We start from the raw sequence: 172,754 nt of genomic DNA on the forward strand, positions 1-172,754 counted from the left end.
GCCAGATCGTCCTCAGCCACCTTGCGCAGACAGAGCTCGTAGCCGAAGTTGGGCGCCAGGCTCAAGGTGCCGCCGAATTGGCTCAGTGCCCGCAGCCATCGCACCGGCCGGGCAACGAACGCCCCGGGCGTCATCAGGGTGGTGGTGCCACCGGTCCACAGGGAGTACAGCAGCCCGCCGACGAGGCCCATGTCGTGGTAGACGGGTAGCCACGACACGACCCGGGCAGCGTCCTGCTGCCAGGCGGCGTGCTGGGCGCGCAGATTGGCGGCAAGGTTGCCGTGCGTGACCACCACGCCCTTCGGCGTTCCGGTGGAGCCCGAGGTGTACTGCAGGAAAGCCACCTCTGCCGGCCCGGCCTCGGGCGCCCGGCCGGCCCCGGACGCCTCGCCGGCCCGGAGCCAGCGCAATGGGGCGAACGCCGGGTCCAGTTCCGTGGCGCGGCGGGCGAGGTCGTCGCCCTCGGGACCGGTGAGCACAGCGGTCGCATCGCAGTCCCGCACCACGGCGAGCGAACGCCGCAGTGCTCGTGGCCACTGCTGTTCGGCCTCCGGCAGGTACGCAGGTACCGCTACCATCCCGGCGCGCAGGCAGCCCAGGAAACCGGCGACGAAGTCCAGTCCAGGTGGGTACAGCAGCAGGCAGCGTGAGCCGGCCGGCAGCGACGAACTCAAGGTTTCGGCCACGCTGTCGACCTCGGCGCGCAGCCTTAGGTAGGTCCACTCCGTGACGGCGCCGTCCGCGTCGCCGGTATGCAGAAAACGGTAGGCCACCTGGTCCGGCCGATTCCGTGCGGCGAGATCCACCGCGTCCAGCACAGACTTCGCCCCCGCCATTCACGCCCCCGTGATCTCTTCAGCAGACGCAGTGTCTACATAAGAGGAGCGACCATACCAAGAGTGTCGGCGCTCACTCAACGGTTCGCGCCTACCCGATAGCCAGGCTGAGGAGGCCGATCGACGTGGTCTTATCAGCCACGTACATTGCCATGTCTGCCCTGGTCAGCGGGCGTGGGCGACGCCCGCACCGATCAGGTGAGCCGGTCGGCGAAATCGTTGGTGGCCGCGATCAGGCGGGCGGTGATGGCGGGCTCGAGTGAGGCGTGCCCGGCGGCCGGGACCATCTGGAAGTCGGCCTCCGGCCAGCGGGTCGCCAGGTCGTACGCCGTTATCGGTGGGCAGCACTGGTCGTAGCGGCCCTGGATGATGACGCCGGGGATGTGGCGGATGCGGTCGATGTCGTCCAGGAGCTGGGTCTCCGGGGTGAAGAACCCGCCGTTGACGGCGTAGTCGGCGAGGATCCGCGCAGCCGGCAGAACCGTCTCGTCGGCCGTCAAGGAGTCGATCAGGGCCGGGTCGGGGACCAGCGTGGACATGATGGCCTCCCAGCGCATCCAGGCGTCGGCGCACTTACGGGCCTCGTCGGGGTCGGGGCCGAGCAGCCGGCGGTGGTAGGCGGCCAGGATGTCGTCGCGCTCCGTGGGCGGGATGGGCTCGATGAAACGCTGCCACTCCTCGGGTTGCAGGCGATCGAGACCGCGCTGGTAGACCCACTCCCGCTCGGCCGCCCGCACCAGGCAGATGCCGCGCAGGATCAGGCCCGTCACCGCGGCCGGGTGGGTCTCGGCATAGGCCAGCGCGAGCGCCGACCCCCACGAACCGCCGAAGACCAGCCAGGCGGAGATGCCCAACCGGCGGCGGATCGTCTCGATGTCGGCGACCAGATGCCAGGTGGTGTTGTTGTGCAGGGAGCCCAGCGGGGTGCTGCGACCGGCGCCGCGCTGGTCGAACAGGACGATCCGGTAGCGGGCGGGATCGAAGAACCGCCGCATGAAAGGCGCGAGGCCACCGCCGGGGCCGCCGTGCAGGAAGACCGCCGGGATGCCCGCCGGGTTGCCCACCTCCTCGACATACAGCGTGTGGCCGTCGCCGACGTCGATGCTGTGGGTCGCATAGGGCTCGACTTCGGGAAGGAGCTGGGTTTCGGGTGGCAGCACCATGGGACGGTATCAAACCGGATCTCCGGAACTGACCTATTGGCGTTGGTAGTAGGTCTTGCGGCAGGGCCGACCTTGTGGTCCGGGCCGGCCGCTTCTACCGATTTCGGTGCGCCCGGCCGCACTCGCGACAAAGTATTTTTCGCCGCGCGTCAACCGTTTCGGATATGAACGGAATCCTAATTCCGCAATCCTGCATAGCGCATTTCGGATGCCGTTGGTGCGCGGCCGAGGACGGTCGATGTCATTCGTTGCGTCGCACCGACCCGCCATTGTGGGCAGGTCGCCGCCTTGACGGCTTGCCTTGTCCCCAAGATCAAGCATGTACGTCGGGGCGACGGTCGCTGGGTCAAGGTTGCCTCGTCGGGCCAGATCAGCGGCGGGACCGGCTCGGCCTCATCGTGCAAGCCCACCTCCCCGCACGTGCGGGAGCAGCCGTGCGGCCGGCATTGCTTGCGCGCGTGACGCCGCGCCAAACCCCATTGCCGATGACGCGCGTGTTCCCGCCGAAATTCCGCATTCGCTGGCGAATAGTTGCGCGCCCGAGTGCGATCACGCATCGCGGCCGTCGCCGGCCGGGTGAACAACTGGAGTTGCTGGTACCGCATAGGGATATTCTTCCGTGTTGCGCACCGTGGGCGCTAATAAGCGATCATGCCAACCTCGGAAGGAATTACGTGACCATTGAGCCTTTCCATCCTGTGAGCTATTTCCAACCTGATCTTGCAGTTCGGCGCCGGGCGGGCGGGGGCGGGGATGGAGGAGGGCGAGGCTCCGGTAGGACAGCAAATCGACCAAAACCCGATGCCCCGGTCGGGAGCCTCGCCTTGTGTCCAAATCAGACTCAGCCCGGCTGTGACCTGCATCGTCACGATGGAAATGGCTCATTGAACGGAACAATTGAAGCGAGGCCGGCCCCGGACGGGCCGGGGCCGGCTCGCTGGGGTCAGCCCAGCCGGAACTGCTGGGCGGCGGTCGTGTTGCAGTCGTAGATCGTCAGGGCGTCGCCCGGTTGCTGGCGGTTGCCCGGGTCGTCCAGGCAGCGGCCGGACTGCGGGTTCTGGAGCGTGCCGTCGGCGCGGCTCACCCACTGCTGTGAGCCGCTTCCGTTGCAGTCGAACAGCTGGACCGGTGTGCCGTTGGCGGTTCCGGCGTTGGCCACGTCGAGGCACTTGCCGAAGGTGCGGATGGTGCCGTCACCCGGGGTCGAGTACCGCTGCGCGTCGGTGCCGTTGCAGGTGTAGAGCTGGGCGGCGGTCACCGATGACGGATCGGCGCCGGCGATGTCGACGCACAGCGCGCCCGGCCCGCCGATCGGGCCGGGCGGGAGCCGCCAGACCTGGCCGTCGGTGCGCAGGCAGTCGTAGATCTGCAGTTGGACGGCGCCCGGGGCGGTGTTCGAGTCGGGCACGTCCAGGCATCGACCGGATGCCGGGTTGAGCAGGGTTCCGTCGGCCCGGCGGGTCCAGGTCTGGGTGGCGGCGGCCGGCGTGCAGGAGCCGATCGTCACCGGTGCCCGGTTCGCGGTGCCGCCGGCGGTGAGGCAGCGGCCGAGCGTCCGTACGGTGTTGTCGGCGCCGTAGGTCACCAGCTGGGCGGCCGAGTGGTTGCAGCCGTAGATCTGGACCGGCTGGCCGTCGGCGGCGACTCCGCCCCGTACGTCCAGGCAGAGGCCGCCGACACCGATGACCTCGCCGCCGGTGGGGTTGTCGGCGGCGGAGCCGGTCAGCGTGACGGTGTGCGCCGTGCCGGCGGCCAGCCGGTCGGTGGTGACGGTGACCGTGCGGCCGTCGCGGTTGTACGCCCACGCCGTCTCCGGCACCTGCACGCCGTCGACCAGGACCGCGGTCGGCGCCGCGCTGTTGGACAACCGCAGGGTCCAGGCGCGGGTGGCCGGGGCGCCGGGATAGCCGCCGGTCGTGGCGCCGACGGTGAAGGTGCGGGTTCCGTCGTTCCAGGACAGCGGTGTGGTGGTGAACTGGCCCGACTGGTAGCCGTTACCCTCGCCGGCATCGGCGTACAGCGAGAAGGAGCCGCTCGCGCCGGCCGCGACGTTCACGGTCAGCTGACTCGTACCGCTCTCTTTCTGGTTGTGCACGTAGTCGGTGCGGGTCGGTACCAGTCCGCCCGCCTTGACCAGCACCGGCATCCGGGACAGGGGCGCGGTGATGGTCACCGTCGCCGGACCGGTGTAGGCCGCGCCGGTGAAGTAGTCGGTCCAGGTGCCCGGCGGCACCCACACGGAGACCGCGTTGTCGGCACTCGTGATCGGTGCCACCAGCAGGTTGTCGCCGTACATGTACTGGCCGCCGGCCGTGTAGGCCGCGTCCTGGGTGGGATAGGCCAGGTACATCGGCCGTACGATCGGCATGCCGGTCTGGTTGGCCTGCCGGGCCGTCGTGTACGTGTACGGCACCAGCGCCTCCCGCAGCCGCAGGAACCGTTCGGCGCTCGCCTGCGCGGCGCCGGGGTAATCCCAGGGCAGCCGGTCACCGTGGTCGGAGTGCAACCGGTCGACCGGCTGGAAGGTGGCGAACTGCACCCACCGGGCGTACAGGTCGTCGGCGAGGTGGTTGCCGTGGAAGCCGCCGATGTCATGGCTGACGTTGGTGAGGCCGGCGGCGGCCTCGGCCGCGGTGAAGCGGACCTCGTAGGACAGGGTGTCCCAGGTCGAGTAGGTGTCGCCGGTGAACTGCAGGGTGTTGCGGCGTTCGGACCACGGGCCGGTGAGGAAGTTGGTGTGGTCGCCGCTGCCGTGCTCGGTGCCGCCGATCCGGCTGAACGCGAAGCCGCGCAGGCCGCGCGCCGTGTCGTGGCGGGCGTACGCCTGGTTGATCAGGTTGTCGGCGCCGACGTGCGGGTCGGACGAGATCGACGAGCCGCAGCCGCCGCAGTAGTCCAGCCACCACGCGCGTACGCCCTGCTGCTCGAACGGCACGTGCAGGTTCTGGTAGGCGGCCAGGTGGGCCGGGTTGGCCCAGTCGAAGTAGTGGGTGCGCCCGTCCGGTTGGGCCGGCAGGCCGCCGGCGGCCGAGTTGGTGGCCGCGAACTTCGGGTCGGTGTCGTCGATGGCCGGGTGGATGTTCAGGGAGACGTCCAGACCCATCTGCCTGGTCCAGTTCATGAAGCCCGGCGGGTCGGGGATCAGGTCGGTGTTCCAGTTCCAGCCGTTCCACTGCAGCGGCTTCTTCCAGTCGGTGTCGACCACCAGCCAGTCGATCGGGGTGAACCGGTTGCGGAACGCCGGCAGGAGGGTGTTCTGGTAGTCGGCGGTGCGGTAACCCCAGAATCGGGAGAACCAGACGCCGTACGCGGTCTGCGGCAGCAGGTTCGCCCCGCCGGTGAGCGCGTTCAGATCGTTGAGGGCCTGCGCGTAGTTCTGCCCGTACCCGAAGAAGTAGCCGTCCTGGTAGGGCTGGCTGCCGGTGCGGGCCCGGCTTCGCGAGTCGTCGAGCAGATACCAGCCGCCGCGGTTGAGGACTCCGGGGTGCAGGGTGCTCGGCAGCCCGTTCGGCAGGTTGTCCAGCGACCGGTACCACCCGCCCAGCTGGCTGGCCGGCCCGGCACCGTAGGCGGTGGTCTGGAGGCTGGTGGCCGGGGCCGGGTAGCCGGTCGCCGAGGCCGGGGTGACCGCGATGCTGTCGAGGTTGACGCGGCCCGAGTCGCCGGCGTCCTGGTTGAGGGCGATGGTGTTGCTGCCGGCCCGGAGGGTGACGGTGACCGCCGCCGTGGACCAGGTGTCCCAGGAGCCGGTGGGCGGCAGGCTGAGACGGGGGCCGGTGGCGCCGTTGACGTGCGCGGTGAGGGTGCGGGTCACGGACTGGTTGTCGCTGCCGACGGCGTTGGCATAGCGGACCGCCAGCCGCCAGGAGCCGGCCGTCGGCACGGTGACGTCGTACTGCAGGCCGCTGCCGGTGCCCTCGTAGCCGGAGGCGAAGCCGGTGCCGGTGTGCCCGGTGTGGTCGTAGGCGGGGGTCACGTTGCCGGTGAACAGGCCGTTCTCGCCCTCGCAGGCGGCGTTGGCCGGGCAGAAGGAGGGGAAGGCCGGCTGGGCGGTGGCGCCGGTGGAGTTGATCACGACGGAAAGGTTCGCCGCGGTGAACGGCCCGCTGTTCTGCCGGTAGCGCAGGGTCAGTGCGCTGGTCCGGATCTCTCGGTAGCCGTCGGAGGTCACGCTCGTCGTGTAGGCGGCGGCCGGGAACGAGCGGTTGATGGCGGTGAAGGTGGCGGCATCGGTGAAGACGCCGTCGCCGGCGTACTCCGTGCGGATCAGGGTCGGGGTGAGCACCTGGAAACGGGCGTTGCCGTCGGTGACGGCGGCGGCCGCGGCGGCCGCCGCGGCCGGAGGCGGGGAGGAGGCAAGGGGAGCGATGGCGGCCGCCGCGATGAGTACGGCCATGCAGGTAAGACGCATGAGCACCTCACATCAGAATCGGTGTGCTCTGATGTAAACACTCTTTATCGATGTTCTTGGATTTCATGGCCGACCGTGCGGTCACCGGTGTCAAATCGGGCAGGCGGCGAGGGTGCAGCGCACCTGCTGGTGCAGATGGATCCGGCCGTCGGTGCCGCGGGCCTGTTCGAGCCGGTCACCGGCGATGGTCTTGACGGTGTCGTGGTCGGTGCTCGCGATGGCGTCCCACATCGCTCGCTGACCGTGGGATCGGCTGAAGACGTACCACTGCTCGACGTCGGTGAAGGTCACCTCGATGTCGAAGTGGATGGTCCGCACATCCGTGTAACCGGCCGCCGCCACCAGCTCCTCGACGCCGGTGTCGCTGCTGAAGGGCCCGGCCGCGCCGGTGGTCCGGGCGTCGAGCAGGCCGGCCGGAAGGTACGGCCGGAAAGTCGCGTCGACCGCCTCCCACACCTGGTCACGGGCGGCGAAGGTGGAGATCGCCAGCCGGCCGCCCGGCACGAGGAGGCGCCGCCAGGCGGACAGCGCGGCGAGCGGATCAGGCAGGAAGAACACGACCAGGGACGAGACCACCAGCTCGTACGCGGCCGGCGGCAACGACGGCGACGAGGCATCCAGGACCTGAACGTCGACGTTCGGCAGACCGAGGCCGGCGATGTCGGCAGCGCACGCCTCGACCATCCGCGGCGACAGGTCGATCCCGGTCACATGGCCGCCGGGGCCTACCGCGCGCGCCAGGGCGACCGTGGCGGCACCGCGTCCGCATCCCACGTCGAGGGCCCGCTCACCGCCGACCGGTGCCGCAGCGCGCACCAGCTGCTCCGCGATGGGCGTGAACCACGGGACGCCCACGTTGTCGTACACATCGGCCACCCGATCGAAGACCGCCACCACCCGCGCGCTCTTGGCCGCCCGCTCGGTCAGATCCATACGGCAAGTCTTGTCCGCGCCGCCCTCGCGGGCCAGAGCCATCCCGGCAGCTCGAGCCGCCGAACGTCGGGCCCCTTTACGAGGGTGGGGCGGGCACCCGGAACGCCCGCAGCTGCAGGGCCAGGGTCGCGTAGTAGCCGACCAGCGTGGTCAGCTCGAACAGCACCGGCAGGCCGAGCCCGTCGGCGGCGCGGGTGTACTCCTCGTCGGTGAGGTCGCGGCGGACGGCGAGGGCCTCGGAGACCTGGAGGACGAGCTGCTCGCGCGGGTCGGGGAAGGCCGTCGGATCGCCGTCGCGCAACGCGGATACCTCGGCGGCACTCATCCCGGCGGTCCGGGCGACGGCCTCGTGGGCGTACCGCTCGAAGGCGCTGTCCCAGGCGCGCGCGACGGTCAGGACGGCGATCTCCCGGCAGCGGGTGTCGAGGAGGGCCTCGTATCGGATCGCGCTGCCGAGAGCCTGCAGCGCCGTCCCGACCGAGGGTTGCAGCAGCATCGCGTTGAACGGGCCCTGGAGGCCGCCGTCCGCGTCGACCAGGGGGAACGGTGACCCGTTGCGGGCCCGGGGCCCGCCCGCGATCGCGTCGTAGAGCTCCCGCTGGGTGGTGGAGAGCTCGGCGGGCGAAAGGGGTGCGAGGCGGCGGGTCATCGGGTGTATCCCAGCAGCGCCGAGATGTCGCTGCACGCCGCGGCTACGACCGGCCGCAGCTCGCGCACGATGCGCTGGCTGGACCAGTCGCGGGACTGCACGGCGAGGTTCGCCCCGGCGACCACGGTGCCGTCCGGGCCGTGGACGGGGGCGGCGACCGACCGCAGCCCGTACGCCAGTTCCTCGTCCTGCATGGCCCAGCCGTCGTTGCGGATCTTCGTGAGCTCGTCCTGCAACTCGTCGAGGGAGAGTTTGGCGTTCGGCCCGTGATTCGCGACGAAGGAGGAATCGGTCACCCGGGAGCGCAGAGAGGCAGCGTCCAGGAACGCGAGCAGCAGCTTGCCGATCGAGGTGTGCACCGCCGGGAGCGTCGAGCCGACCTGGATGTTCGCGGTGACCAGGTCGGAGTTGCGCAGCCGCACCAGGTAGAGCACCCGGTCGCCGGTGAGGACCGCGAGGTTGACCGTCTCGCCGGTCTGCTCGGCGAGCCGCTGCAGCCGGGGCGTGGCCGCCGAGACCAGGTCGAGGCCGCGCAGCGCCGCTCCGCCGAGGGTGAGGACCCGCACGGCCGGCCGGTAGTCGCCGTTCGGCAGGTGGTCGAGGTAGCCCTCCGCGGTCAGCGTCATCACGACGCGGTAGACCGTGGGCAGTGGCATCCCGACCGCGGGCGCGATGTCGCTGACCCGCCAGGTGGGCCGCTGCTCGGTGAACAGCGACAGGATGCGCAGGCCTTTCGCCAGGGCCTCGACGCGATATTCGGGCTTCGCGGCAACAGTCACGAGTGGAAGTTACTTTCGCACAGCGAGAAATACAAGTTCCCTGAAAGTCTCCTGGTGAGCATTGACACCCGGGGTAGTGAGCGGAAACACTCGGGAAACAACGAAGGAAAGCCACTCTCGCAGAGTGAAAGTAGGGGCTAAGATGGCGCGCACGGTCTTCACCAACGGGCTGGTCTTCGACGGCAGCGGCAGCGCCCCCGCGCCGGGCGAGGTCGTCGTCGACGGCGACCGGGTGGTCGAGGTGCGCGCCGGATGGCAGGACGAGCACGGCGACGACCAGGCCAACTATGACGTGCAGATTGTTGACGCCACCGGCTGCACGGTCATGCCGGGCATGGTGGAGTCGCACAGCCATCTCACCTTCCCGTCGGCCGTCGGGCATATCGACCCTTCGTTCAACCCTCCGCTGGACGTCTCGTTCTTCCACCACATCGAAGGGCTGCCGAGCGAGCTCGCCCGGGCCGAGCGCAACGCCGCGATCCTGCTCGACCACGGCTTCACCTCGGCCTACTCGGCCGGTTCGCTCCTGCCCATGCCGGTCGAGGTCATCCTCCGGGACAAGATCAAGGCGGGCGCGGTGCCCGGCCCGCGCATGCGCGCGGCGAGCATGGAACGAGACAACCATCCGGTACGCCCGGACGGCCACACCGAGCCGGACTGGCAGGGCCCCGAGGCATGTGCGCGCTGGGTGCGGGAGCAGGCCGCCCAGGGGTACGACAGTGTGAAGTTCCTGCTCAGCAACGACGACGTGTTCGTGCCGGGCGGCTCGCAGATCACCCAGTACACCCTCGAGGAGGCGATGGCGGCCGGCGCCCAGGCCCGTGAGTCGGGGGTCTGGCTCAACTGCCACGCCCAGTCCGCCGAGTCGGTGAAGATCGCGGTCAAGGCCGGCTTCCGGAGCATCTACCACTGCACCTACGCCGACGAGGAAGCCCTGGACCTGCTCGAATCGGTCAAGGACACGGTGTTCGTCTCGCCCGCCCCCGGCATCATCTACGCGAACGTGTACGAGGGTGAGGAGTACGGCATCACCCGCGAGGTCGCCCAGAAGATGGGCTCGGTCGACGCCCTCGAGGGGATGCGCGCCATCTACCCGGAGATCCGGCGCCGCGGCATCCGGGCGCTGCCCGGCGGCGACTACGGCTTCCCCAACAACCCGATCGGCCGCAACGCCCGCGACCTGCAGCTGTTCGTCGAGGAGCTGGGCTACACGCCGCTCGAGGCGCTGACCGCGGCCACCCAGCTGGGCGGGCAGCTGCTCGACCTCGGCGACATCGGCATGCTCAAGCCCGGCTGGATCGCCGACGTGCTGGTCGTCGAGGGCAACCCGGCCGAGGACGTCCGCATCCTGCAGGACAAGGAGAACCTGCGGGTGATCATGCAGGCCGGCCGGCTGCACAAAGCGCCCGCCGTCGCATGAAGACCTTCAAAGGCCTGAATCAAAACACGATTGATCTGTACGTCCCGGACGGCGCCACCACCCTCTGCGTCTACCTGCACGGGGGTGGCTGGCGGCTGGGCGACCGCACGCAGGGCCCCGGACCGGCGGCGAAGTGGCAGCCGAGCTTCTTCGAGACGGTCGCCGGCCTGGGCGTCGCGATCGCCACGGTCAGCTACCGGAAGAGCTTCGAGGCGGTCTACCCCGCGCAGTCCGAGGACGTGACGGCCGCTCTGCGCTTCCTGGCGACCGAGCGAACGACGTACGGAATGACCGGAAATCGGACCGTGACCTGGGGTGTCTCCGCCGGGGGACACCTGGCCGCCCTGGCGGCCCTGGCCGCCGCGAACGACGTGGCGGCGACCGTCTGCTGGTATCCACCGACCGACTTCGACGCGCTGTCGAAGGACATCGACGAGGCCGGCGGCACCGGTGACCGCAGCGCCGGCTCGCGCGAGGGCCAGCTGATCGGCGCCGGCCTCGACGAGCGCCCCGACCTGGCCGCCGCGGCCTCCCCGGTGCACCACGTGCACCCCGGCCCGCCACCGTTCCTGTTCCTGCACGGCACCGCCGACCTGGCCGTGCCGCCCCGGCAGAGCGAACGGCTGGCGGAGGCCCTGCGGGCGGCCGGCGGCGCGGCGACCGTCGAGCTGATCCCGGGCGCGACCCACATGTTCCCGGAGCTCGACGACGAGGCGACGATGGCGCTGGTGCGGCGCTCGGTGGCATTCCTCGAGGGGTGAGGTGGCGAGGGGTCTCTTCAGGGTGGGTGACGGAGATCTGACACGTGGTGACGCGGCGGTCGGGCAGATAATCCGCGAGTGCCCAGCACCGAGCCGCTCACCGCACGGCCTGCCGTCGCTGCCCAGAATCGCGGCCACCGGCCACGGGTCTATGTGTCGTCCGCGGCCCTCGACCTGGCGCCGGCGCGCGCCCGGGTGATCGAGGTGATCCGCGGCAGTGGCTGCGAGGCGGTCTCGATGGAGACCTACGGCGCGGACAGCCGCCCGCCGATCGAGCGGTGCCTGGCCGATGTGGGCACCTGCGAGGTGTACGTCGGGATCGTCGCCTGGCGGTACGGTTCGGCCCCGCCCGGTTCGCCGAAGAGCTTCACCCATCTGGAGTACGAGGAGGCGGTCCGCCTGCGCAAGCAGGTGCTCCTGTTCCACCTCGACGAGCAGGCGTCCTGGCCGACCGTCCACGTCGACCGGTCGCAGGGTGAGGTGCGCAAGCTGCGCAAGATCCAGGAGCGGGACCACATCGTCGACCACTTCGGTGACGTGGACCAGCTCGGCGAGGGCGTGCGGCGAGCGCTGCACCGGCTGCTCGGCGAGAGCACCCTGCCGGTGCCCAACCTGCTGCCGTACATCGCGAACCGGCACGCCCAGCAGGACGAACTGGCCCGCGCCGCGAGCGGCGAGCTGCTCTCCCGCTCGCCGTCGGTGGTCGTCGTGCACGGCGCGGCCGGGCAGGCCCACCACAAGTTCGCCGAGTTCATGCAGGAGCAACTGCTGGCGCGGTATGCGCGGACCACCGGCCCGGTGCACATGTTCCCGATCGCGTTGCGCGCCAAGGAACTCGACCAGCCCGACGTGATCACCCGCCGGATCGCCGGGAAGTGCTCGCTCGACGCGGACGCCGACATCGAGACGCTCGCCCGCCGGCTGCACGAGCTCGGCTCGGTGAGCATGCTGCGTTTCCCGGTCGAAGTGGAGATACGCCGCGGCCGGCCGCTGGTGACCCAGGTCGGCCGGCTGATCCGCTACTTCGAGGACTGGCCGCGCCGACGTCCGCTGCGCGTGCTGCCGGTCATCTCCGCGCAGTACCGGCCACCGTCCGGGTGGGCCGCCCGGCTGCCGTGGTGGCGGTCGGCCGCCGACCGGCTGGCCGATGCGATCGGCGAGGTCGCCGGGTCGGCCGTGGTGCTGCCGCAACTCGGCAACGTCGAGATGGTCGAGGTCGAGGTGTGGTCGGAACTGCCCGAGGTGCGCCGGTTCCTCGGCGGCACCGATCCGGTGCCGGCCATCCGGGAGATCTTCCAGAAGTACGAAGCATCCACGCGGGAACGAGGAATGCCGATGGAACGGCTTGCTGCCGAGTTGACCTACCTGATGCGGTCGGGGGCGTCCTGATGCTCGGTTTCTATACGCCGGGCGTGCCCCGGCAGGCCACCGCCCCACCGCTGCCGTCCGCGTCGGCGTCGGTGCGGCTGGCCGACCCGTCCGCCTATCTGACGGCGCCCGACCTGGTGGACGCGGTGAACGTGGCGCTGCTGCTCGGGCAGCCGCTGCTGCTGACCGGCGAACCGGGCTCCGGCAAGACCCACCTGGCCGGCCACCTGGCGTGGTCGCTCGGCCTGGGGGAGTTGCTGAAGTTCGAGACGAAGTCGGACTCGACCGCGCACGCGCTGTTCTACCAGTACGACTCGCTGCGGCGCTTCGAGGCGTCGTCGCGGGGCGAGGGCGGCGACCCGGCACGCTTCCTGACCTGGACGGCGCTGGGCCGGGCCATCCTGGCCACGCTGCCGCCCGAGCAACGCGCGCTCTTCCACGTCGAGGGGGAGGACGACAAGTCGCCGCCCCGGCGGTCGGTGGTCCTGATCGACGAGATCGACAAGGCGCCCCGGGACTTCCCCAACGACGTGCTGAACGAGCTCGAGCACCTGTACTTCCGGATCCCCGAGCTGGGTGACGTGGTGGTCCGCGCCGACGACAGCCACCGGCCGATCGTGATCATCACCAGCAACTCGGAGCGGGACCTGCCCGAGCCGTTCCTGCGCCGCTGCGTGTTCCACCACCTGACGTTCCCGGACGAGGAGTCGATGCGCCGCATCGCGCTCAGCCACCTCGGCGCCCACGTCCGCGGCCTCGATCCGTTGCTCGATCAGGCGATCTCGCTGTTCAGCCTGCTCCGCTCGGACACCGCCGGTCTGTCCCGCCGGCCCGGGCTGGCCGAGTTCCTGAACTGGCTGGTGGTGCTCGGCCACGGCGACCCGGCGCAGGCCATGACCGCCCGGACGTTGCGGGTCACGGTCGGCGTGCTGGTGAAGACGGCTGCTGACGTCGACCGGGCGAATGTCGTCGTGGACACCTGGCTCGCCGGCCGGGGCGGCTGACGGTGGAGACCGGCTCGGCAGCCGCGGCGACCCTCTGGGGTGTCGTCGCCCGCCTGCGCGCCCGAGGCTGGCACATCTCGCTCCGGGAGATCCAGCGGGCCCAGGACGTCACCGCCTATCTCGTCGCCCGGCTCGGCCGGCCGCCCACCGACGACGAACTGCGCCGCCACCTCCAGCCGATCTTCTGCGGCCGGGACCGCGATCTGGCCACGTTCGCCGAGGTGTTCCGGGACAGCCTGCCCGCGCCGGCCGCCGGTGCCGCATCGGCGGCCGCCCGCCGGTCCTGGTGGCGGCGGATTCCGCCGCCTCTGGCCGGGGTTGCGATCCTGCTGGCGGTGGTGCTGCTCGTCGCGGTGGCCGGCTGGTTCTGGAACCTGGTCCTGGCGCCCACCGTCCCGACCGGGGGCGGTGGTACGGGCAACTCCGCGGACCAGGCCGATCCCCGCTGGACCCGGCAGCTCTGGCTGAGCGTGGCCGTTCTCGCCGTGGTGATCGCGACGGCGTCGGTGCTCGCCCTCCGTAAACGGCTGCGGCGGCGACCGCCGTCGCCGTCCCTCCAGCCCGATCTGGACCTGGGCTGGGAGACCGCGCACCCACTCGACCCCGACGACGGCGTACGGGTGGCCCGCGCGTTGCGGGCCCGCACCCGCGAGCCCGGCCGGGGCACCCTGGACATCCGGCGGACGGTCGACGCCACGATCCGGGCCGGGATCCGGCTCACGCCCTGCTTCGTGGAATACAAGCGGGCCCCCGAATACCTCGCGGTGATCGAGCAGCGCAGCGCCGGTGACGTGCTGGCCGGCCACTACGCCCGGATGGTCGACCAGTTGGGCGCGCAGGGCGTCGGTATGCGGCGGACCGGCCTTCAGCCGCGCTCCTCGCTGGTCCTCGACCCGGTGCGGGGTCCGCGGCACCTGGAGTCGTTGCAGCCGGCCAGCGAGCGGGAACGGCTGCTGCTGTTCGCCCCGGACTGGTTGCTGCGCGATCCGCTCACCGGCGCGGACCGGGTCTGGCTGGACCGGTTCGGCCAGTGGGCCGAGACGATCCGGATCGACCCCGACGTGCACCGTGCCCGGCCGCTGCGGGTGGTCGATCGGGTGCTCGACGATGTGCGCGCGCTCGACCCGGCCTGGGCCCGGGCGCGGAACCGGCCATCGGCGGCCGCGTCGCCGCTGCCGTCGGTGTTCGAGACCGGCGACCTGGTGTGGATCGAGCCGCTTCCGCCGCCCCGCGAGGAACTGCTGCGGGTGCTGGAAATGCTGGTCACGACGCTCGGTTCGGCCGGGTGGTACTGGCTGAGCGCGAGTGCCGTCTACCCGGAGATCAGCTATGAGCTGACGGTCGCGCTCGGCCGGCTGCTGCACGCGGAGGACGGACGGCCGCTGTCGGAGCACCTGCCCCTCGAGGTGCTGGCCCGGCTGCCCTGGTTCCGGCACGCGTACATGCCGGACTGGCTGCGCGCCAGCCTGATCGGCACGCTGTCGAGGGGACAACTCGTCGAGGCCCGCGCGGCGCTCGACCGGGCACTGACCAGCGACTCGGTCGCCGGGCTGTCGGTCGCCGAGTCCGGCCCCGGCGCCCAGCCCGCCGAGCTGACCGACCGCGTCTACCTGGAGGGGACGTCGCTGCGCCGCCGCAAGCTCGCGGCGGCGGCCCCGAAGCCGCTGGTCGCGGCTATTCGCCGGCAGCGGCACCGGATCGCGATGCCGGGGCTGGCGGCGGACGCCCCGGCCCCGCGGGTACGGCGGGCGCTGGTCACCAGCAGCGCGCTGCTGGTGACACTGGTCCTGATGACCACCATCGGGATAGCCGTGCACGCCGGACTGTCCCTGGCCGGTGGTTCGTACGACCTGGTCGAGAACTGGACCAGCAGCTACCTCTGGCCGTCGGTGGCGGTCTACTCGTCCATGGCCGCGATGGGGGTGGCCGCGTTCACCGGGGCGATCGCGGCGGCGGCCGGTCGCCGCCGCGGAACCCTGCTCGGCGGCGGGTTGTCCGTCCTGGTGCTAGCCACGCTGCCGGTGCTCACCGCGTCCACGCCGAACGCCGCGTTCACCCCGGTGCTGGTGACCGAGCCGATTCTGGCGGTCGCCTGGACGGCGAGCGTGCTGACCCGGCGGTTCGCCGACGTCCCCGTGCCCTGGCCGGCGTTCCAACGCCGGAACCGGCGGGTCCTCACCACCGCTCTCCTGGTCACGCTGCTGGCCGGGGCGCTCGGCTTTCTCGGGACGCGCACCGAGTCCTGGCCGGCGGCGCTGCTCGACTCGGACTGGGGGCAGGCGATTGCCTTCTGCCTGGCGGTCGGCGGGTTCGCGATCGGCTTCGGCGGGGCGTACGTCGGCGGCGTGCGGATCGTGCCGCTGACGGCCGGCGTCGTCGTCGCGGTGACCCCGGTCTTCAACGACATCGGCGACTTCATTACGTTGCTCGCCCTGCCCGCCCTGCTCCTGCTTGTCGTTGTCGTCGTGCTGCTGCGCCGATACCGGGACCGGCCACCGCCGGAGTTCTGGGAGACCCGCTGGTACGAGTGGAAACGGCCGCTGCTGGTGGGCGTTCCGGGTGTTGCGGGCGTGCTGACCTGGATCCTGTCCGGCGGAGACCTGTGGCTGACCGCCTGGTTCGCCGGGATTCCGGCCGTCTTCGCCGCCCTGAACGCCACGGCCGACCGCATCGGCGCGTTCGTGGCCCGCAACCGCCTCGACGTCCGCTTCCCACTGCACCTCGACTGACGCCCGGGCTACAGCAACGACTCCACCGCGCCGATCACCTCGGCGTCGGCGCCCAGTTCGGCCGGGCGGACGGTCAGGGCGGATGCCGCGGCCGGGGCGCAGTGTCGTTGCAGGGACTCCCGGATGCCGTCGACGACATAGGGCCCAGCCTCGATGAACCGGCCGCCGACCACGACGATCTGCGGGTTCAGGGCGTTGCACAGCGGCGCCACGGTGCGCCCGATCAACCGGCCGGCGTCCAGCAGCGCCCGCTGGGCCGGCCGGTCGCCGGCGGACACCAGGTCGAGGAAGCGTTCCTCGGACGGCGGGCCGCCCAGCGGCAGGAAGTAGCGCGGCGACAGGTAGGTGGACAGGCAGCCGCGGCTGCCGCAGATGCACAGCGGGCCCACCTCGCGCACGTTGAGGTGCCCCACCTCGCCGGCGTAGCCGATCGCACCGCGGTACATCCGGCCGCCGGCCACGATGCCGGCCCCGGTGTACTGGTCGGCGCGCAGGTAGAGGACGTCGCGGGCGCCGCGGGCGGCGCCGCGCCGGGTCTCGCCGAGGGCGGCCAGGTGGGCGTTGTTGCCGGCCACCACGGGTACGCCGAGGATCTCGGTGATCTGTTCGGCGGGGGAGAAGCCGGCGAACATCGGCAGGACGCCGCGCGGACCGAAGCTGCCGGTCACCGGGTGCACCGGGGAGGGCACGCTGACGGCCGCGGCGACCAGCGAGTCGGGTGGGTGGCCGTGCTCGGCGAGCAGGGCCGCGGCCATCTCGCCGGCGGCGCGGACGCTCCCCTGGCCGTCGCGGGACATCGGCATCGGGCGGAACGTCTCGTGCAGCCGGGTGCCGGCCATGTCGGTGAGCACGGCGTGCACGCCGTCGGCGCGGACCGCCAGTCCGGCCAGCAGGCCGGGGGCGATCACGGCGCGGAAGTGCGGGGAGGGGCGGCCGGACCGGCCGGTGCCGGCCGGTGGGTCGCACGGTTCGGCCAGCTGGTCGGCGACCAGGCCGGCCAGCACGTCGGCGACGGCGGCGCGGGGGAGATGGGTGATCCGGGCGATGTCGCTGCGCGCCACCGGGGCACCGTGCTGCAGCAGCAGGTCGAGGATGGCGTCGCGGCGGTGGTCGCGCTCGCGGACCGCGGGCGGGCCGGGGACGGACGGGACGCTGCGGGCGACCGGAGTGCCGTGCAGGGCGGCGGTGACCGCGCCGATCAGGGCGGCCCGGTCGCCCAGCTCACCGGCCCGCACCTCGAGGGCGTCGGCCACCTCGGGCTGGGCGTAGCGGCGCACCGAGTCGGCGACCCCGGCGACCAGCGGGCCGTGCTCGGTGATCAGCGGGCCGTCCAGGACGACCAGGGCCGGGTTGACGGTGTTGGCGAGGTCGGCGACGACCCGGCCGATCATGCGGCCGGCGTCGGCGAGGACCCGTTCGGCGATCGCGTCGCCGGCGGCCAGCTGGACGGCGCGGACGGCGGTGACCTCCTCGCCGTACATCTGGGAGAGGGACGCCAGGACCTCGCGGGGCGACGCGATGGTCTCCAGGCAGCCGCGGTTGCCGCAGCGGCACAGCGTGCCGGTCTCGTCGACCTGCACGTGCCCGATCTCGCCGGCCACGCCGCTGGCGCCGTGCTGGACCACGCCGTCGAGCAGCAGGCCGCAGCCGATGCCGGTGGCGATGCGCAGGTAGCAGACGTCGCGGCGGCCGGCGGCGACGCCGTGCTTCAACTCGCCGATCAGGGCCAGGTCGGCGTCGTTGCGGATGCCGACCGGGTAGCCGAGGCGGTTGCGCAGCTCGGTGCCGGGGTGCAGGCCCGCCCAGCCGGGCAGCACGCTGCTGGCCTGCACGACTCCACCGGCGACCGGGGCCGACAAACCGACCATCACCGCCCAGACGCGGCGCCCGGCGACGGCCTCGGTGATCAGGGCGGCGGCGGTGTCGAGACCGGCCTGGCCGTCATCGGGGTCGGTGTCGGCGGCCCGCTCGGCGAGGATCTCGCCGGACAGGTCGGCGGCTGCCACCCGTACGCCCGCGGCTCCGACCACCGCACCCACCACGACGCCGGCCTGCGCGCCCAGGGTGAGCAACCGGGCCGGCCGGCCCGGCCGGCTGCCGTCGGCGGCGGCCTCCTCCTCGGCCAGGACGCCCTCCGCGAGGAGCTCGGCGACGAGCGCGTTGACGGTCGCCCGGGCCATGCCGGTGCGCCGGACGATCTCGGTGCGGCCGGCCCGGCCGGTTTCCCGCACGGTGGCCAGAATCAGGTCCCGATGCTGCATGTCAGCTCCCCGGTTTTGCTGGAACTAGACATTACTCCGGCATCTGCACAGAAACCTATGGAGCGAATCCGGCAAAACGTGCGTGATCAGCATTACGAGAGGCCGAATCAGGGCTCAATTGTGGGCCGACGGCCGCTGGTTTCGCGTTAATGCGCTCGATACCTTCGCTATATCAGGCGGTAACGAGCGACAGCCGGGAAGCCTGAAAGTTCTCCCCGCATCAGCCGAAGAGGTGTGCGATGACCGCTGTAGAAACCGGTCGGGTCCGGCAATTCGCTCCCGCCGCTGCCGAAGAACCCACCACCCCGCCCAACGCACCGGCCCGCCTCATCGCGGCGATGGCCCTGGCCCAGTTCGGCGCCTACCTGACGATCCTCACGCCGGTCGTGGTGACACTGTCCATCCGGGTCGCCCAGATCGCGCCGGACAGCAAGACCTCCGCGCTGAGTACGGTGCTCTCCGTCGGTGCGCTGCTCGCGCTGATCGGCAACCCGTTCTTCGGCGCGATGTCCGACCGCACCACCGCCCGGATGGGCCGGCGCCGCCCGTGGCTGATCGGCGGCATCACGGCCGGCTTCCTCGGCCTGCTCGTGGTCGCCACCGGCGGCAACATCGCGACGCTGACCTTCGGCTGGGCGCTCGCTCAGCTCGGCGTCAACGCCACCCTGTCGACGCTGACCGCCCTGATGCCCGACCAGATCCCGGCGCACCAGCGCGGCCGGGTCGGCGGCATCCTCGGCCTGATGACCTCGGTGGCCATCCTGGCCGGCACCGCCCTCGCCGCCCTGCTGGACGGCAGCACCCTGCTGATGTTCATGGTGCCGGCCGCGGTCGGCCTGCTCACCGTGCTGGTGCTGATCTTCGTGCTGAAGGACCGGCCGGCCGCGCCGGGGCACTTCGGGCGGTACACGGTCAAGGAGTTCGTGCGCACCTTCTACGTGAACCCGCGCCGGCACCCGGACTTCTCGTGGAACCTGCTCAGCCGCTTCCTGCTCTGGATGGGCCTGTCCTGCCTCACCACCTACCAGGCGTACCTGCTGATCGACCGGTTCGGGTACACCACCGACACCGTCGCCTCGGGCGTGCTGGTGGCCACCCTGATCACCACGGCCGGCCTGGTGCTCGGCTCGTCGGTCGGCGGCTGGCTCTCCGACCGCAGCGGCGCCCGCAAGCCGTTCGTGTTCGGCGCCGGCCTGGTCGTCGCGGTCGGCCTGGCGATCACCGCGTTCAGCACCAGCTTCGGCGTCTTCCTGGTGGCGGCGGCGATCTTCGGTCTCGGCGAGGGCGTCTACCTGGCCGTCGACCTGGCGCTGGCCACCGAGGTGCTGCCCGACCCGGACGACGCGGCCAAGGACATGGGCGTGCTGAACATCGCGAACGCCCTGCCGCAGTCGCTGGTGCCGATCCTGGCCGCCCCGATCCTCGCCGTCGGCGCCGGCACGGCCTCCAACTACAAGCTGCTCTTCCTGCTCGGAGCCATCGTGGCGGTGGCCGGTTCGGCCCTGGTCCGCATGGTCCGCGGCGCGCGCTGAGAAGGTCAAGATCATGAACCCGTACGAGAACGCCGCCCTCCCGATCGAGGAGCGCGTCACCGACCTGCTGTCCCGGATGACCGTGGCCGAGAAGGCCGCCCTGATGTTCCACACCATGGTGGCGGTCGACCCGGACGGCACCCTGCACGAGCCGGACACCGCGGGCGGGATGTTCCCCTCGACGAACTGGCTGGTCCGCGACAAGCTGATCACCCACGTCAACATCCTCACGATGGCACCGGTGCCGCCCGTGAAGATCGCCGAGTGGCACAACCGGATCCAGGAACTCGCCGCCGGCAACCGCCTCGGCATCCCGATGACGATCTCCACCGACCCCCGGCACGGCACCGTCGACAACCCGGCGACCTCGGCCGCGGCCGGCGGATTCTCCGCCTGGCCGGAGCCGATCGGCCTGGGCGCGACCAAGGACCCCGATCTGGTACGCGAGTTCGCCGACACGGTTCGCCAGGAGTACCTGGCCGCGGGCATCCGGGTCGCCCTGCACCCGATGGCCGACCTGGCCACCGAACCCCGCTGGGCCCGCACCAGCGGCACCCTCGGCTCCGACCCTGCGCTGGTTGCCGAGCTGGTCGCGGCGTACGTCAAGGGTCTGCAGGGTGACCGGCTCGGGCCGGACAGCGTCGTCGCGATGGTGAAACACTTCCCGGGCGCCGGACCCCAGAAAGACGGAGAAGACGCCCATTTTCCGTACGGGCGGGAGCAGGTCTACCCGGGTGGCCGCTGGGACGACCACCTCAAGCCGTTCGAGGCCGCCTTCGCCGCCGGGGTGGCCCAGGTGATGCCGTACTACGGCATGCCGGTCGGCACCCAGCACGAAGAGGTCGGCTTCGGCTTCAACCAGGGCATCATCCAGGGGCTGCTGCGCGGCCACTACGGCTTCGACGGGGTGGTCTGCACCGACTGGGGTCTGGTCACCGACGCCGAGATCATGGGCTCACCGATGCCGGCCCGCGCCTGGGGCGTGGAAAACCTCGACCGGCTCGCCCGCGTGCAGCGGATCATCGACGCCGGCGCCGATCAGCTCGGCGGCGAGTACGCCCCGGAGCTGGTGGTGGAGCTGGTCGAGCGGGGCCGGGTCACCGAGGCCCGGATCGACGAGTCGGCGCGGCGGATCCTGCGCGACAAGTTCCGCCTGGGCCTGTTCGACGACCGCCGCTACGTCGACGCGGCGGCCGCCCGGCACACCATCGGCACGCCGGCCTTCCTGACCGCCGGCCTCGAGGCCCAGCACCGCTCGGTGGTCGTGCTCGAGGCGCCGGCGCTGCCCCTGACCGAGGGCATCACCGTCTACCTGGACGGCCTCGACCCGGTGGTGGCCGGCCGGTACGCCAAGGTCGTCACCGACCCGGCCGAGGCCGACGTGGCGATCGTCCGGCGCGCCACCGCCTACGACAACTCCCGGTCCGCCGGGTTCGAGGCGTTCTTCCACGCCGGCCGGCTCGACTGGACCGCCGAGGAGATCGCGCCGGTGCTGGATCTGGCCGGCCGGCTGCCGACCGTGGTGGACGTGATGCTCGACCGCCCCGCCGTGCTCACCCGGCTGGCCGGGACGGTGGCCGGGCTGGTCGGCACGTTCGGTGCGAGCGACGAGGCGCTGCTGGACGTGCTGTTCGGGCGGGCCGCCGCGTCCGGGACGCTGCCGTTCGAACTGCCGTCGTCGATGGCCGAGGTCGAGGCGTCCCGCGAGGACGTGCCGAACGACACCGACCACCCGCTCTACCCGTACGGCCATGGGCTGACCTGGCCCGCTCGCTGATCGACCGGTTGCAATTGGGGGGCGCGTCAGCGCCCCCCTTCAGCTTGTGCGCCACCGAGCCGAAGCCACCTGGGAAGCACCCTCTGCTCCCGTCCGCTCGCGAAAGGCGCTGGTCTTGAGTACCGCTACCGAACTGTCCCCGCCGCCGTCCCCGGCGGCTGCCCAGGCGGCCGGCTCCGGCCGCTGGTGGTCGCTGGTCGTGCTGGCCATGGCCCAGCTCATGGTGGTGCTGGACGCCACGATCGTGAACATCGCGCTGCCCACCGCCCAGGCCGACCTCGGCTTCTCCGACGCCAGCCGGCAGTGGGTCGTCACCGGTTACGCCCTCGCCTTCGGCAGCCTGCTGCTGCTCGGTGGCCGGCTCAGTGACTTCTTCGGCCGCAAGCGGATGTTCCTCATCGGCCTGGTGGGCTTCGCGCTCGCGTCCGCCCTCGGCGGTGCCGCCAACGGCTTCGAGATGCTGATCGTCGCCCGCATCCTGCAGGGTGCCTTCGGTGCCGCGCTGGCCCCGGCCGCCCTGTCTCTGCTGTCCACCACATTCACCAACCCGACCGACCGGGGCAAGGCGTTCGGCATCTTCGGCGCCATCTCCGGCGCCGGCGGCGCCGTCGGCCTGCTGCTCGGCGGCGTGCTGACCGAGTACGCGTCGTGGCGTTGGTGCCTCTACGTCAACCTGGTCATCGCGGCCATCGCCGTGGTCGGCGCCCTGATGAAGCTGCAGGACGAGAAGATCACCGACCGCGCCAAGATCGACGTCCCGGGCGCGGTCACCGCGATCGTCGGCCTCGTCGGCCTGGTGTACGGCCTCGGCAAGGCGGAGACCGACGGCTGGAGCGCGGCCGCCACCCTCACCCCGATCATCGTCGGCGTGGTCGTGCTGGTCGCGTTCGTGCTGATCGAGCTGCGCGTGCCGCACCCGCTGCTGCCGCTGCGCGTCGTGCTCGACCGTAACCGCGGTGGCTCGTACGCCTCGATCGGCATCGCCGGCGCCGGCATGTTCGGCATCTTCCTGTTCCTGACCTACTACCTGGTCGGCTTCCTCGGATTCACCCCGATCCAGACCGGCCTGGCGTTCCTGCCGATGCTCGGCGCGATCATGCTGTCCGCCACCACGGCCGGCTCGATCCTCACCCCGAAGGTCGGCCCGCGGCCGCTGGTCCCGGTCGGTGCCCTGATCGCGGCGGTCGGCATGGCTTTCCTGACCCGCCTCGATTTGGACTCGACGTACGCGTCGGGTGTCCTGCCCGGTCTGCTGATCATCGGCCTCGGCCTCGGCATGGTCTTCGCCCCGACCCAGAACGCCGCCACCAGCGGCGTCGAGCACCGCGACGCGGGCGTCGCCTCCGCCATGGTCAACACGATGCAGCAGATCGGCGGCTCCATCGGCACCGCGCTGCTCAGCTCGTTCGCGGCCTCCGCGGCGACGAACTACGCCACGGGCAAGACGCCGTCGGCGCTGGTCGAGGCCCAGGCCCAGCTGTCCAGCTACCACACGGTGTTCTGGTGGTCGTGCGGCTTCTTCCTGCTGGCCGCGCTGGTCTCGGTGCTGATCTTCCGGAACGGCCCCCTCGACGTCGACCCGGACGCCCCGAAGGCGATGGCCCACTGACGAGAGTTCTACCCGGTTCCCCGGTCGTGCTCCGGCACGGCCGGGGATTACCGTTTCCGGATGTCTTCGGCTCCCGACCGGCACGCCCTGGTCATCGCCACATCGGTGTACGACGACCGGAGCCTGGCCCGGCTGCGGGCACCCGCCAACGACGCCCTGGACATGGCCGCGGTGCTCAGCGACCCGGAGTCCGGCGGATTCGCGGTCACCACCGTCGCCGATGCGCGGGAGAGTGTGATCCGCCGCGAGGTCGACCAGTTCCTGCACGGCCGCCGCACCGGCGACGTCGTCGGCCAGTTGGAGGGCAGCGGCCGGGTCGTGATGACCGCGTCCGGCGCCACCGAGTACTCCTGGGAGGGCGAGCCGCTCGACGGCGCCGCCAACCAGCGATCCGTCTTCACCGGCGCCCTGGTCAAGGGTCTGCGTGGGGACGCCGACCGGCAGGGCCGGGGTTTCATCACCGTCGACGATGCGTACGACTACGCCAGCGACGAGATGAAGAGGCTCGGTGCCAAGCAGCGGCCGGAGATCGCCACGGTGCGCGGCCGCGGCGAGATCGTGCTGACCCGGACCGCCCGCCGGCCGGCATCGTCCCGGGCAGTCCCGGCCGCGGTGATCGCGGGCCTGAGCAGCGCCGACGAGGAGACCCGGTTCGACGCGTACGTCGCGCTGTCCCCATGGCTGGGATCCCAGGATCCGGCCGAACAGCAGACGGGCCCGGCGCCTGCTGCGTGCGGCCGCCGATCGGCACGGGCCGGCGAAACCGTCACTGGTGAACAGCGCCGCAGCGCGCGACGCGGCCCCGGCCTTCCGGCGCCTGCTGGCCCGCCTGGCTGCTGAGCAGCGGTCCGGTCACGCTCGGCCTCGACCCGGAGCTCCCGCCGGGGCGATTCCGGATCACCGCTGAGGCCTGAGCCGCCCGGGTGGCGCGGCCGGCTCGCCGCGGGCCGAGTGCGGTCCACGATCGACCACCGCTTTGCGACGGTCGCGACCTGGATCGACCCGGCGGTGAAGCTCGACGCGGGCGAGGAACCCCGGGTCAGCGGCCGCATCACCTACGCGTCGGTGGTCGTCGACGGCCTGCGGACGCTGCGGGTGACCAGCAACTTCGTCTGGGTGTACGCGTTCGACCGGGCCGACCGGCCGCTCGCCGTGGCGCACGACGAGCTGCGGTGGGAGCTCCCGTCGACGGCCGGTCTGCGCGCCGGTGACCGCGGCCGGTGGCTCGGCGACCGGAAGTCCTACCCGGCGCTGGTCGACTGTGCTGCCTCCGATCGCGGCCCGCTCGCGCCGACCCGGGTCGGCGGCACCCCGCGACCAGCCTGCAACACCGGCACGTGCCGCGCCTCTCGCGTAACCACACACCCCCACGCGACCCCGCCCACCCCTACCCGCCGCGCTGCCCCGCCCACCCCTACCCGCCGCTCTGCCCGGAGGGATTCTGCGGGTATCCGGCCCGCCTTGACGCGATCCATGCCCCGCCCACGGCGCCCGGCATCGCAGATCTTGTGGAGTTGCCGCTCGGTCCGCACGGCAAGCCCACAAGATCGCGTCTGGCCGAGCTGTCGACATCGGGCATAAACGATATGTCATAGTCTTCTGGCCGGTGGATCGCTCAAGGTGTGGGAGGGCCGCTCATCAGGCGGGACATGCCCGGGATGCGGGACGACGACCCGGTGTCCGAGAGCGGCGACCATCATGCGGGCGGTCGTTGGCCGTCGCCCGGGACTGTTCGGTGGGCGGGTTGGGGTTGCGGGCTTGGGCCGGGCCCGCCCGCAGCGGGCGCGCGGAGGGTGCGTGGCACCTGCCGGGACCGCGTGCCACGGGAGTGGGTCGGCGCGTACGGCAAAGGTTTGATCTTCCGCGCGGAAGCGTCCCGCCCTCCGTTTCCAGGAGGTCCGGGCTCGGGTCTCGTCCTTGGAATTGGCGGGACCCCGACCCGAAAGATCTCTAGCCCCGCAGGATGCGGCGGCCCGCGGCCAGCAGGTGGTCGCGGAAGTCCTCGTCGTCGAGGCCGGCCACGGCCGGGTCGGCGCCGGCCATCATCAGGCCGCCGGCGATGACCGCCATCCGCACCCGGCTGCCCGGGTCGGGGGCGGTGCCGCCCAGCAGGCGGCGGATGCGCTGCAGGTCGCGCAGGGCCGGGTGGGCGCGGACCAGGCGGACCACCACCGGGTCGTAGCTTAGCGTCGCCGACACCCGGCGGAAGCCGACCACCAGGTCGACCACGCCGGCCAGCACCGCCTCGTGGCGGGCCGCGCTGCCGCGCCGGGACTCGGCGTGCTCGGCGATCTCGCCCAGCCGGCCGAGCGCCGGGCCGATCACGGCCAGGACGATGTCGTCCTTGCTCGGGAACTGGTGGTAGACCGCCGCCTTGGTGACGCCGAGGCGGTCGGCGATCATCTGCAGCGAGGTGCCGCTGACGCCGTGCTCGGCGAACAGGTCGAGCGCCGCCGCCAATAGTCGCTCCCGTGCCGGCATCCGGCCCCTTCCCCCGCGTCTGCCCGGATCCTAACCGCGTTCTTGACCTGGAGTGCGCTCCAGGAAATAGCGTCGAACTCATGCAGACGATCGAACTTGGCCGTACCGGAACCCAGGTGAGCCGGCTCGCTCTGGGCGCGATGCAGATGGGGAACGCGACCAGCGAGCCGGACTCGATCCGGATCCTCGACCGCTACACCGAGGTCGGCGGATCGTTCATCGACACCGCCGACTGCTACGAGTGGTGGGCGAAGCGGGACAGCCGCGGCGGGGAGAGCGAGGAACTCCTCGGCCGCTGGCTGCGCGCCGGCAACCGGCGCGAGCAGGTCTTCCTCGCGACCAAGGGCAGCGCGCTGCCGCATTACTCACCCGACCTGTGGGCCGCCGACGGCACGCCCGACTGGGAACTGGCCCGCCGCACGTTCGCGGGGGCGGGCGCCAAGACCCTGCGGGACGCGCTGGACGGCAGCCTGCGCCGGCTCGGCACCGACCACGTCGACCTCTACTACATCCACGTCGACGACAAGGGCACGCCGTTGGAGGAGACCCTGGAGGCTCTGGCCGGGCTGGTCGCGGCCGGCAAGATCCGCTATCTGGGCTGGTCCAACGTGCGCACCTGGCGGCTCGAGCGGATCCGCGGGCTGTGCGAGCGCAACGGCTGGCCGCTGCCGGTCGCGATCCAGCAGCAGCACAGCTACCTGCGCCCGAAGGCCGGCCTGGAATCGGCGTCCATCGTCGGCGCCGAGCAGCTCGACTACCTGCGCGACCACGACGACCAGACCCTGGTGGCCTACTCGCCGATCCTGAAGGGCGTCTACGCCTCGGCGGCCAAGCGGACCGGCCACTGGATGATGGCGAACTACGCCGGACCGGACGCGGGCGCCCGGATCGCCGCGGTCGAAGAGGTGGCCGCCGAGGCCGGCGTCACCCCGAACCAGCTGGTGCTGGCCTGGCTGATGCACCAGACCGGGCCGCGGGTGCTGCCGCTGATCGGCCCGCGCACGACGCAGCAGTTCGAGGAGGCGCTGCCGGCCCTCGACGTCAAGCTCACCGGCGAGCAGCTGGACCGGCTGGACGCGGCCGGCGCTTAGGAGGCCACCCGCACCACGAATGCGGTTCCCGCGCCCTGGTCCAGGTGGACGATGTCGTCGTCGCGCAGGTGCAGGGCGCGGTCCGGATAATTGATGGATTCCAGAAAGACCGCGCTGCCGTCGCCGGTGCGGGCCGGGCAGAAGGTGGCGTCGCGTTCGAACAATTCGCCGCCGCGGCGGTCGCGCTGCTCCAGACGAAGCACGAAGTTACGGTGCCGCAGGAAATAATTCGGATAATTAACTGATTCCAGCGAGACGCAGCTGTCCCGGGCCAGTCCCTTTCGGACGGTGAAGATGGAGTCCGCCTGGTCCAGGGACGTGGTGATCCGCTCGGCGCGGGCGACGAAGTTGCGGTGCCGCAGCCGCACGCCCGGCCGGCCGGCGATCTCCAGGCCGACCCGGCTGCCGGCGACCAGGTCGACGACCGGCGCCTTGGTCGTGGTGGCGGCGGACGGCGAGCGCGAGGGCGTCGGCCGGGTGGTGTGCTCGGCCACCGGCAGCGTCCTGGTCGGCAGGATCACCGGGGGCGCGGCGGAGCTGCTGGCCGGGGGCGGCAGCAGCGACACCGGGGTGAGCGGCTCGTAGGACGGGAAGACGATCGGCGCCGCGGCCGGGCCGAGCACGTCGCCGCCCTCACCGTCGCCGGTGAGGATCAGCGCCATGATGGCGGCCACCCCGGTGACCACCGCGACCCCGCAGGCGAGCAGCACCCGGCGGGCCCGCTCGGAGTCGGCGGGGGAGCGGGCCGGAACCCGTGGGCGGTACGGCATGAGTGCCGTGGACGGAGTCTCCTCCTGGAACCAACCGCCGACCCGGAAATCGTTGACCTGGTCGTCGTGGGGCATGCAGCATCCGCTCCTACGGCCGGCGGCCTAAGGCACTCTTAAAGTCTCGAAAAGGCATTGTTGCGGCGAAAGCCGTTAATGACAAGGGTGAGATTTAAGCCCATCTTTGGGACCGGTCGCGAACTTCTCCGAGGGAATCGAACCGTCGGCGGGTGTCGCTCCGTATTGACCATCGACGCCATACGCAGCCGGGCCCAGGGGGTGTCCGGCCGTACCAAGGAGACGATCGCGTGGACGGCTCCGCTTCGGGTGATCTCCACACCGATTCCCTGCCCAACATCTCGGACTACTGGCCGGACGCTCCGCATCGGATGAGCCCGGAGGCCGACTGGTACCCCGGCGACGACGAATCGGCGGCGGCCGCCCCGCCGTACGTTCCGGAACCGCCGGCGGACCACCTGATCAGCCCGCCGCCGCGACCGCCGCGCCGCGGCCTGCGTGTCTTTCTCGGCGCCCTCGCCGTTCTGGTCTTCCTCGGCGGCAGTGGGCTGGTGCTGGCCCGGATGGTGCTGCGCGACGATTCGCCGGCCGCGCGGGCGACCGCCGCGCCGGCTCCGCCGACCGGTGACCTGGGCGCCGACCCGGACAACCCGCCGGTGTCGGTGCAGCCGGCGCCGGCGGCGAGCGCGACGACGGCGCCGAGTTCCGCCGCGCCGAGCGAGGCGGCGCTGCCGTTCACGTCCGGCACCTTCGACCTGACCGGCGACGTGGTCCAGTTCAATGTGACCATCGCCGATCTGGGCAACGAGCCGGTGAAGTTCAGCACCCCCGGCGGCAGTGGCCTCGAGCCGCGGCTCAGCCGCGACGGCAGCGCCGTGAAACTGGACCCCCGGCCGAACGGCGACAAGGGCAACGGCCGTCTCGACGTGCGGCTCAACAGCCGGGTCACCTGGTCGATCCGGACGAGCGGCGGGGTGACCCGGGCCAACTTCGCGCTGAGCGACGCGAGGCTGCGCCGCATCGACCTGGACGGGGGCGCGACCCGGATCACGATGGTGCTGCCCACCCCGGGGGAGACGATACCGATCCGGATGACCGGTGGCGTCAACAGCTGGTCGATCACCACCGCGAAGAAGGTGCCGCTGAGCGCGCTGCTGCGCCAGGGCGCCGGCGAGGTGTCGCTCAACGGCACCCGGGTGCGCAACCTCAAGCGCGGTGCCGTGGTGCGCGCCGACGGCGGGCCGGGCGTCGAATCGGGCGGGTTCGGCATCGACGCGGTGGCCGGCATCGGCACGCTGACCGTCGCCCCGGCGTGATCCACTGGATCCGTGCCGCCGACGTCATCTGTCCGACTTTTCCGTCGTGACCCCGGCGGAAAGTAACCGGTTCAGCACTTTGGGGGTATGTGGCGGATCTCCCGCGACGGGTTGCCGACAGGGTGCTGGAAAGCCGGTGCGCAGGTGCTCACCCTATTGGCATGACGACAACGTTCGACCGGGAGCTCGTGCACGGTAGTGCCGACCTGCTCCGGGAGAAGCGGACACTTATCTCCGCGCTGGAGATCCCGAAAGGTCGCGGCTGGGATCCGATGCGGGAGCGGATGGGCGAGGTGCTGTCCACCCAGCCGCAGGGCATCACCGAGGTGATCAAGAAGCTGGTCATCACCCAGCTGATCCTCGACGACCTGCCGCCGAGCCCGACCAACAACCGGGTGTCGGCCTTCAACGCGCTCTATCTCAAGATCACCCAACGGGTCGCCGACGCGCTCAAGACCGGCGTCAACTCGCCCGACTTCCTCGAACTGCTCGACGTCGAGTTCGCGAAGCGCTACTTCGCCGCCCTCAACCTGTGGAACGACGACGACGAGGACACCCCCGACGTGTGGGAGGTGCTCTTCAAGCGCGGTCACGACCTGCGGATGAGCCGGCTCACGGCGGCCATGCTCGGCGTCAACGCGCACATCAACCACGACCTGGCCCTGGCGCTCATCGGCACCTGGAACGAGCTGGGTGCGCCCACCGACGACCAGATCCACCCCGACTACCTGCTGGTCAACGAGATCTTCTACCAGGAGATCCCGCCGCTGCGGCGCGGCTTCTCCACCCGCTGGCAGAACGAGATCGACGAGTTCGTCGGCCCGCTCGACGACTGGTCGCAGCGCATCCTGGTCCGGGTCACCCGGGCGCACGCGTGGGACCAGGGCCGGGAGATGTGGGACCTGCGCAACAACGAGAAGGACTTCGAGGCGGCTCGCCGGGCGATGGACCGGTCGGCGTCGCTGATCGCCGAGTGGGCGATCTTCGGTGACCGGGTGGTGACCGGTGCCGGCTGGGGGGTTACCGGAACCCTGGCCCTGATCCGTCGTGCGCTGGGCCAAGCCTGACGTTTCTTACCGAGTTCTTAGGCAGCTGAGCACCGGTTTTTACCGGGCGGACCGATCGTTGACGCCGTGACGACCACCGCGGCACCGCCCGCCATCTCCCTCGGCCTCCCGCGGTCCGTGCCGCGATGGTGGTCCGATCTGGCCGGCGTCGCGGCCGGGGCGACCCTGCTGGCCGTCACGGCGCTGTGGGTCGGCGACGGAGGGGTTCAGCAGGTCACCGCCGGCGGCGCGGATGCGGTCACCGCCGGCGGTCGGCTGACCGGGCTGTGGGCCTCCGACCTGATGCTGCTCCAGGTGCTGCTGATGGCGCGGATCCCGCTGGTGGAGAGGGCGTTCGGGCAGGACCGGCTGGCCCGCTGGCACCGGTGGGCCGGGTTCACGTCGTTCTGGCTTATGGTGGCGCACATCGTGCTGGTCACCGTCGGCTACGCGGGCACCGACGACCGCAACCCGTTCGCCGAGCTGTGGAACCTCACCTGGACGTACCCGGGGATGCTGCTGGCCGTGGCCGGGACGGCCGCCCTGATCATGGTGGTGGTCACCTCGGTGCGGGCCGCCCGGCGACGGTTGCGCTACGAGTCGTGGCACCTGCTGCATCTGTACGCGTACCTCGGCGCCGGCCTGGCGCTGCCGCATCAGCTGTGGACCGGCGCCGACTTCCTGACCTCGGCATGGGCCACCGCGTACTGGTGGACGTTCTACGGGCTCGCCGCCGGGGCGGTCATCGCGTACCGCATCGTGCTGCCCGCCTGGCGCAACTGGCGGCACCGCCTGGTGGTCTCCCACGTGGTCCCGGAGGGACCGGGCCTGACCTCGGTCTACCTGCGCGGTGAGCGTCTGGGCCGGCTGCCGGTGCGGGCCGGGCAGTTCTTCCAGTGGCGTTTCCTGGACGGGCCCGGTTGGTCGCGGGCCCATCCCTACTCGCTCTCCGCGACGCCGCACGGCGAGATGCTGCGCATCACGGTCAAGGATCTGGGCGACGGGAGCGCGCGGGTCGCCCGGCTGACACCGGGCACGCGAGCTCTCATCGAGGGCCCCTACGGCAAGCTCACCGCCGAGACGTACGCCGGTGGCCCGGTCACCCTCCTCGGGTGCGGCATCGGGGTGACGCCGCTGCTGTCCCTGCTCGGTGAGCTGCCCTATCGGCCGGGCGGGGCGACCCTGATCTACCGGGCCCGCTCCGAGGCCGAGGTGGCGTTCCGGCGCGAGTTGGAGTGGTTCGCCCGGCAGCGCGGTGTGCGGGTGATTTTCCTGCTCGGGCCGCGAGCCGGTGACTCCTGGCTACCGGTCCGGGAGGCCGGCCTCGACTTGGCGCAGATCGTGCCGGACGTCGCACGGTCCCAGGTCTACCTGTGCGGTCCGGATGCCTGGACCACCGCCGCGCGCACCGCGTGCCGTGACGCCGGCGTACCCGCCGATCGGGTGCACACCGAGCTGTTCTCCTGGTAACCGGAGGAAGGAAGAGATGCGACGCATCACGTTGTGGCTGTTCTCCACGGTGGCGGCGGTGGTCCTGCTGTTCAGCTACCGGACCAGCACGAACGGCGCCGGCGTGGCCGAGACGGCGGCGGTGGCCCCGGTGGCTCCGGCGGGCGGTGATCCGGCGCCGACCGCGTCGTCCGGCTCCTCCGGCTCGTCCGGCGGCAAGACCTACACCGGGTCGGTGGCGCAGACCCGGTGGGGTCCGGTCCAGGTCAGCATCACCGTGTCCGGGAAGAAGATCACCGATGTCGCGGTGCCGACCTACCCCAGCGAGAACGGCCGCGACATCGAGATCAACTCCAGGGCGCTGCCGACCCTGCGGCAGGAGACGCTCGACGCGCAGAGCGCCGACATCGACGCCGTGTCCGGGGCTACCGTCACCAGCGACGGCTACATCGAGTCGCTGCAGTCCGCGCTGGACGCCGCGCACCTGTCCTGAGGAGAACCGTGCGGATCCTGGTGGTGGACGACGACGCGGCGGTCCGCGACTCGCTGGCCCGCACCCTGCGCTTCGAGGGTCACCAGGTGGAGACCGCCGCCGATGGACAGGAGGCCCTCGACGCGGTCCGCGCCCCCGAACCGGACGCGATGATCCTCGACGTCAGCATGCCGCGGATGGACGGGCTGGAGGTCTGCCGGCGGTTGCGCTCGGCCGGGGTGGTGCTGCCGATCCTGATGCTCACCGCCCGCGACAGCGTCGGCGACCGGGTGGCCGGCCTCGACGCCGGTGCCGACGACTACCTGGTGAAGCCGTTCGCGCTGCAGGAACTGCTCGCCCGGCTGCGCGCCCTGCTGCGTCGTTCGGTCCTGACCGCGGCCGCCGGTGACTGGCTGACCTTCGCCGACGTGTGGCTCAATCCGAACACCCGGGAGGCGTCGCGGGGCGACCGGGCACTGCGGCTGACCCGCACCGAATTCGCCATCCTCGAGGCGTTTCTCCGCCACCCCCGGCAGGTGCTGACCCGGGCCGCGCTGTTCGAGCAGGTGTGGGGCTACGACTTCGGCGAGACCTCCAACAGCGCCCACGTCTACCTCGGCTACCTGCGGCGCAAGCTGGAGGCCGAGGGTGAGCCGCGGCTGCTGCACACCGTGCGGGGCGTCGGTTTCGTGCTCCGCGAGGACCCGTTGTGAAGCTGCGCCCGGCCGGGACCCTGCATTCCCGGCTCGCCCTGCTGGTGGCGGGCACGGTCGCGACGGCCCTGGTGCTGTTCGCGGCGGCCGCCTGGATCGCGGTCCGCGAACTGCAGGAGCACCGGATCTCGGCGCAGCTCGAGGCGGACGCGGTGGCGATCGCGGCGGCGCCCCAGCAGTGGGCCGCCACCCGCATGTCGCTGCCCGACCCGGGATATCCGGCCGGCCGGGGCGGGCACCGGCGAGAGCTCGGGCCGCGCTGGCAGCTCATCGACTCGTCCGGGACGCTGGTCAGCGCCCCGGACAGCCCGCTGCCGGTGACCGACTCGGCCCGCCGGGTTGCCGCCGGCGGCTACCGGCGCCACGGCACCTCCACCGGATCCCGGGAACAGGTCGAGATCGGTGACGACAGCTACCAGATGCTGACCGTGCCGGTCAGCGGTGGCGGTGCGGTCCAGGTGGCGATCAACGAGGAGGAGTCCCACCGCACGCTCACCGTGCTGGCGCTGCTGCTCGCGGCCGGCTGCGTGCTCGGCATCGGCGCCGCCGCGCTGGCCGGACGAGCCGTGGCCCGCACCGGGTTGCGGCCGGTCGAGCAGCTCACCGAGGCGGTCGAGCAGGTCGCGGCCACCACCGATCTGACCCGGCCGATCGAGGTGAGCGGGGATGACGAGATCGCCCGGCTGGGCCGCTCGGTCAACACCATGCTCGCCGCCATCGACACCGCGCGCCGGGCCCAGCGCACCCTGGTCGAGGACGCCGGCCACGAATTGCGCACCCCGCTCACCAGCATCCGCACCAACGTCGAGCTGCTGCTGACCGTCGAACGCCACCCCGAACGGGCCGACCGGCTGCCGCCCGAGGAACGGGCCCGGCTGCTCGCGGACCTGGACGCGCAGGTGCGCGAGCTCGCCACGCTGACCACCGAACTGGTCGAACTCGCCCGGGAGGAGACCAGCCGGGAGACGGCCGAACCGGTCGAGCTGGCCGACGTGGTCACGGCCGCGGTCAACCGGGTGCGGATCCGGGCCCCCGGCCTCACCTTCGCCACGGACCTCCATCCGGTCACCGTCACCGGGCGCCCGGGGGAGCTGGAACGCATGGTGGTGAACGTGCTCGACAACGCGGCCAAGTGGAGCCCGGCCGGCGGGCGGGTGCGGGTGGCGTTGCGCGCCGACGGCGAGCTCACCGTGCGCGACGAGGGGCCGGGCATCGCGGAGGACGACCGGCCGCACGTGTTCGACCGCTTCTACCGGGCGGCGGCGGCCCGCTCGATGCCCGGCTCGGGCCTGGGCCTGGCGATCGTCGCGCAGACCGTCGCCCAGCACGGCGGCACGGTCACCGCGGGGTCGGCCGCCTCGCCCGGAACGGTGATCACGATCCGCTTGCCGGTCGTCACGGATGGTCCGCTCGACCGATAACTCCGACTTTTTCCGGCGACTTTCCCGGCTGCTCGCCCTTATCGGAAGTCCCGGCAGGCAGCGCCGGATGCGGCGCGGTTGTAGGGTGAGGCGCCGCACGGGGAGGAGAGGTTTTTGTCCGCAGCACCACTGTCCCTGCCGTCCCCTCCACCCAAGGCTCCCGAGTTCGGCGCCGACGCGCTGATCGTGTGCGAGAGCCTCGTCCGGATCTACCAGTCCGGGCCGATCGAGGTGCAGGCACTGCAGGGCCTCGACCTGATCGTCGAGAGCGGCGAGATGGTCGCCGTCGTCGGCGCCTCCGGGTCGGGCAAGTCGACGCTGCTGTCCATCCTCGCCGGGATCGACGCGCCGACGGCCGGGCGGGCCCGGGTCGGCACCTGGAACCTGCTGTCGATGTCGCGCACCGACCGGGTGCGCTACCGGCGGCACACGGTGGGTTTCGTCCGCCAGCAGACCGCCAGCAACCTCGTTTCCTACCTGACCGCCCGGCAGATGGTCGACCTGCCGATGACCGCGGCCCGGGTGCCGGTGAAGGCCCGCCGGGACCGCAGCCTCGAGTTGCTCGGCATGCTCGGCGTCGCCGACTGCGCCGACCGCAAGCCGGGCCAGCTCTCCGGCGGCCAGCAGCAGCGGGTCGCCATCGCGGTGGCGCTGGCCAACGAGCCGCAGGTGCTGTTCGCCGACGAACCGACCGGTGAACTGGACACCGCCACCTCGGCCGAGGTGTTCGGGGCGATGCGCGACGTCAACCGGGAACTGGGCGTCACCGTCGTGGTAGTCACCCACGACCCTACGGTCAGCGGACAGGTCGAACGCACCGTGGCGATCCGCGACGGGCGCACCAGCAGCGAGGTGCTGCGCCGCACCGCCACCGCCGACAACGGCGACACCCACGTGATCGCCGAGGAGTACGCCGTGATGGACCGGGCCGGCCGTGTGCAGATCCCGGCCGACTTCCGCGAGGCACTCGCCCTGACCCGCCGCGTCCGGCTCGCCCTCGAGCCCGACCACGTCACGATCCGGCCCGACGCATGACCGCCCCGCTGCTGACGGTGTCCGGCGTGCACCGCAGCTTCGGCGCGGTGCGGGCCCTGCGGGACATCTCCTTCGAGGTCGAGCCGGGCACCATGGTCGCCCTGGTCGGGCGGTCCGGGTCGGGCAAGACCACCCTGCTCAACGTCATCGGCGGCCTCGACCGGCCGGACTCCGGCACGGTCACCGTGGACGGCGTCGACGTCACCGCCCTCGACGAGGACGGCCTGTCGCAGCTGCGCCGCGAGCGGGTCTCCTACGTGTTCCAGACCTTCGGTCTCATCCCGGTGCTGTCGGCCGCCGAGAACGTGGGCGTGCCGCTGCGCCTGGCCCGGGTCGACCGACCCGACCGGGAACGCCGGGTCGAACTCCTGCTCGACCTGGTCGGCCTGGCCGGGCACGCCCGGCAGCGGCCCGGCGAGCTCTCCGGCGGGCAGCAGCAGCGGGTCGCCATCGCCCGCGCCCTCGCCGCCTCGCCCCGGCTGCTCATCGCCGACGAACCGACCGGGCAGCTCGACGCCGAGACCGGGCTGGCCGTGATGGGCCTGATCCGCGGGGTGGTCGAGTCCGAGGGTGTGACCGCGCTGGTGTCCACCCACGACCCGGTGATGATGGCCCTCGCCGACCGGGTCATCCACATCGCGGACGGCCGGCTGACGACGTGATCGCGCTGCTCACGCGGCGCGCGCGGGCGCAGTGGCCGCTGCTTCTCAGCCTGCTCGCGGTCCTGACGCTCGGCGCCACCCTGCTCGGCACCTGTGCGCTGCTGGTGACCCACACCTCGGAGCGGGCCGTCGAGGTCGCCGCGTCCCGGGCCGACCCGGACGACGTGGAGGTCACCGCGTACACGGTGACCATCGCGGCGGCCGACGCGCGGTCGGTCGCGGCCGACACCCGGACCGTGCTGACCTCGGCGATCGCGCCGTTCAGCGCGACCACCTCGACCCGGGCGTCGTCGAACATGCGGACCCTGCCGTCGCACACCGACGAGGACCGGGGGCTGCTCAGCGAGGTCTACCTGTCCGGCGTCGACGGGCTGCGCGACCAGGCCCGGCTGATCGCCGGACGCTGGCCGGAGAAATCCGGGGACACCGTCCTCTTCGACAACACCGCCCGCCTCCTCGGGCTCAAGGTCGGCAGCCGCGTCCACCTCGGGGCCGAGCTGGGGCGCGACCCGGCGCCGCCGATGAACGTCACCGTCGTCGGGCTGGTGCATCCGCTGCCTGACGCCGGCTGGGACCGCGACCCGCTCGGCGGGACCGGCTACGACCCCGACCCCAAGGACGCCGTCTACGCCCAGGACGTCAACGCGTACGGGCCGTTCCTGGTCACCCTGGACGACCTGCTCGCCAGCGGCTCCGCCCTGGACCGGCTCGAGGTCACCGCCCGGCCCGACCTGTCCGCGCCGACCGGGCCCGCCCTGGACCGGCTCCGGGCCTCGGTGAACGGCGCCGACCGGCGGCTCGGTGGCGTGCTCGGCGACCGGGTCTCGATCGAACGGGTCGCGTCGCCGCTGCCCAAGACCCTGTTCGACGACCGCAGCCAGCAGGAGCTCACGGCCGGTTCGGTGCTCGCGCTCGCCCTGATCGGCATCCTGCTCACCGCTATCGCGCTGGCGCTGGCCGGCCGGCTCACCACCGGCGTACGCGCTGAGGAGAGTGCCCTGCTCACCGCGCTCGGCACCAGTCGCGGCCAGGCGGCCCTGGCCGCGGCCGTCGAGGCCGCCGCGCTGGCCGCGCTCGCCGCGGCCCTGGCCGTCCCGGCGTCGTCCGTCCTGCACAGCCTGCTCACCCACATGCAGCCGCTGGCCGGGGCCGGGCTCGCCGCCCGCCCGGCGGTCACCGGCGTGCAGGTGCTCGCGGTCGGCTGCGGCGCCGTCGCGCTCGCCCTGCTGCACGTGGGGCTCGCGGTGCGGCCCGTCGCGGCCGGCGGCGAACGGCGCGGACGGCGGGAGCTGCTCGCCCGCTCCGGTGCCGACCTGCTGCTGTTCGCCCTGGCCGCAGTCGGCTGGTGGCAACTGCGCGCCCAGCCCGCCGGCGCCGGGTCGCGGGCCGACGCCGTACGCGTCCTCGCCCCGGCCCTTCTCCTCACCGCCGGAACCGCCCTCACCCTGCGTCTCCTGCCGCCGCTGCTGCGCCGGGCCGAAGGCCTGGCCGGGCAGGCCCGCGGCCTCGTCCTGCCGCTGGCCGGCTTCCAGGCCGCGCGCCGCCCGCAGGCCTACGCGGCCGGCCTGCTGATCGGCCTGGCCTGCGCGGCCGCCACCTTCGGCACGGCGTTCGGCAGCACCTGGACGGTCTCCCAGCACGAGCAGGCCGACCTGTCCGTCGGCACCGACCTCGCCCTCACCCTCGACGCCCCACCGGTCACCGGACAGAGCGCCGAGGTCGCCGCCGCGACCGGCGGGGTGATCAGCCCGGTCGCCGACCGCAACGTCGCGGTCGGGCAGTGGCTCGGCGGCTCCGGCGCCTCGCCGCGCCTGGTCGCCATGGACACCCGGCACGCGGCGGACCTGCTGCGCGGCCGCGGCTCGGACTCGGTCGCGGACGGCCTCACGCCGGCCTCGGCGGTGACCGGCCCGCTGCTGCCGGCCGGCAGCACGCCGACGATCACCGGCACCGCCACCCGGGACACGCCCGTCCTGGTTACCCCGCGGCTGCTGCTCCAGGACGACGCCGGCCTGCGGACCGCGTGCAGCGGACCGCCCATCGTGCTCGACGGCCGGCCCCATCGAGTGCCGGGCTGCGTGACCGTGGCCGGGCTGCGCCTGGTCGCCGTCGCGCTGCCGTTCAGCGGCGGCTGGGAGGGACAGCCGAACAGCGGCATCGACATCACGATGACCCTGCCCGGCGCGGATTCTTCGCCCGGCTCGGCGGCGGAACCGGTGACCTGGTCCGCGCGGGCTGCCTCGGCCGAGGCCGGTCAGCTCACCGCACCGGCCGTCACCGCGGCCGGCAACCGGCTGCGGTTCCGGGCGGACGTGCAGTTCGCCGACCCGGCCGACCTGAGCCGGGTGCTGGTCGCCACGACGTTCCCGGATCCGGGGCCGATGCCCCTGGTCGTCGCCGAACGCTTCGCCACGGACGTCAGTGCCCGGGCCGGCACGAAACTCAGCCTGACCTTCGGCCTCACCCCGATCAACGCGGTGGTCAGCAGGATCGTGCCGGCCATCCCGTCCGCGCCCGGCTCGCCCGCCGCACTGGCCGATGTGGACACCCTGTCCCGGGTCCTGGTCGCGCACGGCGATTTCGACTCCCCGGTGACCGGGTGGTGGGCCGGGCACGCCCGGTCCGCCGACGGCCTGCATCTAGGCAAGATCACTACGCGTACGGGCGAGACCGCGCGACTGGTCGGCAGTCCGTTGCGGTCCTCGCTGCCGGCGGTGCTCAAGGTGCTCGTCGCCGCCGCGGTCGCGCTGCTGCTCGGCGGGGTCGTCCTGCACGTGGCCTACGACGTGCAGCTGCGGGCGCTCGAGGTGGCCCGGCTGCGCGGACTGGGCATGTCCCGCCGCGACATCCGGGCCGCGTTGCTCGGCGAGCACGCCGCCGTCCTGCTGCCGCTGATCGTCGCCGGCGCACTCGTCGGCGCGATCGCCACCTGGGCCGTCGCGCCGCTGCTGATCCGCTCCGACACCGGCGCCGCCCCGGTGCCGCCGGCCACCGCGCACTGGCCGTGGGGTGCGTTCGGCATCCTCGCCGCCGTGCTGATCCTCGGGGCCGGCCTGGCCGTCGCGATCGTCGTCACCGTGCAGGCGCGCCGCGCCGACGCCGCTCACCTGCGGGTGGCATCATGACCGCCCGGCACCGGCTTTCGCTTCACTGGCCCAGCGTTCGTGGCCGTGCCCGTGCCGACTTCGGTCCGCTTCTGCTGGTCGCCGCCGTCGTCCTGCTCATCACGCTGCTCGCCGCGGCCGTGCCGCCGCTGATGCGGTCCACCGCCGACGAGGCCGCCCGGGAGGCGATCCGCCGGGCCGGGCCGGACGCCGCCGTGCAGGCCGAAGCCCGCTGGGAGGACGACTACGGGCCGAACGGCGGACGGGTCCGCCGCCCCTTGCTCGCCGCCGACGTCAACGACCTCCGCACCCGCGCCGAGGCGGCTCTCGACCCCGACCTGCGGGCCATCCTGCGGCCCCCGGTCACCACCGCCACCAGCGTCACCCTCGCGGTCACCGACGGCAGCGTCCAGCGGCACTTCCAGGTCGACTACCTGCAGAACGCCGGCGGCGGCCCGGCCGTCACCTGGGTCGCCGGGCACGCCCCGGCCGGCACCGCGGACGGTCCCGTCGAGACTCCGCTCAACGGCCCGAAGTGGGAGGTGCAGGTCGGGCTCTCCGAGGCCGAGGCGGCCACCATGAAGCTGCGCCCCGGCGATCACGTCCCGGTCCAGGACGAGCTGCGGACCCCGTACAACGTGCTGGTCAGCGGCATCTTCCGGCCGGTCGACCCGAACGATCCGGCCTGGCGGACGATCCCGTGGCTGCTGCAGCCGTCGGCCGGACTGGACGGCGCCGGCACCACCCGGTTCGGCGGGCTCATGACCGCCGAGTCGCTGCCCGACGGCCGGCTCGCGTTCCTGCAGGACCAGCTGCGGCGTACGGTCTGGTTCGCCGCCGACCCCGACCGGATCACCTGGGAATCGGCCCAGCAGCTCGCCGCCACCGCCGCCGCGCTCAAGGCCACCTCGGCATCCTCCGGCGAACGCGACGACTCACTCAAGTGGGACACCGGGCTCGACCGGGTGCTGCGCGAGGTCCGCGACCAGGTCGACGCCGCCTACGCGCAGGCGTCCGTGCTGCTCATCGCCGTCCTGGCCGGAGCGGTGCTGGTGCTGCTGCTGGCGGCCGACCTGCTGGCCCGCCGGCGCGACGCGGCCCTCACCGCCGCCCGGCAGCGCGGCGCCGGCCTGCCCAGCCTCGCGGCCGAACTGCTGATCGAATCGGCCGCGGTGACGCTGCCCGCCGCCGCGCTCGGCCTGCTGCTGGCCTACCTGGTGGCCGGGGGAGCCGCGCTGCCCTGGGCCACGCCGGTGGTGGTGTGCGCGCTGCTCGCCGGCCCCGGGTTCGGCCTCGTCGCCGCGGCCCGCGCCACCCGCGACCGGCGGGCACCCGCCAACCGTGCCGCACGCCGCCGGCAGCAGCGCCTCGAACAGCTGCGCCGGGCCGCGATCGACGTGGCCGTCCTGGCCGCGGCCGCCGGCGCGATCGTCGCCCTCCGGCAGCGCGGCATCACCGCCGGATCGGACACCGCCCTGCCGGCCAGTGCACCCACGCTCGGCGCCGTCGCCGGCGCGCTCCTGCTGCTGCGGCTGATGCCGGCCGGCACCGGCCTCGCCCTGCGACAGTCGCTGCGCTCACGCCGCCCCCTGGCCGTCTTCGGGGCCGCCCGGGCCGCGGCGACGGCCGGCCGGGTGCTGCCACTGCTCGTGCTGACCGCCACCACCACGCTGGCCGGGTTCGCGGTCACCCTCGACGTCACCACGTCCCGCGGCATGGCCGACGGCGCCCGGCAGACGGTCGGCGCCGACGCCCGCCTCGACGTCGGCCCCGACGACCTCGACACCACCGCGCAGCTCGCCGCCCGGATCGCCGCCGCGCCCGGCGTCACCCACGCGGTCCCCGCGCAGGTGGTCGGCGCCGTGCGGGTGATCGCCGACAGCACCGCGTTCACCCCCACCCTGGTGATCGTCGACACCGCCGCGTTCCGCCAGCTCCAGCCGTCCGTCACGCCGGTATCCGGCCTGCGTGCCCTGGTCCGCTCGGCCGACGGCGGCCTCCGCCCCGGCCTGACCATGCGGTTGCGCCTCGGCGACGACACCCAGCCCGTCGAACTCACCGCCGTCGGCACCGCCCCCGCGATCGGCAGCGCCACCGACGTGATCGTGGTGGACGCCTCGGCCGGCCTGCCGTACACCCCCAACACCGTGTGGGCCACCGGCCCCGGCGCCGCCGCCGCGATCAACGCCGCCGCCACCGGCGGGCACGCCCTGATCCGCGCCGACGTGCTCACCGACCGCCGGTCCGCGCCCCTGAACGCCGGCCTGGCCGCCCTGAACTGGGCCGTCGCCGGGACGCTGCTGGCGCTGGGCCTGCTCGGGTTCGCGCTGAGCGCCGCGGCGAGCGCACCCGCCCGCTGGGAAACGCTGGCCCGGCTGCGCACCCTCGGCCTGCGCCCGCGCGACACCCACCGGGTCGCGGCCGGCGAACTGCTGCCGCCGGTGCTCGCGGCGGCGATCTGCGGCCCCTTGCTCGCGCTGCTCCTGGTCCGGCTGACGTTCGGGCCGCTGGCCCTGCACACGCTCACCGGCCAGACCGCCGACCCCGGCACGGTCGTGCCGTGGTGGCTGTTCGGCGTGACGGCGATAGTGCTGCTCGGCACGCTGGTCGCGGTCGTGGCCGCCGAGGCCGTCGTGCGCCGCCGCCAAGGCCTGGGCGAGGTGCTGCGAGCCGGCTCCTGACGCCCGCGCCGCGCCGTGCCGTCCGCGCCGCTGTGCCGTCCGCGCCGTGCCGTCCCCGCCGCGCCGCGCCGTCCGCATAGTGGTCCTGAGTCTCGGATCCTGGGCCGGCGTCCCGCAGTGCGGCACCTCGTCCTACCGCGTGGGCACTGCTTCCACATCTCGGGCGGCATCCGCGCCAAGCGCCATGACATGTCGTATATATCCGCCGCAGATGGCTCGGCACATCTCGATCTTGTCGAGTTTCCGTGCGGACAGGGCAGCAGATCCACAAGATCTGGGCTGGGCGGCGGGGCGGGTGCTGTGGTCGGCAGCGAAACCTGGATTGGTGACGGTGCGAGAGTCGGCGCTACGCCGATCAGCCCCAGGGCCGAACCGCTTGGCGGCTTATTCGGTAAATGTTCGACCCGGGGCGGTCGTTCGGTGGCGGCGCCTTGCGTTCGCTGCTGCGCGGGCGCGCGGGGAGCTACGCCGGGCCGCCCAGCTGGTCTATTGAGCGTAGGGCCTCTATGACGCTGGCGATGTGTTCGCGCATCGACTCCTCGGCCACCTTCGGGTCGCCGTCGCGGATTGCCGCGATTATTCGTTCGTGCTGGGGCAGTGATGTCTGCGGGCGGCCCGGCAGCAGTGACAGCACGAACTGGTGGCGCACCAACTGGCCGCGCAGCGTGCCGACGATGCGGTCGGCCGTGTGGTGCCCGGCGATCTCGCGGATCAGGGCGTGCAGCCGGGAGTTGAGGTCGCTGTAGCGGCGGTACTCGCCGGCTTCTACCGCTCGGCGCATCAGCAGGCCGATCTCGTCGAGCTCGGACGCCTGCTCGGGCTCGACCCGCTCGGCCGCCCTCGCCGCGATCAGGCCCTCGACCACCATGCGGACCTCGGTGATCTCGACCGCCTCGTCGAGGGACACCTTGCGGACCTGGGCGCCCCGGTTGCGTTGCACCTCGACCAGGCCGTCGGCGGACAGGTCGGTCAGCGCCGAGCGCACGTTGAACCGGCTCGCCCCGAACCTGGTCATCAGCTGCGCCTCGACCAGCCGCTCGCCGGGCAGGAACTCGCCCCGCAGAATCGCCTCGCGGAGCGCGTCACTCACATGCCGACGGTCACCGTCGCGCTCAGCCATCGATTTTCGTCGTCCCTGTGCTCGTTGGTCCGCACAGGATACTCAACCCTCGCGAGGGAGCGGCACTACCAGGGGCGTCCCGGTGGCCGGGTCGGGCACCACCAGAGCGGACAGCCCGAACACGTCGGCCAGCAGCTCCACCGTGAAGACCTCGGCGGGCCGGCCCTGCGCCACGATCTTCCCGTCCCGCATGGCCACGACGTGGTCGGCGTAGCGGGCGGCCAGGTTGAGGTCGTGCAGCACCATCACGATGGTTCGGCTGCGTTCCCGGTGCAGCCGGCGGATCAGCTCCAGGACGTCGATCTGGTGGGCCAGGTCCAGGTAGGTGGTGGGCTCGTCGAGCAGCAGCACCTCGGTGCCCTGGGCCAGGGCCATCGAGATCCAGGCGCGTTGCCGCTGGCCGCCGGAGAGTTCCTCGACCGCCCGGTCGGCGAGGTCGCGCATGTCGGTCCACTCGAGGGCTTCGCCGACGATCTCCTGGTCGGCCGGGGACCACTGCCGGAACCACGTCTGGTGCGGGTGCCGCCCCCGCATGACCAGGTCGGCGACGGTGAGCCCGTCCGGCGCGACCGGCGCCTGCGGCAGCATCCCGATGATCCGGGCGACCTCCCGGGTCGGCATCCGGTCGATCCGCTGCCCGTCCAGCAGCACCTCGCCGTCGCGCGGTTTGAGCAGTCGCCCGAGCGCCCGCAGCAGCGTCGACTTCCCGCACCCGTTGGGCCCGACCACGGCGGTGACGACCCCGTGCGGAATGTCCAGGTCGAGCCCGTCGACGACGATCGCCTCGCCGTAGCCGAGCCGAAGCCCACGCGCTTGCAGCCGGGTCCCGGTCGCGCCCTCAACCGCCGTCCCGGCCGCTGTGCCGGGCTCTGCGCTGGTGCCGGGGGACGGTGGGGTGCGGAGATCCTCGGATGAGGTCATGTCGTCCTCCGGTTGGTGCGGACCAGTAGCCAGAGCAGGTAGGGGGCGCCGACGATGGCGGTGACCAGGCCGACCGGCAGTTCGCGGCCGGGCAGGGCGGTGCGGGCCACCAGGTCGGCGCCGGAGACCAGCAGTGCGCCGAGGACGGCCGAGACCACCAGCGGCGGCCGGGAGCCGCCGCACAACCGCAGCGCGATCTGCGGGACTACGAACGCGACGAACTCGATCGGGCCGGCGGCGGAGACCGCCGCGGCCGCGAGGGCTACGGCGGTCAGGACGACCGCCGCTTGGGCCAATTGCAGCCGTACGCCGAGAGCCCGCGCCACGTCGTCCTCGAACTGCAGCGCCTGCAGGGTGAACGCGGTGGCCACGGCCAGGGGCAGCAGCACCACCAGAGCCGTCGACAGCGGTCGCACCTGGTCCCAGTCGGCGCCGGCCACCGAGCCGTTGAGCCAGATGGTGGCCCGGGTGGCGTCGATGATCTCGGCGCGGACCAGGAACCAGTTGACGCCGCCGATGGCGATCTCGCCGACGCCGATGCCGATGAGGACGAGCCGGTAGCCGTCCACGCCGCGCCGCCAGGCGAGCACGTAGACGATGGTGGCCGTGATCAGTCCGCCGGCTAGGGCGGCGAGCGGCACCCCGATGACCGAGCTGCCGCCGAGCACGATGACGGCGACGGCGCCGAGCGAGGCGCCGTTGGTGACCCCGAGGACGTCGGGGCTGGCGAGCGGGTTGCGGGCGAAGGTCTGGGTGAGCGCCCCGGAGACGGCCAGCGCCGCGCCGACCAGCAGGGCCGCGAGAATGCGGGGCAGCCGCAGGTCGAGCACGATCAGCTTCTGCGCCGCGGTGCCGCCGCCGAGCAGCGTGTCCACGACGTCGCCGGGCGGAATGGTGAAGCTGCCATGGCTGATGCTGAACACCGCGACCGCGGCGGTCGCGACCAGCCCGGCCAGTCCGACCACGACGGACCGCACGGAGACGGTCCCACCGATCGGCCCGGCGGCCACCGGCCGCCGGCCCGGCGGCCGGACAAGGGTCGCGGTCATGGCTGTGCCTCCGATCGCGGGGGCGGGGTGGGGGTCACAGCTTCACCACGCCGGCGCGGCGGCGGACCAGGAGGATGAAGAACGGGGCGCCGACCGCGGCCAGGACGATGCCGGTCTGCAGTTCGGCCGGGCGGACCACCAGTCGGCCGATGACGTCGGCCACCAGCAACGTGGCCGCGCCGGCCAGGGCCGAGCAGGGGATCAGCCAGCGGTGGTCGGGGCCGGTCAGGGCGCGGGCCGCGTGCGGGACGATCAGGCCGAGGAAGGCGATCGGGCCGCAGGCCGCGGTGGCGGCGCCGGCCAGCAGGACCACCGCGGTGACGCCGACCGTGCGGGCGGCCAGGACCCGTTGGCCCAGGGCTCGGGCCACGTCGTCACCCAGGCCGAGGGCGTTCAGGGCGGGGGCGTTGGCCAGGGCCAGGATCAGGCCGGCGGCGATGAACGGGGCCACCTCGACGGCCACCTCGGTGCCCCGGCCGGAGAGGGAGCCGACCACCCAGAAGCGGAAGACGTTGAGGCTGGCGTCGTCGGAGATCAGCATCGACTGGGTGAACGAGCTGAGCAGCGCGCTGATCGCCATGCCGGCCAGGGCCAGGGTGACCGGGGTGGGGCCGCCGCGGCGGCCGGCCGCGATGCTGAAGACGGCCAGGCTGGCCAGCAGCGCGCCGGCGAAGGCGAACCAGATGTAGCCGGTCAGCCCGGTCACGCCGAACTGGATGGCGATCACCACCGCGAACGACGCGCCGGCCGAGATGCCGAGCAGGCCGGGGTCGGCGAGCGGGTTGCGGGTGTGGCCCTGCATCAGGGCGCCGGCCGCGCCGAGCGCCAGTCCGATCAGGAGGCCCAGGACGGTGCGGGGGAGACGAAGATCTCGCACGATGGCGGTGGCCGGCGAGCCCGGGTCGGGGGCGATCACCGCGTGCCAGATTTCGGCCGGACTCAATGTCTGCGCGCCCAGCGCGAGGCTCAGCACGAAGGCCAGGAAAACCGCGACCACCAGGGCGATCAAGGCCCCCATGCGGTTGCGGGTGACCGGTGCCCGACGGGCCGGCCGGACGGTGGCCACCATCTTTTTCCTTCCGATCCATTGCCTGAGTCCTATGGAAGGTTAGCCTTACCAAAACTCGGACCCTGCCTTGCCTTCGAATCGCGGCGTCGCTTAGCTTAGCCTCACCTAACTTTGCGATCGTGAGGTCCTATATGTCCTTCCCCTTGTCCGCCACGCGCCGCGCTCTCGCGGCCGGACTCGCCCTCGCGGCCGGGCTCACCGCCCTCAGCGGCTGCGGCGGCGACGACAGTGACGACACGGCGGCGCCGGGCTCCTCGACGGCGGCCGCGGCCAGCTACCCGGTCACGCTGACCCACAAGCTCGGCACCGCCGAGGTCAAGGCCGCTCCGCAGCGGATCGTGGCTCTGTCCGACGCCGACCTCGACGCCCTGCTGATGCTCGGCGTGCAGCCGGTCGGCGTGGCCGAGTCGTCCGGCCCGGACGGCGTCACCGAGTGGGCCAAGCCGCTGCTGACCAGCAAGCCGACCGTGCTGACCGCGGGCGACACCGGCTTCGACGTGGAGAAGATCGCAGCCCTCGCGCCCGACCTGATCCTGGCCGGCGGTGACTACTACATCGACGACGAGTACGCCAAGCTGTCGAAGCTGGCGCCGACCACGGCGTACGAGACGACCGGGGCCTTTGAAGATCCTTGGCAGACGACGCTGAAGCAGGTCGCCAAGGCGGTCGGGCAGGACGCCAAGGCCACCGAGGTCATCGCCGACGTCGAAGGCAAGATCGCCAAGGCCAAGGCCGACTTCCCGGAGCTGGCCGGCAAGGAGTTCACGCTCAGCCAGATGTGGGAGGCCGGCTCGATCGGCGTGCTGCGCTCCGACAAGGACGCGGGCGTGAAGATGCTCAACGACTTCGGCATGAAGCTCGCGCCGGCCGTCGCCGGGCTGAAGGGCGACGAGTTCGCCGTGCAGCTGAGCCTGGAGAAGGTCGCCGTGCTCGACGCCAACGTGACGCTGATCTATTACGCCGAGCCGTCGCTGCAGCCCACCCTCGAGGGCAACGCGCTGTTCAAGGGCCTGGCGAGTGTCAAGCGTGGCTCCTACAAGGCGCTGACCGCCCCGCAGTTCTCGGCGCTGCGCACCCCGACCCCGCTGTCGGTGCAGTACATCATCGCCAACGTCCTTCCGGTGATCTCCACCGCGGCCAAGGCGGCCTCCTGAGTGTCCACGCGTGAGGTGACGGCAGGTCTCGCCGCGGCGGTCGTCGCGGCGGGGCCTCCGCCCGTGCCCAGGCTCGATCCGCCATGGGGCATCCGGGTGCTCGGCGAGCCGGACGCGCCGCTGGTGAGCCGATGGATGAACGAGCCGCACGTCGAGCTGTTCTGGGAGCAGGCGTGGCCGCCGGAACGGTGGGCGGAGGCCATCGCCGAGCAGCTCGCCGGGGACTACTCGCGGCCGTGCCTGGTGTCCTACGAGGGGTCACCGCTGGCCTACGTCGAGATCTACCGGACGCCGCGGGACGTGGTGGGCCTGCAGTACGACGCCGAACCGTTCGACCTCGGCATCCACCTGGCGATCGGGGCGCGCGAGAGCACCGGGCGCGGCCTGGGCCGGCGGCTCGTGCGGGCGGTCGCGGAGGGACTTTTCGCGGCGGATCACCGCGTACGCAAGGTGGTGGCTGATCCCGACGAGCGGCACCTGATCGCCCGGCGCATGTTCGCAGCGGCCGGTTTTGAATTTCGCGGCATACGCGATCTTGGTCACAAGCACGCTGCCCTGCATTTTTACGAAATTTCACCCGACAGGCGAGAAGCCGCCTTTACGGGCACGAAATAATCAGGTAAGCCTTACCTAACAAGAGCGAGCGACCGAAGGAATGCCCCACATGACCGCACCCCTGAGCCTCGAACGTCTGCGCAGCGACGTCGCCGAGGTGCTGGCCGAGGAGCCGGGCAGCTTCGCCGACGACGAAAACCTCATCGATCGTGGCCTCGACTCGATCCGGCTGATGACCCTCGCCACCCAATGGCGGGAGGCCGGTTTCGAGGCCGGCTACCTCGACCTGGCCCAGGAGCCGACGGTCGCCGCCTGGTGGAACCTGCTGGAGGGGAAGCGTTGAACGCCAACATCGAGACTGCCGACGTCGTGGTCGTGGGCGGCGGGCCGGGTGGATCCACCACGGCCACCCTGCTCGCCAAGCGTGGCCACCGGGTCGTGCTGCTGGAGAAGGAGACCTTCCCGCGCTACCAGATCGGTGAGTCGCTGCTGCCGTCCACGGTGCACGGCATCGGCCGGATGCTCGGGGTCACCGAGGAGCTGGAGAAGGCGTCCTTCATGGTCAAGCGGGGCGGAAGCTTCCGCTGGGGCACCAACCCGGTGCCGTGGAACTTCCTCTTCGCGGTCGCTCCCGAACTCTCCGGCCCCACCTCGTACGCGTACCAGGTCGAGCGGATGAAGTTCGACGAGATCCTGCTGCGCAACGCGGCCAGAAACGGCGTAGACGTCCGCGAGAACGTCGACGTCAAGGAGGTCATCGGCGACGACGAGCGGGTGCGCGGCATACGCCTGGCCGACGGTCACGAGATCCACGCCACCTTCGTGGTCGACGCGTCCGGCAACCGCAGCCGCATCCACCAGGGCGTGCGCGGCGAGCGGATCTACTCCGACTTCTTCCAGAACATCGCCCTGTTCGGCTACTTCGAGGGCGGCAAGCGGCTGCCCGCACCGGACTCCGGCAACATCCTCTGCGCCGCCTTCGACGAGGGCTGGATGTGGTACATCCCGCTGTCCGACACGCTCACCAGCGTCGGCGCGGTCATCTCCCGGGAGCACGCGGCCAAGCTGCAGGGCGACCAGGAGCAGTCACTGCTCGGCTTCGTCGACCGCTGCGAGATCGTCAAGGACTTCCTGTCCGACGCGACCCGGGTCACCGAGGGCACGTACGGCGAGATCCGCACCCGCAAGGACTACTCGTACACCAACTCGACGTTCCACCGGCCCGGCATGGTGCTGGTCGGCGACGCCGCCTGCTTCATCGACCCGGTCTTCTCCACCGGCGTGCACCTCGCGACGTACGCGGGCCTGCTCGCCGCCCGGTCGATCAACACCGTGCTGGCCGGCGACCTCGCCGAGGACCGCGTGTTCGAGGAGTTCGAGGGCCGCTACCGCCGCGAGTACCGCGTCTTCTACGAGTTCCTCTCGGCGTTCTACGACATGCAGAGCAACGAGGAGTCGTACTTCTGGAAGGCCCGCAAGGTCACCAACTTCAACGCCACCGACCTGGAGGCGTTCGTCAGCCTGGTCGGCGGCGTGCACTCCGGTGAGCAGGCCCTGGTGCAGAACTTCCGGGAGTCGTCCGGCGCGCTCGCCGACGCCGTCGAGCGCACCGGCACCATGCAGACCGAGTCCGGCGAGCGGATGCACCACCTGTTCGGCACGCCGGTGGTGCGCGAGGTCATGCAGGAGATGAACAACATCCAGGTACGGGGCGTTCAGGGCACCGCCGCCCGCGAGTTGCCCCTGCTGGAGGACGGCCTGGTTCCGGCCGCGGACGGGCTGTCCTGGGTTTCCGTCGGGGAGGCGAAATGACGAATCCGTTCGAGGACGAGGACGGCCGCTACCTAGTGCTGGTCAACGACGAGGGCCAGCACTCGCTGTGGCCGGCCTTCGCGGACGTGCCGGCCGGCTGGACCGTGGCGTTCGGCGAGGACAGCCGCGCGGCGTGCCTGGACTACGTCGAGAAGAACTGGACCGACATGCGGCCCAAGTCGCTGATCGCCCAGATGGACGCGGCCGCCGGCTGACCCGCCACCCCCGTGGAACCGCCCCGCCGAACCCGGCGCGGCGGCCTGCACCCTGCACAAACGGAGTTTTCAGTGTCCCTTGAGCTCACCGCGGCCCAGTCCGGTGTCTGGTTCGCCCAGCACCTGGACCCGGGACCGGCGTTCACCACGGCGGCCTGCGTCGACATCGACGGCGAGGTCGACCCGGTGGTGTTCGAGCGGGCACTGCGCCGGACGCTGTCCGACGCCGAGGCGCTGCGGGCGCGTTTCACCGGGACGACCGACGACCCGAGGCAGGAGATCGTCGAGCCGGCGTGGAGCCTGACGGTCCTGGCCGAGGAAGGCGACTGGATCCGTGACGACCTGGCCACGCCGATCGACCTCGCGGAAGGGCCGGTCTTCGCCGAGGCGCTGATCCGGCGCGGCCCCGGACGGTGGACCTGGTACCAGCGCTGCCACCACATCGTCATGGACGCGTACACGTCGGCGCTGGTCGCCCAGCGGCTCGCCGCCGTCTACACCGCCATGATGGCCGGGACCGACGTGCCGCCGAGCCCGTTCGGGCGGCTCGCGGACGTGGTGGCCGAGGACGCCGCCTACCGGGCCTCGGACCAGCATGCGGCCGACCGGGAGTTCTGGCGGTCGCACCTCGCCGGGGTGGAAGTGCCGGACCTCGGTTCCGGACCGGTCCGGCCCAGTTCCACCTTCCTGCGCCGCCGGGTGGCGCTGCCGGCCGAGGTCGGGCGTGGTCTCGGCGCGGTCGGCAAGGCGTCCGGCGCCACCCGGGTCGAGGCGGTGCTGGCCGCGACCGCGCTCTACGTGCACCGGCTCACCGGTGCGCCGGAGGCCGTGCTCGGGCTGCCGATGATGAGCCGGCTCGGCTCGGTGGCCGCCCGGGTGCCGGTCACCGCCGTCAATGTTCTTCCGCTGCGGATGCCGGTCGATCCGGGGGACACCGTGACGGAGCTGATCGGCCGGGTCGCCGCCGAGGTCAGGGCGATCCGGCCGCATCAGCGTTACCGGGGCGAGGACATCCGGCGCGATCTGGGGCTGGTCGGCGGTGGCCGGCGGCTGGTCGGGCCGTGGGTGAACATCAAGCCGTTCGGCACGACCCTGAACTTCGCCGGCCACCCGGGCACGCCGCGCTACCTCTCGCCCGGCCCGGTGGACGACCTGTCGATCACCCTGGACGACCGCGGCGGCGACGTCCTCGAGCTGGCCATCGACGCCAACCCGGCCCGCTGGACCGAGGCCGATCTGGACGGGCACACCGAGCGGCTGGCCGCCCTGATCGCCACCTTCGCCGAGACGGACGCGGCCACCCCGACCGGCCGCATCGGGCTGGTCGCGGCTCCCGTCATCGAGGACACGGTGCGGGAACTGCCGGCGGCGGGACTGATCGACCTCTGGCACGAGCAGGTCCGGCGTACGCCCGAAGCGGTTGCCCTGATCGAACCGGATGGCGCGGCAATCGGCTATGCCGACCTCCGGGCCCGCGTGGAAGACCTGGCCGCCGTGCTCGCCGCGCGCGGCGCCGCGCCGGGCGGGATCGTGGCCTGCGGCCTGCCGCGCACCGCCGACCTGCTGATCACACTGCTGGCCGTGCAGCGCACCGGCGCCGCCTACCTGCCGCTCGACCCCGACTTCCCGGCCGACCGGCTGGCCTGGATGCTCGCCGACAGTGCCCCGGCCCTGCTGGTGACCCGGGCCGGCCTGATCAACGCCGACGTGCCGACGCTCGACCTCGACGACGACGACGACGACCGGCCGGCTGCCACCCCCCTGGGGAGCACGACCTACCGGCCGGACGACGCCGCCTACGTGCTCTACACCTCCGGGTCGACCGGGCGGCCCAAGGGCGTCGTGGTCACCCGGGAGAACCTGGTCAACTTCCTGCTCGCGATGCGCGAGGAGGTGCCGCTCGCCGAGGACGACCGGCTCCTCGCGGTCACCACGGTCAGCTTCGACATCTCCGGGCTGGAGCTGTACCTGCCGCTGCTGTGCGGCGCGGCCGTCGTGCTCGCCCCCAAGGCGGCCGTGCAGGACCCGGCCGTGCTCGCGCCGCTCGTCCGGCGCACCGGGACGACCGTGGTGCAGGCGACCCCGACACTGTGGCGGGCGCTTATCGACGTGCCCGGCGGTGCGGCGGCGCTGGCCGGGCTGCGGGTGCTGGTCGGCGGCGAGGCGCTGCCGCCGGAGCTGGCCGCCGAGCTGCGCAAGCAGGCCGCGTCGGTGACCAATCTCTACGGGCCGACCGAGACCACGATCTGGTCCACCGCCTACCTCCTGCGGTGCGACACGGTGACGGTGGGCCATCCGATCGGGAACACCCGCGCCTACGTCCTGGACGCCGCGCTGCGGCCGGTCCCGGACGGTTTCCCGGGCGAGCTCTATCTGGCCGGCGCCGGCGTCGCCCGCGGCTACCTGAACCGTCCCGGTCTCACGGCGTCGCGTTTCGTGGCCGACCCGTGGGCACCGGGGGAGCGGATGTACCGCACCGGCGACCTGGCCCGCCGCCGGCCGGACGGCGCGTTCGAGGTGCTCGGCCGGGTCGACCACCAGGTGAAGCTGCGCGGTTTCCGGATCGAGCTGGGCGAGATCGAGGCCGTCCTCGAGTCCGACCCGGCCGTGCTCCGGGCCGTGGCGATCGTCCGCGAGGACCGGCCCGGCGACCGCCGCCTGGTCGCCTACGTGGTGGGAGCGGACCACGACCTGCGCCGCCGGGCCACCGAGGCACTGCCCGACTACATGGTGCCGTCCGCGATCGTGGTGCTCGACGCGCTGCCCACCACGCCGAACGGCAAGCTCGACCGCAACGCCCTGCCCGCCCCGGACTACGCCGCCGTCGCCCCCGAGGCCGCCCGCACCCCGCAGGAGGAGCTGCTGGCCGGGGTGTTCGCCGAGGTGCTCGGTGTTCCGGCGGTCGGCGTGCGGGACGACTTCTTCGCCCTCGGCGGCCACTCGCTGCTCGCCGCCCGGGTCGCCGCCCGGGTGCGTACCCTGCTCGGCACCGACCTCTCCCTGCGCGACGTCTTCGACGCGCCCACCGTGGCCGCCCTGGCGGCCCGTGTCGCCGCCGCCGCGGCCGGCGGCACCGCCCGCCCACCGCTGGTCCCCGGCGCCGCACCCGGCACCATGTCGGCCGCGCAGCGCCGCATGTGGTTCCTGTCCCAAGTGGACGGACCGAACCCGACCTACCACCTGCCGCTCGCCCTCGACGTGGACGGTCCCCTCGACCTGGGGGTTCTGGAAGAGGCGCTGACCGATCTGGTACTCCGCCACGAGCCGTTGCGCACCGTCTTCCCGTCCCAGGACGGATCACCGCGGCCGACCGTTCTGGAACCACACGTTCGAGTAACTGTCGGCGACGGCGACATCGACGACGCGGTCCGGGAACCGTTCGACATCACCGCCGAGGCGCCGCTGCGGGTCAGCTGGTTCCCCCGGCAGCGCGTGCTGCTGCTGGTCGTGCACCACATCGCCGGCGACGAGTGGTCGCTCACCCCGATGCTCGACGACCTGGCCACCGCCTACGCGGCCCGGCTCTACGGTGACGAACCCGGCTGGCCGCCGCTGCCGGTCCGCTACCCCGACTACGCGGCCTGGCAGGAAACCCTGCCGGTGGACGAGCAACTGGACTTCTGGCGGCAGAACCTGGCCGGCCTCCCCGAGGTCCTGCGTCTGCCCACCGACCGCCACCGCCCGGCCCGCGCCACCGGGACCGGTGGCATGCACACCGTCGGCATCGACCCCGACCTGGAGAACGACCTGCGCCGGCTGGCCCGCGAGCACGGCGTCACGCTGTTCATGACCGTCCAGGCGGCGGTGGCCGCCCTGCTCAGCCGGCTCGGCGCCGGCACCGACATCCCGCTCGGCACCCCGGTGGCCGGCCGCGGCGACGACGCCCTGGAACGCCTGGTCGGCTTCTTCGTCAACACCGTCGTGCTGCGCACCGACGTCTCCGGCGACCCCAGCTTCGCCGCGCTGCTGCAGCGGGTGCGCTCCGCCGACCTGGCCGCGCTCGCCCACCAGGACCTGCCGTTCGAGCGCCTGGTCGAGGACCTCAATCCGCGGCGCTCGCCGGCCCACCACCCGCTCTTCCAGGTGATGGTGTCCTACCAGGCCGCGCTGCCGGCCGTCGCCGGTTTCCCCGGCCTGCGGGTGACGCCGCGGCTGGTGCCGACCGGCACCGCGAAGTTCGACCTGACCTTCGACCTGGCCGAACGCCCGGACGGCCTGGACGCGAGCATCGAATACCGCGCCGACCTGTTCGACCCGGCAACGATCGCGGCGCTGGCCGACCGGCTGCTGCGCCTGCTGCGGGCCGTCGTGGCCCACCCCGAACACGCGATCTCCGCGGTGGACCTGCTGAGCGAGGCCGAACGGGCCGCCGCGGCGTCCGCTTGGCAGGGTGTACGCGACACGACCGACCCCCGAACGCTGGCCCAGCTCTTCGAAGCTCAGGTCGCGGCCGCGCCGTCCGCCGTCGCCGTCGAAGCCGGCGACCGGCTCATGACCTACGCCGAGCTGGACGAGCGCGCCAACCGTCTCGCGCACCGCCTGATCGGCGCCGGTGCCGCCCCCGAGCGCGTGGTGGCGGTGCTGCTGCCCCGCTCCGCCGATCTGCTGGTGGCGCTGCTGGCGGTGACCAAGTCCGGTGGCGCCTACCTGCCGCTGGACCCGAACCATCCGGCCGACCGCCACCGCCTGCAGATCGCCGACGCCGCCCCGGTCCTGCTGGTCACCGACGGACCGTCCGAGTTGGACATCACTCAGGTCGGTGTCGACGAACTCTCCGACGACAGTTCCGCGCCGGTGGTCCCGGCACTTCCGGAACATCCCGCCTACGTCATCTACACCTCCGGGTCGACCGGCCGGCCCAAGGGTGTCGTCGTCCCGCACACCGGCCTGGCCGGTCTGGTCGGCGCCGTCCGGTCGATCTTCGGTGCCGGGCCGGGTTCGCGGGTCGCGCAGTTCGTCTCGCCCGGCGTGGACGTGGCGTTCAGTGAACTGGCCGCCTCCCTACTGTCCGGCGGGACGCTGGTCGTCGTCCCCGAGGACGTGCGGCTGGGAGCCGGTCTGGGCGAGTTCGTCACCGACCGCGGGCTGACCCACGCGGACCTGCCGCCGGCCCTGCTGGCCGCCATGCCGACGTCGGCCATCCCCGAGTCGGTGACCATCACCATCGGCGGCGAGGCGATGGCGGCCGACGAGGTACGCCGCTGGCAGGCCGGCCGCCGCCTGATCAACGCGTACGGCCCGACCGAGGCCACGGTGACCGCGACGACCTGGCCGGCCACCCCCGGCTTCGACACGGTCCTGATCGGCCGCCCCGACCCGAACCGCACCGCTCACGTCCTGGACGAGCGCCTGCGCCCGGTGCCGCCCGGCGTGCCCGGCGAGCTCTACCTGGGCGGCGCCGGCCTCGCCCGGGGTTACCTGGGCCGCCCGGCCCTGACCGCGTCGCGGTTCGTGGCCGACCCGTTCGGCGCGCCCGGCACCCGCCTGTACCGCACCGGCGACCTGGCCCGCCGCACGGCCTCCGGTGACCTGGAGTTCCTCGGCCGCACCGACGACCAGGTGCAGATCCGCGGCTTCCGGGTGGAGCCCGGCGAGGTGGAGGCCGTTCTGGCCGCCCACCCCGGCGTGGCCCGGGCCGCGGTGATCGCCCGGTCCGGCCGCCTGCTCGCCTATGCCGTCCCGCGCACCACCTACGAGCCGTACTCGGCGGTCACGCCCGACGGCCTGCGGGACCACCTGGCCGCCGCGCTGCCCGCGCCCCTGGTGCCGGCCACCGTGCTGCTGCTGGACACCCTGCCGCTGACCGCGAGCGGCAAGGTGGACCGGGCCGCCCTGCCGGCGCCGGCCGTCGCCGCGACCGGCGAGCGACCTGCCTCCGCCGACGAGCGGGTCCTCGCCGGCCTGTTCGCCGGGCTGCTCGGCCTCGACGACGACGCGGTCGGCCGGGACGACGGGTTCTTCGCCCTCGGCGGCGACAGCATCCTCTCCATCCAGCTCGTCTCCCGGGCCCGGGCCGCCGGCCTGCACATCGCGCCACGCCAGGTCTTCGAGCACCAGACGGTCGCCGAGCTGGCCCGGGTCGCCGCAACGGTCGCCGCCGCCGGGCCCCGGGAGTCCGGCGTGGGCCGGATTCCGGAGACCCCGATCGTCGCCTGGCTGCGCGAGCTGGACGCCCCGATCGACCGTTACTCACAGGCACTGCTGCTGCACACCCCCGCCGGCGCCGACGCGGGCCGCATCCAGGCCGTCGTCCAGGCCGCGCTCGCGCCGCACGACCTGCTCCGCGCCCGGCTCGTCACCGAGGACGGCCGGTGGGCCCTCGATGTGCCCGCCGGTGAGCTCGCGCTCGATCTGCGCGTTGTTCAGGTCGGCGCGGAAGACCTTACCGAGCTGGTCGCGGCCGAGCGGGAAGCCGCCGCCGACCGGCTCGACCCGGCCGCCGGAACCATGGTGCAGGCGGTCTGGTTCGACCGGGGCGCCCGGCCGGGACGACTGCTACTCGTCGCCCACCACCTGGTCGTGGACGGCGTCTCGTGGCGCATCCTGGCCGAGGACCTGGCCGCGGCCGCGCGGGGCGAAACGCCGGCGGCGGCCGGCACCTCCTTCCGGGGATGGGCGCTCGGCCTGCACGCGGCCCTGCCGTCCCGGGACGCCGAGCGTCCGCTGTGGGAGCGGACCCTGGCCGGCGCGGGCGGTGCCGGCGCTGCGGGCGGTACCGACGCGGCGGGCGGCGCGGCTGAGCGCTATCCCGCCGGGACGCTGCGGCGGATCACCGTGACCGTCGACTCCGCGGTCACCGGGCCGCTGCTCACCACCGTGCCGGAGACGTTCCGGGCCGGCGTGCAGGACGTACTGCTGGCGGGTCTGGCCCTGGCCCTGTCCCGGCGGATCGGCAGCCACGCCGAACCGCTCATCGGGCTCGAGGGCCACGGCCGCGAGGAGCAGGTCGTGCCGGGCGCCGACCTGGTCCGGACCGTCGGCTGGTTCACCAGCGAATACCCGGTCCGGCTGCCGGCCGCGGCGGGCGGGTCGGCCGCGGTGGTGCGCGGGGTCAAGGAGCGGCTGCGGCAGGTGCCGGACGGCGGCCTCGGCTACGGTCTGCTGCACCACCTCGGTGATCTGGCCGGTGCCGCGCCCGAGGTGCTGTTCAACTACCTGGGCCGGTTCGGCGGGGCCGCGGCCGACACCGACTGGGGGATCGCGGGCGAACTCCCGGCCGTGCACGCCACCGCCGACCCGCGGATGCCGGTGCGGCACCGGCTCGCGGTCAACGCCTCCACGGTGGACGGTGCTGACGGGCCGGTGCTGCGGGCCGAGTTCAGCTACCCGGCCGGGGCGATCGGGGACGCCGAGGTGCGGCGCATCGCCGATGACTGGCTGGCCGCCCTGGTCGCGCTGCTGGCCGCCGCCACCGAGCCGGGTGCGGGGGCGCTCACCCCGTCGGACGTACCCCTCTCCGGTCTGGGATCCGAGGAGCTCGCCGCGCTCGACCCCGGCCTGGTCGACGTGCTGCCGCTGTCGCCGCTGCAGGAGGGCCTGTTCTACCTGGCCGGCCGGGACGAGGGCACCGACGTCTACACCGTGCAGCAGGTCTTCACGCTGACCGGTGACGTCGATGCCGGACGGCTGCGGGCCGCCGCCGCGGCGCTGCTCGACCGCTACCCGAACCTGCGGGGCGGCTTCGTGCGCACCGACTCGGGGACGGCCGTGCAGGTCATCCCGGCCAGCGCCGAGGTGCCGTTCGACGAGGTGACCGTCGCGCCGGGCGAGCTCGACGCGCTCGTCGCGGCCGAGCGGCACCGCCGATTCGACCTGGCCGCGCCGCCGCTGCTGCGGTTCGTGCTGGCCCGGGTCGGCGCGGGCGACTTCCGGCTCGTGCTCACCCAGCACCACCTGCTGATGGACGGCTGGTCCGGCCCGCTCGCCATGCGTGACCTGTTCGCCGCGTACGCGGGCGCCGACACCCCGGCGCCGCGGCCGTTCACCGACTATCTGGCCTGGCTCGCCGCGCAGGACGCCACCGCCGGTGAGACCGCGTGGCGCGACGCACTATCTGGAGTGGACGAACCGACCCTGGTAGCGCCGGGCGCGCCGGCCGTGGCCGCGCTGCCGAGGGTCGCCGAGATCGTGCTGTCCCCGGCCGGGACCGACCGGCTCACCGCCGCCGCCCGCCGGCACGGGCTCACCCTCAACACCGTCGTGCAGGGCGCCTGGGCGCTGCTGCTGTCCGCCATGACCGGCCGCGACGACGTCGTGTTCGGGGCGACCGTGTCCGGCCGACCGGCCGGGCTGCCCGGGGTCGAGGACATGGTCGGCCTGTTCATCAACACCGTGCCGGTCCGGGTGCGGCTGCGGCCGTCCGAGACCTGGACCGAGTTCCTGCGCCGGGTGCAGGGCGAGCAGGCCGCGCTGCTCGACCACCAGCACCTCGGCCTGGCCGCGATCCAGCGGCTCACCGGCGTCGGCGACCTGTTCGACACGCTCACCGTCTTCGAGAGCTACCCGGCCACGGCCGGCCTCCCGGCACTGCCCGGCCTGCAGGTCAGCGGCGGCATCCCGGTGGACGCCACGCACTATCCGCTGAGCCTCGTCGTGGTCCCGCACGCCGCGCTGCGGCTGCGCCTGGAACACCGGCCCGACCTGTACGACACGAGCGCCGCCACCGCCATCCTGGACCGATTCCGCGACCTGCTGGACGCGTTCGTGACCGCCCCGGACACCGCGATGGTGCGGGTTCGCCCGGCCGGCACGCCGGCGCCCGGCGAGTCGGCCATGGACGTTCCGCGGGGCACGCTGCTCGACGCGTTCGACGACACCGCGCGGCGGATGCCGTCCGCCGTGGCGGTGCGGTTCGGCGCCGACTCGCTCACCTACGCCGAGCTGTCGGCGCGGGTCGACGAGCTGGCCCGCGTGCTGGTGTCGGCCGGGGCCGGCCCGGAGAAGGTGGTCGCTGTCCTGCTGCCGCGCACCACCGACGCGATCGTGGCCTGGCTGGCCGCGTTGCGTTCCGGCGGCATCTACCTGCCGATCGACGTCGACTACCCGCCCGACCGCATCGAGTACCTGCTGACCGACGCCGCCCCCGCGATGGTGGTGACCCCGGAGCTGCTCCAGCGTCTTGCCGGCGCGGACCCCCGGGACGCCGCGCCCGTCCGGCCGCCGATCGCGCCGCGCTCCGGCGCCTACCTGATCTACACCTCGGGTTCGACCGGGCGGCCCAAGGGCGTGGTCGTCGAGCACGCCAGCCTGATGAACCTGTTCCACCACCACCGGGAGCGGCTCATCACGCCGGTCACCCGCGGTCGGCGGATCCGGGCCGCGCTGTCCGCCGCCCTGGTCTTCGACACCTCCTGGGAGGGCCTGCTCTGGCTCGTCGCCGGGCATGAGCTGCACCTGCTCGACGACGAGACCCGGCGTGACCCGGCGCTGTTCGCCGGCTACGTCGACCGGCACCGGATCGACTTCCTCGACGTCACGCCGTCGCTGGCCGGGCCGCTCGTGGACGCCGGACTGCTGACCGGCGCGCACCGGCCGGCCACGGTCGCGCTCGGCGGCGAGGCCGCGGATCCGCGGATCTGGCAGGCGCTGCGGGACGCCGACGGGGTCACCGGGGTGAACCTCTACGGGCCGACCGAGTGCACTGTGGACACCCTGATGGCGTGGGTCGCCGACAGTGAGTTGCCGTCGGTGGGGCGGCCGATCGGCAACACCCGCGCCTACGTTCTGGACGGCTGGCTGCGGCCGGTGCCGGACGGTGTCGCCGGCGAGCTCTATCTTTCCGGCGCCCAGCTCGGCCGCGGCTATCTCGACCGGGCCGGGCTGACCGCTACCCGGTTCGTCGCCGACCCGTTCCGGGCCGGGGAACGCATGTACCGCACCGGCGACGTCGCCCGGTGGACCGCCGACGGCACCCTCGAATTCGTCGGACGGGCCGACGACCAGGTCAAGATCCGTGGTTTCCGGGTCGAGCCCGGTGAGGTGGCCGCGGTCCTGGCCGAACACCCGGACGTGCGGCAGGTCGCGGTGGTGCCCCGCGAGGGACGCCTGGTGGCGTACGTCATCGGACGGACCGACCTGCGGGAGTGGGCCGCCGAGCGGCTTCCCGATCACCTCGTCCCCGCCGTTTTCGTCGGTCTCGACGCGCTGCCGATGACCGTGGCCGGGAAGCTGGACCGGCGTGCCCTGCCCGAACCGGACTTCGCCGGAATCGCCGGCGGGACCGCACCGCGCACCCCCACCGAGGAGATCCTCTGTGGACTGTTCGCCGAGGTCCTCGGCCTTCCGGCGGCCGGGGCGTCGGACGACTTCTTCGCGCTCGGCGGGCATTCGCTGACCGCCACCGCCCTCGCGGCCCGCGCCCGCGCCGTCTTCGGTGTCACGCTGCCGATCCGGGTCGTCTTCGACGCGCCCACCCCGGCCGCGCTCGGCGCCCACCTGGACCGGGCCGGCACCGAGGCGGCCGGGCCGTCGCTGGTGGTGGCCGAGCGGCCGGATCCGTTGCCGGTGGCGCCGGCGCAGCACCGGCTGTGGCTGCACCACCAGCTCAACGGGCCGGGCCCGACCTACAACGTGGCGTTCGCGCTGCGGCTGGACGGTCCGCTCGACGAGGCCGCGCTGACCGCCGCCCTCGACGACGTGGTGGAGCGGCACGAGAGCCTGCGCACGGTGTTCCCGGCCGTCGACGGCAACCCGGTGCAACACATCCTCGCGAGGCCGGAAATCGTCTGGCAGCGCGGCGAATTCAGCGAGCCGGCCCTGGTCGAGGCCGCCGGATACGGCTTCGACCTGGCGTCCGAACCGCTGCTGCGGCCGCACCTGTTCACCGCCGGGCCGGACCGGCATGTGCTGCTGCTTCTGCTGCACCACATCGTCACCGACGAGTGGTCCGAGGGGCGGCTCATCGCCGACCTCGGCGCCGCCTACGCCGCCCGCACGCGCGGCGCGGCGCCGGACTGGGAGCCGCTGCCGGTGCAGTACGCCGACTACGCGCTCTGGCAGCGCGAACTGCTCGACGGCGTGCAGGACGCGCAGCTGGAGTTCTGGCGCACCACCCTCGACGGCATCCCGGCCGAGCTCGCCCTGCCCGCCGACCGGCCACGGCCGGCGATGCCGTCGCACCGCGGCGGCATCGTGCCGTTCGAGATCGGCGCCGGCACCCACCGGCGGGTGCGGGAGCTGACCCGGCGGACCGGCAGCACCGCGTTCATGGTGGTGCAGGCGGCGCTGTCGGCGCTGCTGTCCCGGCTCGGGGCGGGCACCGACATCCCGCTCGGCAGCCCGGTCGCCGGCCGGGGCGACCAGCGGCTCGACGCGCTGGCCGGGTTCTTCGTCAACACCCTCGTGCTGCGCGCCGACCTCGGCGGGGACCCGTCGTTCGGCGACCTCGTCGGGCGGGTGCGGCGGGCCGACCTGGCCGCGTTCGGTCATGCCGACGTGCCGTTCGACCGGGTCGTGGAGGCGGTCAACCCGGAGCGGTCGTTCGGGCGGAACCCGCTCTTCCAGGTGATGGTCGCGTTCCAGCACGTTCCGGCATCCGTCCCCGGGTTGCCGGGGCTGGACACCGCGCCGCTGCCGATCGACACCGGGGTCGCGCAGTTCGACCTCGGCGTGGTCGTCACCGAGGAGGAGGGTGTCGACGGGATGCGCGGCGTCATCGAGTACAGCGCCGACCTGTTCGACCCGGCCTCCGCCGCGGAGATGGCCGCCCGTTTCGTTCGGCTGCTGGAGTCGGCCGTCACCGTCCCGGCGCGGCGGCTGTCCGAGCTGGAGATCCTCACCGACGGAGAACGGCGAGCGCTGGAGTCGGACTGGCAGGGGAAGCGTTCCGCAACCGAGCCGCGCACCCTTCCGGAACTCTTCGCCGCGCACTCCGCATCGCAGGCCGTGGCGATCCAGGACGGCCCGCACCGGATCACCTACGTCGACCTCGACCGGTGGACCAACCGGTTCGCCCGGCGCCTGATCCGGGCCGGCGTCGGCCCTGACCGGCTCGTCATGGTGCTGCTGCCCCGCTCGGCCGACCTGTTCGCCACCGAGCTGGCGATCAGCAAGGCCGGCGGCGCCTACCTGCCGGTCGACCCGTCCTACCCGGCCGAGCGGGTCGCCGCCCTGGCCGCCGACGCCCAACCGGTGCTGGTCGTCGCCCACCCGGGCACGGCCGGCCTCCCGCCCGGAATCCCGGTCCTGGCGCCCACCGACCTGGACGACGACGACAGCGCCGTCACCGTCCCGCTGCGCCCCGAGCACGCCGCCTACGTCATCTACACCTCCGGATCGACCGGCCGGCCCAAGGGTGTCGTCGTGCCGCACGCCGGCCTCGCCGACCTGGCCGACACGTTCGCCGAGACCTGGCGGGCCGGCCCCGGCGACCGGATCGCCCAGTTCGCCTCGCCCAGCTTCGACGTCACCGTCGCCGAGCTGGCCGTGAGCGTCCTGCGCGGTGCCACCATGGTGATCGCCCCGGAGGAGTCCCGGCTCGGCGACGCGTTCGCCGCGTTCGTGCGGGACGAGGCGGTCACCCACTTCGCCCTGCCGCCGGCCGCGCTCGGCGCCCTCCCGTCCGGTGTGGTGCCGGCCGGCGTGACCGTGGTGGTCGGCGCCGACCGCTGCCCGCCCGAGCTGGTCGACCGCTGGACCGCCACCAACCGCATGATCAACGCGTACGGCCCGACCGAGGCCACCGTCAACTCGACCTTCTGGGAGTGTGTCGGCGGCGGCCCGGTGCTGATCGGCGGCCCGGACCGGAACAAGACCGCGTACGTCCTGGACGGCTCGCTGCGCCCGGTGCCGCCCGGCGTGCCGGGCGAGCTGTACCTGGCCGGTTCCGGCCTCGCCCGCGGCTACCTGGGCCGCTCGGCGCTGACCGCGGAACGGTTCGTCGCCGACCCGTTCCAGGCCGGCCGACGCATGTACCGCACCGGCGACCTGGTCCGCTGGACCCGCGACGGCCAGATCGAGTTCCTCGGCCGGGCCGACGACCAGGTGAAGATCCGCGGCTTCCGGATCGAGCCCGGCGAGGTGGCCGCCGCCCTCGACGAGCACCCCGCCGTGCGCAACGCCTACGTCCTGGCCAAGGACAGCCGCCTGATCGGGTACGCCGAGGGCACCGCCGACCCGGCCGAGGTGCGCGCGTGGGTCGCCCGGCGCCTCCCCGAATATCTGGTACCGGCGGCCGTCGTCATGCTGGCCGAGCTGCCCCGCACGGTCGGCGGCAAGGTGGACCGCAACGCCCTGCCCGAGCCGGTCGTCGAGCGCGACGTCGAACGCCCGGCCACCGTCCTGCAGGAACTCCTCGCGACCCTGTTCGCCGAGGTCCTCGGCCTCGACGAGGTCGGCGTCGAGGAGGGGTTCTTCGCCCTCGGCGGCGACAGCATCGTCGCCCTGCAGCTGGTGTCGCGGGCCCGGGCGGCCGGTCTCGACCTCGGCGCCCGCCAGGTGTTCGAGCACCAGACGGTCGCCGCCCTGGCCCGGGTCGTGACCACAGCCGGCGGCGCGGTCCGCGAACCGGCCGGCGCCGGCCTCGGCGAGGTGCCGCTCACCCCGATCCAGGCGTGGCTGCGCGACCAGCACGCCCCGATCGACACGTTCGCCCAGTCGTTGCTGCTGCGCGTGCCCGCGACGCTGACCCGCGAGCGGCTGGCCACCCTGCTGCAGGCCGTGCTGGACCGGCACGACGCCCTGCGCGCCCGCTGGACGGCCGACGGCCTGGTGGTCCCCGCGCCGGGCGCGGTCATCGCGGCGGACATCGTCACGATCGGCGAGAAAGACCTGGATCAAGAACACCAGTCCGCCGTACGCCGTCTCGCGCCGACCGAGGGCCGCATGATCGAGGCCGTCCTGTTCGACGGCGGCCGCCTGCTGCTGGTCGGCCACCACCTGGCCGTCGACGGCGTCTCCTGGCGCATCATCGCCGGTGACCTGGCCACCGCCTGGCAGGGCACCGAGCTGCCACCGGTCGGCACGTCCCTGCGCACCTGGGCCCGCGGCCTGACCGCCACCGCCCGCGCCCGCGCGGCCGAGCTGCCGTTCTGGCAGTCGATCCTGACCGGTCCGTCGGCCGCGACCGGCGTGCCGCTCGGCTCCCGGCGGGTCGGCGGTGACACGGTCGCGGCGCTCCGGCAGCACACCGTGCGGCTGACGGTGGAGCAGACGCAGCCGCTGCTGACCGCGGTGCCCGAGGCGTTCCACGCGGGCGTGCAGGACGTACTCCTCACCGGTCTTGCCCTGGCCGTGCGGGCCTGGCGGCCGGCCGCGACCCGCGACGGCCTCCTGCTTCGCCTGGAGGGGCACGGCCGCGAGGAGCACCTCGTTCCGGGCAGCGACCTCACCCGGACGGTCGGCTGGTTCACCACCGAGTTCCCGGTGCGGATCGACTCGGGCGGCGACGACCCGGCCGCGGCCCTCAAACGAGTCAAGGAGCAACTGCGGGCGGTGCCGGACGCCGGCGCCGGCTACGGCCTGCTGCGCTACCTCAACCCCGAGACCGCCCCGGTCCTGGCCGCCGCCGCCCAGCCGGAGATCCTCTTCAACTACCTGGGCCGGCTGGCCGCGGCCGAGGCCGATGGCGCTGCGACGTGGGTTGCCGCCGCCGAGAACGACGGGCTCGGGGACGGGCTCGACCCGGCCTTCCCGGTCGCGCACGCCCTGGAGATCAACGCGGCGACCGCCGACCTGCCGGGCGGCCCGGAGCTGGACATTCGGCTCTCCTATGTGGACGGCGTTTTCACCGCGGCCGACATCACCGAGCTGGGCGAGCGCTGGGCCGAGGCCCTCGACCGGCTGCGCGCCGCCGCGACCGGCGGTGGCGGCCACACCCCATCCGACCTTCTGGTGTCGCTGAGCCAGGACGAGATCGACGAGTTCGAAGACGAGTGGAGGCTCTTGTGACCACGCCGGGCGGACTGCAGGACATCCTGCCCCTGTCGCCGCTGCAGGAGGGTCTCTACTTCCTGTCCGCCTACGCGGACAGCGGCCCCGACGTGTACGTCGTGCAGCAGATCCTCACCCTGGACGGCGACCTCGACCCGGCGCGGCTGCGCTCGGCCGCGCAGTCGCTGATGGACCGGCACGCCAACCTGCGGGCCGCGTTCCGGCCGCGCAAGGCCGGTCAGCCGGTGCAGCTGATCCCGGCGTCGCTGCCGGTGGACTGGACGTCGATCGACCTGACCGACCGCCCGCAGGACGCGGACGCGGTGGCCGACGAGGCCCGGCGCAAGCCGTTCGACCTGGCCCGCCCGCCGCTGCTGCGCTGGACCCTGATCCGGCTCGGCGCCGACCGGCACCGCCTGGTGCTGACCAGCCACCACATCCTGCTCGACGGCTGGTCGGCGCCGCTGCTGGTGCGCGACCTGCTGCTGTCCTACGCGGGCCGGCCGCTGCCGAAGGTGCGCCCCTACAAGGAGTACCTCGGCTGGGTGGCCCGGCAGGACCGGGACGCGAGCGAGAAGGCCTGGCGGGACGCCCTCGCCGGGATCGAGGAGCCGACCGTTCTGGGCTCCGGCGACCAGGCTTCGGCAACCCCGGCGGCCATCGAGCACATCGTCGACGCCGGAGTTCTGGCCGAGGCGGCCCGGGCGAAGGGCCTCACGCTCAACACCGTCGTGCAAGGGTGCTGGGCGCTGGTGCTCGGGGAGCTGACCGGCCGCGACGACATCGTCTTCGGCAGCACCGTCTCCGGCCGCCCCGCGACCCTGCCCGGCGCCGAGGACATGGTCGGCCTGTTCATCAACACGGTTCCGGTGCGGGTGCGCCCGCGGCGGGCCGACACCTGGGCCGGATACCTGACCCGCGTGCAGGCCGAGCAGGCCGCGCTCCTCGACCACCAGCACGTCGGGCTGGCCACCATCCAGCGGCTCGGCGGCATCGGCCCGCTCTTCGACACGCTGCTGGTCTTCGAGAGCTACCCGCTCGACGCCGACGGCCTGCGCGCCCTCGAGGACGCGGCCGGCCTGCGCCTGGCCGAGGTGACCGGCCACGACGCCACCCACTACCCGCTCACCCTGACGGTCGTGCCGGGGGAGAGGCTGACGCTGGGCGCCGAGTACCGCGCCGACGTCATCTCCCGCACCCGCGCCGAAAGCATCCTCCACCGCCTCGAACAGCTGCTTGCCGCGTTCGCCGCCGACCCGGACGGCTGCCTCGCGTCACTTCCGCCGGCCGGGCCTCGGCCGGAGCCCGACACAGCCCTGGTGGTGCCGCCCGGCACGCTCCTCGACGAATTCGACGCGACCGTGCGACGCCTGCCGCAGGCGGTCGCCCTGCGCTTCGGTTCGACGTTCTTGACGTACGCCGATCTGGCCGCCCGGGTCGACCGCCTGGCCCCCGTGCTCCGCGCCCACGGCGCCGGCCCGGAGAAGGTGGTGGCGGTCCTCCTGCCCCGCACCGCCGACGCCGTGGTGGCCTGGCTGGCCGCCCTGCGCTCGGGCGGCATCTACCTGCCGATCGACCCGGACTACCCGGCCGACCGCATCGACTACCTGCTGGCCGACGCCGCCCCCGCCGTGGTCGTGACGCCCGAGCTCGTCGCATCGTCGGTGGCCGCGGAGCCGGCACCGGTCGATCCGTCGCCCGGCCACGGCGCCTACCTGATCTACACCTCGGGGTCGACCGGGCGGCCCAAGGGCGTGGTCGTCGAGCACGCGAGCCTGATGAACCTGTTCCACCACCACCGCGAGCGGCTCATCGTGCCCACCGCGGCCGGGCGGCGGGTCCGGGTGGCGCTGTCCGCGGCCCTGGTCTTCGACACCTCGTGGGAGGGCATGCTCTGGCTCGTCGCCGGGCACGAGCTGCACCTGCTCGACGACGAGACGCGCCGCGACGCCGACCTGTTCGTCGCCTACGTGGCGGCACACGGCATCGACGTGCTCGACGTGGCGCCCTCGCTCGGTCAGGAACTCGTGCACGCGGGCCTGCTCGACAGCGCTCCCGCCCTCGTGATGCTGGGCGGCGAGGCGGCCGGTCCGGCGCTGTGGGAAGCCCTGCGGGCGGCCGGCGGGGTCACCGGGGTGAACCTCTACGGGCCGACCGAGTGCACTGTGGACACCCTGATGGCGTGGGTCGCCGACAGCGAGTTGCCGTCGGTGGGGCGGCCGATCGGCAACACCCGCGCCTACGTTCTGGACGGCTGGCTGCGGCCGGTGCCGGACGGTGTCGCGGGCGAGCTGTATCTGTCCGGCGCGCAGCTGGGCCGCGGTTACCTGAACCGGCCCGGTCTGACCGCGGCACGGTTCGTCGCCGACCCGTTCCGGGCCGGGGAACGCATGTACCGCACCGGCGACGTGGTCCGGTGGACCGTGGACGGGACGCTCGATTTCGTCGGGCGGTCCGACGACCAGGTCAAGATCCGTGGTTTCCGGGTCGAGCCCGGTGAGGTGGCCGCGGCTCTGGCCGAACACCCGGACGTGCGCCAGGCCTTCGTGCTGCCCCGCGAGGGACGCCTGGTGGCGTACGTCATCGGCGAAGCCCCCGGCCTGCGCGAGTGGGCCGCCGAGCGGCTTCCCGACCACCTCGTCCCCGCCGCCGTGGTCACCCTCGACCGGTTCCCGGTCACCGTGGCCGGGAAGGTGGACCGGCGGGCCCTGCCGGCGCCCGATTTCGGGGCGCTCACCGGCGACGCCGCGCCGCGCACGCCGGCTGAGGAGATTCTCGCGGGCCTGTTCGCCGAGGTGCTGGGCCTGCCCGCGGTCGGCGTGGAGGACAGTTTCTTCACCCTCGGCGGCGACAGCATCGTGTCGCTTCAACTCGTCGCCCGCGCCCGCGCGGCCGGGCTGCGCATCACGCCGCGGCAGATCTTCGAGCTGCGCACGGTGGCCGCGCTCGCCTCCGCCGCCGCGCCGGTCACCGAGACCCGGGCGGTCGCGCCGGTCGGCGCCGCCCTGGGCGACGTGCCGCTCACCCCGGCCCTCGCCTGGCTGCGCGACGCCGGCCCGTCGGCCGCCTACCGCCAGAGCATGGTGCTGCGCGCGCCCGAGGGGCTCACCCTCGACCGGCTGCACGCGGTGGTGCAGGCGCTGCTCGACCGGCACGACCTGCTGCGCGCCCGCTGGACCGGCACGGGCCTCACGGTGCCGCCGCCCGGCTCGCTCGCCGCCGAGGACGTGGTGGTGCGCGCCGATCCCCGGCTGCGGGCAGCCGACGGGGTGCCGATCCAGGTGGTCTGGGACGGCTCGGACGAGGTGGTTCTCGTCGTCCATCACAGCGTGGTGGACGGGGTGTCGTGGCGGATTCTGCTGCCCGACCTGGTCGCCGCGTGGGGTGACGTGATCGCGGGACGGACTCCGGCGCCGGCGGCCGTGGCGACGTCGTTCCGGGAATGGGCCACCGGCCTCGTCACCGCGGCCGCCGACTCCGCGCAGGCGCCCTACTGGCTGGGGGTTCTCGCCGGCGAGGAGGCACCGCCGCTCGGTGCGCGCCGGGTCGACCCGGCCCGCGACACCGTGGCCACCGCCCGGACCGTAACCGTCGCCCTCGACGCCGCCCGGACCGCGCCGCTGATCGGGGACGTGCCGGCCGCCTTCCACGCGGCCGTGCCGGACGTGCTGCTCACCGGCCTGGCCCTCGCGGTCGGGCGGGACAGCCTGCTGGTCGAGCTGGAGGGTCACGGTCGCGAGGAGTCGCTCGTGCCGGGCGTCGACCTGTCCCGGACCGTCGGCTGGTTCACCACCGAATACCCGGTGCGGCTCACGCCGGGCGCCGACGGCCCGGCCGCCGCGCTCAAGCGGATCAAGGAGCAGCTGCGGGCGGTTCCCGAGAACGGCGCCCGGTTCGGACTGCTGCGCTATCTCAACCCGGCGACCGGGCCGGTGCTCGCGGTCCGCCCGGAACCGGAGATCGTCCTCAACTACCTGGGCCGTTTCGACTCGGCGGCCACCGCCGAGAACGGCGACTGGGCCTCGATCGGCGGGCTCGGCGGGGACGCCGACCCGGACATGCCGCTCACCCGCGCACTGGAGATCAACGCCTCGGTGCTGGACGGCTCGCTGACCGTTTCGCTGACCTACCCCGAGGGTGTGTTCACCGAGGACGACGTGCGGTCGCTGGCCGGGGACTGGTTCGCGGCCCTGGCCGGCCTGGTCGGCGAGACCGGTGGGCGCACGCCGTCCGACCTGCTGCTTCCCGGCGTCGGCCAGGCCGAGATCGGGGCCCTCGAAGCGAGGCCCGGCGGTCTCGAGGACGTCTGGCCGCTGACCCCGCTGCAGGAGGGGCTCGTCTTCCTCGCGGCGCTGGCCGACGACGTCGACCCGTACGTCGTGCAGCAGGTCCTCGACCTCGACGGGCCGCTCGACCCGGACCGGCTCCGGGCCGCCGGGCAGGCGCTGCTCGACCGGCATCCGGCCCTGCGGGTCTGCTTCCCGGCCGGGCCCGGCGGCGTCCTGCGGCAGGTCGTGCCGGCCCACGCGACGCTGCCGTTCACGGTGGCGGACGGCGACTTCGACGAGATCGCCGCCGCCGACCGGCACACTCCGTTCGACCTGACCACCGCGCCGCTGCTGCGGCTCACCCTGGTGCCGGCCGGCCCGGACCGGCACCGGCTGATCCTCACCAACCACCACGTGCTGCTCGACGGCTGGTCCACGCCGCTCGCCGTACGAGAGATGTTCGACCTCTACAACGGACGGACACTGCCCGCGCCCCGCCCGTACCGGGATTATCTGCGCTGGTTGCAGCGCGCCGACCGGGACGCCGCCGGGCGCGCCTGGCGGGCCGGCCTGGCCGGCCTGGAACAGCCCACGCTGGTCGCGCCGGACGCCGGCGCGGTGCTGGACGAGCGGCCCGGCAAGCTGGAACGTTCGCTGCCGCGCGTGGTCACCGAACGTCTCACCGCGCTGGCCCGGGACCGGCAGGTCACCCTCAACACCGTGGTGCAGGCCGCCTGGGCGGTGCTCCTGTCGCACCTCACCGGCCGCACCGACGTCGTCTTCGGCACCACCGTCTCCGGTCGCCCGGCCCAGGTCGCCGGGGTCGAGGACATGATCGGTTTCTTCATCAACACCCTTCCGGTACGGGTACGGCTGGACCCGGCGCAGAGCTGGACGGGTCTGCTCTCCCGCCTGCACGCATCGCAGGCGGCGCTGCTCGACCACCAGCACCTGCCGCTGACCGAGGTGCAGCGGATCGGCGGGATCGGCGAGCTGTTCGACACGCTCACCATCTTCGAGAGCTACCCGCTCGACACCGGCGCCCTGCACTCCGCCACCGGCGCGGCCGGCCTGCGGATGACCGACGTGACCGGCGACGACGCCCCGCACTACCCGCTCACCCTGGCGGTGGCGCCGGACGAGCGGCTGCGGCTCGGCCTCGCCTACCGCACCGACGTGTTCTCGCCCGCCGCCGCCGAGGAGATCCTGGACCGCTTCGGCGCGCTGCTCGCCGATCTGGCCGCCGCCCCGGACCGGCCGGTCGGCCGGGCCCTGCCCGCACCGGCCCAGCCCGCGGACACCGCGCACCCGGCGGAACCGGCCACGCTGCCGCAGCTGTTCGCCCGGGCCGTGCACCGCACCCCCGACGCCGTCGCCGTCGTGTTCGAGGGCGCCGAGCTGACCTACGCCGAACTGGACGACCGGGCCGGCCGCCTCGCCGCCTCGCTCCTCGCCCGTGGCGCCGGTCCGGGCAGCATCGTGGCGGTGGCGATCCCGCGCTCGATCGACCTGGTCGTCGCCCTGTACGCGGTGCACCGGGCGGGCGCCGCCTACCTGCCGATCGACCCGTCCCACCCGCGGGAACGCAACGATTATCTCCTCGCCGACTCCGGCGCGACCGTGCTGCTCACGTCGGCCGCCACCGACCACCAGCCGGTCGCGCCGGTCGACATCCCGGCCGACGCCGCCGCCTACGTGATCTACACGTCCGGGTCGACCGGCCGGCCCAAGGGCGTGGTCGTCTCGCATCGCTCGATCGTCAACCGGCTGCGCTGGATGCAGCACGAATACCGGCTCGAACTCGGCGAGCGGGTGCTGCAGAAGACCCCGGCCGGCTTCGACGTCTCGGTGTGGGAGTTCTTCTGGCCGCTCATCGCCGGCGGCACCCTGGTCGTGGCCCGCCCCGACGGCCATCGCGACCCCGCCTACCTGGCCGAGCTGATCGCCGCCGAGAACGTCACCACCGTCCACTTCGTACCGTCGATGCTGCGGGCCTTTCTGGCCGATCCGGCCGCCGGCCGGGCCGCCGCCGCCCTGCGGCGGGTCATCTGCAGCGGCGAGGCACTGCCGGGCGATCTGGCCGGGCGGTTCGGCGCGCTGCTGCCGGGCGTCGAGCTGCACAATCTGTACGGGCCGACCGAGGCGGCCGTGGACGTCACCTACCAGCCGGTCGACACCACGGTTCCGGCGCCGGTCCCGATCGGCCGGCCGGTCTGGAACACCCAGGCCTACGTCCTGGATCCCTGGCTGCGACCGATGCCCGCCGGTTTCGTCGGCGAGCTCTACCTGGGCGGCGTGCAGCTGGCTCGCGGCTACCTGAACCGGCCCGCCCTGACCGCCACCCGCTTCGTCGCCGACCCGTTCGGCGCACCCGGCGACCGCCTGTACCGCACCGGTGACCTGGCCCGGCTGCGCCCCGACGGCGCCCTCGAGTACGCCGGCCGCACCGACGACCAGGTCAAGATCCGCGGTCTGCGGGTCGAACCGGGCGAGGTCGAGGCCGCCCTGCTTGCCGTGCCCGGCGTGACCGCGGCCGCGGTGGTGGCCCGCGCGGACGGTCCGGCCGTCCGCCTGGTCGCCTACGTGGTCGGCGAGCCGCCGGCCGACCTGGCCGCCCATCTGGCCGGCACGCTGCCCGAACACCTGGTTCCGGCGGCATTCGTCCAGTTGGACTTGCTGCCACTGAGCCCCAACGGCAAGCTTGACCGCCGAGGGCTGCCGGCCCCCGATTTCGCCGCTCGGGCCGGTGCCGACGACCCCCGCACGCCGGCCGAGGAATTCTTCGCCCGCGCGGTTGCCGACGTTCTCGGGCTTCCCCGAGCCGGCGTGCGGGACAGCTTCTTCACCCTGGGCGGCGACAGCATCCTGGCCCTGCAGCTGACCGCCCGCGCCCGGGCGGCCGGCTGGCAGCTCACCGCCCGCGACGTCTTCGCCCACCCCACGGTGGAAGGGCTGGCCGCGGCGGCCGGCCCGCTCGCCGCCGCGCAGGCCGCCGGCACCGTCCCGCCCTGGGGCGACGTGCCGGCCACCCCGATCATGCGGGACCTGGCGGTCGCCGACCCGAAGCTCAGCCAGTCGATGCTGCTCACTGCCCCGCCCGGTCTCACCGCCGCCGCCCTGGCCGACCGCCTGCAGTTCCTCCTGGACCGGCACGACGTGCTGCGCGCCCGCTGGACCGGAACGGCCCTGCACGTGCCGCCGCCCGGCGCTCTCCGCGCAGCCGACCTGATCGGCGCGCCGCTGGACCCCGTGGCGGGCCGCATGCTGCGCGCCGAGCTGCGCGGCGACCAGGTCCTTCTGGAGATCCACCACCTGGCCGTGGACGCGGTCTCCTGGCCGATCCTGCTGGCCGACCTGGCCACGGCCGACACCGAAGCCGACGGCCTCGGCCGGGCTGCCGTCGCCGGTGAATTCGCCGGCAATGGGGCACAGGCTGCCGGCACTTCGTTCCGGGCTTGGGCGCTGGCCTTGACGCGGGCGGCCGGCGAACGCGAGGGCGAACTCGGGCACTGGCAGCGGGTGCTCGGCGGCCCGGCCGGTTTCCTCGGCGACGTCGTCATCAATCCGGCGGCCGACACGCTGGGCACTCTCGATCAGGTCACCGTCGAGTTGGGCGTCGACCGGACCACGCCGCTGATCACCGCGATCCCGGCCGCCTACCGGGCCAACGTCCAGGACGTGCTGCTCTCCGCCCTCGCCGCCGCCGTCGGCGACACCCTGGTGGTCGAGCTGGAGGGGCACGGCCGCGAGGAGCACGTGCTGCCCGGCGCCGACCTGTCCCGGACAGTCGGCTGGTTCACCACCGTCCACCCGGTGCGGCTCACCGCGCCCGGCGCGAGCGAACCGGCCGCGCTGCTCAAGCGGGTGAAGGAGACGCTGCGCGCCGCGCCGGACAACGGCATCGGCTACGGCCTGCTCCGCCACCTCAACCCGGCCACCGCGCCGCAGCTCGCCCCGTTCCCGCAGCCGCCGGTTCTGTTCAACTACCTCGGCCGCGTCGGCTCCACCGATGTGGGCGTGGAAAGCGACGCCGACCGGCCGTTCTGGACTCCGGCACGGGGCGAGGGGCTTCGGGGAGACGCCGGAGACGACATCGCCGCCCGGCACGTGCTGAACCTCGAGGCGACCGTTCTGGACGGGCGGCTCGTACTGTCCGCCTCCTATCCCCGGCGAGTGCTGGAGGAGTCATTCGTGCGGGGGCTGCTCGGGCGGTGGACCGAGGCGCTCGCCGCGCTCGCGGAGACGCCGGGGATCGGTGGGCTCACGCCGTCCGACGTGCTGGGCGATCTCAGCCAGGACGACCTCGATGAACTGGGCGAGCGCTATCCGGGGCTCGTCGACGTGCTGCCGCTCACCCCGCTGCAGGAGGGGCTCTTCTATCTGCACGCGCTGGACGGGACCGACGTCTACACCGTGCAGCAGCAGCTCGACCTCGAGGGCGACGTCGACCCGGACCGGCTGCGGGCGGCGGCGGCGACACTGCTGCGGCGGCATCCCAACCTGCGGGCCGCCTTCACCACCACGACCGGGGGCACGCCGGTGCAGGTCATCCCGGCCGAGACCGAGGTGGCATGGGGATACCGGGAGGTGTCCGACGTGGACGCCGATCGGCTGGCCGACGCCGAGCGGTCCGGGCCGTTCGATCTGGAACGGCCGCCGCTGCTGCGGTTCCTGCTGCTGCGCCTGGGAGAAGCCCGGTACCGGCTCGTGCTCACCCAGCATCACCTGCTCGTCGACGGCTGGTCCGGGCCGTTGGTGGCACGGGAGCTCTTCACGGCGTACGCCGGAAACGCACCCACGCCGAGCCGCCCCTACCGTGACTTTCTCGCCTGGCTGCGGGATGCCGACGCCGACGCCGCCCGCGAAGCGTGGCGGCAGGCGCTCGACGGTCTCACCGAGCCCACCCTCGTCGCCCCGGGTGGCCCGGCCGGTCTTCCGGCCGAGGTCACCGGGCAGCTCCCGGCGGCCGCCGACCTCGCGCGCGGTCTCGGCATCACCCCGAACACGCTGGTCCGAGCGCTGTGGGCGGTGCTGCTCGGGCGGCTCACCGGACGCGACGACGTCGTCTTCGGGGCCACCGTGGCCGGCCGCCCGGCCGAGCTGAGCGGGGCCGAGGAGACGATCGGGCTGTTCATCAACACGCTTCCGGTGCGGGTCCGGCTGCTGCCGGGGGAGACCTGGCGTTCGTTCCTCGCCCGGCTGCAGGACGAGCAGGCCGCGCTGCTGCCGCACCAGCACCTCGGGCTGGCCGCGATCCAGCAGCTGCCGGGGCTGGGCGAGCTGTTCGACACCCTCGTGGTGTTCGAGAGCTACCCGGTCGACGCCGACCGGCTCGACGACAGCCAGCGCGCCGCCGGCGTGAAGCTGGCCGGCGTGGAGAGCCGGGACGCCACCCACTATCCGCTGACGCTGGTCGCGGCCGAGGACGACGGGCTGCACCTGGCGCTCGAATATCAGCCGTCGCGGTTCGACGAGGCCACCGCGCGGCTTCTGCTCGACCGGCTCATCGCCCTGGCCACGCAGGTGGCGACCGATCCGGAACGGCCGGTGGACCGTTCCGACGCGCTTACCGCCGAGGAGAAGCGGCGGATGCTCGTCGACTGGAACGCCGGTGACCTCGCGGTCACCCCGGCGACCCTGCCGGGTCTCATCCGCGGCTGGGCCCGCACGACTCCGCAGGCGACGGCCCTGGTGGTGGGTTCGCGTCGATGGACGTACGCCGAATTGGTCGCCGACGCCGAAACGCTCGCCGCGACCGTCGCCGCGGCCGGAGCGGCACCCGGGCAGATCGTGGCGCTGGTCCTGCCCCGGGGTGAGCACATCGTCCCGGCGATCGTCGCGGCCATGATGACCGGCGCGGCCTATCTGCCGATCGACCCGGAGTACCCGCCGGCCCGCATCGCCGCGATGCTCGACGACGCCCGGCCGGTGGTGACGCTCGCGGTCTCCTCCACAGTGGACCTACTGCCGCCGGGCGCGCCACGTCTGGTCCTCGACGCCGCGGCGGCACCGGCGGTGGCGGCGCTACCGGAGATCACCCCGGACCACCCGGCGTACGTGATCTACACGTCCGGGTCGACCGGCCGGCCGAAGGGCGTTCTCGTGCCGCACCGGACCGTGGTCAACCTGTTCGCCAGCCACCACGACCGGATCCTCGGACCGGCCGCGGACCGGCTCGGCCGGCCGCTGCGGGTCGCACACAACTGGTCGTTCGCGTTCGACGCCTCCTGGCAGCCGCTGCTCGCACTGCTCGGCGGCGACGAACTCCACCTGGTCACCGACGAACCCCGCCGGGACCCCGACCTCCTGGCGGCCCTGCTGCGCGACAACGGCATCGACATGATCGAGGTCGCCCCCTCGCACCTGGACCAGCTCGTGGCGGCCGGTTTCGACGCGGCCGGGCTCGCCGTGCTCGGAGTGGGCGGCGAGGCGGTGCCCGACCAGCTCTGGGCCGCCATGGCCGCGCTGCCCGACACCGAGTCCTACAACTTCTACGGGCCGACCGAATGCACGGTCGACGCGGTGGTGCAGCGGGTCAAGGAGGTGCCGCGGGCCATCATCGGCCGGCCGGTCGCCAACACCAGCCTCTACGTCCTGGACGGGCGGCTGCGGCCGGTGCCGCCCGGGGTGGCCGGCGAGCTCTACATCGGTGGAGCGGGAGTCGCACTCGGCTACCTCAACCGCTCAGCACTCACGGCGCAGCGTTTCGTCGCCGACCCGTGGGCGCCGGGGCAGCGGATGTACCGCACCGGCGACGTCGTCCGGTGGACCGCCGAGGGCCGCATCGATTACCTGGGCCGGTCCGACGACCAGGTGAAGATCCGCGGGCACCGGGTGGAACTGGGCGAGGTCGCCGCGGTCCTCTCCGAACACCCCGCGGTGGGCCAGGCCGTCGTCATCGCCGACGGCGGGCGACTGGTCGCGTACGCCGTGACGGCGGTCGACCCGACCGCGCTGCGATCCTGGGCGGCGGAACGACTCCCGGCCTACCTCGTGCCGGCGGCGGTCGTCACCCTCGACGCCCTGCCGCTCACCGTGAACGGCAAGCTCGACCGGGCCGCCCTGCCCAAGCCGTCCTTCACGGTCACCGGCCGCAGACCGGCCGGCCCGGCCGAGGAACGCCTCGCCGCGCTCTTCGCCGAGGTCCTCGGGCTCGACGAGGTCGGCGCCGAGGACAGCTTCTTCGACCTGGGCGGCGACAGCATCGCCGCGATGCGGCTCACCAGCCGCGCCCGCGCCGTGGGGATCGACGTGCGGCTGCGGGATCTCGTGTCGTTGCGGACCGTCGCCGCACTCGCGGAGGTGACGCCGGCATGACCACCCGCATCGAGCGGCCCACTGCCGCGATGAGCGTCAGCCGAACCGGCGGGGAGAGTGCCGCATGACCCGGAGCGAGCTGCTGCGCTGGTCGGTCCGGCAGTCCCGGGCCGGACTGACCGCCTCCTGGATCGGCGGGCTCGGCTATCAGGCCGGGCTGATCGCGCTGCCCTGGTGCCTCGGCCGGGCCCTCGACCGGGGCATCACCGGCGGGGACCGCGGCGAGCTGATCCTCTGGGCCGTCGCCACCCTGGTCGTCTCGGTGGCGCTGACCGCCGCCGAGTGGGCGATGCGCTGGTGGTCCACCCTCGCCGGCGTCCGCACCGGCAACACGCTGCTGCTGCGCCTCGCCGACCGGGTGCTCGGCTGGGACGCCGCCACCGCCCACCGGTTCACCGCCGGCGACCTGGTGGTGCGCGGCACCCGCGACGTCGAGCAGGTCACCGTCTGGCTGTCCACCGTGCCGTCGCTGGCCAGCGGCGTGATCGGGCTGGTCACCGTGCTGATCGTGGTGGCCACCCTGGACCCGCTGCTGGCCCTCATCGGACTGGCCACCCTGCCGCTGCTGATCCTGGTCAACCTCTGGTACCCGCGGCGCTACGACCGGGCCAACGAGGCCCTCTCCGCCGCGCACGGCGCCCGCGCCGACGCGGTCGAGGACCTGCTCTCGGCCAGCACGGCGGTGCGCGGGCTGGGCGGCGAGACGGTGCTGGTCGAGCGGCATCATCAAGCTTCCGAAGCCGTACGGGATCGGACCCTTGCCTTGGCCCGGGTCGCGGCCGGCTGGTCGGCGCACGCACCGTTCGTGCCGTGGCTGGCCACCGCGGCCGGCGTCGCGGTCGGCGGCCTCGCCGTGCTGGACGGGCGGTTCTCGGTCGGTGGCCTGGTGTCGTTCGCGAGCTGGATGGCGCTGCTCGGCCGCCAGGTCATGATGCTGACACTGCGCTTCAACCAGTTCGGCGACGCGTGGACGGCGGCCGGCCGGATCGGCGCGGTCCTCGACGCCGCCCCGGTCATGACCACGCCGGCCTCCCCGGCGCCGCTGACCGTCGGCCCGCTGCGGACGAACGCCGTAACCGTGCACCCGCCCGGCCGGGGTGTTTTTTCACTGCCCGACCTGTGCGTGCAGCCGGGCGAGTTCGTGGCGATCACCGGTGCGGTGGGCAGCGGGAAGTCGACGCTCCTGCGCCTGTTCGCCCGGCTCGACGACCCCGCACAGGGCGAGGTCACGCTGGACGGCACCGACCTGCGAACGGTGGATCTCGCCGCCGTCCGCGACACGATCACCCTGGTCGGGCAGCGGCCGCTGCTGCTGTCCGGAACCATCGCCGACAACCTGCGCCTCGGCCGGGACGGCGTCACCGACGAGCAGATGCGTGACGCCTGCCGACGAGCCGCCATCCTCGAACACATCGAGTCGCTGCCCGACGGTTTCGGCTCCGAGCTCGGCGAACGCGGCTCCACCGTCTCCGGCGGCCAGGCGCAACGGCTCGCGCTCGCCCGCGGCCTGCTGCGCGGGAGCCGGATCCTGTTGCTCGACGACGTCACGTCCGCCGTGGACGCCACCACCGAGCAACGCATCCTCGACGGTCTCCGGGCAGCCGGCAGCACGATCGTCTTCGCCACTTCGCGCCCGGCCGTCGCCGCGCGCGCCGACCGGGTCGTCGACCTGGGCGTGCACGACGGGGAGCTGGTCCATGGCTGACGTACGCCTGCTTGCCGAGGAACCGGACCAGCGGCACGTGCTGCGCCGAGCCTGGCCCCACCTGCGCCGGCACCGGGCCGCCATGGGCGCGGCGGTCACCGTGAACCTGCTCGCCACCCTGGCCCTCACCCTGGTCCCGGTGGTGATCGGCCGGGCCGTCGACGAACTACTCGACAACGACCGCACCGGCCTGCTGACCTCCGCCGCCGTGGTCTTCGGCCTGGTCATCGCCCGCACCCTGCTGCTGCGCTGGTCGGAGCTGCTGCTGGTGCGGGCCGGCGAGAAGGTCGTGCACGACCTGCGCGACCTCGTGGTGGAGCGGCTCGGCGGCACCCCGCTGCGATTCCTCGAAGCCCACCGCGGCGGCGACCTGCTGCAACGCGCCACCGTGGAGATCGCCGAGCTGGCCGCCTTCGTCCGCGGCCAACTGCCCGACCTGATCTCGCTGGCCGGGTACGTGGTGTTCTCCACCATCGTGCTGCTCACCTCGTCGTGGCAGCTGTTCACCCTGCTGCTGGTCGTCTTCGCCCCGCCGATGTGGCTGCTCACCCGCATCGTCCGGCGCGCCGCGGAACGGTCCTATCCCGCCGAGGCGGCCGCCCGGGCCACGCTGACCAGCACCTTCTCGGAGAGCCTGCAGGCCCGCGAACAACTGCAGATCGACGGGGCCACCGGGACCTGGCTGTCCCGGCTGGGCGGCGACGCGGGGCACTACTACCGGAAGGCGCGATCGGCCCAGGGTGCCGCAACCTGGATCGACGGCACCTGGATCGTGCAGGGGATCGCCAGTGCGGCGCTGCTGATCGCGGGCGGCATCATGGCCGCGAACGGCATGATCTCGGTGGGTGTGGTGGTCACGTTCATGCTGGCCAGCCGGGATCTGTTCAGCTCGGTCGACGACCTGACCCTGGTGGTGGGCGACCTGCTGGAGACGAGGGTGGGCTTGGCCCGCCTGCTCGACCTGCTCGACGCAACCGCGGCCCCCGCAGCCGTCAGCGCGGCGAACGTTAGCGGCACGAACGTTGGGGCGGCGAACGTTAGCGGCACGAACGTTAGCGCGGCGAACGTTAGCCGGACGAACGTTGGCCCGACGAACGTTAGCGGGACGAACGTTAGTGGCACTAACGTTAGTGAGGCGAACGGGCTGGCGGCGGAGGGCGTCACCTACAGCTACCGGGCCGGCGAGCACGTTCTGCACGGCATCAGCGTCCACTTCGGCCCCGGGGAGCATGCCGGGATCGTCGGTGAGACCGGCTCCGGCAAGACCACCCTCGCCAAGCTGCTCTGCGGGCTCTACCTGCCCGACTCCGGGACAGTCCGGCTGGGCGGCGCCGACCTCTCCGCCCTGGACGCGGCCGATCTGCGCAAGCGCCTGGTCCTCATCCCGCAACAGGTCCACATGATCGCCGGAAGCCTCGCCGACAACCTGGCGCTGACCCCTGGCCGCAAGACCCGGGCCGACTTCGCGAACGCGGCCGATGCGCTCGGCCTAACCGCCTGGATCGACTCCCTCCCGGACGGTTTCGACACCGACCTGGGCCGCCGCGGCGAGCGTTTCTCGGCCGGCGAACGCCAGCTGGTCGGCCTGGTCCGGGCCGCGATGACCGACCCCGAGGTGCTGATCCTCGACGAGGCCACCGCCGACCTGGACCCGGGCACCGCACACCGCATCGAGGAGGCCCTGGCCCGGCTGCGCGCCGGCCGCACGGTCCTGGTCATCGCCCACCGCCCGGCCACCATCGACCGCCTGCCCCGAGTAATCCGGCTGCACGCCGGCCGCATCACCACGGAGGAGCCGCCATGCCCATGATCGACGTCGGCGGTGTCCGGCTCAACTACGAGGAACGTGGTGCCGGGCCGGCCGTCCTCTTCCTCTCCGGCACCGGCGCTCGTGGCCGCACCTGGCACCTGCACCAGGTCCCGGCGCTGGTGCGCAGCGGCTTCCGGGTGGTCACCTTCGACACCCGGGGCATTCCGCCGTCGGACACCCCGCCGGTGGTCACCATGCCCGATCTGGTCGCCGACGCGGCCGGTCTGATCGAGCAACTGGGGCTCGGCCCGTGCCGGATCGCCGGTTCCTCGATGGGCGCCCGGGTCGCCGCCGAGCTGTGTCTGCGCCGCCCTGAGCTGGTCGACCGGGCCGTGCTGATGGCGACGTTCGGCCGGCCCAGCGTGTTCCTCGAGGCGGTGACCCGTGGCGAGCGCGCGCTGCAGGAGGCCGGCACGAAACTGCCGGAGGAGTACCGGGCCGCGGTGCGGGCCATGCTCAACCTGTCGCCGCGCACCCTGGCCGACGACCGCAGCGCCCAGGACTGGCTGGACATCTTCCAGATCCCGCTGCCGGGGGAGTCGGACGGCAAGCAGAGCCGGCTCGAGGCCGACGAGAACAGGGACAGATTCACGGCGTACGCCGAAATCGGGGTGCCCTGCCTTGTCGTCGGTTTCGCCGATGACCTGATCGCCTCGGCGAAGGGGTGCCGGGACGTCGCCGCGGCCATCCCGGGCGCCCGCTACGCCGAGATCCCCGACGCCGGCCACTACGGCTATCTGGAACAGCCCGACCTGGTCAATGCCGAGCTCATCAGGTTCCTGACGGAGGAGAAATCATGATCACCGCGCGCGAGGTAGAGCTGGTCTGGCACGACCTCACCCCCAGGTTGCTCGAGGTGCGCCGGGTCGAGCGGCTGAGCCCGCGGATGGTCCGGGTGACTTTCGGCGGCGAGCAGCTCGACGGTTTCTGTTACGGCGCACCCGACGACCACGTGAAGGTCTTCTTCCCGGAGCCGGGCGCCGACCTGCCGGTCATGCCGACGCTGGGGGAGGAGGGGCTGGAGCCGCCGCCGCCCGGTGCGCCGCTGCCGATCTTCCGCGACTACACCGTCCGATATGTCCGGGCCGGCCAGCGGGAGCTCGACATCGACTTCGCGCTGCACGGCCACGGCCCGGGCGCGAGCTGGGCCGCGCAGGCGACGCCGGGGCAGCGGCTCGGCATTCTCGGCCCGCGCGGCTCCACCGTGGTCCCGCTGACCTTCGACTGGTATCTGCTCGGCGCCGACGAGACTGCGCTGCCGGCCCTCGCGGCCTGGCTGGAGCGGCTCCCGGCGGACGCGACGGTGATCGCCTTCGCGGAGGTCGCCGACGCCGCCGAGGAGCAGCCCGTCTCGCGCCCGGTGACGTGGCTGCACCGCGACCGCGGCGACTCCCTGCAGAAGACGATCACGGAGTTGGAGCTGCCGGAGGGTGACGGCTACATCTGGGTCGCGGGCGAGGCCACCGGCCTCAAGCCGATCCGCCGGCACGTGCGGGCGAAGAACCACAACCGGAACTGGGTGGAGATCGACGGCTACTGGAAGCGGGGCGTCGAGAATCTGGACCACCACGAGGACGACGATGAGTAGCCCTCTGCCCGGTCTGGACGCCCACGTCCTCCTGGTCTTCCTGCTGCAGATCTCGCTGCTGCTGGGGGTGGCGCTGGCCCTCGGCCGGCTGGCCGTCCGGCTCGGCCTGCCCGCGCTGGTCGGCGAGCTGCTGACCGGGGTCGTCCTCGGCCCGTCGCTGCTCGGCGAGCTCACCCCGAGCCTGCTCGGCTGGGTGTTCCCGGACGACGCCGGCCAGTTGCACCTGATCGACGCGGTCGGCCAGATCGGCGTCCTGCTGCTGGTCGGCGTGACCGGCATCCAGCTGGACACGAGGATGCTGCGCACCCGGGGCGCCACCGGCGTCAGGGTCAGCCTGTCGGGTCTGCTGCTGCCGCTCGTGCTGGGCATCGGCGCCGGTTTCCTGGTGCCGGCCACGCTGCTGGCCGACGGCACCGAGCGCGGCGTCTTCGCCCTGTTCCTCGGCGTCGCGATGTGTGTAACGGCGATCCCGGTGATCGCCAAGATCCTGGCCGACATGAACCTGCTGCACCGCGACATCGGCCAGCTGACGCTGGCCGCCGGCACGGTGGACGACGCCGTCGGCTGGTTCCTGTTGTCGGTGGTCTCGGCCGCGGCAACCACGGGCGTACGGGCCGGAGCGGTCTCGTTGTCGCTGCTCTACCTGGTCGGCTTCCTGCTGTTCGCGTTCCTGGTCGGCCGGCCGCTGGTGCGCCGGTTGATGAGCCGGGTCAGCGGTGGCCCGCGGGTAACCGTCGCGGTCGTCGTGATGATCCTCGGCGCCGCCGCCACCCAGGCGATGAAGATGGAGGCGATGTTCGGCGCGTTCATCGCCGGCATCCTGATCGGGCAGGCCCGGACCGGCGACGAGAAGGTCTGGACGGACCTGCGGCCGCTGCGCACCGTCGTGCTCAGCGTCCTGGCGCCGATCTTCCTGGCCACCGCCGGCCTGCGGATGGATCTGACCGCCCTGGCGGATCCGAAGGTGCTGGTCGCCGCGATCGCCCTGCTGCTGGTGGCGATCTTCGGCAAGTTCGCCGGCGCCTATCTGGGCGCCCGGATGAGCCGCCTCTCGCACTGGGAGGGCATCGCGCTGGGCGCCGGCATGAACGCCCGCGGCGTCGTCGAGGTGGTGGTCGCGAGCACCGGCCTGCGTCTCGGCGTGCTGACCATCGCGACCTACACCGTGGTGGTGCTGATCGCGGTGGTCACGTCGGTGATGGGCCCGCCGATCCTGCGCTGGGCGATGTCCCGGGTGGAGCAGACCGAGGTGGAATCCGAGCGCGAGTTGGTGCTCGCCGCAGGCTCCCATTAGGTTAGGCTGCCCTTACAAATGAAGGAGGGACATTGAGCGGGATCGCGCTCGTCACCGGGGCCGGTCAGGGCATCGGCCACGCCGTGGCGATGGCCTTCGCCGCCGGGGGTTACCGGGTGGCAGCCATCGACCTGGACGCCAAGTGCGAGCACGACGGCATCACCGCGTACGCCGCCGATGTCACCGACCCGCGCCGGGTCGAGGAGGTCGTCGACACCGTCGAGCGTGATCTGGGCCCGATCGAGGTGCTGGCCAACGTGGCCGGCATCCTGCGGACCGGCACCGTGGCCGACTTCTCCGACCAGGACTGGGCCGACACCTTCGCGGTCAACGCGGGCGGCGTCTTCCATGCCAGCCGGGCCGTCGCCCGGCGGATGACGGAGCGCCGCCGCGGTGCCATCGTCACGGTCTCGTCCAACGCCGCCGGCATCCCGCGGGCCGGCATGGCCGCGTACGCCGCCAGCAAGGCCGCCGCCACCCTGTTCACCAAGAGTCTCGGCCTGGAGCTGGCGCCGTACGGCATCCGCTGCAACGTGGTCGCCCCCGGCTCCACCGACACGCCGATGCAGCGGCAGCTGTGGACCTCCGACGGCCCGTCGGCGGTGATCGCCGGTGACTCGTCCGCGTTCCGCACCGGCATTCCGCTGGGCCGCATCGCCGAGCCCGAGGACATCGCCGACGCCGTCCTCTTCCTCGCCTCCGACCGGGCCCGGCACATCACCATGCACGACCTGTACGTCGACGGCGGCGCCACGCTCCGCGCCTGAGCAAGGGAGAACCACCCGTGACCACCGTCTCCGCCACCAGCACCGGTGCCGAGCTGATCGCCGGCTACCGGCCGGGCGAGTCGTCGCTGTTCGCGTCACCACGCGGCACGCTGCTCGCCGAGGGCACGTACTTCACCGTCCCCCCGTCGTTCCGCCCCGACGGCCAGGCCGACCTGGCCCGCCGGGTCGACGCCGTGCTCGGCGTGGCCGAGGCGGCCGGCCACGACGTCGACACCGTCGTCGGCGCGGTCCCGTTCGCGCCCGGCGCGGCCGCCCACCTGGTCGTCCCGATGCGGCTGCGCCGCGGCAGCGCACCGGTGGCCACGCCGTACCGGACGATCCCGGTCGGCATCCGCGAGGTCCGCCCGGTGCCCACCCCCGACGGCTACCGCGACGCGGTGGCCCGCGCGGTCCGGCAGATCCAGAACGGCGACTACACCAAGGTCGTGCTGGCCCGCTCGCTGCGGGCCGAGGCACCCGGCTTCGACCCGGCCCCGGCCGTGCGCGCGCTGGCCGGCCGTGACCCCGGCGGCTACACGTTCGCCGTCGACCTCGGCGCCGGCCGCACCCTGTTCGGCGCCAGCCCGGAGCTGCTCGTCTCCCGGCACGGCCGCCGGGTCACCGCCAACCCCCTCGCGGGCTCGGCCGCCCGCAGCGCCGACCCGGCCGAGGACGCCCGCCGCGCCGCCGCCCTGCTGGCCAGCGAGAAGGACCGGCACGAGCACGCCGTGGTGAGCGACCAGGTCGCCGACGTGCTCCGGCAGTACTGCAAGGACCTGACCGTGCCGGAGCAGCCGTCGGTCATCGGCACCGCCACCATGTGGCACCTGTCCACGCTGATCACCGGCGAGATCGCGGACGAGGCGGTGTCCGCCCTCGAACTGGCCACCGCACTGCACCCGACGCCGGCCGTGTGCGGCACGCCGACCGACGCGGCGCGGGCCGCGATCAGCGCTCTGGAACCCTTCGACCGGGAGTTCTACACCGGAATGGTCGGCTGGGTGAACGCCGGCGGCGACGGCGAGTGGGCGGTCACCATCCGTTGCGCGACGGCCGACCCGACCGGTCTGGAACTCTTCGCGGGCGCGGGGGTCGTGGCCGACTCCGACCCCGCCGCCGAGCTGGCCGAGACCACGGCGAAGCTCGGCACCCTGCTCACCGCGCTCGGCCTGGACGGTTCCGATGTGGCCTGACTCGTTCGCCGCGCGCTACCGGGCCCTCGGCTACTGGACCGGCCAGACCCTCTTCGATCTGCTCGGCTCGCACGCCGACTCGGTCGCCGTCGTCGACGGCGATCGCGAGGTCACCTACGCCCAGCTCCGGGACCGCGCGTCGCGATTGGCGGCCGGACTGCACAACCTGGGCGTACGCCGTGGGGACCGGGTCGTGGTGCAACTGCCGAACGTCGCCGAGTACTTCGACGTGATCTTCGCGCTGTTCCGGCTCGGCGCCCTGCCCGTCTTCGCGCTGCCCGCCCACCGCTCGGCCGAGATCGGCTACTTCTGTTCGCACACCGAGGCGGTCGCCTTCATCACCACCGACGTGCACGAGGGCTTCGACCACCGGACCCTCGCTCCCGCGGCGGGCAAGGCGACCACGATCGTCGCGGGCGATCCGGGCGCTCACCTCGCGCTGTCGTCGCTCTACGCCGACCCGGCCGGTCCGGACGACGGTCCGGAGTCGCACGAGGTCGCTTTCCTGCAGCTCTCCGGCGGCAGCACCGGCCTGCCCAAGTTGATCCCGCGCACCCACGACGACTACCTCTACAGCGTGCGGGCCAGCGCCGAGATCTGCGGGCTCACCGCCGACAGCGTCTACCTGGCCGTCCTGCCGGTCGCGCACAACTTCACCATGTCGTCGCCCGGCGTCCTCGGCGTCCTGCACGCCGGCGCCCGGATCGTCCTGGCCCGCCGCCCCGACCCGGCCACGGTGCTGCCGCTGATCGCGGTCGAGCGGGTCACCATCACCGCGGTCGTCCCGCCGCTGGCCCACCTGTGGCTGGACGCGGTGGCCGGGATGCCGCAGAAGCCCGACCTCTCCAGCCTCCAGGTGCTGCAGGTCGGCGGGGCCAAGCTGGCCGACACGATCGCCGAACGGGTCGGGCCGATCCTGGGCTGCCGGCTCCAGCAGGTCTTCGGGATGGCCGAGGGCCTGGTCAACTACACGCGGCTCGACGACCCCGACGAGATCGTGCTGCACACCCAGGGCCGGCCCATCTCGCCCGACGACGAGGTGCTGATCGTCGACGATGCCGGCGAGCCGGTTCCGGACGGCACCGTCGGACATCTGCTTACGCGGGGCCCGTACACCATCCGGGGTTATTGGCGGGCCGAGGAGCACAACCGGGAAGCGTTCACCCCGGATGGCTTCTATCGCACCGGTGACCTGGTGCGGCGGCAGGCCGGCGGCTACCTCGTGGTCGAGGGCCGGGCCAAGGACCAGATCAACCGCGGTGGCGAGAAGATCGCCGCCGAGGAGGTGGAGAACCACCTGCTCACCCACCCCGCCGTGCACGACGTGGCGGTGGTCGCCGTCCCCGACCCCTACCTGGGCGAGCGGACCTGCGCTTTCGTCGTGGCCCGCGCCGGTGCACCGGCCCCGACGTTGCCGGCCCTGCGCACCTACCTGCGCGAGCGCGGCCTGGCCGCCTACAAGATCCCCGACAAGCTCCGTGTCCTCGACGCGTTCCCGATCACCGGCGTCGGCAAGGTCAGCCGCCGCGAACTGCGTGCCGCCCTGGCCGCGACCGAGAAAGGCTGATCCCGATGCTGCCACGCATCACGCCGTACCCCATCCCCACCGGCCCGGCCAACAAGGTCGACTGGCGCCCGGATCCGAGCCGCGCCGCCCTGCTGGTGCACGACATGCAGAACTACTTCCTGGCCCCCTTCGGCACCGCCGACCAGGCGCTGATGGCCCGGGTCATCGACAACATCGCCATGCTGCGCAAGCAGGCGCACAACGTGGGCGTCCCGGTGTTCTTCTCGGCCCAGCCCGGCGGCCAGTCGCTGTCCGAACGCGGCCTGCTGCAGGACTTCTGGGGCGACGGCCCGCCGCCCGACGAGCAGGCCCTGGCCATCGTCGACGCGCTCACCCCCGGCGACGGCGACATCCGCCTGACCAAGCGCCGCTACAGCGCCTTCGTGGGCACGCCGCTCGCGGATCAGCTCGGCGGCCGGGACCAGCTGATCATCACCGGCGTCTACGCGCACATCGGCGTCCTCGCCACCGCTCTCGACGCGTTCATGCGGGACATCCAGCCGTTCGTGGTGGCCGACGCGGTCGCCGACTTCAGCCCGGCCCACCACCGCGACGCCCTGCGCCACGTGGCCGAGCGCTGCGGCGTGGTCGCCACCACCGCCGAGATCGCCGACGCTCTGTGAAAGGCAATCCCATGCAGGACAACGACGTGTACGACCTGGTCGGCATCGGGTTCGGCCCGTCCAACCTGGCCCTCGCCATCGCCGTCGAGGAACACAACGCCCGCGCCGCGGCGACCGACCGGGTGCGCGCGATCTTCCTGGAGAAGCAGGACGACTTCGGCTGGCACCGGGGCATGCTCTTCGAGGACGCCACCATGCAGGTGTCGTTCCTCAAGGACCTGGTCACCATGCGGAACCCGGCGAGCGACTTCAGCTTCGTGTCCTACCTGCACGCGCACGACCGCCTGGCCGACTTCATCAACTACAAGAGCATGTACCCGCTGCGGGTCGAGTTCCACGACTACATGGCGTGGGCCGCCACCCGGGTGCGGGACCAGGTGCGGTACGGCCACACCGTCACCGACGTACGCCCGGCGGCCGGCGGCGAGATGCTCGACGTGATCACCGACCGGGGCCACTTCCGGGCCCGCAACATCTCGGTCGCCGTCGGCCTCGAATCGAGCCTGCCACCGGAGATCCAGCCGGCCGAGCGGGTCTGGCACAACCTGGACATCCTGCACCGGGCCGCCACCTTCGACGTGGCCGCGCCGCGGCGTTTCATCGTCGTGGGTGCCGGTCAGAGCGCCGCCGAGTCGGTATCGTTCCTGCATGAGCGGTACCCGACGGCCGAGGTGTGCTCGGTGTTCTTCCGCTACGGCTACAGCCCGGCCGACGACAGCAACTTCGCCAACGGCATCTTCGACCCCCAGGCCGTCGACCTGTACTTCGACGCCCCCGAGGACGTGAAGCGGATGCTGTTCGACTACCACCGCAACACCAACTACTCGGTGGTCGACGGTGAGCTGATCACCGACCTGTACCGCCGGGCGTACCGCGAGAAGGTCCTGGGCCGCACCCGGCTGCGCATGCTCAACGCCTCCCGGATCACCGACCTGGCCCCCCGGCCCGACGGCGTCACCGCGGAGGTCGAGCACCTGCCCACCGGCGACCGCACCAGCCTGGAGGCCGACGCCATCGTGTACGCCACCGGCTACCGCCCGGTCGACGTGAGCCGCCTGCTCGGCGCGGCCGCCCCGCTCTGCCACCGCGACGAGGAAAATCTGCTGCGCGTGCGCCGCGACTACCGCATCGTCACCGACGACAGCCTGCGGGCGGGCATCTACCTGCAGGGCGGCACCGAACACGCGCACGGAATAACTTCTACGCTGCTCTCCGCGGTGGCCGTCCGGTCCGGCGAGATCGTCGCCTCGATCGCGGCGGGGGAGCGGGGCCCGGTGCCGGAGACCCTTCCCCGGCCGCTGGCGATGATCGGTGATCGGTGACCTGCTCCCGCCGGGAGTGGCCTGGGCGGAGCGCTTCGACGACGAGGTCCCCGGCGCGCTCTACCCGGTGGAGGAGCAGGTCGTAGCCAAGGCGGTGCCGAAGCGGCGCCGGGAGTTCGCCACCGGCCGGTGGTGCGCCCGGCAGGCCCTGCACCAGCTGGGCGTCCCCCCTGCGCCGATCCTGCCGGCCGAGCGCGGCGCCCCCGGCTGGCCGCCGGGCATCGCCGGCTCCATCACCCACTGCGACGGCTACCGCGCCGCGGTGGTCACCCGACTTGACGCGTACGCCTCGGTGGGCGTGGACGCCGAGCCGGACGAGCCCCTGCCGCCCGGCGTCCTGGAGGCCATCAGCCTCCCCGAGGAGCGCGCCCAACTGACCGGCCGGCCCGGCCGGGACCGGCTGCTGTTCTGCGCCAAGGAGTCGATCTACAAAGCGTGGTTTCCGCTGGCCCGGCGCTGGCTGGATTTCACTGAGGCCCGGGTCGAGCTGCGCGAGGGCGGCACGTTCAGCGCCGAGATCCTGGTGGACGGGCCGGTGTCCGGTTTCGAGGGCCGCTGGCTGACCGGCTCAGGCCTGCTGCTGGCCGCCGTGACCGTGCCCCGCTGACGCCCGCAGGCGCTGGGCCTGGCCGTTGTGCAGGTCGCTCACCCACTCCCAGCCGGGCCTGGCCGACGGGCCGATCCGCGGGTCGTCGGGAGTGCGGCCGTCGCGCAGGGCGAGCACGTACGCCCGATCCTGTTCGATCCGTGCCGTCAGCTCGCCGGGCCCGCCGACCGACCCGTGGCCGGGGACGACAACGTCGGCCGGCACGCCGGCCAGCAGGTCCAGCGCGGCCAGGTAATCCTCGATCGGGTCGGCGCTGCCGTGCGGGTCGAGCATCGGGATCAGGACGTCGGAGAGCATGTCACCGGCGACCAGAACCCCGTGTTCCTCGACGAGCAGTGCCGCGTGGCCTGGTGCGTGCGCCTGATGCTCGATGATCCGGACTCGGGGGCCGTCCCACGGGATCTGCGTCGTCCCGGCGGGCAGGGCGCTGATGAGGCCGTACTGATCGAGCGAGAGCTGCCCAGCGATCTCCGTCTCCGCCAGATGTTCGGTGATGTGGGCCTTGGCGTCCGGGTCGGACAGTTCCTCCCGGACCACGGCCGCGCAGCGCTCGGTGCCGTATCGGGGGGCCGTGCCGAGTCGGGCGTGCCAGAGCAGATGGTCCCAGTGCGGGTGGGTCGAGAAGCCGGCCACCACCGTGTCTGACAGGTCATTTGCCAGGCAGGCCAGCTCGTGGTCCTGCACCCCTGGGTCGATGAGCAGCACGCCCTCGCGGCCCTGCACGACGATGCCGTTACTCTGCAGGAACTCGCTCTCGTGGACCCGCACCCCGGCCGCGACCGGGCTCAGCACGGGATGACGTCGCGAACGGCGTAGCGGTGCATGGTGACGCCGTTCTTGAACGATCGGTGCTCGATCAGGTCGAGGTCGGTCGGGACGTCGTAGTCGTCGAACAGCGGCCGGCCGAAGCCGAGGATCGAGGGGTGGGTGAACAGCAGCAACTCGTCGAGCAGCCGCGCCCGCAGCAGCTGCGTCGCGACCGTCGCGCCGCCCACGCCGATGGCGCCGTCCGTCTCCGCCCGCAGCGCGGCGAGCTGCTCGATCGTGTCGTCACCGCCGAAGACCCGGGTGTGGTGGCCGGCGCTGTGCCGGGTGCGGGAGACGAGCACCTTGGGCGCGGCCGTCCAGATCTCGCCGTACTCCCGCATGAAGTCCGGCAGCGACGCGTCCTCGCGGGCCTGCGGCCAGAATTGCTCCATCGTCTCGTAGATGACCCGGCCCTGGACCATCATGGCGAGCCCGCGCGCCCGCGCGTTGAACTCGCGGTGCAGCTCCTCGTCGATGCGCAGCCACTCGCCGTCGCCGTCGTCCCCGGGAACCTGCTCGATCCGCAGATCGAGGGACACGTTCATCCAGTACACGAAGCGGCCCATGATCCCCTCCTCACCTAGTGGTTGCGATTTGCAACCACTATATTGGGGTCGAAGTGCCTGTCAAGGAGGAGTCGTGGAACCACGGTCCGGGTGTCCGATCAACGCCGCCGTCGAGGTGCTCGGAGATCGCTGGTCGTTGCTCGTGCTCCGCGACGTCATCTTCGGCGACCGCCGCTACTTCCGGGCGCTGCTCACCGGATCGATCGAGGGCATCGCGTCGAACATTCTCGCCGACCGCCTCGTGCGGCTCGTGGAGGCCGGCATCCTCACCCGCGGCGCCGCCGCGCGGGGGCAGCGTGCCCGCTACAGCCTCACCGAGGCCGGCATCCAGACCCTGCCGGTCATCTACGCCCTGGGAAACTGGGGCCTCGACTGGTGCGCCGGCAGCGACGAGCTCCGCACCAGGCAGCAACTCATGCGCGACTTGGGCCCGGCCTTCATCGAGGAGTTCATGGACGAGCTCCGGGTGCGCCACCTGGACGCCCCGCCGCGGCCGGACGCCGGGCCGGGGCCACTCGACCGGCTGAACGCCGCCTACTCCGCCGCGCAGCCCCGATAACCGCCTCGGCGGGGCGTCGGCGATGCTGTGGGCATGGAGTACGTGTCCAGAGTGCCGCGGCCGCCGCTGGACGGGCTGATCGATGACCTCTACTACCTGGAGGGCGCGCCGCCGTACGCCCGGCTGACCCTGCCGGCCAGTCCGGCGGCGTTTCTCATCGTCAACCTCGGGGCGCCGTTCCGCATCCGCGCCGGCACCGACATCGAGACGGCCGAGTACGCCGACGGTTGCGTGGTCACGATGCCCACCCGCGCGTTCGAGTTCGGCTACCCGCCCCGGACCAGGTCGGTCGGCGTGCACTTCAAGCCGTGGGGGCCGGCGTCGTTCCTGCCGATGCCCGCGGCCGAGCTGTGCGACCGGCCGGTGACGCTGGAGCAGGTCTGGGGCCGGCCCGCCGTTGCCGAGCTGCGCGACCGGCTCGCCACGGCGGACGGAGTGCACGAGATGCTGACGCTGCTCGAGGAGGAGCTGATCCGGCGGCTGGGCGAGACCGCCGGTCTGGGCCTGGTCCGCCATGCGACCGGCGTCATCGCGGCGACCGGCGGGGCGGTGGCGATCGGCGACCTGAGGGTGGCGGCCGGTGTCAGCAGCACTCATCTGGCCCAGCGGTTCAAGGAGCTCATCGGCGTCACGCCGAAACGGCTGGCCCGCACCTACCGCTTCACCGCCACCGTGCTCGCCATCGACCCCGCCGGGCCGATCGACTGGAGCGATCTCGCCGGTGGCGCGGGCTACTTCGACCAGGCCCACTTCGACCACGAGTTCCGGGCGTTCACCGGGCTCACCCCGACCCGGTACGTCGAGGTCCGGCGGCGGTTCCTGCGCGAACATCCCGGCCACGTGCTGGACGGCTGGCCGCTGCCGGCCGATTGATTTCTTACAAGAGCCACAGCTCACGAGCCGCTAATTTGGGGGCACCCCGAAGCAGAGGAGAGCCCCGTGGGCAAGGTGGTCATGTACAGCTCGGTGTCGGTGGACGGCTTCATCGCGGACGAGAACGACCAGCCCGGACCGCTGTTCGACTGGTTGTCCGGCGGTGACATCCCGTTGGACGACAGCGGCTACGTGAAGGTGTCGCGGACCTCCTACGACTACACCCGGGCGTACTGGGACCAGATCGGGGTGACGATCGCCGGCCGCCACGTCTTCGACCTGACGGACGGCTGGGACGGGAAGCCGCCGAGCGGGATCGACCACGTGGTCGTCGTGACCCACCGGCCGGCGCCCGAGGGCTGGGACCCCGGGGCACCGTTCCACTTCGTCGACGGCGTCGAGGCAGCCGTGGCCAAGGCGCAGGAGCTCGCGGGTGACCGCATCGTCGAGGTCGCCGCCGGCGACGTCGGTGGCCAGGCGCTGGCCGCGGGCCTGGTCGACGAGGTGCGCATGGACGTCGTACCCGTCGTGTTCGGGTCCGGCAAGCGCTACTTCGGGTCGGTCGACGCGCAGCACCTGTTGGCTGATCCGGACGTGGTGATTCAGAGCGACCGGGTGCTTCACCTGCGCTTTCCGGTGCGCCGTTGACCGAAGAATTTGCGATCTTATTCTTCTTCATTCATCCGTATCTGTCTCCTGGCATGCGGTAGTCATTGCTGAACGCGCATTGCGGAACTTACCGTCGTGAATAGATGCCCTGATGCATCGGCAATTCAACGACGATTCGCCTCCGAATGGATTATGCAAAGGCTGGCTTCCGCATGCGCAATTTCCGCTTACGTGCCGCCGTTTCGGCCGCCGTCCTGCTGGTGAGCACGATGATTCCGGCCTCGCTCGCCCACGCCGCGACCACCGCTGCCGTGCCCACCCTGGCGAGCCGGATGGCCGCCGTCCAGACCGCGAAGATGATCAACTACTACCCGTCGAACGCGGGCTGGACGAACATGTGGACGAACTTCGACCCGGTTCGGATCGACACCGACCTGGCCCGGGCCGCCACCCTCGGTGCGAATGCCGTCCGGGTCATCGTGTTTCCGCAGACGTTCGGCTACCCGACGCCGAGCGCCGCCTACACCGCGAAACTCAGCCAGTTCATCGGCATCGCCGAGGCCCGTGGCCTGAGCGTCAAGCTGACGCTGTTCGACTGGTGGAACGGCTACACCGATGTGGACAACAGCGTCATCTGGGCGCTGAGCCTGCTGTCGCCGTACGTGGACGATCCGCGGGTGATCGCCGTCGAGCTGAAGAACGAGATCCCGCCGGGCGACGCCACCGCGATCGCCTGGGCCCGCCAGCTGATCCCGGCGATCCGGGCCACCGCACCGGCCATGCCGCTGACCCTGACGGTCGACGGCACCAGCGGCGCCACCGGGATGGCCGGTCTCAAGTCGCAGCTCGCCACCACCCCGCTGGACTACTACGACTTCCACTTCTACGGCGCGTCCGAGCGGTCCCTCGCCGAGATCCGCCGGGCCCAGACCGCGGTGGCCCCCGACGTGATGGTCATCGGCGAGACCGGTCTCAGCACCCTGTCGGTCACCGAGGGCGAGCAGGCCGCCTACTTCGCCCGGGTCTTCCGCGGCGCCCAGGAAGCGGGCGTCGGCTCGGTGGCACCGTGGACGCTCAACGACTTCGCCACCGGCGCCATCCCGGCCAACTCGCAGGTGTCCACCCAACCCGCCCAATACCGGTACGGCCTCTACCGCACCGACGGAACCGCGAAGTTCGGCGCCTCCGTGGTCGGCGCCGCGTGGACCACCGGGGCCACCCCGAACAGCATTCTGAACCTGGGCTTCGAAGCCGCCGCGGCCAACTCACCGTGGCGGCAGTACCTTCCGCAGGCCGGGGCGGCCGTCATCACCACCGACATGCCCCGCACCGGCACCCAGTCGGCCCGGTTCTCCGGCACCACCCGCAGCGGGAGCAACCTGCCCTCCCTGCTGACCTCGCCGATCACACCGGTCCAGGCCGGATCCCCGTGGCACGCGGAGGCGTACGCCCGGGGCACCGCCGCCACCGGCATCACCGAGCTCGCGCTGAGCTGGTTCGACATCAACGGCACGTGGATCAGCCAGAACACCTCCAACCGCCTGCCGACCGGCACCACCGGCTGGACGAAGCTCTTCGTGGATGCCGTCGCACCGGCCGGCGCCGCAAGCGTCCAACTGCACCTGAAGTCCGGCGACAACACCGGCACCGTCTGGTACGACGACGTCGCGATCTCCTGACAACGGCGAGGGTCAGTGAGGATTATTCAGGACGGTGGAGATCAAGTCGCCGACCTGCGGCAGCCTGCAACTCGAGGTGGGTCCTGAATAACCCTCAGTAATGATCCAGGACTCGTCGCCGATACCGCTTGGCTATGCGGTAGACGATTCCCAGCCTTTCCAGCGAATTGGAGTACCAATTCACCTCCATGTCCTGGAACATGAAGCGGGTCTTGTGGGAACCGTCGGCGGGCGCTGCGCACAGCAGATGCAGCGGGGTGCCCGCCCCGCGGGCGACACCGGCCTCGATCAGCGAATTGCGGTTGTCGTCGGTCACGTCCGCGATGACGAAGGCGGCGTTGCGGATGCGTTCGATGATCGCCCCCTGGGCGTGCTGCCCGGACAGGTACTGACCACGGACACATGGCATGTTGGTCGTCCGCTCCACCACCGACACCAGTGCTTCCATCTCGTCGACCACGCCGAGCAGCGACGCCGCGAAGAACGAGTAGGCCCGGTCGTCGTGGTGCGGGCGGAAGCTCAGCATGTCGTCGTAGGCCTGCAGGACGGTGCGGATCTCGTCGTTCGGGCCGTCCGCCGGGAGCGTGAAGGAGCGGCCTCCGAACGCGGTCTCGGCCAGCTCGGGCGGTGCGGACACGCCCTCCTCGGCCAGGACGAGGTAGGGGTGTTGCAGGCGCTGGGCGATCTCGATCTCTTTGAGGATCCACGGCGAGGTGAAGTGGGGCCCGCTGGTCGGCCGCAGCGGCAGCACCGCGACCAGGCCCTGCGCCGTCCGGATGACGGAACTGATCCGTTCTTCACTCTCGTTGAAGTGCGGATGGTCCGGTGAGTCGCCGACCAGACGCCAGCCCATGTGCTGCAGGGCGTCGACGGTCTTCTTGGCCGCGGCGCTCGGATTGCTCCACGGCCCGGCGAAATAGACGTCCTGATCGTTGTCGAGGCGAAGGGCCGAGCCCGGCGCCAGCGAGCGGAGCAGGGGTGCCGCCGAACTGACGTCGAACGTCCGCAGGTCGAGAACGTCGGCGAGCTTGAACCAGGCCGGGATCTCCAGCTCGCCGACGCTGACCGCCACCGCGAAGTAGGCGCTGTTCGCCCGGCGCTCGGTCAGCGCGTACTCGTGCTCGTCCTTGCACCACGTCGACGCTTCCCAGTTCCGGGACAGGAAGAAGAGCGCACCGCGTGCCGAGGCCAGCCCACCGGCCAGCAGTTCGGTCGAGCGCTGGGCGGCGTTTCCGCTGGTGCCGTCGTACCAGACCTTGAGCTGGGCCGACCTTCGCAGCCAGTCGACCACCGGCCCGACCAGCTCGCGGTCGGCGTGGCCGTAGCTGACGAACAGGTCGTTGGGTCGCTTCTGCAGAGGCGTAGGCATGAGGCTGGTCCGATCTTCCGCTGCTCCGCGACCCAGCATGACAGACCGTCAGCCGAGCGTGACGGAGCCGTCCACGACCGGGCACCGCACCGGCCGCCGGTCCGTGGCCGGAATCCCGAGCTCAGCGATCAGTGCGTGCGACCGATAGGACGATCGTGCCGGAACAGCTTTTTCTGCTCGGCAATCTGGTCATCATGGTCGCCTACGCGGCGATCATGGTGGCCATCGTGGTGCCCGTGAGCCGGGCCGGGCAGTTGCGCACCAACAAGCTGGCGGTCGCGACCGCGCTGATCTTCTTCAGCTGCGCGGTCGGGCACGGCCTGCACGCGTACCTCGCCTACCGCAGTCTCACCTACGCCGACGGCGGCGGCACCCACCTCGGGCACTCGATGAACGAGGCCTGGCCCACCGCCGTCTGGGATCTGTTCACCGCCGCCGTCGGCGTCTACTACTGGACGCTGCGCCGCAGCTACGGCGTCCTGCTCGGCAAGGGCGCCATGTACGTGTCCCCGTGGGAGCAGCGCCGGCTCGACGAGGCCGACGCCCGGGAGCGTGCGGCGCGCGACGTGGCCGAGAGTCACCTGATCACGCTGACCGCGGTGGTGGAGCACACCGACGCCGCGCTGATCGGCATCGACCTGGACGGGATCGTGACCGCTTGGAACGCCGGTGCCGAGCAGATGTTCGGCTGGACCGCCGCCGAGATGATCGGCCGGTCGGTCGGGGTGCTGACCGACGAGACCGGTTATGAACAGCAGAAGGAGGTGCAGGCGCGGGTCCGGGCGGGGGAGCGCAACATCAGCTACGAGGCCCGGCGGCTGCGGAAGGACGGGTCGCCGATCGAGTTGTCGATCAGTCTGGCCGCGGTCCGGGAGCGGAACGGCGAGGTTTCCGGTACGTCGGTGGTGGCCCGGGACATCGGCGCCGCCAAGGAGGCCGCCGACCGGGAGCGGGCCGTCGAGGAGCGCACCCACCAGCAGCAGCGCATGGAGAGCCTGGGCAAGCTGGCCGGCGGGGTGGCGCACGACTTCAACAACATTCTCGCCATCATCGTGAACTACACCGAGTTCGCGGCGGAGGCGGCCGAGGGCAACGACGCGGTGCGGGCCGACCTGGAGCACGTGCGCACCGCCGCCGACCGGGCCATGAACCTCACCCGGCAGCTGCTCACCTTCACCCGGGGCGACACCATCCAGCCGCAGGACATCGATCTGCGGGACGCGATCGCCGAGGTCCGAGCGATGCTGGACCGCACGATCGGCGAGGACATCGCGCTGTTCGCCCGGCAACCGAAGGGCCCGCTGATCGTGCACGGCGACCCCGGCCAGCTCCAGCAGGTGCTGCTGAATCTGGCGATCAACGCGCGGGACGCGATGCCCGGCGGCGGCACCCTGGTGATCGAGGCGGACGAGGCCGAGCTGGACGGCCAGGAGATCAACATGCAGCCGGCGGTGGCCGCCGGGGCTTACGCCCGGATCCAGGTCAGTGACACCGGCGAGGGCATGTCGGCCGAGGTGGCGACGCACATTTTCGAGCCGTTCTACACCACCAAACCCCGAGGCAAGGGTACGGGTCTGGGGCTGGCGACCGTGTACGGGATCGTGGCCGAGGCGGGCGGCAGCATCAACGTCTTCTCCGAGCCGGGGGTCGGCACCACGTTCCGGATCTACCTGCCGCTGGCCACCGAGTCGGCCGGCCCGGCCAGCACCGGCACCCGGCTGATGGTGCCGCCGAAGGGTCGCGGCCAGCGGATCCTGGTGGTCGAGGACGAGGCGGCGCTGGCCCGGGTCGTGCATCGCATCCTGACCGGAAACGGTTACCGGGTGCTGGCCGCCGCGACCGGCGCCGAGGCATTCCAGCTCTACCAGGACAAGGGCTGCGACGCCCTGCTCACCGACGTGATCATGCCGGAGATGTCGGGGCCGCGGCTGGCCGAGCTGGTGCACGACCGCGAGCCGGGGCTGCCGGTGGTCTACATGTCCGGTTACAGCAACGGGCTGCTGGGCAGCAGCGGGGTGCTGGAGTCGGACATCCCGTTCGTGGAGAAGCCGTTCACGTCGGGCGAGCTGCTGCACAAGCTGCACGAGGCGCTCACCGGCGCACCATCTGATCTTCCGCGGACAGGTGCTCCACGGTGATGCCGGTTTCGGTGAAGGTCCGGGTCACGGTCCCCGACGTGTAGACCCACAGGATCCGCAGCGGTTCGGTGCCGACGTTGCGGAACAGGTGGGGGATCGGCGACCGGATGTACGTGGTGTCGTACCGCTCGAGGCGGGTCACCGTGCCCTCGACCACGACCTCGGCGAAGCCGTCCAGGATCGTCACGTGCTCGTCGCAGTTGTGCGAGTGCATCGGGGCGCCGGTGCCGGCCGGGTAGACGCTGATCCCGCTGGTGATCCGGTTCTCGCCGGCCGCCGCGGTCGTGGTGATCAGGGGAGTGGTGGCGACCGAGCCGCCGCGGTCGAGCACCCGTACGTCTGCCGCCTTGATGATCACCGTCATGGCTTCGAGGCTATGCCCGCGCGGGGGGTGATCAGCGATACGAGAAGTGCAGCCTTACCTTGCGCCCAACGACCTGTGGTGGCGTACCACCCCGTTGTTACGGTCCTGCGAAACACCCATCCGGAGTGTGCGGTATCACAAAGGGGTTGGCCGTCGATGAGACTTCCCGTCATCAAGCCGGACGCGATGACCGAACGGCAGCAGGAGATCAGCGCGCGAATCGCCGGGCGGCGGGGAGCCGTACGCGGGCCTTTCCAGGTCTGGATTCAGAGCCCCGAATTGTGCGAGCGGGTGGAGGCGCTCGGCGCCTACTGCCGGTTCGAGTCGAGCCTGCCGCTGCGGCTGCGGGAGTTGGCGCTGCTGCTGGCGGCCCGGCACCGGGACGCGCAGTACTCGTGGAACGCGCACGTCGCCAAGGCGGTCGAGGAGGGCATCCCGGTCGCGGCCGTCGAGGCGATCGCCGAGCGCGGAAAGCCCGTCTTCGACAATCCGGAGGACGACGCCTTCTACCAGTTCTGCCAGGAATTGCTGGAGGACCATTTCGTGGCGGACGAGACGTTCGAGCGGGCCCGTGCGTATTTCGGCGCCGAGGGACTGGTCGACACGGTCGGCGCGCTCGGCAATTTCACCATGCTCGGCATGCTGCTCAACGCGTTCCAGGTGGATCTGCAGGCGGACCGGCAGCCGCCGTTCCCCGACATCCGCGGCTACCGGCGAGTGGGCGATGACGGCACCCGCGGCTGAGATACGGGCCCGGGGCATCTCGAAGAGCTTCGGCGGGGCGGTCGCGCTGCGTGACGTCGACGTCGAGTTCTACCCGGGCGAGGTGCACGCGCTGATGGGGATGAACGGGGCCGGCAAGTCGACGCTGGTCCGCATCCTGTCCGGCGCGCAGAACCCGGACGACGGCGTGCTGGAGATCGGCGGGGCCGCGGCCGGGCAGATGACCGCGCGCAAGGCCCGGAGGCTCGGCATCGCCACCGTCCCGCAGCGCCGGGAACTGGTCATGACGCTGACCGTCGCCGAGAACATCATGCTCGGTGACCTGCCCACCCGTACCTCTCTCGTGCGCTGGAAGGCCGCGCGGAGGGACGCCCGGCAGGCGTTGCGGGATCTCGGGATCGACGTCGACGTGGACGCGCTCGCCGGCGACCTGACCGTGGCCGAGCAGACCATGGTCGAGGTGGCCCGTGAGGTGCGGCGCGGCGGCCGGGTGCTGATCCTGGACGAGCCGACCGCCTGCCTCGGCGCCGAGGCGGCCGCCCAGATCCACGCGCTGGTGCGGCGGCTGTGCGAGTCGGGCGTCGCGGTGGTGTTCATCTCGCACCACATCGCCGAGGTGCTCGCCCTCGCCGACCGGATCACCGTGCTGCGCGACGGCCGGGTGGTCTGGGCCGGCCTGGCCAAGGAGACCGACGAGACCGACCTGGTGCGCAGCATGGTGGGCCGCGACGTGGTGTCCACCCGGCCGCCGCGCATCTCCAATAAATCGGGCGTAGGCCTGAGAATCAGCGACCTCGCCGACGGGCGGTTCATCGAAGACTTCACGGTCGAAGTCCGCAAAGGCGAAGTGGTGGCCGTTCTCGGACCGGCCGGTGATGCCCAGTCGCGCTTGTTCGACCTGCTCTCCGGACGCCGTCGCCCGGCCCGCGGCCGACTCGAGGTGGCCGGGAAGGGCATCCCGTTCGGCAAGGTCGCCCGCTCGCTCGCCGGCGGCCTGCGCTGCGTGACCGGCGACCGCCGCCGGCTCGGCCTGATCGCCGAGCTGACCGTGGACGAGAACCTGATGCTCGCCCAGGACCGCCTCGACCGCCGCCGCCTGCACCGCCGCGGCCGGCTCGCCCGCCGCGCCGCCCCGCTGCGCGACGACTACCGGGTCGTGACCCTCAGCCCGAACCCGCCGGTCGGCCTGCTCTCCGGCGGCAACCAGCAGAAGGTGCTGCTGGCCAAGTGGCTCGGCACCGCGCCGGTCGCCTGCCTGCTCGAGGACCCCACCAACGGCGTCGACATCGCCGCCATGGCCGACATCCACGTGCTCGTCGACGCGCTCGCCGCCGGCGGGGTGGCCGTCCTGCTCGCGTCCAGCGACGCCGACGAGGTGATGCGGCTGGCCGACCGGGTCGTCGTGGTCCGCGACGGCCGCACCATCGCCGAGTACGACATCGACCGCATCACCCGCGACGAACTCGTCGCCGTCGCCCTGGGAGGAGCGATCTCGTGACCACGACCCTGACCGCGCCGGTGGCGACCCGCCGCCGCGTGCTCCCCCGCGGCTTCGCCCACGGTGGCCTGCTGATCGTGCTGGTCGCGATCGTGGTGTTCGCCAGTCTGCGGACCGACTCGTTCCTGTCCACCAACAACATCCTCAACGTGCTGCGCCAGGTCAGCGTCGTCGCGGTGATCGCGGCCGCGCTGACCCTGCTGATGACGGCCGGCGGCATGGACTTCTCGATGGGCGGCAACGTCGCGGTCACCACCGCCGTCGCCGCGCAGATGTTCGCGCACGGCCGGTCGATCTGGCTGACCGTCCTGCTGTCGATCCTGCTGGCCACCGTGATCGGGCTGGTCAACGGGGCGGTGGTGACGTTCACCGGGGTGGCGCCGTTCGTTGCGACGCTGGCCACCGCGACCCTGCTCGACGGGGTGGCGCTGCTGGTCATCAACGGGCTGAGCGTGTCGATCGACGACCAGTTGTCCCCGCTCGGCATCGGCAAGACGTTCGGCCTGCCCAACCTGCTGATCGTCGCGATCGTGGTCCTGGCCGTCACCGCCTTCGTGATGCGCTACACCACGTTCGGCCGGGACGCGTTCGCGATCGGCGGCAACGAGGACGTGGCCCGGCTGTCCGGCATCAACGTGGCCCGGGACAAACTCCTGCTCTACGGCCTGGCCGGGGCGCTCTCCGGCCTCGCCGGCATCATGCTGCTGGCCCGGCTCGGCGCCAGCAGCCCCGGCACCGGCGGCCTCCAGCTCCAGCTCACCGCGGTGGCGGCGGTGGTCATCGGCGGCACCTCCCTCGCGGGCGGCAAGGGCACGGTCTTCGGCACGGTGCTCGGCGTGCTGCTGCTCGGCGTGGTCGCCAACGTGCTCAACCTGCTCCAGATCAACAGCTACTACCAGCAGATCTCGGTCGGCGCCGTGCTGCTGATCGCGGCGATCGCGAATCTCCTGCAACGACGCCGGCACTGAATTCCCCCACTCCCGATAATTGGAAAGGCAATGACGCCATGCCTGAAAAACTTCTCGCCGTCATATTTACCGCCGCCCTCGGAATCGCCTCGCTGAGTGCCTGCGGTGACGATTCCGCGGCCGGCAGTACGGATGCCAAGAGCGTCACGCTCGGCTTCGTCAACGGCGCCACCACCGAATTCCACACCTGCCTGCAGAAGGCGATCGAGAGCGAGGCAAGTGCCGAGGGCGCCAAGGTCATCGCGGCGAACTCGAAGCAGGACCCGGCCGCCGAGCTCTCCAACATCGAGGACATGATCTCGCGGAACGTCAGCGCGCTGATCGTGCAGACGGTGAACGTCGACGCGCTCAAGAACGACATCGCCAAGGCCAAGAGCGCCAACATCCCGATCTTCATGACCTCGGTGATCACCTCCGACACCTCCGACATCCTCGGTGCCGTCGTGGTCGACCTGAAGCAGGTCGGCGCGCTCGACGCCGGCTGGATCGCGAAGGACGCGGCCGGTGCGCAGGCCGAGGCGGGCGTCATCGCCGGCGCCCCGGGCGCGGCCAGCGACCTGCTGTCGGGCGGGTTCACCGGCGCGCTGCCGGCCAACGTCAAGGTCGTCGCCAACCAGCCGGGCATGTTCAACCGGGCCAAGGCGCAGGACGTCGCGGAGAACATGATCCAGGCCCACCCCGGCCTCAAGTACGCGTTCGTCGCGAACGAGGACATGGCGTTCGGTGCCTACCAGGCGTTCCAGGCGGCCGGGAAGGACGTCAAGATCGTCACGGTGAACGGCACCGACGACGGTCTCGCCGCGGTGAAGGACGGCAAGTTCGCGGCGACGGTGGCCAACTCGGCCAACGACATCGGCTCGCTGGCGGTGAAGAACACGTTGATCCTGCTCAACAAGGGGCAGGCCGACAAAATCGCCAACATCGATATCAAGCTGATCACCAAGGACAACCTGGCCGAGGCGCCCAAGTATTGCCTGTCGTGACCCCCTTGTCAGCGAGATTGTTGACAATTAGGTTACCGACGTAACAAACCCCGGTCACGCGGCGGAATCGGCCGCCGCGTGACCCGAGGGCGGGAGGGCCCATGGACCGCATCCTCGTCATGCGCAGCTTCGTGACCGTCGCCAAGGTCGGCAGCTTCTCCGGCGCCGCGAAACAGCTCGGCACCTCCGGCTCGCTCATCTCGCGGCACGTCGCCGACCTGGAGAAACAACTGGGCGTACGGCTGGTCAACCGCACCGCGCGGTCGGTCAGCCTGACCGAACCGGGCCTGCGCTACAGCGAGTTCGCCAACCGGATCCTCGACGAGATCGACGCCGAGGACGAGAAGATCGCGCAGCTGCACGACCGGCCCGAGGGCCCGCTGTCGATCATCTGCCCGAAATGGATCGGCAGTCTCGACCTCGGCGACGCGATCGCCGCGTTCTCGGTGGCCCATCCCAAGATCGCCGTACGGTTCGAGCTGGGCGGGATGTCCGACCGCACCTACGACTTCCTCGACTCCGGCTTCGACATCGCGTTCCACACCCGCGACCTGCGCGACTCCAGCGTCCGGCTGAAGAAGATCGCGTCGCTGCCGTTCGTGCTGGTGGCCTCGGAGGCGTATCTCAAGGAGCACGGCGAGCTCACCGACCCGAACGACCTGAACAACCACGACTGCCTGGTGCACTCCAACGACCCGGTCTGGCGGATCGGGCACGGCCACGAGAGCACCCTGCACAAGATCCGGAACGTGGCGTTCAGCTCGAACTCGTACATCGCCCTGCAGAAGGCGTGCGTGCACGGGCGCGGCATCGCGCTGCTGCCGAGCCGGCCCGCCTACGACGACCTGGTGAACGGCACGCTCCGGGTGCTGCTGCCCGAGCTGCCGGTACCGAGCCGCTCGCTGTACGCGATCTACGGCCCGGCCCAGCAGGCGCCGCGCAAGGTCGAGGTCTTCCTCGGATTTCTCACCGAATGGTTCTCGGCGAATCCCATTCCAGCATTCGAGTAGAGCAACCAAGGCTTGCGTCATCGGCATGCCGATGACCCGCTCGCCGCCCATAGGATCGAAACAGCCATTTATAAAGGGCGGAGGCGAAATGGGAATCCAGCGGATCGAGTCCGTCGTCTACACGGTGGACGACCTCGAGACGTGCGTACGCTTCTTCACCGATTTCGGTCTTGATCTTCTTGGTGAAGAGGAGAAGCACGCGACCTTCGCGACCCGGATCGGCCAGAAGCTGTACCTGCGTGCGGGCGACGACGACGGCCTGCCGCCACCGGTGGAGGGCGGCAACACCCTGCGCGAGGTGGTGTGGGGCGCCGAGGACGAGGCCGACCTGGCCGCCTTCGTCGCCGCCGTCGGCACCGACCGCGAGGTCACCAGGGATGCCGACGGCGTCTTCCACACCGTCGACGAGACCGGCTTCGGCGTCGGCCTCACCGTGGCGGGCACGAGCGGGTACGAGGCGGTCGGTCCCCGCAAGGCCAACGTGACCGGTTTCGTCAATCGCGTCAACGAGGCGCTCGCCAGTGTCGGCCGGGTGCGGCCGCTGCGCATGTGCCACGTCGCGCTCAACATCCCGAAGCCCGGCCGGGAGGAGGCGGTCGCGTTCTACGTCGACCGGCTCGGCTTCATCCCCACCGACGTGGTCAAGCCGATGGGCGTGTTCATGCGCGTGCCCGGCGACGCCGACCAGCACAACTTCCTGCTCTGCCACCGGCCCGACAAGGCCGGCGTCAACCACGTCTCGTTCGAGGTCCCCGGCTTCGACGACGTGATCGAGGGCGGCAACCACATGATCGAGAAAGGCTGGCTGGAGGCGCGCCGCCTCGGCCGGCACACCGTCGGCTCGAACGTCTTCCGGTTCGTGCACGCCCCCTGCGGCGGCCGGGTCGAGTTGGCCGCCGACATGGACCGGGTCGACGACACCTACGGCACGCGCGTGCACGAGACCGCGCCACCCCACCACATCTGGACCCTGCGGACCTCCCGGGAGCAGTCATGACCGACTTCGGCCTCTTCATCGACGGCGAGTGGACCCAGGGCAGCGGCGGGCAGACCGTTCCGGTGCTCAACCCGGCCACCGAGGAGATCCTCGGGCATCTGCCGCTCGCCACCACCGCCGACCTGGACCGCGCGGTCGCCGCGGCGGTCAAGGGCTTCGCCACCTGGCGGGCCGTCTCGATCGCCGAGCGGGTGGCGATCCTCCACCGGGCTGCCGACCTGCTGGTGAAAAGGGCCGACCGGGTCGGCCGGGTGATGACCCTCGAACAGGGCAAGCCGCTCAAGGAGGCGCGGGGCGAGGTGCTGCGCGTCGCCGGCGCCCTGCGCTGGGACGCCGACGACGCCCGCCGGGCGTACGGGCGGATCATCCCGTCCGCGGACGACACCGTGCTGTCCGTGCGGCACGAGCCGGTCGGGCCGGTTGCCGCGTTCACGCCGTGGAACTTCCCGGCCGGATCGCCGATGCGCAAGATCGCGGCGGCGTTGTCGGCCGGCTGCTCGATCGTCATCAAGGCCTCCGAGGAAACCCCCGGCACCGCCTGCGAGCTGGTCCGCTGCTTCACCGAGGCGGGGGTGCCGGCCGGCGTGCTCAACCTGGTCTTCGGCGACCCGGCCGAGGTGTCGAAGCACCTGATCGCCAAGCCGGAGATCCGGCTCGTCGCGTTCACCGGCTCGATCCCGGTCGGCAAGCTGCTCGCCGCGCACGCCGGCAGCGAGATGAAGCCGTGCCTGATGGAGCTGGGCGGGCACGCCCCGGTCATCGTCTGCGCCGACGCCGACCCGGTGGCGGCCGCGCGCAAGGCCGCGTTCGCCAAGTTCGTCAACGCCGGCCAGGTCTGCACCTCGCCCAGCCGGTTCCTGGTGCACGAGGACGTCTACGACGAGTTCGTCACCGAGTTCCTCGCCGCCACCGACCGGGTGACCGTCGGCGACGGCCTCGAGGACGGCGTCACCATGGGCCCGCTCGCCAACCCGCGTCGGCTGAAAGCCATGGAGGAGTTCGTGACCGACGCGGTCAGCCGCGGCGCCAACCTGATCCGCGGCGGCGAGCGCCTCGACCGGGCCGGTTTCTTCTTCGCGCCGACCGTGCTCACCGACGTGCCGGCCGACGCCCGGGTGATGACCGAGGAGCCGTTCGGCCCGATCGCGCCGATCGTGTCGTTCAGCGACCTCGACGACGCCCTCCGGATCGCGAACGCGCTGCCCTACGGGCTCGCCGCCTACGGCTTCACCCGCTCCTCGGCCACGGCCGAGAAGCTCATCCGCGGCTTCGAGGCGGGCATTCTCTCGATCAACCACTGCGGTGGGTCGGTCCACGAGGCGCCCTCCGGCGGGGTCAAACAATCCGGGTACGGCAAGGAGGGCGGTCCCGAGGGTCTCGAGGGCTACCTGGTCACCAAGCGGGTCTCGCACCTGCTGGTGGACTGACGTGCGGTACTGCCGCACCGACGATGGCTTCGGACTGGTCGAGGACGACGTGATCCGGCTGCTCGACCGCTCGCCGATCGAGGGCGGCCGGCCCGACGGGCGGATCATCCCGGCCACCGCGGCCCGGTGGCGGCCGCCGATCGTCCCGCCGGTCTTCTATGCGGTCGGGCTCAACTACCGCGGCCACATCGAGCACGCCCGGGCACGCGGATACGCGGCCGCCGAACTGCCCGGCCGGCCCGAGGTCGGCTACCGGGCCGGCAACGCGCTGACCGGTCACCTCTCGCCGATCGTCCGCCCCGCCGGAGTCGCGGGCCGCTTCGAGGCCGAACCCGAGGTGGTGGCGGTTGTCGGCCGTACGCTCAAGAAGGCCTCCCGGCCGGAGGCGCAGGAAAGCATCTTCGGCTGGACCATCGGCAACGATGTTTCCGCCCGGGAATGGCAGAACAGCGACCGCACCTTCTGGCGGAGCAAGAACAGCGATACGTTCAAGCCGATGGGCCCGTGGATAGAGACGGATGTCGATCCCCTCGCGCAGACCACGATCTGCCGGGTCGACGGCGAGGTCCGCGCCCGGTTCGCAACCGGAGCGATGATCTTCGACCCGTTCGACTACATCGTGGAGACGACGAAATACATCACCATGCACCCCGGCGACGTGCTGTGGATGGGTGCCGACGCGACCGTCCAGCTGGAACCGGGGAACGTCGTCGACATCGAGATCAGCGGCATCGGCGTGCTGAGCAATCCCGTCCAGGAGGAATCGTGAGCAACAAACCCCGGTACATCCACCACGTGAACTTTCCGACCACCGATCCCGAACGCACCAAGGAGTGGTATTCGAAGGTGTTCGGGCTCAAGGCGATCACGCCGAAGAGCAACACCCGGGTCGTGCTGATGACCCGCGGCAACTTCGACCTGCATTTCACCCCGGTCGAGGAGATGGACCGGATGGCGCCCTATCACTTCGCCATCGAGGTGGACGACTGGGACGGTTTCCTCGAGCACCTGAAGGAGCTCGGGATCCGGCACACCCGGCCGGTCGAGAGGCCGGAGAACAAGTCGAAGTTCTGCTACATCCACGATCCCGACCACACCATGATCGAGCTCGTCTACCACGGCAACCGTCCGGCTTAGGAGACCACATGGGCATCGCCAAATCCGATGGGGTTTCCATCTATTACGAACGGCACGGCTCCGGGCCGGCCATCCTGTTGGTGCACGGCTCCGGCGGGCACCACGCCGCCTGGTGGCAGCAGGTCGCCGCGCTGCGCGGCCGGTTCACCGTCGTCACCGTCGACCTGCGCGGTTTCGGCAACTCCGACTCGTCCATGCCGGAGTTCGACGGCCAGGACTTCCCGGGCGACATCCTCGCGGTGCTCGACCAGGAGGATCTGACCGACGTGCTGCTGGTCGGCCAGTCGATCGGCGCGGTCGCCGCGCTGCGGGCCGGCCTGGCCCGGCCGGCACGCGTCGCCGGTGTCGCGCTGGCCCATTCGCTCGGCGGCATCGCCGACCCTTCGCTCTCCGAGCTGGTGGCCGCCGATCGGGCCGAAGCGGTCAAGCTGCCGGTGCTCGACCGCTTACTTACCAAGGAGTTTCAGCAGAGCGAGCCGGCCAAGACGTTCCTCTTCCAGCAGATGGGTACGTTCAACGTGGCCAAGATGGCCGACCTGCGCAACCTGTCCACCGGCGGGCCGACCATCGGCGAGGTCGTCGGCTCCGGCCTCGACGTCACCTTCCTCGCCGGGGAGAAGGACGCGGTGCTCAGCGCCGCCACCGTCCGGCGGGCGCACGAGTTGGTCAAGGGCTCGCGCCTGGAGCTGATCCCGGACGCGCCGCACTCCATGTACTGGGAGGCGCCGTTGCTGTTCAACGCGGCGGTCACCCGCATCCGGGAGGCCCTCGCATGAGGCTCGCACTGATCGAGGCCGAGGAGATCGTCGCCGCCTGCCAGAAGGCCGGCACCGCCCTCGGCAAGGCGCTCAGCATCGCGGTGGTCGACGCCGGCGGGTTCCTGCTCGTCGTCAAGCGCTCCGACGGGGCGCGGCCGCTCACCCCCAACATCGCCATCGCCAAGGCCTACAGCGCCGCCGTGATGGAACGGCCCACCAAGATGCTCAAGCCGTGGGCCGAGAGCAACCCCGGCTTCTTCGCGTCGCTGTCCACCATGGGCGCGCAGCCGATCGTGGCCACCGAGGGCGGCGTCACCGTCAAGCGGGACGGCGAGATCCTCGGCGGGCTCGGCATCTCCGGCGGCACCGGCGACGAGGACCAGCAGGTCTGCGACGAGGTGCTCGGTTCGCTCGGTTACGAGTTGCAGTTCCAGGCCTGGGGAGGCGCTCGCAAAGATGGCTGACACCTACAAATTCCGGATCGACCACCACGGCAGCCTGGTGCGGCCGGCCGAGCTGCTCTCCGCGCGGCAGCGCCGAGCCGCCGGGGAGATCTCGGCGGAAGAGTTGCGGGCCGTCGAGGACCAGGCCATCGCCGAAGCCGTACGGATGCAGCGCAAGCTGAGCCTGAGCGCGGTCTCCGACGGCGAGTTCCGCCGAGCCGACAGCCGCTCGGCGGTGTTCGACGCGGTGAGCGGCCTCCGGCCGGCGGACCGGGTCGCGGTCGACGAGTTGAAGCCGCACGCGTCGCTGGTGGCGGATGACGTCGCCGCGCTGGCGGGGCTGACCGTGATTCCGGCCAAGGCCACGCTGCCGTCGCCGGCGTCTCTTGCGGCGCAGACCTTCGACCCGTCCGCCGGGTCGCCGTTCGGCAGCGCCCGCGAGCTGGGTGAGGCCATCGCGGTGCTGATCCGCGACGAGATCGAGTCGATCCTGGCCCGCGGCGTGCGGTACATCCAGCTGGACAATCATCTTTACTCGGCGGCGCTGGGCGGCGAACCGCTGCCGGGGTTGTCGCTGGACGACGCGATCGCGATCGACTCGCTGGCACTGCCCCTGGGCCGAGCCGACGACGTGCGGATCGGGCTGTGCCCGGCCACCTCGGCGCCCGGGACCGTCGACGCCGCGGTCGCCGCACGATTGTTCGCCGACCTGCCGGTAGATCGGTGGCTCCTGCCGTTCTACCGCGGTGCGGCCGAGGAACTGGAACTCCTGCGAGCCGTTCCGGCCGCCAAGGACGTCTGCCTCGGCATCGTCGACCCGACAGTCGCGGAACTCGAGGACATCGACGCCATCATGGACCGGATGGACATCGCCTTCGAGATCCGCGATCTGGAGGACGTGGCGGTCTCGCCCGCTGCCGGGTTCGAGCCGGTGGCCGGCGGCCCGTCGATCGGCGTCGAGGACCAGAAACGCAAGCTGATCCACGTCGAGACCGTGGCCCGGATGTGCTGGGGCAACGAACTCTAGTGCGAGAGCAGCCACTGCTCCGGGTCCTGGCCGCCGACGAAGCCGAGGTACTCGCCGGCCGGGGCCACCCCGGCGAGCCGGCGAAGCTCCGGCGTCAGGCTCCGGAGGCCGTCCGGCCCGGTCGCGAGGATGTGGTTGTCGGCCGGGCGCAGCCAGGGCAGGACGTGCTCGCCGATCAGGGCCCGGCGGGTGGTCCCGGCGCGGTTGTGGCCGGCCGCGTGCCACAGCCGGCCGCTGTAGACCAGCGCGCTCCCGGCCGGCATCACGGCCGGGACCAGCTCGTCCGGCTGCGGGTGGCGGCCGGGCGGCCAGCGGTGGCTGCCCGGCGCGATCAGGGTCGCGCCGTTGTCCACGGTGAAGTCGTCGAGAGCCCAGATGACGTTCGTCTCGGCCTCGACGTCGCGCGGCAGCGGATAGACACCCGCGTCGAAGTGCGGCGACTGGGCGCCCTGGCCCGGGTCCACGGCGGACAGGAACAGCATGCCGAACTGGTACGCCTCGCCCAGCCGCGCCGCGACGAGGCGATGCACCTCGGGGTGGGTCAGCAACGGCTCGAAGGCGCCGGCGCGGCTCAGCAGCGAGTAGACGCGCCTGGTCCGCCGCCCGTCGAAGTCGTTGTCGCTCCAGTCGACGCCGTGGAGAAGACTGTCGGCGTGCCGGACCGCCGCGGCCAGCTGCGCGTCGGACAGCAGTCCCGGCAGAACGACGAATCCCTCGGCTTCCAGCGCGGCGATCTCAATCATGGCCGCGAATTTACCGGCTGCGGGGACCGCGCGGCGGCCCCCCAACCGTTCACAGCGTCTCGGCGAAGAAGACCGTGCGGTCGGTCAGGCGCGGGCGCACGGTGCCGAGAATGTATTGGGCGAAGTGTTCCGAAGCGGCGTGCGCGTCGAATGCAGCGCGGTCGGTGTACTGCTCGTAGAGAATGAACGCGGGCGGCTGCGCACCCTCCTCGGCGTGCACCTCGTAGGCCAGGTTGCCCGGCTCCTTCCGGGTGTGCTCGCGCATCGTGAGCAGGGACTCCCGGACGAGATCGGCGTCCTCGGCCGGGCATCGATAGTGTGCGATCACGGCGTACGGCACGGATCCTCCATGGTTCTCGATCTGTTTTCGCCCGTCTATTCGATCAGATTTCGCCGATCGTCCTCAGTACGCGCGGTGCAAGCAATGCATGCCGCCGAACACGTTGTTGACCATCTTTTTCGTTCTTACGATCGGCGTGAATGGCGATCCGAGGAGTGGTGATGTTCGTGCGAACCATGGAGACACTGGCCGGCGGCGAGTGGACCGGATCCGAGACGTGGGTGGACGTGTTCGACCCGGTGGACGTGCGGCAGCCGGTGGTCCGGGTTCCGGCGCTCACCGCCGAGCGGGTCACCGGGATCTACGACGCGGCGGCGGCCGGCTTCGCCGTCTGGAAGCGCACCCCCGCCCTGGCCCGGGCCAAGATCCTGGCCAAGGCCGCGTCGCTGCTGCGGGTGCGGGCCGCGGAGATCGCCCTCGGCGTGGTCACCGAGAACGGCAAGACCCTGGCCGAGGCCCGGGTCGAGGTGGAGAAGGCCGCCGACTTCTTCGAGTACTACGCCGGGCACGCCCGCGAGGCGTACGGATCGCTGGTCCACGACGTGCGGCCGGACACCCGCACCTCGTTCCAGCGGGAGCCGATCGGCGTGGTCCTGGCCATCACTCCCTGGAACGATCCGCTGATCACCCCGGCCCGCAAGCTGGCGCCGGCACTGGCCGCGGGTAACGCCGTCGTCCTCAAGCCCGCGTCCGAGACGCCCACCTCCGCGCTCTATCTGGCCCGCGCGCTGCACGACGCGGGACTGCCGGCCGGCGTGCTCAACGTCGTCACCGGGCGCACCTCGGAGATCTCCGACGCCCTGCTCGACGATCCGCGGATCGCGGCGCTCACCTTCACCGGCAGCAACGAGGTGGGGGAGGGGCTGCGAGCCCGGATCGCGCCGCGCAACGTGCGGTTCCAGGCCGAGTTGGGCGGGAAGAACGCTTCCGTGGTGCTCGCCGGGGCCGACCTCGCCGCCGCCGCCACCGCCGTGGTGGCCGCGGCGTTCGCGCAGGCGGGCCAGCGCTGCACGGCCACCAGCCGGGTGCTGGTCGACCGGACCGTCCACGACGCCTTCCTGGCCGTCCTGAGGGAGAAGGTCGCGGCGCTGCGGCTGGGCCCGGGGCAGGACGCCGCGACCGATGTCGGCCCGCTGGTCAGCCGCAACCAGCAGGACGGGGTGCTCGGGCACATCGGGGCCGCGGTCAAGCAGGGTGCCCGGGTCGAGTTGGGCGGCGACGCCCCGGCCGGGGACCTCGCCAACGGCTGCTACGTGAACCCGACGATCCTGGCCGACGTCACCGGCGAGATGGACATCTGGCGCGACGAGGTGTTCGGGCCGGTCGTCGCCCTCCGCGCGTTCGACGGGCTCGACGGGGCGATCGCGCTGGTCAACGACTCGCCCTACGGCCTGGCCGCCGCGCTGTTCAGCGACAGTCTCGAGGCCGCCTACCGGTTCGCCGACGAGGTCGAGTGCGGGCAGATCGCGGTCAACACCACCACCTCCGGCTGGGACGTGCACCATCCGTTCGGCGGCTTCAAGGACTCCGGCTCCGCGTTCAAGGAGCAGGGCACCGAGGCGCTGCACTTCTACACCCGGGTCAAGTCCGTCGCCATCCACTTCGGCCGATGACCACCGTCGGGATCGTCGGCGCCGGCATCGTCGGACTCGCCATCGGCCGGGAACTCACCCGGCGGCGACCGGGCACCCGGGTCGTGGTGCTGGAGAAGGAGGATCGGGTCGCGGTTCATCAGACCGGGCACAACTCGGGGGTCGTGCACGCCGGGATCTACTACCGGCCGGGAAGCCTCAAGGCCCTGCTGTGTACGCGCGGCGGCGCGATGCTGCGGGAGTACTGCAACGAGCGGAACCTGCCGTACGACGAGTGCGGGAAGCTGGTCGTCGCGGTCACCCCGGACGACGTGACCCGGCTGGACGCGCTCGCCGCCCGGGCCGGGATCAACCTGGTGCCGGGTTTGCGGCGGGTCGGGCCGGACGAGATCCGTGACCTGGAACCGCACGCCACCGGGCTCGCCGCGCTGTATTCGCCGAAGACGGCCATCACCGACTACGTCGCGATCGCGCGATCGTTCGCCGACGACATCGTGGCGGCCGGCGGAGAGGTCCGGTTCAACTTTCCGGTCGCCCGGGTCAGCGGGCTCACCGTCTCGTCGCCGGCCGGCTCGCTCACCGTCGACGAGCTGATCATCTGCGCCGGCATCCAGAGCGACCTGGTCGCCGGGCTGGCCGGGGACACCGCCGAACCGCGGATCATTCCGTTCCGCGGGGAGTACATGCGGGTCGTCCCGGCGAAGACCCACATGGTTCGGGGGCTCATCTATCCCGTACCCGATCCTCGTTATCCGTTTCTGGGGGTTCATTTCACCCGGCGGGTGGACGGCTCGGTCGAGGTCGGGCCGAACGCGGTGCTGGCCACCGCGCGGGAAGGCTATCGGCTCGGCGATTTCTCGCTGCGCGATGTCGGCGGGATCGCCGGCTGGCCCGGCACCTGGAAGATGGCCGGAAAGCATTGGCGCACCGGGATACGCGAGATGTACGGCTCGTTCTCCAAGAGCGCCTACATGAAAGCGGCCCGTCGCTACGTGCCGGAGATCGGCGCCGGCGACGTCGTCCGGGCCGGGGCCGGCGTGCGCGCCCAGGCCCTGGACCGGGACGGCAGCCTCGTCGACGACTTCCGCATTCATCGCCTCGGGGCGGTCACCGCCGTACGCAATGCGCCGTCCCCGGCCGCGACTTCCAGCATGGCCATCGCCGAGCACGTGGTGAATGTGCTCGACGGCCGGTAAGCCTCACTTTCGTGCAACAACCGCTTGCACGCCAGAGACTTCTTGGCCGCTGTTCCTCCATTTAGCGTCGAAATTCAACCGGCCGAACCCGCCGGCAGAGGAAGGAAGAGCCCATGTTCGTCGTCGACTCCCAGGTGCACATCTGGAAGGAGGAGACCCCGGACCGTCCGTGGGTCCCCGGTGCCCGCGAGCGGATCCGCCTCAACGGCCACCGGGAGGACCCGTTCAGCTACGAGGAATGCCTCCAGCTGATGGACGAGGCCGGCGTCAACCGGGCGCTGATCCTTCCGCCGTCGTGGGAGGGCAACCGGATCGACTACGCCCTGGAGGCCTGCGAGGCGTACCCGGAACGCTTCGGGATCATGGCGCGCATCCCGCAGAACAAGCCCGAGGAGGGTACGGCGATGCTGCGCGACTTCGCCCAGAACCCCTACATCAAGGGCACTCGCCTGACGTTCCACCGGCCGCAGGACCGCAACTGGATGATCGACGGCACCAACGACTGGTACTGGCCGATCGCCGAGGAACTGAACATCCCCACCATGGTGCACGCGCCGGTGTGGAAGGCCGAACTCGGCCAGATCGCCGGACGCCACCCCGGCCTGAAGATCATCATTGACCACATGGGCATCATGGCTCGCTGCGTCGACGACGCCATCGGCTACTGGGTGCAGGAGACCGCCGACCTCTACGAGCACCCCAACATCTACGTCAAGGTCTCGGCCCTGCCCGGCTATTCGACCCAGCCCTTCCCCAACCTCAACATCGAGAAGTACGTGCGGGAAATGGTCGACAAGATGGGGCCGGAGCGCTGCTTCTGGGGCACCGACATCACCCGGCTGCTCGGCCACGGTCTCAGCTACGTCGAGACCATCGAGCAGTTCACCAAGCACTTCGACTTCACCCCCGAGGAGCTGGAGTGGATTATGGGCCGGGGCATCTGCGAGTGCCTGGACTGGCCCGTTGCTGATCCGGCTACGGCCGAGCCGGCGAAGTGACCACCGGTACGGACGGCGGCGACGCCGTCATCGACGCCCTGGCCGCGGCGGGGGCCGACTACGTCTTCTCCTCGCCCGGCTCGGAGTGGGCGCCGGTGTGGGAGTCGATCGCCCGGCGGCACCGCGACGGCCTGCCGTGCCCCTCGTACATCGATCTCACCCACGAGACCGTGGCCGTGGGCATGGCCACCGGCTACGGCCTGGTCACGCGCCGCGGCCAGGGTGTGCTGCTGCACGCCGGGCCCGGGCTGCTCCAGGGCTCGGTGGCCATCCACGGCGCGCTGCTGGCCGGCGTGCCGATGGTCGTCGCGTCGTCCGAGTCGACGACCTACGGCGACGGTCCGGGTCCCGACCCGGGCGGGCAGTGGTACCGCAATCTGTCCGTCGTCGGCGGACCGCACGTGCTGGCCGCGCCGTTCACCAAGTGGGCCAACCAGGCGGCCAGCGTGCACACGCTGCCGACCATGGTCACCCGGGCGATGGAGCTGGCATCGCGGGCACCGGCCGGTCCGGTCTACCTGAACATCCCCCTCGAAGTGCTGCTCGACCCGTGGGAATCCGAGCCGGTGCACCCGGTCGCGCCGCGCGGTGCCACCGTCAGCTCCCCGGCGGACATCGCCGCGGTCGCCGAGCTGATTCGCGGCGCCACCAACCCGGTGATCGTCACCGAGACGGTCGGCCGGGAGGAGGGCGGGATGGACGCGCTCGTCGACTTCGCCACCGCGTTCGGGATCCCGGTCGTCGAACCCAACTCGGCGGTGTGCGCGAACTTCCCCCGCGACCACGTGCTGCACGCCGGCGGCGATCTCGAGCCGTGGGTCGACGCGGCCGACCTGATCCTGCTGGTGAACTGCCGGGCGCCGTTCTACCCGCCGTCCCGGAAACCGGCCCGCGCCCGGATCGTGGTGATCGACGACGTACCGCAGCGGCCGCACATCGTCTACCAGGTGCTGCGCGCCGACGCGTACCTCGAAGGGTCTGTTCCCGCGACGCTGCGTGAGCTGGCCGCCCAGGCCGGCCCGGCACCCACCCGGCCCGGAGTGGCCGACCACCACGCGATCGAGCTGGCGGCGGTCCGCGCCGCCGAGTCGCGCGCCCTCTCCGCCGAGGCGATCGACCCCGTGCGGGTCGTGGCCGCCCTGCGGGAGCTGGCCGACGACGCGGTGTACGTCGACGAGACCATCACGCACAGCCGGGTCGTCCAGCGGCACCTGCGGCTCTCCCGGCCGGACACCTACTTCTACGTGCAGGGCGGGCTCGGCCAGGGCATCGCCGTGGCGCTCGGGGTGAAGCTGGCCGTGCCGGACCGGCCGGTCGTGCTGACCATCGGCGACGGCGCGTTCCTCTACAACCCGGTCATCCCCTCCCTGTCCGCCGCCCGGGAGAACGGGCTGCCGCTGCTCATCGTGGTCTTCAACAACCACGAGTACCGCTCGATGAAGATGAACCACCTGCGCTTCTACCCGCAGGGCGCGGCCGTGCAGACCGGCGAGTTCCTCGGCAACGACCTGTCCGGCCAGCCGTCGCTCTCGTCGTTCGCCGAACCGTTCGGCATGCACGGTGAGACCGTCACCACCGCCGCCGAGCTGGCCCCCGCACTCGACCGGGCGCTCAAGTCCGTGCGCACCGGCACCACCGCGATCGTCGACGTCCACGTCTCGCGCTGACCTCCCCCTGGAGAACCACCGATGCCCGTAGTGATCCCGGCTCCCGAGCTGCGTGACTTCGTCACGGCCCTGTTCACCTCCGCCGTCCCCGACCCCGCCCACGCCGCCACGATCACCGAGGTCCTGCTGTGGGCCAGCCTGCGCGGCGTCGACTCGCACGGCGTCGCCCGGGTGCCCCGCTACCTGGAACTTCTCGACTCCGGCGAGGCCAACGCGACGCCGGTGCTGAGCTTCACCGGCAGCGCCGCGGGGGTCGCCGTGCTGGACGCCGACCGGGCGCCCGGCCCGGTCGCGCTGACCGCCGCCGCCGCCGAGGCGATCAGCCGCGCGCGGGCCGGGGGCATCGGCGCGGTCGGCGTCCGCCGCACCGTCCACACCGGCGCGATCGGCTACTACACGTCGCAGATCGCCGCCGAGGGACTGATCGGCATCGCGTTCGTGGCCGGCATGCCCAACATGAGCTACCCCGGCGTCACCGGGGCCGCGGTCGCCACCAGCCCGCTCGCCATCTCGGTGCCGGCCGCTCCCGGCCGGCCGCCGGTGCTGCTGGACATGGCCACCGCCGGCATCGCGCTCGGCAAGATCGCCCAGTACCGCAACGCCGGCCGCCAGCTCCCCGAGGGCGTGGCGGCGACCGCCGACGGCACCCCGACCACGGACCCGGCGCTGGCCAAGATGCCGTTGCCGCTGGGCGGGGCCAAGGGCGCCGGCATGTCACTGGTGTTCGAGCTGCTCACCAGCGTCCTGGTAGGCGCGCCGATCGTGTCGTCGTTCCATTCCGACGACCCGCAGGGCCGCGTCCACCGCCAGAACGCCCTGATCATCGCCCTCGACCCGGCCGCCTTCGGCGACCCCGTCTCGTTCGTCGAGGCGGTCACCGCGACCCTCGACACCCTGCACGGCCTCCCGAAGGCCGCGGAGGACGACATCCGCTACCCCGGCGAGCACAGCGCCGGCGTGGCCGCATCCCGAGCCGCGAACGGCATCCCGGTCAACCCGAAGGTGTGGGCCGAACTAGAGCTCGCAGCCGACAAGTTCGGCGTCGCCCTTCCTGCACCGGCACGTTGAGGGGTCAAGGGTCAGAGGAAGTCACGCCAGAACGGCACGGTCGCGATCGGGTTCCAGCCCTGATCTGTCCTGTCCATACCCGGGCCGCCGAACTCCTGATGGATGTAGTCGACCAGTTCCGTGCCGTAGTAGATGATGTCGGTCTGCACGATCGACAGGACCGGGTGCCCGGCGGTTCCGCGCCCGCCGGGCAGGAACCGATGTCCGTAGATGGGTACCAGCCGTGGCGCCTGCGCCAGTTTCACCCGTGCTTTCTCCAACGCCTCGTCCCGGCCCGCCGGGCGATCGCCCCAGGTGTCGTGCCACACCGCGTTGTGTTCCACGTCGAAGAGCACGCCCTCGGCCGGCAAATCCAGGCGCTCGCGAATGGCGCCGGGACTGCCGTCGCGCCACTCCGGCCAGGGCCTGTCCCACGCATAGGAGACGCCCTCCTCCGGCTCGAACGGGACATTCACCGGCAGCCCCGCCGCAAGGAACGCCCGGTGGTCATCGGCGAACTCAAAGCCGTACGTCCTCTCGATGCGGTCGAACTCCGCATCCGTCAAGCCCGGCGCAATCTCGCAACACCCGGTCCGCGCGAGCCGACGCGCCGCCTCCCGGCCCAGTCGGGCCCCTTCACCAGCTTTGATCACGCCGGCACGATATTGCTTCGGGCCGGCCGGGATAAACCAATATCCTGCTGCCGTGACCGGCTGTGCGGCGCGTCCGCTGCTTTTCCTCGACGTTGACGGACCCCTCATTCCGTTCGGTGGGACACCGGAGCAATACCCCACTTGGGAGATGGGCGCTGAACCACGACAGGCCGGCTCGAATCCACTTCTGGGCAGGATCAATCCCGGACACGGACCCCGGTTGACGGCGCTACGGTGCGATCTGGTCTGGGCCACGACCTGGATGGACGATGCGAACGAGGACATCGCGCCGCGGATCGGCCTGCCGCGGCTGGCAGTGGTGATCTGGCCGGAGCCGACCGACATCGACGAGCAGGACGAGCGGAGCGGGCTGCACTGGAAGACCCGTGCCCTCGTCGATTGGGCAGGAGGCCGCCCTTTCGCCTGGGTCGACGACGAAATCACGGACACCGACCGAGCTTGGGTTTCAGCACACCATCCAGGACGCGCCCTGCTTCGTCGCGTCGACCCCCGTCGGGGCCTCACCGATGCTGACTACGTCGCACTCGAGGACTGGCTGCACACTCGGCAAGTCGACGCGTCCGGTGTGACGGGCGTGTGACTGTCTCTTCCGTACGCTGGGCCGGTGAGAGTCCTGGTGGTGGAGGACCATGCCCGGCTCGCCGAATCGGTGGCGCGGGTGCTGCGGCGCGAAGGCATGGCGGTCGACGTCGCGTACGACGGGAGCGCGGCGCTCGACCGCACCGCCGAGACCGACTACGACGTGGTCGTCCTGGACCGTGACCTGCCGGGCGTGCCCGGCGACGAGGTGTGCCGGCGGCTGATGCGGGAACCGTTGCGCACCCGGGTGCTCATGCTGACCGCGGCCGCCACCATCGCCGACCGGGTGCAGGGCCTCACCATCGGTGCGGACGACTACCTGCCCAAACCGTTCGCCTATCCCGAGCTGGTGGCCCGCATCCGGGCCCTCGGCCGCCGCGCCCAGCCGGCTGTCCCGCCCATCCTGGAACACGGCGACCTGACCCTCGACGCGGCGCGCCGGGTCGCCACCCGGGCCGGGACGCGGCTCGCGCTCAACCCCAAGGAGCTGGGCGTGCTGGAGTGCCTGCTGGCCGCCCGGGGCCGGGTGGTCTCCGCCGAGGAGCTGCTGGAGCGGGTGTGGGATTCCGCCGCCGACCCGTTCACCAACACGGTGAAGACCACCATGAACCGGCTGCGCGCGAAGCTGGGTGATCCGCCGGTGATCGAGACGGTCGCCCGCGCCGGCTACCGGATCCCGGCATGACGGTCCGGCTGCGCCTCACCCTCCTCTACGGTCTGCTGTTCCTGTTCTCCGGTGCCGTCCTGCTGGCCATCACCTACCTGCTGGTGGCGCACGGCGGCGCGAGCGTCCTGATGTCCTCGGCCAGCACGACCCCGACCGGGCAGACCGCCACCACCTATCTCGTGGGTGGCCTGCCGGACGGCGGGCAACTGCCCGCGGCGGAACAGCGGGTCACCGAGGTGCTCCAGCAGATGGCCGCCCAGCAGAAGGCCGACTTCCTGCATCAACTGCTGGCCAAGTCCGGGCTGGCACTCGCCGTCATGGCGGTCGTCTCGGCCGTTCTCGGCTGGCTGATGGCCGGGCGGGTGCTGCGGCCGGTGCGGACCATGGCGACCAGCATCCAGCGGATCTCGGCGCGCAACGCGCACGAGCGGCTGGCTCTCGCCGGGCCGCGCGACGAGTTCAAGAACCTGGCCGACACCGTCGACGGGCTGCTCGGCCGGTTGTCGGCGGCGCTCGACTCGCACCGGCGGTTCGTCGCCAACGCCGCTCACGAGCTGCGCACCCCGCTGACCCTGGAACGCGCCCTGCTGGAGGAGACCGTCCTCGACCCGGACGCGACGGCCGCCGACTTCCGGGCCCAGTTCGCGGAACTCATGGTGGTGAGTGACCAGCAGGCCCGGCTCCTCGACGCGCTGCTCGTACTGGCGACCAGCGAGCGTGGCCTCGACCGGCGGGAGAGCATCGACCTGGCCGAGCTGACCGGTGAGGTGTTGCGGGCCGCCGGACCGCGGACGACCGGGCTGACCGTCGTGGCCGACCTCCGGCCCGCCCGGGTCACCGGCGACCCGGCCCTCGTCCAGCGTCTGGTGGCCAACCTGATCGACAACGCGGCCGGCTACAACGTGCCGGGCGGGCGGATCGAGGTGGCCACCGGCGACGGTGCCCTCTCGGTGACCAACACCGGGCCCGCGGTGCCGCCGGAGATGGTGGACCGGCTGCTCAGCCCGTTCCAGCGGCTCGAACGGACCGGCGACGACGGCCACCACGGGCTCGGACTGTCCATCGTGCAAGCCATTGCGGTGGCCCATTCCGCCGAATTGACCGTACGCGCCCGGCCGGCCGGTGGGCTCGCGATCGGTGTGTCCTTCCTGTGACCGGTCGAAGCGTAGAACAATACCCATGCCGATATCTACGAAAGTGTTTCTCCCTGCCATTCTGCTCGGTTTCCTGATCGCCGGATGCGGCCATGACGCCGCGGCCGGTCCGGACGGCGACGCCGACCTCCAGCAGTCCCTCGCGTACGCGGATTGCATGCGGTCCAGCGGCGTCCCGAACTTCCCTGATCCGGTGGGCAACGGAAACGGAGTCGAGGTCAGCGTCCCGAAGGGAGTCGACGAGGCTGATCTGGCCAAGGCCGAGGAAGCCTGCCGGGACAAGCTCCCGCAGGGCGTGGCCGAAGACCAGGACGGCGGCGGCGTCGACTCGGCCGAGCTCGCCGACTGGACGAAATGTATGCGCGCGAAACTGCCGACTTTCCCGGACCCGACGGTCAGTGGAAATACCATCACCGTCACCCTGAAAGGGACCGGGATCAGGAGTGACTCCGCCGAATACGAAAAGGCCCGGAAGTCCTGCGAATCGCATTCCCCGGGCGGTTCCCTGCGGACGGTGGGCGAACAGTGAGAAAGCGCCGATGGCTGATCTTGCCGGCCGTGACGGTATGCCTGGGCGCCGGGCTGTGCGGCTGTCGCGACGCCGGCCCGGCGAGCGTCGCACCCACCGCCGCCCCGGCCACCACCACGGTGGAGCGGCGGACCCTGACCCGCGGCGAGAAGGTCGGTGGCACCCTGGGCTTCGGCCCGGCGTTCCCGGTGCCGGCCGCGCCGGGCGGCGGCGGCCTGATCACCTGGCTGCCCGCCGAGGGTGCCGTCGTCGAGCGCGGTGACACCGTCTACCGGGTCGACCAGGTGCGGGTTCCGCTGCTCTACGGGTCGATCCCGGCCTACCGGACACTGTCGGCCGGCAGCGAGGGCGACGACGTGGAACAGCTCGAACGCAACCTCGCCGCCCTCGGCTACACCGGGTTCACGGTCGACGACGACTACACCGCGGCCACCGCCGACGCGGTGCGCCGGTGGCAGAAAGATCTGGGCCGGGGCCGGACCGGTGTGGTGCGGGCGGGCGACGCCGTGGTGGCGGCGGGGGCCCGTCGCGTCGCGGCGGTCACCGGCCTGCCGGGCACCGCCGCGGCCGGGATCCTGCTCAGGTGGACCGGCACCACCCGGGTCGTCGACGTCGACCTGGACCTCGACTACGCCGACCTGGTCAAGCCGGGCGCCGCCGCGACCGTCGAACTGCCGGACGGCAGCACGGTGCCGGCCCGGGTCACCCGCATCGGCGCACCAGCGGCCAAGACCCTGCCGGTCGAGCTGAGCGTGCCGGAGGGGAAGAACCTCGGCAAGGTCTCCGTCACGATCACCACCGAGACCCGGCGGGACGTTCTCGCCGTACCCGTCAATGCCCTGGTCGCCCGGCCCGGCGGCGGCTACGCCGTGGTGGCCGGCACCGGCACCCTGCCGGTAACCACCGGGATGTTCGCCGACGGCTACGTCGAGGTGTCGGGCGTCAGCGAGGGCCTCACGGTGGGGGTTCCGCGATGACCGATCCGATCGTCCACCTCGCCGGGGTGTCCAAACGGTACGGCGACGTGGCGGCGCTGCGCGACGTCGACCTGGTCGTCGAGCGGGGTGAGCTGCTCGCGGTCGTCGGGCCGTCCGGCTCGGGCAAGTCCACCCTGCTCAACATCATGGGCACGCTCGACCGCCCGACGTCCGGAACCCTGCGCGTCGACGGCTGCGACGTCGGCTCGCTCACCGACCGGGAGGTCTCCGCCCTGCGCGCCCGCACCATCGGTTTCGTGTTCCAGCAGTTCCACCTCGCGCGCGGGGTGCCGGCGCTCGACATCGTCGCGGACGGCCTGCTCTACAGCGGCAGACCGCGCGGTTACCGCCGGAGCGCGGCCGAGGCGGCGCTGCGCCGGGTCGGTCTCGGCCACCGGCTGTCGCACCGGGCGCACCAGCTCTCCGGCGGCGAGCAGCAGCGGGTGGCGATCGCCCGGGCGGTCCTCGGCGACCCGCCGCTGCTGATGGCCGACGAACCCACCGGCAACCTCGACTCGCACGCCGGCGCGGTCGTCATGGACCTGCTTCGCGAGCTGCGGGCCGGCGGCACCACGGTCGTGATCATCACGCACGACCGGGACATCGCGGCCGCGCTGCCCCGCGAGGTCCGGATCCGGGACGGCCGGCTGTGAGGCCCGCTCGGTTGTCGCCGCCGGACGTCGTACGCGTAGCCGGTTTCGGTCTTCGTTCCCGTCCGTTGCGGGTGGTCCTTTCGGCGCTGGGCATCGCGATCGGGATCGCGGCGATGGTCGGCGTGGTCGGCATCTCCGCGTCATCCACCCACGAGCTCGACCGGCGGCTCAGCGCGTTCGGCACCAACCTGCTGACCGTCGCGCCCGGCGAGTCGGTCGGCGGCCGGAGCGCGCACCTGCCGGGCACCGCGCTCGGCATGATCGCGGCGATGCCGGGCGTCGAGACGGTCTCCGCCGTCGGCCGCACCGGCGCCCGGGTCTACCGCAACGACCACCTGCCGGCCGAGCAGACCGGCGGCATCACCGTCTTCGCGGCCCGGGTCGACCTGCCGGCGGTGGCCGGGATCCGGCTGACCTCGGGGGCCTGGCTCACCGAGGCGACCGCGAGTTTCCCGGCCGTGGTGCTGGGCCGGGCGGCGGCGGAGCACCTCGCGGTGTTCCGGACCGGCCCGGACGAGCTGGTCTGGCTCGGCGGCCGCTGGTTCACCGTGGTGGGCGTCCTGGCCGCGAACGACCTGATCACCGATCTGGACTACGGCGCGTTCGTCGGCTGGCCGGAGGCGTCGGCCGAGCTGGCCTTCGACGGCCGGCCGACCACGATCTACACCCGCGCTCGCGAGGACGCCGTGACGACCGTGCAGCCGCTGCTCGGCGCCACCGCCAACCCGGAGGACCCGGGCGAGGTCGACGTCTCCCGGCCGTCCGACATCCTCGCCGCCCGGCAGGAGACGTCGCAGACGCTGGGCGCCCTGCTGCTCGGCCTGGGCGTGGTGGCGCTGCTGGTCGGCGGGATCGGGGTGGCCAACACGATGGTCATCTCGGTGCTGGAACGTCGCTCGGAGATCGGGCTGCGCCGCGCTCTCGGCGCCACCCGGGGCCAGATCCGCACCCAGTTCCTGTCCGAGGCGCTGCTGCTCTCGCTGCTCGGCGGGGCCGGCGGGGTGGTGCTCGGGATCGGCGTCACGGCGGTCTTCGCCACCGTCCAGTCGTGGACGACGGTGGTGCCGCCGTGGGCAATGGCCGGCGGCATCGGCGCCACCCTGGTGATCGGCGGGATCTCCGGTTTCTATCCGGCGGTGCGGGCCGCCCGGATGTCACCCACCGAGGCCCTCGCCACCGGGTAGGACGTCGCGGGCGATCCACCCGGGCGTGTCGAAGCGGATGGGCACCGCGCCCACCAGGTCGGCCAGGTGCTTCTCGAGCTGTTCCAGCTCGGTGGTGCCGATCTGCCGGGCCCACCGGGCGCGGAGCTCCTCGAAGATCGCCTCGCCGGTGCGCAGCACCTCGAAGCCGAGGTCGGTGACCTGGAGGCGTTTGCGTCGCGCGTCGCGCGGGTCGGTGGCGCCGGCCACCCACCCGCGCTCCTCCAGTACGGCGATGGTCTTCGCCGCGGACTGCTTGGCGATCGACAGGCGGCGGGCCAGCTCGGCGGCGGTGTCGGCGCCGTCGGCGATGGCCCGCATCGCGAAGTCGTGCACCGGCCGAACGTCCTCGTGGCCGCGCCGGGCCAACTCGGCGGTCGCGGCGTCCACGAGCGTGCGGAAGCCGCCGAGCAGCAGCAATGCGAGATCAGCACCCGAGCGAGCCATGGAGGCAGGCTACCGCCCTGGGCAAAAGACAGCCTGGCTGTCTATAATTGGACAGCCAGGCTGTCGAATTGAGGAGCGTCATGATCACTCACCACCGCGCCGAGGTCAACGGAACGTCCCTGCACTACGTCTCGGCCGGGTCGAGCGGCTCGCCGATCCTGCTGGTGCACGGCTTCCCCGAGACCTGGTACACGTTCCACAAGCTGATCCCGCTGCTCGCCGAGCACCACCGGGTCTTCGCCGTCGACCTGCGCGGCTTCGGCGACTCCGCCCCGGGCAGCGCCGACAGCGCGACCGCGGCCGAGGACCTGCACCGGCTGATCGAGCACCTCGGGGCCGGCCCGGTCCACCTGACCGGGCAGGACATCACCGGGACGACGGTCTTCCGGCTGGCCGCCGGCCATCCGGAGGACGTGCTCACCCTCACCGCGATCGAGACGGGCCTCGCCGGGTACGGCGTGGAGGCGCTCGCCGACGTCACCCACGGCGGGGCCTGGCACATCGGGGTGCTCGCCGCCCCGGGCGTGCCCGAGATGCTGCTGGCCGGCCGGGAGAAGGAGTTCCTGGGGAAGTACGCCTTCCCGGCCCTGACCGCGACCCCCGGGGCGATCACCGACGCCGACATCGAGGAGTTCGCGCGCACCTACTCGCGGCCGGACGGCTGGGCCGGCGCGGCGGGCCTCTACCGGTCGATGCTGAGGGAGGGCGACGAGATCAAGGCGCTGGGCGCGCTGCAGACGCCGGTGCTGGCGGTCGGCGGTGGCGGCGGCACGTTCACCGCCGACATCATGTCCCGGGCGGCGGCCTCCGAGATCAGCTCGGTGGTGCTGGACGGGGTGGGGCACTACGTCGCGATGGAGGCGCCCGGCCGGTTGGCCGACGCCATCCTCGGGTTCATCCGCGACCTGGAAAAGAACTGACGCAGGGTCAGGCGCGGCGGAGCCGAGACGTGACCGTCGTGCGGGAGTAGGTGACGGTGGCCTCGAGGCCGGCCGGGGCCACCACGGTGCCGAACCGGCCCGAGATCCGGCGGGCGCGCAGCACGGTCAGGTCGCGGCCGGCGTCGCCGTGGATCTCGAGGACGCTGCGCGTGCCGAGGACGGCGTCGCCGCGCACCTCGATCAGCTCGCCCCGGCAGCGGGACGACACGGTGACCGCGAGGGTGCCGGCCGGCTGCCGGTAGTCGCCGCCGAGGTGCAGCGGCTCCGCGACCCGCAGCGTGCCGCCGGCGACCACCACCTCGCCGCGGCCGAGTGCCGAGGACGATCCGGCGGCCAGCGTGCCGCCGGCCAGCGTGGTGCCACCCCGGTAGGAGTTGTCGCCGGTCAGGGCCAGCGTGCCGGTGCCGGTCTTGACCAGGCCGCCACGGCCGGCGATGTCGTTGCGCCAGGTGTCGGCGGCGGCGAAACCACCGGTCGCCGCATCCAACGAGACGGCGACGTCCCGGTCGAAGGCGCCGTAACCGTCGGCCGCGGCGAACAGGTTCAGCCGGCCCCAGTTCTCCGGGCCGTCCAGCAGCGGCCAGCCGGCGCCGAGAGCCGTGGTGCGCAGGACGTCGCGGCGCTGGGCGGCGGTCAGGTACGGCAGGCGGGTCTCGAGCAGTACCTCGGCGCCGGTCGGAACGGTCATCGGGGTGGTGGAGCGACCGCGCGGCAGGCCGTAGGTCAGCTTCGGGGTGACGATGCGCTCGTTGGCCGCCCGGGAGGCGTACGCGTCGGTGCCGCCGGCGGAAAGGGTGGCATCGAGATACGACCGGGCCTGGGCGCGGGCAGCGGCCTTCAGGGACGCGTTGGCCGGGTCGTTGAGGATCGCGGCGGCGAGCGCGGTGGCCAGGATACGGCCGCCGATCACGTCCACCGGCGAGTGCATGCCCGCGACGATGCGGGTCTCGGCCAGATCGAACGCCGCTGTCACCAGCTCCTGGAAACGTTCCGGGATGGCGTACGCGAACGCCAGCGCGGCCAGGTGGAAAGCGTTGGTGTGGCCGCTGGGGAAGCCGCCGTCGTCGGCCGGCGTGCTGCTGCGCTGGCGCAGCAGCTGCGGGACGACCCGGATCGGGGAGTCGTAGACCGGGAAGCCGAACTCATCCAGGACCCCGGTGTCGATGACCTCGCTGCGCTCGTTCATCCGCCACGGGCGCGGGTACTGGTAGGCGGCCTTGCTGGGATTTCCCGACGAGTACGAGCCACGCACGGTGTTGACCAGGGTGACCACCTGGCCGAGCGCGGAGGTGGGCGAGCCGGCACCGAGCGCGGACCCGGCGGGCGCGTCGGCGGGCACGGTGTCGTCGATCTTCGTGGCCGGAGTGCCGGCCGGGGCGGTGGTGATACCGGTGACGGCGAGCGAGCCGGCCCGGTAGGCGCCGGCGAGCGGCCCCAGTCCGGAGATCACGGCGTAGCTCTGGTGCTGCCGGTCCTGGATGAACGCGCGGGCCTCGTCGGCGGCGCTGCGGTGTGCGGTGACCCGCACGCAGTAGCGCAGGTTCGCGCGCAGCGTGGCCTCGTCGAGCACGGTGCCGGTGTTCCAGGCGGTGCCGGTCCGCCACAGCCGCTGCATGCCGGAGAGGGCCCGCACCGCCGCGTTGGTGTCGGCGGTCAGGTTGCCGGTGACATTCGTGCGGTAGTCGTCTACGAACGGCAGGGCGGTGGAAGCCATCGCCGGGCGACCGCTCAGAAGGGCGGGCGCGGCGGCGGAGGCGACGGCAGCGCGCAGAAGCGCACGGCGGCTGAGAACGGGCATGGGTGAATAGTTTTCAAATCGGAGGTCACGCCGGCGAACGCCCGTGGGTCGGGTTGTGAATCTTGAGAGAACGTGACCTTTTTTCACCTTGGAAGATAAGTCCAGGCCTTCTCATCGACGGGCATCGAACCCTACTGTCCGGTACATGTTGCGTATCCAGGCCGGCTCCGCCGCCGTCCTCCTGGCCCTCGCCGGCATCGCGGTCGTGGCCTCGCCGGCCGAAGCCGCCGCCGGCACCTTCACCGCCCTGACCTACAACGTCGCCGGGCTCCCGGAGGGCCTGTCCAGCGCGCCCACCCCTCGCGACACCGCGACGACCGCCATCGGGCAGCGGCTCGCCCCCTACGACGTCATCCACGTCCAGGAGGATTTCAACTACCACGCCGCCCTGTACGCGGCCGACAGCCACCCCTACCGCACCCCGACCAGCGGCGGCGCCGGGATCGGCAGCGGGCTGAACACGCTGTCCGACCGGGCCTACGACACCGACGACTTCGAGCGGGTCGGGTGGAACTCCTGCCAGCTCGACTCCGGCGACTGCCTGACCCCGAAGGGCTTCACCTTCATGCGGCAGCGGCTGGCCGAGGGCGTCTACGTGGACCTCTACAACATCCACACCAACGCCGGCACCAACCCGGGCGACCAGACCTCGCGGGCCGACAACCTCAACCAGCTCACCGCGTTCATCGCCGCGCACTCGGCGGGCAACGCGGTGATCGTGATGGGTGACTCGAACACCCGCTACACCCGGGCGGCGGACACCATCGCCGAGTTCACCGCCGCCAATGGCCTCACCGACGCCTGGGTGAAGGTCGAGCGCGGCGGCGGGCCGCCGGTCAAGGGCAGTGACGCGCTGGTCTGCGACGAGGCCGCGGTCACCGACACCTGCGAGGTGGTGGACAAGGTTCTCTACCGCGGCAGCAGGTTCATCACCCTCGACGCCACCGAATACCACAACGAGCACGCCGGTTTCCTGGAGGACGGCACCGGCCGGATGCTCAGCGACCACTTCCCGATCAGCACGAAGTTCAGCTGGTCGACGAATGCCGCCTTCGCGATGAGCGAGCAGTTCGGCGGGCCGCACGGGGGCTACTACACCGACATCGACCGGGTGCCGGCGGCCGGCCGGGCGAGTGCGGTCAGCCTGCGGGCCGGCAGCCGGGTCGACCAGGTCGGCCTGACCCTGAGCACCGGAGCCGTCCTGGCGCACGGCGGCACCGGCGGCACCGCGAGGTCGCTGACCCTGGGCAGCACCGAGTACGTCACCGCGGTCAAGCTGTGCCAGGGCAAGTACAGCAACACCACGCGGATCTTCTACGTCCAGTTCACCACCAGCACCGGCAACACCCTGGCCGGCGGCACCACCACCGCCGACTGTGTCACCCGCACCGCGCCCAGCGGCTGGCAGGTGGCCGGTTTCCAGGGCCGGGCCGGGGACGAGGTCGACAAGGCCGGTTTCATCTTCACCAAGAGGTAGCGCTCACGTCCGGTCCGTTCCCGCCGAACGGACCGATGTGAGTGTCGGCTACCTCGATCGGCCGGTCGAGAGCGAGGCACGGTTCCGTTCGGTGTTCGACTGCTCGCCGATCGGCATGGCCGTGCTGTCCCGCAACGGGGCGTGGCTGCGGGTCAACCCCGTAGTCACCGCCCTGCTGGGCTATACCGCCGACGAGATGGCCGCCCTCGACCTGGCCGGCACGACCCACCCCGACGACCGTGAGGCCGACCAGCGACAGCTGCGGGAACTCCTCGACGGGCGGGTGGACAGCTACCGGTCGCACACGAGGCTGCTGAGCAAGGACGGGCAGGCGGTGCACTGCCTGATCGCGGTGACACCGATACCCGCCGACGGTGCCGGCGCCCCGGAGAAACTGCTCGCCCAGGTCGTCGACCGCACCGGTGCCGCCGCCACCGAGGAGGCGCTGCGGCACAGCGAGGAGAAGTTCCGGGCGGCGTTCGACGCCAGCCCGCTGGGTTCCGGCCTGGCCGGCCAGGACGGCGTGATCCACCGGGTGAACGCGGTGCTCGAGGAGATGCTCGGCCGCCCGGCGGCTGCCCTCGTCGGCCATAACTTCCTGGAGTTCACCCATCCCGACGACCGCTCCGACAACGAGCGGACCGTCGAGAGCGTGGACGCGGATCCGGGCGCGGTGGCCACTTTCGGCAAGAGATATGTACGGCCGGACGGAACGGTCGTCTGGGCCCGGGTGAGCGTGACCACCATCCCGGGTTCGGACGGCCGCCGGGACCGGCTGTTGCAGTGCGAGGACATCACCGCGCGCAAACTCGCCGAGGAGACGGCCGAGGGGGAGGCGCAGCGACTGCGTACCACGATCGCGGTGCAGCGCGAGGTGACGGCCGCCGCGACCGATCGGGATGCCGTGGTGCGGCTGATGGCCGACCGGGCCCTGCAGGTGATCCCGGCCGGTGACTCGGCCGCCGTGCAGCTCATCGACCCGGACGGGGTGACGCTGCGGGCGGCGGCCGGCACCGGTGCGCTCTCCGACCGGACCATCCCGGCGCTGCCGCTCGACGGTTCGCTGGCCGGCCACGCCATCGCCACCGGCATGACCCTGCGCACCGGTGACGCGCCCGGCGAGCCGTACGGCAACAGCGAGTTCAGCGCCGTGATCGGGATCCGCTCGCTGATGCTCACCCCGCTGCGCACGCCGGACGGCCCGATCGGTGTGCTCGCCGTGGCCAGCCGGCACCCCGGCGCGTTCAGCGACTCCGACGAGCGGCAGCTCACCCTTCTCGCCGATGCCCTGGCCGGCGCGCTGCGGCACGCCGACGACGCCGCACACAAGCAGCACCTGCTCGGCCGGGCCACCGCCGCGGTGCGCGAACTCGAGGAGGAACGCCGGGCCGCGCTGGCCGCGGTGGACCGGCTGGCCCGCAGCGAGCGCCGGTTCGCCGAGGTCTTCGAGCACAGCCCGGTCCCGAAGATCCTGATCGGGCTGCGCGGCGCGGACCGGGGCAAGATCCTGCTCGCCAATCCGGCCTTCCGGAACCTGCTCGGCTACGACGACGCCGATCTCGCCGCGGCCGACCTGCCGGCGCTCGCCCTGGCCGCCGCCGAGGCCGGCGAGAAGGCCCGCGAGGCCGAGCTGCGCCGGTCCGACGGCAGCCTGGTCACGGTGGTCGTGCACCTGCTCGCCATCACCGACGACCAGGGCCCGCAGTCCGCGGTCGTGCAGCTGCTCGACGTCACCACCGAGCGCCAGGCCCGCGCCGACCTGGCCCGCAGCGAGGAACAGTTCCGCACCGCCTTCGACGGCTGCCCGATCGGCCTGCTCATCGCCGACGAGCACGGCCGGTTCCAGCGGGCCAACCCGGCCGCGGCCGCGCTCACCGGCCGGCCCCGGGACGAACTCGTCGGCCTCACCCACCGCGAGATCACCGATCCGGCCGACCTCGACGAGGCCACCCACGGCCGGCTCGCCCTGCTGCGCGGCGCCCACGAGGTCTCCTACGACGCCCGGATGCGCTGCCCCGGCGGCCGAGTCCTGTGGACCCGGGTCACCCTCGCGCTGATTCCCGGGCCGGCCGGCCGGCGCTGGCGGCTGGTCCAGCTGCAGGACATCTCCGCCGAGCGGGCCGCCGCCGCGGCCCGGGAGGGCGAGCTGCACCGGCTGCGCGTCACGCTCGCCGTGCAGCGCGAGGTCACCGCCGCGGCCGGCACCCGCGACGCGGCGCTGCGGGTGGTCGCCGAACGATCCATCGCGGTGTTCGACGCGGCCGACGGGTCCGCGGTCGAACTGGTCGACGGCCCCGACCTGTACTACGGGGCCACGGCCGGCACGCTGGCCGGTGCGCTCGGCGCCCGGATCGGCATCGCCGGCTCGCTCAGCGGCCACGTGCTCGTCACCGATGCCCCGGCGCACTGCGCGGACACCGCCGACGACCCGCGCGTCAACCGGGAGGCCTGCGCCCGCCTCGGCATCGGGTCCATGCTGATCGCCCCGCTGCACGCCGAGAACCGGGTGATCGGCTGCCTGAAGATCTCCGCGGCCCGGCCGAACGTCTTCGACGACACCGACGAGCAGCAGCTGGCCCTGCTCGCCGACAGCCTCAGCTCGGCGCTGCGGCACGCCGACGACGCCGAGCGCAACGCGGAACTGCTCGCCGAGCGGACCGGCGCGCTCGCCGCCCTCGAGGCCAGCGAGACCCGGTTCCGGCTGGCCTTCCAGAACTCGCCGCTCGGCCTGACCCTGATCGGCCTCAACGATCCCGACCGCGGCCGGTACCTGCAGGTCAACCCGGCGATGAGCGCGATCACCGGCTACCGGGCCGACGAGCTGACCGAGATGACCTACAAGGAGTTGATGCACCCGTCGGACGTGCCGGCCGACGACACGGTCCGCGCCGCGGTCGCGTCCGGGCTCGCCCCCTACCGGACCGAGATGCGCTACCTGCACAAAGACGGGCACGTCGTGTGGGTGTCGGTGGCCGGTGCGCCGGTTTACGACGAGCACGGCCACCCGCTCTACCTGGTCAGTCAGGTCGAGGACATCACCGAGAAGCGGGCCGCCGACGCCCAGCTGCGCCGCCAGGCCCGGCTGCTCGAACTGATCCCGGCCGCGGTCATCGTCCGCGACCTCGACGGGACCATCCGCTGGTGGAACGCCGGCGCCGAGACCCTGTACGGCTGGCCGTTGCGGGTCGCGCGGGGCCGCAACGTGCACCGGCTGCTCGCCACCGGCTTCCCGACCACCGGCGGCGCCCTCGAATTGCAGGAGGGCCTGGACCGCAGCGGGCACTGGAACGGGCCGCTCGAACATCTCACCGCCGACGGCCGCACCGTGACCGTACTCAGCCGGCAGGTGCTGCACCGGCCCAGCGCCGGCGCCGACGCGCAGATCCTGGAGATCAACACGGATGTGACGGCGGCCCGGGCCGCCGAGATGGCCCTGGCCGAGAGCGAGCAGCGGTTCCGCGCCCAGTTCGCCAACTCGGCGGCCGGCCAGTTCATCCGCACCATCGACCCCGACCACACCCAGGTCAACCCGGCGTACGCGGCGATGCTCGGCTACCCGCCCGAGGAACTGGCGGCCATCCAGGACGTCGATCTCGTGCACCCGGACGACTACGGCACCGTCCTGCGCGAGCTGGCCACCCTGTTCGCCGGGAACGCCGCCGCCTACACCCACGAGTGCCGGGTGCGGCACGCCGACGGGCACTGGATCGACGTGGCCGCCACCATCTCGCTGGTCCGGGACGAGGCCGGCCGGCCCAAGACACTCATCGGCGTGGTCACCGACATCTCGGCGCGCCGGGCCGCCGAGATCGCCCGGGACGCGGCGGCCGCCGCCCTGGGCGAGCGCAATGCCGAGCTGGAAGCGGCCAACCAGCTGAAACTCGACATCATCGGGATGCTCGGCCACGAGATCGGCAACCCGCTGTCGTCCATCCAGGGGTACGCCGAGCTGCTCTGCGAAAACTCCGCCGGCCTCGACGACGCCCGCCGCGGCCGGGCCCTCGACGCGATCGCCCGGCAGGCCGCCCGGCTCGACGAGATCGTCCGCGAGGTCCTCGCCATGGTCAGCATCGACGCCGGCACGATCACCGCGACCCGGCAGGAGCTGTCCCTGCGCGCCGAGGCGGAGAAGGCTCTCGCCGGCATGGACCTGGAACGGGTCCCGGTCGCCGGGGCCGACGCCCGGGTCCTCTGCCACCCCGGCCACCTCCAGCAGATCCTGGTGAACCTGCTGTCCAACGCGGCCAAGTACGGCGGCGGAGCCACCGCGGTGCGGCTGGTCGGGGACGGCGAGGGGCACGCGAGCGTGCAGGTGGAGGACAGCGGGCCGGGAGTGCCCGAGGAGTTCCGGCCGCACCTGTTCGAACGGCTGGCCCGCGCCGACCGGGACGCGGCCAGCGTGAGGGGCACCGGACTCGGCCTCTACATCGTGCGCGGGCTGGCCCACGCCAACCACGGCGACATCCACCACGAGCCCAATCCGGCCGGTGGCTCCCGGTTCGTGCTGACCCTGGAGACCGTGCCACTGACTGATCACGGATAGAAGAGTTCCGGTACCGCGACGGCGGAGTTAGCGTGCATCGGGGCGGTGTCGTCCCGTGCCGCGCTCAGGGGGAGACGCCGCCATGACCGAGAGCTATTTCCCGCCGGCGACAGCCGCCGGAGTGCGAAACTTCCGGGTCTTCGGGCCGTCCATGCCGGTCCGGTTGGAGATCCCGGCGATCGGGGTGAGCACTCCGGTGGCGCCGATCGGGCTGCGCGCCGACGGCACCATCGATGTGGGGCCATCGCTCGGCGACGCCCCGGCCGGTTGGTACAAACAGTCCCCGACCCCCGGCGAAATGGGATCCTCGCTGATCGCGGGCCACGCCGGCGCCGCCGACGGCGCCCCCGCGGTCTTCTTCCGGCTGCGGCTGCTGCGCCCCGGCGACCGGATCGCGGTACGCCGGGCCGACCACAGCGTGGCCCGGTTCGCGGTCGTCGGCATCGGGATCTACCCGACCGGAGCTCTGCCCGACGACCAGGTCTACGGCCCCTCCGACCAGCCCACGCTGACCCTGCTCACGGTCGGCGGGGAGCAGGACCGGAGCCTGGTGGTGTCGGCTCGGTTGCTGCCCCAGGACTGACTCAGCAGCGCACCCGCCGCGGCCGATCGTCGTAGCGTGAACCTGGTGCGCCGCGTATCGCCGAGGACGGCCGGGCTGCTGCTGATCGTGGCGGCCCTGCTCTTCGCCGGCCCGGAACTGTACGACGTCCTCGGCGGCTGGATCGCGCCCGGCATAGACTTCCTGCCGCTGCGCAACGCCGCGACCGGACTGCTCGACGGCACCTCGGTCTTCGCCGACCCGACGTTCGTCTACCCGCCGACCGCCGCGGTCGCACTGCTGCCGACCGCGTTCGGCTCGCTCTCCGCCGCGTTCGCCGGCTGGGTCGTCGCCGGCGCGGTCGCGCTGCTGCTGGCCGCCCTGCTGATCGCCCGGGCCGCGCCCCGGCCGCACCGGCTCGCCATCTTCGCGCTGACCGCGATGGGCCTGCTCGGCGGCGTCATCGCGGCCCGCTCGCTGTTTCTCGGCAACCTCAGCGAATTCCTGGTCCCGATCGCCGTCGGGGTGCTGCTCGCCTTCCACCGCGGCCGGTGGGTGCTCGGCTGCGCGCTGCTCGCCGCCAGCCTGCTGATCAAGCCGCTGCTGGCGCCGCTGCTGTTCGTGCCGATCCTGCACCGCCGCTGGTCCGCGCTGCTGCGCACGATGCTGCCGGCCGGTGCCCTGCTGGTGCTGTCGGTGCTGCTGGTGCCGGGTGGGCTCGACTTCCCGAAGGTCCTGCGCTACGTGGTGACCGGCACCAACCTGCACGGCACCAACGCGATCAACAACCTCTCGCTGCGCGGCTGGGCCGAGGGCCAGGGCGCGTCGCACACCGCCGCCGTCGCGGCGTCCGCCGCGGTCGTCGCGGCGGTGCTCTGGCGCATCCGCCGCGGCGGCGGCAACCGGCTGTCGCCGGTCTGGCTCGGCAACGTCCTGCTTCTGATGACCTTCCTGGCGGGTGGCATCTCCGAGGTCCACTTCCTCCTTTCGGCGTACGCCGGGATCATGCTCTTCGTCGTCGTGCATCGGCTGCCGGCCCGGATCTGGGTGCGGTTCCTGCCCGGTCTGCTCCTGCTGGCCGTCCCCGGGCCGTACCTGCCCTTGCTGCTCGGCCGGCACAGCGACGGCCAGACCTGGCTGGTCGCCGCCGAGCTGCTGCTGCTCGCCGCCCTGCTGGCCACCCCGGTCGGCGGCGTCCGCGCAACACCCCTCCTCCGCCGCGCGGTACCGGTCCCCGCGTGACCGAAAGCCTGATCCGCTATCGCTGGGCCATCGCGGCCGTGCTGGCCGCGGTGGCCGGCATCCTCACCGCCACCCTGCCGCCCGACCTCGCCGACTTCGCGGCCGCCACCGACCTGATGCTGCACGGCCGGTTCGCCGACGTGTACGCCATGCCGTGGAACCAGGCCGGTCCCGCCCAGTTGCTGGTCGCCCGGATCCTGCTGATCGGCGGCCAGGACAGTATGCCCGCGATGCCGGTCATCGGGCTGGTCGACGCCGCGCTGGTGGTGGGCGCGATGTGGCTGTGCCGGGGCGGTCTGCGCCGGGAACTGTTCGCCGGTGGGCTGGCCCTGCTCTGGATGCTGGCCCCTCTGCCCTGGAACGGGCACCCGGCCGAGATCGGTATTCCGCTGCTCTGGGCGTACGCCATCAAGCTGGCGAAGGACGGCCGGCACCTCGCCGCGGCGGCCTCTCTCGCGCTCGGCGTCGCGATCGCCCCCTGGGCGATTCTCGGTGTTCCCGGCCTGCTCGCGGCCGCGCCGTTCGGCCGGGCCGTGCGCACCGGCGTCCTGGCCGTGGCGCTCGGCGCCGGCAGCTACCTGCCGTTCGGGCTGACCGGGCACTTCGCGATGTTCGAGATGCACTGGGCGGTCAGCGCCGGAACCCTGTGGCCGACGCGGATCGGCGAGGTGACCTGGGTGATCCGGCTGGTCCAGGCGGTCGTCGTGGCCGGGGGAGTGGCGCTGATCGCGCTGCGCTGCCGGCGCGATCCGCGGGCCGTCGCCCTCGTCCCGCTGGCCGGCGCGGTGCTGCGGGTGGCCACCGATCCGGTGCACTTCCCGTACTACTGGTTCCCGGTCGCGGTGGCGGCGATCCTGCTGTTCGCGGTGGATCGGCGCCGGCCGCTGATCGCCGGGGCGATCGGTTATCTGGCGCTGCTGGCCGAGGCCGGGAACTTCACCGTCGCCGGCTCGCTCGGCTGCCTCGCCCTGATCATCGTGACCCTGGTAAAAACCGGCGACACCCGGGCAACCTTTCCGGCGGTGACGGCCACCAGGTAGGCATGTCGATCAACCTTCCGTCCCCCGCCACGCACCGGCGCCTCCCCAAACGCCGGCGCGGACTGCTGGCCGGTGGCGTCGCCGTGGTGGCCGCGCTCGCCGGTGTCGGCCTGTTCGGCGGCCAGCCCTGGGCCTCGGCGGCCACCACCATCACGTACGACACCGGCAGTGGCCTGACGTTCGCGGTCAACGCGACCAACGGCAACATCACCTCGCTCAAGCACAACGGCACCGAGCTCGCCCAGTCCGGGCAGGCGGCCGGGCAGTTCGAGTCGGGGTGGTCGTCGGCCGCGGTCACCAGCAAGACGTTCGGCAACGGCGCGCTCCTGGTCACCGCCGCGAACATCGACATCGGCGTGACGATGTACTACTTCGCCCGCAAGAACGACAACACCATCTATATAGCCACCAATATCGCCAAGGCGCTGAACCCCGGTGAGGCCCGGTTCATCACCCGGCTCAGCTCCTCGCTGCTGAAGACGTCTCCGGTCGCGGCGCGGACGGCGGCCAGCACGGGCACCGTCGAGGGTTCGGACGTCTTCAGCTTCGCCAACGGGCAGACCGCGTCGAAGTTCTACAGCTCGCAGCGGCTGATCGCGCAGCAGCCGTTCGGGGCCTCCGGCAACGGCCACGGCGTCTTCATCATCCCCGGCACCAACGAGATGACCTCCGGCGGTCCGTTCTTCCGGGACATCGAGGTGAACGACACCGGCGGGGCCGTCAACATCACCAACTACCTGTTCAGCGGGCACTACAACACCGAGGGGCTGCGGCTCGGCCTGCACGGGCCGTACGCCATGGCGGTCACCGACGGCGCGCTGCCGGCCGGGCGGAGTCTGGACTTTCTCTCGGCGTACATCCCGGGTCTGCTGTCCAATGCCGTGCGGGGCGCGGTGAGCGGAACCGCCGGCGGGTCGTGGGCCGGCCAGCGCGGGACCGTGGCGCTCGCCGGGCCCAATGGTCAGTACTGGGGGCAGAGCAAGTCCGGGCAGTTCCTGATCGGGCACGTGCGGCCCGGCACCTACACGGCCACGCTGTACGCGGGGGAGCTCGCGGTCGGCGCGACCAGGTCGGTCACCGTGACCGCCGGGGCGACCAGCGCCCTGGCGATGACCGGCGACGTCCCGGCCGGCGGCACGCTGCTGCAGCTCGGCGCGTTCGACGGCACCCCGGCCGGATTCAAGAACGCCGACAAGATCGAGACGATGCACCCGTCCGACTCGCGGATGTCGGCCTGGACCGGCGCGGTCAGCTCGGCCGCGACCCTGCCGATGGCCGAGTTCAAGTCGGTCAACTCGCCGCTCGCGGTCAACCTGCCGCTGTCATCGGTGCCCGCGGCCGGCGTCAAGGTGCGGATCGCCACCACCGGGGCGTTCGCCGGCGGCCGGCCGGCCATCGCGATCGGCGGTTACACCTCGCCGGCCTCGGCCTCGCCCGCCCCGGTGAACCTCAACTCGCGCGGCGTCACCCGCGGCACCTGGCGCGGCGTGAACACGACCTACACGTTCACCGTGCCGGCCAGTGCGCTGAAGACCGGCAACAACACCCTGTCGGTGTCGGTGCTCAGCGGTTCGAGCGGTGACGCCTTTCTGAGCCCGAACTTCATCTTCGACGCGCTCGCGGTCGATCCCGCCTGATTTTCCGGTGGCCCCGGGCGTCGGGACACGCCCGGGCCCACCAGCCGGTCATCGCCGGTAGGTGACCGTGCGGCTCGCGTCGCGGAAGCCGACCGCGTGGTACAGGCGGCGCGGGACCGGGTAGGCGTCGTCGCCGCGCGGGCAGACCACCGCCTGGGTGGCGCCGGCGTCGCGCATGGCGTGCAGGCAGGCCAGACTGACCGCCACGCCGAGCCCTCGCCGGCCGTGCCCGGGGTCGATGCCGACCGGCTCGAGCAGGGCGACCTTGTTCATGTCGTCGAGCCAGCCGAGCGCCGTCCCGACCAGGTTGCCGTCCGGGGCCTCGACGACCAGGTCCAGGTCCGACCGGTACGGCCAGTGCCCGACGATGTCCCCGTACCGTTTGGTGGTCATGCCGGATTCGCCGTCGCCCAGGTCGACCGGCGGCACCTGCATCTCGCCGAGCCGTTGGGGCCGCCAGGCGGCCCGGTGGACGGCGGCGCGCGCCGCCAGCTCGCCCGGCCGGACCGGACGCACCAGATATCCGTCCGGCAGCCGGGGTTGCGGCAGGCTCGCGTCGAGGTCGCGCAGGCAGTGCCGGAAGAACGGCCCGTCCACCTCCCGGTAGCCGGCCGCGGAGAGGACGCCGACCAGTTCGGTGTCGGTCTCCATCACGGTGACCGTCTGCTCGCCGCCGCCCGCGACCTCGTCGAACCAGGCCAGCACCTCCCCGGCCAGCGCGGCCGGTGCCTGCGTCTCGAGCTGGGCCCGCGCCGAGACCCAGGCCCACGCGACAACGTCCGTGCCGGCCTGCGCGCCGTTGGCCCGGGCCGGGGTGCCGTCGGCCGGCCAGAGCGCGATCTGCCGGTCCGGCATGGACGGTCGCTGCCAGGCCAGGTCGCCCAGGTGCCAGTGGCTGTCGGGAGTCCAGGTGCGCTGGACCAGGCGCTGCATGGCGGCCAGGTCGGCCGGCCCGAAGTAGGGGCGTGGCTTCACGGCGACTCGCCGCCCCACTGTTCGAGCGCGACGTCGGCGAGGGCCGGGTCCTGCGCCTGGCCGGTCGCGGCCGGGATCGAACGGTTCGTTCTCATGGCTCCCGATTGAACCAGTCAGGCCGGGTCGCCGGGGACCACCAGGCCGGTTTCGTAGGCGAGCACCACCGCCTGGGCCCGGCTGCTCAGGTGCAGTTTGGACATGGTGTGTTTCAGATGGGTCTTCACGGTGGCCTCGCTGACCAGCAGCCGGGCGGCGATCTGGGTGTTGGTGAGGCCGTTGCCGACCAGCCGGAGCACGTCGGTCTCGCGGGCGGTCAGCTCGTCGAGGCGGTGGCCGCCGGCGGTGGCCCGGTGCCGGCGGGCGTGCGTCTCGATCAGCCGGTGGGTGATCCGGGGCGCCAGCAGGATGTCGCCGGCCGCGATGGTGTGGATCGCGCTGATGATCCGGTCGGGCGGAGTGTCCTTGAGCAGGAAGCCGGAGGCACCCTCGCCGAGCGCGCCGTACACGTATTCGTCCAGGTCGAAGGTGGTCAGCACGATCACCTTCGGGCGTGGGCCGGTGGCCGCGAGGATCTGCCGGGTGGCGGCGATGCCGTCGAGGACCGGCATCCGGATGTCCATCAGCACCACGTCGGGGCCGGTCCGCGCGGTCAGAGCCACCGCCTCGGCGCCGTCCGCGGCCTCGCCCGCCACCTCGAGGCCGTCGGCCGCCCGGAGCAGCGCGACCAGCCCGGCCCGGATCAGCGGCTGGTCGTCGGCGACCAGCACCCGGACGCTCATCGGTCGTCCAGCGGGAGCCGCAGGGACACGGCGAAACCGCCGGCCGGGCGCGGGCCCGCGGTCAGGACACCGCCGTAGAGGGCGGCCCGCTCGCGCATGCCGCGGATGCCGTGCCCCTCGGTGTAGCCGCGCACGACCGGCCCGTCGTCGGTGACCCGGATGGTCAGGGTGTGCGGCCCGTATTCGAGGGCCACCTGGGCGCCGCCCGGCCCGGCGTGCTTGAGCACATTGGTCAGTGACTCCTGCACCATCCGGTAGGCGCACAGGTCGGGCCCGGGCGGCAGCGGCCGGGCCGGGCCGCCGACCACCACGGTGACGGCCGGGCCGGCGGTGCGGGTGCGGGCGATCAGTTCGTCGAGCATCTCCAGGCCGGGCTGGGGGCGCAGGTCGGGTTCCTCGTCGCGGTCCACCCGCAGCACGTCGAGCAGGCGGCGCATCTCCAGCATCGCCTCCCGGCCGGTGTCGGCGACGGTGCCGATGGCCTTGCGGGCGGTGGGCTGGTCGGCCTCCAGCACGTACTCGGCCAGGCCGGCCTGCAACGAGATCACCGACATGTGGTGGGCGAGGATGTCATGCAGTTCGCGGGCGATCCGTACCCTCTCCTCGGACACCGCCCGTTCCGCGTCGGCCGCGAGTTTCTCGGTCCGCCGCGCCCAGCGGCGGGTTCCCTCGCCGAGCACCCAGGCGCCCGCGATGATCAGCGCGGCCTGGGCGATCTGCGACCACACCAGGTCGTCGCGCTCGGTCAGGTAGACCAGCGCGAGCAGCGCCACCGTGGCCGCGAACATCACCGCCGCCACCCGCCGGGACCGCAACGTCGCCACCGAGAACATCGCCACCAGCAGGCCGATGCCGCCGCTGGGCAGGTCGCCGTAGCCGAACAGGCTGGCGACCCCGACCGCGGCGATGATCAGCAGCATGGTCAGCACCGGCGCGATCTGCCGCAGCGCCACCGGGGCCACCGACAGCACGGCCAGCAACAGGGCCCACGGCGACACCGCCGCCGGCTGCCCGATCGCGGTGGCCACCGTGAGGGCGGTCAGCAGGATCGCGAGCAGCACGTCGGCCAGGACAGGTCGGAGCAGCGTCGGCACGCGACCTACGCTATCCATGCCGTCCGGGGGTGGCATCCGCTCGGCGGGGGACCGGGCCTACCCCTCTGGTGGTAGACCGGCTCCCAACCCAGGGTGACGATAGGCGTCGATGTGTTCCCTAGCGTCGAGGTCATGAGACGAGCATTGATCGCAGTCATCGGCGCACTGGCGCTGGTGGGCACCACGGCCGGCGCGACCGTCGAGACGGGCACCCGGCACGCCATGCAGGCCGACGCCGACAAGCTTCTCCGGTACGGCGCTCCCGGCGTCCTCGCCGAACTGGAAACCGGCCGTGGCACCACGATCCGGGTCCGCAGCGGTTACGGCGATGTCGACCGGAGGACCCCGGTGCCGTGGGACGCCCGCTTCCGGATCGGCAGCTTCACCAAGACGTACGTGTCGGCCACCGTCCTGCAACTGGTCGGCGAGGGCAAGCTCAGCCTGGCGGACACGGTCGACCACTGGCTGCCCGGGGTGGTGCGCGGCAACGGCAACGACGGCACCAAAATCACCGTACGGCAGCTGCTCCAGCACACCAGCGGCCTCACCGACTACCTGACCGGTTACCCGTGGCTGTTCTCCCAGGAGGGCTTCGAGCAGCACCGCTTCGACTCGGTGACCGCCGAGGAGGCGGTGGCCACCGCGATGACCTTCCCGCCGCAGTTCGCCCCCGGCGCCAAGTGGGACTACTCGAACACCAACTACCAGGTCGCCGGCCTGATCATCAAGGCGGTGACCGGCCACGACTGGCGGACCGAGGTGCGCAACCGGATCGTCCGGCCGCTCGGCCTGCGGCACACCTACCTGCCCGGCAACAACCCCGACATCCCCGGCCCGCACGCCGTCGGCTATGAGCGCTTCCCCGGCCCCGACGCCACCGAGGACGACCCCGACTACGGCGACGCCATCGACGCCACCCGGCAGAACCCGACGTGGGGCGGCGCGGCCGGCGAGATGATCAGCACCGCCGCCGACGGCAACCGGTTCCTGAAGGCACTCATCGGCGGCCGGGTGCTCAAGCCCGCCCAGCTCGCCGAGATGCAGCGCACCGTGCCGGCCAGCCCCGAATTCCAGACGAACTGGCCCGGCGTCCGCTACGGCCTCGGCCTGATGTTCGTCCCCAACCCGTGCGGCGGCGAATGGGCGCACGGCGGCGACATCATGGGCTTCCAGACCCGCAACGGGGTCAGCGCCGACGGCCGGCGCAGCGTCATCGTCTCGATCAACACCGATTCGCTCAAGCGCGACCCGGGCGTGCCGAAGCCGGCCGTCGACATCACCACCGACCTGATCAACGACGCGCTGTGCGGGGCGTAGCCTCAGCGGAATGAACTGGCCCGACCATGCGATCTGGTGGCACGTCTATCCGCTCGGCTTCCTCGGCAAGCGGAAGCTCCCGGCCCTCGCCGACTGGCTCGACCACGTCCTCGAGCTCGGGTGCAACGGCCTGATGCTCGGCCCGGTCTTCGCGTCCGAGTCGCACGGCTACGACACCACCGACCATTTCCGGGTAGACCCGCGGCTGGGCACGGAAGACGATCTGGTCGCGCTCATCGACCAGGCAAGATCCCGGGGCGTACGGGTGATGCTGGACGGCGTCTTCAACCACGTCGGCCGCTCGTACGGCCACCGCGAGTGGTGGATCCCCGAGGGTGACGACTACCGGGTGTTCGAGGGTCACCGCAGTCTGGTGGTCCTCGACCACGCCAACCCGGCGGTCGCCGACCACGTCACCGGCGTCCTCGACTACTGGACCGAGCGCGGCGTGGACGCGTGGCGACTGGACGCCGCCTACGCCGTGCCCCGCCCGTTCTGGCGCACGGTCACCGACCGCACCCGGGCGAAACACCCCGGCGTCTGGTTCAGCGGGGAGGTCATCCACGGCGACTACGACGCGTACGTGTCGGAGGGCGGCCTGGACACCGTCACCCAGTACGAACTGTGGAAGGCGATCTGGAGCTCGCTGAACGACGTCAACCCGCACGAGCTGGCCTGGACCCTGGGCCGGCACAACGAGTTGCTGGAGACGTTCGCCCCGCAGACCTTCGTCGGCAACCACGACGTGACCCGGATAGCCAGCCGCCTTACCGAGCCCGGCCACCTGCCGCACGCCCTGGCGGTGCTGTTCACCGTCGGCGGTGTCCCGTCGATCTACGCGGGCGACGAGCGCGGATGGCAGGGTGTCAAGGAGGAGCGCGAGGGCGGCGACGACGCGATCCGCCCGGAGTTCCCGCCCATCCCCGACGGCCTCGGCGACGACGGCCTCGACATCCAGCGGCTGCACCAGTTGCTGATCGGCATCCGCCGGCGCCACCCGTGGCTGGTCCGCGCCCAGGCCGAGGTGCACACCCTGGGCGACGGCGTCCTGGCGTACACCCTGAAAGCGCAGGAGAACGCGGTAGCCGTGGCGCTGAACTTCGGCGACCGCCGCGCCGCGGCGAAGCTGCCGCCGGCGGCCTGGACCCACGAGGCCGGCGAGGCGACGATCAACCCCGACGGCACCGCCGACCTCCCACCGCTGGGCTGGACGGTCGCCTCGACGGCCTGACCGGACGGCAACCAGGCTGCGCCCGGCAATGACTGGGGCGGGCGCGGTCAGCCGCCGAACGATGCGGCATGAGATTTCGTCGCCTGCTCCTCGGCGTGCTGGCCGCTGCCGCAGCCCTCGTGCCCGCGGTGCCGGCGCAACCGGCCCAAGCCGCGCCGCCGCCCGTCCGGGCGTTGACGTTCAACATCTGCGGGAACGTGTGCCGGCACGGGGAGACCGTCGCTACCAGCGCGAACATCGCCTACCGGATCTATCACCTGCGGGCCTCGGTGACCATGCTGCAGGAGGTCTGCTACTCGCAGTTCCTGGCCGTGCAGGCCCGCCTCGCGCCGTTCGGTTACCGGGCCACGTTCGCGCCCGCGACCACCGGCGGGCAGTGCGACAACCACGACACCAAGCACGGCCGTGCCTTCGGCGTAGCCATCGTGGCTCGCGGTGCGTTCGACAGCCGGGTCGTCTACCGGCTGCCCACGCCGTACGGGTCGGCGCCGGAGGGCCGCGTGGTGCTCGGGGCGACGGTGCGGCTGCCGGGGCGCACGGTGTTCGTGGTGACCACCCACACCACCGCCAGCGGGCCCAACCTGGCGACCCAGCTGAACGTGCTGCGCCGCTGGCTGACCCCGATCGCGGCGACCAGCCCGGTGATCTTCGGCGGTGACCTGAACTCGCTCCCCGAGGACAACGCGCTGGACGGCTTCTACAACGCGTTCACCGAGGCCAACCGCTCGCGGGTGGCCCCACTGCCGACGTTCATCCCGATCCCGCGAAAGATCGACTACCTGTTCGGCAGCCCGGGCTTCCTCACCCCGGTCGGCGTGGCCCGGGCCTACACCGGTTACTCCGACCACTGCATGTACCTGGGGGTGTTCCGCTAGATCGGGTCGCGAGAATCGTTACCCGCGCCCAGAACGAGCCATGTTTGGCGAGCGTTAGCATGCGCGGAATGCGACGCATCATGGTGTACGGGGTCTCCGGTGCGGGCAAATCGACACTCGCGAAGCGGATCGGCGAGCGGCTGGGGGTGCCGTACCACCCGATCGACGACCTGACCTGGGAGCCTGGCTGGGTCGAGGTGCCCGATGAGATTCAGCGGGCGCGGGTAACCGCGATCTGCGACGACGACGCGTGGGTGATCGACGCCGGGTACGGCCGGTGGGTGGACGTACCGATGGCCCGGGTGGACCTGATCGTTGGGCTGGACTTTCCGCGTTGGGTCAGCCTCGGGCGGCTCCTGCGCCGCTCGGTGATCAGGATCGTTACCCGCGAGCCCATTTGTAACGGCAACTACGAGTCGATCCGCAAGACCCTGTTCGATTCCGATTCGATCTTGCGGTGGCACTTCCGGAAGTTCAAGCACAACCAGCGCCGGATGCGGGCGTGGCATGCCGATCCCGGGAAGCCGCCGGTGGTGCTGCTGACCTCGCCGGCAGCCGTTGAGCGGTGGTTGAGCGGCGTCGGCAAAGTCTCAGCGTGACGTCTAGTACCAGCGCCGCGGGCTGTCCAGCTACCGCTGGTATCACCCATCGGCAGCGCGTTACGCCAGGCCCAGATTCGCTGCGGACCTGGAGGTCGATCACCGCGCCACCGTAGCGGCACCCGCCTAAGCATGATCAATCACGGTGTTCGCGCCAGAGCCGAGAATCAAACCCACTTTCCGGTACGGGCGACGCCGTCCCCAACCGCAACATCACCCGACCGCCGCCACCCCGCAAGCAGCGTGCCGCACCAGTCTGTCCTCGCGGGAAGTCCACAGATTGCGTCTGGCCGAGCTTGGGCCGGGCCCGCCCGTAGCGGGCGCGTGGAGGGTGAGTTGCACCTGCCGGGACGGCGTGCCCCGGGACTGAGCCGGGCCGTACGGAAAAGATCTCTGTACAACTGTTGAGGTCGGGGTCGCGAGAGTCAAACCCACTTGCCGGTACGGGAGACATCGTCGCCAACCGCAACATCCGGCGACCGCCGCCACCCCGCGAGCGGTGTGCCACACCAGCACATGCCGCGACTGTCGCGCAACGAAACACGCGCTCAAGCCCCCGCGCGGCAACGCCTTGCGCTGCTCACCCACACACGCCGCTCCGCTCCGCTCGGAGGGCGTTTTGTACGTATTCGGCCGTCGGTGACGCGTTGATACCACGTCTCGGCGCCCGGCATCGCAGATCTTGTGGAGTTGCTGCTCCGGCCGCACGACAACTCCACAAGATCGCGTCTCATCGAGCTGTCGGCGCCGGACATAAACGGTATGTCATGTTCTTGTGACCGCTGGGTGGTCCAGGGTGTGAAGCGCTGCTCATCAGGCGGGACCATGCCCGGGATGCGGGACGACGACCCGGTATCCGAGAGCGGCGACCATCATGCAGGAGGTCGTCGCCCGGGACTGTCCGCTGGGCGGGTTGGGATGGCGCGCTTGGGCCGGGCCCGCCCGCAGCGGGCGCGCGGAGGGTGAGCTGCACCTGCCGGGACCGCTTGCCACGGGACTGAGCCGGCGCGTACGGAAAAGTCTTCCGCGCGAAAGCGTCCTGCCCTCCGTTGCAAGGAAGCCCGGAAAGATCTAGAAGACCATCCGGAATTCGCGTACGGCGTCGCCGCCGGAGCGCTTTGCGTCGTACATCGCACGGTCGGCGCGGTGCAGGGCCTCGCCCAGCTCGTCGGCGGCCGCCGCGGCCACCCCGATGCTGACCGTTGCCGGGCAGTCCGGCAGGTCGCGCACCGCGGCCAGCATGCGTTCCGCGATTGCTGAGCCGACGGCCGGGCCGGCGTCCGGCAGCAGGGCCGCGAACTCGTCGCCGCCGAGCCGGGCGAGCAGGTCCTGGTCGCGTAGTTCGGCGGTGAGCGCTCGGGCGATCGCGCGCAGGCAGTCGTCGCCGGCCGGGTGCCCGCGGGTGTCGTTGATCTGCTTGAACTTGTCGGTGTCGATGATCATGACGGTGACCGTGGTGCCGGCCGCGCCGGGCAGGCTCTGGGCACGGCGGACGGCCCGGTCGAAGGCGCGCCGGTTGGCGATGCCGGTGAGCGGGTCCAGGTCGGCGGCGCGGGTGGCCTGCTCGTGCTGGGCGCGCAGCACGTCGAGCGATTTCAGCGTGGTCGCGGTGTGCAGGGTGTGCTGCCGTTGCCGCCAGAGCGCGGCCGCGACGCTGTCGCCGTACCGTAGTCCGGCGGCGGCGTCGGCCGAGCCGCGCGCCTCGAGGAGCACCGCGTAGGTGCGGTGGGTGGCGGCGACGATCAGCCAGACGGCGTCGGCCGGCAGCGACGCGACGGCGGCCGCCATCACCTCGATGGCCTCGTCGAGCCGGCCGATCCGTTTCAGCGCGACGGCCCGGAACGGCGCGCTGTAGGCGAGCGCGGCCGGGCTGATCCCGCGGTCGCGCAGATCCGAGTAGAGCCGTTCGATGTCGGCGGAGGCACCGGCCGGGTCGGATCGGTCGGCCCGGGCGCAGGCCGCCATCAGCAGCGCGTAGTTCCGGAACGCGTCGAGGTCGTCGCCGCCGGCCTCGTCGGCGGCCCGCTGGGCGAACCCCTCGGCCACTTCGGTGTGCTGCTCGGCCGCGGCGGCGTCGCCGACCTGGTAGAGCTCGAGTGCCCAGTGCAGGTGCATCTCGCCGAGGTTGGACAGCCACATGGCCCGGTTCCCGTGCTGTTCCGGGTCGGCCGCGCTGATCTCGTAGGCCGCCTCGAACTGCGGCCCGGCCAGTTCGTACAGCCGGAGTTGCTGGTAGCCGACGGCGATGCCGACGCGCGCGTTGACCGCCGCGACCGGGTCGGGTTCGTCGGTGAGCCGGGCCTCGGCGGCGGTGAGGTCGCGCAGGGCGGCGTCCACGTCGTACTCGGCCAGCTCCTCCTCGCCGAGCCGCATCCGCACGAGGGCGCGGGTGGACAGCGCGCAGGCGATCCAGCCGCTGCCACCTTCGCGTTCGGCGGCGCGCAGCATCGTTTCGACGACGGCGAGCGCGGCCCGCAGGTCGCCCTGCACGATCCGGACGACGACCCGCACGAAGTGCATGCAGGCGAGGTCGCCGCCGGGGGCGCGCAGGATGTCGCCGACCTCGGCCATGACCGCGTCGGCCTCGCCGGCCTGCGCGCGCTCGAGCAGGCGCGCGGCCCGCCGTGACGCTTCCCGCATTGGCGACGCTCCAATTAGGTCAACGTGGCAGCTCGCGTTTGAGGACCTTACCGGTGGCGTTGCGGGGGAGCGAGGGCAGGAAGACGATGTCGCGGGGCACGCAGAAGCGGGCCCGGTGCTGCCGGACGTGGTTGCGGATGGCGTCGGCCTCCAGCGCGGCGGTCTCCCGCAGCACGACGTAGGCGGCCAGCCGCTGCCCGTACTCGTCGTCCGGAACCCCGATCACCGCCACCTCGCGCACCTCGGGCAGGTCGGCGAGCAGGCCTTCCACCTCGGCGGGGAAGACGTTCTCGCCGCCGGAGACGATCATGTCGTCCTCCCGGCCGTCGACGAAGACCCGGCCGGCCGCGTCGACGTGCCCGAGGTCGCCGGTGGCGAGCAGCCCGTCGCGCAGTTCCCGCTCGCTGCCGTTGGTGTAGCCCTCGAAGAGCATTTCGTTGCCGACGAACAGCCGTCCCGTCTCGCCTGTCGGGACGGGCCGGCCGTCGCGGTCGAGGACGGCGACCGCGGTCCCGTGCGGTGGCCGCCCGGCGGTGTCGGGGGCGGCGCGCAGGTCGGCCGGGGTGGCGATCGACGCCCACGAGGCCTCGGTCGAGCCGTACAGGTTGTAGAGGATGTCGCCGTACCGGTCCATGAACCGGGTGGCGAGGCCACCCGGCAGGGCGGAGCCGCTGACCGCGGCGATCTGCAGGCCCGGTCGGTCCGCTTCCGGCGGGAGTTCCATCAGGCCCTGCAACATCACGGGTACGGCGATCAGAGCCGTCACCTGGTTGGCGCGGATGGCGTCGAGTGCCGCGACCGGTTCGAACTTGCGCCGCAGTACGACGGTGGCGCGCAGCGCGAGCGCGATCTGCAGGCCGGCGAAGCCCCAGGTGTGGAAGAGCGGCGCGGCGATCATCAGCCGGACGCCGGCCCGCAGCGGGATCCGGTCGATGATCGAGCAGAGCGGGCTGAACCCGCCGGGCGTGGGCCGTTGCGCGCCCTTGGGCAGGCCGGTGGTGCCGGAGGTGAGCACGATGGTGCGCCCGGTCCGCGGTGGCGGGGCCAGTGTCGCCGAGGGCACCGCGTTGATCATCGCAGCCAGCGCCGACGTCGGGATCCCGCCGGGGAAATCGCCGAGAACCTCGGTGAACGACGGGTCATGCACGATGACCGACAGATTCTGGGCGGTGGCGACCGCGGCCAGTTGTGCCGCCGACAGCCCGGTGTTGATCAGAACCGGATCGGCCCCGACCGAGGTGACCGCGATCAGCGTCTCGATCATGGCGACCGAGTTGCGGCACAGCACCCCGACCCGGTCACCGGCGACGACCGGCAACGCGGCGGCTAGGCGGCCCGACCGATCGAGCAGTTCCCCGTACGTCAGGGAACGCTGGTCATCGATCACCGCGACCCGGCCGGGGGAGCGGGCGGCGGCCTGCCGCAACTCGCCGGCCAGCCCGAACCCCCACCGGTGCAGCTCCGCGAACTGCTGCGCCACCCGGTGCGGCGCCCCGGGCACGAGCAGGCCCCGCCGGGCCATCGTCGCGACGACGAAGGGCGCGCCGCTCACCTGATCTGCATCCCGGAGATGGCACGGGAGATGACCAGGCGCTGGATCTCGGAGGTGCCCTCGAAGATCGTGTAGATCTTGGCGTCCCGGTACATCCGCTCGACCGGGTGCTCGCGCAGATAGCCGGCGCCGCCGAGGATCTGCACGGCCTTCTCGGTGGCGGCGACCGCGACCTCGCCGGCCTTGAGCTTGGACATCGAGCCCTCGCCGGCGGTGAACGGCCGGTCGTTGCGCCCCATCCAGGCGGCCCGCCAGACCAGCAGCCGGGCGGCGTCGATCTCCGTCTTCATGTCCGCGAGCGCGAACGCGATGGACTGGTTCTCGATGATCGGCCGGCCGAACTGCACCCGGTTCTTCGCGTATTCCAAGGCGTATTCGTAGGCGCCGCGGGCGATGCCGATGGCCTGCGCCCCGACCGCGGGCCGGGAGAGCTCGAAGGTGCGCATCGCGGCCTGTCCCGGGGCCTTCTGGCCGGACCGGGCGCGGGCGAGCCGCTCGTCGAGCGCCTCCTTGCCGCCGAGCAGGCAGTGCCCGGGCACCCGGACGTCGTCGAGGAAGACGTCGGCGGTGTGCGAGGCCCGCAGCCCGAGCTTCTTGAGCTTGCGGGTGCCGGTCAGCCCGGGGGTGCCGGGCGGCACGATGAACGCGGCCTGCCCGCGCGACTTGAGCGAGGGGTCGACCGAGGCGGTGACGACGTGCACGTTGGCGATGCCGCCGTTGGTCGCGTAGGCCTTCTGGCCGTTGAGCACCCACTCGTCCTTGGCCTCGTCGTAGACGGCCCGGGACCGCATCGACGCCACGTCCGACCCGGCTTCCGGCTCGGTGCTGCAGAACGCGCCGACCTTCGGGTCGGCCACGTCGCCGAAGCACTGCGGCACCCATTCGACGAGCTGGTCGGGGGTGCCCGAACCGTAGATCGCGGCCACCGCCAGCGAGGTGCCGGAGATCGCCATCGCGATGCCGCCGTCGCCCCAGAACAACTCCTCGTTGGCCAGCGGCAGGCTCAGCCCGGTCGGGTCGGACCACGTGTTGACCAGGAACTCGAAGCCGTACAACCCGATCTTGGCGGCCTCCTGGATGATCGGCCAGGGGGTTTCCTCGCGCTCGTCCCACTCGGCCGCCGCGGGCCGGATGACCCCCTCGGCGAAGCCGTGGACCCATTCCCGCAGGTCGTTTTGTTCCTCGTTGAGGTCGAGCCAGAACTCCATGCGCGCGAGCACCCTTCGGGCCGTAACCGGAATTTACTCGCCGGTAACGTTACGGTGGCGTAACCACGCCCGCAAGATGCGGCCGCTTCGAGTCGATCCGGAATTCCCAGCCGTTTCCGGCCGGCGCGGCGCTGAAGCCGACCGTCGACGGCAGCAGGATCGGCTGCTTGAACGCGACGTCCACGGTGTACTCCGCGGGCAGCCGTCCCTCCAGCGCCGCGAGGCTGCGCGCCTTGCTCCACATGCCGTGCGCGATCGGCCGCGGGAAACCGAACGCGCGCGCCCCGAGCCGCGAGGTGTGGATCGGATTGCGGTCGCCGGACACCTCGGCGTACTCGCCGCCGATGCCCGCCGGCACCCGCCAGGTCGCGGTCGGGGCCGGCGGCAGCGGTTGGTCGCGCTGGGCGCCCCGGTCACCCTTGGCCGCGCTTTTCGAGAGGTACGTCGACACGCCCGCCCACGCGGTGGCGCCCCCGGCCGTTGCCGTCGCGACCACGTCGAACTGCTGCCCGCGGTCATGCGGGCGCAGGTTCTCGCACCGGACGGTCACGTCGAGCGCCTCGCCCGCGTCGATGGCGCGGTGCACCGTGATGCTGTTCGTGATGTGCACGAGCCCGACCACCGGGAACGGGAAGTCCCGGCCCGACATCAGTCGCATGGCCAGCGGGAAGGCCAGCACGTGCGGATAGGTCGGCGGCAGGGTGTCGCTCAGCCGGAACCCGCACACCCGGTCGTACCGGGCCAGGTGGCTGCGGTCGGTGGTGATTCCGCGCCGCACGAGCTGGGTCGCGGGAAGATCGGCCGGCCGGCGGGTCGGCACCAGACCCAGCGCGGCGCGCAGGTAGAGCCGCGACGGCGGCGAGGTCACCTCGACGACGGTCATCAGGCCCCCAGGAGGCTCTGGCCGCAGACCCGCACCACGTTCCCGCTGATCGTGGCGGACGCCGGCGACGCGAACCAGGAGATCGTCTCGGCCACGTCGACCGGCAGGCCGCCCTGCGACATGCTGTTCATCCGCCGCCCGGCCTCGCGCAGGAACAGCGGCATCTTCGCGGTCATCGCCGTCTCGATGAAGCCGGGCGCCACCGCGTTGATCGTGATGCCGCGCTCGGCCAGCACCGGGGCCATCGACTGGACCAGCCCGATCACGCCGGCCTTGCTGGTGGCGTAGTTGGTCTGGCCGCGGTTGCCGGCGATGCCGGCGATCGAGGCGACCCCGACGATCCGGCCGCCCGCGTTGATCAGCCCGCGCTCCAGCAGCAGGTCGTTGATCCGCTCCTGACTGGACAGGTTCACGTCGATCACCGAGTCCCACCGGCTCTCGTCCATCCGGGCGATCGTCTTGTCCCGGGTGATGCCGGCGTTGTGCACGATGATGTCGAGGCCGGTGAGCCGGTCGGCCAGTCGCACCGGCGCGTCGGCCGCGGTCAGGTCGAGCTGCAGGGCCCGGCCGCGCACGTCGTTGGCGACCGAGGCGAGCGAGTCGCCGGCGCCGGGCACGTCGAGCGCGATCACCTCGGCGCCGTCCCGGGCGAGCACCCGGGCGATGGCCGCGCCGATGCCCCGGGCCGCGCCGGTGACCAGGGCGGTCTTGCCGGCCAGCGGACGGTCCCAGTCGGCCGGGCTCGGCGCGTTGCCGCCGCCGACCCGGATGACCTGCCCCGACACGTACGCCGACCGGCCGCTGAGCAGGAAGCGCAGGGTGGACTCCACCGCGGTCTCGCCGCCGTGCTCGACGTAGACGAGCTGGCTGGTGATGCCCCGCCCGAACTCCTTGCCGATGCTGCGGGTCAGCCCCTCGAGGGCGCGCTGCGCGGTGGCCTCCCGCGGGCTCGCGGCCGACTCGGGCGGGGTGCCGAGCACGACGACCCGGCCGGAGGTGCGGCCGCTGCGGGCGACCGGGTGGAAGAAGTCGTAGAGCGCGCGCAGCCCGGTCGAGTCGGTGATCCCGGTGGCGTCGAAGACCAGTGCGGCGTACCGATTGCCCGTAGAGCCCGCGGCGGCCGTCTCCGCGACCTCGACCCCGGCGGCTTCGAGCAGCTTGCCGGCCGGGCCGGCCAGGCGCCCGCCGTCGGCCGCACCGAGCAGCACCGGGCCGTCGGTCAGCGGGTCGCCGGGCCGGTAACGGCGCAGCCGGGGCGGGTCGGGCAGCCCGAGCCGCTTGACGACGCCACGACCCATCCCGGAGTTTGCGAAGTTAGCGTACCTGTCACCCATGGGCGTAGCCTACTCACCAGTAGCTAGATGGCCAGACGTTGGAGGAATGCAGTGCAGAACGTGCGTCGCGTCGCCGTGCTGGGGGGAAACCGCATCCCGTTCGCCCGCTCCAACTCGAAGTACGCCGAGGCCTCGAACCAGGACATGCTGACCGCCGCGCTGGACGGCCTGGTCGCCCGGTTCGGCCTGGCCGGGGAGCGGCTCGGCGAGGTGGTGGCCGGCGCGGTCCTCAAGCACTCGCGGGACTTCAACCTGACCCGCGAGACGGTGCTCGGTTCCCGACTCGACCCGCGCACCCCGGCCTACGACATCCAGCAGGCCTGCGGCACCGGCCTGGAGGCGGCCATCCTGGTGGCCAACAAGATCGCGCTGGGCCAGATCGACGCGGGCGTGGCCGGCGGCGTGGACACCACCTCCGACGCGCCGCTGCAGCTCAACGAGGACATGCGCCGCGCGCTGCTGGCCCTCAACCGGGCCCGTACGCTGGGCGACCGGCTCAAGGCGGCCGCGAAGATCCGGCCGCAGCAGGCGTTCATGCCGGCCGTCCCGCGCAACTCCGAGCCGCGCACCGGACTGTCCATGGGCGACCACGCGGCGATCACCGCCCTGCGCTGGCAGATCAGCCGCGAGGCCCAGGACGAGCTCGCCCTCGCGTCGCACCAGCGCCTGGCCGCGGCGTACGACAGCGGGTTCTTCGATGATCTTCTGACGCCCTACCTGGGACTGACCCGCGACCAGAACCTGCGGGCCGACACCACCCTGGAGAAGCTGGCGAAGCTCAAGCCGGTGTTCGGCAAGGAGGACGCCACCATGACGGCCGGCAACTCCTCGCCGCTGACCGACGGCGCCTCGACCGTGCTGCTGTCCAGCGAGGAGTGGGCCGAGCAGCACCACGTGCCGGTGCAGGCCTATTTCGTCGACGGCGAGGACGCCGCGGTCGACTTCGTGCACGGCGAGGAGGGCCTGCTGATGGCCCCGGCCTACGCGGTGCCCCGACTGCTCGCCCGCAACGGGCTCACCCTGCAGGACTTCGACTTCTACGAGATCCACGAGGCGTTCGCCTCGCAGGTGCTGGCCACCCTGGCCGCCTGGGAGTCGCCGTCGTTCTGCAAGGAGAAACTCGGCCTGGACGCGCCGCTCGGCTCGATCGACCGGGCCAAGCTCAACGTCAACGGCTCGTCCCTGGCGGCCGGGCACCCGTTCGCGGCCACCGGCGGCCGGATCGTGGCGACCCTGGCCAAGCTGCTCGCGCAGAAGGGATCGGGCCGGGGCCTGATCTCCATCTGCGCCGCCGGCGGTCAGGGCGTGGTGGCCATCCTGGAGCGCTGAATCCGCTCCGCGAACTCGGCCGGCGGCATCGGCTTGCCGAACAGGTAGCCCTGGATCAGCTCGCAGCCGGCCGCGTGCAGCGCGTGGTGGTCGGCCTCCTCCTCGACACCCTCGGCCACCGCCGACATGCCGAGCGACGTGGCCAGCCACAGCACGGCCTGGATGATCGACGACTTGCGGGCGTCCGAGGACAGGCCGGCCACGAACGAGCGGTCCAGCTTGACCACGTCGGCCGGGACGTTCTGCAGCCAGGTCAGCGAGCTGTAGCCGGTGCCGAAGTCGTCCAGCGCGATGCGTACGCCCAGTCGCTTGATGGTCTCCAGCCGTTCCCGGACGTCGACCGAGGAGCCCAGCAGGGCGGTCTCGGTGATCTCCAGGACCAGCCGCTTCGGGTCGAGCTCGGGGTTGGCGGCGAGCAGGTCGGCGAGCAGCGGCACGAAGTCCGGCTCGGCCAGCTGACGCGGGCTGACGTTGACCGAGATGTAGTCGATGTCGTCGCGCCACTCCATCAGGTGCCGCAGCGCCATGATCAGCACGTGCTCGCCGAGCTGCACGATCATGCCGGTCTCCTCCGCGGTCGGCACGAAGTGGCCGGGCCCGATGATCGAGCCGTCCGCGGCCCGCATCCGGACCAGGGCCTCGGCGCCGACGATCTCGCCGCTGCCGGCCCGCACGATCGGCTGGAACCAGACCGGCAGGGTCGTCGGCCGATCCCCGGCGAGCGCCTCGCGCAGCAGCTTCTCGGCGGCGATCCGCTCGTGCACGGACACCCGCATCTGTTCGCTGAAGATCTTCATCCGGTTGCCGCCGGAGCGCTTGGCCGCGTACATCGCGGTGTCGGCGGCCAGCACGGCGTCCTCACCCTGGTCGGCGCCGGCGGCCAGGGCCAGGCCGATGCTGAGCGAGACGGTGAGCAGGCTGTCGTCGACCGCCAGCGGTTCGCTGAACGCGGCCAGCGCGGCCTCGCCGACGAACGCGCCCGCCCCGGACCCGCCGGGGACGGCGACCACGAACTCGTCGCCGCCGAAGCGGGCGATCAGTGAGCCCTCCGGCACGATCGTCAGCAGCCGGGCCGAGATGGCCTTGAGCACGCTGTCACCGGCCGAGTGACCGGAACCGTCGTTGATCGACTTGAAGCGGTCCACGTCGACGTAGAGCACGGCCACACCCTCGGTGTCGGCGTCGAGCAACGCTTCCAGGTCGTCCTCGAACGCCGAGCGGGACAGCAGCCCGGTGAGCGAGTCGTGCCGCACCTGGCGATGCAGCTCGTCCTGCTGCCGGCGGGACTCGGTGACGTCCAGGCAGTTCAGGAACATCAGCCGCAGCCGGCCCTCCCGGTCGTACAGCGAGGTGCTGTGGATCTCGGCCCAGATCAGCTCGCCGGTGTCGTTGTGGCGGTACAGCCGGGTGGCGACCACCGAGCCGGACGAGGCCAGGTTGTCGAACAGTCCGCTCAGGGTGTGATCGACCAGCGTCACCGGCAGGTCGTCGATGTGGAAACCGGCCGGCAGGTCGTCCGGCAGGTGCAGCCAGTGCCGGTACGCCGAGTTGGTGCGCAGCAGCACGCCGTCCGGCGAGAGCATCACCATCGGCACCGGCGTCTCGTCGAACGCGACCGACAGCTGGGCCTCGCGGTCGTCCAGGTTCTCCTGGGCGCGCCGCTCCTCGTCCTCGGTCAGCGCCCAGGCGATGGCCTGGAAGAAGGCGGCGAGCAGAACGGCCACGCCGTGCAGCGCCGCCCACAGCAGCGGATCACCGTTGTGGTCGTAGGTGTGGCTGTGCCAGAGGGTGCCGAACACCGCGTGGTGCAGGGTGGTGGCGATCAGGAAGACGCCGAACGGCGCCCAGTCCCGGTACAGCGCGAGCGCGGCCACGACCACGAAGAACGAGAAATGCGCCTCGGTCAGGCCGTCGGACATGGTGACGAAGCCGGCGCAGGCGATCACGAAGCCGAGGGCCACCGCGATCGACGCCGGGCGGCGGGACCGCAGCCTGGCCGCCAGCACCACGCAGGGCAGCACCAGCAGCACGGTCACCCAGCTGGCGGTGAGCGCCTGCTGGAACGTGCCGAAGATCGTCAGGCCGACGACACACGCGGCGAGCAGCACGGTCAGCAGCCGGTGACGGCGCGCCCAGTACTCGTCCCGGAGCCCGCCCCCGGTGGGGATCCAGCTCTGCCATCGCTTCAGCACGTTTGAAAGATCGGTCCGTCCGGGGTCCGGAGCAGGACCTGCCGGGTAGCGGACGGGTTGCGGCGTGACGAGACCCACATTCCGATACGGAGACGTTCCGTTTCATTGCCGCAAGGGTCTATGGTCTTCCACGGATACGGAACAGTCTCGTTTCGAAAATGAACGGGGAAGTACATGGACACTCCCGCCACCACCCAGACCGGGCACCCCCGGCGCTGGGCGATTCTCGGAGTGCTGGTCATCAGCCTCCTGGTGGTCGTCCTCGACAACACGGTGCTCAACGTCGCACTCCGCACCATCGCCGACCCCGAGCACGGACTGGGCGCCACCCAGAGCCAGCTCGAGTGGGCGATCAACTCGTACACCCTGGTCTTCGCCGGCCTGCTCTTCACCGCGGGCATCCTGGCCGACCGGCTCGGTCGCCGGGTCACCCTGATGACCGGCCTCGTACTCTTCGGGATCGCGTCGCTGATCTCCGCGTACGCGGACAGCGCCTCCCAGCTGATCGCCGCCCGTGCCCTGATGGGCCTCGGCGCCGCGGCAGTCATGCCGGCCACCCTATCGATCATCGCCAACGTCTTCGACCCGCGGGAGCGCGGTCGCGCCATCGGCGTCTGGGCCGGCGCGGTCGGCCTCGGCGTGGCCATCGGCCCGATCGTCGGCGGCCTGCTGCTCGAGCACTTCTGGTGGGGCTCGGTCTTCCTGATCAACGTGCCGATCGTGGTCGCCGGTGTCGCGCTGGTCGCGATCCTGGTGCCGGAGTCGCGTGACCCGAAGCCCGGCCGCATCGACTTCCTCGGCGTCATCCTGTCGATCATCGGCCTGTCCCTGCTCACCTACGGCGTGATCAAGGGCGGCGAGGACGGCTTCGGCGACACCCTGGCCTGGACCACGCTGGTCGGCTCGGTCGTGGTGCTCACCGGCTTCGTCCTCTGGGAGCGGCGCGTCGCCCTCCCGTCGCTGGACGTGAAGCTCTTCGCCAACAAGCAGTTCTCCGCCTCGACCGGCGTCATCGGCCTGGTGTTCTTCGGTGCCATGGGCGCGATGTTCTTCGGCGCGTTCTACCTGCAGCTGGTCCGCGGTTACGGCCCGCTCGCGTCCGGCGCGCTGTTCGTCCCGTTCGCGGTCGCCCAGATGGTCTTCGCCCCGCGCAGTGCCGCGATGGTCAAGCGGTTCGGCCCGAAGATGGTCAGCACCGTCGGCCTGCTCCTGGTCGCGCTCGGCCTGGCGGCCTGGCTGTTCATCGGCGCCACCACACCGATCTGGATCGTCGGCGCGGCGTTCTTCGTGATGGGCGTCGGCATGGCCAACGTGATGCCGTCCGCCACCGAATCGATCATGGCGGCTCTGCCCCGCGAGAAGGCCGGCGTCGGCTCGGCGGTCAGCAACACGATCCGTCAGCTCGGCGGCGCCCTCGGCGTGGCCGTACTCGGCGCGATCCTCTCCTCGGTCTACCGTGACGACCTCGGCTCGGCCACCGACGGCCTGCCGGCCGCGGCGGCGGACGCCGCCAAGGAGTCCATCTCCGGGGCGTACGGCGTGGCCGAACAGGCCGGTGCCGCGGCTCCGGCGCTGATCAACGGGGCCAACGACGCGTTCCTCTCGGCCATGCACTACGCGGCCGTCGGTAGCGTCATCTTCGCCCTGCTCGGCGCGGTGGTCGCCGTGCTGTGGCTCCCCGGTAAGCGCCCCGCGACCGCTCCCGCTCCCTCCTCCGCCGAAGGTCTGGCCGAGGAGCAGGGCGTGGAACTGGTCGAGGCGTAACGCATCAGTAACAATGAACACCATGAACACGGCAGTTAACGAGACCGGCGCTGCCGCCGGGGCCGGCCAGGAGCGCAAGGCTCCTGGCCGGCCCCGCAATGCGCAGGCCGACGAGGCCATCCTGGATGCCGTGCTCGAGATGCTCAGCACCGGGCAGAGCGTCGCGGCCATCTCCATCGAGGCGGTCGCGGCCAAGGCCGGCGTCGGCAAGGCCACCATCTATCGCCGGTGGCCCAACAAGGAAGCCCTGATCATCGACGCGGTCGCGGCGATGAAGGGCACGCTGCCGGTGCCGGCCGGCGAGTCCGTCCGGGACGACCTGATCATGCTGGTCAAGGCCAACCGATCGGGCAAGGCCAGGCGGTACGGCAAGGCGACGGTGTGCCTGCTGCCCGAGTTCCTCAAGGACGAGCAGCTGCACCACATGTACCAGGCGGTCATCGAGCCCCGCCGCGACGTGATGCGCGGTGTGCTGCGCCGCGGCATCGAGAACGGCGAGTTGCGCCCCGACCTCGACGTCGAGCTCAGCCTGCTGATGATCCAGGGGCCCGGCATGATGCAGCACATGCTCAACTGGAACCCCGGCATCCCGGAGGAGGGCTTCGCCGAGGCCCTGATCGACGCGTTCCTGCGCGGCGCTTCCGCCTGACGTTCACGCCGTCAGGCGGCGGCCCCCGGGCCGGGCAGCAGATCGATGTCGCCCGGGTGCATCGGCTCGCCGCAGTGGGCGCAGCGCAGGTCGACCCGGCTGATCTCGCCGCAGGCGTGGTGACGGTAGAGCACCGGCGGCCCGGCCGCGCCGGCCAGCCACTTGTCGCCCCAGGCGACCATCACCATCAGCATCTCGACCAGCTCGGTGCCCTTCTCGGTCAGCGCGTACTCGTAGCGCGGGCGCCGGTCGTACGGCCGGCGCTCCAGCACTCCCTGCTCGACCAGGTGATGGAGGCGCTCGGTGAGCACCTTGCGGGAGATGCCGAGGTCTGACTGGATCTGGTCGAAGCGGTTGAATCCCACCCAGACGTCCCGCAGGATCAGCGGTGACCAGGGCTCCCCGAGGACGTCGAGCGTGCGCGCGATCGAGCACGCCATCTCACCGAAGTTCGTGCGTTGCATGCCGCCAGTCTACCGATTGGGGTTCCCTCAGGAGACCCATGCGGTTAGGGTTCCTTGAAGGAACCCCAAACGAGATGAGCGAGGTGTCCCGATGATCCGCCCCGACGTCCGCCGCGTGCTCGACAGCACGGCCCTGGCCCACATCGCCACCGTCCTCCCGGACGGCTCGCCGCACACCGTGCCGCTCTGGATCGGCACCCACGGCGACCGCGTCGTCTTCCTCACCGGCCCGGGCTCGCGCAAGGCCCGCAACCTGCGGCGTGACCCGCGAGTGGCACTGTCGCTGGTGGCCGCCGACAACCCGTTCGAGCCGATCGTGCTGCGCGGCCGGGTCGTCGAGTGGCTCGAGGGCGACGCCGCGTGGGAGGTCGCCGACCGGATCGCGACCAAGTACACCGGTCAGCCGTACCCGCGTGGCGAACAGCGGGTGGTCGCCGTCGTGGAACCCGACCGGCAGACTGTGGGCGTGGGTTAGGCCAACGTCCCAGGAGTGATCGTGAACGAGCCCTTCGAGACCGTCGCGCTCGCCGGCGCGCCCATCGTGACCGCGCCGGACGGCTCGTCGGTGCGCCCGCTCTGCGCCCTTCCGGGCGCCGGGAGCTTCGCTCATTTCCGGCTGGAGGCCGGCGCGGTGGCCAAGGCCGTCGTGCACGCCACGGTCCAGGAGATCTGGTACGTCGTGGGCGGCGCCGGAACGATGTGGCGCCGCCGGGGCGACATCGCCGAGACGGTCGACCTGCGTCCCGGCCTGTGCCTGACCATTCCACTCGGCACCGAGTTCCAGTTCCGCGCGGCCGCCCTGGAGGCCCTCGAGGTGGTCGCCGCGACGATGCCGCCGTGGCCGATCGCCTCCGACTCCGAAGCGACCGTCGTGGACGGCCCCTGGGAGCCCAGCTTCTAGGTTTCTTGCGCCTGGCCGGTTTATCATCGATGACCAGCGATGGGAGCGCTCCCATCGCCGCGCCGCCGGGCGTCATCCACCCGCGCCCGGGGCGGCCCTGGAGAAGGAGAACCGTCATGGCCTCCCGCGCCCGAACCTGGCTGGTCGCCGCAGTCGCCGCCCTCTTTCTGATCTATGCCCTGCCGTCCGCCCACGCCGACCCGGTCGTCGGCAACGCCACCTACTTCGACGCGCTCGGTTCGCCCTACGGCGGATGCGGCATTCCCCAGGCCGAGTTGGACAGCCAGGACTTCGTAGCCCTGAACGTCTACAACACCCCCGGCGACTACAACTTCTATCCCCGGCCGGTCACCGACGCCGCGAAGGTCGGCGCCTGGAACAACGGCCTGAACTGCGGCCGCTTCGTGCGGGTGTCGATCAGCGACTACTGCACCGGCGTCAACGACGGCGCGCAGAACCAGGCGTTCTGCCGCAACGGCTCGTGGGTGGCGGACGCCTACAACGGCGCCACGCTGACCATGATCGTGGCCGACAGCTGCGGCGACACCAACGCCTGGTGCCGCGACGACCCCAACCACCTGGACCTGTCGAAGCCGTCGCTGAACAAGTTCGCCGCCGGCCTCGCCGACCACTGGAACAACCGGCACGTCAGCTGGGAGTACGTCGCCGCGCCGGACTACAGCGGCGACATCAGAATAGGTTTCCTGCAGGGCGCCCAGGTCTACTGGCCGGCCATCGCCGTCTCCCACCTGGCCAACGGCATCCACGGCGTGGAGTACTACTCGGGCGGCACCTGGCAGACCGCGAAGATGAACGGCGACATGGGCCAGTCGTACATTCTCGGTGGCACCGCACCCTTCCAGATCCGGGTGCGCGACGTGAACAACCAGCTGATCAACAACGGCCGCACGTACACCTTCGGCCTGCCGTCCTCCTGCGGCACCCAGTGCTCCCAGGCCTACACGGCCACCACCTACACCACCGATTCCACCCCGTCGAGCACGCCGCCCTCCACCATCCGGGACACGACCCCGCCGACCACCGCACCGACCACCACGCCGCCCGCGACGGCCGGTTGCACCGCGACGTCCACGGTGGCCAGTCAGTGGTCGGGCGGCTTCCAGGCGAACGTCACCGTCAAGGCCGGCAGCACGGCCATCACCGGCTGGACCGCCACCTGGACCTTCACCGGCGGCGAGACGATCGGTCAGATGTGGAGCGCCACCTACACGACGTCGGGCACCGCGGTGACCGCGAAGAACGTGAGCTGGAACGGCGCCCTCGGTGCCGGGGCGTCGACCACGTTCGGCTACACCGGAAGCGGAACACCTTCGGCGGTTTCGGTGGCGTGCACCGCTTCGTAATACTGCCCCGGTGGGACGAGAGGTCAGTTACGAAGACGCGGTAAAGCTCCTCGGCGGCGACGCCGCCCAGATAGCGAAGCTGGTCGACACCCTCACGGGTGCCGGCCTGCTCGCGTTGCTGGGCCCGTTCCGCGACGTGCTGGGCTGGTTCGACGCCAAGGCCGAGCTGGCCAAGGTGACCGAGCGCCTGGTGACGAGCCTCGCCGAGAAACGTTCGAAGCTGTCCCGGTACGAGCGCACCGAGCGCCTGCAGGCGGCGCACGCGGCGCTGGCCCTGACCGCGTTCTTCGAGGCGCGTCCGAGGCCGACTGGCCGTTCCCCTACCGCGACCTGGAACTCACCGCCGACGAACAGAGGGCCCTGGGCAGTCTCGATGACGGTGCCGTGGCCGGCTGGAGTGCGCCGGTACCCGGCCCGGCCGAGTCGCATGAGGAGTTCCGCGCCCGCCTGAAGGACTACTACGGTGCCCTCTCGATCCAGGTGTACAACTTCACGGTCGGGCTCATGGTCTGGGAGCGCATCGACCGGCCGGCGCAGGTGCGGGTCTCGCAGCTGATCGGCAGCGTGCCGGAGGCGGCCCAGGCCCGGTTCGACAGCCTGCTCGGCAAGCTCGCCGCCGACTTCCCGGAGGTCGCCTTCTGGGCCGGCATGCGGGAGCAGACCGCCGTGCACGCCCGGCTCCGCGACGTCACGACCGGCCTCGACGAACTGCGCGACACTCTCGACGCGATCGCCGCGGGGAGCCGGCCCGACGAGCGCCGTCGCGAGCTCGCTCTGCGCTACGGCGCCGCGCTGCGCCGGCCGATCGCCGAGTCCGGCGAGGTGCCCGCCGGGCTGCGGGTGCCGCTGCTCGGCGAGGCCTTCCTGCCGCAGCTCTTCCGGTCCGTGGTCGTCGCCGACCACGACCAGCTGAGCAGCGAGGACTGGTGGGAGGAGAAGCCGGTCCGGGAAGACCTGATGGCCTTCCTCGCCGGGCATCTCACCTCCGCGGCGGCCATCCAGGATGACCACCGGCAACGCGTCGGTCGTCACCAGCCGGACGAGCGTCGCCGACCGCGCCAGCACGCCGGCTGGTTCGGTCGCCGTCCGTCTCGAACCCTTCGACCGGCACCGGGTTGCTGCCTGGCTCGATGTCTGGAACTCGGTCAACGCCGACCGCTTCGTCGCGGGCCCGGACGAGCCGCTCAGCTTCGAGACGGTCATGCGGTACGAACACCTCGCCACTCAGCCGCTGCTGTTGTTGATGCTCGCGCTCTACGACGCCGAGGGCAACGCCCTGCTGAAGGCCGGGTTCCTGCGCACCGACGAGCTCTACGAGCAGTTGCTGGCCCGCTTCGCCCGGCGGGAGGTGACCAAGCTCGCCGACGGCCTGCCGCCGCGGGAGCGGGACAAGCGGGTCGAGGCCGAGCTGCGCAAACTCAGCGTCGTAGCGTTCGCCATGTTCAACCGCGACGCCCAGTGGGTCACCGAGACCCAGCTCGAAGCGGATCTGCACGCCCTGCCCGGCCTGACCGGTGCCGTCGCGCCGGAGGCGTCCCCGTCCGACCTCCGGGCGCCGCTGCGGCCGGCCGAGCTGGCGCTGGGATCGTTCTTCTTCGTGCACCGGGCGCGGGCCTCGCGCGACGGCGTGTCCCTGGAGACCTACGAGTTCCTGCACGCCACGTTCGGCGAGTTCCTGGTCGCCCGCCTGATCCACGGCGTCGTCGGCAGCCTCATCGCCCGCGAACGCGCCTCGACCTTCCCGTCCGGCGCGGCCGTGGACGACGACCTGCTCTACACGCTGCTCTCGTTCGCGCCGCTCAGTGGCCGGCGCCAGGCCGTCGACTTCCTCCGTGGCATCGTGAAGGCCGGTTCGGAGGATGACCGCGCCGACTGGGCGGATCTGGTCGCTCGCCTCTTCCGGTCGGCGACGCTGCCCCGCCCGCCGCGAGCCTTCGAGGAGTACGCACCCAAGCGGCTACCGGTCCTGTCCCGGCTGGCCGCCTACACCTCCAACCTGCTGCTTCTCGCACTGTGCGCGGGTCATACCACAGTGGTGCGGCTCTTCGGCGGCCGAGCGGACGACGAGAATCAGGACTTGGGAGCCTGGCGCGGCATGTGCCTGTTCTGGCGTTCCCAGGATGCCGGTTCCGGGTGGGCCGGCCTGCTGGACCAGGTGACGGTCGATCGGGTTCGCCGCGGGTCATGCGTCGACGTCGCGCTGTCGCTCGACAGCCCCGCGGGCGCGAACTTCCCGCTGGTCGACATGGAATGGCTGCATCGAGGCGACAGCGGCGGGACGAATCGTTTCTCTGCTTTCGGCGATCGATTGGGGATGCTTCGCCGGGAAGCCCGCTTCACCTGTGACCTCGCGGCCGATCTTCAGCAGCACGCGCTGGAGCCGCTCGTCCGGGCGGGGCTGGAGACCGCCGGGAACGTCGTCCATGATTCTCCGGAGGCTGGTTTCGCCAGCCCGCTCAGCAGGTTCATGCAGATCGTGACAGCCGACTCGTTGCCAGTGTCCGCGCGGGAGAAGCTCTACCGTGCGTCCCTGAAGGCTGCGACCGCTATCCGCACATCATCGATCAGTTACTCCGGCAGATGACGCACGACATCGAGATCGAAGCGCCCCTGGTCGAGGAGATCCTCGGCAACCTCTGGGCCGGCACCAGTCAGCTCGCGACGGTCCGCTGTGCGCTCGCCCATCTCGACCCGGGCCACCACCCGGAGGCCAGCAGGGGCCTCGCCGAATACATCAGTCACAGCCTCGACGACAGTGTCGGTAGCTGGACCGAGCTCGAGGCGGAGGCCGCCATCAGGCTCGCCGAGCTGGGTCTTCCCTCGCCGGCGATAAGCGGCGTGGACGCCGAGCGAATTCTGCTCACACACCGATCCAGGCGCCCCGATCTCGTCGACCGCATTCGGATTCTGGTCGGAGACGATCGCTGAGGGCCCGAGCCACGCCCGGGCTCTCGGGGATCAGCGCGCGACCTTCACCGGGTTGACGTGCCAGATCTCCGCGGCGTAGTCGCGGACCGTGCGGTCGGCCGAGAAGAAGCCGCTTCGGGCCGTGTTCAGGATCGACTTGCGGGTCCACGTCTCGGTGTCCTGCCACGCCACGTCCACCTCGTCCTGGGCGTCCACGTAGGCGCGGTAGTCGGCCAGCGTCAGGTACTCGTCGGAGTTCAGCAGGGACTCGCCGACCTCGCGGCCGATGCCCAGGAACTTGCCGTCCAGGATCGAGTCCAGGGCGTGCCGCAGCTCGGCGTCGCGGTCGTAGTGGTCGCGCGGCCGGTAGCCGTTCTCCTTCAGGGCCACCGCGGCCGGCGTGTCCAGGCCGAACAGGAAGAAGTTGTCGCCGCCCACCCGGTCGCGGATCTCGATGTTGGCGCCGTCCAGGGTGCCGATCGTCAGGGCGCCGTTCAGGGCCAGCTTCATGTTGCCGGTGCCGGAGGCCTCCTTACCGGCCATCGAGATCTGCTCGCTCAGGTCGGCGGCCGGGATGATCAGCGAACCGAGGGTGACGTTGTAGTTGGCCGGGAAGACCACCTTCAGGTACGGCGAGACGGCCGGGTCGGCGTCGATCACGGCGGCTACCGCGTTGATCAGGCGGATGATGTGTTTCGCCGCGTGGTAGGCGGGGGCCGCCTTGCCGGCGAACAGGACCGTGCGGGGCACGTACGCCTGGCCGGGGTTGGCCTTGATGCGGTGGTACATGGTGATGATGTGCAGCAGCTTGAGCTGCTGGCGCTTGTACTCGTGGAAGCGCTTGATCATCACGTCGGTGAGCGAGTCGGGGTCGCCGAGGCCGAGGCGGACCTTGTTGGCCTGCTTGACCGCGCGCCACCGGGCCTGGAACGACGCGTCGTCGGCCAGGGCCTCGAGGCCGGCCAGCCGGTCCAGGTCGTCGATCCACTCGTCGCCGCCGAGGCCCTCGGTGATCAGCGAGGACAGGGTGGGGTTCGCGATCCTGATGAAGCGGCGCGGCGAGATGCCGTTGGTGACGTTGTGGAACTTGTCGGGCCAGAGTTCGGCGAAATCACGCAACGTGGTCGAGGCCAGCAACTCGGAGTGGAGTTCGGCCACGCCGTTGACGGCCTGCGTGCCGACCACGGCCAGGTTGGCCATCCGTACGCGTCGCTCCGGCTCTTCCTGGATGAGCGACATCCGGCGTACGCGATCGGCGTCGCCGGGGAAAGCCTCGCGCACCTCAGCCAGGAAGTGCTCGTTGATCGTGTAGATGATCTCCAGGTGGCGGGGGAGCAGCCGCTCGAACATCGGGACCGGCCAGGTCTCCAGGGCCTCGGGCAGCAGGGTGTGGCAGGTGTAGGCGAAGGTCTGCCGCACCAGCGCCCAGGCCAGGTCCCAGTTGAGGCCCTCCTCGTCGACGAGCAGGCGCATCAGCTCGGGGATGGCGAGCGTGGGGTGCGTGTCGTTGAGCTGGATGACCGTCTTCTTGGGGAAGTCGGCCCAGTCCGAATTGCGCAGCCGGAAGCGGCGGATGATGTCCCGCAGTGAGCAGGAGACCAGGAAGTACTGCTGCTTGAGGCGCAGTTCGCGGCCGGAGTCGGTGCTGTCGTCGGGGTAGAGCACCTTGCTGATGTTCTCGGCGTGCACAGCCTCGTCGACCGCCTCGGCGTACTGGCCGGCCGAGAAGCGGGACAGGTCGAACGACGACTCGCTGCCGCGGGCGCGCCACAGGCGCACGATGTTGACCGTGTCGGTGCCGTGCCCGGGCACCAGCATGTGGCTGGGCTCGCCGAGGACGACCTCACCGGGGATCCAGGTGGTCTTGCCGGCTTCGTCGCGCTCGGTGTGGCCGTAGAAGAAGACGGTCTGCTGGTCGTCGGGGGCCGGGAACTCCCACGGGTTGCCCTGGTAGGACCAGTCGTCCGGCTTCTCGACCTGAGCGCCGTCGGAGAACGTCTGCTTGAAGATGCCCAGGTCGTAGCGGATGCCGTAGCCGACCGCCGGAATGTCCAGGGTGGCCATCGCGTCGAGCAGGCAGGCCGCCAGCCGGCCGAGGCCGCCGTTGCCGAGGCCGGGCTCGACGTCCAGGCTCTCGACCTCGTCGGGGTCCATGCCGAGCTGCTGGAGGGCGATCCGGGCGATCCGGTCGGTGCCGGAGTAGAGCATGTTCTGCTCGAGCTGCTTGCCGAGGAGGTATTCGGCGGACAGGTAGTAGACCCAGCGGGGGTTGGCGGCGTAGTGCGCGGCGGCGGTGCGGACCCGGCGCTCGGCCAGGCGGTCGCGGACGGTCAGGGCCAGAGTCTCGTACGCGTCCTGCGTGCTCGCCGACTCCACGGTGGTCCCGCGCCGGTAGTACAGGTTGCTCAGCAGGTCCTGCTCGAACTCGGCAGCCGAGGTGCCGAGCGGGCGCAGGCCCATCCCGTTGCGTACGTCCATGTCCGCACCCTTTCGCAGTCAGGTGTCCGGCAGCTGTCAGTTGTGTGCCGGTTGTAATGCGATGTCATCGCTGTAGAGCTCGGCGTCGTGCGTGCCTCGGCGCTTCGCCGCGTACATCGCCAGGTCTGCCTGGTGAAGTAGATCGGTCACGCTGGTGCACGTTTTAGGAACCGCGATGCCGATACTTGCTCGGATGTGCAACTCCCGGCCATCCACTGTGATCGGTTCGGCGATCGCGGCCAGCAGATCCTCGGCGACGTCGACCGCGGCGGCCTGGTCGGCCGAGGGCAGCGCGACGGCGAACTCGTCACCGCCGAGCCGGCCGGCGAAGCCGGCGCGTTCGAGCACCCGGGCGACGGCGACCAGGACGGCATCGCCGTACCGGTGGCCGTGGGTGTCGTTGATCGGTTTGAAGCCGTCCAGGTCGATGAAGAGCACGGCCGGAGGGCGTTCCATGCTCTCCAGCTCGGCGAGGAACGCGGACCGGTTGATCAGCCCGGTGAGCTGGTCGTGCCGGGCGTCGTAGGCGAGTCGCTGCTGGGCCTTGCGACGTTCGGTGACGTCGCGCACCGTGGCGACGATGCCGCCGACGGCCGGCTTGTCGCGGAAGTCCCGGATGAAGATCTCGGTCCACCGCCAGCCGCCGTCCCGGTGCCTGATCCGGACGTGGTAGGTGATGCCCTCCGGCGTGTGGTGCACCCGTTCCAGCGCGTCGACCACGGTGGGGATGTCGTCGGGGTGCACGTGCAGGGGATAGTCGCCGTGGTCGTAGTGGTCGACCGGGTAGCCGGTGAGTTTCTCCACGGCCGGGCTGACGTAGGTCGGGCTGCCGCCCGGCCCGAGCACGCAGAGCACGTCGGCGGAGTCCTGCACGAGGATCCGGAAGCGTTCCTCCCGGTCGCGCAGCCGCACCTCGGCCGCCTCGCGTTCCTCGGCGCTCTGGCCGATCGCCCGGATGAACATGCCGGTGAGCACGAGCCCGAGGAATCCGGCCGCCTGCGCCATGGTGGGCGTCAGGTAGCACTCGATCCAGCCGAGCGCGATGCCGGCCTGCCCGGCCAGGATGACGCCGATCGACCAGGCCAGGACCGGCCGCCACACGAAGGCGCCCAGGTTGCGGATCTGGTAGGTGACGACCAGGGCGAAGACGAGGGGCAGCACCGGACCCCAGCCGAGCGCATAGATGATCCAACCGCACAGGACCACGTTGACGATCGCCGTCGTGGATCGCCAGGGGCCACGTTTCTGCCAGGCCAGGACCTTCGGCTCGGTGCAGATGATGATCAGCAACAGCGGCGCGAGGGTGACCCACAGCGATGAGGGGCCGGCCCAGCCGCGCGGGTGCAGCAGCGCGATCACGACGATGGCGATGAGCGGCTCGAACGCCCGCGCGAGGAAGGGTGGCAGCCGTCTACTGCCTCGGGTCCTCGTCACGGGGTCTTTGATCGGTCCCGCCCGGAGCGATCCAAGAGGATCGGCGGCGGGTGACCGAAATCCCAAACCCCAGAAGATGAGGGTACGGGCATGCGAAGTCACGTGGCACCCGGCCAGCCGGGCGGCCGGTCCGGGCCGTTCCCGGCCACCGGCGGCCCGCGGGGCCGTGCAATTCGGGAGTCACCGCGAGGGGGTCGTTCCTGCTGCTCGTCCGGTGAGCAGGGGCAGCCACACCTCGTCCACGATCTCGACGATCGCCTCGTCCGGCACCGGGCGCAGGGTCATCAGCATGTCGTGCCGCAGCAGATCGAACGGCAGATTGACCACTCGGGCCGAGCGCCGCCCGGCCGGCAGCTCCCCGCGCTCGACCGCGCGCTCGACGATCATCGCGGCGCCGGTCTTCCGGCCCGGCACGCCCAGGGTTTCGCGGAGGTCGCTGAAGCTGGTGCCGGTCTCCCGGAAGTAGTCGGTCAGCTGCACGCTGAGCAGCGTGATCATGCGCGACCGGCCGGCGACGGCGTTGCGCAGGTAGCCGATCGCGTCGTCGCGCAGGCTGCCGGTGTCCGGCACCGGGACCGGCTGCGCGATCCAGAACTTCCGGAGCGTGGCGAGCAGCAGGTCGCCGCGCTGCGGCCAGCGCCGGTAGAGCACCGGCCGGCTGGTGCCGGCCCGGGCGGCGACGGCCTCGTAGGTGAAGCCGGAATAGGCCTGTTCGGTCAGCACCTCCCAGGCGGCGTCGAGGATCGCCTCTTCCAGCTCGGTGCCCCGCCGGCGTTGCTGCTTAAGACTCACTTGCGTATCTTACCGCGCCGACGTACCGTGGCAAACGTTAGATACAGTCGCGTACCTTAAGGTGGCTCCGATGCCCATCGAACGAACCGCACTGCGCACCGCCATCGCGGTGCTCGTCGGCGGCGTGGCGGTGATCCTCGACTCGACGATCGTCAGTGTCGCCCTGCACGAGCTGGCCGCCGACCTGAACGCCGACGTCAGCACCATCCAATGGGTCAGCACCGCCTACCTGCTGGCACTCGGCGTGGTGATTCCCGTGGTCGGCTGGTTGCAGAGCCACCTGGGCGCCAAGAAGCTGTGGATGGCCGCGCTCGCGGTCTTCCTGCTCGGCTCGGTGCTCTGCTCGTTCGCCTGGGACGCTCCGAGCCTGATCGCGTTCCGTGTCGTCCAGGGCGTGGGCGGCGGCGCCATGATGCCGCTGATGATGACCATGATCATGCAGGCCGCCACCGGCCCCGACCGGGCCCGGCTGATGTCCACGGTCGCCCTGCCGGCCGCGGTCGGCCCGATCCTCGGCCCGGTGATCGGCGGCCTGATCCTGGGCGCCGGCGACTGGCGCTGGCTGTTCCTGGTGAACGTGCCGCTCTGCCTGGCCGGCCTGTTCCTCGCGGGGCGGATGATTCCCGCCGACGCTCCGGGCCGCAAGGTCCGCCTAGACGTCGTCGGCCTGGTCCTGCTGTCCCCGGCCCTGGTGGCGCTGCTGTGGGGGCTGTCCAACGTGAGCGGCGGCGGTGGTTTCGCCCAGGTCGACGTCCTGCTTCCGCTGATCGGGGGAGCGCTGCTGCTGGCCGGTTTCATCGGGTGGGCGCTGCGCCGCCGCGGTGACGCCCTGGTCGACCTCGAAGTGCTGCGGTCCCGCCCGACCTGGGCGGCCACCACGCTGATGTTCCTCTCCGGCGCCTCGCTGTACGGCGCGATGCTGCTGCTGCCGCTCTACTGGCAGGAGCTGCGCGGCGAGACCGCCCTCGCGGCCGGCCTGCTGCTGATCCCGCAGGGCGTCGGCTCGCTGCTGAGCCGCACCGCCGCCGCGAAACTGATGGACCACGTCAGCGCCCGCTGGGTCGCGCTGATCGGCTTCGTGCTGGTCGGCGTCGCCACCGTGCCGTTCGCACTGGCCGGCGCCGACACCGCGACCTGGCCGCTGCTGGTGGCGCTCTTCGTCCGCGGACTCGGGATGGGCATGGTGATGATCCCGCTGATGACGGTCGCGTTCATCGGCCTCGAGCGGGAGAAGGTCCCGCACGCCAGCATCGTCACCCGCATCGCCCAGCAGGTCGGCGGCTCGGTCGGGGTCGCGCTGCTGGCCGTCATCCTGGCCACCGCGGCGACCGGCAACTCCCTGGCCGTCGCGTTCGACATCGCCTTCTGGTGGACGGTCGGCTTCACCGCGGTGGCGGTGCTGCTGTCCTTCCTGCTGCCCGGCCGGCCCGCCGCCGGCGCCACCCCGGTCGCACCGGAACCCGCGCTCGCGAAGGCCTGACATGCGAGCCGGCCCGGGGTAAGCCATCCTTGCTGATGAGCAAGTATCCTGGGCGGCCAGGTGGCCGCCGGTCACGCCGGCACCAGCTCGGGACCGAGAGGCGGACCACGACATGACTGCGGTTTCACGGCAGGGCGCGGACGAGGACCTACGAGCGTTGTCGGGGCAGTCCACCGCCGTCTTCGCGGCACTCACCGGGTCGGCCCACCGGGTCGAGACGGCGAACGCGGCGTTCCTCGCCACCGTCGGCGAGGAGCCGGCCCGGGCCGGCGGCGCCCTCGCGGATCTGCTGGACCAGGTCTTCCGCACGGGTGAGCCGCACGTCGGCCGGGACATCCCGGTCCGGCTCGGCACCCGGGAAGCCGTCTTCGACTTCACCGGCGAGCCGCGCCGGGATGCGGGCGGTGCGGTGACCGGGATCCATCTGATCGGCGTGGAGACGACTCAGATCAGGCACGCCCAGCGGCTGATGGCCGAACACCGCGCCCTGCTGGAGCAGATCGCGCGGCAGGCCCCGCTGGCCGACGTGCTGGACGGGATGGCCCGCTGCATCGAGCGGCTCGCACCGCAGGAGGTGCTCGTCTCGGTGCTGCTCGCCGACCCGGACGGCCGGCACCTGCGGCACGGCGCAGCGCCCAGCCTGCCCGTCTTCTACAACGAGGCCATCGACGGGATCGCCACCGGCGAGGGGGTCGGCTCCTGCGGCACCGCCGCCCACCGGCGGGAACCGGTCATCGTCACGGACATCGCCACCGACCCGTTCTGGGACGACTTCCGGGAGTTGGCCGGGCAGGCCGGAGTGGCCGCGTGCTGGTCCACGCCGATCCTGGCCCGCGACGGCGCTCTGCTCGGCACCTTCGCCATGTACCACCGGATCCCGCGCGTCCCGGAGGACAGCGACCTCGCCCTGGCCCGCGTCTTCGCCGGAACGGCGGCCCTGGCCATCGAACGCCATCACGACGAGCAGGCCCGGCTGGCCGCCGAGGCGCGCGCCAGGGCTGCCCTCGACGAACTGGCCACGGCGGTTCGCGCCGAGCAGGAGCTGCGGGCCGCCGCCGAGCAGCGCGCCACGGCCGCCGCGGAACTCGCCGACCGGATGCGTACGGCCGCGGCCGCCCAGGCGGCCCGGCCGCACCCCGAACGCTGCCAGCTCGGCGGCTCGCCGGGGTGCACCGCGCCGGCCGAGATCAAGCTCGCCGACTCGTGGGGCGACGCGGCGTGGGGCTGCCCGGCCCATGTCGAGGAAGCCATCATCAACCTGCGCTCGGTGTTCATCGCCAGCGAGGAACTCGGCGGCCTGGCCGCCTACCTCAACCGCTGACCGCGCCGGGCGGAACCGGGTCGTCGCCGGCCGGGCCGGCCGGTAGCGTGCGCCGATGCGAGTGCGTGAGTTCCAGGAAGCCGATTGGGTGCGGGTGTGGCCGATCGTCCGCGACGTCGTGCGGGCCGCGGAGACCTTCGTCTACGACCCGGGCATGACCGAGGACCAGGCGCGTGCCGTCTGGGTCGAGGCGCCGCCGGGCCGGACCGTCGTCGCGGTGGACGGCGACCGGGTGCTCGGCACCGCGAAGATGGGCCCCAATCGCGGGGGCCCGGGCGCGCACATCTCCACCGCGAGCTTCATGGTGGCGGCCGGCGAACGCGGCCGCGGTGTCGGCGCCGCCCTCTGCCGCGACGCGATCGCGTGGGCCGAGACGCAGGGGTACGCCGGAATGCAGTTCAACGCGGTGGCCGAGTCGAACCGGTCGGCGGTCCAGCTGTACGAACGGCTTCCGGGTGCTCGGCACCGTCCCGCGGGCATTCGAGCATCCGGCCCTCGGCCGGGTCGGGCTGCACCTGATGTACCGGGAGTTCTGACCGTCCTGGCAAGACCGTCCACAATGCCCGCCAACGGAGTGATAGCGCAACTCTTGGTGGCCGCGCTGGGTGCGGCCGCCGTCATGACCGCGGTGGCCGGCGCGGCACCGGCCACCGCGGCCGAGGGGCGCTGCGGCGCGGCTCGACACCGCGCTGACGACCCCTTCTGGGACGATCTCTACCTGGACGCACGAGCGCCACGATCGGGCTCGAGAACGCGGGCGGCACGGACGGTTTCGGGTACGCGTACCAGACAAGCGCCGTCACCGACGGCAGCGGGGTGACCATGCACCCGCCGGCCGACCGCATCGCCGCGACCTGTCACCCACGACACCTTCGAGTCCTAGTCGATCTATAGGAAATGTGGTTATGGTGGGGCCGACACCGACTCGACCGGAAGGTCCCACCATGACCGTCACCGACGAACTGCTGGCCAACGCCGCCCGATACGCCGCCGACTTCGACAAGGGCACGCTGCCGCTGCCGCCGGCCAAGCACGTGGCGGTGCTCGCCTGCATGGACGCGCGCCTGAACCCGTACGGCCTGCTGGGTCTCTCCGAGGGTGACGCGCACGTCATCCGCAACGCCGGCGGGGTCGTCACCGCCGACGAGCTGCGCAGCCTGGCCATCAGTCAGCGCCTGCTGGGCACCACCGAGATCATTCTGATCCACCACACCGACTGCGGCATGCTGACCTTCACCGACGACGGCTTCAAGAACGCCATCGAGCAGGAGACCGGCATCCGCCCGCCGTGGGCGGCCGAGGCCTTCACCGACCTGGACGCCGACGTACGCCAGTCGGTCCGCCGCATCCTCGAGGACCCGTTCATCCCGGTGAAGTCCTCGGTCCGCGGCTTCGTCTACGAGGTCGAGACCGGCAAGCTCCGCGAGGTCCACTGATTGCCCACCCCCATCCATGGGTACGGGCGGGGCGTGGCTGAAGACGAAAACTCCTCCTTCCGTACGGTTCTCGTCGCGGTGATCGCCAACGCGGGGATCGCCGTGGCGAAGGTCGTGGCGGCGTTACTGACCGGATCGGCGTCGATGTGGGCCGAGGCCGCGCACTCGGTGGCCGACACCGGCAACGAGGTGCTGCTCTTCGTCGGGCTGCGGAAATCGGCGCGCGGTCCCGACGCGGAACGACCTTTCGGGTACGGGCAGGAGCGCTACTTCTGGGCGTTCCTCGCCGCGCTCGGCATCTTCCTGGTCGGCGGGACCCTGTCGATCGGGGAGGGTATTCGCAGCCTGCTGCTGCCCGAGCCGGTCGAGTCGCTGTGGGTCGGCGTCGCGGTGCTGCTGGTGGCGACCGTCTTCGAGGCGTACTCCTGGCACACCGCGCGCAAGCAGCTCAAGCAGGACGCCGCCGAACGGCAACGGTCCATGCGGGAGCACCTGGCGCGAGCCTCGGACCCCAGCGCCACCACCGTCTTCCTGGAGGACACCGCGGCGCTGGTCGGCCTGGCGGTGGCGCTCGCCGCGCTGCTGCTGCACGCGTGGACCGGCTGGGCGACCTGGGACGCGATCGGCAGCATCTTCATCGGCGTCCTGCTGATCGTGGTCGCGTTCCTGCTGGCCCGCCGTTCCAAGTCGCTGCTGCTGGAGGAGTCCGCCCCGGACGACGTGGTCGAGCCGATCCGGCAGCGGGTCGCCGCCGCGGACTGGGTCGGCGAGCCGGCCACCGTGCACGCGGTCTACGTCGGCCCGTCCAGCCTGCTGGTCAACATCCGGCTCACCCCCGACCAGCGGCACCGCGACGAGCCGGCCGCCGCCCTGATCGGCCAGGTCGACCGCCTGCGCGCCGAGCTGCTGGACGACCCGGCGATCGCCCAGGTCACGATCACCGTGACCGGTGCGGACCAGGGAGCGGTCGCCGCCTCCCAGTGACACTCTTGACGTGCCGGGCAAAGAAGTCGATCCTTCTGGGAGCGCTCCCAATCGACTTACGTCTATGAGGTGTCGACCGTGCCGCGAAGGTTCCTGCTCTCCGTCCTGCTCGCGGCCGCCGCCATCGTCGTGGCCGTGGCGCCGCCCGCCCAGGCCGCCACCCCCGTCCGCATCATGGCGCTCGGCGACTCGATCACCGCCGGCCCGGGTTGCTGGCGGGCCAAGCTCTGGCACCGGCTGCAGACATCCGGCTACACCGACATCGACTTCGTCGGCACCCAGTCCGACGGCGGCGGCTGCAACCCCGGCTACACCTACGACTTCGACCACGAGGGACACGGCGGCTACGCGGCCACCGGCATCGCCGCCAACGACCAGCTGCCACCGTGGCTGGCCGCCGCCCACCCGGACGTCGTGCTCATGCACCTGGGCACCAACGACATGTGGGGCGGCTACATCCCGCTGGCCGACAAGCTGACCGCGTTCACCAAGCTGGTCGGCCAGATGCGAGCCCAGAACCCGGCCATGAAGGTGGTCGTCGCGCAGATCATCCCGATGAGCGCGGCCGCCTGCGCCACCTGCCCCGCCGACGTGGCGGCACTGAACAACGCGATCCCGGCCTGGGCGGCCGGCCTGAGCACAGCGCAGTCGCCGATCACGGTAGCCGACCTGTGGACCGGCTACGACGCGGTAGCGGACAACGTCGACGGCGTACACCCGAACGACACCGGCTTCCAGAAGATGTCCGACGCCTGGTACCCCGCCCTGACCCGAACCCTGACCGGCAGCACAACACCAACGACCGCACCGACCACGGCTCCGACGACGGCTCCCACGACGA

At 71.9% G+C, this 172,754-nt stretch carries 127 protein-coding genes and 5 pseudogenes (1 of these 132 only partly in view); 97 read left to right on the forward strand and 35 right to left on the reverse strand.

All coding sequences use genetic code 11. The features are described from left to right. From Ato02nite_RS04625 to Ato02nite_RS04650, 6 genes are all read right to left on the reverse strand, one after another. Window positions 1-806: the start of a type I polyketide synthase gene (locus Ato02nite_RS04625; protein WP_213005101.1), read on the reverse strand. It extends 5,320 nt beyond the left edge of the window; 806 of the gene's 6,126 nt are visible here — the first part of the coding sequence; it begins with the start codon at window positions 804-806; its stop codon lies beyond the left edge, outside the window. A gap of 224 nt (window positions 807-1,030) precedes the next feature. Beyond that, window positions 1,031-1,996, reverse strand: coding sequence for a prolyl aminopeptidase (pip, locus tag Ato02nite_RS04630; RefSeq protein ID WP_246606082.1), 966 nt, complete (start codon window positions 1,994-1,996; stop codon window positions 1,031-1,033). A 946-nt stretch (window positions 1,997-2,942) separates the two neighbouring features. Further along, complete coding sequence (locus Ato02nite_RS04635) at window positions 2,943-6,410, reverse strand: ricin-type beta-trefoil lectin domain protein (protein WP_246606083.1); 3,468 nt, start codon at window positions 6,408-6,410, stop codon at window positions 2,943-2,945. Between the two features lie 90 nt (window positions 6,411-6,500). Further along, on the reverse strand, window positions 6,501-7,343 hold the full coding sequence (locus Ato02nite_RS04640) for a class I SAM-dependent methyltransferase (protein WP_213005103.1): 843 nt from the start codon (window positions 7,341-7,343) through the stop codon (window positions 6,501-6,503). Between the two features lie 76 nt (window positions 7,344-7,419). Next, window positions 7,420-7,992 (reverse strand): carboxymuconolactone decarboxylase family protein, encoded by a 573-nt coding sequence (locus Ato02nite_RS04645; RefSeq protein ID WP_213005104.1) that lies wholly within the window; start codon window positions 7,990-7,992, stop codon window positions 7,420-7,422. After that, entirely contained in the window at window positions 7,989-8,771 is a 783-nt protein-coding gene (locus Ato02nite_RS04650) for an IclR family transcriptional regulator (protein WP_213005105.1), read from the reverse strand. The genes Ato02nite_RS04645 and Ato02nite_RS04650 overlap by 4 nt, the downstream gene beginning before the upstream one ends. A gap of 142 nt (window positions 8,772-8,913) precedes the next feature. Between Ato02nite_RS04650 and Ato02nite_RS04655 the strand changes: the two genes are divergently transcribed. The 5 genes from Ato02nite_RS04655 to Ato02nite_RS04675 all read left to right on the forward strand — a co-directional run bounded on the left by Ato02nite_RS04655 (window position 8,914) and on the right by Ato02nite_RS04675 (window position 16,053). After that, window positions 8,914-10,191, forward strand: coding sequence for an amidohydrolase family protein (locus Ato02nite_RS04655; RefSeq protein WP_213005106.1), 1,278 nt, complete (start codon window positions 8,914-8,916; stop codon window positions 10,189-10,191). After that, on the forward strand, window positions 10,188-10,952 hold the full coding sequence (locus Ato02nite_RS04660) for an alpha/beta hydrolase (protein WP_213005107.1): 765 nt from the start codon (window positions 10,188-10,190) through the stop codon (window positions 10,950-10,952). Before Ato02nite_RS04655 ends, Ato02nite_RS04660 begins: the two co-directional genes overlap by 4 nt. A gap of 78 nt (window positions 10,953-11,030) precedes the next feature. Further along, window positions 11,031-12,341: a DUF4062 domain-containing protein gene (locus tag Ato02nite_RS04665; RefSeq protein ID WP_213005108.1), complete on the forward strand. Its 1,311-nt coding sequence runs from the start codon at window positions 11,031-11,033 to the stop codon at window positions 12,339-12,341. Then, a complete protein-coding gene (locus Ato02nite_RS04670) occupies window positions 12,341-13,324 on the forward strand; it encodes an AAA family ATPase (protein WP_213005109.1) in 984 nt (327 codons plus the stop codon). The genes Ato02nite_RS04665 and Ato02nite_RS04670 overlap by 1 nt, the downstream gene beginning before the upstream one ends. Window positions 13,325-13,326: 2 nt before the next feature. Next, a complete protein-coding gene (locus Ato02nite_RS04675) occupies window positions 13,327-16,053 on the forward strand; it encodes a hypothetical protein (protein WP_213005110.1) in 2,727 nt (908 codons plus the stop codon). Between the two features lie 8 nt (window positions 16,054-16,061). On the opposite strand, the gene Ato02nite_RS04680 is transcribed toward Ato02nite_RS04675, so the two are convergent. Then, the gene (locus Ato02nite_RS04680; protein WP_213005111.1) at window positions 16,062-18,314 is read right to left on the reverse strand and encodes an ROK family transcriptional regulator; all 2,253 of its coding nucleotides are present in this window, start codon (window positions 18,312-18,314) and stop codon (window positions 16,062-16,064) included. A gap of 239 nt (window positions 18,315-18,553) precedes the next feature. On the opposite strand from Ato02nite_RS04680, the gene Ato02nite_RS04685 reads away from it, so the two are divergent. The 5 genes from Ato02nite_RS04685 to Ato02nite_RS04705 all read left to right on the forward strand — a co-directional run bounded on the left by Ato02nite_RS04685 (window position 18,554) and on the right by Ato02nite_RS04705 (window position 24,813). Continuing rightward, window positions 18,554-19,846 (forward strand): MFS transporter, encoded by a 1,293-nt coding sequence (locus Ato02nite_RS04685; protein WP_213005112.1) that lies wholly within the window; start codon window positions 18,554-18,556, stop codon window positions 19,844-19,846. Window positions 19,847-19,859: 13 nt separating this feature from the next. Then, a complete protein-coding gene (locus tag Ato02nite_RS04690; protein WP_213005113.1) occupies window positions 19,860-21,623 on the forward strand; it encodes a glycoside hydrolase family 3 protein in 1,764 nt (587 codons plus the stop codon). Between the two features lie 115 nt (window positions 21,624-21,738). Next, on the forward strand, window positions 21,739-23,232 hold the full coding sequence (locus Ato02nite_RS04695) for a DHA2 family efflux MFS transporter permease subunit (protein ID WP_246606086.1): 1,494 nt from the start codon (window positions 21,739-21,741) through the stop codon (window positions 23,230-23,232). Between the two features lie 60 nt (window positions 23,233-23,292). Continuing rightward, entirely contained in the window at window positions 23,293-24,072 is a 780-nt protein-coding gene (locus tag Ato02nite_RS04700; protein ID WP_213005114.1) for a caspase family protein, read from the forward strand. Between the two features lie 111 nt (window positions 24,073-24,183). After that, the gene (locus Ato02nite_RS04705) at window positions 24,184-24,813 is read left to right on the forward strand and encodes a hypothetical protein (RefSeq protein WP_213005115.1); all 630 of its coding nucleotides are present in this window, start codon (window positions 24,184-24,186) and stop codon (window positions 24,811-24,813) included. Between the two features lie 369 nt (window positions 24,814-25,182). Here Ato02nite_RS04705 and Ato02nite_RS04710 read toward each other — a convergent pair whose 3' ends face one another. Next, entirely contained in the window at window positions 25,183-25,713 is a 531-nt protein-coding gene (locus Ato02nite_RS04710) for a TetR family transcriptional regulator (protein WP_213005116.1), read from the reverse strand. A gap of 80 nt (window positions 25,714-25,793) precedes the next feature. On the opposite strand from Ato02nite_RS04710, the gene Ato02nite_RS04715 reads away from it, so the two are divergent. Further along, window positions 25,794-26,804 carry an aldo/keto reductase gene (locus Ato02nite_RS04715; protein WP_213005117.1) on the forward strand — a complete coding sequence of 337 codons (1,011 nt, stop codon included), beginning with the start codon at window positions 25,794-25,796 and terminating at the stop codon, window positions 26,802-26,804. Here the strand turns inward: Ato02nite_RS04715 and Ato02nite_RS04720 are convergent. Beyond that, window positions 26,801-27,649: an AbfB domain-containing protein gene (locus tag Ato02nite_RS04720; RefSeq protein ID WP_213005118.1), complete on the reverse strand. Its 849-nt coding sequence runs from the start codon at window positions 27,647-27,649 to the stop codon at window positions 26,801-26,803. The two genes, Ato02nite_RS04715 and Ato02nite_RS04720, sit on opposite strands and share 4 nt — an antisense overlap. A gap of 230 nt (window positions 27,650-27,879) precedes the next feature. On the opposite strand from Ato02nite_RS04720, the gene Ato02nite_RS04725 reads away from it, so the two are divergent. From Ato02nite_RS04725 to Ato02nite_RS04770, 10 genes are all read left to right on the forward strand, one after another. Continuing rightward, window positions 27,880-28,905: a hypothetical protein gene (locus Ato02nite_RS04725; RefSeq protein ID WP_213005119.1), complete on the forward strand. Its 1,026-nt coding sequence runs from the start codon at window positions 27,880-27,882 to the stop codon at window positions 28,903-28,905. Between the two features lie 161 nt (window positions 28,906-29,066). Next, complete coding sequence (locus Ato02nite_RS04730) at window positions 29,067-29,972, forward strand: DUF5995 family protein (RefSeq protein WP_213005120.1); 906 nt, start codon at window positions 29,067-29,069, stop codon at window positions 29,970-29,972. 66 nt (window positions 29,973-30,038) lie between these two features. Next, entirely contained in the window at window positions 30,039-31,421 is a 1,383-nt protein-coding gene (locus Ato02nite_RS04735; RefSeq protein WP_213005121.1) for a ferredoxin reductase family protein, read from the forward strand. A gap of 16 nt (window positions 31,422-31,437) precedes the next feature. Beyond that, window positions 31,438-31,893 carry an FMN-binding protein gene (locus Ato02nite_RS04740; RefSeq protein WP_213005122.1) on the forward strand — a complete coding sequence of 152 codons (456 nt, stop codon included), beginning with the start codon at window positions 31,438-31,440 and terminating at the stop codon, window positions 31,891-31,893. A gap of 8 nt (window positions 31,894-31,901) precedes the next feature. After that, window positions 31,902-32,585, forward strand: a complete 684-nt coding sequence (locus Ato02nite_RS04745) for a response regulator transcription factor (RefSeq protein WP_281419688.1) — start codon at window positions 31,902-31,904, stop codon at window positions 32,583-32,585. After that, window positions 32,582-34,006, forward strand: coding sequence for a HAMP domain-containing sensor histidine kinase (locus tag Ato02nite_RS04750; protein WP_213005123.1), 1,425 nt, complete (start codon window positions 32,582-32,584; stop codon window positions 34,004-34,006). The genes Ato02nite_RS04745 and Ato02nite_RS04750 overlap by 4 nt, the downstream gene beginning before the upstream one ends. 129 nt (window positions 34,007-34,135) lie before the next feature. Beyond that, on the forward strand, window positions 34,136-35,041 hold the full coding sequence (locus Ato02nite_RS04755) for an ABC transporter ATP-binding protein (RefSeq protein ID WP_213005223.1): 906 nt from the start codon (window positions 34,136-34,138) through the stop codon (window positions 35,039-35,041). After that, entirely contained in the window at window positions 35,038-35,703 is a 666-nt protein-coding gene (locus tag Ato02nite_RS04760; protein ID WP_213005124.1) for an ABC transporter ATP-binding protein, read from the forward strand. The genes Ato02nite_RS04755 and Ato02nite_RS04760 overlap by 4 nt, the downstream gene beginning before the upstream one ends. After that, window positions 35,700-38,828, forward strand: a complete 3,129-nt coding sequence (locus Ato02nite_RS04765) for an FtsX-like permease family protein (RefSeq protein ID WP_213005125.1) — start codon at window positions 35,700-35,702, stop codon at window positions 38,826-38,828. The genes Ato02nite_RS04760 and Ato02nite_RS04765 overlap by 4 nt, the downstream gene beginning before the upstream one ends. Beyond that, window positions 38,825-41,488 carry an FtsX-like permease family protein gene (locus Ato02nite_RS04770; RefSeq protein WP_213005126.1) on the forward strand — a complete coding sequence of 888 codons (2,664 nt, stop codon included), beginning with the start codon at window positions 38,825-38,827 and terminating at the stop codon, window positions 41,486-41,488. Before Ato02nite_RS04765 ends, Ato02nite_RS04770 begins: the two co-directional genes overlap by 4 nt. Window positions 41,489-41,951: 463 nt before the next feature. Here the strand turns inward: Ato02nite_RS04770 and Ato02nite_RS04775 are convergent, their stop codons facing one another. The 4 genes from Ato02nite_RS04775 to Ato02nite_RS04790 all read right to left on the reverse strand — a co-directional run bounded on the left by Ato02nite_RS04775 (window position 41,952) and on the right by Ato02nite_RS04790 (window position 45,647). Beyond that, on the reverse strand, window positions 41,952-42,578 hold the full coding sequence (locus tag Ato02nite_RS04775; protein WP_213005127.1) for a GntR family transcriptional regulator: 627 nt from the start codon (window positions 42,576-42,578) through the stop codon (window positions 41,952-41,954). A gap of 72 nt (window positions 42,579-42,650) precedes the next feature. Beyond that, window positions 42,651-43,529, reverse strand: coding sequence for an ABC transporter ATP-binding protein (locus Ato02nite_RS04780; protein ID WP_213005128.1), 879 nt, complete (start codon window positions 43,527-43,529; stop codon window positions 42,651-42,653). Then, on the reverse strand, window positions 43,526-44,578 hold the full coding sequence (locus Ato02nite_RS04785; protein ID WP_213005129.1) for a FecCD family ABC transporter permease: 1,053 nt from the start codon (window positions 44,576-44,578) through the stop codon (window positions 43,526-43,528). The genes Ato02nite_RS04780 and Ato02nite_RS04785 overlap by 4 nt, the downstream gene beginning before the upstream one ends. A 34-nt stretch (window positions 44,579-44,612) precedes the next feature. Beyond that, entirely contained in the window at window positions 44,613-45,647 is a 1,035-nt protein-coding gene (locus Ato02nite_RS04790; RefSeq protein WP_213005130.1) for a FecCD family ABC transporter permease, read from the reverse strand. Between the two features lie 119 nt (window positions 45,648-45,766). Between Ato02nite_RS04790 and Ato02nite_RS51325 the strand changes: the two genes are divergently transcribed. The 20 genes and pseudogenes from Ato02nite_RS51325 (at window position 45,767) to Ato02nite_RS04875 (ending at window position 88,312) form a co-directional block, all read left to right on the forward strand. Continuing rightward, window positions 45,767-46,801 (forward strand): ABC transporter substrate-binding protein, encoded by a 1,035-nt coding sequence (locus tag Ato02nite_RS51325; protein WP_246606088.1) that lies wholly within the window; start codon window positions 45,767-45,769, stop codon window positions 46,799-46,801. Window positions 46,802-46,897: 96 nt separating this feature from the next. Next, window positions 46,898-47,416: a GNAT family N-acetyltransferase gene (locus tag Ato02nite_RS51330; protein ID WP_246606090.1), complete on the forward strand. Its 519-nt coding sequence runs from the start codon at window positions 46,898-46,900 to the stop codon at window positions 47,414-47,416. Between the two features lie 49 nt (window positions 47,417-47,465). Continuing rightward, window positions 47,466-47,699, forward strand: a complete 234-nt coding sequence (locus Ato02nite_RS04800) for a phosphopantetheine-binding protein (RefSeq protein ID WP_213005131.1) — start codon at window positions 47,466-47,468, stop codon at window positions 47,697-47,699. Next, a complete protein-coding gene (locus tag Ato02nite_RS04805; protein ID WP_246606093.1) occupies window positions 47,696-49,168 on the forward strand; it encodes an FAD-dependent oxidoreductase in 1,473 nt (490 codons plus the stop codon). The genes Ato02nite_RS04800 and Ato02nite_RS04805 overlap by 4 nt, the downstream gene beginning before the upstream one ends. Next, a complete protein-coding gene (locus Ato02nite_RS04810; RefSeq protein WP_213005133.1) occupies window positions 49,165-49,383 on the forward strand; it encodes an MbtH family protein in 219 nt (72 codons plus the stop codon). Before Ato02nite_RS04805 ends, Ato02nite_RS04810 begins: the two co-directional genes overlap by 4 nt. A gap of 72 nt (window positions 49,384-49,455) precedes the next feature. Beyond that, window positions 49,456-64,269 carry a non-ribosomal peptide synthetase gene (locus Ato02nite_RS04815; protein ID WP_213005134.1) on the forward strand — a complete coding sequence of 4,938 codons (14,814 nt, stop codon included), beginning with the start codon at window positions 49,456-49,458 and terminating at the stop codon, window positions 64,267-64,269. Then, a pseudogene (locus Ato02nite_RS53185) lies at window positions 64,266-69,776 on the forward strand (amino acid adenylation domain-containing protein); the annotation flags it as partial. The gene Ato02nite_RS04815 and the pseudogene Ato02nite_RS53185, both read left to right, overlap by 4 nt. A gap of 42 nt (window positions 69,777-69,818) precedes the next feature. Further along, window positions 69,819-71,489 (forward strand): annotated as a pseudogene (locus Ato02nite_RS53190) (amino acid adenylation domain-containing protein); the annotation flags it as partial. A 309-nt stretch (window positions 71,490-71,798) separates the two neighbouring features. Then, window positions 71,799-75,836, forward strand: a pseudogene (locus tag Ato02nite_RS53195) (amino acid adenylation domain-containing protein); the annotation flags it as partial. Between the two features lie 64 nt (window positions 75,837-75,900). Continuing rightward, a complete protein-coding gene (locus Ato02nite_RS04825; RefSeq protein WP_213005136.1) occupies window positions 75,901-77,541 on the forward strand; it encodes an ABC transporter ATP-binding protein in 1,641 nt (546 codons plus the stop codon). Beyond that, window positions 77,534-79,351, forward strand: coding sequence for an ABC transporter ATP-binding protein (locus Ato02nite_RS04830; RefSeq protein ID WP_213005137.1), 1,818 nt, complete (start codon window positions 77,534-77,536; stop codon window positions 79,349-79,351). Before Ato02nite_RS04825 ends, Ato02nite_RS04830 begins: the two co-directional genes overlap by 8 nt. Then, window positions 79,342-80,151 (forward strand): alpha/beta fold hydrolase, encoded by an 810-nt coding sequence (locus Ato02nite_RS04835; protein WP_213005138.1) that lies wholly within the window; start codon window positions 79,342-79,344, stop codon window positions 80,149-80,151. The genes Ato02nite_RS04830 and Ato02nite_RS04835 overlap by 10 nt, the downstream gene beginning before the upstream one ends. Continuing rightward, a complete protein-coding gene (locus Ato02nite_RS04840; protein ID WP_213005139.1) occupies window positions 80,148-80,939 on the forward strand; it encodes a siderophore-interacting protein in 792 nt (263 codons plus the stop codon). The genes Ato02nite_RS04835 and Ato02nite_RS04840 overlap by 4 nt, the downstream gene beginning before the upstream one ends. Then, window positions 80,932-82,233, forward strand: a complete 1,302-nt coding sequence (locus tag Ato02nite_RS04845) for a cation:proton antiporter (protein ID WP_213005140.1) — start codon at window positions 80,932-80,934, stop codon at window positions 82,231-82,233. Before Ato02nite_RS04840 ends, Ato02nite_RS04845 begins: the two co-directional genes overlap by 8 nt. A gap of 32 nt (window positions 82,234-82,265) precedes the next feature. Then, window positions 82,266-83,000, forward strand: coding sequence for a 2,3-dihydro-2,3-dihydroxybenzoate dehydrogenase (locus Ato02nite_RS04850; protein WP_246606097.1), 735 nt, complete (start codon window positions 82,266-82,268; stop codon window positions 82,998-83,000). Between the two features lie 17 nt (window positions 83,001-83,017). After that, complete coding sequence (locus tag Ato02nite_RS04855; protein ID WP_213005141.1) at window positions 83,018-84,193, forward strand: isochorismate synthase; 1,176 nt, start codon at window positions 83,018-83,020, stop codon at window positions 84,191-84,193. After that, window positions 84,183-85,760, forward strand: coding sequence for a (2,3-dihydroxybenzoyl)adenylate synthase (locus Ato02nite_RS04860; RefSeq protein ID WP_213005142.1), 1,578 nt, complete (start codon window positions 84,183-84,185; stop codon window positions 85,758-85,760). The genes Ato02nite_RS04855 and Ato02nite_RS04860 overlap by 11 nt, the downstream gene beginning before the upstream one ends. Before the next feature lie 5 nt (window positions 85,761-85,765). After that, window positions 85,766-86,383 (forward strand): isochorismatase family protein, encoded by a 618-nt coding sequence (locus Ato02nite_RS04865; protein ID WP_246606101.1) that lies wholly within the window; start codon window positions 85,766-85,768, stop codon window positions 86,381-86,383. Between the two features lie 11 nt (window positions 86,384-86,394). Continuing rightward, entirely contained in the window at window positions 86,395-87,705 is a 1,311-nt protein-coding gene (locus Ato02nite_RS04870; protein WP_213005143.1) for a lysine N(6)-hydroxylase/L-ornithine N(5)-oxygenase family protein, read from the forward strand. Beyond that, window positions 87,695-88,312, forward strand: a complete 618-nt coding sequence (locus tag Ato02nite_RS04875; RefSeq protein ID WP_213005144.1) for a 4'-phosphopantetheinyl transferase family protein — start codon at window positions 87,695-87,697, stop codon at window positions 88,310-88,312. The genes Ato02nite_RS04870 and Ato02nite_RS04875 overlap by 11 nt, the downstream gene beginning before the upstream one ends. On the opposite strand, the gene Ato02nite_RS04880 is transcribed toward Ato02nite_RS04875, so the two are convergent. Continuing rightward, window positions 88,274-89,104 (reverse strand): MBL fold metallo-hydrolase, encoded by an 831-nt coding sequence (locus Ato02nite_RS04880; RefSeq protein WP_213005145.1) that lies wholly within the window; start codon window positions 89,102-89,104, stop codon window positions 88,274-88,276. The two genes, Ato02nite_RS04875 and Ato02nite_RS04880, sit on opposite strands and share 39 nt — an antisense overlap. Next, window positions 89,098-89,685 carry a dihydrofolate reductase family protein gene (locus Ato02nite_RS04885; protein WP_246606102.1) on the reverse strand — a complete coding sequence of 196 codons (588 nt, stop codon included), beginning with the start codon at window positions 89,683-89,685 and terminating at the stop codon, window positions 89,098-89,100. The genes Ato02nite_RS04880 and Ato02nite_RS04885 overlap by 7 nt, the downstream gene beginning before the upstream one ends. A 73-nt stretch (window positions 89,686-89,758) precedes the next feature. On the opposite strand from Ato02nite_RS04885, the gene Ato02nite_RS04890 reads away from it, so the two are divergent. The 4 genes from Ato02nite_RS04890 (at window position 89,759) to Ato02nite_RS04905 (ending at window position 93,405) form a co-directional block, all read left to right on the forward strand. Further along, entirely contained in the window at window positions 89,759-90,244 is a 486-nt protein-coding gene (locus Ato02nite_RS04890) for a winged helix-turn-helix transcriptional regulator (RefSeq protein ID WP_213005146.1), read from the forward strand. A 33-nt stretch (window positions 90,245-90,277) separates the two neighbouring features. Next, window positions 90,278-91,117 (forward strand): helix-turn-helix domain-containing protein, encoded by an 840-nt coding sequence (locus Ato02nite_RS04895; protein WP_213005147.1) that lies wholly within the window; start codon window positions 90,278-90,280, stop codon window positions 91,115-91,117. A 66-nt stretch (window positions 91,118-91,183) separates the two neighbouring features. Then, a complete protein-coding gene (locus tag Ato02nite_RS04900; protein ID WP_213005148.1) occupies window positions 91,184-91,765 on the forward strand; it encodes a dihydrofolate reductase family protein in 582 nt (193 codons plus the stop codon). A gap of 173 nt (window positions 91,766-91,938) precedes the next feature. Next, entirely contained in the window at window positions 91,939-93,405 is a 1,467-nt protein-coding gene (locus Ato02nite_RS04905) for a glycoside hydrolase 5 family protein (protein WP_213005149.1), read from the forward strand. 94 nt (window positions 93,406-93,499) lie between these two features. Here the strand turns inward: Ato02nite_RS04905 and Ato02nite_RS04910 are convergent, their stop codons facing one another. Next, window positions 93,500-94,774, reverse strand: coding sequence for a toll/interleukin-1 receptor domain-containing protein (locus Ato02nite_RS04910; RefSeq protein ID WP_213005150.1), 1,275 nt, complete (start codon window positions 94,772-94,774; stop codon window positions 93,500-93,502). A gap of 155 nt (window positions 94,775-94,929) precedes the next feature. Here Ato02nite_RS04910 and Ato02nite_RS04915 point away from each other — a divergent pair, with 155 nt between their 5' ends. Next, a complete protein-coding gene (locus tag Ato02nite_RS04915; protein WP_246606104.1) occupies window positions 94,930-96,912 on the forward strand; it encodes an ATP-binding protein in 1,983 nt (660 codons plus the stop codon). Here Ato02nite_RS04915 and Ato02nite_RS04920 read toward each other — a convergent pair. After that, complete coding sequence (locus tag Ato02nite_RS04920) at window positions 96,866-97,276, reverse strand: cupin domain-containing protein (protein WP_213005151.1); 411 nt, start codon at window positions 97,274-97,276, stop codon at window positions 96,866-96,868. The two genes, Ato02nite_RS04915 and Ato02nite_RS04920, sit on opposite strands and share 47 nt — an antisense overlap. A gap of 156 nt (window positions 97,277-97,432) precedes the next feature. On the opposite strand from Ato02nite_RS04920, the gene Ato02nite_RS04925 reads away from it, so the two are divergent. The 12 genes from Ato02nite_RS04925 (at window position 97,433) to Ato02nite_RS04980 (ending at window position 108,247) form a co-directional block, all read left to right on the forward strand. Further along, the gene (locus Ato02nite_RS04925) at window positions 97,433-98,020 is read left to right on the forward strand and encodes a carboxymuconolactone decarboxylase family protein (protein WP_213005152.1); all 588 of its coding nucleotides are present in this window, start codon (window positions 97,433-97,435) and stop codon (window positions 98,018-98,020) included. Further along, window positions 98,001-99,497 (forward strand): sugar ABC transporter ATP-binding protein, encoded by a 1,497-nt coding sequence (locus Ato02nite_RS04930; protein WP_213005153.1) that lies wholly within the window; start codon window positions 98,001-98,003, stop codon window positions 99,495-99,497. The genes Ato02nite_RS04925 and Ato02nite_RS04930 overlap by 20 nt, the downstream gene beginning before the upstream one ends. Then, window positions 99,494-100,465 (forward strand): ABC transporter permease, encoded by a 972-nt coding sequence (locus Ato02nite_RS04935; protein ID WP_213005154.1) that lies wholly within the window; start codon window positions 99,494-99,496, stop codon window positions 100,463-100,465. The genes Ato02nite_RS04930 and Ato02nite_RS04935 overlap by 4 nt, the downstream gene beginning before the upstream one ends. A gap of 38 nt (window positions 100,466-100,503) precedes the next feature. Next, entirely contained in the window at window positions 100,504-101,448 is a 945-nt protein-coding gene (locus tag Ato02nite_RS04940; protein ID WP_213005155.1) for a sugar ABC transporter substrate-binding protein, read from the forward strand. A 101-nt stretch (window positions 101,449-101,549) separates the two neighbouring features. Next, window positions 101,550-102,458 (forward strand): LysR family transcriptional regulator, encoded by a 909-nt coding sequence (locus Ato02nite_RS04945; RefSeq protein WP_213005156.1) that lies wholly within the window; start codon window positions 101,550-101,552, stop codon window positions 102,456-102,458. A gap of 88 nt (window positions 102,459-102,546) precedes the next feature. Continuing rightward, window positions 102,547-103,455, forward strand: coding sequence for a VOC family protein (locus tag Ato02nite_RS04950; RefSeq protein WP_213005157.1), 909 nt, complete (start codon window positions 102,547-102,549; stop codon window positions 103,453-103,455). Beyond that, the gene (locus tag Ato02nite_RS04955; protein WP_213005158.1) at window positions 103,452-104,882 is read left to right on the forward strand and encodes an NAD-dependent succinate-semialdehyde dehydrogenase; all 1,431 of its coding nucleotides are present in this window, start codon (window positions 103,452-103,454) and stop codon (window positions 104,880-104,882) included. The genes Ato02nite_RS04950 and Ato02nite_RS04955 overlap by 4 nt, the downstream gene beginning before the upstream one ends. Window position 104,883: 1 nt before the next feature. Beyond that, window positions 104,884-105,651 (forward strand): fumarylacetoacetate hydrolase family protein, encoded by a 768-nt coding sequence (locus Ato02nite_RS04960; RefSeq protein WP_213005159.1) that lies wholly within the window; start codon window positions 104,884-104,886, stop codon window positions 105,649-105,651. Continuing rightward, window positions 105,648-106,019 carry a VOC family protein gene (locus tag Ato02nite_RS04965; RefSeq protein WP_239147432.1) on the forward strand — a complete coding sequence of 124 codons (372 nt, stop codon included), beginning with the start codon at window positions 105,648-105,650 and terminating at the stop codon, window positions 106,017-106,019. The genes Ato02nite_RS04960 and Ato02nite_RS04965 overlap by 4 nt, the downstream gene beginning before the upstream one ends. Before the next feature lie 8 nt (window positions 106,020-106,027). Further along, window positions 106,028-106,795: an alpha/beta fold hydrolase gene (locus Ato02nite_RS04970; RefSeq protein ID WP_213005160.1), complete on the forward strand. Its 768-nt coding sequence runs from the start codon at window positions 106,028-106,030 to the stop codon at window positions 106,793-106,795. Further along, window positions 106,792-107,241: a GlcG/HbpS family heme-binding protein gene (locus Ato02nite_RS04975; RefSeq protein ID WP_213005161.1), complete on the forward strand. Its 450-nt coding sequence runs from the start codon at window positions 106,792-106,794 to the stop codon at window positions 107,239-107,241. Before Ato02nite_RS04970 ends, Ato02nite_RS04975 begins: the two co-directional genes overlap by 4 nt. Beyond that, window positions 107,234-108,247, forward strand: coding sequence for a hypothetical protein (locus tag Ato02nite_RS04980; RefSeq protein WP_213005162.1), 1,014 nt, complete (start codon window positions 107,234-107,236; stop codon window positions 108,245-108,247). Before Ato02nite_RS04975 ends, Ato02nite_RS04980 begins: the two co-directional genes overlap by 8 nt. Here Ato02nite_RS04980 and Ato02nite_RS04985 read toward each other — a convergent pair. Beyond that, on the reverse strand, window positions 108,244-108,990 hold the full coding sequence (locus Ato02nite_RS04985) for a phytanoyl-CoA dioxygenase family protein (RefSeq protein WP_213005163.1): 747 nt from the start codon (window positions 108,988-108,990) through the stop codon (window positions 108,244-108,246). The two genes, Ato02nite_RS04980 and Ato02nite_RS04985, sit on opposite strands and share 4 nt — an antisense overlap. A gap of 49 nt (window positions 108,991-109,039) precedes the next feature. Beyond that, complete coding sequence (locus Ato02nite_RS04990; protein ID WP_213005164.1) at window positions 109,040-109,330, reverse strand: putative quinol monooxygenase; 291 nt, start codon at window positions 109,328-109,330, stop codon at window positions 109,040-109,042. A 140-nt stretch (window positions 109,331-109,470) separates the two neighbouring features. Between Ato02nite_RS04990 and Ato02nite_RS04995 the strand changes: the two genes are divergently transcribed. The 5 genes from Ato02nite_RS04995 (at window position 109,471) to Ato02nite_RS05015 (ending at window position 115,851) form a co-directional block, all read left to right on the forward strand. Further along, window positions 109,471-110,943, forward strand: coding sequence for an aldehyde dehydrogenase family protein (locus tag Ato02nite_RS04995; RefSeq protein WP_246606106.1), 1,473 nt, complete (start codon window positions 109,471-109,473; stop codon window positions 110,941-110,943). Then, window positions 110,940-112,118 carry an L-2-hydroxyglutarate dehydrogenase gene (gene lhgD / locus Ato02nite_RS05000; RefSeq protein WP_213005165.1) on the forward strand — a complete coding sequence of 393 codons (1,179 nt, stop codon included), beginning with the start codon at window positions 110,940-110,942 and terminating at the stop codon, window positions 112,116-112,118. Before Ato02nite_RS04995 ends, lhgD begins: the two co-directional genes overlap by 4 nt. Before the next feature lie 113 nt (window positions 112,119-112,231). Further along, complete coding sequence (locus Ato02nite_RS05005) at window positions 112,232-113,116, forward strand: amidohydrolase family protein (RefSeq protein ID WP_213005166.1); 885 nt, start codon at window positions 112,232-112,234, stop codon at window positions 113,114-113,116. Further along, window positions 113,113-114,783, forward strand: coding sequence for a thiamine pyrophosphate-dependent enzyme (locus Ato02nite_RS05010; protein WP_213005167.1), 1,671 nt, complete (start codon window positions 113,113-113,115; stop codon window positions 114,781-114,783). The genes Ato02nite_RS05005 and Ato02nite_RS05010 overlap by 4 nt, the downstream gene beginning before the upstream one ends. A 21-nt stretch (window positions 114,784-114,804) precedes the next feature. Continuing rightward, entirely contained in the window at window positions 114,805-115,851 is a 1,047-nt protein-coding gene (locus Ato02nite_RS05015) for an Ldh family oxidoreductase (RefSeq protein ID WP_213005168.1), read from the forward strand. 11 nt (window positions 115,852-115,862) lie between these two features. Here the strand turns inward: Ato02nite_RS05015 and Ato02nite_RS05020 are convergent, their stop codons facing one another. Then, entirely contained in the window at window positions 115,863-116,480 is a 618-nt protein-coding gene (locus tag Ato02nite_RS05020; RefSeq protein ID WP_213005229.1) for a hypothetical protein, read from the reverse strand. Between the two features lie 55 nt (window positions 116,481-116,535). Between Ato02nite_RS05020 and Ato02nite_RS05025 the strand changes: the two genes are divergently transcribed. From Ato02nite_RS05025 to Ato02nite_RS05055, 7 genes are read left to right on the forward strand one after another with little or no spacing between them, the layout of a single operon-like run. Then, window positions 116,536-117,084 (forward strand): HAD domain-containing protein, encoded by a 549-nt coding sequence (locus tag Ato02nite_RS05025; protein WP_246606109.1) that lies wholly within the window; start codon window positions 116,536-116,538, stop codon window positions 117,082-117,084. A gap of 24 nt (window positions 117,085-117,108) precedes the next feature. After that, window positions 117,109-117,768: a response regulator transcription factor gene (locus Ato02nite_RS05030; protein ID WP_213005170.1), complete on the forward strand. Its 660-nt coding sequence runs from the start codon at window positions 117,109-117,111 to the stop codon at window positions 117,766-117,768. After that, window positions 117,765-118,904, forward strand: a complete 1,140-nt coding sequence (locus tag Ato02nite_RS05035) for a sensor histidine kinase (RefSeq protein ID WP_213005171.1) — start codon at window positions 117,765-117,767, stop codon at window positions 118,902-118,904. Before Ato02nite_RS05030 ends, Ato02nite_RS05035 begins: the two co-directional genes overlap by 4 nt. A 43-nt stretch (window positions 118,905-118,947) precedes the next feature. Further along, window positions 118,948-119,433 carry a hypothetical protein gene (locus Ato02nite_RS05040; RefSeq protein WP_213005172.1) on the forward strand — a complete coding sequence of 162 codons (486 nt, stop codon included), beginning with the start codon at window positions 118,948-118,950 and terminating at the stop codon, window positions 119,431-119,433. 29 nt (window positions 119,434-119,462) lie between these two features. Next, window positions 119,463-120,410 (forward strand): peptidoglycan-binding protein, encoded by a 948-nt coding sequence (locus tag Ato02nite_RS05045; protein WP_246606112.1) that lies wholly within the window; start codon window positions 119,463-119,465, stop codon window positions 120,408-120,410. Next, window positions 120,407-121,063, forward strand: coding sequence for an ABC transporter ATP-binding protein (locus Ato02nite_RS05050; protein WP_213005174.1), 657 nt, complete (start codon window positions 120,407-120,409; stop codon window positions 121,061-121,063). Before Ato02nite_RS05045 ends, Ato02nite_RS05050 begins: the two co-directional genes overlap by 4 nt. Then, window positions 121,060-122,247, forward strand: a complete 1,188-nt coding sequence (locus Ato02nite_RS05055; RefSeq protein WP_438873012.1) for an ABC transporter permease — start codon at window positions 121,060-121,062, stop codon at window positions 122,245-122,247. The genes Ato02nite_RS05050 and Ato02nite_RS05055 overlap by 4 nt, the downstream gene beginning before the upstream one ends. Here Ato02nite_RS05055 and Ato02nite_RS05060 read toward each other — a convergent pair. After that, the gene (locus tag Ato02nite_RS05060; protein WP_213005175.1) at window positions 122,218-122,712 is read right to left on the reverse strand and encodes a MarR family winged helix-turn-helix transcriptional regulator; all 495 of its coding nucleotides are present in this window, start codon (window positions 122,710-122,712) and stop codon (window positions 122,218-122,220) included. The genes Ato02nite_RS05055 and Ato02nite_RS05060 overlap by 30 nt on opposite strands. An 80-nt stretch (window positions 122,713-122,792) precedes the next feature. Between Ato02nite_RS05060 and Ato02nite_RS05065 the strand changes: the two genes are divergently transcribed. Beyond that, window positions 122,793-123,632 carry an alpha/beta fold hydrolase gene (locus Ato02nite_RS05065; RefSeq protein WP_213005176.1) on the forward strand — a complete coding sequence of 280 codons (840 nt, stop codon included), beginning with the start codon at window positions 122,793-122,795 and terminating at the stop codon, window positions 123,630-123,632. Between the two features lie 7 nt (window positions 123,633-123,639). Here Ato02nite_RS05065 and Ato02nite_RS52435 read toward each other — a convergent pair whose 3' ends face one another. Next, window positions 123,640-125,451, reverse strand: coding sequence for a phosphatase PAP2 family protein (locus Ato02nite_RS52435; protein WP_281419690.1), 1,812 nt, complete (start codon window positions 125,449-125,451; stop codon window positions 123,640-123,642). Window positions 125,452-125,596: 145 nt separating this feature from the next. Between Ato02nite_RS52435 and Ato02nite_RS05075 the strand changes: the two genes are divergently transcribed. The 6 genes from Ato02nite_RS05075 to Ato02nite_RS05100 all read left to right on the forward strand — a co-directional run bounded on the left by Ato02nite_RS05075 (window position 125,597) and on the right by Ato02nite_RS05100 (window position 135,931). Continuing rightward, a complete protein-coding gene (locus Ato02nite_RS05075) occupies window positions 125,597-126,928 on the forward strand; it encodes a jacalin-like lectin (RefSeq protein WP_213005177.1) in 1,332 nt (443 codons plus the stop codon). A 37-nt stretch (window positions 126,929-126,965) separates the two neighbouring features. After that, window positions 126,966-131,471, forward strand: a complete 4,506-nt coding sequence (locus tag Ato02nite_RS05080) for a PAS domain S-box protein (RefSeq protein ID WP_213005178.1) — start codon at window positions 126,966-126,968, stop codon at window positions 131,469-131,471. Window positions 131,472-131,553: 82 nt separating this feature from the next. Further along, window positions 131,554-132,054, forward strand: coding sequence for a sortase domain-containing protein (locus Ato02nite_RS05085; protein WP_213005179.1), 501 nt, complete (start codon window positions 131,554-131,556; stop codon window positions 132,052-132,054). Window positions 132,055-132,099: 45 nt separating this feature from the next. Continuing rightward, complete coding sequence (locus tag Ato02nite_RS05090) at window positions 132,100-133,254, forward strand: glycosyltransferase 87 family protein (protein ID WP_213005180.1); 1,155 nt, start codon at window positions 132,100-132,102, stop codon at window positions 133,252-133,254. Then, window positions 133,251-134,294, forward strand: coding sequence for a hypothetical protein (locus Ato02nite_RS05095; RefSeq protein ID WP_213005181.1), 1,044 nt, complete (start codon window positions 133,251-133,253; stop codon window positions 134,292-134,294). The genes Ato02nite_RS05090 and Ato02nite_RS05095 overlap by 4 nt, the downstream gene beginning before the upstream one ends. Before the next feature lie 2 nt (window positions 134,295-134,296). Continuing rightward, entirely contained in the window at window positions 134,297-135,931 is a 1,635-nt protein-coding gene (locus Ato02nite_RS05100) for a rhamnogalacturonan lyase B N-terminal domain-containing protein (protein WP_213005182.1), read from the forward strand. 48 nt (window positions 135,932-135,979) lie between these two features. On the opposite strand, the gene Ato02nite_RS05105 is transcribed toward Ato02nite_RS05100, so the two are convergent. From Ato02nite_RS05105 to Ato02nite_RS05115, 3 genes are all read right to left on the reverse strand, one after another. Continuing rightward, window positions 135,980-136,906 carry a GNAT family N-acetyltransferase gene (locus Ato02nite_RS05105; protein ID WP_213005183.1) on the reverse strand — a complete coding sequence of 309 codons (927 nt, stop codon included), beginning with the start codon at window positions 136,904-136,906 and terminating at the stop codon, window positions 135,980-135,982. A 113-nt stretch (window positions 136,907-137,019) separates the two neighbouring features. Then, window positions 137,020-137,685: a response regulator gene (locus Ato02nite_RS05110; RefSeq protein WP_213005184.1), complete on the reverse strand. Its 666-nt coding sequence runs from the start codon at window positions 137,683-137,685 to the stop codon at window positions 137,020-137,022. After that, a complete protein-coding gene (locus tag Ato02nite_RS05115) occupies window positions 137,682-138,779 on the reverse strand; it encodes a sensor histidine kinase (protein WP_246606115.1) in 1,098 nt (365 codons plus the stop codon). The genes Ato02nite_RS05110 and Ato02nite_RS05115 overlap by 4 nt, the downstream gene beginning before the upstream one ends. Before the next feature lie 132 nt (window positions 138,780-138,911). Here Ato02nite_RS05115 and Ato02nite_RS05120 point away from each other — a divergent pair, with 132 nt between their 5' ends. The 4 genes from Ato02nite_RS05120 (at window position 138,912) to Ato02nite_RS05135 (ending at window position 142,801) form a co-directional block, all read left to right on the forward strand. After that, window positions 138,912-140,096 carry a serine hydrolase domain-containing protein gene (locus Ato02nite_RS05120; protein ID WP_213005186.1) on the forward strand — a complete coding sequence of 395 codons (1,185 nt, stop codon included), beginning with the start codon at window positions 138,912-138,914 and terminating at the stop codon, window positions 140,094-140,096. A 10-nt stretch (window positions 140,097-140,106) separates the two neighbouring features. Next, window positions 140,107-141,327, forward strand: coding sequence for an alpha-amylase family glycosyl hydrolase (locus Ato02nite_RS05125; protein ID WP_213005187.1), 1,221 nt, complete (start codon window positions 140,107-140,109; stop codon window positions 141,325-141,327). A 68-nt stretch (window positions 141,328-141,395) separates the two neighbouring features. Next, the gene (locus Ato02nite_RS05130; RefSeq protein WP_213005188.1) at window positions 141,396-142,202 is read left to right on the forward strand and encodes an endonuclease/exonuclease/phosphatase family protein; all 807 of its coding nucleotides are present in this window, start codon (window positions 141,396-141,398) and stop codon (window positions 142,200-142,202) included. A gap of 80 nt (window positions 142,203-142,282) precedes the next feature. Next, window positions 142,283-142,801: a P-loop NTPase family protein gene (locus Ato02nite_RS05135; RefSeq protein WP_246606116.1), complete on the forward strand. Its 519-nt coding sequence runs from the start codon at window positions 142,283-142,285 to the stop codon at window positions 142,799-142,801. A 1,071-nt stretch (window positions 142,802-143,872) separates the two neighbouring features. Here the strand turns inward: Ato02nite_RS05135 and Ato02nite_RS05140 are convergent. From Ato02nite_RS05140 to Ato02nite_RS05160, 5 genes are read right to left on the reverse strand one after another with little or no spacing between them, the layout of a single operon-like run. Further along, window positions 143,873-145,441, reverse strand: coding sequence for a GGDEF domain-containing protein (locus Ato02nite_RS05140; protein WP_213005190.1), 1,569 nt, complete (start codon window positions 145,439-145,441; stop codon window positions 143,873-143,875). A gap of 19 nt (window positions 145,442-145,460) precedes the next feature. Beyond that, window positions 145,461-146,963, reverse strand: coding sequence for an AMP-binding protein (locus Ato02nite_RS05145; protein WP_213005232.1), 1,503 nt, complete (start codon window positions 146,961-146,963; stop codon window positions 145,461-145,463). 26 nt (window positions 146,964-146,989) lie between these two features. Next, a complete protein-coding gene (locus tag Ato02nite_RS05150; RefSeq protein WP_213005191.1) occupies window positions 146,990-148,201 on the reverse strand; it encodes an acyl-CoA dehydrogenase family protein in 1,212 nt (403 codons plus the stop codon). Between the two features lie 49 nt (window positions 148,202-148,250). Further along, window positions 148,251-149,084 (reverse strand): MaoC family dehydratase, encoded by an 834-nt coding sequence (locus Ato02nite_RS05155; RefSeq protein ID WP_213005192.1) that lies wholly within the window; start codon window positions 149,082-149,084, stop codon window positions 148,251-148,253. Beyond that, entirely contained in the window at window positions 149,084-150,418 is a 1,335-nt protein-coding gene (locus tag Ato02nite_RS05160; RefSeq protein WP_213005193.1) for a 3-oxoacyl-ACP reductase, read from the reverse strand. Before Ato02nite_RS05160 ends, Ato02nite_RS05155 begins: the two co-directional genes overlap by 1 nt. 51 nt (window positions 150,419-150,469) lie before the next feature. Here Ato02nite_RS05160 and Ato02nite_RS05165 point away from each other — a divergent pair, with 51 nt between their 5' ends. Continuing rightward, window positions 150,470-151,747, forward strand: a complete 1,278-nt coding sequence (locus tag Ato02nite_RS05165) for an acetyl-CoA C-acetyltransferase (protein ID WP_213005194.1) — start codon at window positions 150,470-150,472, stop codon at window positions 151,745-151,747. On the opposite strand, the gene Ato02nite_RS05170 is transcribed toward Ato02nite_RS05165, so the two are convergent. Then, on the reverse strand, window positions 151,717-153,939 hold the full coding sequence (locus Ato02nite_RS05170; RefSeq protein ID WP_246606118.1) for a putative bifunctional diguanylate cyclase/phosphodiesterase: 2,223 nt from the start codon (window positions 153,937-153,939) through the stop codon (window positions 151,717-151,719). The genes Ato02nite_RS05165 and Ato02nite_RS05170 overlap by 31 nt on opposite strands. Before the next feature lie 174 nt (window positions 153,940-154,113). Between Ato02nite_RS05170 and Ato02nite_RS05175 the strand changes: the two genes are divergently transcribed. After that, window positions 154,114-155,703 (forward strand): MFS transporter, encoded by a 1,590-nt coding sequence (locus tag Ato02nite_RS05175; protein WP_213005195.1) that lies wholly within the window; start codon window positions 154,114-154,116, stop codon window positions 155,701-155,703. Between the two features lie 22 nt (window positions 155,704-155,725). Beyond that, on the forward strand, window positions 155,726-156,352 hold the full coding sequence (locus Ato02nite_RS05180) for a TetR/AcrR family transcriptional regulator (RefSeq protein ID WP_307853578.1): 627 nt from the start codon (window positions 155,726-155,728) through the stop codon (window positions 156,350-156,352). Window positions 156,353-156,363: 11 nt separating this feature from the next. Here the strand turns inward: Ato02nite_RS05180 and Ato02nite_RS05185 are convergent, their stop codons facing one another. Further along, the gene (locus Ato02nite_RS05185) at window positions 156,364-156,816 is read right to left on the reverse strand and encodes a winged helix-turn-helix transcriptional regulator (protein ID WP_213005197.1); all 453 of its coding nucleotides are present in this window, start codon (window positions 156,814-156,816) and stop codon (window positions 156,364-156,366) included. A 91-nt stretch (window positions 156,817-156,907) separates the two neighbouring features. Here Ato02nite_RS05185 and Ato02nite_RS05190 point away from each other — a divergent pair, with 91 nt between their 5' ends. From Ato02nite_RS05190 to Ato02nite_RS05220, 7 genes and pseudogenes are all read left to right on the forward strand, one after another. Beyond that, the gene (locus Ato02nite_RS05190; protein ID WP_213005198.1) at window positions 156,908-157,291 is read left to right on the forward strand and encodes a TIGR03618 family F420-dependent PPOX class oxidoreductase; all 384 of its coding nucleotides are present in this window, start codon (window positions 156,908-156,910) and stop codon (window positions 157,289-157,291) included. A 21-nt stretch (window positions 157,292-157,312) separates the two neighbouring features. Further along, a complete protein-coding gene (locus Ato02nite_RS05195; RefSeq protein WP_213005199.1) occupies window positions 157,313-157,717 on the forward strand; it encodes a cupin domain-containing protein in 405 nt (134 codons plus the stop codon). 116 nt (window positions 157,718-157,833) lie between these two features. Continuing rightward, the gene (locus tag Ato02nite_RS05200; RefSeq protein ID WP_246606120.1) at window positions 157,834-159,081 is read left to right on the forward strand and encodes a cellulose binding domain-containing protein; all 1,248 of its coding nucleotides are present in this window, start codon (window positions 157,834-157,836) and stop codon (window positions 159,079-159,081) included. A 10-nt stretch (window positions 159,082-159,091) separates the two neighbouring features. Continuing rightward, window positions 159,092-159,532: an NACHT N-terminal helical domain 7-containing protein gene (locus Ato02nite_RS05205; protein WP_213005201.1), complete on the forward strand. Its 441-nt coding sequence runs from the start codon at window positions 159,092-159,094 to the stop codon at window positions 159,530-159,532. Further along, a pseudogene (locus tag Ato02nite_RS53200) lies at window positions 159,439-159,678 on the forward strand (NACHT N-terminal helical domain 7-containing protein); the annotation flags it as partial. The gene Ato02nite_RS05205 and the pseudogene Ato02nite_RS53200, both read left to right, overlap by 94 nt. Window positions 159,679-160,084: 406 nt before the next feature. After that, window positions 160,085-161,665, forward strand: coding sequence for an NACHT domain-containing protein (locus Ato02nite_RS05215; RefSeq protein WP_213005203.1), 1,581 nt, complete (start codon window positions 160,085-160,087; stop codon window positions 161,663-161,665). Next, window positions 161,662-162,009: a hypothetical protein gene (locus Ato02nite_RS05220; RefSeq protein WP_213005204.1), complete on the forward strand. Its 348-nt coding sequence runs from the start codon at window positions 161,662-161,664 to the stop codon at window positions 162,007-162,009. Before Ato02nite_RS05215 ends, Ato02nite_RS05220 begins: the two co-directional genes overlap by 4 nt. A gap of 30 nt (window positions 162,010-162,039) precedes the next feature. Here Ato02nite_RS05220 and Ato02nite_RS05225 read toward each other — a convergent pair whose 3' ends face one another. The 3 genes from Ato02nite_RS05225 to Ato02nite_RS05235 form a co-directional block, all read right to left on the reverse strand. Further along, complete coding sequence (locus tag Ato02nite_RS05225; protein ID WP_213005205.1) at window positions 162,040-164,466, reverse strand: glycogen/starch/alpha-glucan phosphorylase; 2,427 nt, start codon at window positions 164,464-164,466, stop codon at window positions 162,040-162,042. A gap of 36 nt (window positions 164,467-164,502) precedes the next feature. After that, window positions 164,503-165,900 carry a diguanylate cyclase domain-containing protein gene (locus Ato02nite_RS05230; RefSeq protein ID WP_213005206.1) on the reverse strand — a complete coding sequence of 466 codons (1,398 nt, stop codon included), beginning with the start codon at window positions 165,898-165,900 and terminating at the stop codon, window positions 164,503-164,505. Between the two features lie 180 nt (window positions 165,901-166,080). Further along, window positions 166,081-166,692, reverse strand: a complete 612-nt coding sequence (locus Ato02nite_RS05235) for a TetR/AcrR family transcriptional regulator (protein ID WP_213005207.1) — start codon at window positions 166,690-166,692, stop codon at window positions 166,081-166,083. Window positions 166,693-166,762: 70 nt separating this feature from the next. Here Ato02nite_RS05235 and Ato02nite_RS05240 point away from each other — a divergent pair, with 70 nt between their 5' ends. The 6 genes and pseudogenes from Ato02nite_RS05240 to Ato02nite_RS05265 all read left to right on the forward strand — a co-directional run. Next, entirely contained in the window at window positions 166,763-168,172 is a 1,410-nt protein-coding gene (locus Ato02nite_RS05240; protein ID WP_213005208.1) for an MDR family MFS transporter, read from the forward strand. A 112-nt stretch (window positions 168,173-168,284) separates the two neighbouring features. Next, window positions 168,285-169,493, forward strand: coding sequence for a GAF domain-containing protein (locus tag Ato02nite_RS05245; protein ID WP_213005209.1), 1,209 nt, complete (start codon window positions 168,285-168,287; stop codon window positions 169,491-169,493). A 55-nt stretch (window positions 169,494-169,548) separates the two neighbouring features. Next, window positions 169,549-170,029 (forward strand): annotated as a pseudogene (locus Ato02nite_RS05250) (GNAT family N-acetyltransferase). A 408-nt stretch (window positions 170,030-170,437) separates the two neighbouring features. Beyond that, on the forward strand, window positions 170,438-170,929 hold the full coding sequence (locus Ato02nite_RS05255; RefSeq protein ID WP_213005210.1) for a beta-class carbonic anhydrase: 492 nt from the start codon (window positions 170,438-170,440) through the stop codon (window positions 170,927-170,929). 33 nt (window positions 170,930-170,962) lie between these two features. Beyond that, on the forward strand, window positions 170,963-171,913 hold the full coding sequence (locus Ato02nite_RS05260) for a cation diffusion facilitator family transporter (RefSeq protein ID WP_213005211.1): 951 nt from the start codon (window positions 170,963-170,965) through the stop codon (window positions 171,911-171,913). 78 nt (window positions 171,914-171,991) lie between these two features. Then, window positions 171,992-172,754 (forward strand): SGNH/GDSL hydrolase family protein (locus Ato02nite_RS05265; protein ID WP_246606122.1); only part of this gene is annotated, 763 nt, incomplete at its 3' end.

The organism is Paractinoplanes toevensis (assembly GCF_018332695.1).
Classification (GTDB): Bacteria; Actinomycetota; Actinomycetes; order Mycobacteriales; family Micromonosporaceae; genus Actinoplanes; species Actinoplanes toevensis.

Excerpts from the sequence above, each read along its gene's own strand:
- Ato02nite_RS05225 (WP_213005205.1), bottom strand. The coding sequence starts at position 164,466 with ATGGACGTACGCAACGGGATGGGCCTGCGCCCGCTCGGCACCTCGGCT.
- Ato02nite_RS05200 (WP_246606120.1), top strand. The coding sequence starts at position 157,834 with ATGGCCTCCCGCGCCCGAACCTGGCTGGTCGCCGCAGTCGCCGCCCTC.
- Ato02nite_RS04925 (WP_213005152.1), top strand. The coding sequence starts at position 97,433 with ATGAGACTTCCCGTCATCAAGCCGGACGCGATGACCGAACGGCAGCAG.
- Ato02nite_RS05085 (WP_213005179.1), top strand. The coding sequence starts at position 131,554 with ATGACCGAGAGCTATTTCCCGCCGGCGACAGCCGCCGGAGTGCGAAAC.
- Ato02nite_RS04685 (WP_213005112.1), top strand. The coding sequence starts at position 18,554 with ATGACCGCTGTAGAAACCGGTCGGGTCCGGCAATTCGCTCCCGCCGCT.
- Ato02nite_RS04955 (WP_213005158.1), top strand. The coding sequence starts at position 103,452 with ATGACCGACTTCGGCCTCTTCATCGACGGCGAGTGGACCCAGGGCAGC.
- Ato02nite_RS04860 (WP_213005142.1), top strand. The coding sequence starts at position 84,183 with ATGTGGCCTGACTCGTTCGCCGCGCGCTACCGGGCCCTCGGCTACTGG.
- Ato02nite_RS05255 (WP_213005210.1), top strand. The coding sequence starts at position 170,438 with ATGACCGTCACCGACGAACTGCTGGCCAACGCCGCCCGATACGCCGCC.
- Ato02nite_RS04970 (WP_213005160.1), top strand. The coding sequence starts at position 106,028 with ATGGGCATCGCCAAATCCGATGGGGTTTCCATCTATTACGAACGGCAC.
- Ato02nite_RS05005 (WP_213005166.1), top strand. The coding sequence starts at position 112,232 with ATGTTCGTCGTCGACTCCCAGGTGCACATCTGGAAGGAGGAGACCCCG.
- Ato02nite_RS05185 (WP_213005197.1), bottom strand. The coding sequence starts at position 156,816 with ATGCAACGCACGAACTTCGGTGAGATGGCGTGCTCGATCGCGCGCACG.
- Ato02nite_RS04655 (WP_213005106.1), top strand. The coding sequence starts at position 8,914 with ATGGCGCGCACGGTCTTCACCAACGGGCTGGTCTTCGACGGCAGCGGC.
- Ato02nite_RS04870 (WP_213005143.1), top strand. The coding sequence starts at position 86,395 with ATGCAGGACAACGACGTGTACGACCTGGTCGGCATCGGGTTCGGCCCG.
- Ato02nite_RS04710 (WP_213005116.1), bottom strand. The coding sequence starts at position 25,713 with ATGCCGGCACGGGAGCGACTATTGGCGGCGGCGCTCGACCTGTTCGCC.
- Ato02nite_RS04670 (WP_213005109.1), top strand. The coding sequence starts at position 12,341 with ATGCTCGGTTTCTATACGCCGGGCGTGCCCCGGCAGGCCACCGCCCCA.
- Ato02nite_RS05135 (WP_246606116.1), top strand. The coding sequence starts at position 142,283 with ATGGTGTACGGGGTCTCCGGTGCGGGCAAATCGACACTCGCGAAGCGG.
- Ato02nite_RS04895 (WP_213005147.1), top strand. The coding sequence starts at position 90,278 with ATGGAGTACGTGTCCAGAGTGCCGCGGCCGCCGCTGGACGGGCTGATC.
- Ato02nite_RS04825 (WP_213005136.1), top strand. The coding sequence starts at position 75,901 with ATGACCCGGAGCGAGCTGCTGCGCTGGTCGGTCCGGCAGTCCCGGGCC.
- Ato02nite_RS05125 (WP_213005187.1), top strand. The coding sequence starts at position 140,107 with ATGAACTGGCCCGACCATGCGATCTGGTGGCACGTCTATCCGCTCGGC.
- Ato02nite_RS05245 (WP_213005209.1), top strand. The coding sequence starts at position 168,285 with ATGACTGCGGTTTCACGGCAGGGCGCGGACGAGGACCTACGAGCGTTG.
- Ato02nite_RS04700 (WP_213005114.1), top strand. The coding sequence starts at position 23,293 with ATGTCTTCGGCTCCCGACCGGCACGCCCTGGTCATCGCCACATCGGTG.
- Ato02nite_RS04885 (WP_246606102.1), bottom strand. The coding sequence starts at position 89,685 with ATGGGCCGCTTCGTGTACTGGATGAACGTGTCCCTCGATCTGCGGATC.
- Ato02nite_RS05160 (WP_213005193.1), bottom strand. The coding sequence starts at position 150,418 with ATGGGTGACAGGTACGCTAACTTCGCAAACTCCGGGATGGGTCGTGGC.
- Ato02nite_RS04940 (WP_213005155.1), top strand. The coding sequence starts at position 100,504 with ATGCCTGAAAAACTTCTCGCCGTCATATTTACCGCCGCCCTCGGAATC.
- Ato02nite_RS05140 (WP_213005190.1), bottom strand. The coding sequence starts at position 145,441 with ATGCGGGAAGCGTCACGGCGGGCCGCGCGCCTGCTCGAGCGCGCGCAG.
- Ato02nite_RS04975 (WP_213005161.1), top strand. The coding sequence starts at position 106,792 with ATGAGGCTCGCACTGATCGAGGCCGAGGAGATCGTCGCCGCCTGCCAG.
- Ato02nite_RS04810 (WP_213005133.1), top strand. The coding sequence starts at position 49,165 with ATGACGAATCCGTTCGAGGACGAGGACGGCCGCTACCTAGTGCTGGTC.
- Ato02nite_RS04790 (WP_213005130.1), bottom strand. The coding sequence starts at position 45,647 with ATGGTGGCCACCGTCCGGCCGGCCCGTCGGGCACCGGTCACCCGCAAC.
- Ato02nite_RS05240 (WP_213005208.1), top strand. The coding sequence starts at position 166,763 with ATGCCCATCGAACGAACCGCACTGCGCACCGCCATCGCGGTGCTCGTC.
- Ato02nite_RS05180 (WP_307853578.1), top strand. The coding sequence starts at position 155,726 with ATGAACACGGCAGTTAACGAGACCGGCGCTGCCGCCGGGGCCGGCCAG.
- Ato02nite_RS05065 (WP_213005176.1), top strand. The coding sequence starts at position 122,793 with ATGATCACTCACCACCGCGCCGAGGTCAACGGAACGTCCCTGCACTAC.
- Ato02nite_RS05120 (WP_213005186.1), top strand. The coding sequence starts at position 138,912 with ATGAGACGAGCATTGATCGCAGTCATCGGCGCACTGGCGCTGGTGGGC.
- Ato02nite_RS04730 (WP_213005120.1), top strand. The coding sequence starts at position 29,067 with ATGACGACAACGTTCGACCGGGAGCTCGTGCACGGTAGTGCCGACCTG.
- Ato02nite_RS04865 (WP_246606101.1), top strand. The coding sequence starts at position 85,766 with ATGCTGCCACGCATCACGCCGTACCCCATCCCCACCGGCCCGGCCAAC.
- Ato02nite_RS05150 (WP_213005191.1), bottom strand. The coding sequence starts at position 148,201 with ATGGAGTTCTGGCTCGACCTCAACGAGGAACAAAACGACCTGCGGGAA.
- Ato02nite_RS05190 (WP_213005198.1), top strand. The coding sequence starts at position 156,908 with ATGATCCGCCCCGACGTCCGCCGCGTGCTCGACAGCACGGCCCTGGCC.
- Ato02nite_RS04945 (WP_213005156.1), top strand. The coding sequence starts at position 101,550 with ATGGACCGCATCCTCGTCATGCGCAGCTTCGTGACCGTCGCCAAGGTC.
- Ato02nite_RS04645 (WP_213005104.1), bottom strand. The coding sequence starts at position 7,992 with ATGACCCGCCGCCTCGCACCCCTTTCGCCCGCCGAGCTCTCCACCACC.
- Ato02nite_RS04780 (WP_213005128.1), bottom strand. The coding sequence starts at position 43,529 with ATGACCTCATCCGAGGATCTCCGCACCCCACCGTCCCCCGGCACCAGC.
- Ato02nite_RS05060 (WP_213005175.1), bottom strand. The coding sequence starts at position 122,712 with ATGGCTCGCTCGGGTGCTGATCTCGCATTGCTGCTGCTCGGCGGCTTC.
- Ato02nite_RS04660 (WP_213005107.1), top strand. The coding sequence starts at position 10,188 with ATGAAGACCTTCAAAGGCCTGAATCAAAACACGATTGATCTGTACGTC.
- Ato02nite_RS05145 (WP_213005232.1), bottom strand. The coding sequence starts at position 146,963 with ATGGCCCGGCGGGGCCTGCTCGTGCCCGGGGCGCCGCACCGGGTGGCG.
- Ato02nite_RS05015 (WP_213005168.1), top strand. The coding sequence starts at position 114,805 with ATGCCCGTAGTGATCCCGGCTCCCGAGCTGCGTGACTTCGTCACGGCC.
- Ato02nite_RS04840 (WP_213005139.1), top strand. The coding sequence starts at position 80,148 with ATGATCACCGCGCGCGAGGTAGAGCTGGTCTGGCACGACCTCACCCCC.
- Ato02nite_RS05050 (WP_213005174.1), top strand. The coding sequence starts at position 120,407 with ATGACCGATCCGATCGTCCACCTCGCCGGGGTGTCCAAACGGTACGGC.
- Ato02nite_RS04760 (WP_213005124.1), top strand. The coding sequence starts at position 35,038 with ATGACCGCCCCGCTGCTGACGGTGTCCGGCGTGCACCGCAGCTTCGGC.
- Ato02nite_RS04770 (WP_213005126.1), top strand. The coding sequence starts at position 38,825 with ATGACCGCCCGGCACCGGCTTTCGCTTCACTGGCCCAGCGTTCGTGGC.
- Ato02nite_RS04995 (WP_246606106.1), top strand. The coding sequence starts at position 109,471 with ATGGCGATCCGAGGAGTGGTGATGTTCGTGCGAACCATGGAGACACTG.
- Ato02nite_RS04980 (WP_213005162.1), top strand. The coding sequence starts at position 107,234 with ATGGCTGACACCTACAAATTCCGGATCGACCACCACGGCAGCCTGGTG.
- Ato02nite_RS52435 (WP_281419690.1), bottom strand. The coding sequence starts at position 125,451 with ATGCCCGTTCTCAGCCGCCGTGCGCTTCTGCGCGCTGCCGTCGCCTCC.
- Ato02nite_RS05100 (WP_213005182.1), top strand. The coding sequence starts at position 134,297 with ATGTCGATCAACCTTCCGTCCCCCGCCACGCACCGGCGCCTCCCCAAA.
- Ato02nite_RS05215 (WP_213005203.1), top strand. The coding sequence starts at position 160,085 with ATGACCACCGGCAACGCGTCGGTCGTCACCAGCCGGACGAGCGTCGCC.
- Ato02nite_RS04690 (WP_213005113.1), top strand. The coding sequence starts at position 19,860 with ATGAACCCGTACGAGAACGCCGCCCTCCCGATCGAGGAGCGCGTCACC.
- Ato02nite_RS05155 (WP_213005192.1), bottom strand. The coding sequence starts at position 149,084 with ATGACCGTCGTCGAGGTGACCTCGCCGCCGTCGCGGCTCTACCTGCGC.
- lhgD (WP_213005165.1), top strand. The coding sequence starts at position 110,940 with ATGACCACCGTCGGGATCGTCGGCGCCGGCATCGTCGGACTCGCCATC.
- Ato02nite_RS04715 (WP_213005117.1), top strand. The coding sequence starts at position 25,794 with ATGCAGACGATCGAACTTGGCCGTACCGGAACCCAGGTGAGCCGGCTC.
- Ato02nite_RS05110 (WP_213005184.1), bottom strand. The coding sequence starts at position 137,685 with ATGAGCGTCCGGGTGCTGGTCGCCGACGACCAGCCGCTGATCCGGGCC.
- Ato02nite_RS04640 (WP_213005103.1), bottom strand. The coding sequence starts at position 7,343 with ATGGATCTGACCGAGCGGGCGGCCAAGAGCGCGCGGGTGGTGGCGGTC.
- Ato02nite_RS04985 (WP_213005163.1), bottom strand. The coding sequence starts at position 108,990 with ATGATTGAGATCGCCGCGCTGGAAGCCGAGGGATTCGTCGTTCTGCCG.
- Ato02nite_RS04845 (WP_213005140.1), top strand. The coding sequence starts at position 80,932 with ATGAGTAGCCCTCTGCCCGGTCTGGACGCCCACGTCCTCCTGGTCTTC.
- Ato02nite_RS05035 (WP_213005171.1), top strand. The coding sequence starts at position 117,765 with ATGACGGTCCGGCTGCGCCTCACCCTCCTCTACGGTCTGCTGTTCCTG.
- Ato02nite_RS04680 (WP_213005111.1), bottom strand. The coding sequence starts at position 18,314 with ATGCAGCATCGGGACCTGATTCTGGCCACCGTGCGGGAAACCGGCCGG.
- Ato02nite_RS04785 (WP_213005129.1), bottom strand. The coding sequence starts at position 44,578 with ATGACCGCGACCCTTGTCCGGCCGCCGGGCCGGCGGCCGGTGGCCGCC.
- Ato02nite_RS04930 (WP_213005153.1), top strand. The coding sequence starts at position 98,001 with ATGACGGCACCCGCGGCTGAGATACGGGCCCGGGGCATCTCGAAGAGC.
- Ato02nite_RS04920 (WP_213005151.1), bottom strand. The coding sequence starts at position 97,276 with ATGACGGTGATCATCAAGGCGGCAGACGTACGGGTGCTCGACCGCGGC.
- Ato02nite_RS05075 (WP_213005177.1), top strand. The coding sequence starts at position 125,597 with ATGTTGCGTATCCAGGCCGGCTCCGCCGCCGTCCTCCTGGCCCTCGCC.
- Ato02nite_RS04720 (WP_213005118.1), bottom strand. The coding sequence starts at position 27,649 with ATGCCCCACGACGACCAGGTCAACGATTTCCGGGTCGGCGGTTGGTTC.
- Ato02nite_RS05220 (WP_213005204.1), top strand. The coding sequence starts at position 161,662 with ATGACGCACGACATCGAGATCGAAGCGCCCCTGGTCGAGGAGATCCTC.
- Ato02nite_RS04740 (WP_213005122.1), top strand. The coding sequence starts at position 31,438 with ATGCGACGCATCACGTTGTGGCTGTTCTCCACGGTGGCGGCGGTGGTC.
- Ato02nite_RS04635 (WP_246606083.1), bottom strand. The coding sequence starts at position 6,410 with ATGCGTCTTACCTGCATGGCCGTACTCATCGCGGCGGCCGCCATCGCT.
- Ato02nite_RS04910 (WP_213005150.1), bottom strand. The coding sequence starts at position 94,774 with ATGCCTACGCCTCTGCAGAAGCGACCCAACGACCTGTTCGTCAGCTAC.
- Ato02nite_RS04835 (WP_213005138.1), top strand. The coding sequence starts at position 79,342 with ATGCCCATGATCGACGTCGGCGGTGTCCGGCTCAACTACGAGGAACGT.
- Ato02nite_RS04905 (WP_213005149.1), top strand. The coding sequence starts at position 91,939 with ATGCGCAATTTCCGCTTACGTGCCGCCGTTTCGGCCGCCGTCCTGCTG.
- Ato02nite_RS05130 (WP_213005188.1), top strand. The coding sequence starts at position 141,396 with ATGAGATTTCGTCGCCTGCTCCTCGGCGTGCTGGCCGCTGCCGCAGCC.
- Ato02nite_RS04800 (WP_213005131.1), top strand. The coding sequence starts at position 47,466 with ATGACCGCACCCCTGAGCCTCGAACGTCTGCGCAGCGACGTCGCCGAG.
- Ato02nite_RS04950 (WP_213005157.1), top strand. The coding sequence starts at position 102,547 with ATGGGAATCCAGCGGATCGAGTCCGTCGTCTACACGGTGGACGACCTC.
- Ato02nite_RS04830 (WP_213005137.1), top strand. The coding sequence starts at position 77,534 with ATGGCTGACGTACGCCTGCTTGCCGAGGAACCGGACCAGCGGCACGTG.
- Ato02nite_RS05175 (WP_213005195.1), top strand. The coding sequence starts at position 154,114 with ATGGACACTCCCGCCACCACCCAGACCGGGCACCCCCGGCGCTGGGCG.